The sequence below is a fragment of the Bradyrhizobium sp. USDA 4449 genome (assembly GCF_054056275.1).
In genome coordinates, this window is the sequence record NZ_JBSRYD010000001.1 from 2447155 (window position 1) to 2668747 (window position 221593).

213 protein-coding genes, 3 tRNA genes, 1 other RNA gene and 10 pseudogenes (1 of these 227 cut by a window edge) are annotated in these 221593 nt (G+C 63.2%); 111 read left to right on the top strand and 116 right to left on the bottom strand.

The features are described 5' to 3' along the window. Positions 1-41: 41 nt before the first annotated feature. Positions 42-755, bottom strand: coding sequence for a RadC family protein (gene radC, locus ACVIIW_RS11595; protein WP_456700865.1), 714 nt, complete (start codon positions 753-755; stop codon positions 42-44). A gap of 297 nt (positions 756-1052) precedes the next feature. On the opposite strand from radC, the gene ACVIIW_RS11600 reads away from it, so the two are divergent. Both ACVIIW_RS11600 and ACVIIW_RS11605 read left to right on the top strand, forming a co-directional pair. After that, the gene (locus tag ACVIIW_RS11600) at positions 1053-1493 is read left to right on the top strand and encodes an antibiotic biosynthesis monooxygenase family protein (protein WP_456700866.1); all 441 of its coding nucleotides are present in this window, start codon (positions 1053-1055) and stop codon (positions 1491-1493) included. A 64-nt stretch (positions 1494-1557) separates the two neighbouring features. Beyond that, complete coding sequence (locus ACVIIW_RS11605; RefSeq protein ID WP_456700867.1) at positions 1558-2475, top strand: sigma-70 family RNA polymerase sigma factor; 918 nt, start codon at positions 1558-1560, stop codon at positions 2473-2475. 18 nt (positions 2476-2493) lie between these two features. Here ACVIIW_RS11605 and map read toward each other — a convergent pair whose 3' ends face one another. Beyond that, positions 2494-3312 carry a type I methionyl aminopeptidase gene (gene map / locus ACVIIW_RS11610; RefSeq protein ID WP_456700868.1) on the bottom strand — a complete coding sequence of 273 codons (819 nt, stop codon included), beginning with the start codon at positions 3310-3312 and terminating at the stop codon, positions 2494-2496. A 171-nt stretch (positions 3313-3483) separates the two neighbouring features. Next, positions 3484-4800, bottom strand: coding sequence for a mechanosensitive ion channel family protein (locus ACVIIW_RS11615; protein WP_456700869.1), 1317 nt, complete (start codon positions 4798-4800; stop codon positions 3484-3486). Between the two features lie 212 nt (positions 4801-5012). On the opposite strand from ACVIIW_RS11615, the gene ACVIIW_RS11620 reads away from it, so the two are divergent. Beyond that, positions 5013-6806 (top strand): potassium/proton antiporter, encoded by a 1794-nt coding sequence (locus ACVIIW_RS11620; RefSeq protein ID WP_456700870.1) that lies wholly within the window; start codon positions 5013-5015, stop codon positions 6804-6806. Positions 6807-7187: 381 nt separating this feature from the next. Then, positions 7188-7449 (top strand): annotated as a pseudogene (locus ACVIIW_RS11625) (PepSY domain-containing protein). Between the two features lie 110 nt (positions 7450-7559). Here ACVIIW_RS11625 and modC read toward each other — a convergent pair. The 7 genes and pseudogenes from modC to ACVIIW_RS11660 all read right to left on the bottom strand — a co-directional run. Beyond that, a complete protein-coding gene (modC, locus tag ACVIIW_RS11630) occupies positions 7560-8222 on the bottom strand; it encodes a molybdenum ABC transporter ATP-binding protein (protein ID WP_456700871.1) in 663 nt (220 codons plus the stop codon). A gap of 2 nt (positions 8223-8224) precedes the next feature. Continuing rightward, positions 8225-8920 (bottom strand): molybdate ABC transporter permease subunit, encoded by a 696-nt coding sequence (modB, locus tag ACVIIW_RS11635; protein ID WP_456700872.1) that lies wholly within the window; start codon positions 8918-8920, stop codon positions 8225-8227. A gap of 5 nt (positions 8921-8925) precedes the next feature. Continuing rightward, on the bottom strand, positions 8926-9711 hold the full coding sequence (modA, locus tag ACVIIW_RS11640; protein ID WP_456700873.1) for a molybdate ABC transporter substrate-binding protein: 786 nt from the start codon (positions 9709-9711) through the stop codon (positions 8926-8928). Positions 9712-9897: 186 nt separating this feature from the next. Further along, positions 9898-10227 (bottom strand): hypothetical protein, encoded by a 330-nt coding sequence (locus ACVIIW_RS11645; protein WP_456700874.1) that lies wholly within the window; start codon positions 10225-10227, stop codon positions 9898-9900. 225 nt (positions 10228-10452) lie between these two features. Further along, the gene (mepA, locus tag ACVIIW_RS11650) at positions 10453-11397 is read right to left on the bottom strand and encodes a penicillin-insensitive murein endopeptidase (protein ID WP_456700875.1); all 945 of its coding nucleotides are present in this window, start codon (positions 11395-11397) and stop codon (positions 10453-10455) included. A 165-nt stretch (positions 11398-11562) separates the two neighbouring features. Beyond that, positions 11563-12717, bottom strand: a complete 1155-nt coding sequence (locus ACVIIW_RS11655; protein WP_456700876.1) for an acyl-CoA dehydrogenase family protein — start codon at positions 12715-12717, stop codon at positions 11563-11565. 112 nt (positions 12718-12829) lie between these two features. Then, positions 12830-12967: pseudogene (locus tag ACVIIW_RS11660) on the bottom strand (glycerol-3-phosphate acyltransferase); the annotation flags it as partial. Positions 12968-13106: 139 nt separating this feature from the next. On the opposite strand from ACVIIW_RS11660, the gene ACVIIW_RS11665 reads away from it, so the two are divergent. After that, positions 13107-13523: an SRPBCC family protein gene (locus ACVIIW_RS11665; protein ID WP_456700877.1), complete on the top strand. Its 417-nt coding sequence runs from the start codon at positions 13107-13109 to the stop codon at positions 13521-13523. Between the two features lie 270 nt (positions 13524-13793). Here the strand turns inward: ACVIIW_RS11665 and ACVIIW_RS11670 are convergent, their stop codons facing one another. The 3 genes from ACVIIW_RS11670 to ACVIIW_RS11680 all read right to left on the bottom strand — a co-directional run bounded on the left by ACVIIW_RS11670 (position 13794) and on the right by ACVIIW_RS11680 (position 15548). Beyond that, complete coding sequence (locus tag ACVIIW_RS11670; protein ID WP_456700878.1) at positions 13794-14183, bottom strand: carboxymuconolactone decarboxylase family protein; 390 nt, start codon at positions 14181-14183, stop codon at positions 13794-13796. Between the two features lie 190 nt (positions 14184-14373). After that, a complete protein-coding gene (locus tag ACVIIW_RS11675) occupies positions 14374-15231 on the bottom strand; it encodes a L,D-transpeptidase (protein ID WP_456700879.1) in 858 nt (285 codons plus the stop codon). A 107-nt stretch (positions 15232-15338) separates the two neighbouring features. Beyond that, positions 15339-15548: a hypothetical protein gene (locus tag ACVIIW_RS11680; protein WP_456700880.1), complete on the bottom strand. Its 210-nt coding sequence runs from the start codon at positions 15546-15548 to the stop codon at positions 15339-15341. A gap of 181 nt (positions 15549-15729) precedes the next feature. Between ACVIIW_RS11680 and ACVIIW_RS11685 the strand changes: the two genes are divergently transcribed. Next, the gene (locus ACVIIW_RS11685) at positions 15730-16419 is read left to right on the top strand and encodes an aspartate/glutamate racemase family protein (protein ID WP_456700881.1); all 690 of its coding nucleotides are present in this window, start codon (positions 15730-15732) and stop codon (positions 16417-16419) included. A 161-nt stretch (positions 16420-16580) separates the two neighbouring features. Here ACVIIW_RS11685 and ACVIIW_RS11690 read toward each other — a convergent pair whose 3' ends face one another. Beyond that, entirely contained in the window at positions 16581-16814 is a 234-nt protein-coding gene (locus tag ACVIIW_RS11690) for a hypothetical protein (RefSeq protein WP_456700882.1), read from the bottom strand. A 428-nt stretch (positions 16815-17242) separates the two neighbouring features. On the opposite strand from ACVIIW_RS11690, the gene ACVIIW_RS11695 reads away from it, so the two are divergent. From ACVIIW_RS11695 to ACVIIW_RS11705, 3 genes are read left to right on the top strand one after another with little or no spacing between them, the layout of a single operon-like run. Further along, complete coding sequence (locus tag ACVIIW_RS11695) at positions 17243-18328, top strand: cytochrome-c peroxidase (RefSeq protein ID WP_456700883.1); 1086 nt, start codon at positions 17243-17245, stop codon at positions 18326-18328. 24 nt (positions 18329-18352) lie between these two features. Next, positions 18353-18673 carry a plastocyanin/azurin family copper-binding protein gene (locus tag ACVIIW_RS11700; RefSeq protein ID WP_456700884.1) on the top strand — a complete coding sequence of 107 codons (321 nt, stop codon included), beginning with the start codon at positions 18353-18355 and terminating at the stop codon, positions 18671-18673. Between the two features lie 27 nt (positions 18674-18700). Then, the gene (locus ACVIIW_RS11705; protein WP_456700885.1) at positions 18701-20359 is read left to right on the top strand and encodes a methyl-accepting chemotaxis protein; all 1659 of its coding nucleotides are present in this window, start codon (positions 18701-18703) and stop codon (positions 20357-20359) included. Between the two features lie 351 nt (positions 20360-20710). On the opposite strand, the gene ACVIIW_RS11710 is transcribed toward ACVIIW_RS11705, so the two are convergent. Next, on the bottom strand, positions 20711-21001 hold the full coding sequence (locus tag ACVIIW_RS11710; RefSeq protein ID WP_456700886.1) for a hypothetical protein: 291 nt from the start codon (positions 20999-21001) through the stop codon (positions 20711-20713). Between the two features lie 72 nt (positions 21002-21073). Continuing rightward, entirely contained in the window at positions 21074-21682 is a 609-nt protein-coding gene (locus ACVIIW_RS11715) for a DinB family protein (RefSeq protein WP_456700887.1), read from the bottom strand. A 48-nt stretch (positions 21683-21730) separates the two neighbouring features. On the opposite strand from ACVIIW_RS11715, the gene ACVIIW_RS11720 reads away from it, so the two are divergent. Beyond that, positions 21731-22669 (top strand): LysR substrate-binding domain-containing protein, encoded by a 939-nt coding sequence (locus ACVIIW_RS11720; protein ID WP_456700888.1) that lies wholly within the window; start codon positions 21731-21733, stop codon positions 22667-22669. Here the strand turns inward: ACVIIW_RS11720 and ACVIIW_RS11725 are convergent. Next, a complete protein-coding gene (locus tag ACVIIW_RS11725) occupies positions 22643-22873 on the bottom strand; it encodes a hypothetical protein (RefSeq protein ID WP_456700889.1) in 231 nt (76 codons plus the stop codon). The genes ACVIIW_RS11720 and ACVIIW_RS11725 overlap by 27 nt on opposite strands. A gap of 217 nt (positions 22874-23090) precedes the next feature. Between ACVIIW_RS11725 and ACVIIW_RS11730 the strand changes: the two genes are divergently transcribed. Beyond that, complete coding sequence (locus ACVIIW_RS11730) at positions 23091-23366, top strand: hypothetical protein (RefSeq protein WP_456700890.1); 276 nt, start codon at positions 23091-23093, stop codon at positions 23364-23366. A 1291-nt stretch (positions 23367-24657) separates the two neighbouring features. On the opposite strand, the gene ACVIIW_RS11735 is transcribed toward ACVIIW_RS11730, so the two are convergent. Further along, positions 24658-24861, bottom strand: a complete 204-nt coding sequence (locus tag ACVIIW_RS11735) for a hypothetical protein (protein WP_456700891.1) — start codon at positions 24859-24861, stop codon at positions 24658-24660. A gap of 388 nt (positions 24862-25249) precedes the next feature. Further along, entirely contained in the window at positions 25250-27061 is a 1812-nt protein-coding gene (gene lepA, locus ACVIIW_RS11740; RefSeq protein ID WP_092233146.1) for a translation elongation factor 4, read from the bottom strand. A 126-nt stretch (positions 27062-27187) separates the two neighbouring features. Here lepA and ACVIIW_RS11745 point away from each other — a divergent pair, with 126 nt between their 5' ends. After that, positions 27188-28813 (top strand): glycosyltransferase family 39 protein, encoded by a 1626-nt coding sequence (locus ACVIIW_RS11745; RefSeq protein ID WP_456705136.1) that lies wholly within the window; start codon positions 27188-27190, stop codon positions 28811-28813. A gap of 9 nt (positions 28814-28822) precedes the next feature. On the opposite strand, the gene ACVIIW_RS11750 is transcribed toward ACVIIW_RS11745, so the two are convergent. The 5 genes from ACVIIW_RS11750 to ACVIIW_RS11770 form a co-directional block, all read right to left on the bottom strand. Beyond that, on the bottom strand, positions 28823-29140 hold the full coding sequence (locus ACVIIW_RS11750; RefSeq protein ID WP_456700892.1) for an HPr family phosphocarrier protein: 318 nt from the start codon (positions 29138-29140) through the stop codon (positions 28823-28825). Then, positions 29137-29538 carry a PTS sugar transporter subunit IIA gene (locus ACVIIW_RS11755; RefSeq protein ID WP_007597752.1) on the bottom strand — a complete coding sequence of 134 codons (402 nt, stop codon included), beginning with the start codon at positions 29536-29538 and terminating at the stop codon, positions 29137-29139. Before ACVIIW_RS11755 ends, ACVIIW_RS11750 begins: the two co-directional genes overlap by 4 nt. A 207-nt stretch (positions 29539-29745) precedes the next feature. Then, entirely contained in the window at positions 29746-30210 is a 465-nt protein-coding gene (locus ACVIIW_RS11760) for an HPr kinase/phosphorylase (RefSeq protein WP_456700893.1), read from the bottom strand. Beyond that, a complete protein-coding gene (locus tag ACVIIW_RS11765; protein WP_456700894.1) occupies positions 30207-31997 on the bottom strand; it encodes a stimulus-sensing domain-containing protein in 1791 nt (596 codons plus the stop codon). Before ACVIIW_RS11765 ends, ACVIIW_RS11760 begins: the two co-directional genes overlap by 4 nt. A gap of 195 nt (positions 31998-32192) precedes the next feature. Next, entirely contained in the window at positions 32193-32894 is a 702-nt protein-coding gene (locus tag ACVIIW_RS11770) for a response regulator transcription factor (protein WP_027535781.1), read from the bottom strand. Between the two features lie 240 nt (positions 32895-33134). Here ACVIIW_RS11770 and ACVIIW_RS11775 point away from each other — a divergent pair, with 240 nt between their 5' ends. From ACVIIW_RS11775 to ACVIIW_RS11790, 4 genes and pseudogenes are all read left to right on the top strand, one after another. Then, the gene (locus tag ACVIIW_RS11775; protein ID WP_456700895.1) at positions 33135-33881 is read left to right on the top strand and encodes a HugZ family pyridoxamine 5'-phosphate oxidase; all 747 of its coding nucleotides are present in this window, start codon (positions 33135-33137) and stop codon (positions 33879-33881) included. 59 nt (positions 33882-33940) lie between these two features. Next, a complete protein-coding gene (locus tag ACVIIW_RS11780) occupies positions 33941-34213 on the top strand; it encodes a tetratricopeptide repeat protein (protein ID WP_456700896.1) in 273 nt (90 codons plus the stop codon). Between the two features lie 154 nt (positions 34214-34367). Then, positions 34368-35084: pseudogene (locus tag ACVIIW_RS11785) on the top strand (CHAT domain-containing protein); the annotation flags it as partial. Between the two features lie 281 nt (positions 35085-35365). Beyond that, on the top strand, positions 35366-36982 hold the full coding sequence (locus tag ACVIIW_RS11790; RefSeq protein ID WP_456700897.1) for a phosphoenolpyruvate carboxykinase: 1617 nt from the start codon (positions 35366-35368) through the stop codon (positions 36980-36982). A 94-nt stretch (positions 36983-37076) separates the two neighbouring features. Here the strand turns inward: ACVIIW_RS11790 and ACVIIW_RS11795 are convergent, their stop codons facing one another. Together ACVIIW_RS11795 and ACVIIW_RS11800 are read right to left on the bottom strand one after the other, a co-directional pair. Beyond that, positions 37077-37892 (bottom strand): acyl-CoA thioesterase, encoded by an 816-nt coding sequence (locus ACVIIW_RS11795; RefSeq protein ID WP_456700898.1) that lies wholly within the window; start codon positions 37890-37892, stop codon positions 37077-37079. A 95-nt stretch (positions 37893-37987) separates the two neighbouring features. After that, positions 37988-40513, bottom strand: coding sequence for a glycogen/starch/alpha-glucan phosphorylase (locus tag ACVIIW_RS11800; protein WP_456700899.1), 2526 nt, complete (start codon positions 40511-40513; stop codon positions 37988-37990). 337 nt (positions 40514-40850) lie between these two features. Between ACVIIW_RS11800 and ACVIIW_RS11805 the strand changes: the two genes are divergently transcribed. Then, the gene (locus ACVIIW_RS11805; protein WP_456700900.1) at positions 40851-41282 is read left to right on the top strand and encodes a hypothetical protein; all 432 of its coding nucleotides are present in this window, start codon (positions 40851-40853) and stop codon (positions 41280-41282) included. A gap of 98 nt (positions 41283-41380) precedes the next feature. On the opposite strand, the gene ACVIIW_RS11810 is transcribed toward ACVIIW_RS11805, so the two are convergent. Together ACVIIW_RS11810 and pyrE are read right to left on the bottom strand one after the other, a co-directional pair. Next, positions 41381-42148, bottom strand: coding sequence for a DUF2865 domain-containing protein (locus ACVIIW_RS11810; RefSeq protein ID WP_456705137.1), 768 nt, complete (start codon positions 42146-42148; stop codon positions 41381-41383). 168 nt (positions 42149-42316) lie between these two features. After that, entirely contained in the window at positions 42317-42880 is a 564-nt protein-coding gene (pyrE, locus tag ACVIIW_RS11815; RefSeq protein ID WP_456700901.1) for an orotate phosphoribosyltransferase, read from the bottom strand. 174 nt (positions 42881-43054) lie between these two features. On the opposite strand from pyrE, the gene ACVIIW_RS11820 reads away from it, so the two are divergent. Then, positions 43055-43681, top strand: coding sequence for a glutathione S-transferase family protein (locus ACVIIW_RS11820; RefSeq protein ID WP_456700902.1), 627 nt, complete (start codon positions 43055-43057; stop codon positions 43679-43681). Positions 43682-43720: 39 nt separating this feature from the next. Here ACVIIW_RS11820 and ACVIIW_RS11825 read toward each other — a convergent pair whose 3' ends face one another. The 4 genes from ACVIIW_RS11825 to ACVIIW_RS11840 all read right to left on the bottom strand — a co-directional run bounded on the left by ACVIIW_RS11825 (position 43721) and on the right by ACVIIW_RS11840 (position 48876). Beyond that, positions 43721-44356 carry a LysE family translocator gene (locus ACVIIW_RS11825; protein WP_456700903.1) on the bottom strand — a complete coding sequence of 212 codons (636 nt, stop codon included), beginning with the start codon at positions 44354-44356 and terminating at the stop codon, positions 43721-43723. Positions 44357-44452: 96 nt separating this feature from the next. After that, positions 44453-44872 carry an NADPH-dependent FMN reductase gene (locus tag ACVIIW_RS11830; RefSeq protein WP_456700904.1) on the bottom strand — a complete coding sequence of 140 codons (420 nt, stop codon included), beginning with the start codon at positions 44870-44872 and terminating at the stop codon, positions 44453-44455. A gap of 10 nt (positions 44873-44882) precedes the next feature. After that, entirely contained in the window at positions 44883-47933 is a 3051-nt protein-coding gene (polA, locus tag ACVIIW_RS11835; protein ID WP_456700905.1) for a DNA polymerase I, read from the bottom strand. Between the two features lie 100 nt (positions 47934-48033). After that, positions 48034-48876, bottom strand: a complete 843-nt coding sequence (locus ACVIIW_RS11840) for a LysR family transcriptional regulator (protein ID WP_456700906.1) — start codon at positions 48874-48876, stop codon at positions 48034-48036. 97 nt (positions 48877-48973) lie between these two features. On the opposite strand from ACVIIW_RS11840, the gene ACVIIW_RS11845 reads away from it, so the two are divergent. Then, the gene (locus ACVIIW_RS11845) at positions 48974-49945 is read left to right on the top strand and encodes a quinone oxidoreductase family protein (protein WP_456700907.1); all 972 of its coding nucleotides are present in this window, start codon (positions 48974-48976) and stop codon (positions 49943-49945) included. A 5-nt stretch (positions 49946-49950) separates the two neighbouring features. On the opposite strand, the pseudogene ACVIIW_RS11850 reads toward ACVIIW_RS11845, so the two are convergent. Continuing rightward, a pseudogene (locus tag ACVIIW_RS11850) lies at positions 49951-51022 on the bottom strand (acyltransferase family protein). A 191-nt stretch (positions 51023-51213) separates the two neighbouring features. Here ACVIIW_RS11850 and ACVIIW_RS11855 point away from each other — a divergent pair. From ACVIIW_RS11855 to ACVIIW_RS11865, 3 genes are all read left to right on the top strand, one after another. Beyond that, positions 51214-52530 carry a UDP-glucose dehydrogenase family protein gene (locus ACVIIW_RS11855; RefSeq protein ID WP_456700908.1) on the top strand — a complete coding sequence of 439 codons (1317 nt, stop codon included), beginning with the start codon at positions 51214-51216 and terminating at the stop codon, positions 52528-52530. A 149-nt stretch (positions 52531-52679) separates the two neighbouring features. Further along, positions 52680-55157 (top strand): ATP-dependent helicase HrpB, encoded by a 2478-nt coding sequence (hrpB, locus tag ACVIIW_RS11860; RefSeq protein WP_456700909.1) that lies wholly within the window; start codon positions 52680-52682, stop codon positions 55155-55157. Between the two features lie 129 nt (positions 55158-55286). Then, positions 55287-55799 (top strand): TIGR02281 family clan AA aspartic protease, encoded by a 513-nt coding sequence (locus ACVIIW_RS11865; RefSeq protein WP_456700910.1) that lies wholly within the window; start codon positions 55287-55289, stop codon positions 55797-55799. A gap of 32 nt (positions 55800-55831) precedes the next feature. Here ACVIIW_RS11865 and ACVIIW_RS11870 read toward each other — a convergent pair whose 3' ends face one another. Next, complete coding sequence (locus tag ACVIIW_RS11870) at positions 55832-56458, bottom strand: transglutaminase-like cysteine peptidase (RefSeq protein ID WP_456700911.1); 627 nt, start codon at positions 56456-56458, stop codon at positions 55832-55834. Positions 56459-56858: 400 nt separating this feature from the next. Between ACVIIW_RS11870 and ACVIIW_RS11875 the strand changes: the two genes are divergently transcribed. Next, positions 56859-58358, top strand: coding sequence for a phosphomannomutase/phosphoglucomutase (locus ACVIIW_RS11875; RefSeq protein WP_456700912.1), 1500 nt, complete (start codon positions 56859-56861; stop codon positions 58356-58358). A 165-nt stretch (positions 58359-58523) separates the two neighbouring features. On the opposite strand, the gene ACVIIW_RS11880 is transcribed toward ACVIIW_RS11875, so the two are convergent. From ACVIIW_RS11880 to ACVIIW_RS11920, 9 genes are all read right to left on the bottom strand, one after another. Beyond that, the gene (locus tag ACVIIW_RS11880; protein ID WP_092226838.1) at positions 58524-59033 is read right to left on the bottom strand and encodes an Lrp/AsnC family transcriptional regulator; all 510 of its coding nucleotides are present in this window, start codon (positions 59031-59033) and stop codon (positions 58524-58526) included. A 67-nt stretch (positions 59034-59100) separates the two neighbouring features. Beyond that, positions 59101-60054, bottom strand: coding sequence for a sugar kinase (locus ACVIIW_RS11885; RefSeq protein ID WP_456700913.1), 954 nt, complete (start codon positions 60052-60054; stop codon positions 59101-59103). A gap of 8 nt (positions 60055-60062) precedes the next feature. Further along, positions 60063-61001, bottom strand: a complete 939-nt coding sequence (nudC, locus tag ACVIIW_RS11890; RefSeq protein ID WP_456700914.1) for an NAD(+) diphosphatase — start codon at positions 60999-61001, stop codon at positions 60063-60065. A 10-nt stretch (positions 61002-61011) separates the two neighbouring features. Then, positions 61012-61431 carry an HIT domain-containing protein gene (locus ACVIIW_RS11895; protein WP_456700915.1) on the bottom strand — a complete coding sequence of 140 codons (420 nt, stop codon included), beginning with the start codon at positions 61429-61431 and terminating at the stop codon, positions 61012-61014. 123 nt (positions 61432-61554) lie between these two features. Then, positions 61555-62682, bottom strand: coding sequence for a muconate cycloisomerase family protein (locus ACVIIW_RS11900; protein WP_456700916.1), 1128 nt, complete (start codon positions 62680-62682; stop codon positions 61555-61557). Continuing rightward, entirely contained in the window at positions 62679-63434 is a 756-nt protein-coding gene (locus ACVIIW_RS11905) for an SDR family NAD(P)-dependent oxidoreductase (protein WP_456700917.1), read from the bottom strand. Before ACVIIW_RS11905 ends, ACVIIW_RS11900 begins: the two co-directional genes overlap by 4 nt. Next, entirely contained in the window at positions 63434-64228 is a 795-nt protein-coding gene (locus ACVIIW_RS11910) for an amino acid ABC transporter ATP-binding protein (RefSeq protein ID WP_456700918.1), read from the bottom strand. Before ACVIIW_RS11910 ends, ACVIIW_RS11905 begins: the two co-directional genes overlap by 1 nt. Further along, complete coding sequence (locus ACVIIW_RS11915; RefSeq protein ID WP_456700919.1) at positions 64225-64887, bottom strand: amino acid ABC transporter permease; 663 nt, start codon at positions 64885-64887, stop codon at positions 64225-64227. The genes ACVIIW_RS11910 and ACVIIW_RS11915 overlap by 4 nt, the downstream gene beginning before the upstream one ends. Positions 64888-65071: 184 nt before the next feature. Then, on the bottom strand, positions 65072-65926 hold the full coding sequence (locus tag ACVIIW_RS11920; protein ID WP_456700920.1) for a transporter substrate-binding domain-containing protein: 855 nt from the start codon (positions 65924-65926) through the stop codon (positions 65072-65074). 183 nt (positions 65927-66109) lie between these two features. Here ACVIIW_RS11920 and ffs point away from each other — a divergent pair. The 5 genes from ffs to ACVIIW_RS11945 all read left to right on the top strand — a co-directional run bounded on the left by ffs (position 66110) and on the right by ACVIIW_RS11945 (position 69638). After that, an RNA gene (gene ffs / locus ACVIIW_RS11925) (signal recognition particle sRNA small type) lies at positions 66110-66206 on the top strand. A gap of 94 nt (positions 66207-66300) precedes the next feature. Further along, positions 66301-68142, top strand: a complete 1842-nt coding sequence (locus tag ACVIIW_RS11930; RefSeq protein ID WP_456700921.1) for a DNA polymerase III subunit gamma/tau — start codon at positions 66301-66303, stop codon at positions 68140-68142. A gap of 110 nt (positions 68143-68252) precedes the next feature. Next, positions 68253-68573 carry a YbaB/EbfC family nucleoid-associated protein gene (locus ACVIIW_RS11935; RefSeq protein WP_456700922.1) on the top strand — a complete coding sequence of 107 codons (321 nt, stop codon included), beginning with the start codon at positions 68253-68255 and terminating at the stop codon, positions 68571-68573. A 1-nt stretch (position 68574) separates the two neighbouring features. Beyond that, positions 68575-69177: a recombination mediator RecR gene (gene recR, locus ACVIIW_RS11940; RefSeq protein ID WP_456700923.1), complete on the top strand. Its 603-nt coding sequence runs from the start codon at positions 68575-68577 to the stop codon at positions 69175-69177. 26 nt (positions 69178-69203) lie between these two features. After that, complete coding sequence (locus tag ACVIIW_RS11945; RefSeq protein ID WP_456700924.1) at positions 69204-69638, top strand: hypothetical protein; 435 nt, start codon at positions 69204-69206, stop codon at positions 69636-69638. Positions 69639-69764: 126 nt separating this feature from the next. Here the strand turns inward: ACVIIW_RS11945 and ACVIIW_RS11950 are convergent, their stop codons facing one another. Next, complete coding sequence (locus tag ACVIIW_RS11950; RefSeq protein WP_456700925.1) at positions 69765-71129, bottom strand: AmpG family muropeptide MFS transporter; 1365 nt, start codon at positions 71127-71129, stop codon at positions 69765-69767. Positions 71130-71324: 195 nt separating this feature from the next. Further along, entirely contained in the window at positions 71325-72527 is a 1203-nt protein-coding gene (locus ACVIIW_RS11955) for a DNA recombination protein RmuC (protein ID WP_456700926.1), read from the bottom strand. A 170-nt stretch (positions 72528-72697) separates the two neighbouring features. Between ACVIIW_RS11955 and def the strand changes: the two genes are divergently transcribed. From def to truA, 3 genes are all read left to right on the top strand, one after another. Continuing rightward, positions 72698-73222 carry a peptide deformylase gene (def, locus tag ACVIIW_RS11960; RefSeq protein WP_456700927.1) on the top strand — a complete coding sequence of 175 codons (525 nt, stop codon included), beginning with the start codon at positions 72698-72700 and terminating at the stop codon, positions 73220-73222. 193 nt (positions 73223-73415) lie between these two features. Continuing rightward, the gene (gene fmt, locus ACVIIW_RS11965) at positions 73416-74351 is read left to right on the top strand and encodes a methionyl-tRNA formyltransferase (RefSeq protein ID WP_456700928.1); all 936 of its coding nucleotides are present in this window, start codon (positions 73416-73418) and stop codon (positions 74349-74351) included. Further along, complete coding sequence (gene truA, locus ACVIIW_RS11970) at positions 74351-75088, top strand: tRNA pseudouridine(38-40) synthase TruA (RefSeq protein ID WP_456700929.1); 738 nt, start codon at positions 74351-74353, stop codon at positions 75086-75088. Before fmt ends, truA begins: the two co-directional genes overlap by 1 nt. 86 nt (positions 75089-75174) lie before the next feature. Here the strand turns inward: truA and dapE are convergent, their stop codons facing one another. From dapE to rpmH, 10 genes are all read right to left on the bottom strand, one after another. Further along, positions 75175-76341 (bottom strand): succinyl-diaminopimelate desuccinylase, encoded by a 1167-nt coding sequence (gene dapE, locus ACVIIW_RS11975; RefSeq protein ID WP_456700930.1) that lies wholly within the window; start codon positions 76339-76341, stop codon positions 75175-75177. Between the two features lie 8 nt (positions 76342-76349). Then, a complete protein-coding gene (gene dapD, locus ACVIIW_RS11980; protein WP_092226857.1) occupies positions 76350-77195 on the bottom strand; it encodes a 2,3,4,5-tetrahydropyridine-2,6-dicarboxylate N-succinyltransferase in 846 nt (281 codons plus the stop codon). A 104-nt stretch (positions 77196-77299) separates the two neighbouring features. Next, complete coding sequence (locus ACVIIW_RS11985) at positions 77300-77989, bottom strand: pyrimidine 5'-nucleotidase (RefSeq protein WP_456700931.1); 690 nt, start codon at positions 77987-77989, stop codon at positions 77300-77302. Between the two features lie 14 nt (positions 77990-78003). Further along, entirely contained in the window at positions 78004-78990 is a 987-nt protein-coding gene (locus ACVIIW_RS11990; RefSeq protein ID WP_456700932.1) for a DUF1036 domain-containing protein, read from the bottom strand. Positions 78991-79058: 68 nt separating this feature from the next. Further along, positions 79059-79946 carry an acetylglutamate kinase gene (gene argB, locus ACVIIW_RS11995; protein WP_456700933.1) on the bottom strand — a complete coding sequence of 296 codons (888 nt, stop codon included), beginning with the start codon at positions 79944-79946 and terminating at the stop codon, positions 79059-79061. A 94-nt stretch (positions 79947-80040) separates the two neighbouring features. Next, positions 80041-80400, bottom strand: a complete 360-nt coding sequence (locus ACVIIW_RS12000; RefSeq protein ID WP_456700934.1) for a DUF423 domain-containing protein — start codon at positions 80398-80400, stop codon at positions 80041-80043. Next, positions 80400-81053: a ribosome biogenesis GTP-binding protein YihA/YsxC gene (yihA, locus tag ACVIIW_RS12005; protein WP_456700935.1), complete on the bottom strand. Its 654-nt coding sequence runs from the start codon at positions 81051-81053 to the stop codon at positions 80400-80402. Before yihA ends, ACVIIW_RS12000 begins: the two co-directional genes overlap by 1 nt. A gap of 92 nt (positions 81054-81145) precedes the next feature. After that, positions 81146-82993, bottom strand: a complete 1848-nt coding sequence (gene yidC, locus ACVIIW_RS12010) for a membrane protein insertase YidC (RefSeq protein ID WP_456700936.1) — start codon at positions 82991-82993, stop codon at positions 81146-81148. A 16-nt stretch (positions 82994-83009) separates the two neighbouring features. Beyond that, entirely contained in the window at positions 83010-83414 is a 405-nt protein-coding gene (gene rnpA / locus ACVIIW_RS12015) for a ribonuclease P protein component (protein WP_456700937.1), read from the bottom strand. Positions 83415-83442: 28 nt separating this feature from the next. Then, complete coding sequence (gene rpmH, locus ACVIIW_RS12020; protein WP_008542748.1) at positions 83443-83577, bottom strand: 50S ribosomal protein L34; 135 nt, start codon at positions 83575-83577, stop codon at positions 83443-83445. 442 nt (positions 83578-84019) lie between these two features. Here rpmH and ACVIIW_RS12025 point away from each other — a divergent pair, with 442 nt between their 5' ends. From ACVIIW_RS12025 to ACVIIW_RS12040, 4 genes are all read left to right on the top strand, one after another. Then, on the top strand, positions 84020-85462 hold the full coding sequence (locus ACVIIW_RS12025; RefSeq protein ID WP_456700938.1) for a sensor histidine kinase: 1443 nt from the start codon (positions 84020-84022) through the stop codon (positions 85460-85462). A gap of 162 nt (positions 85463-85624) precedes the next feature. Beyond that, positions 85625-85701 (top strand) — tRNA-Arg (locus ACVIIW_RS12030). 287 nt (positions 85702-85988) lie between these two features. Then, a complete protein-coding gene (locus ACVIIW_RS12035) occupies positions 85989-87671 on the top strand; it encodes a tannase/feruloyl esterase family alpha/beta hydrolase (RefSeq protein WP_456700939.1) in 1683 nt (560 codons plus the stop codon). 263 nt (positions 87672-87934) lie between these two features. Beyond that, entirely contained in the window at positions 87935-88852 is a 918-nt protein-coding gene (locus ACVIIW_RS12040; RefSeq protein WP_456700940.1) for a carotenoid biosynthesis protein, read from the top strand. On the opposite strand, the gene ACVIIW_RS12045 is transcribed toward ACVIIW_RS12040, so the two are convergent. Together ACVIIW_RS12045 and ACVIIW_RS12050 are read right to left on the bottom strand one after the other, a co-directional pair. Next, positions 88781-89878: a glycoside hydrolase family 3 N-terminal domain-containing protein gene (locus ACVIIW_RS12045; protein WP_456700941.1), complete on the bottom strand. Its 1098-nt coding sequence runs from the start codon at positions 89876-89878 to the stop codon at positions 88781-88783. The genes ACVIIW_RS12040 and ACVIIW_RS12045 overlap by 72 nt on opposite strands. A gap of 203 nt (positions 89879-90081) precedes the next feature. Next, positions 90082-91392, bottom strand: a complete 1311-nt coding sequence (locus ACVIIW_RS12050) for an MFS transporter (protein WP_456700942.1) — start codon at positions 91390-91392, stop codon at positions 90082-90084. Positions 91393-91502: 110 nt separating this feature from the next. On the opposite strand from ACVIIW_RS12050, the gene ACVIIW_RS12055 reads away from it, so the two are divergent. The 3 genes from ACVIIW_RS12055 (at position 91503) to ACVIIW_RS12065 (ending at position 92891) form a co-directional block, all read left to right on the top strand. After that, positions 91503-92099: a TetR/AcrR family transcriptional regulator gene (locus ACVIIW_RS12055; RefSeq protein ID WP_456700943.1), complete on the top strand. Its 597-nt coding sequence runs from the start codon at positions 91503-91505 to the stop codon at positions 92097-92099. A gap of 101 nt (positions 92100-92200) precedes the next feature. Then, positions 92201-92422 (top strand): hypothetical protein, encoded by a 222-nt coding sequence (locus ACVIIW_RS12060; protein ID WP_456700944.1) that lies wholly within the window; start codon positions 92201-92203, stop codon positions 92420-92422. Positions 92423-92429: 7 nt separating this feature from the next. Then, on the top strand, positions 92430-92891 hold the full coding sequence (locus ACVIIW_RS12065; protein WP_456700945.1) for a hypothetical protein: 462 nt from the start codon (positions 92430-92432) through the stop codon (positions 92889-92891). 116 nt (positions 92892-93007) lie between these two features. Here ACVIIW_RS12065 and ACVIIW_RS12070 read toward each other — a convergent pair whose 3' ends face one another. From ACVIIW_RS12070 to ACVIIW_RS12095, 6 genes and pseudogenes are all read right to left on the bottom strand, one after another. Next, positions 93008-93397 carry a response regulator gene (locus ACVIIW_RS12070; protein WP_456700946.1) on the bottom strand — a complete coding sequence of 130 codons (390 nt, stop codon included), beginning with the start codon at positions 93395-93397 and terminating at the stop codon, positions 93008-93010. Next, positions 93394-94602 (bottom strand): sensor histidine kinase, encoded by a 1209-nt coding sequence (locus ACVIIW_RS12075; protein ID WP_456705138.1) that lies wholly within the window; start codon positions 94600-94602, stop codon positions 93394-93396. The genes ACVIIW_RS12070 and ACVIIW_RS12075 overlap by 4 nt, the downstream gene beginning before the upstream one ends. Before the next feature lie 583 nt (positions 94603-95185). Further along, positions 95186-96460 (bottom strand): annotated as a pseudogene (locus ACVIIW_RS12080) (GAF domain-containing protein); the annotation flags it as partial. Positions 96461-98027: 1567 nt separating this feature from the next. Next, entirely contained in the window at positions 98028-98549 is a 522-nt protein-coding gene (locus ACVIIW_RS12085; protein WP_456700947.1) for a c-type cytochrome, read from the bottom strand. Positions 98550-98852: 303 nt separating this feature from the next. Then, positions 98853-99875: an LLM class flavin-dependent oxidoreductase gene (locus ACVIIW_RS12090; protein ID WP_456700948.1), complete on the bottom strand. Its 1023-nt coding sequence runs from the start codon at positions 99873-99875 to the stop codon at positions 98853-98855. A 293-nt stretch (positions 99876-100168) separates the two neighbouring features. Then, positions 100169-102190 carry a YgiQ family radical SAM protein gene (locus ACVIIW_RS12095; RefSeq protein WP_456700949.1) on the bottom strand — a complete coding sequence of 674 codons (2022 nt, stop codon included), beginning with the start codon at positions 102188-102190 and terminating at the stop codon, positions 100169-100171. A gap of 181 nt (positions 102191-102371) precedes the next feature. On the opposite strand from ACVIIW_RS12095, the gene ACVIIW_RS12100 reads away from it, so the two are divergent. Further along, positions 102372-102599 carry a hypothetical protein gene (locus ACVIIW_RS12100; protein ID WP_456700950.1) on the top strand — a complete coding sequence of 76 codons (228 nt, stop codon included), beginning with the start codon at positions 102372-102374 and terminating at the stop codon, positions 102597-102599. 4 nt (positions 102600-102603) lie between these two features. Here ACVIIW_RS12100 and ACVIIW_RS12105 read toward each other — a convergent pair whose 3' ends face one another. Further along, positions 102604-103269 (bottom strand): GntR family transcriptional regulator, encoded by a 666-nt coding sequence (locus tag ACVIIW_RS12105; protein WP_456700951.1) that lies wholly within the window; start codon positions 103267-103269, stop codon positions 102604-102606. A gap of 8 nt (positions 103270-103277) precedes the next feature. Next, positions 103278-104690, bottom strand: coding sequence for an FAD-binding oxidoreductase (locus ACVIIW_RS12110; RefSeq protein ID WP_456700952.1), 1413 nt, complete (start codon positions 104688-104690; stop codon positions 103278-103280). A 163-nt stretch (positions 104691-104853) separates the two neighbouring features. Between ACVIIW_RS12110 and ACVIIW_RS12115 the strand changes: the two genes are divergently transcribed. Next, a complete protein-coding gene (locus tag ACVIIW_RS12115; RefSeq protein WP_456700953.1) occupies positions 104854-105738 on the top strand; it encodes a dihydrodipicolinate synthase family protein in 885 nt (294 codons plus the stop codon). Positions 105739-105747: 9 nt separating this feature from the next. Here ACVIIW_RS12115 and ACVIIW_RS12120 read toward each other — a convergent pair whose 3' ends face one another. Continuing rightward, a complete protein-coding gene (locus ACVIIW_RS12120) occupies positions 105748-106977 on the bottom strand; it encodes an MFS transporter (protein WP_456700954.1) in 1230 nt (409 codons plus the stop codon). Positions 106978-107490: 513 nt separating this feature from the next. On the opposite strand from ACVIIW_RS12120, the gene ACVIIW_RS12125 reads away from it, so the two are divergent. Both ACVIIW_RS12125 and ACVIIW_RS12130 read left to right on the top strand, forming a co-directional pair. After that, on the top strand, positions 107491-109809 hold the full coding sequence (locus ACVIIW_RS12125; RefSeq protein WP_456700955.1) for a TonB-dependent siderophore receptor: 2319 nt from the start codon (positions 107491-107493) through the stop codon (positions 109807-109809). Between the two features lie 37 nt (positions 109810-109846). Further along, positions 109847-110995 (top strand): annotated as a pseudogene (locus tag ACVIIW_RS12130) (PepSY-associated TM helix domain-containing protein); the annotation flags it as partial. Here ACVIIW_RS12130 and ACVIIW_RS12135 read toward each other — a convergent pair. After that, positions 110987-111850: a LysR family transcriptional regulator gene (locus tag ACVIIW_RS12135; protein ID WP_456700956.1), complete on the bottom strand. Its 864-nt coding sequence runs from the start codon at positions 111848-111850 to the stop codon at positions 110987-110989. The pseudogene ACVIIW_RS12130 and the gene ACVIIW_RS12135 sit on opposite strands and share 9 nt — an antisense overlap. A 158-nt stretch (positions 111851-112008) precedes the next feature. Here ACVIIW_RS12135 and ACVIIW_RS12140 point away from each other — a divergent pair, with 158 nt between their 5' ends. The 5 genes from ACVIIW_RS12140 to ACVIIW_RS12160 all read left to right on the top strand — a co-directional run bounded on the left by ACVIIW_RS12140 (position 112009) and on the right by ACVIIW_RS12160 (position 118255). Beyond that, positions 112009-112908: an alpha/beta fold hydrolase gene (locus tag ACVIIW_RS12140; RefSeq protein ID WP_456700957.1), complete on the top strand. Its 900-nt coding sequence runs from the start codon at positions 112009-112011 to the stop codon at positions 112906-112908. A gap of 83 nt (positions 112909-112991) precedes the next feature. Continuing rightward, a complete protein-coding gene (locus ACVIIW_RS12145; protein ID WP_456700958.1) occupies positions 112992-114224 on the top strand; it encodes a rhodanese-like domain-containing protein in 1233 nt (410 codons plus the stop codon). Between the two features lie 199 nt (positions 114225-114423). Beyond that, positions 114424-115668 carry a phosphoglycerate dehydrogenase gene (gene serA / locus ACVIIW_RS12150; RefSeq protein ID WP_456700959.1) on the top strand — a complete coding sequence of 415 codons (1245 nt, stop codon included), beginning with the start codon at positions 114424-114426 and terminating at the stop codon, positions 115666-115668. A gap of 109 nt (positions 115669-115777) precedes the next feature. Then, complete coding sequence (locus ACVIIW_RS12155) at positions 115778-116797, top strand: patatin-like phospholipase family protein (protein ID WP_456700960.1); 1020 nt, start codon at positions 115778-115780, stop codon at positions 116795-116797. A gap of 3 nt (positions 116798-116800) precedes the next feature. Next, complete coding sequence (locus tag ACVIIW_RS12160; protein WP_456700961.1) at positions 116801-118255, top strand: GntP family permease; 1455 nt, start codon at positions 116801-116803, stop codon at positions 118253-118255. 114 nt (positions 118256-118369) lie between these two features. On the opposite strand, the gene ACVIIW_RS12165 is transcribed toward ACVIIW_RS12160, so the two are convergent. Then, entirely contained in the window at positions 118370-119986 is a 1617-nt protein-coding gene (locus ACVIIW_RS12165) for an MDR family MFS transporter (RefSeq protein WP_456700962.1), read from the bottom strand. After that, on the bottom strand, positions 119934-121181 hold the full coding sequence (locus tag ACVIIW_RS12170) for an HlyD family secretion protein (protein ID WP_456700963.1): 1248 nt from the start codon (positions 121179-121181) through the stop codon (positions 119934-119936). The genes ACVIIW_RS12165 and ACVIIW_RS12170 overlap by 53 nt, the downstream gene beginning before the upstream one ends. A gap of 142 nt (positions 121182-121323) precedes the next feature. Here ACVIIW_RS12170 and ACVIIW_RS12175 point away from each other — a divergent pair, with 142 nt between their 5' ends. The 5 genes from ACVIIW_RS12175 to ACVIIW_RS12195 all read left to right on the top strand — a co-directional run bounded on the left by ACVIIW_RS12175 (position 121324) and on the right by ACVIIW_RS12195 (position 126488). Then, entirely contained in the window at positions 121324-121932 is a 609-nt protein-coding gene (locus ACVIIW_RS12175) for a TetR/AcrR family transcriptional regulator (protein WP_456700964.1), read from the top strand. Between the two features lie 45 nt (positions 121933-121977). Further along, entirely contained in the window at positions 121978-122451 is a 474-nt protein-coding gene (locus ACVIIW_RS12180; RefSeq protein ID WP_456700965.1) for a MarR family winged helix-turn-helix transcriptional regulator, read from the top strand. Positions 122452-122463: 12 nt separating this feature from the next. Then, positions 122464-123234 (top strand): enoyl-CoA hydratase, encoded by a 771-nt coding sequence (locus ACVIIW_RS12185; protein WP_456700966.1) that lies wholly within the window; start codon positions 122464-122466, stop codon positions 123232-123234. Positions 123235-123354: 120 nt separating this feature from the next. Continuing rightward, positions 123355-125436, top strand: coding sequence for a methyl-accepting chemotaxis protein (locus ACVIIW_RS12190; protein ID WP_456700967.1), 2082 nt, complete (start codon positions 123355-123357; stop codon positions 125434-125436). 113 nt (positions 125437-125549) lie between these two features. Then, positions 125550-126488: a dihydrodipicolinate synthase family protein gene (locus ACVIIW_RS12195; RefSeq protein ID WP_456700968.1), complete on the top strand. Its 939-nt coding sequence runs from the start codon at positions 125550-125552 to the stop codon at positions 126486-126488. A 65-nt stretch (positions 126489-126553) separates the two neighbouring features. On the opposite strand, the gene ACVIIW_RS12200 is transcribed toward ACVIIW_RS12195, so the two are convergent. The 3 genes from ACVIIW_RS12200 to ACVIIW_RS12210 are packed head-to-tail and all read right to left on the bottom strand — an operon-like array spanning position 126554 to position 129117. Further along, entirely contained in the window at positions 126554-127252 is a 699-nt protein-coding gene (locus ACVIIW_RS12200) for a DUF1045 domain-containing protein (RefSeq protein WP_456700969.1), read from the bottom strand. An 18-nt stretch (positions 127253-127270) separates the two neighbouring features. Continuing rightward, positions 127271-128464 carry an alpha-D-ribose 1-methylphosphonate 5-triphosphate diphosphatase gene (locus ACVIIW_RS12205; RefSeq protein ID WP_456700970.1) on the bottom strand — a complete coding sequence of 398 codons (1194 nt, stop codon included), beginning with the start codon at positions 128462-128464 and terminating at the stop codon, positions 127271-127273. Beyond that, a complete protein-coding gene (locus ACVIIW_RS12210; protein WP_456700971.1) occupies positions 128461-129117 on the bottom strand; it encodes a transferase hexapeptide repeat family protein in 657 nt (218 codons plus the stop codon). Before ACVIIW_RS12210 ends, ACVIIW_RS12205 begins: the two co-directional genes overlap by 4 nt. Positions 129118-129291: 174 nt before the next feature. Between ACVIIW_RS12210 and phnC the strand changes: the two genes are divergently transcribed. The 4 genes from phnC (at position 129292) to phnE (ACVIIW_RS12230) (ending at position 132906) form a co-directional block, all read left to right on the top strand. After that, complete coding sequence (gene phnC, locus ACVIIW_RS12215; RefSeq protein ID WP_456700972.1) at positions 129292-130101, top strand: phosphonate ABC transporter ATP-binding protein; 810 nt, start codon at positions 129292-129294, stop codon at positions 130099-130101. 63 nt (positions 130102-130164) lie between these two features. After that, complete coding sequence (phnD, locus tag ACVIIW_RS12220; RefSeq protein WP_456700973.1) at positions 130165-131094, top strand: phosphonate ABC transporter substrate-binding protein; 930 nt, start codon at positions 130165-130167, stop codon at positions 131092-131094. Positions 131095-131179: 85 nt separating this feature from the next. After that, on the top strand, positions 131180-132064 hold the full coding sequence (gene phnE, locus ACVIIW_RS12225) for a phosphonate ABC transporter, permease protein PhnE (RefSeq protein WP_456700974.1): 885 nt from the start codon (positions 131180-131182) through the stop codon (positions 132062-132064). Next, positions 132061-132906, top strand: coding sequence for a phosphonate ABC transporter, permease protein PhnE (gene phnE / locus ACVIIW_RS12230; RefSeq protein WP_456700975.1), 846 nt, complete (start codon positions 132061-132063; stop codon positions 132904-132906). Before phnE (ACVIIW_RS12225) ends, phnE (ACVIIW_RS12230) begins: the two co-directional genes overlap by 4 nt. A gap of 7 nt (positions 132907-132913) precedes the next feature. Here the strand turns inward: phnE (ACVIIW_RS12230) and phnF are convergent, their stop codons facing one another. Further along, positions 132914-133642 carry a phosphonate metabolism transcriptional regulator PhnF gene (gene phnF / locus ACVIIW_RS12235; protein ID WP_456700976.1) on the bottom strand — a complete coding sequence of 243 codons (729 nt, stop codon included), beginning with the start codon at positions 133640-133642 and terminating at the stop codon, positions 132914-132916. A gap of 108 nt (positions 133643-133750) precedes the next feature. Between phnF and phnG the strand changes: the two genes are divergently transcribed. From phnG to ACVIIW_RS12290, 11 genes are all read left to right on the top strand, one after another. Continuing rightward, complete coding sequence (gene phnG / locus ACVIIW_RS12240) at positions 133751-134215, top strand: phosphonate C-P lyase system protein PhnG (RefSeq protein WP_456700977.1); 465 nt, start codon at positions 133751-133753, stop codon at positions 134213-134215. Between the two features lie 4 nt (positions 134216-134219). Next, positions 134220-134828 carry a phosphonate C-P lyase system protein PhnH gene (gene phnH / locus ACVIIW_RS12245; RefSeq protein WP_456700978.1) on the top strand — a complete coding sequence of 203 codons (609 nt, stop codon included), beginning with the start codon at positions 134220-134222 and terminating at the stop codon, positions 134826-134828. 4 nt (positions 134829-134832) lie between these two features. Next, on the top strand, positions 134833-135948 hold the full coding sequence (locus tag ACVIIW_RS12250; protein ID WP_456700979.1) for a carbon-phosphorus lyase complex subunit PhnI: 1116 nt from the start codon (positions 134833-134835) through the stop codon (positions 135946-135948). Then, entirely contained in the window at positions 135945-136853 is a 909-nt protein-coding gene (locus ACVIIW_RS12255) for an alpha-D-ribose 1-methylphosphonate 5-phosphate C-P-lyase PhnJ (RefSeq protein WP_456700980.1), read from the top strand. Before ACVIIW_RS12250 ends, ACVIIW_RS12255 begins: the two co-directional genes overlap by 4 nt. Then, positions 136846-137643, top strand: coding sequence for a phosphonate C-P lyase system protein PhnK (gene phnK / locus ACVIIW_RS12260; protein ID WP_456700981.1), 798 nt, complete (start codon positions 136846-136848; stop codon positions 137641-137643). The genes ACVIIW_RS12255 and phnK overlap by 8 nt, the downstream gene beginning before the upstream one ends. A gap of 22 nt (positions 137644-137665) precedes the next feature. Next, positions 137666-138364, top strand: a complete 699-nt coding sequence (gene phnL / locus ACVIIW_RS12265) for a phosphonate C-P lyase system protein PhnL (protein ID WP_456700982.1) — start codon at positions 137666-137668, stop codon at positions 138362-138364. Between the two features lie 5 nt (positions 138365-138369). Continuing rightward, the gene (locus ACVIIW_RS12270) at positions 138370-139527 is read left to right on the top strand and encodes an alpha-D-ribose 1-methylphosphonate 5-triphosphate diphosphatase (RefSeq protein WP_456700983.1); all 1158 of its coding nucleotides are present in this window, start codon (positions 138370-138372) and stop codon (positions 139525-139527) included. Continuing rightward, positions 139524-140120, top strand: a complete 597-nt coding sequence (phnN, locus tag ACVIIW_RS12275; RefSeq protein ID WP_456700984.1) for a phosphonate metabolism protein/1,5-bisphosphokinase (PRPP-forming) PhnN — start codon at positions 139524-139526, stop codon at positions 140118-140120. Before ACVIIW_RS12270 ends, phnN begins: the two co-directional genes overlap by 4 nt. 26 nt (positions 140121-140146) lie before the next feature. Further along, the gene (locus ACVIIW_RS12280) at positions 140147-140758 is read left to right on the top strand and encodes a pyridoxamine 5'-phosphate oxidase family protein (RefSeq protein ID WP_456700985.1); all 612 of its coding nucleotides are present in this window, start codon (positions 140147-140149) and stop codon (positions 140756-140758) included. A gap of 372 nt (positions 140759-141130) precedes the next feature. Then, a complete protein-coding gene (locus ACVIIW_RS12285; RefSeq protein WP_456700986.1) occupies positions 141131-141364 on the top strand; it encodes a hypothetical protein in 234 nt (77 codons plus the stop codon). A 12-nt stretch (positions 141365-141376) separates the two neighbouring features. Next, the gene (locus ACVIIW_RS12290) at positions 141377-142330 is read left to right on the top strand and encodes an aliphatic sulfonate ABC transporter substrate-binding protein (protein ID WP_456700987.1); all 954 of its coding nucleotides are present in this window, start codon (positions 141377-141379) and stop codon (positions 142328-142330) included. An 8-nt stretch (positions 142331-142338) separates the two neighbouring features. Here ACVIIW_RS12290 and ACVIIW_RS12295 read toward each other — a convergent pair whose 3' ends face one another. After that, positions 142339-143121, bottom strand: coding sequence for an alpha/beta fold hydrolase (locus ACVIIW_RS12295; protein ID WP_456700988.1), 783 nt, complete (start codon positions 143119-143121; stop codon positions 142339-142341). A 4-nt stretch (positions 143122-143125) separates the two neighbouring features. Next, entirely contained in the window at positions 143126-144421 is a 1296-nt protein-coding gene (locus ACVIIW_RS12300) for an O-acetylhomoserine aminocarboxypropyltransferase (RefSeq protein ID WP_456700989.1), read from the bottom strand. A 146-nt stretch (positions 144422-144567) separates the two neighbouring features. Here ACVIIW_RS12300 and ACVIIW_RS12305 point away from each other — a divergent pair. Then, positions 144568-144663 (top strand): annotated as a pseudogene (locus ACVIIW_RS12305) (amidohydrolase family protein); the annotation flags it as partial. 174 nt (positions 144664-144837) lie between these two features. Here ACVIIW_RS12305 and ACVIIW_RS12310 read toward each other — a convergent pair. After that, a complete protein-coding gene (locus ACVIIW_RS12310) occupies positions 144838-145845 on the bottom strand; it encodes an LLM class flavin-dependent oxidoreductase (protein ID WP_456700990.1) in 1008 nt (335 codons plus the stop codon). Positions 145846-145956: 111 nt separating this feature from the next. Here ACVIIW_RS12310 and ACVIIW_RS12315 point away from each other — a divergent pair. Beyond that, positions 145957-146258 (top strand): annotated as a pseudogene (locus ACVIIW_RS12315) (cyclic nucleotide-binding domain-containing protein); the annotation flags it as partial. Positions 146259-146336: 78 nt separating this feature from the next. Here ACVIIW_RS12315 and ACVIIW_RS12320 read toward each other — a convergent pair. Beyond that, positions 146337-146669, bottom strand: coding sequence for a hypothetical protein (locus ACVIIW_RS12320; RefSeq protein WP_456705361.1), 333 nt, complete (start codon positions 146667-146669; stop codon positions 146337-146339). A 222-nt stretch (positions 146670-146891) separates the two neighbouring features. Between ACVIIW_RS12320 and ACVIIW_RS12325 the strand changes: the two genes are divergently transcribed. Next, positions 146892-147128, top strand: coding sequence for a DUF3551 domain-containing protein (locus tag ACVIIW_RS12325; RefSeq protein ID WP_456700991.1), 237 nt, complete (start codon positions 146892-146894; stop codon positions 147126-147128). Between the two features lie 1031 nt (positions 147129-148159). On the opposite strand, the gene ACVIIW_RS12330 is transcribed toward ACVIIW_RS12325, so the two are convergent. Beyond that, positions 148160-148234: transfer RNA gene (locus ACVIIW_RS12330), tRNA-Thr, on the bottom strand. 318 nt (positions 148235-148552) lie between these two features. Here ACVIIW_RS12330 and ACVIIW_RS12335 point away from each other — a divergent pair. From ACVIIW_RS12335 to ACVIIW_RS12390, 12 genes are all read left to right on the top strand, one after another. Next, a complete protein-coding gene (locus tag ACVIIW_RS12335; protein WP_456700992.1) occupies positions 148553-148741 on the top strand; it encodes a hypothetical protein in 189 nt (62 codons plus the stop codon). 26 nt (positions 148742-148767) lie between these two features. After that, positions 148768-150474 (top strand): FAD-dependent oxidoreductase, encoded by a 1707-nt coding sequence (locus ACVIIW_RS12340; protein ID WP_456705139.1) that lies wholly within the window; start codon positions 148768-148770, stop codon positions 150472-150474. Positions 150475-150592: 118 nt separating this feature from the next. Next, positions 150593-150901 carry an EthD family reductase gene (locus ACVIIW_RS12345; protein ID WP_456700993.1) on the top strand — a complete coding sequence of 103 codons (309 nt, stop codon included), beginning with the start codon at positions 150593-150595 and terminating at the stop codon, positions 150899-150901. Between the two features lie 189 nt (positions 150902-151090). Continuing rightward, positions 151091-151600: a hypothetical protein gene (locus ACVIIW_RS12350; RefSeq protein ID WP_456700994.1), complete on the top strand. Its 510-nt coding sequence runs from the start codon at positions 151091-151093 to the stop codon at positions 151598-151600. Positions 151601-151626: 26 nt separating this feature from the next. After that, on the top strand, positions 151627-152451 hold the full coding sequence (locus tag ACVIIW_RS12355) for an alpha/beta fold hydrolase (RefSeq protein WP_456700995.1): 825 nt from the start codon (positions 151627-151629) through the stop codon (positions 152449-152451). A 292-nt stretch (positions 152452-152743) separates the two neighbouring features. Beyond that, on the top strand, positions 152744-153193 hold the full coding sequence (locus ACVIIW_RS12360) for a DUF2948 family protein (protein WP_456700996.1): 450 nt from the start codon (positions 152744-152746) through the stop codon (positions 153191-153193). 144 nt (positions 153194-153337) lie between these two features. Next, complete coding sequence (hisD, locus tag ACVIIW_RS12365) at positions 153338-154633, top strand: histidinol dehydrogenase (protein WP_456700997.1); 1296 nt, start codon at positions 153338-153340, stop codon at positions 154631-154633. Continuing rightward, on the top strand, positions 154630-155127 hold the full coding sequence (locus ACVIIW_RS12370; protein WP_456700998.1) for a UPF0262 family protein: 498 nt from the start codon (positions 154630-154632) through the stop codon (positions 155125-155127). The genes hisD and ACVIIW_RS12370 overlap by 4 nt, the downstream gene beginning before the upstream one ends. A 6-nt stretch (positions 155128-155133) precedes the next feature. Beyond that, positions 155134-155601, top strand: a complete 468-nt coding sequence (locus tag ACVIIW_RS12375) for an arsenate-mycothiol transferase ArsC (RefSeq protein WP_456700999.1) — start codon at positions 155134-155136, stop codon at positions 155599-155601. 156 nt (positions 155602-155757) lie between these two features. Beyond that, the gene (locus ACVIIW_RS12380) at positions 155758-156387 is read left to right on the top strand and encodes a Maf-like protein (protein WP_028151428.1); all 630 of its coding nucleotides are present in this window, start codon (positions 155758-155760) and stop codon (positions 156385-156387) included. Between the two features lie 116 nt (positions 156388-156503). Continuing rightward, complete coding sequence (gene yacG, locus ACVIIW_RS12385) at positions 156504-156686, top strand: DNA gyrase inhibitor YacG (protein ID WP_456701000.1); 183 nt, start codon at positions 156504-156506, stop codon at positions 156684-156686. A 163-nt stretch (positions 156687-156849) separates the two neighbouring features. Continuing rightward, positions 156850-156925: transfer RNA gene (locus ACVIIW_RS12390), tRNA-Phe, on the top strand. A 528-nt stretch (positions 156926-157453) separates the two neighbouring features. Here ACVIIW_RS12390 and ACVIIW_RS12395 read toward each other — a convergent pair. The 9 genes from ACVIIW_RS12395 to ACVIIW_RS12435 all read right to left on the bottom strand — a co-directional run bounded on the left by ACVIIW_RS12395 (position 157454) and on the right by ACVIIW_RS12435 (position 166035). Then, positions 157454-158314: a fumarylacetoacetate hydrolase family protein gene (locus tag ACVIIW_RS12395; RefSeq protein ID WP_456701001.1), complete on the bottom strand. Its 861-nt coding sequence runs from the start codon at positions 158312-158314 to the stop codon at positions 157454-157456. Positions 158315-158429: 115 nt separating this feature from the next. Further along, positions 158430-159416, bottom strand: coding sequence for a VOC family protein (locus ACVIIW_RS12400; protein WP_456701002.1), 987 nt, complete (start codon positions 159414-159416; stop codon positions 158430-158432). A gap of 65 nt (positions 159417-159481) precedes the next feature. Beyond that, on the bottom strand, positions 159482-160093 hold the full coding sequence (locus ACVIIW_RS12405; protein ID WP_456701003.1) for a glutathione S-transferase family protein: 612 nt from the start codon (positions 160091-160093) through the stop codon (positions 159482-159484). Positions 160094-160104: 11 nt separating this feature from the next. Beyond that, positions 160105-160917, bottom strand: coding sequence for an ABC transporter permease (locus tag ACVIIW_RS12410; protein WP_456701004.1), 813 nt, complete (start codon positions 160915-160917; stop codon positions 160105-160107). Further along, positions 160917-161714 (bottom strand): ABC transporter ATP-binding protein, encoded by a 798-nt coding sequence (locus ACVIIW_RS12415; protein ID WP_456701005.1) that lies wholly within the window; start codon positions 161712-161714, stop codon positions 160917-160919. Before ACVIIW_RS12415 ends, ACVIIW_RS12410 begins: the two co-directional genes overlap by 1 nt. After that, entirely contained in the window at positions 161711-162487 is a 777-nt protein-coding gene (locus ACVIIW_RS12420; protein WP_456701006.1) for an ABC transporter permease, read from the bottom strand. Before ACVIIW_RS12420 ends, ACVIIW_RS12415 begins: the two co-directional genes overlap by 4 nt. A 20-nt stretch (positions 162488-162507) precedes the next feature. After that, entirely contained in the window at positions 162508-163530 is a 1023-nt protein-coding gene (locus ACVIIW_RS12425) for an ABC transporter substrate-binding protein (protein WP_456701007.1), read from the bottom strand. Positions 163531-163578: 48 nt separating this feature from the next. Further along, on the bottom strand, positions 163579-165297 hold the full coding sequence (locus tag ACVIIW_RS12430; RefSeq protein WP_456701008.1) for an FAD-dependent monooxygenase: 1719 nt from the start codon (positions 165295-165297) through the stop codon (positions 163579-163581). 129 nt (positions 165298-165426) lie between these two features. Further along, positions 165427-166035 carry a TetR/AcrR family transcriptional regulator gene (locus tag ACVIIW_RS12435; RefSeq protein ID WP_456701009.1) on the bottom strand — a complete coding sequence of 203 codons (609 nt, stop codon included), beginning with the start codon at positions 166033-166035 and terminating at the stop codon, positions 165427-165429. Between the two features lie 493 nt (positions 166036-166528). Here ACVIIW_RS12435 and ACVIIW_RS12440 point away from each other — a divergent pair, with 493 nt between their 5' ends. After that, a complete protein-coding gene (locus tag ACVIIW_RS12440; RefSeq protein WP_456701010.1) occupies positions 166529-166774 on the top strand; it encodes an Arm DNA-binding domain-containing protein in 246 nt (81 codons plus the stop codon). A 40-nt stretch (positions 166775-166814) separates the two neighbouring features. On the opposite strand, the gene ACVIIW_RS12445 is transcribed toward ACVIIW_RS12440, so the two are convergent. Next, on the bottom strand, positions 166815-167282 hold the full coding sequence (locus ACVIIW_RS12445) for a hypothetical protein (protein WP_456701011.1): 468 nt from the start codon (positions 167280-167282) through the stop codon (positions 166815-166817). A 611-nt stretch (positions 167283-167893) separates the two neighbouring features. Beyond that, entirely contained in the window at positions 167894-169444 is a 1551-nt protein-coding gene (locus ACVIIW_RS12450) for a winged helix-turn-helix domain-containing protein (RefSeq protein ID WP_456701012.1), read from the bottom strand. A gap of 160 nt (positions 169445-169604) precedes the next feature. Here ACVIIW_RS12450 and ACVIIW_RS12455 point away from each other — a divergent pair, with 160 nt between their 5' ends. After that, entirely contained in the window at positions 169605-169901 is a 297-nt protein-coding gene (locus ACVIIW_RS12455; RefSeq protein WP_456701013.1) for a DUF1127 domain-containing protein, read from the top strand. Positions 169902-170029: 128 nt separating this feature from the next. Here ACVIIW_RS12455 and ACVIIW_RS12460 read toward each other — a convergent pair whose 3' ends face one another. Continuing rightward, positions 170030-171016 (bottom strand): ABC transporter substrate-binding protein, encoded by a 987-nt coding sequence (locus ACVIIW_RS12460; protein ID WP_456701014.1) that lies wholly within the window; start codon positions 171014-171016, stop codon positions 170030-170032. A 224-nt stretch (positions 171017-171240) separates the two neighbouring features. Between ACVIIW_RS12460 and ACVIIW_RS12465 the strand changes: the two genes are divergently transcribed. From ACVIIW_RS12465 to ACVIIW_RS12480, 4 genes are all read left to right on the top strand, one after another. Beyond that, a complete protein-coding gene (locus ACVIIW_RS12465; protein WP_456701015.1) occupies positions 171241-171996 on the top strand; it encodes a carbonic anhydrase in 756 nt (251 codons plus the stop codon). Positions 171997-172060: 64 nt separating this feature from the next. Next, positions 172061-172324: a GlsB/YeaQ/YmgE family stress response membrane protein gene (locus ACVIIW_RS12470; protein WP_456701016.1), complete on the top strand. Its 264-nt coding sequence runs from the start codon at positions 172061-172063 to the stop codon at positions 172322-172324. Between the two features lie 134 nt (positions 172325-172458). Beyond that, positions 172459-172815, top strand: a complete 357-nt coding sequence (locus tag ACVIIW_RS12475; protein ID WP_456701017.1) for an acyl dehydratase — start codon at positions 172459-172461, stop codon at positions 172813-172815. 302 nt (positions 172816-173117) lie between these two features. Next, positions 173118-173579: a MaoC/PaaZ C-terminal domain-containing protein gene (locus tag ACVIIW_RS12480; protein WP_456701018.1), complete on the top strand. Its 462-nt coding sequence runs from the start codon at positions 173118-173120 to the stop codon at positions 173577-173579. A gap of 249 nt (positions 173580-173828) precedes the next feature. On the opposite strand, the gene ACVIIW_RS12485 is transcribed toward ACVIIW_RS12480, so the two are convergent. From ACVIIW_RS12485 to ACVIIW_RS12500, 4 genes are all read right to left on the bottom strand, one after another. Further along, entirely contained in the window at positions 173829-174182 is a 354-nt protein-coding gene (locus tag ACVIIW_RS12485; protein WP_074120546.1) for a DsrE family protein, read from the bottom strand. A gap of 499 nt (positions 174183-174681) precedes the next feature. Further along, on the bottom strand, positions 174682-175353 hold the full coding sequence (locus ACVIIW_RS12490) for a hypothetical protein (RefSeq protein WP_456701019.1): 672 nt from the start codon (positions 175351-175353) through the stop codon (positions 174682-174684). Positions 175354-175428: 75 nt separating this feature from the next. Further along, on the bottom strand, positions 175429-176040 hold the full coding sequence (locus ACVIIW_RS12495; protein WP_456701020.1) for a Crp/Fnr family transcriptional regulator: 612 nt from the start codon (positions 176038-176040) through the stop codon (positions 175429-175431). Positions 176041-176249: 209 nt separating this feature from the next. Then, on the bottom strand, positions 176250-177002 hold the full coding sequence (locus ACVIIW_RS12500) for a molybdate ABC transporter substrate-binding protein (RefSeq protein WP_456701021.1): 753 nt from the start codon (positions 177000-177002) through the stop codon (positions 176250-176252). A 562-nt stretch (positions 177003-177564) separates the two neighbouring features. Between ACVIIW_RS12500 and ACVIIW_RS12505 the strand changes: the two genes are divergently transcribed. Together ACVIIW_RS12505 and ACVIIW_RS12510 are read left to right on the top strand one after the other, a co-directional pair. Beyond that, positions 177565-178947, top strand: a complete 1383-nt coding sequence (locus ACVIIW_RS12505) for an FAD-dependent oxidoreductase (protein WP_456701022.1) — start codon at positions 177565-177567, stop codon at positions 178945-178947. A 153-nt stretch (positions 178948-179100) separates the two neighbouring features. After that, positions 179101-179877 (top strand): alpha/beta fold hydrolase, encoded by a 777-nt coding sequence (locus ACVIIW_RS12510; RefSeq protein ID WP_456701023.1) that lies wholly within the window; start codon positions 179101-179103, stop codon positions 179875-179877. A 214-nt stretch (positions 179878-180091) separates the two neighbouring features. Here ACVIIW_RS12510 and ACVIIW_RS12515 read toward each other — a convergent pair whose 3' ends face one another. Next, entirely contained in the window at positions 180092-180277 is a 186-nt protein-coding gene (locus tag ACVIIW_RS12515; protein ID WP_456701024.1) for a hypothetical protein, read from the bottom strand. Positions 180278-180498: 221 nt separating this feature from the next. On the opposite strand from ACVIIW_RS12515, the gene ACVIIW_RS12520 reads away from it, so the two are divergent. Further along, positions 180499-181308 (top strand): helix-turn-helix domain-containing protein, encoded by an 810-nt coding sequence (locus ACVIIW_RS12520; RefSeq protein WP_456701025.1) that lies wholly within the window; start codon positions 180499-180501, stop codon positions 181306-181308. 59 nt (positions 181309-181367) lie between these two features. Beyond that, positions 181368-181859 carry an ester cyclase gene (locus ACVIIW_RS12525; protein WP_456701026.1) on the top strand — a complete coding sequence of 164 codons (492 nt, stop codon included), beginning with the start codon at positions 181368-181370 and terminating at the stop codon, positions 181857-181859. Positions 181860-182230: 371 nt separating this feature from the next. Here ACVIIW_RS12525 and ACVIIW_RS12530 read toward each other — a convergent pair whose 3' ends face one another. After that, on the bottom strand, positions 182231-183406 hold the full coding sequence (locus tag ACVIIW_RS12530) for an acyltransferase family protein (RefSeq protein ID WP_456701027.1): 1176 nt from the start codon (positions 183404-183406) through the stop codon (positions 182231-182233). Between the two features lie 311 nt (positions 183407-183717). On the opposite strand from ACVIIW_RS12530, the pseudogene ACVIIW_RS12535 reads away from it, so the two are divergent. Next, a pseudogene (locus tag ACVIIW_RS12535) lies at positions 183718-184288 on the top strand (tyrosine-type recombinase/integrase). Between the two features lie 221 nt (positions 184289-184509). Next, the gene (locus tag ACVIIW_RS12540; RefSeq protein ID WP_456701028.1) at positions 184510-185268 is read left to right on the top strand and encodes a bestrophin-like domain; all 759 of its coding nucleotides are present in this window, start codon (positions 184510-184512) and stop codon (positions 185266-185268) included. 171 nt (positions 185269-185439) lie between these two features. On the opposite strand, the gene ACVIIW_RS12545 is transcribed toward ACVIIW_RS12540, so the two are convergent. From ACVIIW_RS12545 to ACVIIW_RS12555, 3 genes are all read right to left on the bottom strand, one after another. Continuing rightward, positions 185440-185727 carry a hypothetical protein gene (locus tag ACVIIW_RS12545; protein WP_456701029.1) on the bottom strand — a complete coding sequence of 96 codons (288 nt, stop codon included), beginning with the start codon at positions 185725-185727 and terminating at the stop codon, positions 185440-185442. 86 nt (positions 185728-185813) lie between these two features. Continuing rightward, complete coding sequence (locus ACVIIW_RS12550) at positions 185814-186080, bottom strand: GlsB/YeaQ/YmgE family stress response membrane protein (protein ID WP_456705140.1); 267 nt, start codon at positions 186078-186080, stop codon at positions 185814-185816. Between the two features lie 351 nt (positions 186081-186431). Further along, positions 186432-186821, bottom strand: a complete 390-nt coding sequence (locus ACVIIW_RS12555; protein ID WP_456701030.1) for a hypothetical protein — start codon at positions 186819-186821, stop codon at positions 186432-186434. A gap of 1066 nt (positions 186822-187887) precedes the next feature. Here ACVIIW_RS12555 and ACVIIW_RS12560 point away from each other — a divergent pair. From ACVIIW_RS12560 to ACVIIW_RS12585, 6 genes are all read left to right on the top strand, one after another. Continuing rightward, on the top strand, positions 187888-188061 hold the full coding sequence (locus ACVIIW_RS12560; RefSeq protein WP_456701031.1) for a hypothetical protein: 174 nt from the start codon (positions 187888-187890) through the stop codon (positions 188059-188061). A 183-nt stretch (positions 188062-188244) separates the two neighbouring features. Beyond that, a complete protein-coding gene (locus ACVIIW_RS12565) occupies positions 188245-189969 on the top strand; it encodes a SulP family inorganic anion transporter (protein ID WP_456701032.1) in 1725 nt (574 codons plus the stop codon). Next, positions 189966-191354 (top strand): DUF2252 domain-containing protein, encoded by a 1389-nt coding sequence (locus ACVIIW_RS12570; protein WP_456701033.1) that lies wholly within the window; start codon positions 189966-189968, stop codon positions 191352-191354. The genes ACVIIW_RS12565 and ACVIIW_RS12570 overlap by 4 nt, the downstream gene beginning before the upstream one ends. A 77-nt stretch (positions 191355-191431) precedes the next feature. Next, entirely contained in the window at positions 191432-192097 is a 666-nt protein-coding gene (locus tag ACVIIW_RS12575) for a hypothetical protein (RefSeq protein WP_456701034.1), read from the top strand. A gap of 423 nt (positions 192098-192520) precedes the next feature. Then, complete coding sequence (gene glsA, locus ACVIIW_RS12580) at positions 192521-193456, top strand: glutaminase A (RefSeq protein ID WP_456701035.1); 936 nt, start codon at positions 192521-192523, stop codon at positions 193454-193456. 80 nt (positions 193457-193536) lie between these two features. After that, positions 193537-194448, top strand: coding sequence for a transglutaminase family protein (locus ACVIIW_RS12585; RefSeq protein WP_456701036.1), 912 nt, complete (start codon positions 193537-193539; stop codon positions 194446-194448). 118 nt (positions 194449-194566) lie between these two features. Here ACVIIW_RS12585 and ACVIIW_RS12590 read toward each other — a convergent pair whose 3' ends face one another. Together ACVIIW_RS12590 and ACVIIW_RS12595 are read right to left on the bottom strand one after the other, a co-directional pair. Continuing rightward, positions 194567-194734 (bottom strand): hypothetical protein, encoded by a 168-nt coding sequence (locus tag ACVIIW_RS12590; protein ID WP_456701037.1) that lies wholly within the window; start codon positions 194732-194734, stop codon positions 194567-194569. A gap of 394 nt (positions 194735-195128) precedes the next feature. Beyond that, positions 195129-196679, bottom strand: a complete 1551-nt coding sequence (locus tag ACVIIW_RS12595; RefSeq protein WP_456701038.1) for a winged helix-turn-helix domain-containing tetratricopeptide repeat protein — start codon at positions 196677-196679, stop codon at positions 195129-195131. Positions 196680-196849: 170 nt separating this feature from the next. Here ACVIIW_RS12595 and ACVIIW_RS12600 point away from each other — a divergent pair, with 170 nt between their 5' ends. After that, positions 196850-197146 (top strand): DUF1127 domain-containing protein, encoded by a 297-nt coding sequence (locus ACVIIW_RS12600; protein ID WP_456701039.1) that lies wholly within the window; start codon positions 196850-196852, stop codon positions 197144-197146. Between the two features lie 130 nt (positions 197147-197276). Here the strand turns inward: ACVIIW_RS12600 and ACVIIW_RS12605 are convergent, their stop codons facing one another. Continuing rightward, positions 197277-197663 carry an ABC transporter substrate binding protein gene (locus tag ACVIIW_RS12605; RefSeq protein WP_456701040.1) on the bottom strand — a complete coding sequence of 129 codons (387 nt, stop codon included), beginning with the start codon at positions 197661-197663 and terminating at the stop codon, positions 197277-197279. 209 nt (positions 197664-197872) lie between these two features. Continuing rightward, the gene (locus ACVIIW_RS12610; protein ID WP_456705141.1) at positions 197873-198676 is read right to left on the bottom strand and encodes a COG4705 family protein; all 804 of its coding nucleotides are present in this window, start codon (positions 198674-198676) and stop codon (positions 197873-197875) included. Between the two features lie 1333 nt (positions 198677-200009). Between ACVIIW_RS12610 and ACVIIW_RS12615 the strand changes: the two genes are divergently transcribed. Together ACVIIW_RS12615 and ACVIIW_RS12620 are read left to right on the top strand one after the other, a co-directional pair. Then, a complete protein-coding gene (locus ACVIIW_RS12615; protein ID WP_456701041.1) occupies positions 200010-200225 on the top strand; it encodes a PRC-barrel domain containing protein in 216 nt (71 codons plus the stop codon). A gap of 275 nt (positions 200226-200500) precedes the next feature. Further along, positions 200501-202165: a methyl-accepting chemotaxis protein gene (locus tag ACVIIW_RS12620; RefSeq protein ID WP_456701042.1), complete on the top strand. Its 1665-nt coding sequence runs from the start codon at positions 200501-200503 to the stop codon at positions 202163-202165. A 34-nt stretch (positions 202166-202199) separates the two neighbouring features. Here ACVIIW_RS12620 and ACVIIW_RS12625 read toward each other — a convergent pair. Further along, positions 202200-202391: pseudogene (locus tag ACVIIW_RS12625) on the bottom strand (hypothetical protein); the annotation flags it as partial. Positions 202392-202574: 183 nt separating this feature from the next. On the opposite strand from ACVIIW_RS12625, the gene ACVIIW_RS12630 reads away from it, so the two are divergent. The 3 genes from ACVIIW_RS12630 to ACVIIW_RS12640 all read left to right on the top strand — a co-directional run bounded on the left by ACVIIW_RS12630 (position 202575) and on the right by ACVIIW_RS12640 (position 203782). After that, positions 202575-202796, top strand: coding sequence for a hypothetical protein (locus ACVIIW_RS12630; RefSeq protein ID WP_456701043.1), 222 nt, complete (start codon positions 202575-202577; stop codon positions 202794-202796). After that, a complete protein-coding gene (locus ACVIIW_RS12635; RefSeq protein ID WP_456701044.1) occupies positions 202793-203050 on the top strand; it encodes a PilZ domain-containing protein in 258 nt (85 codons plus the stop codon). The genes ACVIIW_RS12630 and ACVIIW_RS12635 overlap by 4 nt, the downstream gene beginning before the upstream one ends. A 531-nt stretch (positions 203051-203581) precedes the next feature. Further along, the gene (locus ACVIIW_RS12640) at positions 203582-203782 is read left to right on the top strand and encodes a BLUF domain-containing protein (RefSeq protein WP_456701045.1); all 201 of its coding nucleotides are present in this window, start codon (positions 203582-203584) and stop codon (positions 203780-203782) included. A 161-nt stretch (positions 203783-203943) separates the two neighbouring features. On the opposite strand, the gene ACVIIW_RS12645 is transcribed toward ACVIIW_RS12640, so the two are convergent. Further along, positions 203944-205020 carry a YihY/virulence factor BrkB family protein gene (locus ACVIIW_RS12645; RefSeq protein WP_456701046.1) on the bottom strand — a complete coding sequence of 359 codons (1077 nt, stop codon included), beginning with the start codon at positions 205018-205020 and terminating at the stop codon, positions 203944-203946. A 220-nt stretch (positions 205021-205240) separates the two neighbouring features. Beyond that, positions 205241-205507 carry a hypothetical protein gene (locus tag ACVIIW_RS12650; RefSeq protein WP_456701047.1) on the bottom strand — a complete coding sequence of 89 codons (267 nt, stop codon included), beginning with the start codon at positions 205505-205507 and terminating at the stop codon, positions 205241-205243. Between ACVIIW_RS12650 and ACVIIW_RS12655 the strand changes: the two genes are divergently transcribed. Then, positions 205494-205796 carry a hypothetical protein gene (locus ACVIIW_RS12655; protein ID WP_456701048.1) on the top strand — a complete coding sequence of 101 codons (303 nt, stop codon included), beginning with the start codon at positions 205494-205496 and terminating at the stop codon, positions 205794-205796. The genes ACVIIW_RS12650 and ACVIIW_RS12655 overlap by 14 nt on opposite strands. Positions 205797-205867: 71 nt before the next feature. Here ACVIIW_RS12655 and ACVIIW_RS12660 read toward each other — a convergent pair whose 3' ends face one another. Beyond that, entirely contained in the window at positions 205868-208573 is a 2706-nt protein-coding gene (locus ACVIIW_RS12660) for a bifunctional diguanylate cyclase/phosphodiesterase (RefSeq protein WP_456701049.1), read from the bottom strand. Positions 208574-208874: 301 nt separating this feature from the next. Here ACVIIW_RS12660 and ACVIIW_RS12665 point away from each other — a divergent pair, with 301 nt between their 5' ends. The 3 genes from ACVIIW_RS12665 to ACVIIW_RS12675 all read left to right on the top strand — a co-directional run bounded on the left by ACVIIW_RS12665 (position 208875) and on the right by ACVIIW_RS12675 (position 210304). Next, the gene (locus ACVIIW_RS12665; protein ID WP_456701050.1) at positions 208875-209222 is read left to right on the top strand and encodes a DUF3088 domain-containing protein; all 348 of its coding nucleotides are present in this window, start codon (positions 208875-208877) and stop codon (positions 209220-209222) included. Positions 209223-209309: 87 nt separating this feature from the next. Further along, complete coding sequence (locus ACVIIW_RS12670) at positions 209310-209885, top strand: cysteine hydrolase family protein (RefSeq protein WP_456701051.1); 576 nt, start codon at positions 209310-209312, stop codon at positions 209883-209885. A gap of 107 nt (positions 209886-209992) precedes the next feature. Beyond that, positions 209993-210304 (top strand): hypothetical protein, encoded by a 312-nt coding sequence (locus ACVIIW_RS12675; RefSeq protein ID WP_456701052.1) that lies wholly within the window; start codon positions 209993-209995, stop codon positions 210302-210304. 34 nt (positions 210305-210338) lie between these two features. Here the strand turns inward: ACVIIW_RS12675 and ACVIIW_RS12680 are convergent, their stop codons facing one another. The 8 genes from ACVIIW_RS12680 to ACVIIW_RS12715 form a co-directional block, all read right to left on the bottom strand. Beyond that, positions 210339-211607: a flavin monoamine oxidase family protein gene (locus ACVIIW_RS12680; RefSeq protein ID WP_456701053.1), complete on the bottom strand. Its 1269-nt coding sequence runs from the start codon at positions 211605-211607 to the stop codon at positions 210339-210341. 4 nt (positions 211608-211611) lie between these two features. Then, positions 211612-212313 (bottom strand): RibD family protein, encoded by a 702-nt coding sequence (locus ACVIIW_RS12685; protein ID WP_456701054.1) that lies wholly within the window; start codon positions 212311-212313, stop codon positions 211612-211614. 254 nt (positions 212314-212567) lie between these two features. Next, a complete protein-coding gene (locus ACVIIW_RS12690; protein WP_456701055.1) occupies positions 212568-213755 on the bottom strand; it encodes an ABC transporter permease in 1188 nt (395 codons plus the stop codon). Positions 213756-213759: 4 nt separating this feature from the next. Beyond that, on the bottom strand, positions 213760-214920 hold the full coding sequence (locus tag ACVIIW_RS12695; RefSeq protein ID WP_456701056.1) for an ABC transporter permease: 1161 nt from the start codon (positions 214918-214920) through the stop codon (positions 213760-213762). Then, on the bottom strand, positions 214917-215618 hold the full coding sequence (locus ACVIIW_RS12700) for an ABC transporter ATP-binding protein (protein ID WP_456701057.1): 702 nt from the start codon (positions 215616-215618) through the stop codon (positions 214917-214919). Before ACVIIW_RS12700 ends, ACVIIW_RS12695 begins: the two co-directional genes overlap by 4 nt. Positions 215619-215637: 19 nt before the next feature. After that, positions 215638-216588, bottom strand: coding sequence for an efflux RND transporter periplasmic adaptor subunit (locus ACVIIW_RS12705; protein ID WP_456701058.1), 951 nt, complete (start codon positions 216586-216588; stop codon positions 215638-215640). A 158-nt stretch (positions 216589-216746) separates the two neighbouring features. Then, positions 216747-217916: a helix-turn-helix domain-containing protein gene (locus ACVIIW_RS12710; protein ID WP_456701059.1), complete on the bottom strand. Its 1170-nt coding sequence runs from the start codon at positions 217914-217916 to the stop codon at positions 216747-216749. A 312-nt stretch (positions 217917-218228) separates the two neighbouring features. Beyond that, positions 218229-218921 carry a phosphatase PAP2 family protein gene (locus ACVIIW_RS12715; protein WP_456701060.1) on the bottom strand — a complete coding sequence of 231 codons (693 nt, stop codon included), beginning with the start codon at positions 218919-218921 and terminating at the stop codon, positions 218229-218231. 689 nt (positions 218922-219610) lie between these two features. Between ACVIIW_RS12715 and ACVIIW_RS12720 the strand changes: the two genes are divergently transcribed. Then, positions 219611-219862: a histidine kinase gene (locus ACVIIW_RS12720; RefSeq protein WP_456701061.1), complete on the top strand. Its 252-nt coding sequence runs from the start codon at positions 219611-219613 to the stop codon at positions 219860-219862. Positions 219863-220091: 229 nt separating this feature from the next. On the opposite strand, the gene ACVIIW_RS12725 is transcribed toward ACVIIW_RS12720, so the two are convergent. After that, positions 220092-221593, bottom strand: the 3' portion of a protein-coding gene (locus ACVIIW_RS12725; RefSeq protein WP_456701062.1) for a spermidine synthase. Its footprint extends 760 nt past the window's final position; 1502 of the gene's 2262 nt are visible here — the last part of the coding sequence; the start codon falls outside the window, past its right edge; the stop codon is at positions 220092-220094.

A 221593-nucleotide genomic window follows, 5' to 3' on the forward strand; every position in this document is an offset into this window, starting at 1 on the left:
CCATGACGCGCCATCTGGGTCGCGCCATCTGATTTGAGGTTTCAGATCAGCCGCATCCCCTTCAAACTCGCATGCCCGCTCCTGCCCACGATGATGTGGTCGTGCACGGCAATCCCCAGCGGCCTGGCGATGTCGATGATCGCCTTGGTCATCTGGATGTCGGCTTGCGAGGGCGAGGGATCGCCGCTGGGATGGTTGTGCACCAGGATCAGTGCGGTCGCCGAGAGCTCCAGCGCGCGCTTGATCACCTCGCGCGGATAGACCGGGGTGTGGTCGACGGTGCCGGTCTGCTGCACCTCATCGGCGATCAGCTGGTTGCGCTTGTCGAGGAAGAGCAGGCGAAACTGCTCCTTGTCGGCGAAGGCCATGCTGCTGCGGCAATAGGCGATCACCTCGTTCCAGGACGACAGCGCGTTGCGGCCGTTGACCTCGCCCTTGGCGACGCGGTGCGCGGCGGCAGCGATCAGCTTGAGCTGGTTGATCGCGGCTTCGCCGACGCCATCGACCTCGCGCAAGCGAGCCACCGGCGCATGCACGACCTCGGCGAACGAGCCGAACACCTTGATCAGCAGCTTCGCCAACGGCTTGGTGTCGCGCCGCGGCAGCGCCGGAAACAGTGCCATCTCCAGCAGCTCGTAGTCGCTGAGCGCATCCGCGCCCGCGCTGTAGAAGCGCTCGCGCAGCCGTTCGCGATGGCCGAGATAATGCGGCGTATTTTCGGGCGTGCTGTCGTCGGCGTCGGGCTTGGCAGGCATCGTCCGCCAGCATCGCTGTGGATTCCGGCTTTTGCAACCGCCAATTGCGACGGGGCCGGCAACCCCGTTTTACCCCGGAACCGGCGAGGCCAGCGAAGCTCACCGTCGTCGCCTTCACCCATACCGGGCTGGAGGGCGGTTTCGACACCATCCCGAACGAAATTCGCGGTGCGTCCATGGGCAAAGCGGCCGAACGAAAAAAATCCGCGCCGACCGTTTCCTTTTCACCGCCTCGTTCGTCTCTGCGCTGTGGGCCTCGACGAGCGGCCGGCAGGGTTTTCGCAAAGGAGAATATTGATGTCAGAGATCAAAGCCACGCCATCGCGTCGTGCGGTCGTTGCCACCGGGCTCGGTGCCGGCGCACTGTTCGCCGCTCAAATCGACCCGTCCTTTGGCCACAACAGGAGTTCGAACATGGAAGCCACCATTCGCACCGGAAGCGACGTCACGACCCTCGTCAACGTCTTCACGGTCGAGCCCGATAACCAGCAGAAGCTGGTCCTGCTCCTGAAGGAGGGCACCGAGGCCTTCTTCAGCAGGCAGCCCGGCTTCATCTCGTCCAGCGTCCACGCCGGCAAGGAGGGTGGCCGCGCCATCAACTACTCGCAATGGCGCAGCGCTGCGGATATCGAGAATTTCCGCAAGGATCCGAAATTCGCGCCCTACGTCCAACGTCTTGCCGCGATCGCCAAAGCCGAGACGATCCTGTGCGAGGTCGTCGAGGTCAATCATGCCTGACCTTCGGCGTGTGGCACCCCGATCCGGATTGACGTATCACGCTGACAGATGACGGGGGATTTGCTTGGCAGACGATGCGACGAGCAATGGAATGGGGGCGGTCCGCCAGACCGCCCAGCAGGCTCTCGAGCGTCTTGCGGTGGAGATGCGGCCGCAACTGCATCGCTATTGCGCGCGCATGACGGGCTCGGTCATCGACGGCGAGGATGTGCTCCAGGAGGCGCTGCTCAAAGCCTTCGAGGCGGCGCCGCGAATCGGAACGGTCGATAATCCGGAAGGCTGGCTTTTTCGCATCGCCCACAACGCGGCGCTGGATTTCCTGCGCCGGCGCGCCCGCTACAACGCGGTCCACACCGATGAAGATCTGGACATGATCCCCGCTCCGACCAGCGTCGTGACCGAACGTGAGATCGTGGCCGCAAGCCTCGGGACGTTCATGCGCCTGCCCGTGGCGCAGCGGGGCGCCGTGATCCTGCGCGACGTGCTGGGCTATTCCGTCGACGAGGTCTGCGCCATCATGGGCAGCAGCGTCCCGGCCACCAAGGGCGCGCTGCAACGCGGCCGTACCCGGCTTCGCGAACTCGCGGCTGAAACCGACGACATCAGGCCTCCCGAGCTGGAAGCCGCTGAACGCGTCCGCCTGATGCATTATGTCGAGCGCTTCAACGCGCGCGATTTCGATGCCTTGCGCGACATGCTGGCCGACGACGTATGCCTGGAGATGGTCAACCGGACCCGTCGAACCGGCCGCCGCGACGTCAGCGAATATTTCCATCGCTATGAGCAGACCAGCCCCTGGCGCTTCGTGCCCGGCTTTGTCGACCGCCGCCCCGCCATCATCGCGTTCGACCCGCAGGATCCGTCAGGTCCGCCGCGCTACTTCGTCCTGCTCGACTGGGACAACGGCAGCATCGTCAACATCAGGGATTTTCTGTTCGCGCATTACGCGATCGAAGGCGCGGAGCTGTTCACGCTGGAATGACGCCGGGGCGGCGGGCCATCACCCGATCTGCCTCTCGCCGTGCCGCTCCGACAGCGTGAAGATCTCGACGCCCGTCGAGGTCACGCCGACGGAGTGCTCGAACTGCGCCGACAGGGAGCGGTCGCGGGTCACCGCGGTCCAGCCGTCGGACAGGATCTTCACATGCGGCTTGCCGAGGTTGATCATCGGCTCGATGGTGAAGAACATGCCGGGCTTGAGCTGCACGCCTTCGCCGGGCCGGCCGATATGGATGATGTTGGGCTCGTCGTGGAACATGCGCCCCAGGCCATGGCCGCAGAAATCGCGCACCACGCTCATGCCCTGCGGCTCGACGAAGCTCTGGATGGCGTGGCCGATGTCGCCGGTGGTGGCGCCGGGCTTCACCGCGGCGATGCCGCGCATCATCGCCTCATAGGTCACCTCGATCAGCCGCTCGGCCTTGCGCGCGATCGGGCCGACCGCATACATCCGGCTGGAATCGCCGTACCAGCCATCGACGATGAAGGTGACGTCGATGTTGACGATATCGCCCTCCTTCAACGGACGGTCGCCGGGCATGCCGTGGCAGACCACGTGATTGAGCGACGTGCAGGTCGAGTAGCGGTAGCCGCGATACATCAGCGTCGCCGGATAGGCGCCATGGCTGAAGGCGAACTCGCGGACGAACTGGTCGATGCGATCGGTCGGCACGCCCGGGCCGACGATGTCAGTGAGCTCGTCGAGACACTTTGCCACCAAAGCACCCGCCTTGCGCATGCCGGCAAAGGCGTTCGGCCCATGCAGCTTGATCTGTCCGGTCTTGCGCAGGGAGGTATCGGTGGCTTCGACGTAGCTCATGCGTGTCTTGTCTTCTGGGGGCGGCGGAAGGGCTTGAATTCAGGCCCCAATTTAATGATTGCGGGCTCTCGTGCAAGCAGCCATGGCGTTTTCGAGCGAAGTGGCTGCCGGTTCGCGTGAAGAAAACGCGTCAAAACAAGAATCCTGCCCGTCATGCGTCCGAAAGCGGTCTCAATTCGGGACTTCTACGGTGGTTTCGACCGGCAGCGCGCCGCCGCGGACCCGGATTTCGCGGACAGGATAGGGAACCCGGATGCCCTCACGCTTGAAGGCGTCCCACAGCGCCAGCATCACGTCGCTCTTGACGTTGTCCATGCCGTCGGGGTCTGCGAGCCAGAGCGTCAGCGAGAACTTCATGCCGGCTTCGGCGAACTCGGTCAGGATGCAGTTCGGCGGCTTGGCCTTCTGCGCACGTGGATGGGCCGCCGCAGTATCGATGGCTAGCCTGCAGACCAGCCGGGGATCGGCGTCATAGTTGGTGCCGAAGGTGATCTTCACCAGCGTGTTCTTGTCGGTATAGGTCCAGTTGACGACCTTCTGCGTCACCAGGTCCTCGTTCGGGATCAGGAATTCGCGGCCGTCGCCGGCGGCGACGGAAATGTAGCGCGTCTTCATCGCGCTGATGCGGCCGGTGTTGTCGCCGATGGTGACGAGATCGCCCGGCTTCACCGATTTGTCGGCGAGCAGGATGATGCCGGAGATGAAGTTGGCGACGATCTTCTGCAGGCCGATACCGATACCGACGCCGACTGCACCGGAGAATACCGCAAGCGCCGAGAGGTCGATTCCGACCGCGCCGAGCGCGATCACGATCGCGACGGCAAGAAGCCCGATGCGGATGATCTTGATCAGCAGCACCTGCACCGACGGCGTCAGATCGGCCGCCGAGTTGATCTTGCTCTCGGCGAAATTGCTGGCGATGTTGGTGAGCCAGAGCGCGATGATCAGCAGCGCGCCGGCCTTGATCACCAGCAGCGGCGTCAGCCGCAGACCGCCGAGCACGATGGCATAGGAGTCGAGCAGCTCGACCGTGGCGTCGAGCTGGCCGAGGATGGACAGCGCGGCGAAGAACCAAGCGGCAACCGACACCAGCTTGACGATGAAGGCATTGCGCAGCACCGAGGTCACGAGCCGGATCGCGAGCCATGCCAGACCCAGCTTGGCGGCGACCATCAGGAGATAGCTACGGCTCGGCCAGGTCGCGTGATACATCACGATGCGGGAGACGATCACGAGCAGGGTGAACACGGCTGTCGAGGCGCTGGCGGCCATCACGTGGACGAAGCGGCGAAGCGGCAGCGGCCAGCGCATGGCGAGCGAGGTCAGGTCGACGCGGCTGTGCGCCGTGGCTTCCGCCGCATAGGCGATCCCCGCCGCCGCCAGAATGAGCCCGAACTGCAGGTAGAACCAGGGCGAGGAGATTTCCGCCCCGACGCTGCGCGCCGTCGTCTGCACGAACTCCATGAGGTCTTTGAGGTCCATGTCCATCTGATGGTCTCTGGGAAGCGGTCGGGCGGGTTTGATTCGGAAGTGCCGCAGAATCCCACAAAGGCCGCGACCGGGCCACCGATACACCGTGAAGTGAAGCGCGTTAAGGCCGTAAAATACGGGCAGATTGCCGCGCGCCGGAGAAAATGGGTTGGCGCGCCCGTGTGGCGACGATAAGGATGCAAGTCCAGCGATTTGTACCCGGAAGGTGGATGGCCTCCCTCGACTCCTTCAGCATCGCCATTTTGCTCGGCGCCGTCCTCGTCATGGCCGGTATCCTGTCGAGCCTGCTCGCGCTGCGCTTCGGTGCGCCGTTGCTGCTCGTCTTCCTTGCCATCGGCATGCTCGCCGGCGATGCCGGCCCCGGCCGGCTCCAGTTCAACGATGTCGGCACCACCTATCTGGTCGGCTCGGTGGCGCTGGCCCTGATCCTGTTCGACGGCGGGCTGAAGACGCGCTTTGCCAGCATTCGCACCGTACTCGCGCCTTCGATGGTGCTCGCGACCGTCGGCGTGTTGCTGACCGCGTTGATCACGGCACCGTTCGCGAAATTCGCGCTCGATCTCAACTGGGCGGAGTCGCTGCTGGTCGGCGCTGTCGTCGCCTCGACCGACGCGGCCGCGGTGTTCCTGCTGGTGCACACCCAGGGCCTGCGCCTGCGCCCGCGCGTCGGCGCGACCCTGGAAGCGGAATCCGGCACCAACGATCCGTTCGCGATCTTCCTCACGCTCATGCTGGTCGAGTACATCTCGCTGGGCTCGAGCACACCAGGCCATGTGGTGATGGAGTTCCTCCAGGAAGCGGTGCTCGGCGCCGTCGTCGGCGTGATCGGTGGACGTCTCGTCGTCATCGGCCTCAACAAGGTCGCGCTGCCACAGGGCCTGCACGCGCCTTTCGTCACCACGGCTGCGCTCGTGATCTTCGGCGGCTCGCAGATCATGCATGCCTCCGGATTTCTTGCGGTGTATCTCGCCGGCATCATCATCGGCAACCGGCCGACGCGCGCGCATAATTCGGTGGTGGCGTTTCTCGACGCCGCGACCTGGCTTGCGCAGATCGTGATGTTCGTGCTGCTGGGCCTGCTGGTGTCACCGAGCCGGCTCGGCTCCAGCGTGCTGCCGGCGGTTGCCGTCTCGCTGGTGCTGATGCTGGTGGCGCGGCCGATCGCGGTGTTCGTCTGTCTGGCGCCGTTCCGCTTCAACTGGCGCGAAAAGATCTTCATCGCCTGGACCGGCCTGCGCGGCGCGGTCGCGATCTTCCTGGCGTCGATCCCGATGCTGGTCGGCCTGTCGAAAGCCTATCTCTATTTCGACGTCGCCTTCGTCGTCGTGATCATCTCGCTGCTGCTGCAAGGCTGGACCTTGGCACCGGCCGCGCGAAAACTGCACGTGGCGCTGCCGCGCGCCGAGCGTGGGCCGCGTCGCGTCGAACTGGATCTGCCCGGGCAGCTCGAGCAGCAGCTGGTCGGCTATCCGGTGCGGCCGAAGAGCCTCTATTTCCGCCGCGGGCTGATCCCGTCCTGGTCCAAGCCGACGCTGGTGATCCGCAAGGAAAGCATCTTGACGCCTGTCGAAGCCGAGCCGATCGCGCCCGGCGACTACATCTATTTGCTGGCGCCGCCGGAAAAGGCCGAGGCGCTCGATCGTTTCTTCGTCGACATGCAGCCGAGCACCGCGCCCGATCCGCACCTGCTCGGCGACTTCATGGTATCGGGCGAGCACACGCTCGCCGAGCTCGCCGGGATCTACGGCGTGAAGGTCAGCGACGATGAAGGCACGCTCACGCTGGCCGATTATTTCGACGTCCATCTCGACCGCGCGCCGAAGGAAGGCGCCGAGCTTGCGCTGGATGAGATCGTGCTGGTCGCGCGCAGCATCTCCGGCGGCCGCGTCAACGTCGTCGGCCTGCGTCTGCCGGAAGAGGACGAAACGCCCGCGCCGCTGACCCGCAGCAAGGCGCTGCGACGCAAGCTCGCGGAGCTGTGGACCTCGGTGGCGGGGGTCTGACGGTGCCGTTGTCCTGACCAAATCCAGGACCACCGTCCGCAGTTTGGCAGGCGCAGCTAGCCCAGAACTGGTCATTGCGGGGAGCCCAGCGACAAAATTGCGTAGCAATTTTGCGCGGATGCGACGAAGCAATCCAGAATGTTTCCGGGAAGGGACTCTGGATTGCTCCGCCGCGCTCGCAATGACGCTGTTTGCTGACGCGCCATGTCCCAACAACGGCGTCGTGACTCGCGGGAACGGTATGTCGCCCGCCAGACAACCGCCACCAAATCGCCGCATCAGCCGAAGATTTGCGCGGCTTCGTGATCCCGGTTCCGGAACGCTCCGCGGCGTTGTCAGTTCTTAGCCGCGTAACGGTCAACGCATCTACAGGAGCAACCCATGCGTAAATTCATCTTGCCCGCCATCGTGGCAATCGGCTTGGGAGCGGCCGCACCGGCGATGGCCTATGACACGGGCGATCAGATCTCGATGCAGGCCGCGCTCGATGTCGCAACCGATATCGGCGTGATGACCATTTCGCACACCCGAGTTCGCGGGCGATGAATGGCAGATCGAGGGCCGCGACCGCACCGGCCGCTGGATGGAGGTCGATGTCGATGCTCGAACCGGCGACGTGCGCAACGTCGATCGCGGCTGGTAGCCATAGCTCGTCATTGCGAGGATGCTCGCACAAAATTGCGCAGCAATTTTGCGCTGATGCAAGAAATCCGGAATCTTTGCGCCGGACCCCTCGCAATGACGGGAAAGGCCTCACGTCAGCACCTTCACCCCGCCGAACGATGTCACGCGTCCCTGCCTCAGCATCACGATCTGCGTCGCGAGCTGGCGCAGTTCGGCGACATCGTGGCTGACATAGACCATGGGGACATTGGCCTCGTCGCGCAAGCGAACCAGGTATGGCAATATCTCGAGCTTGCGGGCTTCATCGAGCGCGCCGAGCGGCTCGTCGAGCAGCAGCAAGCGCGGCTTCGACAACAGCGCGCGGCCGAGCGCGACGCGCTGGCGTTCGCCCCCCGACAGCTTTCCGGGGCGACGGTCGAGCAGCGTGCCGATATCGAGCAGCTCGATCACGCGCGCGTGCTGCGCCCGATCGGGCGCGAGCCGGTTCATCCGCCGGCCGTAATCGAGATTCTGCGCGACGTCGAGATGCGGAAACAGCCGCGCATCCTGGAACACGTAACCGATGCGGCGGCGCCAGGTCGGCACATGAATGCCCGACATGGAGTCGTCGAGCGTCTCGCCGTCGATGACGATGGTGCCGCGGTCGGGCCGCAGCAGCCCTGCGATCATGTTGATCAGCGAGCTCTTGCCGGCGCCGGAGGCACCGAACAGGCCGGTGACGCGGCCTTCGCTCGAGAAAGACGCCGAGAGCGAAAACTCGCCAAGCTGTTTTTCGACATCGACGCGCAGCATGGTCAATTTCCGTGCAGGCGCGCCGTGGCGCGGCGAGCGAACCATTCGGCGGCGATGAGCGCACCGAGTGCGAGCACAACGGAGACGATCACGAGCCGCCCCGCGGCGGCGTCGCCATCAGGTGTCTGGATCAACGAATAGATCGCGGACGAGATCGTCTGGGTCTCGCCGGGGATGTTGGAGACGAAGGTGATGGTGGCGCCGAACTCGCCGATCGCCTTGGCAAAGCCCAGCACCATGCCGGCGAGCACGCCCGGCAGCGCCAGCGGCAACGTCACCGTGAAGAACACCTTGGAAGGCGCGGCGCCAAGCGTCTCGGCGGCCTGCTCCAGCCTGCGGTCGATCGCCTCGATCGACAGCCGCATCGGCCGCACCAGCAGCGGAAACGACATCACGCCGCAGGCGAGCGCCGCGCCGGTCCAGCGGAAGGCGAAGACGATGCCGAGATGATCGGCGAGAAAGCCACCGACGAGGCCGCGGCGGCCGAAGGTGAGAAGCAGCAGATAGCCCGTGACGACGGGCGGCAGCACCAGAGGCAGATGCACGACGGCATCCAACACCGACTTGCCCCAAAAATCCCTTCGGGCAAGCAGCCACGCCAGCGCAATGCCGAACGGCGTTGCCACCAGCGTCGCGATGATTGCGACCCTGAGCGAGAGCAGGATCGCCGTCCATTCGGCGGGAGAGATGTCGAGCACGAAAATCAGGTGGTCGGGCTGATCAAAAATTTGAAGCCGTACTTTTCCAGAATGGCCTTCGCTGTCGAGGTGCGCAGGAAGGCGAGATAATCGCTGGTCTCGCGCTTCGCCGTCGTGGTCGCCGCGACGGGATAGATGATCGCGGGATGCGAATCCGCCGGGAAGGTGCCGACGATCTTCACGCCGGGCTCGACCTTGGCATCGGTGGAATAGACGATGCCGAGATTGGCTTCGCCGCGCGCGACCAGGGTCAGAGCGGCACGCACGCTCTCGGCCATGGCGAATTTCGGCTCGGCGGCCTGCCAGGCGCCGAGCTTGTCGAGTGCCGCCTTGGCATATTTCCCAACCGGGACCGACTTCACGTCGCCGGTGGCGATCTTGCCGTCGCCGGCAAGCTTGGCGAGGTCGAAGCCTTGCGCGATCGTGACGTTGTCGATCCCGGAATCCTTCGGCGCGATCAGCACGATGCTGTTGCCGAGCAGGTTGACTCTGGAAGGTGCGTCGATGGTCTTCCTGGAAACCGCGTAGTCCATCCAGTCGGTGTCGGCGGAGACGAACACGTCGGCCGGTGCGCCCTGCTCTATCTGTTTTGCCAGAACCGAGCTCGCGGCATAGCTCGCCGTGATCTTGACGCCTGTTTTGGCGGTGTAGGCGGCATCGACCTCGTCGAGTGCGTTCTTCATGGACGCCGCGGCGAAAACCGTGATGGTCCTGTCCTCGGCGCCGGCCGGCGAGAGGGTCGTGCCTGCGAGCATCACGAAGGCAGTGAACAGTCCGGCGAGTCGATACATGGATGGCGCTCCGTGCGAGGGCCGCGCGCGCAAATGTACGCGCAAATCTGGCGTTGGGTGAGTTCAGGTCGCGATGACGGAAGCGCCGTTCCGGGTCTCCCCGCAACGGCTTACGGCCGGCGGAGATATCGCAGCTGCGAAGATAGCAGGCTGAGCCCTCGGGTCAAAGGCGACCGTTTGTCTAATTTATTGCGCGGGCACGATCGAAATCGACATCGAACTGTCCTTGGCGCCGCTGACCTGAAGCACGAACGGCTTGTCCGAGAGCTGGTATTTCATGGTCTTGCGGATGCCGTCACAGTCGGTGGCGCCGCTGACCAGGTCCAGCGTGATGGCCGATGACGGCAGCGCGGCCTGCTCGGCCCCCGAGGCCAGCTTGGCACGGTCAGGCGCGGTCAGTGCGGCCCGGTCGCGCTCGATCGGCCATTTGAACTTGTCGCAGCCGCTGGGCTCTTCCGCGGCGAAGGCGGAGGTCGCGCTGATCGAGAGCCCGGCAAGGAGGGCAAGGACGCGCATGTCAAGTCTCATCGTTGGCCGCGCATGGGCGCGGTCCTGTAGCAATCAGGTTTCGTTGGCGAACGGGATGCGCATCCCGGAATGAGGCGGGCTTACGGCCACGCGACGGGGTGATCCTAGCGCAGTCGAGGCAACGGACCAACTCTCCAGTTCGTCATCCCGGATCTGCGCTTACGCTTGTCCGGGACGACGGCTGCGTGGCGACAGCCCACCCATCCACGTGCGTTAAGGCTTCGCATCGGGCGCGTGCAGCACGGCTTTGCAGGCCGCCGGCATCTGAGCCAGCGTCATCGGCGGCTTCGGTTTGGGCGGCTCCGGCGGCGGCTTCGGGTGCAGCACGCCCTCGCTGAACCAGTAGGCGAAATCAGAGGGCTTGCAGCCTTCGTCCTCGGATTGCGACGGCTGGCCCTGGCAATCGCTGGCGCCTGCCGGGCAGCGCATGCGGATGTGGAAATGATAGTCATGGCCCCACCAGGGCCGGATCTTCGATAGCCAGGAGCGGTCGCCCTTGGCCTCGCGGCACAGCGCCTTCTTGATCGCGGGATTGACGAAGATGCGCTGCACCGCCGGCTCCTGCGCGGCGTCGCGCAGCACCAGCACGTGGGCAGGCGTGAAGACCCGGGGATCGACGTCGAGCCGGTCTTCGCGCACCATCATCACCGCCGACATCTCCTCGCGCTCCTCGCGCGAGAGGCGATGGTCCGGCATCGGCGTCAGCCAGATATCGGCATCCAGCCCGATCTGGTGGCTGGCGTGGCCTGACAGCGCAGGGCCGCCGCGCGGCTGGCCGATATCGCCGACCAGGATGCCCGGCCAACCCGCGTCCTTGTGCGCCTTGGCGGCCAGGCGCTTGATCAGCGCGATCATGTCAGGGTGGCCCCAATTGCGGTTGCGCGACAGCCGCATCACCTGCCAGTTCTCGCCATTGAGCGGCATCTGCTGGGCGCCGCCGATGCAGCCCTTCACATAGGAGCCGATGACATGGGCCGGCCCCTTCGACGGCAGCAGTTTTCGTGCGAACAGCTCCTTGGCGCCGATCCTGGGATCATTGGGGTTGGCCAGCGGCGGCAACGGCTTTGGGTTCACGCTGCCCTTGTCCTGGGCCAGCGCGCCGCTGGCGGTCAGGAGGGTCATGACAAACAGGAGAGGGGCGATGCGGCGGGGACTCATGCGAACGCGATCATACCCCAATGCCATCTCAGGGTCACTGAACGATGCGGCGTTTCACCCGGCCGCGTTCCCGACCGGAGATCCTGACCTGATCGACCCGAAACCGTCGCGACATAATCCGTCGCCAGAACAGGTTGCGATCCCGACCGTTCGTGAACTCCGACATCATCGGCTTTCCGCCAAAATCATCTTCCCGACATCCTCAAAATGGGTGTCGCGCGCCTGGATCTGCTGGGTGATGGCGTGCATGTCGCGAAACCGTCGCTCGAACGGATTGCTGCGGAAGACGGCGGTGGCTCCGGCCATGCGATAGGCGGTGTCGACCACGTCAGCCGATCGCTGGATGGTCCAGGTCGCGGCGAGCCTGATGGCGCTGCGATGGGCGGTGCCGAACGTGCCCGTTATTGAGAGGTCGCTCCACATCGCGTTCGCCGTCGCATAGAGATAGGCGCGGGCGGCGCGCAAATCGCCTTCGGTGCGGCCGATCAGGCCCTGGACCGCCCCGTTGTCGCGCATCGCGCTGGTCGCCAGCGACTGATGCTTGGCGCGCGCCAATGCGATCGCCGCATCCAGCGTCGCGCGCGCGACGCCGAGCGAGACCGCGGCAAAGCCGAGGCTGAAAGCCGAGCCGGTGGGAAGCCGGTAGAGCGGGCCCGGCTCGCGCAAGGCGCTCGGCACGTCGCGGAACACGGCGAAGCGATCGGGGATGAAGAGGTCTTTCACCTCGTAGGAATCGGTGCCGGTGCCGGCCAGCCCGATCGCCTGCCAGACGTCGTGCAGCACCGCACGCGCAAGCGGGAACAGGATGGTGCGCAGCTCCGGCGAACCATCGGCCGCCTTGCGCGCCGTGCCGTCGGCATTGACGATGCGGACATGCGCCCCGAGCCAGCTCGCCTGCCGCGAGCCCGAGGCAAAATCCCATCGCCCGGTGACGCGGTAGCCGCCCTCGACCGCGCGCGCCTCATGCGCCACCGCGCCCCAGGCGAGGATGCCGGGCGCGGTGTTGAAGATCTCGCGCGCGGTGTCGTGGTCGAGCGCGGCCGCGATCATCGCGCAGACGCTGCATTGGCCGAGACACCAGGCCGTGGACGCATCGGCCTTCGCGATCTGCTCCAGAATCTGCATGAAAATCTCCGGCGGCGCCTCTGATCCGCCCAGGCTCCGCGGCAGCAGCGCGCGATAGAGCCCGTTCCCGATCAGCGCGGCCACGACACCGGGCGTCAGCCGTCGCGTCCGCTCGATCTCGTCGGCCTCATCGGCAATCAGTGGCGCAATCGCCCGCGCACGTTCGACCAGGCCAAACCCCGGAGTTGCGTCCATGTCAGCCTTTCCTCGCCCATTCTGCCGTGAGCGGTAAGCGCGGTGATGGTGGGCCATTTCGCGGAAGCGATCAAGCGCGGCCAGGAGGCGACGAGGCAGGCTCCGCTGCGTGCACATTGGTGGCGCCGGTGGATCTGGAGCCGTGCTCACGGATGTGGATGCCTTCGAGCAGTTTGCCTGCGAGATAGCCCGTGGGGATCGAACCGAGCAGATAGGCGATGATCAATCCAGCTGCGCCTGCGATCCACATTGACGGCGCGTCCTCATGTCGGCATGGACTGGTCTCGATCGTCCTTGGGTGGACATCTCCTCTGATGTGCGGTGGATGGTCCCCGCAGAGGTGAAGTGATGTCATCTCGATCCGTCGAAATCGAACTGGAGCAATACCCATGAGGATCACCGTCGAAACCAGCGTCGCCGCTCCCATCGATCAAGTCTGGCGAGCCTATACGACGCCCGCCGACATCGTGAAGTGGAACGCCGCGTCGGACGACTGGCACACGACCAAGGCAGCGGTCGATCTGCGCGAAGGCGGCGCCTTCTCGTCGCGCATGGAGGCCAAGGACGGCAGCATGGGCTTTGATTTCGCCGGCACCTACACGAAGATCATCGAGCACAAGCGGATCGAATATGCCTTCGGCGATCGCAAGGCCGAAGTCGAGTTCGTCCCGGGCGCGAGCGGCGTCGTGGTCCGCGTCGTGTTCGATGGCGAGCAGACGTACTCGGTCGAGCAGCAGCAAGGCGGCTGGCAGGCGATCCTCGACAGTTTTGCGCGCTACGTGGAAGCGAAGCAGAAGAAGGCGTAAGGGCGCAGGGGAGGGGATGGGGCAAGAGCCGGCGGACTCACGACAGGCCGGGCACATGCCCGGTCTTTCGTAGTCGCGAGCCAATGAGCGGCCGTCTTGCTCCATCGCGGTCTACACTGCCGAATGTCGCCTAAACTTGCGATCCGAGGCCATTCACAGCGGCGATCATGGCAACGCCGATCCCGGCGGCGAAGAGGCTGTCTTCAATGCGACACGGGAAGCTTTTGGACGAACGTGACAAGGAGGCCGCCTTCACCTCGGCGGCCTCACTCATTTCAAAGTGAAGACCGAGTCGGCATCGCGGCCGCCGTCCGAGCCCTGCAGCATAGTGCTGTTGAAACGGACGAGCGCGGCGGTTGCAATGGCCTCCTTTATCTGAGCATCGGTCGCACCAGCGGCTTTTGCCAATTTGGTGTGACCGTAAACGCAATATGCACAAGGAATCTGTGCTGCCACGGCGAGGCCAATGAGGTGCTTCGTTTTTCCGTCCAAAGCTCCGTTGGGATTCATCACGGCCAGCTGTTCGTCCCAATGCGGCTTCAGTGCCTGCTCAGGAAGTGTCTGTTTCATCCATTCAGGGGTCTCCTGCGCGCTGACGCTTGGTTCCGTTGCCAAGGCCAACAACAGCGCAAGACCGGCACTCGCGAGTAGAGTTCTCATGACGGATCTCCCACTTGGTGGCACGGGCCCGGCAGTGCGTGACACCGCCCGAGCAAGAGAGTTCCTTATTACTAGCATTTGCCCGAAACTCACGCTGCACCGCGGGATTTTGGAGCGGTCGACGTCGGCTGTGGGTCTTCTGCGTCGGTCGGGCCAAGGGGCGGTCGGCTTCCGGGGGCAGAGGACCGGGCTACTGGACCTCGGCGATCCTCGGTCCGGATGACAGTATCTGCGCGTTGGTTGCCGCGGGACGGCTCGAGGGCGCGGCGGGGTCCGGCGATCGGGAGGCGGCGTCGGGCGCTCCCTGGGATGGGCGATGGGCCGCATTTGCCGGAAGCACGATCACTTTGGCCCCGACCTTCACCCGCTCATAGAGATCCGCGACGTCGTCGTTGGTCAGGCGGATGCAGCCCGACGAAACCCGCTTCCCGATCGTATCGGGCTTGTTGGTGCCGTGAATTCTATATTCGGTGTCGCCGAGATACATCGCCCGGGCGCCGAGCGGGTTGGTGGGACCGCCTGCCATGAAGCGCGGCAGATAAGGCTGACGCACGAGCATCTCTGCAGGCGGCCGCCAATCCGGCCATTCCGTTTTACGGGCCACCGTCTGTTCGCCGGACCATGCGAAGCCTTCGCGGCCGACGCCGATGCCGTAGCGCATCGCTTGGGTGTCGTTCAGAACGAAATAAAGGAATGTGTTCTTGGTGTCGATGATCACGGTGCCCGGCGTCTGGTGACTGGCGTAGTCAACCACCTGCCGAACGAATGCGCCGGGACCGTCAGCGGCTTTGGGTGGTTCGACCAGCGGTGCCGGGGTCTGAACCGGAGCCGGAGCCGGAGCCGATGCGTGAACCGGAGTTGCCACGTAAACCGGAGATGATGATGCCTGGGCCTCGTGCACGGACGGCTTCCGGACCGGCTGAACGGTCGCCGGGCGAGACCACAAGCCATACCCCAAGGCGGCGACGGCCACGGCGCCAATCGCAACTCTCCCGGCCATCGGCAATGCGAGTGTCTCCGCCTTTCCACGTTTGGCCCGCTTGCCCATATCTTTCTCCGGATCACGATGACCGGAAGAGGTAGCCAGCAAATTTTAAGAAACCTCGAAGCGATCTCCGTTGAGGCCGGAACCGTTAAACATCGTTAACGCTGAACTCAGACCGATGCCTTGCGACCGATCAGGCCTAACACGATCATGACGAGACTGATGCCGCCGACGGCGCCCGAGACCTCTCCGACCGTGCGCATCAGTGCGACCGGATCATTGGACCACAGCGTCATGTCACGCATCGACAGGAAGAACAGCAGGGCCAGCACCAGCATCACCGTGCCCACCGCAATCAATCGCCAGTTTCGTCGTCGCATGCGAGATGCTCCCCCGTAATCGCCCATGGAGGGCGAGACCGTCCACTCTGCAGGAGATAGTGTCGCCCGGACCGGAACGGGTTCAACCCAGCAGATCGCAATCGAGGTGCCCTGTCGCGATGGCGGGCGACGGCGTCTTCGTCTACGATCCGGACAAATCCTGATTTCGAAAGGCGCGGCGATGCGTACCATCGGGCTGATCGGCGGCATGAGCTGGGAGAGCACTGCGCTCTACTACAAGCTCATCAACGAACGCGTCCGCAACCGCATGGGCAAGCTGCATTCGGCGCCGGTGCTGATGTATTCCTACGACTTTCAGGAGATCAAGGAGATGCAATATGCCGGCCGCTGGGCGGAGGCGGCGGCTGATCTGGCGAAGGTTGCGCAGCGCCTCGAAAACGCAGGCGCGCGCGCGATCGTGCTGTGCACGAACACGATGCACAAGCTGGCGCCCGAGATCATCTCCAAGCTGACGATCCCGTTCATCCACATCGGCGATGCGACCGCGCAGCGCATACGGGCGAAGGGATACCGGCGGGTCGGGCTGCTCGGTACCATCTTCACGATGGAGGAAGAGTTCTACATCGACCGGTTGCGCGCGCATGATCTCGACGTCCTGACTCCCGACGCGGACGCGCGGGCCGACGTGAACCGGATCATCTACGACGAGCTGTGCCTTGGCGTCGTGGCCGAGGCTTCGCGCCGCCGCTATCAGGATGTGATGGCCGCCCTGGTCGGGCGTGGCGCGGATTGCATCATCCTCGGCTGCACCGAGATCACGATGCTGGTCGGCGCTGCCGATACGTCGGTCGAGACATTCGATACCACGGCGATTCATGCGGAGACCGCGGCGGACTTTGCGATCGGGTGAGGATGACGCATCGGAGCGGCGCGCGATGGCTCAACCGCGCTGCTTGCGTCCGGACTCCGCAACGGCGCGAACAACCAACCTAATGCGCTGTTCGCGCGCCGCGGGCATCTCTCTGAAGCCCTCGATCGCAACGGGGCGGCGGACCGTCACCGCGTAGCGTGCTAACCCGGGGGCTTGCCGCGCTTCTTCGTGGTGATACGCAGCGCGATGCCGTGCTGCCAGGCCCGTATTCGGACGGCGGCCTCGGTACGCTTCAACAGCTTCGCGATCTCACCTGGTCGGATGCCGGCGGCGGCCAGCTGCTTCAGCCTTTCGTGCTCCTCCGCCGTCCATTTCTTCAACAATGGGTAGCTGCTCTGCGAGGAGCCGTCGCGTGGACCGGACATCTCGCTCATCTAGACCGCAGGGAGACGGACGCTGTGCGTGGCCGCCACCGTGATCAGGCGGTGGCCGGTGCTGCCAGGAGTTCCCCAGCCGAATCGCTGCATGTTCTTCATCACGACAGCCTAGGGCGGCACCCTGTCGCGCGTAGCTAACCTTTGTTAGGTGCTTCGGCTCGAACCGGAAGAAAATCGGAGCTGCAGATGACGTTCGGCCGGCATGCGTCGTCGCGTTTGTTCCCGAATTCGAACTTGCGCGCAACCCTCCGCTGCTGCCTGTTTTTCCCGCATCCCATGATTGCCGAATTACCGAAATCCGCGGGCGCATCGCGCCATCGGGAAAACATAACTTAACGGTTTGCCTCCAAATTAATCACGCGTTCCATTGTTTGATCGTCTCGAACTTTTGCCGGTGTCGCAAATGACATCGCTTTGGATGTTTCATGTCGATATCAGGCTCCTGTCGTTCGGCCGTCCTCGTTTGCGCGATCGCGGCGGCTGGACTTGGCGTTTTCAGTCTCGGCACAACGGGCCATGCCGCCGCCGTCGTCGGCGAGAGCCGCAAGGTCGAGGTCACCCAGAAGGCCCCGAGCAGTGTCGACGCGTTGAAGGCGCAATATCGTCGGCCGGCAACGATCCCGTTCCCCAAGGACAATCCCTACACGCCTGAGAAGGCGGCGCTGGGCAAGAAGCTCTATTTCGATACCCGCCTGTCGGTGACCTCGGCGCAGTCTTGCGCCAGTTGCCATAGCCCGGGCTTCGGCTGGGGAGACGGGCTCGCGGTCGGCGTCGGCCACGGCATGGCGAAGCTCGGCCGTCACTCGCCGACGATCGTCAACGCCGCATGGAGCGACATCTTCATGTGGGACGGACGCTTGCCGACGCTCGAAGATCAGGCGCTCGGCCCGATTCAGTCGTCCGGCGAGATGAACATGAAGCTCGACCAGTTGATGGAGCGCCTCGCAGCCATACGAGAGTACAAGCCGATGTTCGACGCGGCATTCCCCGGCGAAGCCATGACGAGCAGGACGCTCGCCCGGGCGATCGCCACCTATGAACGCACGGTCGTTTCCGAGCACGCGCCGTTCGATGCCTGGATCGAGGGCGACGAGAAGGCGATCTCCGCCGAGGCCAAGCGCGGCTTCGAGCTGTTCAACGGCAAGGCGCAATGCGCCGCCTGCCACGAAGGGTGGAACTTCACCAACGAGGGCTTTCAGGACATCGGCCTGCCCAGCAAGGACGTCGGCCGCGGCGAATATCTGCCGGCCGTCATCAAGATGCAGCACGCCTTCAAGACGCCAGGCCTGCGCGAGATCAGCCGCCGCAGCCCCTATATGCATGACGGCTCGCTCGCCACACTCGAGCAGGTGATCGATCACTACGATCATGGCGGCGTCGATCGCCCGAGCCGTTCGGATCTGATGCGGCCGCTCGAGCTGACCGCCCAGGATAAGACCGATCTCGTCGCGTTTCTAAAAACGCTCTCCAGCGATCTCAGCCCGACCGCGGTGCCGGTCCTTCCCCGCTAGCCAGCGACATCAAAGGATAATCCCATGCGCACACTCGCTACGCTCACGGCCGTCATCATCTGCGGGTTTTCGGTCGGCGCTTACGCCGCCACCGAAGTGATTCGCCAGCAAGGCCGCGCCTTCTCGTCCGAGAGCATCTCGGTCAGGAAAGGCGATGCGGTCACCTTCCTCAACGACGACACCGTGCCGCACAACATCATGTCGGCCAGCAAGGGCAACGAATTCAACCTGGGTTCGCAGGCGCCCGGCACCTCGACCGACGTCACCTTCAAGGAAGCCGGCGACGTGCAGGTGATCTGCGCCATTCATCCTCGCATGAAGATGATGGTCAAGGTGACGGACTAACAGGCCGCCAGGCACCGGAGTTTGATGATGTCGATACGTTACAAGATCTTCGGTGCCTTCAGCGTCGTCGTCCTGCTCGCCTGCGCGATTGCATTCTACGGCATTCGCACCATCGGCAATTCCGGCGACGCGGTGGTCAAAATGTACGACGGGCCGCTGATGGGCATCAACCATGCGCGTTCGGCGCACGCTGCGCTGCACGAGGCGCGGCTGGTGCTGCAGCGCAGCCTCGTCGCGGGCGCTTCGAGTGACATGGTCGGAAAATTCGAGAGCCTGGTCCACGGCAGCTTCGAGGATCTCGACGTGGTACGCGAGCGGGTGCCTTCGCCCGCCGTTGCAGCCGCACGCGAGAAGGTGGAGAGCGAGCTCAAGGCGTGGTCGACGGCCGCGCTGAAGCTGCTCAAGCCGTCGCCCGGCGGCGTGACCGAAATTCCGACGAGCTTCACGCTGGCCCAGCAGGAGAACAAGCTGATCGCGTCGATCGACGATCTCGTCGAACTGGTCGCCGCCTACGGCTACGAGTACCGCATTTCGGCGGAAGCAGCCGTGCAGCAGGCCCGCACCACCATGCTTTTCGTTGCACTGGCGACGGTCGCGATCGGATTGGCCATCGCGCTGGCGTTCTCCTATTCCATGAGCCGGCCGATCTCGGCGGCGGTGCGCGTCGCCGAACGCGTTGCCGCCGGTAATTTCGGCGACGACATCTCGGTGCGCCGCCGCGACGAGCTCGGGCGGCTGCTGAAATCGCTTGCCGTCATGCAGGCCAGCCTCAAGGCCCGCGCCGAGGAGGATCTCGCGTTGATCGCAGCCAAGGACGAGAGCGGTGCGGCGCAGGCCAGCCGCCGCCAGCGCCTGGAATCCGAAATCGATGCGTTCCGCTCCGCCTTCAGCGCGGTGCTGAGCAATACCGACCGCATGACCGGCGAGCTCACGGACACCGCGCAGAACCTCGCTTCCACCGCGCGCACGGCCGGAACGCAATCGACCGAGGCTGCGTCGACGGCGCAGGAGACCTCGGCCAACGTGCAGACGGTCGCCAGTGCCGCGAGCCAGCTCGGCGAGTCCGTGCAGGCGATCACCTCGCAACTTGCCGAAGCCACCACCATCGTGAACCGTGCCTCCGAAATGGCGGAGGCCGCCAGTCAGACCATTGGCAGGCTCGCGGCCTCGGCGCAGCAGATCGACGAGGTGGTCGGATTTATCAGGACCATCGCGGGACAGACCAATCTCCTCGCTCTCAACGCCACGATCGAAGCGGCGCGGGCCGGAGAAGCGGGTCGCGGCTTTGCCGTCGTCGCCTCGGAGGTGAAGGCTCTCGCGACCCAGACCGCGAAAGCGACCGAGGAGATTTCCTCGCAGATCGCCGAGGTACAATCAGCGACGCGCCAGGCCGTCGACAATGTCGGTGCGATTGCCCTGGTCATCGGCGACATCGACAGCTTCACGGGCCGAATCGCCGCCGCGGTCGGCCAACAGAACGCCGCGACGGGCGAGATTTCCCGCAGCATCGGCCAGGCTGCTGACGGCACCGCGTTGGTTGCGCGCAGCATCGCGGGCACGGCTGAGGCAACCGATAATGCCAGCCGCTCGGCCGGGATGGTGCTCGCGACCGCGCACGACCTCTCCAGTCAGGCAACGCAGCTCCGCGCGTCCGTGGACCGCTTCCTCGCGAACGTGGCGGCCTGAGGCAGGCTCGTATTCGAGCGTGGGCTCATCCTTCGAGCCGCCCGCTCGCGATGGCGCTGCATTTTCGGCCAGACGTGAGGGTTTCCGCGCCGATACTAACCCACGACATAGGCTTTCAGCCGAAGCACCTGCATGCTCCGGTGCATGCTGATGTCGATCGGCCGACCGTAACGGTCAGACCGCACCCCTCCTGCGACGATTGCAGGATGCCCGCGATATTCAGGACCGAGATTGCTCAGCCGCAGTTCAGCGCGCGAGCGGTGCGCCTCTACCGGTGCGGCAATTGCGCAAAGGTCATTGGGATGAGTGAGCCAAGGGACTTGCTCGTCCATTGAGCTCAGCACGCAGACGTCACAGCCAGTTGTCTTCGACAAAGCACCAGATCAATCCGCAGGTGAGCGCCAGTCCCGCCAGAAGCTTATGCGGGCTGACGATCAGGATGCCGGGGATCGGCACCGCCCCATGGGACAGAAGCAGCCAGATCGCGATGCTCGCCAGCGGCACCACCACGAGCCCTTCGACTCGCCTGAATCCAAGCAGGCGATCGGGCAGCCAGAACACGGCGACGACCGCGAGTCCGATCGCTCCGATCAGGATGACGAGATAGAGGCCGTATGCAACGGCCATGGCGAGCGTGTGCATCGGTCGGATCCGGTGAAGATCGCGGATATCGTGGTGGCGCACCGGTTAACGACGCGTTCATGCTCGCCCATGTCAGGGGCGTGCCGCCGCGGACCCGCCCAGCTGTTCGGCCAGATTGGGAGGTGGCAGTCCTCGCTGGAACAGCAACAGATCGAGCGGTGGCGGCTCCTGCTTGGTCACGATTGACAGGCATGCGTGCGCCTGACCGCGATGATGCGTCTGATGATTGAAAAGATGCATCAAGATATCCGAGAGCGGTTGCTCTTGTGGCTTTCCGGAGGTCGTCTGGTAGGCGTGCGGGCGCGCAAGCGTCGCTTCGTCGTAGCCGCTGACCACGGCGACGAGACGCGAGTCTTCCGCGAGCCGGGCGCGCGCGAGCTCCAATCGGTCGTCATAAAGAATTCCGTCGAGACGCTTCGGCTGTTCGCCGACGCCTGTCAGTCGGGTCAGCCAAAGCCTGTCCGTGAGAAGGATGTGATTGAGCGTCCCGTGAAGGCTCTGGAAGAACACGCCGACATTGGCTCGATAGAGCTCGTCCGGCAGCGCCAGTGCTTCTTCGTAAAGGCGGGCATTGGCCCAGGCGTTATAAGCGGCAAGTTGCCGAAACATATTTCTCATCGGAGATAGCTCCACATCGTCGACGGTTCCCCGGCCCTTCGATAGCAGTTTGCGAGGCAGCAAAAGGGTGAGATAATCTCACGCAATCTCACGGCTTGGGATGATGCAGGCATGCTCCCATCGCTCAAAGGCCTGCAGGCGCTTTCTCTGCTTTCCCAGACCGGCAGTCTCACGGCAGCGGCAGAATCTCTTGGGGTCAGCCGTTCGGCGCTGTCACATCGCATCGCAGATCTCGAGCACCAGCTGGGCATTTCCCTCGTCCAGAAGCAGGGGCGTCTTGTCGGTCCGACCGATGATGCCGAGGCCCTCCTTTTGGTGATGGGCGATGCACTCGAGCGCATCGAGGCCGCCATCGAACCGATCCGCCGACGACGCAGCCAGTTGCGCATCAGCACGGTCGCGACGTTGGCGTCACATTGGCTTCTGCCGCGGCTTCCGGAGTTCCGCAACTTGCATCCCGATATCGAGCTCGCACTGACGACGACGCGAAGGGTCGTTGATCTGCAGGCCGAGGATTTCGATTGCGCAATCCGTTATGGGTTGGGACATTGGCCCGGGTTGACCGCGACCCTGCTGTTTCACGAGACCTTGGCTCCGGTCGCAGCGCCCGGCGTCGACCACACTCTTGAAGGCTCTTCCATCATCCGCGCCCGCTCTCGCTTCCGCGACTGGTCCCTTTGGTGGACGGCATGCCGGCGAGCGGGGAAGCCGAGCGAAGGCGGCATCATCGTCGAGTCTCGTGCGCAAGCCCTTGAGATGGCGCTTGCTGGCGGCGGTGCCGCGATGATCGACATGGCCTATGTCGGCGCGCACCTTTCGAGCGGAAGGCTACGGCTGCTCGGGCCGCCGATCACGCTTGGCGAGGGGATTTACCTCGTCCGCCGCCCCGTGCGGCGCAATGATCGGTTCTTCAACGCTTTCAAGCAGTGGATCATCGCCGTTTCGCTACCGCAAAGGTCCGAGGCGTTGCAGCTCGCCCGGCTTTCCCCTCCTGAACGATCACATAGCAACTCGCAGGGTGAATCATATCCGGGCCTTGGCGACGTATGACCCCGCCACGCACTTGTAGCGATCGATGTGCCAGTCGTCGGACCCGTAGATGGGGTGAGCGGTCTTCCATTGCGCCAGGCTCGCTTGGCCGAGCATGCAGCCCTGCAAGGTGACGCTCTGGTCCAACGCGGAATTCGTGACGACCACCTCAGTACAGTCTTGCGCGGAGAGGTGACACAGCACGGCAACGACGGTGACGAACATGATCGGAATCCAAAATTCGAAACGGCCGGAAAATGAACTGAATATGTGCCGAATTTAACAGATGCGCGGCCCGCCCGACAAGGCGCCATGAAGCGCCCCTAAGAGCTGACATACCAGCGGAAACCGACGTATGGGCGCAAGAAGCCGCGATGTCTTTGGAACGCCGTATCATGGCAATAATTGAGCAGGCGGGGCGAAGCCTTGGAGGAGTAAGCGGATGCGTTCGATTCTGGCCTTGAGCGTTTTGATCAGCCTGTGCGGTGTCGCGAACGCGGCAGCCATGCATGATGGGCACCGCCGGCACGCGGGGGTTCGTCCCCATCATCACATGTACCCATCAGGTCCGGGCGCGGGTTTTGCCTACGCGCCGCGCCCGTACTATCGGTCCGCACCATATGGCCGAAGCTACAGCGAACCATATTATGGCGCTTCGCAGGGCTACGCGCCGGGCGAAAAGGAGCGATTTCTCGAAAGTGTGCTCAGCCCCTATTGAGAGCGCGTAGCGCCTGGAATGGGCAGAGCGAAAGCGAAACCCACCAGACTTCCGTCTCGGAGCGAGCTGGACACTGCGCTCGTCCGCAAAGGGATCCTTTGCGTCGACCGGCGAAACAATCAGCGCTCCGGTGAGGAGTGCCGGAATCAGCAGTCTTTGCAGATCTTACCGACCGTTCGGTCGGCCTTGTTGTTCTCCTGATCTATCTTCGCGTCGCTGTCCTGCTCGTTTGTGGTTGCGGGCCGGCCAATGCCGCCGGCAGGCGCAGTACCTCGAGCGCTGACGCCAGGAGACCCCGCGGATGCCGCAGTACCCGCCGCGTTGGTACCGGGCGCCTGTCCACGCGTGGTTGAACCACTGCTTTCGACCGTTCCCTGGGTCCCGCCGGATTGGCGGGGGGCGGAAGTATTCAGGTTGCCCGAACTGCCGTTCGCGGCGCTGGGCGAGTTGGCGGTAGGACTAGAACTTACACCGGGACCGGTGGCCGCGCCGACGGCGCCTGCAGGAGCCGACGCCGCTGGGGTGCCAGCGGCACCAGATGGCGCACTGCCGCCGGTTGATGTGGCGCCTCCAGCTGCGCCACCGCCTCCCGATCCGCCGCTACCGCCCCCGCTGCCGCCACCACCTCCACCACTTTGGGCGAAGGCCGCACAGGGCAGGCAAACGGCAATGACAAGGGCAAAGCGGGAGGCTCTCATGTCGCAATTCCTTTTGCGACCAAGAGGCGCGCCCTGGTTTGGTTCCTATCGCGTCGTCTGATCTTGGACTACGAGTTTGCCGCCCGGCCGGAAAGCCGACGTCCGAGCGCTTTCTAGACGAAGGACAGCGAAGGGCCGCAACCGGACATCGCTCCTTCGGAGCGTCGCGAACCGCCGAGGCCGCCCTTGCCCTGGTCGGTTACTTGATTATCTGCGGCTTTCGTTATGCAAACGTCGCGCTGTCCAGGAAGTTCTCGCGCTGGGCCTTGGCGAGGCGTGCGGACGGTGTCCTACAGCCCGAAGCCTCGGCCGATGTCCCGCATGAGCCGGAGCGCGGCTTCGGTATTGCGGCCATAGAAGAGCGCTCGATCAAGCTGCGAGAAGATGCCCATTCCGAACAGCGCTATGGCGATGCCTCTAAGCATGGTCGTGGACCGGGTTTGAACGATGCTGTGAGAGTTCAAAACGGCCCCAGCCGCAGGATGGGGTAAACAGCCGGGGCCGGCATTCCCATTCCAATGTGCCGCAATCGGCGGTGAACGGCACTCATCAAGTTAGCCACACAGAAGCTAACAAACTGTTTTGTTTCGCAGTCACTCCGCGGGTTGGGTGATACTGTGCTCTCCAGGAAGCGGTGAGCAAACCGAGCATTGGTCAAAATGATCGAGCGCCGCATCATTGGCCAAATGGTCCCAATACTCCGCTTCGGCCAGCAGTTTCCAACTGCGATCAGGATGGCGCGCGGCTGTCTGACGGCACAACACTGCCATCGCGCGCAGGCGACCCGCAGTATCCATGTACTCCTCCCACCATTTATTCTTGTTGATGAGAGCCTATTTTCTTTTTTTGCGTCGGAGTCATCACGGTTATGATCCTGAACTAATTTTCAGCCTCGAAGCGCGCCTCGGCTTCGTTACACCTTCAAATCGCGTTCCGCGCACAACTGCTGCGATTGCAAAGGCAGCACCGACACGCCTGCCGTAGATCTACGGGTGATCAGACATCGTCGCCTGGAGGTTGCAGCGCTGGCATGATGCCATCATGCGCCTGTTTTGCCCGACGAGTCAAACGACATTCGCAAAATACGAAAACCCGATGCTGCCAGCAAAGGGCGGCTACGGTGCATGGGGTTGTTTTCGAGATTTGCGTTATCCGGCCTGACGCCCCGGGCCGCACCTGATCACCTCAGCTATCGACCTTCAGCGCGGCAATGAAGGCTTCCTGCGGGATGTCGACCTTGCCGAACTGCCGCATCTTCTTCTTGCCTTCCTTCTGCTTTTCCAGAAGTTTCCGTTTACGCGTGATGTCGCCGCCGTAGCACTTCGCGGTCACGTCCTTGCGCAGCGCGCGGACCGTCTCGCGCGCGATCACCTTGCCGCCGATCGCCGCCTGAATGGGGATCTGGAACATGTGCGGCGGGATCAGCTCCTTCATCTTCTCGACCATGGCGCGGCCGCGCCCCTCGGCGCGGGTGCGATGCACCAGCATCGAGAGCGCATCGACCGGCTCGGCGTTGACCAGGATCTGCATCTTGACGAGATCGGCCGGCTTGTAGTCGGTGAGATGATAGTCGAACGAGGCGTAGCCCTTCGATACCGACTTCAGGCGATCGTAGAAATCGAACACCACCTCGTTGAGCGGCAGATCGTATTTCACCATGGCGCGGGCGCCGACGTAAGTGAGCTCCTTCTGCGCGCCGCGGCGGTCCTGGCACAGCTTCAGCACGCTGCCGAGATATTCGTCGGGGGTGAGGATCGTGGCTTCGATCCAGGGTTCCTGGATCTCCTCGATCTTGACGACGTCGGGCATGTCGACGGGATTGTGGATCTCGAGCTCGCTGCCGTCGGTCAGCTTCATCTTGTAGATGACGCTCGGGGCGGTCGCGATCAGATTGAGATCGAATTCGCGCGACAGCCGCTCCTGGATGATCTCGAGGTGGAGCAACCCGAGGAAGCCGCAGCGGAAGCCGAAGCCGAGCGCGGCCGACGTCTCCATCTCGAAGGAGAAGCTGGCGTCGTTGAGGCGCAGCTTGCCCATCGCGGCGCGCAGCGTCTCGAAGTCGTCCGCATCGACCGGGAACAGGCCGCAGAACACCACGGGGATCGCCGGCTTGAAGCCCGGCAGCATCTCGCTGACCGGCTTCCTGTCATCGGTAATGGTGTCACCGACCCGGGTGTCGGCGACTTCCTTGATCGCCGCGGTGATGAAGCCGATCTCGCCGGGGCCGAGCTCGTCGACCTGCTGCATCTTCGGCGTGAAGAAGCCGACGCGCTCGATGTCATAGGCCGCCCCTGTGCCCATCATGCGGACGCGGCTGCCCTTCTTCATGACGCCGTCGACGACGCGGATCAGCACGACGACGCCGAGATAGACGTCATACCAGCTGTCGACCAGCAGCGCCTTCAAGGTCGCATCGCGATCGCCCTTCGGCGGCGGCAGGCGGGTGACGATGGCTTCCAGCACATCGGGAATGCCGAGGCCGGTCTTGGCCGAGATCATCACCGCGTCGGAGGCGTCGATGCCGATGACGTCCTCGATCTGCTGCTTGACCTTCTCCGGCTCTGCGGCGGGAAGATCGACCTTGTTCAGGACCGGCACGATCTCGTGATTGTTGTCGAGCGCTTGGTAGACATTGGCGAGCGTCTGCGCCTCGACGCCCTGACTGGCGTCGACCACCAGCAGGGAACCTTCGCACGCTGCCAGCGACCGCGAGACCTCGTAAGCGAAGTCGACATGGCCGGGCGTGTCCATCAAGTTGAACACGTAATCCTTGCCGTCCTTGGCGCGGTAGGCGAGGCGCACGGTCTGCGCCTTGATGGTGATGCCGCGCTCGCGCTCGATGTCCATGGAATCGAGCACCTGCTCCTTGCCCGCCATTTCGCGGTCGGAGAGGCCGCCGGTCATCTGGATCAGACGGTCGGCCAGCGTCGATTTGCCATGGTCGATATGGGCGACGATGGAGAAATTGCGGATGTTGGAAATGGGGACGGTCGTCATGGGCGCGGGATACCACTCACATCCCCGTGCGGCAACCATATTGCTGTATTTTCAGGGTCTTTCTTCACGCCAAGCTGATTCCAAGCGAGGCCAAAACGCGCTACGCAAGCGCCCATGTCCAGGCTCATGTCAACGACCTCGATCCCCTCCGCCCGGGCGCGCGCGAAGACCCGCTTCAGGTTTGACCGTTTCCCGGCCTGGCTGGTTGCCTCCGCGACCCACCCCTCGGTCCGGCTCTGGCTGGTGATCGAATTCGCGATCCTGCATGCGGTGATCTGGACCTTCATCCTGATCAATCTCAAGACCGCGCAGGACGTTCACATGGACGTCGCAGAAGCCTGGGGCTGGGGCCAGAAATTCCTGTGGGGCTACGGCAAGCATCCGCCGCTGTCCGGCTGGATCGCCGGGCTCTGGTTCATGGTCTTCCCCGCCACCGACTGGGCGACCTATGCGCTCGCGATGGCGACGGCCAGTGTCGGCATGGTGATCTGCTGGCTGATCGCGCTGCGCGTGGTGGATCCGCGCCGCGCGTTCCTGGTCGTGGTGATGGTCGCGCTCTACCCGATCTTCAATTTCAAGGGGTTCAAGTACAATCCCGATCTGCTGCAGCTCGTCACCCTGCCGCTGGTCGTGCTCGCTTATCTGAATGCTTTCGAGAAGCGGAGCTGGCAGTCCGGAATCTGGCTCGGCCTCGCCGGCGCGCTGGCGCTGATGACCAAATATTGGGTGCTGACGATGATCGGCGCCATCGGCCTTGCCGCGCTGATCCATCCGCAACGGATGCGTTTCCTGCTGTCGCCGGCGCCCTGGGTCGCGATCGCGACGATGCTGGCGGCGATGATCCCGCACATCGTCTGGCTTGCGGATGCGCATTTCGTGCCGCTGACCTATGCCGGCGACACCTACAGCATCGAGGATGTCGGCCTCGTGCATCAGCTCGTGTTCGGCTATGTCCTGCACAACGCCGCGCTGCTGGCGTTGCCGGTGGCGCTTGCCGCGCTCGCAATGGCGCTGGTGCGGCCGTGGCCGACGCTGCTTGTGCGCGCACCGCTGCGTATCGTCACGCGGGCTTGGGCACGGGGGGGCAATGCGGGCGTCAATGTCTCCCAGGCGCTGAACGTCTGGCTCATCCAGGTCATCGTCGCGGCCGGGCCGCCGCTCGGCGCACTGGCCTTCGGCATCTACATCAAGACCGATTGGGGCATCTCGCTGTTCTTCCTGGTGCCGCTCGCGCTGGTCGCGATACCGGCATTGCGGGTGCAGAGGGCCGTGCTGTTCAACATCGTAGCGATCTGGCTCGTGCTCAGCGTCGCGACGCTTTTCGCTTCGCCGTGGATCGCGGCGCGCGAGATGGCGCTGAATGCGGACAACACGGCGACCTATGGCGCGCGCTCCGAGCTCGCGCGCGAGCTGACGCAAGCCTGGCATTCGCGCTTCGCCTCGCGCTGGGCGATCGTCGCCGGCACCATGGAATCAATCCAGCCGATGGTGTTCTACAGCCCCGACCATCCGGTCGCGTTCATCCCGAACGAGGCCTGGTCCTCCGGGCTGACGTCGCTTGATGAAGTCAAGAAATATGGCTTCATTGGCGTGTTCGATCCGACCGACGGTCGTCTGCCTGCATTCGAAAAATGGGTGTCGGAGATTGCGCCGAAGGCCGAGCGCATGGTGATGACGACGCGCCGCTTCACCCATGGCAAGGCCGGTCCGTCGATGACGTGGAACATCTACATCGCGCCACCGGCGAAGTGATCGAGCGGCCTAAACGCCTTCCTCGTTGAACTTGCTTTCAACGAGCTCGGTGATCGCCGCAAGCGCGGCCTCGGCGTCAGCGCCCGCAGCGGCGACCGTGATGGTCGTGCCCGGTCCCGCAGCTAACATCATCAGGCCCATGATCGAGGTGCCTCCGACGGTTTCACCGCCGCGCGTCACCCACACCTGCGCGCTGAAGCGCTCCACCGCCTGGACGAACTTCGCGGAGGCGCGGGCGTGCAGGCCTCGTTTGTTGATGATCAGGAGCTCTTTGGAAATCGCGCCCGCGGGCACGCCCGTCCCCGCTTGTGGCACGTCGTCACTCATTTGCCGGCGAGCACCCGGCTGGCGATGGTGACGTATTTGCGGCCGGCTTCCTGGGCCATCGCGATCGCGTCCGGCAGCGGACGCTCCTCGCGGACCTTGGCGAGCTTCACCAGCATGGGCAGGTTGATGCCCGCGAGCACTTCGACCTTGGGCCGGCTCATGCAGGAAATTGCGAGGTTCGATGGCGTGCCGCCGAACATGTCGGTGAGGATCGCAACGCCGTCGCCGGAATCGACGCGGTTAACCGCTTCGATAATGTCGCTTCGGCAGAGATCGGAATCATCTTCGGCGCCGATCGTAATCGCTTCGATTTGCTTTTGTGGGCCCATGACGTGTTCAAGCGCTGCCTTGAATTCGTCGGCAAGGCGCCCGTGGGTCACAAGTACTAGACCAATCATCGGAAAACTCCCGCGGGCGCTTTTGGTGCGCCGCACGAACGCGCCACTTTGACCATCCAGAGCCCTCGCGCAAGAGGGGATGTTGCGTATCTCCCTGAATCTAGACGGATCGATGAGGGGAGGTGCGCCGGTCTACTCGGTCGCGAGTGTGGGGTTCATATGGTTACCATTTCCCTTCAAACAATCGGCTGGGGGCTTAGCAGAAGGTTAACTCTTGGTAGTGGTTAAGGCCGCGACAACCAGCGGCACGGGCGAATAGCCGCGGCCAACAGGGATTCGCGGTATTTCGACACCGAAAATGGTGGTTTTCAGCGCTTCGGCCGCAGGCAGGCGCTCGACGTCGGATGCGTCGAGATCGACCACGAGGCCGACCGTCGCATGCTCCGCAAAGTCGCAGCGGCGGATTCCCAGTCCCCGGATTTCGATCAAGCCGGCCAGCGCGGGGGCGGGACGGACCTCAATTTCCTTGCCGACTGTCGCCAGATGGACACGGTCGTCGCCGACCAAAACGGCGCTTTCGACCACGCCCGCGCGCCCCGCGATGATCAAATCGAAGGCAAGGCGCGACTTACCTGCGCCCGAGGGCCCGCGGATCAGCACCGCCATGGGCCCGACCTTGACCGCGGAGGCGTGCACGCTCGGGCCGACTTCGTTCAAGGTGCCTTGGCTCATAGCGCCGGCAGCCTCACCACGAAGCGCGCGCCGGCAACGGTCGGCGCCCCGTCTTCGTCGGTGGGACCGGCGCGATTCTCGGCCCAGATGCGGCCGCCGTGGGCGTCCACGATCTGTTTGGAAATCGATAGTCCGAGGCCGGAGTTCTGGCCGAAGCCCTGGTGCGGCCGGTCGGTGTAGAAGCGCTCGAAGATGCGTTCCAGCGCATCGTCGCGGATGCCGGGGCCGTCGTCGTCGACCACGATCTCGATCTCGCCTCGCACACGGCGGCAGGTCAGGCGCACCTTGCTGCCGGCTTCCGAGAACGATTGCGCATTGGAGAGCAGGTTGGAAACCACCTGCCCGAGTCGCGAATCATGGCCCGTGACCGCGAACGTATCGGTCGGGCTGCGGCCTTCGAAGCGGGCCTCGACCGCGACGTCGTGGCCGAGCTTCGTTTCATTGGCAACCGCGACCAGCGTGCCGAGCAGCCGCCTGAGATCGACCGGGATCGCGTCCTGCCGTTGCAGCTCGGCATCGAGCCGGCTCGCGTCGGAGATATCGGAGATCAGGCGATCGAGCCGCTTGACGTCGTGCTCGATCACCTCGAGCAGTCGAGCGCGACTGCTCTCGTTGCGCGCCAGCGGCATCGTTTCGACCGCGGAGCGCAGCGAGGTCAGCGGATTCTTCAGTTCATGAGCGACGTCGGCCGCGAACATCTCGATCGCCTCGATCCGCTTGTAGAGCGCATTGGTCATGTCGCGCAGCGCGCCGGAGAGGTGGCCGATCTCGTCGCGGCGGCGGGTGAAGTCAGGTATCTCGACGCGGGACTTGATGCGGCGGCGGACGCGCTCGGCGCTGTCGGCGAGCCGGCGCACCGGACCGGCGATCGTGCTGGCGAGCAGCAGCGACAGCATGATCATGACGGCGGCCGCGACGCCGCCCACTTTAAGGATCGCCAGGCGCTCGGCTGTGACCATCTGATCGATTTCGTCACCCTGCGTCGACAGCATCAGCGCGCCATGGATGGCGCGTGAGCGCTGCACGGGGACGGCGACCGAGACGATCACCTCACCGCGCGAATTGACCCGCACCATCGAGCGTTTCTGGCCCTGGAGCGCATCGGCTACTTCCACATAGCCATTGCCGTTTTCGCGGCCGAGCTCGCGATAGAGCGGCAGGTCGCCGCGATTGAGCCAGGTGCGCACTGCGACCATCGCGCGTTCGAGCAGCCCCGGCTTGTCCGACAGCGGCGGCAGTGGAATGCCCCGCACAGTGTCGAGATCGCGGCTGTCGAGCAGCACAGTGCCGTTGGGATCGAAAATCCGCGCGCGGGTCTTTGTCGGCGAGATCAGCGTGCTCAAGACCGGCGCCACGCGCTCGGGATTGATCGGAAAATCCAGCGAATCATCCATTCCGCCGTAGCTTTCGCCCAATTTCAGGTCGAGCAGCCGCTCAGGGTCGACGGTGATTGCGTTTGTCTGCACCGTTGCCGACGCGCCGATGGCGCCGGCGATGATCTCGGCCTGCACCAGCAGGCTCTGTGCGCGCGCATCGATCAGGCCGGCGCGGAACTGCGACAGGTAAAGGATGCTCGCCACCAGCGCCACGAGGCCGGCGAGGTTGAGAGAGACGATGCGGCGGGTCAGGCTCGAGAAGGACAGCGCGAAGAAGAACTGCCCGGCGCGCTTGAGCCAATTCAACGGCCCCCAGCCGTTCACAACGGGCTTGTCGTCATGATCCGGGGCGCCGTGGGATGCGATGTCCTCGGCGTTCGAACTCTGGTCAGGCTGCGTTCGGTCCAGCAATGCTTACGCCCGCGTTAGGACAGTTCGTGCGACGGTCCTTGCATCCTAGAGCATGATCCGGAAAACTGTGCAGCGGTTTTCCGAAAGATCATGCTCAAACAATAGCCTGAAGCGCGATTGCGCTTCAGGGCATGCCCGGTTCTGATGAAATCAGAACCGGCGCAGCCCTCATCTGCTGGGAAGGCGGCAGCCGCCTCAGGCTTCCTTGAAGCGGTAGCCGACGCCGTAGAGCGTCTCGATCATCTCGAAATCGTTGTCGACCACCTTGAACTTCTTGCGCAGCCGCTTGATGTGGCTGTCGATGGTGCGGTCGTCGACATAGACCTGGTCGTCATAGGCGGCGTCCATCAGTGCGTTGCGGCTCTTGACCACGCCGGGCCGGGTCGCCAGTGCCTGCAGGATCAGAAATTCGGTGACCGTCAGCGTCACCGGCTCGTTCTTCCAGGTGCAGGTGTGCCGTTCCGGATCCATGCGCAGCAGGCCGCGATCGAGCGCCTTGGCATCGTTCTCCTTCGGTGCGACGGTCGGATCCTTCGGCGCCGAGCGGCGCAACACCGCCTTGACGCGTTCGACCAACAGGCGCTGCGAGAACGGTTTGCGGATGAAATCGTCAGCGCCCATCTTGAGGCCGAACAGCTCGTCGATCTCTTCGTCCTTGGAGGTGAGGAAGATCACCGGCAGATCGGACTTCTGCCTGAGGCGGCGAAGCGTCTCCATGCCGTCCATGCGCGGCATCTTGATGTCCAGGATGGCGAGATCGGGCTGGGTGGTGCGGAAACCGTCGAGCGCAGAGGCGCCGTCGGTGTAAGTCATGATGCGGTAGCCTTCGGCTTCCAGCGCGATCGAGACGGAGGTGAGAATGTTGCGGTCGTCGTCGACCAAAGCGATTGTGGGCATGAGCCTCTGCTTTCTGCTTTCCGTTTGGGTCGTGGCTTAAAACGGCGAGCAATCCAGTGATGCGCCGCATACATGGGTGCCGAACTGGCGTTCGAACCGGGTCACCGAGCAATGCAAGCTGGGCTGAAGTGTGACCAAGTTCCACGACACGCGGCAGATTCGCCGCATGTCGACCCATAACCGGGCTCGGGTTTACCCGAAAAAAGGCCCGCCTTGCAACCACCTGAGCTGAGAAAGCCAATGCAACCGACCCCCGATTTCGCTCCTCAAAAGCTCGCCAAATCGCTGCTGCGGCGGTCGCGGCAGGGGGCGCTCGCGACGCTGATGCCCGGCAGCGGCGACCCCTATTGTTCCCTGGTCAATCTAGCGAGCCATCCCGACGGCTCGCCGATCCTGCTGATCTCTCGGCTGGCCGTTCATACCAAAAACATTCTCGCAGATAACAGGGTTTCCCTGATGCTTGATGAGCGCGCCACCGGCGATCCACTGCAAGGCGCCCGGATCATGCTGTCCGGCCGGGCCGAGCAGGCCGAGACTGAGAAAGATCTGCTCCAGCGGCGGTATCTGAATGCCCATCCGTCGGCGGAAGCCTTTGTCTCGTTTGAGGATTTCTCGTTCTTTCGGATTCGCCTAACGGGAACCCATCTGGTCGCAGGCTTTGGCCGGATCGTCGATCTGAGGCCGGAACAATTCCTCGTCGACCTCACCGGTGCCGAGGACCTGCTGGTCGCGGAGGAAGGGGCGGTCGCGCACATGAATGCCGACCACCGTGACGCCCTGAGCCTTTACGCAACGAAGCTTCTTGGCGCGGCTGAAGGTGACTGGCGCTGCACCGGCTGCGACCCCGAAGGTCTCGACATGCAGGACGGTCAGACCGCGCTGCGGCTGGATTTTCCGGAGCGGGTCACCACCGGCACCGCGCTGCGCAAGATGCTTGTCCGGCTGGCCGGCGAAGCGCGCACCAAGATCGACCAGAAGCCCGACTAGCTCCGTCACATTGAACGCCGCCCCCGATCGCAGCGACCCAAGATCGAGAACGTCTGAGGTTGGCAGCGAGAGGGGCCGCGCTTGATCAGCGGCAGGGCCGCTTTGCGGATGCCGAACCGCTGTTCAAGCGCGCGCTGGCGATCGGCGAGAAGGTGTTGTCGCGTGAGCATCCCGATGTCGGCCAGTCGCTGAATAATCTCGCCACGCTCTATGTGAAGCAGGAGCGGTTCGCGGAGGCCGAGCCGCTGTTTCAGCGCGCGATCGCGATATTTCAGCAGGTCGGCGGTCCCGAGCATCCTGCGGTCGCGACGCTCCTGAACAATCTCGGCTAGCTTGATCGTGACTTCGGTCGCGACGCGGGGGCCGCTTGCGAGTGGTCGCGCCCGGCTGTGCGTCGTGCTGCCGATCCTGTTTGCGGCGGGTCAGCAATCGCTGCTGACACAAGACACGGCGCTGGACGGGGCGCTCGCGGCGGTCGCCAACGAGCCTGCTGATCCTCGCGCACCACGGGGCAAGATTGCCGCGCGAAGCGTCGCGACGTCAGCCTGTACCGAGTTTTGGCGCGGCGCGGGCGTAGATCGCGCGCGGCTGGCGCAGGCGCTGCCGCAACTGCCCGACACCGCGGACGAGCTGAACGCCGTGGCGAAAGACGTCGGCGCGCCCACCGCCGACATTCATCTCGGTCGTGACGCCAGCGAAACGACGCTCAAGCGCGCACCGCTTGCTCAATACAGCATCATCTACTTTGCAACCCACGGACTCGTTGCCGGTGATGTCAAGGGTGTGGGCGAACCGTCACGCGCGCTTTCGATTCCAGATCAACCGTCCGAGCTCGACGACGGTCTGCTCACGGCGAGCGAGGTCGCGCAGCTCAAGCTCAATGCAGATTGGGTGGTGCTGTCGGCCTGCAACACGATCACCGGCGACAAGCCGGGCGCCGAGGCGTTGTCGGGATTGGCGCGTGGCTTCTTCTACGCCGGCGCACGTGCGCTGCTGGTTTCGCATTGGGCAGTGGATTCGGAAGCTGCCACCCACTTGACCACCTCGACTTTCGATTTGCTCGAAAACGAACCAGAAATCGGGAGAGCCGAAGCTCTTCGGCGCGCGATGCTGGCGTATGTTGATGACACCTCCTCGCCGCGCCATGCGTATCCTGCGATATGGGGGCCATTCGCACTCATCGGCGAAGGTGCGGTCCGATAGCGCTGAGCTGCGATTGTGCGTCGCAAACATCGAGCAACACCGAAAAAGCCATTTGGTTGCGCGATCATCGATGATTTTAGCGTGACCTGCTCGGTGCGGACATGCGCGACGTTTGGCGCCCTCGTTGAATAAACCAAATCCTGCTGGATCAGCTTGGCAACGCCAGCGTTCATCAGTATTAGGTCGTCCAGCCGAGGCCGGCCGGCCTGTAATTCACGGTTGACTGCGAGGCGCTGGTGCTTGGTGGCGCCATGTGTCGCGGGTTTCTAGGAGGATTTTTCGTGCAAGAGACGGGCGTGCGCAACGGTGCCTTCGGCGCCGACAAATTCGGCTTAAAGAATCTCAAGCAAGTTCACTGGAACCTCGGCGCGCCGCAACTGTATCAGTATTCGCTCTCTGCAGGCGAGGCGGTACTCTCTGCAGATGGTTCGCTCTGCGCCGACACCGGTGAATTCACCGGCCGCAGCCCGAAGGACAAGTTCACGGTGCGTGACGCCACCACCGACAAGAAGATGTGGTGGGCCGGCAATCAGTCGATCACTGCAGAGCAGTTCGAAACGCTCTATCAGGACTTCCTCAAGCATGCCGAAGGCAAGCGCCTGTTCGCGCAGGATCTCTATGGTGGCGCCGATCCGTCCTATCGCATCAAGACGCGCGTCTTCACCGAGCTCGCCTGGCACTCGCTGTTCATCCGCACGCTGCTGATCCGCCCGGAGGCGATCGAGCTCTCGACCTTCGTGCCGGAGCTTACCATCGTCGACATGCCGAGCTTCCGAGCCGATCCCAAGCGTCACGGCTGCCGCTCGGAGAACGTCGTCGCCATCGATTTCGCCCGCAAGATCGTGCTGATCGGCGGTTCTTATTATGCCGGCGAGATGAAGAAGTCGGTCTTTACCACGCTGAACTATTACCTTCCCGAGCGCGGCGTGATGCCGATGCACTGCTCGGCGAACGTCGGCGCCAATGGCGACACCGCGATCTTCTTCGGACTGTCAGGCACGGGCAAGACCACGCTCTCGGCCGATCCGAACCGCACGCTGATCGGTGACGACGAGCACGGCTGGGGTCCGAATGGCGTGTTCAACTTCGAAGGCGGCTGCTACGCCAAGTGCATCAAGCTCTCGCGGGAAGCCGAGCCCGAGATTTACGCCGCGTCGACGCGATTCGGTGCGGTGCTCGAGAACTGCGTGCTCGACGAAGACACCCGTGTGGTCGACTTCGACAACGGCTCCAAGACCGAGAACACGCGCTCGGCCTATCCACTCGAGTTCATCCCGAACGCTTCGCGCACTGGCCGCGCGCCGCAGCCCAGGAACGTGGTGATGCTTGCCGCCGACGCCTTCGGCGTGCTGCCGCCGATCGCCAAGCTCTCACCGGCGCAGGCGATGTATCACTTCCTGTCCGGCTACACCGCGAAGGTCGCCGGCACCGAGCGCGGTCTCGGCAATGAGCCGCAACCGGAATTCTCGACCTGCTTCGGCTCGCCCTTCCTGCCGCTCGATCCATCCGTCTACGGCAACATGCTGCGCGACCTGATCGCCCAGCACAATGTCGACTGCTGGCTGGTCAACACCGGCTGGACCGGCGGCAAGTACGGCACGGGTTCGCGCATGCCGATCAAGGTGACGCGCGCGCTGCTGACCGCCGCGCTCGACGGCTCGCTGCGCAACGTCGAATTCCGCACCGACAAATATTTCGGCTTCGCAGTCCCGAACGCGCTGCCGGGCGTGCCGAGCGAGATCCTCAACCCGGTCAACACCTGGAAGGACAAGGACGAGTTCGACAAGACCGCGCGTCGCCTGGTCGGCATGTTCCAGAAGAACTTTGCCAAGTTCGAAGCCCAGGTCGACGCCGAGGTGCGTGCGGCGGCGCCGGACGTGAAGCTCGCGGCGGAGTGATTGCCCTGTCTTCAATGCAAAAGGGGCGGCCGAGAGGCCGCTCTTTTTGTTTTGTGCGCTCTTCCTTCCCCCCTTGTGGGAGAGGGTAAGACAGTCAGGCCTTGAAATACGCCATCTGCGTGCTCGTCGCGAGCAGCCGTCCGTCCGGCGACCACAGCTCGGCGTTCTGGTCGGCGTAGCTCTTGTGCATGATCTTCGAATCAGCCGTCGCGAGCACGCGCGTGATGTCCTCGGCCGCGAGCTCTTCGGCATCGGTGTGGAAATAGGTCGTCAGCGACACTGTGCCGAACGGCACCAGTTCGCGTCGTGCGTGGAAGATGCGGCCGAAGAAGGCGTCCGACATCGACATCAGCGAGAGCATGTCGAGCTTGCGCGGCTCGCGATCCGCAATCCAGATTTTCGAATAGGTGCTGGCGAGCTCGGCCTGCGGCGGCCCGAGGCGCATCTCGCCCTCGACGAAGCGGAATTCATACTGGTTGGCCCAGGACGCCTGGATGTTCGGGAACGGCAGCGTCTGCTCGAACGGCTTTGCATCCGGGGCCTTTGCCACCCTGTGCTCCCACGAGGGGCGGCGCTCGGCGAACACGGCGGTGGCGAGTGTCGCGACCTCGCCGCCGTCCTGCGACAGTTCGACGCTCCAGTGCTGGCTGGAGCGGTTGCCCTTCACCAGTCGCAGGTCGAGATCGAACGGACCCCTGGCGATCGGCGCGCAATAATTGACCGTCAGCGCCAGCGGATCGCCGGCGCGTTGCGGGTGTTCGATCAGCGCGCGCAGGATGGTCGCGGCCGTGACACCACCGAACGGGCCGACAAAGGCCCAGTAGTCGTCGCTCGTTTGCCCTTGCCAACGTGAGTCACCGGCGGTGATGCGCGTGGCGTCGTCGAAGGGGTGCGGGAGCTTGGCGTGCATGATCATGTCCGGCGTTCGATGACGGACGTCATATCACGTCCGCCGCCGGTCCGTGCAATTACCTGCGGGGTGACCGATTTCACGCTGCGGAAAAATCAGCTCGCCGCGTCCCGCATGGTCTCTGCCATCTGAAACGGTGGCGCCGCCGGATTGACCGGCACGTTCCAGATCTCCTCGGCATATTCGCGGATGGTGCGGTCGGACGAGAACCACGCCATGCGGGCGACGTTGAGGATCGAGGCGCGGGTCCAGGCCGGTGAGACCAGCCAGCGCGCATCGACCGCGCGCTGCGCCTCGTAATAGGAATCGAAATCGGCGCTGACCATGTAGTGGTCGAGATAGCGCAGCGCGTGCGCGATCGATTCGAAGCGGCCCGGATCGCCGGGCGAGAACTCGCCGGTTCCGATCGCATTGATGGCGCGCTGCAGCTTCGGCGAATTGCGGATCACGTCGGAGGCGTCCAGCCCCTGCTTGCGCCGGATCATCACGTCGCCGGCTTCCATGCCGAAGATCGCGATGTTCTCCACGCCGACCTGGTCGCGGATCTCGATGTTGGCGCCATCGAGCGTGCCGATGGTGATGGCGCCGTTGAGCGCCAGCTTCATGTTGCCGGTGCCGGATGCTTCCATGCCGGCCGTCGAGATCTGCTCCGACACGTCGGCTGCGGGGATGATCACTTCGGCAAGGCTGACATTGTAGTCGGGCAGGAAGACGACCTTGAGCTTGCCGCCGATCGCGGGATCGTTGTTGACGATTTCGGCGACGTCGTTGATCAGCTTGATGATGAGCTTGGCGTAGCGATAGCTCGCAGCCGCCTTGCCGGCAAAAATCTTCACCCGCGGCACCCAATTGCCATTCGGGTCATCCTTGATCGACTGGTACAGCGCGACGGTCTCGATGATGTTGAGCAACTGGCGCTTGTATTCGTGGATGCGCTTGATCTGCACGTCGAACAGCGCGGTCGGGTCGACCTTGATGCCGAGCCGCTCGCCGATCAGGCGCGCCAGCGCCGTCTTGTTGTGCAGCTTGACGCTCCGGAACTTTTTCTGGAATTCGACGTCGCTGGCCCGCGCCTCGATCAGCGAGAGCCGGGTCGGATCGTCGAGCACGGCTTCCCCGCAAGTCTCACGCAGCAGATCGGTGAGCTTCGGATTCGCCAGCATCAGCCAGCGGCGGAAGGTAATGCCGTTGGTCTTGTTGGTGATGCGGCCGGGATAGAGATGGTTGAGATCGTGGAACACGGTCTCGCGCATCAAATCCGAATGCATCGCCGAGACGCCGTTGATGCGGTGCGAGCCGACGAAGGCGAGCTGGCCCATGCGGACGCGACGCCCGCTCTTTTCGTCGATCAGCGAGACAGAGGCCCGGAAGTCGATGTCGCCGGGAGCGCGCGCTTCGGCCAGCGCCAGATGCTGGACGTTGATGCGATAGATGATCTCGAGATGGCGCGGCAACAGCCGCTCGAACAGCTCGACCGGCCAGGTCTCGAGTGCTTCCGGCAGCAGCGTGTGGTTGGTGTAGGAGAGCGTGGCGACGGTGATCTTCCAGGCCTCGTCCCAGCGGAAATTGTGGAGATCGACGAGGATGCGCATCAGCTCGGTGACGGCGAGGCTCGGGTGTGTGTCGTTGAGCTGCACCGCGACCTTGGACGACAGGCTGCGCAGCTGGCCGTCGGAGGCGAGATGCCGCTTGATCAGATCCTGCAGCGAGGCGGAGACGAAGAAGTATTCCTGGCGCAGCCGCAGCTCGCGACCCGCCGGGCTCTCGTCGTTCGGATAGAGGAATTTGCAGATCGCTTCCGCGCGCGACTGCTCCGCGCTGGCGCTGACATAATCGCCCGAGTTGAAGGCATCGAGCTTCAACGGATCGGGCGAGCGCGCCGACCACAGCCGCAACGCGTTGACGTGCTGGCCGCGCCAGCCGACGATCGGCGTATCATAGGCGATCGCCTGCACCGTCTCGCTCGCGTGCCAGATCGCGCGGTCGCGACCCCTGTCGTCGACATGCTCGACGCTGCCGCCGAAATTGACGTCGTAGATCACCTCGGGGCGCTGCAGTTCCCAGGGGTTGCCGAAGCCGAGCCATTCGTCCGGATATTCCTGCTGCCAGCCCTGATTGATGATCTGTCGGAACAGGCCGTAATCGTAACGGATGCCGTAGCCGATCGCGGGGATCTGCAGCGTGGCCATGCTTTCCATGAAACAGGCGGCGAGCCGCCCGAGGCCGCCATTGCCGAGCGCCGCATCGGGTTCGCATTTGCGCAACTCAGGCAGCGACACGCCGAGATCGCCGAGCGCCACATCGAAGATCTTGAGAAGGCCCATATTGTTGAGCGCATCGGTGAAGAGGCGGCCGATCAGGAATTCGAGCGAGAGATAATAGACGCGCTTGCGGCCGGCGTCGTAGCTGCGCTTTTCGGCCGAGAGCCAGCGATGCACGATGCGATCGCGCAGCGCCAGCGCTGCGGCCTGGTACCAGTCGTGCTTGGTCGCCATGCCCGCATCCTTGCCGATGGCAAGGCGCAGCTTCGCCAGGATCGCGCCCTTGATCTCCGACAGCGCGAGTTCGTCGATAGGCTGACCGGGGGCGGGGACGTTGGGTTGGAACGATTGATCTTGCAAAGCCGTCACTTCCTGGTCGACAGAAACACCATTAACACCTACGCGTATTTCTCCCGAACCGGAACCATCGCTGGTCCGGCAAGGGCACTGCGCTGCCGTAAAATTATGCAAAGAACGGGCCGCTTTGGGAACCCGGGCCAGCACGGAGGAACGCTGATTCGGTGCCGGATCGGGTACCGATTCAGCTACCGCCGGGGAAAGCCGGGACGACGAGCCCAATCGTCAGCGGCGCATCCGGAACAAATTAAGAACAATTTAGCAAGTCTTTGATATATCATTGTGATTCGGCGCCTTGCCGACACAACATCTAGGGTCTGACGTCAGTCGCGAGGACTACATGTCCACCATTGCCTTCGATCAATTTGCCCTCACCCGGATCGCCGATTTCGCGCGGTCGCTGTCACGGCTGCATCAGGCGGCGCGGCGCTATGCCGTCGATGACGACCAGTTCGACCGCGAGTTCAACGCGGTGTGCCAGTCGATCTGGGGCTACACCATCGACGACATCAGCGACGATCTGTTCGCGGCCGAGGATCACCACTTCCTCGACACGCTTGACGAAGCGCATGCGCGCATCTTCGCGGCCGAGCAGGGCTATGACCTCGTCGGCGAGACCGGCCTGCTGACCGATTGGTGGGGTTTCTGCTGGATGATCCTGGCCGAGAAGCGCGGCCTGCTGACGCCTGACAACCGTGCCGCCGCGCGTGCGGCGATCGAGGAGAAGTATCTGGCGGCGCCGAACGTGATCGGAGTGATTATCGGAAGATAGGGCCGCATCCACTGTCATTGCGAGGAGCTCGCGACAAAAATGCGAAGCAATTTTGCGCCCAAGCGCGAAGCAATGACGACTTGGATACGGTCCGGACCCTAGTCCAATCCTGCCCGCTTCGCCGACTTCGCCGTCGTCTTCGGCACATCAGTCACATCAGGCAATGCCTCGCGCACGATCTCGGCCGCCGGGGCATCGGCGGCCACTGTCTCCGCGCGCACCGGCGCCACCTTCATTTCCCCGAGTCGGGCGCGGACCTGCGCGGTGAGGCCGGGATAGGAGGCCACCGGGGTGAACTCGGCGGTCTGGTCATTGCCGAGACGAACGCCCGTATAGGCGACGAGGCCATCGCTGGTGGCGATGACGTCGCCGGCCTTCAGCGAGCCATCAAGCGTCAGATCGACCGGAGCGAGGCCTGCCGGCTCGCGGCCGTTGCAGGTGCAGTCCGCGCGCAGCGCCTTGCGATAGGCGAAGGCGTTTTCGCTGTCGGCGTAGCGCTCGCCGGTCTGGCTGTAAGCGTAATCGATCGAGGAGCCGAAAAACACTTTCGTGGTGCTGGCGGGACAGAAGGCCTGACACATCTGCGCCGGCGAGGCGAGGCCGCGCATCAGCGGAAAATATTTGCCGTCGCAGCTGCGCACGCAGAAGGCCGGGCCCGAACCGCCAGCCGACGCCGAGCGTGTCGTCGGCTGAGTGGCGGGATTCTGCTGATTGCCGAACGGATCGACGAAGGAGCTCGACGGTTGCGGAATATCCCGTTGCGGCCGCTGTTGGGCGCCGCCGAAGAAGAAGTCGAACAGGCCTTCGGCCGCAACCGGGGCCGGGCTCGCAAGCAGCGGTGCTGCAAGGGTGGCGGCCATCAGCATCGCGCAACGCCGCCGGCGCGCATGGGACACATTCGTACGCAACGCTTACTCCACCCGACGCTACTGACCTGGCCGGAACCTCTGGGGTTTCGGCACATGATTTACCATAAAGCGGGATGGTAAACGAGGAGTTGCTCCAGCTCGCTCCGCTTGCGGGGAGAGGGTAGATCACGCCTTCAGGAATTCCGAGGCCTTGTACAGCGAGCGGAACGGCAGGCCGGCCGCGCCAAATGTGTCGGTAGCACCTTCCTCGCGGTCGACCATCGTCAGCACCAGCACGACTTCCGCGCCGGTCTCGCGCACGGATTCCACGGCCTTCATCGCCGAGCCGCCTGTCGTGGTGACATCCTCGACGATCACGACGCGCTTGCCATCGAGCGTCTCGCCTTTCGGCAGACCTTCGATCGCGAGCCTGGCACCGTGCTCCTTCGGCTTCTTGCGCACGAAGAAGGCCGCGATCGGATGGCCCTTGATCCAGGAGATCTGCGCCAGCGCGCCGGCGAGCGGCACTGCGCCCATCTCGAGCCCGCCAATGAAATCGAGATTGTCGTCCTTCAGCGTCTCATAGGTCAGCTCGGCGAGCAGCGTTGCGCCCTCGGGGTCGAGCATGGTCGGCTTGAGGTTGAAGTAGAAATCGCTCTTGCGGCCCGATGCGAGCGTCACCTCGCCCCGGCCGAAGGAACGGCGGCGGATGATTTCGAACAGGCGGGCGCGGGAGGCAGATTTCGACACGGGGGTCCCTCGAACGGGGTTTTCAGAAGTGGCGGAATTTATCCGCGACGGCCGTGACATTCCAGAGGGGGGCGCCCCCGTCAACAGGGATCGGCCATCCCGGTCCGCCGGTTGTGGCTGTGCAACTATCTGGGGTAGGTGGATGCCTGGTATCCCGGGAAGGAAAACAGGCCAATGACCATCGAGCTGCACACCTGGAACACGCCGAACGGCCGCAAAATTTCGGTCGCGCTGGAGGAAATGGGACTGCCCTACAAGGTGGTCCCGGTGAACATCACCAAGGGCGAGCAGATGGCCCCGGGGTTCCTCAAGCTCTCCCCCAACAACAAGATCCCTGCGATCGTCGACCCCGAGGGCCCGGACGGCAAGCCGGTCAGCATCTTTGAATCAGGCGCGATCCTGCTCTATCTCGGCGAAAAGACCGGCAAATTCCTGCCCAAATCGCTCGGTGCGCGCATCCCCGTCTATGAATGGCTGATGTGGCAGATGGGCGGCTTCGGCCCGATCCCGGGCCAGGTGCATCATTTCATCGCGCTGGAGAACGAGCAGGACCGCGCCTACGGCTTGAAGCGCTACATGGCCGAGACGCGCCGGCTCTACGGCGTTCTGGACCGTCGCCTGGACGGGCGCGATTTCGTCGCCGGCGATCTCTCGGTCGCCGATTTCGCCATTCTGGGCTGGGCTTGGCGGCATCCCCGCCACAAGGTCGAGCTCGCCGACTTCCCCAACGTCAGGCGCTGGTACGACGCCCTGATGGCGCGCCCGGCCGTGAAGCGGGGCATGGACGCGAAGCTGGATTGATCTTCTCTTACCCTCCCCTCAAGGGGAGGGTGAGAAAGCTCACGCCTTCCGCGCTTCGACCGCCATCCGCACCGCAAGCCCGGCCAGCACTGTGCCCATCAGCCAGCGCTGCACCAGCATCCAGCTTGGCCGGCTGGCCAGGAACAGCGCGATCGATCCGGCCGCCAGCGCGATGATCGCATTGACGCTGACGCTGATCGCGATCTGGATCGCGCCCAGCACCACCGACTGCGCCAGCACGCTGCCGGCGGCGGGATCGATGAACTGTGGCAACAGCGCCAGATACAGCATCGCGATCTTCGGGTTGAGCAGATTGGTGACGAGCCCCATCGCGAACAATTTGGGCGGGCTGTCGATCGCGAGCTGCTTTACCTGGAACGGCGAGCGACCGCCCGGCTTCACCGCCTGCCAGGCGAGCCAGAGCATGTAGCCGGCGCCGGCAAAGCGCAGCGCGTCATAGGCGAAGGGAATCGCAAGCAGCAGCGCCGTGATGCCGAACGCCGCGCACAGCATGTAGAACACGAAGCCCAACGCGACGCCACCGAGCGAAACGATCCCGGCCGCCGGCCCCTGCGTGATCGAGCGCGAGATCAGATAGATCATGTTCGGTCCCGGCGTGAGCACGAGACCGAGGCAGACGAAGGCGAAGCCGAGCAAGGCTGAGGTGTGGGGCATGATCCAACCGGTGCGGGAGCGGCGCTGGTTTTAATATGCACGGCGATGCGAGGCCATCGCGCAATTGCACGGAGGACAATTCGTTTGGTCCGACGCCTAGGCCCGCGCGGTGTTGATGAAGGCCGCAAAACGCTCCATCGCCACGCGCAACGGTTCTGCGAGGGCGGGATCAGCGGCGATGCTGTGCTCGTCCCAGGCTCCGCCGAGCAGCGGCAACGTCAGGCAGGCGTCCGTGGCGAGCCGGGCCGACATCGTCTCGAGCGTCAGCGTCAGGGCGGCCAGCGCGTGTGTCGCACGCGGCGACGTGTTGATCAGCGCGACGGGCTTATCAGGAAATTGGTGGCTGCCGACAAGCCAATCGAGCGCATTCTTCAACACGCCAGAGAAAGGCAGGCCTGCAATCCCTTCGAACTGGATCACCTCGACACCATCCGGCGCGAGCCGGGCCGCTGCGCGCAACACGGCTGTGTTGCTCGAACCCGCGCGCAGGCTGCCGGACATGGCGGCGATTTTCATCGGGACGGCCCTAATGCGCCTCGTCCCAATTGTTCGCCGCGCGCGCATCGACATGCAACGGCACCGACAGCAGCACGGCCGGGAACGGTGCGTCCTGCATCACGTGTTGCACGACGGGCAACGTCGCCTCGACCTCGGCGTCGGGCACCTCGAAGATCAATTCGTCATGCACCTGCAGGAGCATCCGCGCCGAGAGCTTCTTCTGCGCCAACGCATCCTCCACCCGCGTCATCGCGCGCCGGATGATGTCGGCGGCGGTGCCTTGCAGCCGCGCGTTGATCGCGGCGCGCTCGTTGAAGGCGCGCACCGAGGCGTTGGAGGCCTTGATGTCGGGGTAGTGGCACTTGCGGCCGAACAGCGTGGTGACATAGCCGTGGTTCCGGCAGAAATCTCGCGTCTCGTCCATATAGGCGCGAATCCCGGGGAAGCGCTCGAAGTATTTCTTGATGTAGGCCGACGCCTCTTCGCGCGCGATGCCGAGCTGGTTGGCGAGGCCGAACGCCGAGATGCCGTAGATGATGCCGAAATTGATCGCCTTGGCGCGGCGGCGGATTTCGCTCGGCATGCCCTTGATCGGAACGCCGAACATTTCCGACGCGGTCATCGCGTGAATGTCGAGGCCGTCCTTGAACGCTTGTTTCAGCACGGGGATGTCGGCGATTTCGGCCAGCAGCCGCAGCTCGATCTGCGAATAGTCGGCCGAGACGAGCTTGTGGCCCGGCGTCGCGATGAAGGCGCGCCGGATCTTTCGGCCGTCCTCGGTGCGCACCGGAATGTTCTGCAAGTTCGGCTCGTTCGAGGACAGCCGGCCCGTCGTGGTCGCGGCCAGTGCGTAGGTCGTGTGCACGCGATGGGTCTGTGGGTTGACATAGGTCGGCAGTGCGTCGGTGTAGGTCGATTTCAGCTTGGAGACCTGGCGCCACTCCAGAATCTTGCGCGGAAAATCATGGCCCTGCTCGGCCAGCTCGTCGAGCACCTGCGCGGTGGTCGACCACGCGCCGGTCTTGGTCCTGGTGCCGCCTGGCAGGCCCATCTTGCCGAACAGGATGTCGCCGATCTGCTTGGGGCTGCCGACATTGACCGGCTCGCCCGCGATCTGCTGGATTTCGGCTTCGACGCGCGCCGCGGTCTGGGCGAAGTCGCCGGATAGCCGCGACAACACCTGCCGGTCGATCGAGATGCCGCGCCGTTCCATGCGCGCGAGCACCGACACCAGCGGACGCTCGAGTGTCTCGTAGACGGTGGTCATGTGCTCGGCGACGAGTCGCGGCTTCAGCACGCGCCAGACCCGCAAGGCCATGTCGGCGCCCTCGGCGGACAGCGGCGCTGCCTTGTCGATCGGCACCTGGTCGAAGGTGATCTTGCCCTTGCCGCTGCCGAGCAACTCGCTCTCCTTCAGCATGGCGTGGCCGAACCAGCGCTCCGAGAGCGATTCGATCGCATGCGAGCCGCGGCCGGCGTCGAGCACGTAGGAGATCAGCTGTGCATCGTCGGTGTTGCGCAAGGTGATGCCGTGCTGCGCCAGCATCACGGCAGTGAACTTGACGTCGAAACCGATCTTGAGAATGCCCGCCGATTCCAGCACTGGCCTCAGCGCTTCGATGGCGTCGGAATGCTTGACCTGGTCCGGCGCAAGGCCGGCGTCGAACAGGCCGGCGCCGCCGCCGGACTGCTTGTGCGCGAGCGGTACGTAGCAGGCCTCGTTCGGCGCCAGGGCCAGCGCGATGCCGCAGAGATCAGCCTGCATCGGATCGATCGAGTTTCCTCTCGTCTCGATTGCGACATGGCCGGCGTCGTGAATGCGGCTGATGAAGGCGTTGAGCTCTGTGACCGATTTGATCGCCTGGTACTTGCTGCGGTCGACCGGCAGCTTGCGCAGCGCCTCCTCGCGCGCAACCGCGAGCGAAATCGGCGCGCCCTTCGGACTCGCCGCCTTGTCCTCCTTGCCCGCCGACGTGTTGCGCTCGCTCGGCCGGGCCTGCGCCGGAGTGCCGGCCCCCGGGGCGGGCACGACGTCCGAGGGCGGCAGCGGCGAGAACACGCTGGCACCGCTCGCATAGCCGGGATCGGCATCGACGCTGGCGAGGTCGATCTGCGAATAGTCGGCGACCCGGCGCGTCAGCGTGGTGAATTCCATCGCCTTCAGGAAGGCGACCAGCTTGCGCGCGTCGGGCTCGTGAACGGCGAGATCGTCCAGCGGCACCTCCAGATCGACCTTGTCGTCGAGCAGCACGAGCTGGCGTGAGATCCGCGCCTTCTCGGCATTCTCGATCAGCGCCTCGCGCCGTTTCGGCTGCTTGATCTCGGAGGCACGGAACAGGAGCTGTTCAAGATCGCCATATTCGACGATCAGCTGCGCGGCGGTCTTTATGCCGATGCCGGGAACGCCGGGCACGTTGTCGGTGGAATCGCCGGCCAGCGCCTGCACCTCGACGACCTTCTCCGGCGGCACGCCGAACTTCTCGATCACCTCGGGAATGCCGATGCGGCGATCCTTCATGGTGTCGTACATGGTGACGCAATCGGTCACGAGCTGCATCAGGTCCTTGTCGGAGGACACGATGGTTGCGCTCGCGCCGCGCTCGCAGGCCTGGCGCACATAGGTTGCGATCAGATCGTCGGCTTCGTAGCCGACCTGTTCCAGGCAGGGCAGGTCGAAGGCGCGGACGGCTTCGCGGATCAACGAAAATTGCGGGATCAGGTCATCGGGCGCCGGCGGCCGGTGCGCCTTGTAGTCGGGATAGATCTTGTTGCGGAAGGTGACCTCCGACTTGTCGAAGACGATCGCCAGATGCGTCGGACGGTTGTCCTCGGGCATGTCGCGGAGCAGCTTCCACAGCATGTTGCAGAAACCGAGCACGGCATTGACCTGCAACCCGTCCGACTTGCGGTTCAGCGGCGGCAGCGCGTGATAGGCGCGGAAAATGTAGGAGGAACCGTCGACCAGGAAGACGTGGTCGCCTTTTCCAGCCGCCTTGGCTGCGACCGGTTTGGCAGCAGCTGTCGCGGCAGCGGGCTTGGTGTCGGCTTTGGCTGATATCTTCGAAGAGGTTTTTGGCATGGCCGCAATGTATGAATTTTTGCGGCAAAAGACAGCCTCGGCATCTAGCAATTTTGCCGACTCGCACAGACAAATCATGCGGCCGGCAAAGGCTGTGAGATCAGGCCAGGCAGCTTTCGATGAAACTTGCGACCGCGCGTATCGCGGGCGTACGGCGCAGGTCGCGATGCAGGACCAGCCAGATCTCGCGCCCGACGGGGCGCCCAGCGACGTCATGACGTTCCAGCCGTGGGTCGGGCTCGCCAAGGAATTTTGGCAACGCCGCGAGCCCAATTCCGGTCCTGGCGGCAGCGGCCTGGTTCTCCAGATCGTTGGTGCGAAGCACGATCTCGCGCGTGCCGGCGAAGCGCATCAGCCATCGCTGTTGCGGAACCTCGTCCATGCTGGAATCGTAGGCGACGAAAGCGAAAGCATGCGCGGGCGTGGCCTTCAGATAGTCGGGCGAGCCGTAGAGGGCGAACTCGAAATAGCCGACCTTGCGGGCAACCAATCCCGGCTCCGTCGGCCGCGACAGCCGAAGCGCCAGATCAGCCTCGCGGCGATTGAGTGAGGCCGTGCGCTTCTCGCCGATCAGCTTGATCCTGATGCCCGGATGCTGCTGTCGCAGCCGCACCAGCCGCGGCGCGATCAGGAGGTTGGCGAGCGACGGCGGCGCGCTGATCGTGATCTCGCCGCCGATCTCGGATTTCGAGGCCAATGCGGCGCGCTCCACCGCAAACGCCGTCTCGGCCATCGGTGCGCCGATCTCGGCAAGCCGCTTGCCGTCTTCGGTGAGCTCGTAGCTGCGCGGCCTGCGGTCCACGAGCTTGAGCGACGTGGAGGCTTCCAGGGCAGCGACGCGGCGCGCCACGGTCACATGGTCGACGTTGAGGCTCCTCGCCGCGGCAGACAAGGTGCCCTCGCGTGCGAGCGCCAGGAAGTGCTGCAGGTCGCTCCAGTCCATCTGTGCAAATTCTCACAACGTGATCTCAGTATTGAGCAGTTTCGCAGATTCGCGCGGGGTCCCATAGTCCTTCCGTCATCGACAGGAGGACTCGGACATGGCCGTGATCGTGAGATTGAAGGCACCCGGCGGCGTCGAGCAGCTCGAACTGGCGAGCGCCGATCTGCCGCCGCCGGGGTGCGGCGAAATCCGGCTGCGGCAGACCGCGATCGGCGTCAATTCCATCGACATCTATCAGCGCATCGGTCTCTATGCGCTCCCGCCCGAGCGGATTCCCGGCGTCGAGGCGGTCGGCGTCGTTGCGGCTGTTGGTACCGAGGTGACCGGCTTCGAGCCCGGGGACCGCGTCGCCTACGCGGGCGCACCGGTTGGCGCCTATGCCTCCGAGCGCAACCTGCCGGCCTGGCGCTGCGTGAAGCTTCCGGCGAGCTTGCCGGATGAGGCGGTTGCCGCAGCGTTCGTCAAGGGCATTACAGCCGACATGTTGCTCACACGCATTTTCCCCGTCGGCCGGGCTACGACGATCCTCGTGCATAGCGCAGCCGGCGGGCTCGGTCAGGTGCTGACGCGCTGGGCCAGTGCGCTCGGGGCGGTCGTGATCGGAACGGTCGGCTCGCCGGCGAAGGTCGAAATTGCCCGCGCTGCCGGGGCCTCTCACCTGATCGTCGGGCGCGACGCCGATTTCGCCGCAGCCGTCGCCGATCTCACGGCCGGACGTGGCGTCGATGTCGCCTATGACGGGGTCGGCGGGACGACGTTGCAGAAGACGCTTGGCTGCGTGCGGCCATTCGGCGTCGTTGCGAGCATCGGTCAGTCCGCCGGGCCGATCCCATCACTCAATGTCCATGATCTCGGGCCGCGGCGCAGTCTGATGCTGGCGCGGCCGAGCGTCATGGCCCACATGAACGATGCCGAGGCATACGGCCGTTCCGCCGGGCGTGTGCTGGCCGCGATGACCGACGGTGTGCTGCAGGTGAGCGGGACGGCCTACAGCCTGCGGGACGCCGCGCTGGCGCAGGCCGACCTGGAAGCCGGCCGGACGACCGGAGCCCTGTATCTCCGACCGTGAGCGGTCTATTCGGCGGCCTGCAACACCGCGCCGGCTTTGCGCGGGGCGATCCGGAATGCATCCGGGCGCTCGAACAGGAAGTCCGCGTGCAGCCGCAGCGCGGCCCGCCAGATCGCGAGCGATCCCAGCACGCCGAGAACCGTGACGATCAGCGACACCGTGCCGATGTCGGCGATGATGCCGCTGTGCAGCAGCAGCGTCCGCGTCGCCGCCATCGGCAGGAAGAAGGCGAGATAGATCACGATCGAATGCTCGCCGAAAAAGCGCAGGAAATTGCACCAATGCGCGCGTGCCAGCAGCGTGCCGATCGCGATGATTGCGCACGCACCGGCAAAGCCGAGCATGAGCGAGACGATCTTCCATTCGCTGGCGCCTGATAGGACGAGGCGCGGCATCGACCAGCGCCCACGCCGCGAGTGATGCAAGCGCAAGCGCGGGATGCTTCCTGGCGCGATCCGACAGTGCAAACACGTAAGGCGCGAACAGATAACCGGAATAGAAATAGACGAAGCGCGCGCAGAATTCGTCGATCGCGGTCCAGCCGGTCGTGACGCGGGCCGTCTCCAGCGCGGCAGCGGCCAGCCAGATCGCGAGCGGCGGGAATTGGCGTGTCACTTTCGTGACGATGAAGAAGACCGGCAACAGGTAGATGAACCAGAGCGTGCCGAACGGCTCGATGAAGGATTCGAGATACAAGAGGCCGACCTCGCGCCAGCCGGTTTCAGCGGCGAAGGCGGGCGCCTTGAAGCCGAACTGGATTGTCACCCAGACGACATAAAAATAAGCGAAATGCACCACCTTGCGGTCGAGATAGGTTCGCCAGTCCCGATCGATCACCAGCGGCAGGAACAGGCCGGAAATCAGGAAGAAGTCCGGCATCCGGAACGGCTTTGCGAAGGCCACCAGAACATGCATGAAACCGGTCTTGCCGGCGGCAAGCTCGACCCCCAGCACCGAATGCATCGTCACCACCATGACGATGCAGATGCCCTTGGCATAGTCGACCCAATCGACACGCGCGGCAGCGGAGGCTTTGAAAAGCCCCCCGCTGGCAGCTGACGTGTCCGATGCTGTCATATGTCTCTTTTCGAGGCGTGTTCCGCCCGGTATGTACGGTTGTGGGGCAGTGTGGGCCCCAGTGGTTTCCGACTTCTTTACCGATACAAATCCCGTGCCGGTTTCTGAGCGCGGGCTCTTCCTTCCCGACGGGAAAATGCTAAACCGCTCCTGGATTGGGTTTCGTTAACCAAGCTAGAACAGGGATTTTCATGCGCATCGCGATGATCGGCACGGGCTATGTCGGACTGGTGTCCGGCGCCTGCTTTGCGGATTTCGGTCACGACGTCACCTGCGTCGACAAGGACGAGAAGAAGATCGCGGCGCTCCATCGCGGCGAGATACCGATCTACGAGCCTGGCCTTGACGAATTGGTCGCCACGAATGTGAAGGCCAAGCGCCTCGACTTCACGACGGATTTGTCGAAGCCGGTGGCTGATGCCGATGCCGTGTTCATCGCGGTCGGCACGCCCTCGCGCCGCGGGGACGGTCACGCCGATCTCTCCTATGTCTACGCCGCCGCGAAGGAGATCGCGCAGTCGCTGTCCGGCTTCACCGTCGTGGTGACGAAGTCGACCGTGCCTGTCGGGACCGGCGACGAGGTTGAGCGCATTATCCGCGAAGCCAATCCCGGGGCCGATGTGGTCGTTGCCTCGAACCCGGAATTTCTGCGCGAGGGCGCGGCGATCCGTGATTTCAAATTCCCTGACCGCGTCGTCGTCGGCACCTCCGACGAGCGCGGCCGCAAGGTGATGGGCGACATCTACCGCCCGCTGTCGCTGAACCAGGCGCCGCTGATGTTCACCGCGCGCCGCACCGCCGAGATGATCAAATACGCCGCCAACGCGTTCCTCGCGACCAAGATCACCTTCATCAACGAGATCGCCGATCTCTCCGAAAGAGTCGGCGCCAACGTGCAGGAGGTCGCCCGCGGCATTGGGCTGGACAACCGGATCGGCACCAAGTTCCTGCACGCCGGTCCCGGCTTCGGCGGCTCCTGTTTCCCCAAGGACACCAAGGCGCTGATCAAGATCGCGCAGGACTACGACGTGTCCTTGCGCATCGTCGAATCCGTACTGGCCGTGAACGAGAACCGCAAGCGCGCGATGGCGCGAAAAGTGAGCCAGGCGCTCGGCGGCTCCTTGCGCGGAAAGACCATCGCGGTGCTCGGCCTCACCTTCAAGCCCGACACCGACGACATGCGCGATGCGCCGTCGATCCCGCTGGTCACCGGCCTGCTCGACATGGGCGCGAAGGTGAAGGCGTTCGATCCCGTCGGCATGGAGCAGGCCAAAAGCGAGCTGCCCAGCATCACCTATTGCGAGGATGCCTATTCTTGCGCCGAGGGCGCCGACGCGCTGGTCGTGGTTACCGAGTGGACCCAGTTCCGCGCGCTCGATCTGGACCGGCTGAAGGCAACCATGGTGCAGCCCGTCATTGTCGATCTGCGCAACATCTACCGTCCCGAGGAAATGGCTGCGGCCGGCTTCGTCTATGAGAGCGTGGGGCGCCCGCCGGCACACGGCTGACGTTCCACCATCGTGCACAATTCCGTCGTGGCCGGGCTTGTCCCGGCCATCCACGTCTGTTTTCTAGGCGGGTCAGACGACGTGGATGCTCGACATTGTGCGAAGACGCGCTTCGCGCCTTTGGCCGGGCATGACGAACGGATAGAATCTTGCCCCGCAATTTCGACACGCCGCTCCCGATCGATGCCGTGCTCGGCGACCTCGCGCGCGCGCTGGAGGCGCACAACGCGGCGGTGTTGGTGGCTCCCCCCGGCGCGGGCAAGACCACGCGGGTGCCGTTGGCACTGCTCGATGCGCCCTGGGCGATCGGCAAGAAGATCATCGTGCTGGAGCCGCGGCGCATCGCCGCGCGCGCCAGCGCGGACCGGATGGCCAAGTCGCTGGGCGAGCGCGCCGGCGAAACCGTGGGCTACCGCGTCCGCTTCGGCTCGAAGATCTCACGCGCCACGCGCATCGAGGTCGTGACCGAAGGCATTTTCACCCGCCAGATTCTCGACGATCCCGAGCTCTCAGGCGTCGCCGCCATCCTGTTCGACGAATTCCACGAGCGTTCACTCGACGCCGACATGGGCCTGGCGCTGGCGCGCGATGCGCAACTCGGCTTGCGCGAAGATCTCCGCATCCTCGTGATGTCGGCAACACTGGACGGCGCGCGCGTCGCAAAGCTGCTTGGCGGGGCGTCGATCGTCGAGAGTGAGGGGCGCGCCTTTCCAGTCGAGACCCGCTATCTCGGCCGTAAGGCTGATGTGCCGATCGAGCGGCAGATGGCCGATGCGATTGCCTCGGCGCTGCGTGCCGACAGCGGCTCGGTGCTGGCCTTCCTGCCGGGCGCCGCCGAGATCCGCCGGACCCAGAATTTGCTCGGCGAGCGCGTGCAGGATGCCTCCATCGAGATCGTGCCGCTGTTCGGTGCGCTCGATGCCGCCGTGCAGGATCGCGCCATCTCGCCCGCACCGAAAGGCATGCGCAAGGTCGTGCTGGCGACCTCGATTGCAGAGACCTCGCTCACAATTGAGGGCGTCCGCATCGTGGTCGATTCCGGGCTCGCCCGCGTGCCGCGCTACGAGCCCGACATCGGCCTGACCCGGCTCGAGACCGTGCGCGCTTCGCGTGCCGCGGTGGATCAGCGCCGCGGCCGCGCCGGCCGCACCGAGCCCGGCGTGTGCTACCGACTCTGGGACGAGCCGCAGACCGCCTCACTAGCGCCCTACACCCAGCCTGAAATTCTCAGCGCTGACCTGTCATCGCTCGTGCTCGATCTCGCGCAATGGGGCGTGAGCGATCCGGCCGCCTTGTCATTTCTCGATCCGCCGCCTCAGCCCGCGCTGAAAGAGGCAAAGAGCCTGCTTGCCGAGCTCAACGCGCTCGATGCCGATGGCCGTATCACGGCGGAAGGCAAGAGCCTGCGCGCGCTGGCGCTGCCGCCGCGGCTCGCGCGCATGATCGTGGATTCGCATCGCGCCGGTGGCGGGGAGGCTGCGGCCGAAATCGCCGCCATCCTCACCGAGCGCGGGCTCGGCGGCGACAGCGTCGATCTCGATCACCGTCTCGATCAATTCCGCCGCGACCGCTCACCCCGTGCCAGCAGCGCCCGCGACCTCGCACGGCGCTGGGCCTCGCAAGTCGCGTCATTCGAGAAAGTGATGCCGGGGCAGGGCGACTTGCGAACGGGCATCATGCTCGCCTACGCCTTCCCCGACCGTGTTGCCCGCAATCGCGGCAACGGCAGCTTCGTGCTGGCCAACGGCCGCGGCGCGGTCGTCGAGCAGACGTCTTCGCTGGCGCGTGCGCCTTATGTTGCGGTGGCCGAGATGACGGGCGCGGCGGCGAGCGGGCGCATTCTCCTTGCCGCGCCGATCAGCGAGGGCGACATCGAAGGTCATTTCGCCGAGCACATCGAAACCTCGGACGAGGTTTCCTTTGATCGCGGCGCGATGGCGCTGCGCGCGCGCCGCAAACGCGCGCTGCATGCCATCACGTTGTCTGAGGCGCCCCTCATGCTCACGCCGTCCGAGACGACGGCCCGCATCCTCGCCGACGGCCTGATCGCCGCCGGCCTCGACCGGTTGCCCTGGTCGAAAGCCGCCCTCCAATGGCGCGACCGCGTGATGTTCCTGCGCAAGGCCGAAGGCGGGAGCTGGCCAGATCTGTCCGACGACGCCCTGATTGCGAGGCGCGACGACTGGCTGGTCCCTGCGCTTCATGACAAGACGGCGCTCAAGGACATCTCCGCCGGCGACCTTTCGGAGGCAGTGATGGCGCTGTTGCCCTGGGAGCTGCGCGCGCGGCTCGAACGCGAGGCGCCTACCCATTTCGAGGCACCGACCGGGACGATGCTCGCGATCGACTATGAGGCCGAGCAGGGGCCGACCATCGCGGTGCGGCTCCAGGAACTGTTCGGCCTCGGCACCCATCCATCGATCGCGGGCGGCAAGGTGCCGCTCGTTCTGGAGCTGCTGTCGCCGGCACAGCGTCCTGTACAGGTGACACGCGATCTGCCCGGCTTCTGGCGCGGCAGCTACGCCGCCGTGCGCTCCGACCTGCGCGGGCGCTATCCGCGCCACCCCTGGCCGGACGATCCCGCGAACGCGCTGCCCACCCGGCGGGCGAAGCCGCGCGGCACCTGAGACAGCACCGCCGCGCATTAACCGTACGCTCATCCTTTTCGTCAAAATAGCACCGGCCCTGCCGCGGCTTCGCTCGCCGACGAGCCTGCCGCGTGGTGAAATCGGGCTTTCCGGCTCGGAAGTGGTGTGATGCGTAACGTAGTGATCTTCGCGGTCGTGATGATCGGCCTCGGTACATTCATGGCGCAGATGGCGGACAAGATGAGCTCCGCGTCCGCCACCTCGGTGCCGCGCACCACAGTCGCGCTCGCGACGGCTGCGCCGGCCGGCGGCCGCAGCGTCAACATCCCCCGTGACGGCCGCGGTCATTTCCAGACCGAAGGCCGCATCGACGGTCAGCGCATCGGCTTCATGATCGACACCGGCGCTTCCGTGGTGGCGCTGAACGAGACCTCGGCTGCTCGCTTCGGCCTGCGGCCGTCGCGCGGCGATTACAACGCGAACGTCACCACCGCCAACGGCACCATCAAGGCCGCGCGCACCCGCATCGCCATGCTCGACGTCGGCGGCCTCATCGTTCGCGACGTCGATGCCATGGTGCTGCCGGACGAGGCGCTGTCGGAGAATTTGCTCGGGCTCTCCTTCCTGTCCAAGCTGAGGCGCTTCGAATACGCCAACGGCCAGATGGTGCTGGAACAGTAGGCGAGCGCCTCGGTCGAGCCGGACGCGGAGCCCTACACGGTGCGCGGAGCGACGATGTTCCAATATCGCGGGTTGCTCGGCGATTGAATTCGAAACCACCGGTAGGGTGTACGCGTCCAGGATACGATCTGCGGACTCAAACTATCCAGCACCAGGTCTCCGCGTTCCGTGCGAACGACCAGAACCAAGTGATGCTTGTCTCGGAAGGTCACGACCTCGGCGAGCAGAAGCGCCTGCTGGGGCCAGCCTCGGCTCGAAAGCCTGTGGCGCTTGCTGACGGCGTAGTCGTTGCAGTCGCCGCGCTTGGGATCGATGAGCCAGACTTCCGCTGCCAGACCCAGCTCGTTCGATTCCGGGATGATGGCATTGTTCACGGTCTCGTTGACCTCATTCAATTCTTTCCATCGTGCCTCGGTCAAGTGAACCGGGCCGCTACGAAACAGCTGGCGGGGGTGGCATTCGTCCGGGTACTGCAGACAGAACATCGTATGCGTCATCGGCGGAAGCGTCGGATCGCCAAACCTGAGGTGCAGAGTCGTCGGCGCAGGACTGATCGGCAGGTCCGACAACCTCTCGTTTGCCGGTTGAGCGTCCGTCATTTGGCAGATCGACGCGATCATGCCGGCCGCAATCGCAGCCAGGATCGAGGCCGTGCGCATGCTTTGTCACCTACGCGTCATGTCGTGGAGAGAGCGCGAGACAGGATTGAATCAACGCTCGGATTTGATCAGGCAGGCCGCATCTTGCGCCATGGCGATTGTGGAATGTTCACCGGGCGAGACGGAGTAATCCGGAGTGGATAAGCGCGTTGCGGCCGGTTGATGTCAAAACCAGACCGCGAGTTGCGGGCATGAACTGCGCATCCGCGATGGGGCGGGTCGATCGTGGCCGAGAACTTTGCCGAACCTTTTGCGCGCTCCGAGCCGCGGCGCGGAAGGTTTCTCCGTTACCAAACCGCCGCAATTGCCAGCCATAAGCCGCCACTCCCGCCTTCCGCTCGGCCTGCGCATTCGCTGGCCCTGCGGTATATTCCTTCCGCCAGTGAACGAGACCGTCTCAATGTTTCCCAAGCCGAAATCCGTGTTGATGCCCAACACCTACGCCTTCGAATCCGAGCCGATGGTGAAGCCCACCGGCTTTCGCGAATACGACGCGCGCTGGCTGTTCCAGAAGGAAATCAACCTGATGGGGGTCCAGGCGCTCGGCATGGGGCTGGGCGCGCTGATCGCCGAACTCGGTGTCCCCAGGGAGATCGTCACCGGCCACGATTTCCGCGGCTATTCTGCCTCGATCAAATATGCGCTGATTTCGGGCCTGATGGCTGCGGGGTGCAAGGTCCATGACATCGGGCTCGCGGTGACGCCGATGGCCTATTTCGCGCAATTCGATCTCGACGTGCCTGCTGTCGCGATGGTGACCGCCTCGCACAATGACAACGGCTGGACCGGCGTGAAGATGGGCGCCAATCGCCCGCTGACCTTCGGTCCCGACGAGATGACGCGGCTCAAGGAGATCGTGCTGAACGCCGAATTCAAGAACCGGGACGGTGGCTCCTACCAGTTCCACGAGAATTATCCGGCGCGCTACATCGCCGACCTTACCCATCGTCCGAAGCTCAAGCGCAAGCTGAAGGTCGTCGCGGCCTGCGGCAACGGCACGGCGGGCGCGTTTGCGCCGCAGGTGCTGGAGGCGATCGGCTGCGAGGTGATCCCGCTCGACACCGAGCTCGACCACACCTTCCCGAAATACAATCCCAATCCCGAGGACATGGAGATGCTGCACGCGATCCGCGACGCCGTGCTGCATCACAAGGCCGATGTCGGGCTCGGCTTCGACGGTGACGGCGATCGCTGCGGCGTGGTCGACAACACCGGCGAGGAGATCTTTGCCGACAAGGTCGGCGTGATGCTGGCGCGCGACATGTCGGCGATTCACAAGGACGCGCAGTTCATCGTCGACGTCAAGTCGACCGGACTGTTCGTCACCGATCCAGTGCTGCAGAAGCAAGGCGCAAAGACCGCCTATTGGAAGACCGGCCATTCCTACATGAAGCGCCGCACCAACGAGACCGGCGCGCTCGCAGGCTTCGAGAAATCAGGCCATTTCTTCTTCAACAAGCCCTATGGCCGCGGCTATGACGACGGTCTCGTTTCGGCAATCGCGGTCTGCGACATGCTCGATCGCGCGCCCGGCAAGTCGATGGCCGACCTCAAGAACGCACTGCCAAAAACCTGGTCGTCCCCGACCATGTCGCCGCATTGCGCCGACGAGGTGAAATACGGCGTCATCGACAAGGTGGTGAAGCACTTCGAGGACTTGCAGGCGAAGGGGGCCAAGATCGGCGATCAGGCGATCCGCGATCTCGTCACGGTCAACGGCGTGCGGGTCACCGTCGAGGACGGCAGCTGGGGCCTGGTGCGCGCGTCCTCGAACAAGCCCGAGCTCGTGGTCGTGGTCGAGAGCCCGGTCTCCGAGCAGCGCATGCACGACATGTTCGAGATGGTGAACAGCGTGCTGCGCACCCATCCGGAAGTTGGCGAGTACAATCAGAAGATTTGAGGTTTGGCCGCGGCGCTCGCGCCTGCCGCATTCGCTGCTGTCATCACCCGCGAAAGCGGTTGATCCAGTATTCCAGAGGCGCTCGTTGGATACGGAGAGTCACGGCGGACTGGATCGCCCGGTCAGGCCGGGCGATGACAGTTTTCGTGTGGTGAGCTCTGAAAGCTACGCCGCCACCACGGCCGGGATCGGCAACGCCGTGACCGACTTGATCTTCTCCATCGCGAAGCGCGAGGTGACGTTCTTCAGCGGCACGGCGGCGATCAGCTTCTTGTAGAACACGTCATAGGCCTGCATGTCGGCGACCACGACGCGCAGCATGTAGTCGACATCGCCCGCCATGCGGTAGAATTCCATCACTTCGGGCATGGCGCTGACCGCTTCGGCGAACTTCTTCAGCCAGGCGTCGGAATGATCGGAGCTCTCCACCGAGACGAACACGGAGATGCCGAGCCCGATCTTGTTCTGATCGACCAGCGCCACCCGCTTCAGGATCACGCCATCAGCCTCCAGGCGCTGGATGCGCTTCCAGCAGGGGGTCGAGGACAGGCCGACGCGGTCGCCGATCTCGGCGACGGACAGGGAGGCATCCTCCTGGAGCACCATCAGGATCTTGCGGTCGATGGCGTCGAGGCGGCGGCTGGTCTCGGGGATCTGGACAGCGAGGTCAGTCATTTGAAGAACTTTGTTCCATTTCAGGGGTCAATTTCCCTGATATAGAGAAAATCCTTCTATTGCAAGTCTATAATCGTGTCGGCCGGCCATGCGTGCGCTCTCGGTGGTCGCGCAAAAGCTCTTCAACTTCAACGCGTTGCGGAGCGGCCAGACCGCCGCCATGGCGGGTGCATTTCAGAGCTGCGGCAGCCGCGGCGAATCGCAGCGCGTCCCTGAGGGCCCCGCCCTCGGCGAGCCGGAGCGTGAAGGCGCCATGGAAGACGTCGCCTGCGCCAAGGGTATCCACGGCCGCGATCGGAAACGCAGGCGTTTCCTCCAGCGTATCGGCCTCGCTCAGCCAGATCGTGCCGCGCGGGCCGCGGGTTGCGGCGAGGAAGGCGGGCGTCAGCTTGGCCAGGCGCTTCAACGCCTCGCCGTCGTCGGCGATTCCTGCGGTCTCCTGCACCTGCTCGCTGGCAAACAGCAGATGCGAAGCAGCCGTGAGCAGGCCGTCGGTGAGCGCCATCGCGCGATCGACGCCGACGATGACGGGAATGCCGCGCCGGCGCGCCTCGGTGCAGACATCGATGCAGAAGGTGCCGCAGCGGCTCTCGACCAGGACAGCCCCACAATCGGCGAGGAGTTCGTCCGCCTCAGGCAGCTTCACACTCCACAGCGCGGGATCGCGATAGATCGTCAGCGTCCGTTCGCCTGATGCGTCGATGATGATCGCGGAGACGGGTGTGGCCGTATCGGATATGCGCACGATGTGCGCGGTCTCGATGCCCTCGCTGGTCATTCGCTCGAGAATGAAGCTGCTCGATGTCTCCCGCGCATCGCCCATCGGCCCTGCAAACGCGACGCGGCCGCCGAGCCGCGCCATCGCGATCGCGGCATTGAGCGCGTTGCCGCCGCAGATCTCGGCGAGGTGCGTCGCGTTGGCCTTGCTTCCGCGGTCCGGCACGGCCTCGACCCGAAAGCTGAGGTCGCGCACGGGAATGCCGATGCAGAGGATGCGGGGCGCGATCCCTGATGCAGCCATCGGCGCTCCTAGCTCTTGTCGTGCACCCAGCGGCCGAGCAGATGATGCGCGATTGCAAACGGGTGAGGTCCGGCGAGGCCGTCGGGATGGGTTCGCGTCAGCATCAGCGCCGCTTCCTCGCGCGTGAACCAGCGGGCGTCCTCGAGCTCGGAATGGTCGACGACGATGTCTTCGTTCAGCGCCCGCGCGCTGCAGCCGATCATCAGCGACGACGGATAAGGCCAAGGCTGCGTCATGTAATACTGCACGTCGCTGCAGCGAATGCCTGACTCTTCCAGGATCTCGCGGCGGACCGCGTCCTCGATGGTCTCGGCGGCTTCGACGAAGCCCGCGAGGCAGGAATACATGCCCGGCGGAAACTGCTTCTGGCGGCCGAGCAGGCATTTGTCACCGGAGGAGACGTGCATGATCACGACCGGGTCGGTGCGCGGAAAATGCTCGGCCTTGCACGCCGGGCACTCGCGCTTCCAGCCGCCTTCCTTCATCGCGCTGCGCGTGCCGCAATTGGCGCAATAGCCGTGGCGCTGGTGCCAGCCGACCATCGACTTCGCCATCGCGATCGCCGACAGTTCCTCGGGCGGGATCGCGCCCTGCATCGCCATGCCGCGCAGCTCGGTGACGGTGTAATCCTCGCGTCCGACAAGCTTTTCGGCCGCAGCCTGCGCGAGGCCCATGCCGAAGATCGCGGCGCCGTCGCGCAAGCCCAGAAAGATCGTGCCGGGATTGGCGCCGCACTTCAGCGCCTCGTCGATCGAGAGCAGTGCGCGGGCCTTGTCGCCGTCGCGCTTCACCAGCAGCGAGTCGCGATAGACGACATAGGCGCGCGACGACGGCTTCTGCTCCATCGCGAACAGTTTTTCGTCGTCGCGGCGCAGATGCGCGGCGCGATCCAGGATGTTGCTGACGAAGGCCGGTTGTCCAAGCGGGAAGGAGTCGAATGCTGACATTATTGTTCTTTCAACCCAACCAGATTTTTCGGCGAAGCGCGCTGATGAAATTCTGCACCTCGGTGGCGTCATGCGCCAAGGGGGGCATCACGCCCCACACCGGCCGCGGCCAGGCGGCGTCGCCGGTGCGGCGTGCGATGATGTGGACGTGAAGCTGCGGCACCAGGTTGCCGAGCGCTGCGACATTGAGCTTGTCGCATTTGGTGATCTCTTTCAGCGCGCGCGAGACGCGGGAGATTTCCGTCATCAATTGCGCCTGTTGTACCTCGTCGAGGTCGATGATCTCGATCGCATCTGCGCGCCGCGGCACCAGCAGCAGCCAGGGATAATGCGCGTCCTTGATGACAAGCACTTTCGACAGCGGCAAATCGCCGATGTCGATGGTGTCCTCTTTCAGGCGGGAGTGCAGCGACCAGGCGGGATCGGACATGGAGGTTTCCGGATGGCCCGGCGGGAGGCGGGCGTGTTGGGTCCAACCATACGATACCGATTCCGGTAGGGGAAGGATCGGGCTGCGCAGGGGCCTTATGCTCAAGTTGTCGTTCCGGCGAACCTAGGCCTCCCCCAACACCCGCGCATTGGCGCGAATGGAGGCTTCGCTCACGCGAATCCCGAGTCCGGGTCCATCCGGCACGACGACGTGACCCGCGCGGTTGGCGACGCGTTCCTCGAGCACGTCCTCGGTCAGCACGTGATGCGGCATATAGAACTCGCAGCCGAGCGAGATGCCCGGCGTCGCTGCGATCAGCTGCGTACCGGCGGCAAGGCCGATGCCGCCCTCCCACAGCGTGCCGCCGTAGCCGGGCAGGCCGGCGATGTCGGCGACCGCCATGATCGCCTGCGCCTCGAACAGGCTGCCAGCCTTCATCAGCTTGATCGAGACGGCATCGGCCGCCTCGCGGCGCACCACCTCCATCATGTCGCGGCGATCGAAGCAGCTTTCGTCGGCAAGCACGGGCGTTTCCAACGCCGCGGTGAGCTGCGCCATCACATCGAGAAATTTGCGCGGGACCGGCTGCTCGATGAAGGTCGGCGCGAACTCCTCGACGTCGCGCAGGATCTTGATCGCGCCGAACGGCGCCAGGGCCTGGTTGTAGTCGACGCGCAGATCGACCTTGTCGCCGAATTCTTTCCGGATCGCTTCGAGATGATCGAGATCCTCGCGATGCGGCTTCACGCCGGTCTTGACTTTGTAGATGACGTTGCCGTCCGGAACCATTTTCCGCATGCGTTCGAGGTCGGCAGCGAAATCGGGGTCGGCGATCGAGAACGACAGCGGTATCGTGTCGCGCACGCGGCCGCCGAGGAGATCGGCAACCGACAGCCCCGACGCCTTGCCGACGATGTCGAGCATTGCCATCTCGATTGCGACCTTGGCCTCCGCATGGCCGACCAATGCGCGGTCGAGCTCCGCCATCAGCGCGCGGATACGACGCACGGATTTTCCGCGCAGGATGGGCCTCAAGTAGATGTCGAGGGCGGAGAACGCCGCTTCAGCAGTTCCCGTGAACACCTCCCAAGGTGCCGCCTCGCCCCAGCCGGTCACGCCGTCGCTCGAGGTCAGTTCGATCAGCACGCGCTTCACGGTGCCCTTGACGTTGCCGACACCTTGCAGGCGCGCCATCCTGATCGGGCTCTCGATCAGGAACAGCCTGATGCGTTCGATGGTCGCTTCGGTCATGTCAGGCCTCCATCGACGTGCCAGACCTGGCCGGTGACGTAGGATGCTTTCGGGGACGCCAGGAAGGCGATGATCTCGGCGACTTCCTGCGGTCGTCCGCGGCGGCGCATCGGGATCAGCGCCTCGGTCGCCGCGATCTGCTCGGGCGACAGCCGGCTCTCGCTCGGCTTGTCCTTGACGATCAGGCCCGGTGCAACCGCGTTGACGGTGATCGCGTCTTTCGCGAGCTCGACGGCGGTGAGCCGCACCAGCGCTTCCAGCGCGGAGCGGCTCGCGGCGGTCGCTGCGAACGGCGCAAATTCGGGCCGGATCGCATGCGCGACGAAGGATGACACCGCGACGATGCGCGCGTCTTGCCCCGCACGCAGCAGCGGAAGCGCGGCCTCGACCATTCGCGTGAACGCCAGCGCCGATTCATCCATCGCCTGACGAAACTGATCCGCCGGCGTCCCGACGGCGCTGCCACGGCGGGCGTGGCCGCCGACAAGGATCAATCCGTCCAGTCGGCCGAAGAGGCGTTGGGTGGCGGCGATGGCGTCGGTGACGGCTGCTTGCTCAGCGAGATCGCCGAGGCACTGTTCGACGACAGCGCCCGTCGCTTCGGCTTCCGCTGCGGTGGCACCGAGGCCTTCTGCATTCGAGCGCGTGTGGAGCAGCAGAGCCGTGCCCGGTGCCGCCAGCAGCTTTGCGGTGGCGCGACCAATGCCGCTGGCGGCACCGGTGACGAGATAGGCGCGTTCGATATCTGGCATCACGGTGTCGCGTTGGCCGGCGGCAGCGCGCCGGTGCGGTGGAAATGACTGAGGAAGGCGCGCGTCGCGGCCTGCTGCGGATTGTCGATCACTTGCCGCGCCGGCCCTTCCTCGACGACCACACCGTCGCGCATGAAGATCAGGCGGTCGGCGACCTCGCGGGCAAAGGCGATCTCGTGAGTGACGATCACCATGGTCATGCCTTCGGAGGCCAGCTGCTGGATCACGTTCAGCACCTCGCCGACGAGCTCGGGATCGAGCGCGGAGGTCGCCTCGTCGAACAGCATCACGTCGGGCTCCATCGCCAGCGCGCGCGCAATCGCGACGCGCTGTTTCTGGCCACCGGAGAGCGTCGCCGGATACTGGTCCGCCTTCTCGGCAAGGCCGACCTTGGCGAGTTGCGCGCGCGCAAGCTTCTCGGCGGCCGCCTTGGCCATGCGCCGCACCGTGACGGGGCCCTCCATCACGTTCTCGAGCGTCGTCATGTGCGGGAACAGGTTGAAGTGCTGGAACACCATGCCGGTGGTGGCGCGGAATTTTGCGAGTGTCTTCACATCGGGCAGCTTTGTGCCTGCGCCGAATGAAAAACTGGTATCGCCGACCCGGACGCTGCCGCCGTCGGGCACCACCAGAAGATTGATGCAGCGGAGAAGCGTCGACTTGCCCGAGCCCGAGGGCCCGATCAGCGCGACCACGCCGCCCTTGGCAACGTCGAGGTTGATGTTCTTCAGGACCTCGTTGCTGCCGAAGCTCTTGCGCAGGCCACGGATCTCGATGTTTTGCGTCTCGCTCATTCGCTGACCGCCAGTCGCTTCTCGCCGCGGCGGACGATGATGGTGAGCGGAATCAGGATCGCAGCGTAGGCGACCGCGACCGCGGTGTAGGTCTCCAGCGGCCGGTAGCTGTCATGGGCTGCGACCTGGCTCTGGTAGACGAGGTCAGGCACCGCGAGCACCGAGACCAGCGAGGTGTTCTTGAATTGGATGATCGACTGGTTCATCAGCGCGGGAATCATGCGCTTGATCGCCTGCGGCAGCACGATGCGGCGCATGCTCTGGCCCGGCGTCATGCCCAGCGCGGCGCCGGCTTCCGATTGGCCCTTGTCGATCGAGATGATGCCGCCGCGGATGATCTCCGAATAGAACGAGCCGCCATAGAGCGAGAGCGCCAGCGCGGAGGCCGTGATCGGCGTCATCTCGACGCCGGCGAGGATCGGCAGCGCGTAATAGAACCAGATCAGCTGCACCAGGATCGGCGTGCAGCGGAACGCTTCGATGAAGCTGAGGGCGACGAGACGCAGCGGCTTGAAGCGCGACAGGGCGCCGAACGCGCCGAGCAGGCCGAAGACGAGCCCGAGCAGCACGATCACCACGGTGAAGCCGACGGTGACGCCGAGGCCGTCGAGAAAGAGCCAGCGATAGCTCCAGAGGATGCCGAAGTCCCACTGATACATGCGTGTTCTCTTGCTTCACCTCTCCCGCTTGCGGGAGAGGTCGCATCGCATCGAAGATGCGATGCGGGTGAGGGCTCTTTCCTCCGGGGGAGTCTTGCCAGCGGAGACACCTTCACCCCCACCCTCTCCCGCAAGCGGGAGAGGGAGCGCAGCGAGGATGCCGATGCCGCGACGCTCAATCACCTTACAACGAAACGCCCGGCGGAATGTCCGCTTCGGTCACGCCCACCAGCTCCATGTTGGTGATGATGGCGTTGCGGATGAAGCCGAGGCCCTTGTTGAAGTCGATCCAGGTGTTGACGTAGTCGCGGAAGGTCTTGTCGTTCTCGCGGCGGAAGCCGGCATTCGAGGTCGTCGCGAAGATCGGCGTCGGCAGCACGAACTGGCCGAGCGACGGGTTCTTCTTCAGGACCGTCAGCGACAGCATGGTGATCAGGCACTGCGCGTCGACGCGGCCGGTCTGCAGCGCGGCGGTGGCATCGTCGGCGGTCTTGAGGCGTGAGATCTGCGCCTTCGGCGTCAGGCGGCTGACGACCTGGTCGTGCGACGAGCCCTGGTCGACCGCGATCTTGACGTCGGGCGAGTTCAACTCGGCCCAGGTCTTGGGCTTGAAGTCCTTCTTGCAGAGGATGCCGAAGGCGTTGTTGAACACAGGCACCGAGAAGTCGACCACCAGCGCGCGCTTCGGGGTCGGATTCAGGCCGAAGAAGATGTCGATCTTGTTGGACTGCAGATCGAGCACCGAATTGCCCCAGGTTGTTTCGGTGATTTCGAGCTCGGCCTCCATGTCGTCGGCGAGCGCCTTGGCGATGTCGACGTAAAAACCCTTCCACTGGCCGCTGGAAAGATCCTTCATGTAATAGGGCGCGCCGCCGCCGACCGCGCCGATCCGCATCTTCTTGGTGCGGCGGATGCGGGCAAAGGTCGATTCGTTGGGATCGGCCGCCTGGGCCACGGCCTTCGAGGCCAGCGCGCCGGCGGTTGCCGCGCCGATGGCGCCGAGTCCGACAATCGATGCAACATCACGACGTGTAACCATTGGGGTCAATCGCTTTTCTGGTTGGGTGGAGTTCCGGCAGGGTTCTTAGCAAGGCGGCGGAGCCCGCGAAAGCACAGCCTATCGGCTGGGCAGACCCGGAATTGCCCGGATGCTGGGCAAGATCAAGCTGGACAATGTGATACCCGCTTGCGTTCCGGTCCTTTTGGCTCCAAATAGGGACCGGGAGATTGGCGGTGGACGAGCCACTCGCCAACCGGGTCAGGTCCGGAAGGAAGCAGCCCTAACGAGGTCCGGATCGGGTCGCTCGTCAGTCTCCTACCTGTTTTTTCGAGCAATTGCGCCGGCGGGGGTGCCCCGCCTGCGCGCTCCTTTCCGCAAAAGCCGGTGAGAGACATTTCATTGCGGATCGACCGATGACCGACGCTGGCGCCCCTCCGAACCCTGACAGCGCCGGCCAGGCCGCCAACGCGCCTTACCGGGTCTTGGCACGCAAATACCGCCCTTCAAGCTTCGACGATCTGATCGGCCAGGAAGCCGTGGTCCGCACCGTCTCCAATGCGTTCGAGACCGGGCGGATTCCGCAGGCCTGGATCCTCACCGGCGTCCGCGGCGTCGGCAAGACCACCACCGCGCGTATTCTTGCCCGTGCGCTCAACTACGAGATGCCGGACGGTTCGGTAAAGGGGCCGACCATCCACATGCCGACGCTTGGCGTGCATTGCCAGGCGATCATGGAAAGCCGGCACATGGATGTGCTGGAGATGGACGCGGCATCGCACACCGGCGTCGACGACGTCCGTCAGATCAATGACAGCGTGCGCTACGCGCCGGCCAGCGCCCGCTACAAGGTCTACATCATCGACGAAGTCCACATGCTGTCGACGGCGGCGTTCAACGCGTTCCTGAAGACGCTGGAGGAACCGCCGGAGCACGCCAAGTTCGTGTTCGCCACGACCGAGATCCGGAAGGTTCCGGTCACCGTGCTGTCGCGCTGCCAGCGCTTCGACCTGCGTCGTGTCGAGGCCGACGTGCTGATGAAGCACCTCGCCAACATCGCCGCAAAGGAAAACGTCGAGATCGAGCCGGAAGCGCTCGGCATCATCGCGCGCGCCGCCGAAGGCTCGGTGCGCGATTCGCTGTCGCTGCTCGACCAGGCCATTGCGCATGCGGCCGGCGCCGTGAAAGCCGATGCGGTCAGGCAGATGCTGGGGCTTGCCGACCGCACCCGCGTCATCGATCTCTTCGATTCGCTGGCGCGCGGCGACATCGCAGCCGCCTTCAGGGAATTCCGCGACCAGTATGATGTCGGCGCCGATCCGATCGTGGTGCTGTCGGACCTCGCCGAATTCGTCAATTTCGTCACCCGCGTGAAGATCGTGCCGGCGACCGCGGACAATGTCGCCTATGGCGAGACCGAGCGGGTGCGCGCGAAGGATTTCGCCTCGAAGATCTCGATGCGCGTGCTGTCGCGGATGTGGCAGATGCTGCTCAAGGGCATCACCGAGGTGCAGGCCGCCACGCGGCCTGCGGCGGCCGCCGAGATGGTGCTGGTGCGCATCGCCTATGTCGCTGATCTTCCGACGCCTGATGAAGCGATCCGGATGCTGGAGCAGAACGGTGGCAGCTCGCCGGTGGTGAACGCCGGGGGTGCCGCGGGTAGCGGTGCGCCGGCGGCTCCGATGGCCTCCGCGGCGCCGGTTGTCTCAGCCCCGCCGGTTCGCATGCCGACATCGTCGCCCTCCGCATTCGGCGGTGCGGCGCGGCCACAGATGGCGGCGCCTGCGCCGGATCCGCAAGCGGCTGCGCCTCAATTGCGCATCACGAGCTTCACCCAGCTCGTCGCGCTCGCCAGCCAGAAGCGCGACGTCATGACCAAGGCCGCGCTCGAAGGCGACATGCGCCTCGTTCGTTTTGAGGAGGGCCGGCTGGAAATCGCGCTCGAGCCGAACGCCTCAAAGACCATGATCACCGAATTGGCGCGAAAATTCGAAATGTGGACCGGCCGACGCTGGACCATCATCGTGTCCAACGAGCAGGGTCAGCCGACGCTGCGCTCGATGAATCAGGCGGCCAAGCAGGAGCATGCGCGCACCGCCGAGGCCGATCCGCGCGTGCAGGAGGTGCTATCGCGCTTCCCCGGTGCAAAGGTCGTCGAGGTCCGCAGGCTTGCCCCCGAGGCGCCGGACTCCAATATTAATGCCGACTACGGCTCTGACGATCCGCTCGACGGTTCCGACGCCGACGACGATCTCTAGAGCCATGATCCGGAAAACTGTGCAGCGGTTTTCCGATAGGATCATGCTCGAACAAAATGCTAAAGCGCGTTTAATCGCGCTTTAGCCACTCTTTCCAAGGACGGACACCCATGGCTGACTTTCTCGGCATGATGAAGCAGGCGGCGCAGCTGCAATCCAAGATGCAGGAGATGCAGGAATCTCTCGTTAACGTAGAGGTCGAAGGCATCTCCGGCGGCGGCCTCGTCGCCGTGCGCATGACTGCGAAGATGGACGTCAAGGGCATCAAGATCGATCCTTCGCTGATGAAGCCCGAGGAGCGCGAGGTGCTGGAGGACCTGCTCGTCACCGCGCTCGGTGATGCCCGCCGCAAGGCGGAGACCGCGATGCAGGAGAAGATGCAGTCGCTCACCGGCGGGCTCGGCCTGCCGCCGGGGCTGTTCGGCCAGTAAGATGGGCGCGGTTGCCGGTCCTGAAATCGAGCGGCTGGTCCAGCTTCTCGCACGGCTGCCGGGTTTGGGCCCGCGCTCCGCGCGGCGCGCGGCGCTGCATCTGATCAAGAAGCGCGAAGCGCTGATGATGCCGCTGTCGTCAGCCTTGCAGGTCGCGCGCGACAAGGTCCAGGTCTGCAAGACCTGCGGCAACATCGACACGCAGAATCCCTGTACCGTCTGCACTGACCCCAAGCGTGATCCGGCGATCATCGTCGTGGTTGCCGACGTCGCCGATCTCTGGGCGCTGGAGCGGGCCAATGCGACCCAAGGACGCTACCACGTGCTGGGCGCGACGCTGTCGCCGCTCGACGGCGTCGGTCCGCAGGACCTCACCATCGATGCGCTGGTCGCGCGTGCCCATGCCGCCGAGGTTCACGAGGTCATTCTGGCGCTGAATGCCACAGTCGACGGCCAGACCACGGCGCACTACATCACCGACCTGCTTCAGGACGCCAACGTCAAAGTGACCCGGCTCGCCCATGGTGTGCCCGTCGGGGGCGAGCTTGATTATCTCGATGAGGGTACGCTATCGGCCGCCATGCGGCAGCGGACCCTGTTCTAGCCATCCAGACTTACGGAACGGACGACATGACGAAACTTTTCGCCACACGCCTGGCTTTGCTCGCGACGATGCTGCTGGTCGTCACACCGGCCGTCTCTGCGCAGCAGGACGATGAGGCGACGCCGGCTTCAAAGCCCGGCAGGCCGATCAGCACCGGCGAGGTGCTCTCGGGCGAGCTGAACGCCATGAAGATTCGCGACGTCAAGAACGTCGGCAAGCGGGTTGCGATGTACCAGATCACCTCCGAGCCGCGCCGCCTGCCGGCGCCGAGCGGGCTGTGCGATCTCGAGACGGGGCCGGAGACGTTCCAGCTCGTCACCTCCAGCGACGCGCAGGCCTCGCAGCTGAAATCGTTCGTCGGCAAGGAGATCTCGGTCAAGGTCGATGAAATCGCCTGCGCCAGCGATCCCGGCCAGATGAGCGAGGCCGTCGTGACGAAGTGGAGCCTGGTGAAGAAGTAGGGAGCGCGACAGCTCTCGCCGTCGTCATGGCGAGGAGCTCTTGCGACGAAGCAATCCAGAGTGTTTCCGCGGAAAGTTTCTGGATTGCTTCGCTGCGCGCGCAATGACGACGGCGAGAAGGCGGGCCTACACCCTTACCGGCCCCAGCGTCTCGAAATGCCCGCGCTTCTGCAAGTACGTCAGCAGCACCAGGCTCGGGATCGCCACCAGCACGCAGATCAGGAAGAACAGCGGCCAGCCGGTGGTGTCAGCCACGAAGCCGGCGCCTGACGACAGATAGGTCCGCCCCACCGCCGCGAGCGCGGTGAGCAGCGCATATTGCGTCGCCGTGTGCAGCGGGTTCTGGCACAGCGCCGAAAGATAGGCGACGAAGATCACCGTGCCGATGGCGCTGGTGAAATTCTCCGCGCAGATCGCGAGCGCCAGCGCCCATTGATTGGTGCCGACCACGGCAAGCCAGGAGAAGGTCAGGTTGGCCAGCGCCTGCACCACACCGCCGATCCAGAGCGAGGTCGCCAGCGAGTAACGCCGCGCGACAAAGCCGCCGGCAAAGCCGCCGATCAGGGTTGCAGCGAGGCCGACGCCTTTCACGATTGCCGCATAGTCATTGCGGGTGAAGCCGAGGTCGATCACGAACGGCGCGGTCATGGTGCCGGAGAACGCGTCGGTGAACTTGAACAGCACGACGAAGGCAAGCGCGGCGAGCGCGTCCTTGCGCGACAGGAATTCGGAGAAGGCACCGATCGCCGCGTGCAGCACGCGCGTGAACGCGGTCTCTTCGTGCGTTGCGGCTTCCGCCTGCACTGATTTTTCGGGCTCGGTCGCGGCGAGAGCCGTGATGGTCCCGATCAGCACCATCGCCGCCATCACCACATAGCCCCACATCCACGCCGATGCGCGGGGAATGCCGGTCCCTTCGAAGCCGGACACGATGAACAGCGCGCCGGCGGTCGAGACCAGCATGCCGATGCGATAGGCGGCGACATAGGCCGCCATGCCGGCCGCCTGTTCGCTTTCAGGCAGGCTCTCGACGCGGAAGGCGTCGACCACGATGTCCTGCGTCGACGACGTCGTCGCCACCAGCAGCGCGCCAAGCGCGACGAAGAATGGCGAGCTTGCAGGATCGGTCATTGCCAGCAGCAGAATCGCCACGATCAACAATATCTGCGAGAACAGCAACCAACCGCGCCGCCGCCCGAAGGCTTGCGTGAACAGCGGCACATGCAGCGCATCCACCAGCGGCGCCCACAGGAACTTCAGCGTGTAGGGCGTGCCGACCAGCGCAAACAGCCCGATGGTCTTGAGATCGACGCCAGCCTCGCGCATCCACACCAGCAGCGTCGAGCCCGACAGCGCCAGCGGCAGCCCCGACGAAAAGCCGAGGAACAGCACGATCAGCACCCGCGGTTGCAGGTACACGGCGAGGCTGTCGCGCCATGAAGTCGCAGGGGCATCGGTGCCGGCGGGGGACGTCGCGTCGGGTGCGGTCATGGGGAGGTGTTAGCAGATTCTGGGGGCGCGAGGGACTGTCGTTGCCACGGCCACAAACGAGGTGTCGTCGCCTTCTCCGCTGTCATCTTCCGCGAAGGCGGACGATCCAGTAATCACCAGCGTTTCGGTTCAATCACGGCTGCCGCAGCGTACTGGATACCCCGCCTTGGCGGGGCATGACAGTGTGCCCTGAGGTCACTCCCCCGCCTGGAGCTTCCGCGGAAACAGCTCGCCAGCGCCCGTCGCCAACAGCCGCGGGCCCTCCGCCGGCGCATCGCTCTTGCTGAAATCGAGTTCCTCGATCCGTCCCGCCCGCTTTTCGATCTTGTCGGCGGAGATCAGGATCTGGCGGACGTCCTCGTTGGCGTCGGCAAAATGCTTCTGCAGCTTCAGCACGCGGTCGCGCAGGCGACCGAGATCGTCGCCGAGCTTGATCACCTCGGTCTGGATCTGGTCGGCGGCATCGCGCATCCGCGCGTCCTTCATGATCTGCTGCATCACCTGGATCGCGAGCATCAGCAGCGAGGGCGAGACCAGCACGACCTTGGCGCGATAGGCCTTCTGGATCACGTCGTCGAAGCCGTCATGGATCTCGGCGTAGACCGATTCCGACGGCACGAACATCAGCGCCATCTCCTGGGTCTCGCCGGGGACGAGGTATTTTTCGGCGATGTCGCTGACATGTTTCATCACGTCGCCGCGCAGCCGCTGCGTGGCAGTGCGTCGCTCCTCGTCGGTGCGGGCGTCGTGCAGCGCGGTCATCGCTTCCAGCGGGAATTTCGCGTCGATGCAGAGCGGGCGCTGGTCGGGCAGGAAGACGACGCAGTCGGGCCGTTTTCCCGTCGAGAGCGTGAACTGGAACTCGTAAGCGCCCTTCGGCAGGCCGTCCTGGACGATCGCCTCCATCCGCGCCTGGCCGAAGGCGCCGCGCGACTGCTTGTTGGCGAGCACGTCGCGCAAGGTCGTCACCTGCGTGGTCAGGTCGGTGAGGTTCTTGTGCGCGCTGTCGATGATGCCGAGCCGCTCGTGCAGCGCGCGCAGGCTCTCCATGGTGTTGCGGGTCGAGTGTTCCATCGACTGGCCGACGCGATGGGTCACCGAATCCAGCCGCTCGTTGACGGCCCGCGCCATCTCGGCCTGGCGTCCAGCCAGCGCCTCCGTCATGGCGTCGACCCGGCCGGAGGCCTCAGCTTGGGCGTGCAGCACCTGGGCGAGCCGCTCCTCGAGCTCGTCGGCCCGGATCGCCCCCGCCATCGCCAGTTCCGCGCCGCGACGCCCGGATCTGGCGACCACGACGGCAATCACCACCAGCAGGATGAGGACGAGGGTGCCGAAGCCGATCAGCGCATCGAACCCGCGCACCGGCCAGTCGCCCAGCATGAAAATGATCTCGTTCATGCCTGTCCTTCTAGCCGATTCGCGACGGGCCACGAACGAATAGCGAACATTTACGTTGATCGATCCCTCATTTTTTATGGTTAACCAAAGGTGAAGTTTATGGTTAGCGGAGGGTTAACGCGTTCCCGGCCGCATTGACCCGATGTCGCGCGCGGCTTAAATCGCCCGGCATGGCCCTCAGAGAAATCATCATCCTGCCCGACAAGCAGCTGCGTCTGGTCTCCAAGCCGATCGAGAAGGTCACGGCGGAGATCCGCAAGCTTGCCGACGACATGTTCGAGACGATGTATGACGCGCCCGGCATTGGCTTGGCGGCGATCCAGATCGCGCAACCGCTGCGGCTGATCACGATGGATCTCGCCAAGCCCAACCAGGACGGGGAGACCAAGCCGGAGCCGCGCGTCTTCATCAATCCGGAGATCATCGCCTCGTCTGAAGACCTGTCGGTCTACGAGGAAGGTTGCCTGTCGATTCCCGAATATTACGAGGAGGTCGAACGTCCCGCGAAAGTGCGTGTGCGCTTCACGGACCTCGACGGCAAGCTGCACGAGGAGGACGCCGAAGGCCTCTACGCCACCTGCATCCAGCACGAAATCGACCATCTCAATGGCGTGTTGTTCGTCGACTATCTCTCGAAGCTCAAGCGCGACCGCGTGATGAAGAAGTTCGAGAAAGCCGCCAAGCGCGCGGAGTAGAGTTTTTGGTGCTGCGCCACACTCCCCTGGGCTCCCTCCCCCCTTGTGGGGGAGGGCGGGGGAGAGGGGTAGCCGAGGAAATGGTCTAACGGGGAAGAAGAACCAGTCCGCACTCTCGTCGTGAGAGCGCGTCGTGTGGCACCCCCCTCCCTAGCCTTCCCCCACTGGGGAGGGAACGTACAGAGTCCCTGTCATGCCCCTTCGCCTGATTTTCATGGGCACGCCCGATTTCTCCGTGCCGACGCTGCTCGAACTGGTCGCGCATGGCCACGAGATCGTGGCCGTCTATACGCGCGCGCCGAAGCCGGGCGGCCGGCGCGGGCTGCAATTGCAGCCGACGCCCGTTGAAGAGGCCGCGCGAAAACTCGGTGTGCCGGTGCTGACACCGAGGACGTTGAAGACCCAGGAAGCGCTGGACGAATTCAGCGCCTTTGACGCCGACGCCGCCGTCGTCGTCGCCTATGGCATGATCCTGCCGCAGGCGATCCTCGATGCGCCGAAGCTCGGCTGTTACAACCTTCACGCCTCGCTGCTGCCGCGCTGGCGCGGCGCCGCGCCGATCAACCGCGCGATCATGGCCGGCGATGCCGAGAGCGGCGTGATGGTGATGAAGATGGATGTCGGCCTCGATACCGGCGATGTCGCCATGGCCGAGCGTCTCGCGATTTCAGACAACATGACTGCGCTGGATCTGCATGATCGCCTTTCCCGGCTGGGCGCCGATCTGATGGTGCGCGCCATGGCCGCCCTTGACCGCGGCGGCCTCCAGCTGAAAAAGCAGAGCGAAGAGGGCGTCACTTACGCCGCCAAGATCGACAAGGCCGAGGCCCGGATCGACTGGACAAAGCCTGCGCACGCCGTGCTGCGCCACATCCACGGTCTGTCGCCGTTTCCCGGTGCCTGGGCGGAGCTTGCCGGCGTCAGCGAGAATGCGCGAATCAAAATCCTGCGTTGTGAGCTTGCCAAGGGCTCCGGCGCGCCGGGCGAGGTGCTCGACGCCAAACTCACGATCGCCTGCGGCGAGGGCGCGATCCGCATCCTCGAGCTGCAGCGCGAGGGCAAAGGCCGGATGCAAGCGGCGGACTTTTTACGCGGCGTGAAGGTCGAGCCGCCGATGCGGCTCTGCTGATGCCCCGCTACAAGCTCACCCTCGAATATGACGGCGCGCCGTTCTTCGGCTGGCAGGTGCAGGACACGCTGCCGTCGGTGCAGGGCGCGCTGGAAGCCGCGGTGAAGGCGATGACCGGCGCGGATGTGCGGGTGCATGGCGCCGGCCGCACCGATGCGGGCGTGCACGCGCGTGGCCAGGTTGCGCATGTCGATATCGACAAGCAGTTTCCGCAGGGCCGTTTTCGCGATGGCCTCAATGCGCATCTGCGCCCGCATCCGGTGGCGGTGCTCGAAGCCGAGATCGTCCCTGACACGTTCGAGGCGCGCTTCTCGGCCGTGAAGCGTCACTATCGCTATCGCATCATCAACACCCGCGCCAATCTCGCGCTCGATGCCGGCCATGCCTGGCGCGTGCCGCGCCGGCTCGACTCTGAAGCGATGCATGCGGCCGCCCAACGCCTGCTCGGCAAGCACGATTTCACGACGTTTCGCGACACCGAGTGCCAGGCCAAATCGCCGGAGAAGACGCTCGACCAGCTCGACGTGCTGCGCGACGACCGCGAGATCATCATCGTCACCTCGGCGCGCTCGTTCCTGCACAGCCAGGTGCGCTCGATGGTGGGATCGCTGGTCTGGGTCGGCGAGGGCCGCTGGAGCGCCGACGATCTCTCCGCAGCGCTCGCGGCGCGCAACCGCTCTGCCTGCGGCATCGTCGCTCCGCCCGAGGGGCTGTATCTGATGAAGGTGGATTATTAGAGCGTGATGACGCCCCGGCGTCATGGCGGCCGGGCAGGCGGGACAAGCCCGGACATGACGGCGGAGGGTTTGGCGATAGTGGTCTCTTACCCAAAATACCGCGTCAAAATCCCGCGATAGACCTTGGTCAGGTTCTCCAGGTCCGTCACCGGCACGCGCTCGTTGACCTGGTGCATGGTCTGGCCGACCAGGCCGAACTCGATCACCGGGCAATAGCTCGAGATGAAGCGCGCATCGGAGGTGCCGCCTGATGTCGACAGCTCCGGTTTGCGGCCCGTCACCTCTTCGATCGCGGACACGGCGAGATCGGTGAACGGCCCCGGCTTGGTCACGAACACGTTGGAGTTCGATGGCTCCCAGACGATGCGAGCCTTGATGCGGTTGCCGCAGGCTTTGGCGAGACGCGACTCGACCAGCTCGCGCAAGGATGCCTGCGTATGGTTGTCGTTGTAACGGATGTTGAATCTGGCGCGGGCCTCGCCGGGGATGACGTTGAAGGCCTTGTTGCCGACGTCGACCGAGACGAATTCGAGATTGGAGGCCTGGAATTGCGCGCTGCCATTGTCGAGCGGCTCGTCGCTGATTGCCACGATCAGGCGCGAGATGTCCGGGACCGGATTGGCCGCGCGGTGCGGATAGGCGACGTGGCCCTGCACGCCGTCGACATAAAGCGTGCCGGATTGCGAACCGCGGCGGCCGACCTTGATGGTATCACCCAGCGTCTCGACATTGGAGGGCTCGCCGAGCACGCAATGGTCGAACGTCTCGCCGCGCTCGGCAGCCCATTTCAGCAGCTTGATCGTGCCGTTGATGGAAACGTCTTCCTCGTCGCCGGTGATCAGGAACGAGATCGAACCCTTGCCGTCCGGGCGTGGCTTGCCGCCGTTCGCGGCGAGATGCTCCAGTACGGCGGCGACCGAGCAGGCGATGCCGCCCTTCATGTCGACCGCGCCGCGGCCGTGCAGAAAACCGTCCTTGACCTCGCCGGAGAATGCGCCGACGCTCCAGGCGCTCTCGTCGCCGGGCGGCACCACGTCGGTATGGCCCGCAAAGGTGATGTGCGGCCCTTCAGCACCGATCCGCGCATAGAGATTGTCGATATCGGCGGTCCCGTCCTCGCTGAAGGTCACGCGGTGACAGGTGAAGCCTGCAGCGTTCAGCACCCTTTCAAGCACGCCGAGTGCGCCGGCGTCTTGAGGGGTTACCGAGGGGCAGCGGATGAGGTCGCGGGCAATGGAGAGGGCATCGGTCATGTGCCGCCTTAATCCCGCAGCAGCTCGTTGATGCTGGTCTTCGACCGCGTGCGCTCGTCGACGCGCTTGACGATCACGGCGCAGGCGGTGCTCGGGCCGATCTGGCCGTTCTTCATGGGCTTGCCGGGCAGCGCGCCGGGGACCACCACTGAATACTCGGGCACCTCCCCCATGAAGACCTCGCCGGTCTCGCGATCGACGATCTTGGTCGAGGCGCCGAGGAACACGCCCATCGACAGCACGGCGCCCTTGCGCACGATGACGCCCTCGGCGACCTCGCTGCGCGCGCCGATGAAGCAATCGTCCTCGATGATCACGGGCTCGGCCTGGAGCGGCTCGAGCACGCCGCCGATGCCGGCGCCGCCGGAGATATGCACCCGCTTGCCGATCTGCGCGCAGGAGCCGACGGTGGCCCAGGTGTCGACCATGGTGCTCTCATCGACGTAGGCGCCGAGATTGACGAAGGACGGCATCAGCACGACGTTCTTGGCGATGAAGGCGGAGCGGCGCACCACCGCGCCCGGCACCGCGCGAAAACCGGCGTCGCGAAAACGGTTCGGGCCCCAGCCTTCGAACTTCGAGGGCACCTTGTCCCACCAGTTGGCCTGGCCCGGGCCGCCGGGAATGACGTCCATGTCGTTGAGACGGAAGGACAGCAGCACGGCCTTCTTCAGCCACTGGTTGACCTTCCACTTGCCGTCGGCGCCGCGCTCGGCAACGCGGGCCTCGCCCTTGTCCAGTGTCTCCAGCGCCTGGGTCACGGCCTCGCGGACTTCGCCCTTGGTCGAGGTCGAGATGGTCTCACGCGCGTCGAAGGCGCTGTTGATCGTGGACTCCAGGGCGGACAAGGACATCGGGATTTCCTCTAGGTATCGGGAATTTTGATGGATTGGGGGCTTTTTCGGGATTTGGAGGGGCGAAGTCAAGGCATACTCCACCACCGTCCCGGGCTACGACTCTACCGAGACAGCCCGGCCAAAAACCCCGCCAGATCATCCGTGACATAGTCCACATGGGCGGCATCGCGGCCTTCCAGCTCCCAGTCCTCGCGTACCACTTCCTTGGTGCCGTCAGGCACCACCAGCACCGTGGTCATGCCGAGGTCATGCGGGACGGTGAGGTTGCGGGCGAGATCTTCGAACATGGCTGATCTGGTCGGGTCGACCGCATGGTGGCTGAGGAATTTCTGATAGGTCTGCGCCGCCGGCTTGGGCTCGAATTCGGCGGCGATGATGTCGAACACGCCGTCGAAATGCGAACCGAGGCCGAGCCGCGCCAGCACCGCATCAACATGGTCGACCGAGCCGTTGGTCAGGATCAGCTTGCGGCCCGGCAGCTTTGCGATGGACGCCCCGAGCGCCGGGTTCGGCTCCAGCGGCGAATGATCGATCTTGTGGACGTAAGCCAGATAGTCGTCGGCGCGCACGCCATGCAGGGTCATCATGCCGCGCATGGTGGTGCCGAAGCGGCGGTAATAATCCTTCTGGATCTTGCGCGCTTGTTCCGGCGTGACGTTCAGCCAGTTGCAGACGAACTCGCCGATTCTGGCATCGACCTGCTGCCACAGGTTGACGTGATGCGGGTAGAGCGTGTTGTCGAGGTCGAACACCCAGGTGTCGACATGGGCAAAGGCGCGGGGCGATTTCATCAAAATTCTCTCGATCACGGCAACGCAAAGCGCAACGTCTTGCCGCCGCTCGACATGTCCACGGCGCCGAATCCGGTCGCTGCAAATCCGCGCGCGCCGCAATCGGTCTGCTCGACGGTCTCGAACTTGGTCTCGCGGGTGCAGAGCTGCTTGTCGCCGCCCCAGTCCAGCGGCCTGTCCTTCAGCTTGATGACGCGGTTGTCGCCGTCGACGGCTTCCGCGAAGCTGAAGATCTGCTTCGGCTGCCCGGTCACGTCGGGATGCAGGCACGTTTTGGGGTCGATGCGATACCAGCCGCGGCTCGTCACCGCCTTGCCGTCGTCGGTGGCGACCGCTGCCATCACCTTGTGCGGCGTGTCGTTGCACCAGGTGAGACCACTCGGGGACGGCGTCTGCGCGGCTTCGACCATGGTCTTGAAGAGATTCGGCGAGGAGACCACGTCCGGGGACAATCCGCGGCTCTTCAGGAAGGCTGCGAGGGCGGCCTGCGTCTTCGGTCCATCGACGCCGTCGATCGCGCCGATATCGTAGCCCGCGATCACCAGCAGCCGCTGGATGCCGGCAAGCCGCGCCTGTTCGTCGTCATATTCGGAATCCTCGGCGAGATAGGCGACGAGATTGCCGTCGTCGCCTGTCGTCGGGGTGATCTGGGTAAAGGGTGCTTGCGTCTGGCCGCTGCGGCACTGGCGCGCCGCGGCGATGACGAAATTGTCCGGCGCCACGCACAGCATGTCGCTGCCGTTCTGCGGGATGGGAGACGCGCCATAGATGCCGAGCGCGCGGGCATTGAGGAGGATGCGGTCGGCGGTGAGGGTTCCCTGCACCACCACGCGGCAGGTCGCGGGATCGATCCTGAACCAGCCCCGCGTCGCGGTGGCCGCCCTGTCGTCGATGCCGATCGCGGCCTCGACCACATAGGACATGCGGTTGCAGATCTTGAGATCGGCGACGGCCGGTGCGGAGGAGAAGACGAACGACACCGCCGCGGCCGGCAACGTCATGAGGAAGCGCGCGAGGGCAGAGCGGCGCGCGCGCCGCTCTCCCAGCTCCGTTCCTGTCCGCTCCCGCTTCACTTGTGGATCAGCGTTCCCGTGCCCGTGTTGGTGAAGAGCTCGAGCAGCACGGCGTGCTGCATCTTGCCGTCGATGATGACGACGCCCTCGACGCCCTGCTCGAGCGCGTAGATGCAGGTCTCGACCTTCGGGATCATGCCGCCGGAAATGGTGCCGTCGGCAATCAGCTTGCGCGCGTCCTTCACCGAGAGCTGCGGGATCAGCTTCTTCGACTTGTCGAGCACGCCGGGCACGTCGGTGAGCAGCAACAGGCGTTTCGCCTTGAGCGCGCCGGCGACAGCGCCGGCAAACGTGTCGGCGTTGATGTTCAGCGTCTGGCCCTCTTTCGAGGTCGCGAGCGGCGCCAGCACCGGGATCAGCTCGTAGCCGATCAGCTGGTTGAGCAGCGTCAGATCGACCTTCTCGGGGTCGCCGACGAAGCCGAGATCGACGGCCTTCTCGATATGCGAGTCCGGGTCGATGATGGTGCGCGTCGTCTTCGTCGCCTTCACCATGTTGCCGTCCTTGCCGGAGAGACCCACGGCCTTGCCGCCGGCTTCGTTGATGTAGCCGACGATCTGCTTGTTGACGGAGCCTGCCAGCACCATCTCGACGATCTCGATGGTCGCGGCGTCGGTGATGCGCAGGCCGGCTGCGAATTCCGAGACGATGCCGAGGCGCTTGAGCATGGTCGCGATCTGCGGCCCGCCGCCGTGCACGACCACCGGATTGATCGCAGTCTGCTCCAGCAGCACGATGTCGCGCGCAAAGTTCTTCGCGGTCTCCTCGTCGCCCATGGCATGGCCGCCATATTTGATGACGATGGTTTCTTCGTCGTACTGCTGCATGTGCGGCAGCGCTTCGGACAGGATGCGGGCCTGGTCGAGCGGGGAGATTTCGGTCATGAGGCGGATCTCGCTGGCGGGACAAACGCGGGTTCGCGTTCTATCTGATTGGCGGGCGAGGCGCAAAGTGGGGTTGGCATGCCGCCGTTACGGATCAGCGCGCAGGCACCACCGCCGCCAGCGTCACCGCCAGCCAGCTCAAGATCATCAGCGTTCCCCCTGACGGTGCAGCCATCGGAAACAGCTGATGGCCGGCATATTGCCGCAAGGTGAGGTCGCCCGCGAACAACGCCGCGCCGATGACGAAGCCGAATGCGGCGATCAGGCCAATTCCGCCGTGCAGAAGGCCGCGCGCGAGCAAGGCTGTCACCGCCGATATGGCAGTTGCATGAAACAGCAGCATGGCGCTGGCCGAGGCAAGCCGGCCGGCGTCCGCGCCGTGGGCGGCGGCGGCGGCCAGCGCGACGCCGGCGGCGCCCATCAAGCCGGCGAGCGCGATCAGCAGGCGCGCCATCACTTGGTCCGCTCTTCCAGCAGCTTCGCCATCGCGGCGCGCAGCTCCGCCATGCCGGTCGATGAGCGCGACGACGTCGCGATCACGTTCGGGAACGCAGCCGGATGTTTCGCAAGCGCGGCTTCCGTCTCCGTGATGCAGGACTGGAGTTCGGAGGCCTTCACCTGGTCGGCCTTGGTCAGCACGACCTGGTAGCTGACGGCGGAGCGGTCGAGCGTCTTGAGGACTTCGAGATCGACGTCCTTCAGTCCATGCCGCGCATCGATCAGCACATAGACGCGCGCGAGCGAGGCGCGGCCGAGCAGGAACGTGTGGATCAGCTCGGTCCAGGACGCGACCTGGCTCTTCGGTGCCTTGGCATAGCCATAGCCGGGCATGTCGACGAGCCGCAGGTCGGTCTTCCCTGGAACCTCGAAGAAGATCAGCTCCTGCGTGCGCCCGGGCGTATGCGAGGTGCGCGCCAGCGCGTTACGCCCCGTCAGCGCGTTGATCAGGCTCGATTTGCCGACATTGGAGCGTCCGGCGAAGGCGATCTCCAGCCCTGCCATCGGCGGCAGCGTCTGGATCGAGGGCGAAGCCCAGATGAACTGCCAGTCGCGCGCGAACAGCTTGCGCCCGGTTTCGATCAGCTTCGCATCTTTGTCGTCGGTCATGCGAAGGCTCGCTGTTTCCCCGCGTCATTGCGAGCGACTTGTCCGCCGTAGCTCGAACAGCCAAGGCGGAAGCGAGGCGCGCGCAATGACGGCTACGTCGCCTTCCTCGCGAACGTCGCCTTCAGATTGTCGAACAACTCCACCTTCACCCCATTGCGGCGCATGATGAAGCTCTGCTGGAGCACGGAGAGCGTGTTGTTCCAGGCCCAGTAGATCACCAGCCCAGCGGGGAAGCCCGCCAGCATGAAGGTGAAGATCACCGGCATCCAGTTGAAGATGACCTGCTGCGTCGGATCCGGCGGCGTCGGGTTCAGCTTCATCTGGAACCACATCGTGACGCCCATGATGAGGGGCCAGATGCCGAGATGCAGATAGTGCCCGAACAGCGGCAGCGCGGTCGGATCGTAGTGCAGCAGGCCGAACAGCGTGAACAGATTGGTCGGATCGGGTGAGGAGAGGTCCTTGATCCAGCCGAAGAACGGCGCGTGCCGCATTTCGATGGTGACGAACAGCACCTTGTAGAGCGAGAAGAACACCGGGATCTGGATCACCACGGGAAGACAGCCGGCGACCGGATTGATCTTCTCCTTCTTGTAGATCTCCATCATCTCCTGCTGCTGCTTCACCTTGTCGTCGGGGTAGCGCTCTTTCAGCGCCTGAAGCTGCGGCTGGACCGACTTCATCTTCGCCATCGAGGCGTAGGACTTGTTTGCCAGCGGGAAGAACAGCAGCTTCACGATGACAGTCACGAGCAGGATCGAGATGCCGAAATTGCCGAAGAAGCGGTAGAAGAAGTCGAGGCCGAGGAACATCGGCTTGGTGATGAAGTAGAACCAGCCCCAGTCGATCAGAAGATCGAAATGATTGAGGCCGAGCGCCTTGTTGTAGCCGCCGAGCCCCGCGAACGGGAACACGCCGACGACGCCGGCTTCCTTGGCACCGGCGAACAGCCGCGCATTTGCGGTCGCGGTGCCGCCGATCGCGACCGTGACGGGGTCGAGCAGATAGTCGGTCTGGTAGGTGTGGACGTTGCCGGTGAGGTTCGAGGAGAACTTCGCCTGGAGCTGCGCACTGGTGTCGGGCAGCAGCGCCGAGGCCCAGTACTTGTCGGTCATGCCGAGCCAGCCATTGGTCGCCTTGAAGCTGACCGACTTGGCCTCGTCGATCTTCTTGTAGGCGTATTCCTGCAAGCCATCGAGATAGCCGATCAGGCCTTCATGCAGGATGTAGTAGCCGGAGACCTGCGGCGTGCCGTGACGGGAGATCAGGGCGAACGGATAGAGCGTCACCGGCGCGTTGCCGACATTGCTCACGTCGTCCTTGATGCTGAAGAGATAATGGTCGTCAACCGAGATGGTGCGGCGGAAGCTGAGACCTTCGCCATTGTCCCACTTCAGCACGACAGGCGTCGTCGGCGTCAGGCTGCCGCTGCCGTCCTGCTGCCAGACGGTCTGGGCATCGGGCATCTTCGACGTCACGCCCGTCGCGGCCACCCAGCCGAACTCGGCGTAATAGGGCTCTGCCGTGCCGGAGGGCGAATAGAGAATGATCGGCGGCGACTGCGGATCGACGGTCTCGCGGAATTGCAGCAGCGCGAGGTCGTCGATGCGGCCGCCCTTCAGCGAAATGCTGCCGGCGAGACGCGGCGTATCGATCTTGACGCGGGGGCTGGCGGCGATTGCGGCCTCGCGGGCCACGACCGGCTGGGCCGGCTGGTTTGCGCCCGGCGCGGTGGTCGGCGTCGTCGTGCTGCCGGCCTGCGGCGTGGCGCCCGGCGTCGCGGAGGCCGTCGGTTGCGGATTGGCCTTCTGCAGCTCGGCCTGCGCCTGTTGCTGGGCGCGCTGCTTCTCCATCGCCGGCACGTTGTAGAAGTACTGCCAGGCGATCAGCACCAGGCCGGACAGAATGACGGCGAGGATGGTATTGCGATTGTCGGTCATCACTATGGTCTCGTCATCAATCCGGTTTGCGGCTGGTCGCGGGAGCTGGACCGTCGGTTCTTGGGCCGCGTCGTTTTTGCGTATGCCGCGCGGGTTTCGCGAACGCCATGCGCAGATCGTCGAGCATGGTCGTGAAGTCGCGCGAAAGCGCGTCCCTGCGGCCGACTAGCACGTAATCATGATGGGGATGCATCGATACCGGATCGAGCCGCTTCACCAATTCGCGAAGCCGGCGCCGGATGCGATTGCGCTCGGGGGCGTTGCCGTTCTTTTTGGTAACGGTGAAGCCGATCCTGACGGGGCCAAGATCGTCGCGGTCAAGGCTTTGTCGGTCAAGGCTTTGCAGGACGAACGCGGGACTATTCACCCGCGCGCCATTGGCAACGGCGAGGAAATCCGCTCGCTGCCTCAGCCGATCCATGATGAAATCCCGGGAAAGGGGGTCCGGCTCAGGCGCTCAGACGCTTGCGGCCGCGGGCGCGGCGGGCGGCGAGAACCTTGCGGCCGCCGGCAGTCGCGAGACGAGCACGGAAGCCGTGACGGCGCTTGCGCACCAGTTTGCTGGGTTGATAAGTCCGCTTCACGGGTTTTTCTCCGCTGACCGGGCAATGTGCCTGTAGAATTGATGATAAAGTCCGGAAGATGCGGCCCCAAACGAGCCATTTCCGGCCCCAGAAGAGCCGCTCCCGGTGTCGCACCGGGTCATCGCGGACAATTTGCGCGGCTTATAAGCGAGCGTCTTGTTTTCGTCAACGCCGCAAGATCGCCCGGTTCCGGTGAATATCACTGTTTCGTTGGGGTTTTTAACTCTTGAGGTGGCGGATAGCCGGATCAGCGCCTACATCCCACCTCGGCAGATTAGCGATCCGTAATTTGACCGGCCCCCGGGCGGGTCGCATCCTCCACCAGCCAATGCCAGCAGGGGCGAATTCCGTGGCAGCGACGGACCTTCAGCAGCGGACCCAGGATCTGGAGCAAGCTCTGGACCAAGATCTGGATCGGCCAGCGGACCAGCCGGATTCGGCGATGCGGTCCAGTGGCCCGGGCGGGCTTGGGCTGTCAGGCAAGCTGTTGCTGCTGACCGTCCCCCTGGTGATGATCGCGGCCGTCCTGCTCTACGTGCCTGCGATCGCGAACTTCTGGGTCAACCGGCTCAACGACCGCGTCGCCGCGGCCAACACGGCGGCGCTGGTGCTCGATGCGGCGCCGCTCGGCATGGTGCCGGATTCGCTGTCGCGGCAGATCCTGAAGAGCATCAATGCGCGCGCGGTCGCAATCAAGATGGGCCAGCAGCGCCGCCTGCTCGCCAGCGACAATCTGCCGGCGACGATCGAGCACGACGTCGATTTGCGTGACCTGACGGTGTGGCAGGCCATCACCGGCTCGTTCCAGATGATGCTGGAGACCGGCAACCAGCCGATCCGCATCGTCGGCCCCGGCGTCGGCGACGCCCAGTTCATCGAGATCGTCACCGACGAGCAGCCTTTGCGGCAGTCGATGTACCGCTTTTCCCGCAACGTCGTGGTGGTCGCGCTGATCATCGGCGTCCTGACCGCCGGCCTCGTCTATCTCGCACTTCATTATCTCTTCGTGCGGCCGATGCGGCGGCTGACTGCGAGCCTGGTGGGCTTCCACGAAAACCCCGAAAGCTCGGCGCGGATCATCGTGCCGAGCCAGCGCAGCGACGAGATCGGCGTCGCCGAGCGCGAACTGTCGGACATGCAGCGCGACCTGATGTCGATGCTGCATCAGAAGAGCCGGCTCGCCGCGCTCGGCCTCGCCGTCTCCAAGATCAATCACGATCTGCGCAATCTGCTGGCCTCGGCGCAGCTGCTGTCGGACCAGCTCGCCAGCGTGCCTGATCCCAGGGTGCAGCGTTTTGCGCCGAAGCTGGTGCGTTCGCTCGAGCGGGCCATTGCCTTCTGCCAGTCGACGCTGTCCTACGGCCGCGCCCAGGAGGCCGCGCCCGATCGCCGCATGATGCTGGTCGAGCCTGTCGTGCTCGAGGTGCGCGAGACCGCGGGTCTTGCCAATGACGCAACGATCGCCTGGGTCGCCGCGATCGAGCGCGGCCTCGCGGTCGACGCCGATCCCGACCAGCTGTTTCGCGTGCTGCTCAACCTCGTGCGCAATGCCGCCCAGGCGCTGGAGAGCCATGCCTCCGGCGACGGTGGTCCGCAGCAGATCCGGATCACCGGAAAGCGCGAAGGCGCGGTTGCCATCCTGGAAGTCTCCGATACCGGCCCGGGCGTGCCCCAGAAGACCCGCGAGCACCTGTTCGAGGCGTTCCAGACCTCTGGCCGTCCCGGCGGCAGCGGGCTCGGCCTCGCCATCGCCGCCGAGCTGGTGCGCGCCCATGGTGGCGACATCCACCTGGTCGAAGGCACCATCGGCGCCACCTTCCGGATCGTCATCCCCGACCGCCCCGTGGAACTCCTCTCCATCCGCAACGAGCGGGCGCGGGCGTAGTCGGCCAGAGGCCGATCCAAAAACCGTCATCTCTCTGCAAAATCTCCCCCTCCCGGACCTTGCCAACGCCGGCAAGAGCGGTTAGTCAGAGCGCTCTTTCGCACCCCTCCGGCGCTGTCCGGAGGCTGCCTGCGGGCCCAGCCCGCACTGTCAGCGAAAAACGCGCCCGTAGCTCAGCTGGATAGAGCATCAGACTACGAATCTGAGGGTCGGACGTTCGAATCGTTCCGGGCGCGCCATTTGGCAATTGCCGATTTTCCAAGCAGCAAGCGGGGTGGGGCTGTCACCGCAGGCCGCAGGCGGTGAATAAAGCCGCGTCTCGACCGCGCCATACGGCCGCTGCGCGGGCGCTCGCCAGGCGGGGCACGCGTAGAGCGCACTATTCCCGTCATTCACCTCATCCGGCGCATCGCGCCCCCCACCTCCATAAGCGGAATCATGTCGGGCCTTCAGATTCTGGACGCTTGTCAAAATAGCGGAGTGAAGTAATAATTATAGAAGATAATTAATATGGGGAGGGACCGCCGTGAAGACTGGCTTGATATCGACCGCCGCGCTGGTTGCGCTGTTGGGATCTACGACTCTGGCCCGCGCTGATGGAGAGGCCTGCTCAAAGGTCACCACCGCGTCGCTGGCCATGGCCGGCGTCGAGATCACGGGATCGAAGATGCAGGAGGCCGCGAATGGGCTGGCCCGGCATTGCATCGTGACGGGGCTCGCCAACAGGCGCACCGGCGCCGATGGGAAATCCTATGCCATCCAGTTCGAGCTTCGCCTGCCGGCCGAATGGAACGGCCGCTTCCTGCACCAGGTGAACGGCGGCAATGACGGCATCGTCGTGCCGGCGCTCGGCGACAAGCCTGATGGTTTTGCCTCGGGCGGCATGGTGCCGCTGGCGCGCGGCTTTGCGGTGCTGTCCTCCGACAGCGGACATTCCGGCGCGGACCCCGCGAACCAATCGTTGGGCCTCGCCGCGGGCGCGGCCTTCGGCCTCGATCCACAGGCGCGACGCGACTATGGCTATGCCGCCGACATGACGCTCGCGCCGGTGGCGAAGCAGATCATCGCGCTGCATTACGGCCGCAAGCCTGATCGCTCCTACATGGCCGGTTGCTCCAATGGTGGGCGCCACGCCATGGTCGCGGCCTCGCGCATGCCGGAGAACTACGATGGCTTTCTTGTCGGCAATCCCGGCTTCGATCTGCCGCGGGCTGCGATCCAGCACGCCTGGGACGTGCAGGCCTTCCTGAAGGCCGATACGGATCTGCGCAAATCGATTACGAAGGAGGACGCGCAGCTCATCGCGTCCCGCATCACGGAAGCCTGCGACGCGCTCGACGGCGTCAAGGATGGTCTGACGGCCAATCTCGCCGCGTGCCAGAAGGCCTTCGATCTCAAGAGCCTGACTTGCACGCCGGGCCAGACCAATGCGTGCCTGCCCGAGGCCAAGGTCGATGCGCTCAAGATGAGCCTCGCCGGGCCGAAGAACTCCAAAGGCGAGGCGCTCTATTCCGACTGGCCTCTCGATGGCGGCATCGGCACCGGAAACTGGCGAGCCTGGAAGATCGAGAGCCCGGTCGCGCCCTGGAACAATTATCCGATCATCGCCACCATGGGCGCCGCATCCTTGAACTACATCTTCTCCACGCCGCCGGTGGCGGTCGAAGGCAGCAACGACAAGCTGATCGATGCGCTCAAGGCCTATGATTTCGACAAGGACGCGCCAAAGATCTTCGCCAGGAACGATACGTTCACGGAATCGGCCATGGACTTCATGACGCCGCCCGACATCGACGATCCCAAGCTCGCGGCCCTGCAAAAGGCCGGCGGCAAGATGTTGATCTATCACGGCCAGGCCGATCCGGTGTTCTCGGTGAACGACACCATCCGCTGGTACGACCGTCTCGACAAAAACCTGCAAGGTCATGCCGACGGCATCGCGCGCCTGTTCACCATCCCCGGTGAAACCCATTGCGGCGGCGGCGTCGCGCTCGACAAGTTCGATGCGCTCACCGCGCTGACCGATTGGGTGGAAAAGGGCAAGGCACCCGACCGCATCATCGCCTCCGCCAATCCCGCGAACAAGGAAGTGCCGGCTTCCTGGAGCCCGACCCGCACGCGTCCGCTGTGCCCGTATCCGAGCTATGCCGCCTATTCGGGGCAGGGCGATAGCGAGGACGCCGCGAACTTCGTCTGCAAGACGCCGTAGCGTAGCCATCCTCGCCTCTCCGCTTGCGCGGAGAGGCGAGGATTGCATCGAGGTGCGATCCGCGTGAGGGAAGCTTTCGTCAGTCGCGCGCCCTCTGTAGTCGCTCCGCTCGCAATGACGGGAAGGCGCGACACCGGCCCTCTTATCCAGCCGTCCAATCGGGCAGCAACTCCGCCGCGTCGGTCCCTTTCTTGCGCTGCTTACCCGGCGCTACCCATGCTATGCACCGTTCTCTGCCATCGATAACTGACGGATCGCACGCAATGACACCACACAATGTCGGCCGCAGCCGGGAGGACATCGCGCTTTGGCTGGCGATCGGCGGCATTCTTGCAACCGCTATCGGGTTTTCCTGGAATCCAACCCCGGTTGCGCAGGCGCTCGCGGCTGTTTTCATTGCCTGCGCACTGGTCCACGCCGCCTTTGCCTATGGCGCGCGGCGCGCCTTGATCCTGTTCGTTGCTTGCAATGCAATTGCCTTTGCGATGGAAAACCTCGGTGCCGCCACGGGCTTTCCATTCGGCGTCTATCATTTCGAGGTCGGCGCGGACTTGCCGCATGTCGGACTCATTCCGATCATCGTCGGTCCGCTATGGTTCGGGGCGGGCTATTTTTCGTGGGTGGTCGCGTCAGTTCTGCTTGATGGCGCCGACCGTCAGCTCGATCGCCCTTTCAACCTGATCGCGCTGCCCCTCGTCGCCGCGTTCGTGATGACCCAATGGGATCTCGTGATGGATGCCCCCAACGCGACGATCGCCAGGGTCTGGATATGGCACGACGGCGGCGGAGTATTCGGTGTTCCTCTCTCCAACTTTGTTGGCTGGCTTTTCACGTCATGGCTGATCTTCCTGGCCTTCGCACTCTACCTGCGCACCGGACTCCGGCCGGATGCAAGCATTGGCCACAGGTTGCCAGCGACCGGCATCCTTTTCTATGTCGGCGCCGGCCTCACGCACCTCGTGCCCTGGATCATGGGACAGACCGGCGAAGCCGTCGATGCCAGGGGGTATGGCTGGCAGGTTCACGACATCCGCGAAGCCACTGTCGCGATCCTGCTTCTGACGATGGTCTTCACCGCGTTGCTGGCGACGCTACGAGCCGGGCTATCCCTAGACGACCTCGACGGTTGCCGCCTCGAACTGGGTGCCGGCCGTACGATGGCGGGCGAGAACCTCGCCTGACAGCTCCGTGACCTCGTTCTGCGCGGTGCCGTCGAGCATGGTGCGGACGCGCCGGCTTGACGCCTCCAGCACATCAGGATCGAGCTTGCCGGAATCGACGCCGTTGATGATCGATTGCGCGAGGAAGCGGGCGCGTTCGGTGTCGGTCAGATGCGAGCAGATCATCAGCATGTCGTTGCCGGCAGCCATGAAGCGCGCGCCGGCATCAGGCGCATCTAACCGGCCCGCCATCGCGCGCATGCCGACGTCGTCGGACACGATCACGCCGCGGAAATTCATCGCCTCCCGCAGCAGCCCCCGCGTGATCGCGCGCGACAGCGTGACGGGATCGTTGGGGTCGAGCTTCCGGTAGAGGATGTGCGACGTCATCATCATCTCGATGCCGCCCTCGATCGCCGCGGCGAAGGGCTTCAGCTCGCGCGCCTTGATCTGATCGAGGTCGAGGTCGAGCACCGGCAATTCGTGATGCGAATCCACCTGGGTGTCGCCATGTCCCGGGAAATGCTTGCCGCAGGCCCGGACGCCGCGGCGTTCCATGGCCCTGGTGAACGGCAGCATCGATTTGATGACTTCGTCGGCGGTGCGGCCGAAGGCGCGCTCGCCGATCACAGGGTTGGCGGGATTGGAATGAATGTCCAGCACCGGCGCGAAGTTCAGGTTGCAGCCGAGCGAGGCAAGCTCGGCGCCCATGGCGTCGCCGACCTGCTCAGCGGTGCCGGCCCAGCGGGCCGCATAGGAAAAGCGCGTGATTGGCGCTGGCGTGCGGCACACGCGCCCGCCCTCGTGATCGATCGCGATGAACTGCTTGTCGCGCTGCGAGGCGTCGCGAATGGCGGCGATCAGGTCGCGGTGAACAGACAGCCAGTCCCGATAGGACAGATCGTGACGGAAATTGCTCTTGTAGAGGATGACGCCCGCGGGCCTGAGATCTCTCAACAGCGCGCGATCGCGGTCATCGAGGACGCTCGCCGGCTTCAGGCCGATGAAGAAATGGTCACCGACCGTTGCAAGAAGGGAATCGCTCATCCGCCGGGCCGCCACAGATTGCTGGGGTTGATTGAGATGGAGCTGGACGCGACGCGAACAATCAGCTCCCGCACGAGCCGTCGAACCGCCCGCGTCGCCAGTATATTATTTCAAATTCCTTAACGGAATCAATCTTCAAATCAAAGGCGGGGACAGCTTCGCCGGCAGGGTCAGTGTTGAGTGGCCTGCCGGCGCAGCATTTTTCACGCAGCAGCGAGCGCCGGCTGCACCGGCTTGCGGCCGATCATCAACGACAGCACGGCCGCGACGATGCCGGTTGCGCCGGCGATCATGAAGGCCTGCAGATAATCGCCCTGCGACGAGCGCATGAAGCCGGCGAAGAACGCGGCGCAGGCCGCGCCCAGCTGATGCCCGGCGACGACCCAGCCGAAGATCAGCGGCGCATTCTTGTCGCCGAACGCCTCGTTGGCGATGCGCACGGTCGGGGGCACGGTCGCGATCCAGTCGAGGCCGTAGAACACCGCGAACACCGACAGGCTGACGAAGGAGAAATCCGAGTAGGGCAGGTAGATCAGCGAGAGCCCGCGCAGGCCGTAATAGAAGAACAAGAGCTTGCGCGGATCGAAGCGGTCGGTGAGCCAGCCCGACAGCGTGGTGCCGAACAGGTCGAAGAACCCCATCAGCGCCAGCAGGCTCGCGGCCTGCACCTCGAAGATACCGTGGTCGCCGCAGAACGCGATCAGATGGGTGCCGACGAGGCCGTTGGTGGTGAAGCCGCAGATGAAGAAGGTCGCGAACAGGAACCAGAAGGTCGGCGTCTTCGCGGCGCGCAACAAGTTGCTGATCGCTGCGACGAACGGATTGCCCTGCGCCGGCGCCGCGGGCTGGTCCTCGTGCGGGCTGCCGTAGGAGCGCAGGCCGATCGCGGCGGGGCGCTCCGGCACCAGAAAATAGACCAGCGGGATCAGCGCCGCGCAGCATGCCGCCACCGTCAGCACCACAGGCCTCCAGCCGCCCCATTCGACCAGGCTCGCAAGCCCCGGCATGAAGATCAGCGTGCCGGTCGCGGTGCTCGCCGTCAGCAATCCCATGACGAGGCCGCGATTGGTGGTGAACCAGCGATTGACGATGGTGGCGCCGAGCACGTTGGCGACCGCGCCCGAGCCGATGCCGGACAGCAGTCCCCAGGTCAGGAACAACTGCCAAGGCGCGGTCATGAAATAGCTCGCGGCCGTCGCGGCCGACATCAGCGCGAGCGCCCCGAGCACGGTGCGGCGGATGCCGAAGCGCTGCATCACGGCCGCGGCAAAGGGACCGGCAAGGCCATAGAGGAAGATGCCGATGGCGGCCGACGACGAGATCACGCTGACGTCCCAGCCGAAGGCTTTCTGCAGCGGCAGCATCAGCACGCCCGGCGTCGCGCGCAGGCCGGCGGAGGCGAGCAGCGCCAGGAAGATCACGGCAACGACGACGAAGGCGTATTTTGCGCCGAACGGCCGCCGCGAGACCGGGGAGGATTGAACCGGGGCTCGTTGAAAAGCAGGATTGGGCATGTTACTTACCGGTACGTATTGGGGTGCCGTAGTAATACGTACCGGTCAGTAACATTGTCAAGCCCAAGATCGAGCCAAATCAAGCCATGCCGAAGCACGAACAAAGCCAGATGCCGAAAAACGCCGAAAAGCCCGCACGCACGCCGCTCCGGGCCGCCGACCGGATCAGGGCCTCCGCCAGCGAATTGTTCTATCGCGAGGGCATTCGCGCCGTCGGCGTCGACGAGGTGGTGGACCGCGCCGGCGTGACCAAGCCCAGCCTCTATCGCAGCTTCGCCTCCAAGGACGATCTCGCCGCCGCCTATTTGCGCGATTACGATCTGAGCTTCTGGGAGAACTTCGAACGCCCCGGGGGCAAGACCTATAGCAATGCGCGCGACCACGTGCTCGCCTATATCGGCCAGCTTGCGCCGCGCGCCGTCGCCAAGGGCTATCGCGGCTGCGGCCTCAGCAACGCCGCGGTGGAATATCCCTCGCGCGACAATCCCGCGCGCCAGGTCGCCGAAGCCCACAAGAAGGTCTTCCGCAGGCGCCTGCGCGAGCTCGCGGCGCAGATGGGCGCGCGCCAGCCGAACGTGCTCGGCGATGCGCTGCTGCTCCTGATCGAAGGCATCTACGTCACCGGTCAGCAATCCGAAGACGGCCCGGCGCAGTCGGCGCTTGCGGCGGCGAAGCTGTTGATCGATGCGAGCGTGAAGGCGGGATGACATATCCCGTGAACACCGCGTTAGGCAGCCGATAACCGCGGGAACTTCCACTTTTTCCCGACGTTAGGCTGGCGGCACGTACGAGCGGCCGGCTTCGCGACATGAAGAACTTTGCCAACGCAGAATTTTCCCCGGAGGTGATCGAGCTCATGACAATCGCCCTGGAAGCCGCGGTCGCGACCCTGCCGGAACCCGTGCATTCCTCGCATGTCACCGCGCTCGCCGAATCCATCCTGCGCACAGCAGGCGCGGGAGAGCGTGATGTGGCGAACTTGCAAAGGGTCGCCTTGCTGGAGCTGCAACTGGCGCCGCGGAACGGATGAGACCGACATGAGGACGCTGGCCGCCGCTGTCATTGCACTCTCTGTCGGGTCGGCGGTGCCTGCCCAGGCGGACACCTGGACGACCTATCGCATTCCCGAATCCGGAACCTCGGTCGACATCCCCGTCTCGATCTTCACTGAACCGGCCGGGAAGCCCGACGGATATGGTCAGAAATTTCGTACGCCGGATGGCAGCGCCGATCTCACCATACAAGCCGTTCGCCGAGACCGCGGCATGTCGCCCGCCACGTTCCTCGCTGCGAAGGACCCGCCGTCGGCGATCGTCTACAAGCGGGTCGCACCGGACTTCTTCGTGGTCTCCAGCATCAAGCGCGACAAGATCTGGTACGACCGCTGCAACTTCTCGCGCCGCTATGTGCATTGCGTGCTGATCAACTATCCAGCGGCCGAGAAGCGGCAATGGGACGAGGCCGTCACGCGCATCAGCCACAGTTTGAGCGGGGGCTGACCGTCACCGGCAAAAGGACTGCCGGCCCGGACCGCCGCGCTCGCGGATTACGGGCAAGCCGTCGGCCCGCATCAACCGGAACGCAACATCGTCATCGACCGCAGGGATGGTGTCGGTCATGCGGCCTGCTCGAGCCTTGCGTCAATCTCCTGGCGGAGCGCCGCGAAATCGATCGGTTTGGTCAATAGGCCGGTCGCGCCTTTCTCCAGCGCCTTGCGTTTGGTTTCGGCATCGCCATAGGCCGTGATCATGATGACGGGGACATCGGGTCGGGCCGAGCGCACGATCGGCAGCATCTCCAGCCCGCTCATCCCGGGCATGTTGATATCGGACAGGATCAGGATGAGGGTGGCATCGCGAATCTCGAGCGCGCGTTGCAGCGCGACCGAGGCCGAAGGCGCAAACTCCATGAGAAAACGGCCGCGCCGCAGATCGCCCCGGAAGTGCTGGCGGAACAGCATTTCCACGTCGGGCTCGTCATCCACGACCAGGATATAAACGCTCAACTCTTGCCTCCGGTCTGCAGCGGTGCGGTCGCGGTGCGCGGCAGCGTGATGATGAATTCGGTAAAGGCGCCAGGCTCGGTATCGACGTCGATCCGTCCGCCATGCTGCTTTACGATGATGTCATGGCAGATCGAAAGGCCGAGCCCCGTTCCTTCGCCGGCCGGCTTGGTGGTGAAGAATGGGTTGAATATGTTTTCCTTGACCTCGGCGGGAATGCCGGTGCCGTTGTCGCGAAACCGGATTTCAACGGCGCTGCCGAGATTTCTCGTTGTCGCGCTGAGCCTTGGCTCGAAACCGTCGCCTGCGCCTTCCTTGCGCTTGGTGGCTGCGTAGAAGCCGTTTGCAATCAGGTTGAGGAACACGCGCGTGACGTCCTGCGGGTAGAGATCGATCCTCTCCGTGCTGGGGTCGAAGTATCGCTCGAGCGTGATGTTGAAGCCCGGTTTCTCCGCACGCGCACCGTGATAGGCGAGGTTGAGACTTTCCTCGACGATCGCGTTGATGTCGGCGGGACGACGCTCGCCAGAACCTTGGCGCGAATGCTGCAGCATGTTCTTGACGATGGAATCGGCACGCTTGCCGTGCTGGACGATCTTGCCCAGATTGGTGCGCAGGGTGTCGGCCAGTTCCGTAATCTCGGAGCGCGCATTGTCGTCGAGCGTCACTCGGCCGAGCGCCTCATGCAGTTCGTCGATCAATTCCATCGATACGCTCGAGAAGTTGTTGACGAAATTGAGCGGGTTCTTGATCTCGTGCGCGATGCCCGCCGTGAGCTGACCAAGTGAGGCGAGCTTTTCGGTTTGGACCAGGCGATCCTGAGCCGCCTGCAAGTCACGCAATGCAGCCTCGGCGGCATCGCGTGCCGCGCGAATAGCTTCCTCTGCCCGCTTTCGCTCCGTGATGTCGGCATAGATCATCACGAAGCCGCCGTCCGGCACCGGATTGCGGCGCACCTCGACGACGCGACCGTCCGGACGTGTCCGCTCGTAACGCATTTCGTGCCTCGTATCTTCGAGGTAGCGGCTCAGTTGCGTTTCGAGTTCGGCCGAGCCGAACTCCCCGCGTGCAGCGAGATAGTGGAAAAATTCGGCCAAGCGCGGCCGTGCGGCAAGCAGCGATTCCGGCAGGTCGAGCATCTCCTGCAAATTGTAGTTCCATGCCGCCAGGCGACCGGTGGCGTCGAACATTGCGACGGCGTCACCCATGTTGTCGAAGGTGGTGCGCAGTTCGGCCTGGCGCTCGCGCAACTCGCCCAACAGCCGCGCATTCTCGATCGCGATCGCGGCTTGTGCGGCAAATCCCTCCAAGATGGCGATCGCGTCGTCGGTGAAGGGCCTGACTTCGCGTCGGCCGCACACGATCATTCCCAGAAGCGTCTCGTGGCGGCGCAGCGGCACGAACAGCGCGGTGCGAATCCCGGCAAATTCGACTGCGCCTTTGCATCACCGGATGGTCGATTTGCGCGCAGTCGGTCAGGTGCACCAGGCGCTCGCCGGCGAGCAGGCGCCGGCCTACGGGATGATCCGATGCTTGAAAGCCCCGCCGCAGGATGTCGGCGAATTGTTCCGGCAGATCATGCACCGCGACGGCCCGGAACCGATCGCCGTCGAAGACCTGCAGGCTTCCATAAGCGACCTCGCAGAGGCGATGTGCCTTCAGCAGGATGGTATTGAACACCGGCGCGAGATTGCCCGGCGATGAATTGATGACCTGCAGCACTTCGGCGGTCGCGGTCTGTCGCTCGAGCGCTTCGCGCTGCTCGGTCAGGAGCCGCACATTTTCGATCGCGATCACCGCCTGGTCGGCAAAGGTTCGCACCAACTCGACGTGCCGCTCGGAAAACCGTTCGGGGCGCTGGCGTGCCAGCATGATGAGGCCGATCGGCTCGCCGTCACGCAGCAGCGGAACGCCGAGGACCGCGCGGACCTTCGCGAGCCTGAAGGTTTCGGGGAATCGGTATTCCGGATCGGTGGTGATGTCGGCGATTTGCACGGCGCCGCGTTCCGCCATCACCCGGCCGGTCATCGTGCGCCGGTCCGGAGCTGCGGAAACCGGATGACCAGCGAGGTACTGCTGGAATCTGATGGCATCAGCCGCCGCTTCTGACGTCGAGCCGACTGCCGTGACGTAGCGGAAGACGTCGCCGTCGCGCTGCGCGAGGAACGCCATCTCGGCCTCGCACAACTGCGCCGCGGTCCGGGCCACCGTTGCCAGCACGGGCTTGAGGTCGAAGGTCGAGCGGCTGATGATCTTCAGCACATCGGCGGTCGCGGTCTGGTGCTGCAAGGATTCAGTCAAGTCGGCCGTACGCTCGCGCAGCTCGCCCAACAGCCGCGCATTCTCAATGGCGATGGCGGCTTGAGCAGCAAAATTCCGCACCAGCGCGATCTGCTTGTCGTCGAACGGGCGTACTTCCTGCCGGAAAAAGACCAGCCCACCGATGATGTTGCTCTCCTTGAGCATCGGCACGGCCAGGACGGTGCGATAGCCGCCGAGCTCGGCGGCTGCCACCGCCAGAGGGTCGCCTTGAAGGTAAGGCTGCTCGATGGTGATGTCTGTCGTTTGCGCAACCTGCTTGGTTGATATCGCGCGGCCGAAAGTTATGTGCGGACTGGGCCGCACCGGCGCCCGCAGCATGAAATCGGCGAATGCTTGCGGCGCGTTGTGGGCCGCGCCCAGTCGAAAAGCATCGCCTTCCGCCAGCATCAGGATGCCGAACTTGGCCTCGCAAATGCGTGAGGCGTTTTCCAGGATCGCAGCAAACACGGGCTGAAGATCGCCCGGGGAACGACTGATGATCTGGAGCACTTCGGAGGTTGCCGTGCGCTGCTCCAATGCTTCTGCAAGTTCATCGGTGCGCTGGCGCAGTTCGCCCAGGAGACGCGCGCTTTCGATGGCAATCAGGGCCTCCCGCTCATGTGCTTCTTTCAGCTCGCGGGTGCGCGCGGCTAGTTGCTGTTGCAGGTCGGCAATGGATGGGGCTGCGCTCGACGGGTTGGGCACTTTGCGCCCGCTCGCGCGCCGCTCCTTGATCGGATGTTCACTTCCGCTGCGTCGCCGCATTCGCTCCCCCGGGTGGGTCAGAACGATGCTTGAGCTTACACAAATCCGGAGTTTCGCGCCATGGCCGGAAGCCGCTATGGGTCAAAAGGGTGGACGTGGGCCCTGCCGTTTGTAATTGGCCTTACGCCAAGACCACACGCGACGACAATCCGGCTCAGGGGCCGCAATGAGCCCGCTGCGGAGTCCGCATCGGTCTGAAATGAAAGAGGCTTGTTGACTGGGGCGGCCTTACTCCTTGGGCTTCGCTGTCGGGGACCCTGTCCGCTCCATATTGTCGGCCATCTTCCGGTACTCCTCCGCCATCTCGCGGAGAGTTTTCTTGGTCTGGGCGGAGGAACTGAGTGCGGCCTGCCGCTCGCAGTCACGTTGAAGTTGCCGGTAATTGTCCATCAGCGCCAATCCACAACCGGAAGCGACCGTTCCAAACTTAGCAGATTGGGACGTTGACTCATTTAACTTACGATATCGCGGATAGCCAATCTAACCTACGACGCTGGGGATAGAGGCGGACCGGCACGTCCCCACCTGCTCTTCGATTCAGGACGGGCGCACCCACGAATTGGCAGGGCCGCCTTCCCACGCCGCCAGTGGCCCTGCGACACGTCCCTCATTGAGACGGCGCCGTCCTCCAGTTGTGCAAAGCTGCTGGACTTCCGCTGAGGAGCCGATAGGTCGGCCCGACCGCAGCGGACGCTGGAAGCCTGCCAGGTCTAAGGCTCAGGTGCGTTCTGCTTTTCACGATGTTGGCGTTCGCCGCCGTCTCGTGGCCGCTCATCTATTTCTTCCCGGCTCCCCCCTCGATTGTCACGATCGCCACCGCCTTCAAGGGCGCCAGCTTCGATTAGCCGCAACATCGAGGCTCGGCGATGCTTCGCGTTGAATTGTCGCCCTCACCGTCGATAATAACGGTAGGGCGGTTCGAATACGAAAGTCGAGCCATAGCGATACGGCAGGGGATCATAGCCAATCAAATATGCTGCTCTTATCCGCTGGTAGTGTCTGATCCGGAGCGTTCGGACCGCCCCAAATGATGTGCTGCATACGCACCGCTGCCGGGAGCTGAAGTCTGACAACCGACCGTGCTGCGTGCTCGTCTGAACTGCGGAAGCTGCATTTGGAACAATGCAAAAAGCGCAAAGTGCGGAAAGCACAAGCATCCGAATCATATCGCTCATCCCGATCACAACGGGGCACGCCGCGACAACTGCCCGGAAATACGTAAGTTCCACGCCGTCAATGCTGAGACGCCGGCGGGCCGGGGTTGCCGGCGGCGCATTCGGCGGGTGAACGAGAGCGGCTCCGGCTGCCTGGGGCCTGCAGGGAGTTTGCAAAGGGCCGGAGCCGCTTTCCGCCTCAGCGCGGACAGCTACCCTGCGCGCTTCCGGCTGAGCCGGCATTAAAGCAGGTGAAGCGATTCACAATTGCGCTGTCCGAGCTCGGTCCCCCAGCCGGACAGCGGCCATTCTGATGCCAAAGAGCTAAGCGCCTCACGAGCGGAACGCAGGGTGGGCACGCAGCAGGCAAGTGACGGCTAGCGTTGCGCAGCGGCGCAATACCCGTGCGTAGTTCATTTGACCGCTGGCGGCTTCGGCATGGAAGCAAAGACTTCCCCAGGGACGAGAACGAACGTCAATACGCTCGGTGCTTCATTTGGACTAAAGGGACCTGGCACCGCACGCCTCACCGCCGGAATGCTCTGGAGATAGGAGGCGATGGCATCCTTGTCTGCATCCGTCAGACGCGAGAAAGCCTCCCAGGGCATGATCGGTGCCAGCTCTCGGCCATCTGGACGCTTCCCGGTTGAGAAAGCGGCGATGATCTGCTCTTTGGTCCAATTTCCCAGACCGGTTTCCTTGTCCGGGGTAAGATTTCGACCAACGTAAACCCCAGTCGGAAGAGACAGGCCGACATCCGACCCACCGAGGTATTGCGACATGTCCGGCTTTCCAAGGAAATATCCCGGAGTATGGCAATCGTGACATCCGCCAAGATTGACCAGATATTTTCCTCGTTCGATTTGCGTTTCGTCGGCGATCGCTGGAGATGCCAAAGCAGTCGATGCAACTAACACGGCAAGCGCGGTCTTCATGGCTGTCCTCCTCTGGAAGCGTCGGCCGCCAACCTATGCGAACGGTTAATACCAGCGCACTCCGCTCCGGAGCGATAAAGAGGGTTACCCCGACCGCTCACTTGAAAGGTCTGGGGGTCAAGGCCGCCGTCGGTCGCCCCCTTTAAGCAAGATCGGTTCATCTCCCGGAAGCGGACATGCGTGCTCGGGACCGGCCATGGGCCAGAAGGGCATTGCGCGTACGAGCCAACGCCCCGGGCGCCTCAGCTCCCCTTGATCGATTGAGCGCAACGCCAAAGAGCTTTGCGCGGAGCCGCTGGCAAGTCAGCGCCACCCCAGGGCCGGCGCGACGTGCTTCAAAATCGCATCGAGCGCATGTGCGCAGTAATCAACGCCAAGCTGGTTGGGGATCGTCAGCAGCAGCGTGTCGGCTTCGGTGATCGCCTCGTCCTGCTTGAGCTGATCGATCAGCACATCCGGCTCCGCCGCATAGGAGCGGCCGAAGATCGCGCGGGTCTGCGGGTCGATGAAGCCGATCTGGTCTTGCCCGCCGCGCTCGCCGCCGAAATAGGCGCGGTCGCGATCGTTCATCAGCGCGAAGATGCTGCGGCTGACCGAGACGCGCGGCTCTCTGGCGTGGCCTGCCTCCTTCCACGCGGCGCGATAGGCGCGGATCTGCGCCGCCTGTTGCACGTGAAAAGCTTCGCCGGTCTCGTCGTTCTTCAGCGTCGAGCTTTGCAAATTCATGCCGAGCTTGGCTGCCCACACCGCGGTCGCGTTCGAGCCCGCGCCCCACCAGATGCGCTCACGCAAGCCCTGCGCATGCGGCTCCAGGCGCAGCCGCCCGGGCGGATTCGGAAACATCGGCTGAGGATTGGGCTCGGCAAAACCTTCGCCCCGCAACAGGTCGAGAAAGACTTCGGCATGACGCCGGCCCATGTCGGCATCGCTCTGGCCTTCGGCCGGGCGATAACCGAAATAGCGCCAGCCGTCGATCACCTGCTCGGGCGAGCCGCGGCTGATGCCGAGCTGCAGTCGCCCGCCGGCGATGAGATCGGCGGAGCCCGCGTCCTCGATCATGTAGAGCGGGTTCTCGTAACGCATGTCGATCACGGCCGTGCCGATCTCGATCGTGCTGGTCCTGGCGCCGACGGCCGCAAGCAGCGGGAAGGGCGACGCCAGCTGCCGCGCGAAATGATGCACGCGGAAATAAGCGCCGTCCGCCCCTAACTGCTCGGCCGCCACCGCAAGCTCGATCGATTGCAGCAGCGTATCTGCCGCCGAACGCGTCTGCGATTGCGGCGAGGGTGTCCAATGTCCGAAGGACAGAAATCCGATTTTCTTCATGGGGACATTCTATGGAGGGTGGGGAGGGGTTCGTCTTCTGACATTCAGGTGAGGCGGACGATGCGCGACGGGGAAAGCCTGCGTCCCCGATGATGTCACCATGCGCCTGTTTTGCCCGACGGGTCAAGAGCTCTTGCGGATTTTCGGAAGTGGGGGCGCCGGGGCAAGGCGCCTTGGGCGCGACGACGGGCCGCATCGTGCCTTGAGCCCTTGGTTTGGCCGCCCCGGCTACTGTGCATGGGGTTGTTTTCGAATTCCTGGCGGCGCGCCAGCCAATCGATCGCTCTCGCCCGCTACTTCATCAACCTGATGCCCTTGGTCGTGAACTTCTGCATCTTGCCGCCTGATCGAAGCGGACGCTTGGTGCCGGCGGCCTTGCCGGTGCCGGGCGGCTGGTGCGCTGGGACCAACTGGTGGGGCTGCGAGCCGATCAGGTCGCGGCGGCCCATCTCGATCAGGGCCTCGCGGAGAACGGGCCAATTGTCGGGGTCGTGGTAGCGCAGGAAGGCCTTGTGCAGGCGGCGCTGGCGCAAGCCCTTGATCGCCTCGACCTTGTCGCTGCCGCCGCGGCGCACCCCGCGCAACGGATTGACGCCGGTGTGGTACATCGCGGTCGCGGTCGCCATCGGCGAGGGCAGGAAGGTCTGCACCTGATCGGCGCGATAGCGGTTCTTCTTCAGCCACAGCGCGAGGTTCATCATGTCCTCGTCGGTCGTGCCCGGATGCGCCGCGATGAAATAGGGGATCAGGTAATATTTCTTGCCGGCCCGTTCCGCGGCCTCGTCGAACATCCGCTTGAATTTGTCGTAGGCGCCGATGCCCGGCTTCATCATCTTGTCGAGCGGGCCGCGCTCGGTATGCTCTGGGGCGATCTTCAGGTAGCCGCCGACGTGATGGGTGACGAGCTCCTTGATGTATTCGGGGCTCTCGACCGCAAGGTCGTAGCGCACGCCCGAGGCCACCATCACCTTCTTGATGCCCTTGGTCTCGCGCACCTTGCGATAGAGCCTGATGAGATCGTCATGCGAGGTGTTGAGGTTCGGGCAGATCTCGGGGAAGACGCAGGACGGCCGGCGGCACGCGGCCTCGACCTTCGGGTCCTTGCACGCCATCCGGTACATGTTGGCGGTGGGGCCGCCGATGTCGGAGATCACGCCGGTGAAGCCCGGCGTCTTGTCGCGGATCTTCTCGATCTCGCGCAGGATCGAGCCTTCCGAGCGGTTCTGGATGATGCGGCCTTCGTGCTCGGTGATCGAGCAGAAGGTGCAGCCGCCGAAACAGCCGCGCATGATCGTGACCGAGAATTTGATCATGTCCCAGGCGGGAATTTTTGCCTCGCCATAGGAGGGATGCGGCGCGCGCGCGTAGGGCAGATCGTAGACCGCGTCCATCTCCTCTGACGTGAGCGGGATCGGCGGCGGGTTGAGCCAGAGGTCGCGGTCGCCGTGGCGCTGCACCAGCGGCCGCGCATTGCCGGGATTGCTTTCACGGTGCAGCACGCGCGAGGCGCGCGCATAGGCGTCCTTGTCCTGCTCGACCTGCTCCAGCGCCGGCAGCCGGATCACGGTCAAGCCCTTCTGGCGCGTCGCGCCTTCATCGGCGGAATCGAGATCGTCGGCGTGCAGCTCGGCGTAGCCTTCGGGCACGCGGCGGAACAGCGCGACGCCCCTGATGTCGTCGAGCTCGCGCGGCGCTTCGCCGGCGGCGAGACGGTGCGCGACTTCGACGACGGCGCGTTCGGCATTGCCGTAAAGCAAGAGGTCCGCCTTGGCGTCGGCCAGCACCGAGCGGCGCACCTTGTCGGACCAGTAGTCGTAATGCGCGATCCGGCGCAGCGAGGCCTCGATGCCGCCGAGCACGATCGGCACGTCCCTGAAGGCCTCGCGGCAGCGCTGGGCATAGACGATGGTGCAGCGATCCGGCCGCTTGCCGCCTTCGCCCCCGGCGGTATAGGCGTCGTCATGGCGGAGGCGGCGATCGGCAGTGTAGCGGTTCACCATGGAATCCATGTTGCCGCCGGTGACGCCGAAGAACACTCTTGGCCTGCCTAGAGCCTTGAACGGCTCGGCCGACTGCCAGTCCGGCTGGGAGATGATGCCGACGCGGAAACCTTGGGCCTCGAGCAGCCGGCCGATGATCGCCATGCCGAAACTCGGATGGTCGACATAGGCATCCCCCGTTACCAGCACGATGTCGCATTCATCCCAGCCGAGCGCATCCATTTCGGTACGGCTCATGGGCAGGAACGGCGCGGGCTTGCGCGGGCGCGCCTGCGCCATCAGGGGCTTTTCGGCGGTGATGATCTGGGTGTCCATGGCGCCTACGCATAGGGCTCCGGGGGCGCGAATACAACCGACGGACGCGTGAAAGATTAACGTTCCGCGACGGTGCCGGACCTAGCCTGCGCAACAGTTCCCTCGCGACGTGCCGCGGTTCATCCCTAGGAACCATCCGCCCTCGTGAACATTTGCCCCAAGGGATCGCACCGAGCCCGGCTTGCGCGCGCCCGCGTCCAGCATCTGGATGACCTCGATGTTCGCCTCGGGCGATGGGGGAGCTGTGAGTACAGTCATAGAGAACTTGCTGTTGCGAAAGCAGAAGCTCGTGGAACAGCTCGAGAAAGCGCAGGCGGTCGAGGACCGCGACAAGATTGAGCACCAGCTCGAACAGATCAACACGGCGCTGGATTTTCTGGACAGGCCGGGATCGAGAGACGCGCGTTAGCCGCTCAGTCCACTTTCAGCGCTTTGGCGTAGACCACGCCCGATCTGGTGATGTGCGTCGTCATCAGCGATTCGAACGCGTCGAACTCGCCGCGCGTGAACAGATCGAGCAGCTTGCGGTGTTCGTCGAATGACGATCGGGTGCGCACGTCGATCGGCGAGGTCAGATTGGTGCGCAGCGCGGCGACGCGGCCCGCAACGAGCTGATAGGATTCGGCGAGGTAGCGATTGCCGCAATGAGCGAACAGGCCTTCGTGAAAGCCGGCGTCAGCGCGGCCATAGGCGATGTTGTCGCGCGTCTCGAGCGCCGGCTCCATCGCTGCGATCGCCTCGCTCATCGTCGTGATCGCGGCGTCGCGGTCGTGGCGAAAGGCGAGCTCGGCCGCCTTGGGTTCGAGTGCAATACGGAAGGTGCACAGCGCGGTAATGTCCTCGGCGCTCGGCGTGAATACGAAGCTGCCGACCTGCGGCCGGATCACCACCAGGCCCTGCGCCTGCAGTTGGCCCATGGCCTCGCGCACCGGCGTGCGGCTGACGCCGAAGGAATTCGCCACCATCTCCTCTGAGATCGCGGCACCAAGCGCGAACTCGCCCTCGATGATAGCCTGCCGCAGCCGCAGCATCACCCGCTGCGACAGCGATTTCGGCGCATCGAGCTTCAGCGAGCGCATGGATGCTCTCAGATCACCTTGCCGGGGTTGAGCAGATGATCGGGATCGAGCGCGGTCTTCAGCGTCCGCATCAGCGCGATCTCGCCCTCGCTGCGGGCGTGTCCGAGCCATTTCTTTTTCAGCGTGCCGATGCCGTGCTCGGCGGAGACGCTGCCGCCCATATCGCGCACGAGTCCGTAGATGATCGCGTCCATCTCCTCCTTGGGCTGCTGCTCGACCGGAAGACCTGTGACCCAGGAGACGAGGTGCAGATTGCCGTCACCGATATGGCCGTAATAGACGCTCTCGCAGCCCTTGATGCCGGCAGCCAACGCCGCCTTGCAGCGCGTCGCGAACTCGTCCATCCGCGCCACCGCGAGGCCGATATCGTAGGAAATGTGCGGACCCAGCACCTGGCCGAATTCGGCGCAGATGTCGCGCACGCGCCAGAACGCCTGCGTCTGCGCCAGCGATTGCGCCACCGCTGCGTCCGCCAGCAGTCCGCGCTCCATCAGTTCTTCGAGCCAGGCCTGGAAGCGCGGCGCATCGACGCTCTCGTCGGTGCCCTGCGCTTCGACCAGCACGTAGAGAGCCTTCCCGGCGGCGACCGGCGGCTTGACGCCCGCGCGCGTGGTGATCACGTCCCAATAGTCCGGCCACATCACCTCGAAGGCCGACAGCAGCGGACCGAGCCCGCCGCGCGCAGCGCCGAGCAAGTCGATCACCGCGGCGTAGTCTTTCAGCGCACAGAGTGCAGCCATGGTCGAGCGCGGCTTCGGGAACAATTTCAGCACCACCCGGGTGATGATGCCGAGCGTGCCTTCCGAGCCGATGAAGAGATGCTTCAGATCGTAGCCGGCATTGTTCTTCATCAGCTTGTTGAGGCTGGTGATGATGGTGCCGTCGGGCAGCACCACCTCCAGCCCGAGCACCAGTTCGCGCGTCATGCCGTAGCGGATGACGCGATTGCCGCCGGCATTGGTGGAGAGATTGCCGCCGATGGCGCAGGAGCCGCGCGAGCCGAGATCGAGCGGAAAGAAGAACCCGGCTTCGTCCGCGGCCTTCTGGATCGTCTCCAGCGGCGTGCCCGATTTCACCGTCATCGTCATGGAGGCGCGATCGATCTCCTCGATGCCGGTCATGCGTTCGAGCGAGATTGCGACCCAGCCCGTTTCGGGCGAAGCGCCGCGGCAGAGCCCGGTCAATCCGCCTTGCGGCACAAAGGGCAGGCGTGCCTGCCGACAGGTCGCAATGGCATCAGCAACGCCCTGCGCATCGAGCGGGCGGATCACCGCGAGTGGGGTTTGCGGCAGGCTCGCGCTCCAGTCGTTACAATTGCGCGCGGGCACGTCGCTGCCGGTGAGCACGGCGGCCGCGCCGAGCTTGTCGCGCAAGGCCGCGAGCAGCGGCCCGGGATGTCCGATCGGGGTCACCATGTTCATGCGAGACCTCCTCTGGATTTGCGCCGTAACGACGGAAAGGATTTGCGTCGTTCTTGTATGTAAGGTACAACATGGAAAGTAAAGTAAAAACAAGGCCGGGCAAGTTCTCTGGGATTATTGGAGAACAGAGGCTCATTCGGGAGCCGCAGCGATGGATGGTGCTATGACCGAGGCAATTCGCGGGTTCTGGGTAGCGTCGGCGACGCCGCTGGCGTCGGACGGCAGCGTGGATTCCGCCAAGCTCGCCGGCCATGCCAAGCAACTCTTCAGCAAGGGCGTCGACGGCGTCGTTCTGTTCGGCACCACGGGCGAGGGCACCTCGTTCAATGTCACCGAACGGGTCGCGACCATCGAAGCCGTGCTCAAGGCCGGCGTGCCGGCGGAGCGGATCGGCGTTGGCGGCGGCTTCCCCGCCATCAGTGACAGCATCGCACTGACGCGCGCCGCGCTCGGCCTTGGCTTGCGCCACGTGCTGATCCTGCCGCCATATTTCGATCGCAGCGTCACGGCCGAGGGCATCGAGGATGCATTTGCTGCGATCATCGACGGTGCAACCGACGACCGCCTGCGCGCCTATCTCTATCATATCCCGCAGATCTTGGGCGTCGCGATCCCCACCACCGTCGCCGCGAACCTGCGCAAGCGTTACGGCAAGGTGCTTGCGGGTCTGAAGGACTCCAGCGGCGACTTCAAGCAGTTTCAAGCGTTCCGCGCGGCCGCGCCCGAGCTCGCCATCACGGTCGGCAATGAAACCGACATCGCCCGCGCGATCGCCGGCGGAGGTGCCGGCACCATCTGCGGCATGGCCAACATCACGCCGGAGCTGGTCAAGGCGATGATCGACGGCAAGGACGTCGAGGCGCGCATGCAGGCCGCCGTCGATATCGTGGTGAAGTCGGCATCCTTCCTGACGACGCTGAAGGCCATTCTCGCCGCGCAGACCGGTGATGCGGGCTGGTTGCGGGTACGCCCGCCGCTGCGTGCGCTGTCGGACGGCGCTGCGCTCAAGGCGAAGCTGGACGAACTGACCAGCCCGGCGATAGCGTAAGAACGCGTTTCATCTGCCTTGATCGTCGGCAGCGCGCGCTGACATGGTCCGAGCCGCGACGAGCGCGGCCGCAAACCCGGCCGCAGCACCGACGCCGAGCGCCCAGCGCGGACCGAGATTGTCTGCCACCCATCCGACAATGGGCGCGCCGATCGGTGTGCCGCCAAGGGCGACGCCGAGTCGCAACGCCATGACGCGTCCCCTCATCCGCGGCTCGGTGGAGAGTTGCATCATGGCATTCGAGGTGTTGGTCACCGTGAGCGCCGCCACGCCGATCAGGACGAGAGTGCCTGCGAACAGCCAATAGCTGGGCGCGAGCGCGGCCAACGTGCACCCAGCCCCAAACGTTGCGGCTCCAGACAGCAGCGAGACGAATTTCGGCTGCGCACGGCCGGCAGCCAGGAGTGCGCCCGAGATCGTGCCGACCGCCATCGTCGACGACAACAGGCCGAATCCGCGCGCATCCGTGTGGAAGACGCTGACTGCCATGGTCGAGATGAAGATCGGGAAGTTCAGCCCGAACGTGCCGATCAGGAACAGCATGATCATGATCGCGCGGAGATCGTTGCGCGACCACACGTAGCGAAAACCCTCCGTCATTCCGCCCGGAGCGCGGTGCGCCCGCGCATTCGGGCGCAACTCCGCGGTGCGCAGCAAGGCAAGCGAGCAGAGCACCGCCATGAAGGATGCAGCGTTGAGCAGGAAAGCCCAGCCGGTGCCGATCGAAGCGATGACCATCCCTGCGACCGCGGGCCCGACCATCCGCGCGGCGTTAAAGGACGTCGAGTTCAGGGCGATCGCATTGGAGAGCTCGCCGTCGCCGACGAGCTCGGCCACGAATGTCTGACGCACCGGGGCGTCGAAGGCCGCAGTGCAGCCAAACAGGAAGGCGAACACATAGACGTGCCAGAGCTTCACCAGGCCGGAGACCGTGAGAAGGCCGAGGACGAACGCCAGTGCGCCCATCGTTGCCTGGGTGGCGACCAGCAACCTTCGCTGGTTGAAATGATCAGCGGCAAAACCCGTCCATGGCATCAGCAGCAGTTGCGGTCCGAACTGCAGCGCCATCACCACGCCGACGGCCGACGCATTGTGCCGCGTCAGCTCGGTGAGAACGAGCCAGTCCTGCGCCGCGCGCTGCATCCACGTTCCCGTGTTGGACACCAGCGCGCCTGCAGCCCAGACGCGGTAATTATAGTTTCGCAGTGAGCGAAAGGTGCCCGCGACCGGCACGCTCACCAATCCCTTGCGAACGTGGTCCGGATTGGCTCCCCGCGCAGGCCACACACGCGCTTCAGCTTGCCCATCGGCGAATGGAGGTCTTCTGCGAGCGCGCCGGCGCGCGGGCGAGACGGGCGTTGGTCGGACGAACTGGTCATGGTGGAGTGAATGACATCCATGAAGCTGATCTGTAAAGAAGAACTGTGCAGTTGACCTGAACAAAGACGTGAGCGGATCCGCCGGTGTGGGCGTCGTGAAGCTCACGCACCGCGCGGTCCTCGTGCGACATGGCGTCGCGCCGATGGCGCACGATGAGCGTCCGATCTATCCGGCAATCGTGCTCATCTCGACTGCATTCAATTGCAATGCTTGGTTCCCGCTCAGGGCGCCCCATAGTTCGGGTCGCAGCGATCGAGCGATCAAGGTTCTTAGAACGATTCGACACTAGAGCGATTCAAGTCGCCGCCATGTTCTCTTCATTCGCAGCGGCTGGTAGATGCGCCGGCTTCAACGCTGTGATCTGGAAGTGAATTGAAAGTGCATGCCTCTGCGGATGACCATCAGGTCGGTGCTCGTCGAAATCGCGCCGGCAAGGGCCGCGCTGGCCTTCTCGTCCTGCTGCTCGCCGAATGTCCCTTCAACACCGGCATCGCACAGGCGCAAACGGCCCTGCCGCCGGTGACTGTGGATGCGCCGGCGCAGCGGCCGAAGCCGGCGCGCGCTTCAGGGCAATCTCAACGCCGCACCCAGGCTGTACGCCGGAGCTCAGTTGCCATGCTGCCCGCAGCCGCAATCCCATCCGAGCGGGCGGCGGCTGAGGCCGCCGCGCAACAAGCCGCAAGGCTCGGCTATCGCGCGCTGCCGAGCGCGTCCACGTTGCGCTCGGGCGCATCGCCGCTCGACACCTCGCAATCCGTCAACGTCGTGCCCGCACAGGTGCTGAAGGACCAACTGCCGCGCAATATCGACGATGCGCTGGTCAACATCAGCGGCATCACCCAGACCAATACACTCGCAGGCACCCAGGATGCGGTGATCCGTCGCGGCTTCGGTGACAATAGGGATGGCTCGATCATGCGCAACGGCATGCCGCTGGTGCAGGGTCGGAGCCTGAACGCGGCTGTCGACAGCGTCGAGGTGCTGAAGGGGCCGGCATCGCTGCTCTATGGCATCATGGATCCCGGTGGCGTCGTCAACACCATCAGCAAGCGTCCGGAGCTCTACCAGCACGGCTCGGTCACGCTGCTTGGCTCGACCTACGCCAACAACCGCAACGGTGCCGACGGTACTGTTGATGTCACCGGTCCGATCGGCGACGGCGGGCTTGCCTATCGCTTCATCGGCTACGGCGTCAGCGAGGATTATTGGCGCAATGTCGGCCGCGATCGGGAAATGCTGGTGAACCCGTCGGTCGCCTGGTACGGCGAGACCACAACGGTCCAGCTCACCTATGAGCATCGCGAGTTCATCTATCCCTTCGACCGCGGCACCGCCTTCGTCAACGGCGCGCCATTGGCAATCCCGAAGACACGGCGGCTCGACGAGCCCTTCAACAACATGTGGGGCACGTCGGACCTCGTGCAGGGCTCGATCGAGCAGAAGCTCGACGATAGCTGGAAGGTCTCGGCGGCCTACAGCTACAACACCGAGACCTACAGCGCGAACCAGCTCCGCATCACCGGCGTTAATACTGCCAGCGGCGTCGAGACCCGCAGCAATGACGGTACCCGGAACTCGCTGAGCAACGCCAGCTACGGCACCTCCTACATGCAGGGCGACGTGTGGGTCGGTGGCTTCCGCAACGAGGTCCTGTTCGGCGGCGAGGCGATGTATCGCACCATCGATCGCCGCGACCTGATTCGCCAGGCGACGGCGAGCTTCAATGTCTACAATCCGGTTTATGGGTTGGTCACACCGGGCAGCACTATTTCGCCTGTTGACAGCGAACAGACCGACAAGCTCGGCAGCCGCGGCTTCTTCGCCCAGGACACGTTCCATCTGACCAACTGGCTGTCCGCAGTCGGTGGCGTGCGCTGGATGCAATATGAGCAGCTCGCCGGAAAAGGCCGGCCTCTGTTCGTCACCAACACCAACCTCTCGGGCGACAAGGTGCTGCCGCTCGGCGGCGTGATCGTCAAGCTGAGCGAGGAGCTTTCTTATTATGTGAGCTATACGCAGTCGCTGAAGCCAACGTCGACGATCGCGGCGTTCACCAACGGCTTCGTCGTCGATTCAACCATCGCGCCCGAAGAGGCAACGCAATGGGAGACCGGACTGAAGTTCGACGTCAATAAACGGCTCTCGGGCAGCTTTGCGGTCTACGATATCCAGAAAAAGAACGTGTTGGTGCTGAACGACATCGGCGGCGGCAAGTCGGCGGCGCGCGCCTCCGGCGCTGCGCAATCGCGCGGTGTCGAACTGGACGTCAGCGGCCGGCTGACCGAGGAATGGAGCATGATCGGTAGCTACGGCTATACCGACGCGCGCCTGATCAACGATCCTCTCGTTGGTAACGCAAAGCTGCTGAACGCGGCGATGAATACGGCGTCGCTGTATCTCGTCTACGATTTCGGCGACCGGTTGCCTGGTCGCCTGCGGCTCGGCGGCGGCGCGCACTATGTCAGCGACCGGCCCGGCGACACGGCCAACACGTTCTTCCTGCCGGCCTACACCGTCGCGGACATCTTCGCGACCTACGACACCAAGGTCGACAAACTGCCAGTGGCCTATCAGTTCAACGTCAAGAACCTGTTCGACAAGGTCTACTACACCTCCACCACCGCCAGCGCATTGAATGTCGCGATGGGTGAAGGGCGGCGTATCTCGCTCTCGGCAACGGTGAAGTTCTAGACAGTCATGCGACACCACCACGCGAGGGCCTGCGCCGATGCATAAGGTCTGGCCCGCAATCAAGGCCGCGCTGCTCCAGCTTCATTCCATAGCCGGTCTCCTGCTCGCCCTGTTGCTCTCCCTGATCGCGCTGACCGGCGCGATCATGAGCTTTGAGGACGAGATCGTCGAGCATCTGAACGCCGACATCATGCAGGTCGCGACACGGAGGACGCCGGCGCTGACGCCGGACGAGCTGGTGGCGCGCCTCAAGGCAGTGCCGGATGCCGGCAAGGTCGCCGCCATCACGTTGTCGAGCGATCCGTCGACCGCTGTGCACATCCGCTTCGTCCGCGACGAGCAGGGTTCGCGGCCATCCTCGTTCTATGTCGACTCCTATGACGGACACGTGCTTGGCGTGCCGCGTGGCGAGGATTTCTTTGCGACGGTGCGCCGGCTGCATCGCTGGCTGCTGATACCGGGCGATGCCAAGGGCTGGGGCCGCCGGATCACTGGCGTGGCCGCGCTGGGCCTGATCGTGATGCTGATCTCGGGTTTTGTGCTGCGCTGGCCGCGTCGGGCCAGCAGCCTGAAGATGTGGCTGAAGCCGGATCTTGGGCTCAGAGGCCGGGGGCTGCATCGCTCGCTGCACGCCGTCATCGGCACCTGGGTCCTGCCCATCTATCTGGCGATGACCCTGACCGGGCTTTGGTACTCGTTCGACTCGTACAAGGACGGCGTCCTCTGGCTGCTGTCGCGCCCACATGTGGCCGCGGCAAAGACGCAGCCGAAGCAGCCACGTCCGCCCGGCCGCGCCGAGCCGGCGCAGCCGATCGGCTTCGACCGCGCGTGGTCGGCCCTTCGGCGCGAGGAGGCCAACGGCTTCGCCAAAGCGCAGCTGGCCCTTCCTGCCGGGCCGGGCACAGTGATCCGGATCCGGGCGTGGGGAAAGGACTCCACACTCGAGTCCATGCGCGATGAGTTTCGCATCGATGCTGTGAGCGGCGAGGTCATCTCCGCGGAGCGCTATGCCGACAAAACGCTGGGTGAGAGGGCCATTGCTGGTGTCCTCGATATCCACCGCGGCGCTGTTCTGGGCTGGCCCGGCAGGCTCATCTTCATGATCGCAGCCGCGCTGATGCCGCTGTTCGCGATCACGGGCGTATTGTTGTACCTGTCGCGCCGCAAGCTGCGACCGTCACGCCAGCGCGCAACGCTCGGCGATAATGCCGCCGATCGCACGGGCGAACGGCAGGTTGCAGCTTTGAGCGACACCAAGGGCAAGCTCGACCGCGTTGAGCTGCGGCAGGTCCGCCAGATCGCTAGCGTGCCGCAGCGACTTGCGCTCGCCGAGCCTGACGGGCAGGGCGGCAAAGCCGAGGCCGGCCTTGACGGCGCCGACCAGCGCAGAGAGGCTGCGCGCCTCACAGGCGATGGTCCATTCGCGCCCGACCAGGTGCAGGCTGCGCAAGGCTTCGCCGCGATAGGCGCAACCGTCCGCGAAGGAGACCAACGGAACAGCATCGCGGGACCGGTCTGACCGTGCGGCCGTGCCGAACCAGGCCATCGGTTCGAACGCGATCGCGGCGTCGGCGGCGTTCGAGGGCAGACGCTTGTAGAGGGCGAGATCGAGGCAATCGCGCCCGACGTCCTCGGCGAGCCGGGCCGACAGGTCGGTGCGCACTGATAGCCTCGCCTTGGGGAAGCGTGAGCGGATTTCGTCGACAGCCGACGTGAAGTCGCGCTCGAGAAAATCTGCGGGCATGCCGAGCCTGATCCGCTCACCCGATGCCGGCCGGCGCATCGCCGCGACCGCGCGCTCGTTGAGCGAGATGATCTCTCGCGCATGCGCGATCAGCTCCGTGCCTTTCACCGTCGGCCCGAGTACCCGGCCACGGGCCCGTTGCAACAGGGGATGGCCGACCAGGGCTTCGAGCCGGGCGATCTGGAGGCTGATCGCGGATTGCGATCGTCCCAGTTGATCCGCCGCACGCGAGAAGCTCTTCAGCTCGACGATGGCAAGCAGCGCCCGCAGCGTGTCGATATCGAGGGTCGTCGGCATGGAGGACTCCGGACGATGCGCCGGACAGGCTCCAGCGAGGGGGGCAGTCAGAATGAGATTTATCAATCAACCCATCGCAGAAATCAATTTCTCGCGCGGGGGCCTGCGCGCTATCAGTCAGGCAGCGCCGGCCGCAATCGAAGGCGCGGAGGAAACACATGCAACGTCGCGACGTTCTGAGAAGCCTGGGCCTGACGGCCGCTGCCGCCATGGCCACCACGCCGGCCTTGGCGCAAGGCTCGGGCAGTGCCGCGCGTGCATCGCCATCGGTCTGGCCGGCTCCGCAACTGGCGACTGCCAGCCGGCTCGGCCATTGCCGCTTCGGCAACGGCCCCGCGGTGTGTGTGGTGCTGCACGAATGGCTCGGCGATCACATCAACTGGGAGCCGGTGCTGCCCTATCTCGACCCCGCACGATTCACCCTCGTGTTCATGGATCTCAGAGGTTACGGCTGGTCCCGCGGCATCAGTGGCGGCTACACGCTGGATGAGGCCGTCGCTGACGTGCTGCGTACCGCTGACGAGCTTGCGATCACCCGCTTTCATCTCGTCGGACATTCGATGTCCGGCTTGGTCGCGCAGAAGGTCGCGCTTCAGGCCGGAAGCCGGCTTCAAAGCGTGACATTGTTCTCGCCGGTGCCGCCCACCGGCTTTCGCGCCGACGAGGCCGCGATGAAGGCGCTCAACGCCGTCATCGACGAGGACGAGGCGGCCGGGTGTGCCATCACGGCCCGCACGTCCAGCCGCTACGGCGCCGGCTGGTTGCGCCGCAAGCTTACCATCGCGCGCGAGGCCTCGACCGTCGAGGCCAAGCGCGGCTATCTGACGATGTTCACGTCATCGGCCATCACCGGCGATACGCATGGGCTGGCGGCGCCCCTGCATGTCGTGACCGGCGCGCTGGACATCCCGTTCTATCGCGGCGAGCCGCTGCGGAATGCCTTTGCGCTCGCCTATCCCCGCGTGACGTTCGAGGTCATCGACGACGCCGGCCATTATTCAATGCTGGAAACCCCGGTGCGGGTCGCCGGCATCATCGAGAAGCGGCTGGCAGGCTAACGGCCTCCATGCGACGGAGTGGCTAGCCAAGCCTCTCGCAATCGTTCAAAAGCCCATGGCCTGTCCTCGTCAGGGTTCACGCCATGAAGCTTTCGACCGTCACTCCCGCCGATATCCGCCGCGCGCTGCTGCTCCGCGAGGAGATCGCGCTGCTCGATCTCAGGCACGAGGCGGCCTTCGCAACCGGGCATCCGCTGTTCGCGGCCAACATGGCCGTGGACCGGATCCCGGTCGAGGCGGCGGTGCGGCTGCCGCGCAAGGATGTGCCGGTCGTGCTCTTTGATGACGGCGAGGGACTGGGTGCAGAGGGCGCCGAACGCCTTGCGGCGCTCGGCTACAGCAATGTCTGTGCGCTCGATGGCGGGCTGAAAGCCTGGCGCGCGGCGGGCTATGAGGTGTTCGAGGACGTCAATTCCTACTCCAAAGCCTTTGGCGAACTGGTGGAGGCGCGTCGCCACACGCCGTCGTTCAGCGCCGACGAAGTGGCAAAGCTGATCGCCGACAAGGCCAACATAGCCATCCTCGACGTCCGCCGCTTCGACGAATACGCCACCATGAACATTCCCGGCTCGGTCAGCGTGCCGGGCGCGGAACTGGTGCTGCGTGCCGGCCAGGCCGCGCCCGACCCCGACACCACCATCATCGTCAATTGCGCCGGCCGTACCCGGTCGATCATCGGCGCCCAGTCGCTGATCAATGCCGGCGTGCCCAACAAGGTGCGGGCGCTGCGCAACGGCACGATCGGCTGGACGCTGGCGCGGCATCCGCTCGCCCATGGTGCCACCAGGCGCGGTGCCATCGGCTCGTTCGAGGGTGGTCCCGCCAACGCCCGCGACGTCGCCTATCGCGCCGGAGTCCGTCATATCGGCGCCAGCGAGATGTCGGCGCTGCTGGTGGATACCGATCGCACTCTCTATCGTTTCGACGTGCGCGATGCGGAGGAATATGCCGCCGGTCATCTGCCGGGCTTCCGCCACTATCCCGGCGGCCAGCTTGTCCAGGAGACCGACATGGCCGCGCCGGTGCGCGGCGCGCGCATTATCCTGACCGACGACAAGGCCGTGCGCGCCGACATGACCGCATCCTGGCTCGCGCAGATGGGCTGGGAGGTCTACGTGCTCGAAGGCGGCTATGGCGGCACGCTCGAGGTCGGCCCGCCGCTGATCCTGCCGAAGCCCGATCCGGCACATCGCTACCGTCGTCCCTATGAGGGAACCGATATCGCCGAGCGCGCCATGCAGGCCTACCTCGAGTGGGAATATGGCCTGGTCGACCAGCTCCGCCGCGACGGCACGCACGGGTTCTATGTGATCTGAATCTGAATTCCGTCACCCCCGCGCAACGGCGAAGCCGTTGTCGCTGGGAGGTGGCCGCTTTTTCAGCGGCCCTCGAACGATGACGGAGCCAGTGGGATACCAAGCGGGGCCGCCATCTTCTCCCCGTATCCGAACCCTATTGTGCTGTACGGCGTCGGCGGTCTATGAGCTGCGGCAAAGCCGCCATTCAGGAGATTCCATGCCAGCCCCAGGCCAAAGCCCTGAGCGGAGCGCGAAGGCGCTGCTGCTTGAAGGTGTCAACGACAGCGCCGTGGACCTGTTCAAGAGCGCGGGTTTCACCAATGTCGAGCGCCTGACCAAGGCGCTGGATGGCGAGGCGCTGCGCCACGCGCTCAAGGGCGTCTCGCTGCTCGGCATCCGCTCGCGCACCCAGATCACCGACGATGTGCTGGCGGGCGCTGACGGGCTGCTCGCGGTCGGCTGCTTCAGCGTCGGTACCAACCAGGTCGATCTGCTGGCCGCGCGAAAGCGCGGCATTCCCGTGTTCAACGCGCCGTTCTCCAACACGCGCAGCGTCGCAGAGCTCGTCATTGGTGAGATCGTGATGCTCCTGCGGCAGATCTTTCCGCGCTCGGTGTCGGCCCACGAGGGCGGCTGGGACAAGTCCGCCGCAGGCAGCCGCGAGGTGCGCGGCCGTACGCTCGGCATCATCGGCTACGGCAATATCGGCTCGCAGCTCTCGACGCTGGCCGAAGCCATGGGCATGCGGGTGATCTATTATGATCGCACCGACAAGCTCCGCCACGGCAATACCGAGCCCGTCGAGAAGCTGGAAGAGCTGCTGGCGCAGAGCGACGTGGTCAGCCTGCACGTGCCGGAGACGCCGGAGACCGCGGGTATGATCGGCGAGAAGGAGCTGCGGGCGATGAAATCAGGGTCGTTCCTGATCAACAACAGCCGCGGCACGGTCGTGGATCTCGATGCGCTTGCCGGCGCGTTGCGTGATGGTCATATCGCCGGTGCCGCCATCGACGTGTTTCCGGTCGAGCCGTCGTCCAACTCGGAGCGCTTCAAGAGCCCGATGCAGGGCATCAACAACGTCATCCTCACGCCCCATGTCGGTGGTTCCACCGAAGAGGCGCAGGAGCGCATCGGCGGCGAGGTGGCGCGCAAGCTGGTCGATTATTTCATCACGGGATCGACCATGGGCGCCGTGAACTTCCCTGAGGTGCAGCTGCATCTGCGCCCCTCCGGCGTCCGCTTCAGCCACGTCCATCGCAACGTGCCGGGGATGCTGCGCCGGTTGAACGAGGTCTTCCTCCAGCGCGACATCAATATCGCCGCGCAATATCTGGAGACGGCCGGGGATCTCGGTTACGTTGTGCTCGACGCCGATCTCGGCGGCCAGGACTCGGGCGCGCTGCTGGCGCAGATCCGCAGCCTCGAAGGCACGATCGGCGCACGCCTGGTATTCGAGCACTAGAGGCGTCACGTTCCGGTTGCGTCTCCCGGCCGGTGCTCGCTACACTGCTGTCGTTCTCGCGTGTTAGAAATCGCGCGGAATTTGAGCTTCAGTTGCGTGAGGGCCCGCCATGGAACGGGATTCCGTACTGATCGATCTTGCGCTTCAGGGCGGTGGCTCGCACGGCGCCTTCTCCTGGGGCGTGCTTGATCGTCTTCTCGAAGAGAAGTGGCTTACGATAGCAGCGATCTCCGGAACCTCTGCCGGGGCGATGAATGCTGCGGTGCTGGCGGATGGGTGGACGGCGGGCGGTGCCGAAGGCGCGCGTGACGCGCTTGCGCAATATTGGCGCCGCGTCTCGAGGGCTGCGGCCTTCAGTCCGCTGCAGCGCTCGCCACTCGACCGGTTGATGGGACGCTGGACACTCGATACGTCGCCGTTCTACGTCCTCACCGACCTGATGTCGCGGGTGCTGTCGCCCTACGATCTCAACCCGATGGGCTACAACCCGCTGCGCGCCGTGTTGGCCGAGAGCATCGATTTCGGGCGGCTTGCGCACTCGCCGATTCTGCTCTTCATCACCGCGACGCGGGTGCGCACTGGCCGCGGCCGCGTCTTCCGCAACGCCGAGATCACCGCCGATGTGCTGCTGGCATCGGCCTGCCTGCCGACCATGTTCCGCGCCATCGAGATCGACGGTGAACCGTATTGGGATGGCGGCTTTGCCGGCAACCCGACCATCACACCGCTGGTCCGCGAAAGCGACGCCCACGACACGATCCTCGTTCAGATCAATCCGACCGAGCGGCTGGAGCCGCCGCGGACGGCCGCGGAGATCCTCAACCGTCTCAACGAGATTTCCTTCAATTCACCGCTGATGAAGGAGCTGCGCATGATCGCGCTGTTGCGGCAGGCCGCCGATCCCGGTAGCGGCGAGGGCGCGCGGTGGGCCAAGATGCGGACACACCGGATCAAGAGCGACATGCTTGCGAAATTCGGCGCATCGTCGAAGCTCAACGCGGAATGGGAGTTCGTCTCGATGCTCCGCGCGGAGGGGCGCATGGCCGCGGAGGCCTTTCTCGCCGAGCATGGCGCCGACATCGGCCGGCGTTCGACGGCCGATCTCGATGTCCTCCTGGCGGAGTGCTGAGGCATGGGGCTTCTCGGCCTTCTCGTCGGACTCGGTCTGCTCGTGCTGTTTGCGTTTCGCGGCTGGAGCGTTCTCCTGCTCGCGCCCTTCGCGGCGCTGGTTGCGGCATTGTTCGGTGGTGAGCCGCTGCTGGCGAACCTGACGCAGGTTTTCATGGTGAATGCGGCGGGGTTTTTGGCACAGTTCTTTCCGATCTTTCTGCTCGGCGCCGTTTTCGGCAAGCTGATGGATGACAGCGGCGCGGTCAGGTCGATCGCCGCCTTCATGGCGAAAAATCTCGGCGAGCGGCGCGTGATCCTGGCCGTGGTGCTGGCGGGCGCGCTGGTCACCTACGGCGGCGTCAGCCTGTTCGTCGCGTTCTTCGTCATCGTGCCGATGGCACGTTCGCTGTTTCGTGCTGCCGGCATTCCGCGCCGGCTGATTCCGGCCACGATCGTTCTGGGCACCTCGACCTTCACCATGTCGGCCCTTCCGGGCACACCCTCGATCCAGAATGCGATCCCGATGCCGTTCTTCGGCACGACACCGTTTGCCGCGCCGGGCCTCGGCATCATCGCCTCTCTCATCATGCTCGGAACGGGATTGTGGTGGCTGCATCGCGCGGAAGCCAAGGCGCGGCGCGCCGGCGAGGGTTATGGCGACGAAGGCGAGGATCTGACCGAGCGCGCCGCATCCGACGAGTTCGTCCGCGAGCGCGCCACCGCGGCACGCGAGTTCGATCCGGCGGAGCTCAAGCACGGCCGCCGCAGCAGCGAGCCTGCGCCCGTCGTGAGCGCCATCCTGCCACTGATCGTCGTCGTCGCCGTCAATCTGGCGATGTCGCTCGGCGTGCTGCCGAGCCTCGATGTCTCCTATCTCGCCGAGCAACGCTTTGGCGGGACCTCGCTTGCCGCGGTCGCAGGCGTGTGGTCGGTCGTGGTCGCCCTGACCGCCGCCATCGTCGCGACGATCGCGCTGAACCGGGCGCGCCTGCCGGCGTTGCGGCAGACCATGGATGCCGGGGCCAATGCATCGGTGCTGCCTGCGTTCAGTGTGGCGAGCCTGGTCGGATTTGGTGCGGTCGTGGCCGCGCTGCCGGCCTTCACAACCGTGCGTGACTGGGTGCTCGCGATCGAAGGCGGGCCGCTGGTGTCGCTCGCGGTCGCAACCAACATCCTGGCGGCGCTGACCGGCTCGGCATCGGGCGGCCTGACCATTGCGCTTGATGCACTCGGAGAGACCTATCTGGATCTCGCCGCACGCACCGGCATCGATCTTGCTCTGATGCATCGCGTCGCGGTGATCGGCTCGGGAACGCTGGATATTCTGCCGCATAACGGTGCGGTGGTCAGCCTGCTCGCGATCTGCGGCCTGACGCATCGCGACAGCTATGTTGACATCGTCATGGTGGGCATCGTGACGTCGCTCGTGGCGCTGGTGACTGTCATCGCGCTGGGCAGCGCGCTTGGATCGTTCTGAAGCGATTGACGGGGCAGGGTGGTTTACCCCGCCGCCGTCGCTTGTCCGCCACCGGACGAGGAAGCGGCCCTCGATCGCGACGGCCGCCTCAAGCCGCGATCCATCCGCGAGGTCCTAGTGCGCGCCGCCCGCGCCCGCCGCCTTCACCCGCCGCGTCAGCAGCACCGCGATCGCGGCGAGCACCAGCACTGTGCCGATCACGGCGAACGCGTCGGAATAGCCCATCACCAGCGCCTGGCGCTTCACCGTCTTGCCGAGCGCGATGATCGCCTGCTCGCGCGCGGCGTTGGGGTCGGGCACGCCATGGGCCAGGAAATAGTCCGTCATCTGCGCGACGCGGCCGCGGACTTCCTCGCGGCCGAGCGTGACGGACTGGCCGATGATGTTGGAGTGAAACTGCTCGCGCTTGGTGATGATGGTGGCAAGTGTCGCCGTGCCGATGGCGCCGCCGAGATTGCGGAACATGTTGCTGATGCCCGAGGCCGCGGCCGCGTCCTGCGGTGCGATTCCGCCCGTCAGCACCGAGGTCAGCGGCGTCAGCACCATGGCCTGGCCCACGGCGCGCACGATGTTGGGGATCCAGAGCTGATCGCCGGCATAGTCGGCCGACATGCCCGTGTTCATGAAGCAGCTATAGGCGAAGATGAGCAGCCCGGTGATTGCGATGAGGCGTGTGTCGAAACGCTGCATCAGTTTCGGGATCAGCGGGATCAGCACCAGCTGCGGCAGGCCGGTCCAGGCCAGCACGTTCCCGATCTGCTCCGCATTGTAGCCCTGCGCCTGGCCGAGATAGGCCGGCAGGATGTAGACGGAGCCGAACAGCGCGAAACCGACCATCGTCATCGCGATCGTCCCGAAGCCGAAATTGCGTTGCGTCAGCAGGCGTAGCCGGATCAGCGGCTTTTCGATGGTGAGCTCGATGGTGACGAACAGCGTCAGGCTGATGGCCGCGATCACCGCGAGCTTGACGATGAAGGGCGAGGAGAACCAGTCGTCCTTGTTGCCTTCCTCGAGCACGGCCTGCAGCGCTGACAGCCCGATCGCCATGGTGACGATGCCGGCCCAGTCGCCTTCTTTCAAAAGTCCGAGCTGCATCTTCTGCCGCTCGAGCGTCAGATAGAGCGCGGTCACCATCACCGCGGTCGGGATCACGTTGACGAAAAAGATCGTGCGCCAGCCGTAGGTCTCCGTGAGATAGCCGCCGATCGTCGGGCCGATCGCGGGGGCAAAAGTGACAGATAGCGCGAAGATCGCGAGCCCAACCGGCTGCTGCGGTTTCGGCAGCCTGGTCAACACCAGCGTGAACGCCATGGGGATCAGCACGCCGCCGGCAAAGCCTTGCAGGCCGCGCATCGCGATCATCGACGGCAGGTCGTGGGTGAAGGCACAGGCGACCGAGAAGGCCGCGAACAGGCTCGCGCTCGCCAGCATGTAGCGGCGGAACGTGAGCACGCGGCTGAGATAGTCGGTCAGCGGGATCACGATGATCTCGCCGATCAGGTACGACGTGGAGATCCAGGAGCCGTTGTCGGCGCCGGTGCCGATGCCGCCCTCGATGTTGGCCAGCGAGGCGTTGGTGATCTGGATGTTCAGGATCGCCATGAACGATCCGATCATGGCGGCAAGCACGGCGACCCAGACCGCGACGCTCGCGCGGTTGGAAGCGACGGCGACGTGATTAGGCGTCGCGACCGGGGTTGCTTGCGTCGAAAGTGAGAGGCTGTCTGACATGGCACGACCCTCCGGAAACGAGTGTTGCCTTTGACGCATCGGCCGCCTTCGCAGCCTGCGTATTCGAACGAGTTGCAATGGTCGGGATGACGGACATGCCGGGACGGAGCGCGATGGCGCGCCCGTGCTCATCATCGAGCGCGATCTTGACCGGGATGCGTTGCACCACCTTGGTGAAATTGCCGGTCGCGTTGTCGGGCGGCAGCAGCGCGAATTCCTGGCCGCTGGCGGGCGCGATGGAGTCGACATGGCCGTGCACGATCTGGCCCGGAAACATGTCGACCTCGATAGCGACGGCCTGGCCCGATTTCACGTGGGTGAGCTGAGTTTCCTTGAAATTGGCGACGACGTAGGCACCCTCGGCCGGCACGATCGACATCAGTTGCGTGCCTGCCTGTACGAACTGGCCGACGCGCAACGAACGGTTTCCGACCACGCCGTCGATCGGGGAGACGACGCTGGTGTAGCCGAGGTTCAGCTCGGCCTGGTGCTGCACCGCTTCCGCACGCGCCGCCGCCGCCTTGGCCTGGACGATCTCGGCCTTGAGCAGGTCGACCTGCTTGAGGGCCGAAGCGAGATTGGCGGTGTCGCGTTCGAGCGTCGCCTGCGCGGAGGCAATGCGTGATTGCGCCTGCTGCGCGTTCTGCACGCTGCCGGAGCCGGTCGCGGCGAGATCGGTGTAGCGCTTGTTGTCCTGCGCGGCGAAGGTGAGGTTGGCCTGATCGACGTCGAGCGTGGCTCGCGCGGCCTTGATCACCGCCTGCTGAACCTCGATCTGCGCTTCCTTGCTCGATATGGTGGCATTCGCCGCCAGCACATCGGCCTTGGCCTGGTCGAGCGCGACCCTGAAGTCGCGGTCGTCGATCCGGGCCAGCACCTGACCGGCCTTCACTTGCTCGTTATCGGCGACCAGAACGCGATCGAGATAGCCGCCGACCTTCGGAGCGACGGTGGTGTTGTCAGCCTTCACATAGGCGTCATCGGTCGAGACGAGGTACTGGCCGACAGTCCAGTAATCATAGCCGTACCAGCTCGCACCGGCGACTGCGATGACCGCGGCTCCCATCAGCAATAGCTTGCGAAGACTGAGTTTTTTCCTGGTGGCGACGGCTGGTGTGCCGGGCAGGACACCCTCCAGCGCGGAAGCGGGCAGGGCGGTCTGGACGGCGGCAGATGGGGTGGTGTGGACGGTCATGGCCGGCTCCCCTGATTTAGGAAACTTGACGATTTCCAAAATGAGGCTAGCTTTGGAATTGTCAATGGAATGACAGGCATCATGTAAAGACATGGCTGAGGCAAGACAGGACAACGCATGCCGCCCGCGCGGGCGGCCCCCGGTGCGCAGCGACGACGAGACGACGCGAATCGTCCTCGAAGTGGCGCGGCATACCTTCGCGGTCGAAGGCTACGCCGCGACCAGCACCGAAGAGCTCGCCCGCCGCGCCGGCATCTCGACCAAGACGCTCTATCGCCTTTTTCCAGGCAAGGCCGCGCTGTTCGAGGCCATGTGCGCAGACAGGCTCGAGCGCCTGCTCTCTGCCGTCGATCTCCAGGCCGGCGATGACGTCGATGTCGAAACGGGCTTGCGCGCCGCTCTGATGGCCTGCGCCGATCTCGCGCTCGACCCCGAGGTCGTGGCGTTGCAGCGCATGGTGCTGCAGCAATCCGCTACATTTCCGGAGCTCGCCGCGAATTTCTACACCAACGGCATCGCCCGCACCGTCAGGACACTCGCCGGTTGGCTGCGCCTCCAGGTCAAGCGCAAGCGCATCGCCATCGGAGACGCCGAAGAAGCGGCCGGCATGCTGATCGGCATGGTCGCGTCGGCGCCGCAGCGTGCCGCGATCTATGGCGGTGCAGCTTTGCCGTCACGCAAGCAGATCGAACGACGCGTGGAGACCTGCGCGGCGCTTTTCCTGGACGGCTGCCGCGCCAAACCGGCCTAGCGGCTCCGTTTTGACAATCCCATTCGCTCCGGCTATGTATTTCGCATGCGAAATAAACCAACCGCAGCGAGACATCATCGGCTGATCTATCTGCTGAACGTCGCGCAACGGCGCCTGCAGCGTTGGATGGCGGCACAGCCCTCGAGCGAAGTGACGCCGGCACAGGCCGGGCTGCTGTTCATCCTCGGCAAGCAGGATGGCGTCCTCATGGGCGAAGCCGGGGCGGCACTGGATATGGGCCCGGCCGGCATCTCCGGCCTGGTGGATCGCAGTGCTGCGGCAAAACTGGTCGAGCGGAGGGCCGATCGCGAGGACGGCCGTGCCTGGCGGGTGTGGTTGACGCCAAGGGGCCGCGATGTGCTGGCGCAGGCAAAGACCGACACGGCTGCAATCAACGCCGCGCTGACGGAGGGATTTACCGGTGCGGAGATCGAAATTGTCGCGCGCTGGCTGAGGAGCATTCAAGACAAGTTTCCAAGAGAGATTTCAACAGACACCACAAGGGATCCAGAGGACTAAGAGGAGAAACCGATGACCGAGCATGTGCGCGTCGAAAACAACGGCGGAGTTCTCACGATCACGCTGGCGCGCCCCGACAAGAAGAACGCGCTGACGGATGCGATGTACGGCAAGCTTGCCGACACCGTCGAATCCGCCGAGTCCGATCCGTCCGCGCGCGTGCTGCTGATCCGCGGCGAGGGTGACATGTTCACTGCCGGCAACGACGTCGGCGAGTTTGCAGCCGTCGCCACCGGCAAGTCCGAAGGCAGCCGCAACGTCGGCCGCTTCATCCAGTCGCTGGCGCGTTGCACCCGTCCGCTGGTCGCGGCCGTGCAGGGCCGCGCCGTCGGCATCGGCACCACGATGCTCTTGCATTGTGATCTCGTCGTGCTCGCCGACAACACACTGTTGTCGACGCCTTTCGTCAGTCTCGCGCTGGTTCCAGAGGCCGCATCGAGCCTGCTGATGCCGGCGCGCATAGGCTATTCCCGCGCCTACGAGATGTTCGCGCTCGGCGAGACCGTGCCGGCCAAGGCGGCGCTGGAATGGGGCCTGGCCAGCCGCGTGGTGCCGCTGGACAAGCTCGACGCCGAGGCGCTTGCGTTGGCCCAGCGTCTCGCCCGCCAGCCGGCCGGTGCGCTCACTGCGACCAAGAAACTCATGCGAAACGGCGAGGCCCTGGTCGCTCAGATGCTGGCGGAGGGCGAGCAGTTCGCACGGCGCCTGCGCACCGCCGAGGCACGCGAGGCGTTCACGGCCTTTGCCGAGCGTCGGCCGCCTGACTTCACCAAGGTTTCGTGACGTCGAGGCGGTGTTAGGGTCTGGCAAACCGGGAATTCCCCGCGTTTGATTCAGCCTTAACGGAACGTTCGCATGTCGCGGTGCAAGGTGGCTTCTCGTGAAGTAGGCCCCTTGCGACCCATGTCCATGTTTAAGAAATCGGTAAGCTCGCTCCTCCTGGTGTTGATGGCTCTGCTGGCGGCCGGCGCGCTCGCCTCTACGGCGACCCAGATGGTCGGGGCCTTCGGCCGCTACAGCGACAGCCTCGAGACCGCGAGGCTGGCCGCCGCGGACAAGGCGATCTTTCATGGCGTGCTGGCGCTGCGCAGCAATCGCGGCGACGCCCAGAGCGCGCTGCTCGGCGAAGACGACGCGCGTCCCAAGCTTGCCGAGGCCGAGAAGGCGGAGCAGGGTGGCTATGATGGCGTCAGCGCCGCGATGGCCAGTGTCAACTTCGTCCGGCGCGACGAGCTTGCGAGCACGCTGAAGCAGCGCTGGGGCGAGGCCGCGCCGCAATTCCAGCTGTTCTACGACGAAGCCAGGCGTCCCCGTGCCGAACGCAAGATCGAGCGCACCAACTCCTGGTACGACGCCGTCTCCAAGGTCATCGACACCGCGAATCTCGCCTCCACCGCGGTGTCGAACCGCGCCTGGATGGACGATCCCTTCATTGCCCGCATGATCCAGGTCCGACGTCTCGCCTGGCAGGTGCGCGACCGCTATGGAATCCATTGTTCGGCATTGCGCTCGAACGTCAACAGCAGCAAGCCGCTCGACGACGCCCAGAAGCGCGCGCTGGCGCAATGGGACGGCACCATCGCTTCCGCCTGGTCCGGCATGGACGAGCTGCTGGCCTCGCCCGACGTGGCCGCGGAGTTGATCAGCGCCGCCACGGAGGCGCGTGGCAAGACGGACGGCGTGCTCAGGCAGATCGGCGATCTCACCAAGAATTTCGACGGCAGCGGCAAGCCGGCGATGGCGGCGGCGGACTGGAATGTGCTGTGCCAGTCGCCGTTCCCGCTCATTGTCGGGATCGCGACCAAGGCGCTCGACCAGTCGATCGCGCGCGCCGAGACCGTCCAGGCCAAGGCGCTGACCAATCTGATCGTGCAGTCGCTCGCGTTCCTGCTGGCGCTCGCCGTGACGCTCGCCGGTGTCTATGTCGTGCGAAATCGCCTGATGCGTCCGGTGCGCGCCATTCTCGACGCGATCGCCCGGATCAGCGCGCGCGACTACGCAACGTCGGTTCCGCAACCCCGCTATCCCGACGAGTTCGGCACCATGGCCGCCGCGCTGGAAAGCCTGCGCGAAAGCGCGGCCACCGCGGAACGTCTTGGCCGGGAACGCGAATCGCAGCAGGCGATGCAGCTCGCCCGCTCGGGCACCGTCGACGAGGCGTGCCGTAGCTTTGACGAAACCGTGCAGGCGGTGATTCAAAGCGTCGCGACATCGGCCAAGGAGCTCGATGCGACCGCGACCGACGTGCGCACGTTGGTGTCGGAATCGAGCAGCCAGACTTCCGCGGTCTCGTCCGCCGCCGAGCAGGCCACCAACAATCTCGAAAGCATCGCGGCCGCGACCGAGGAGCTCTCGGCCTCTGTCGGCGAGATCTCCGCGCAAGTGCAGTCCAGCGCACGTGATGCGCGCGAAGCGGTATTCCAGGTCGAGCAGACCAACGCCACCGTCGAAATCCTCGACCAGACCGCAGGCCGCATCAGCGAAGTCGTGAAGATGATCCACGCCATCGCCGGCCAGACCAATCTGCTCGCCTTGAACGCCACGATCGAGGCGGCCCGTGCCGGCGAGGCCGGCCGCGGCTTTGCGGTGGTTGCCGGCGAGGTCAAGAGCCTCGCCTCGCAGACCGCGACCGCGACGGAAGAGATCTCGCGCCAGGTGGAGGAGATCCAGGGCGCGACTGGTCAGGCGGTCGCCGCCATCCGTTCGATCGGGGGCGCCATCAGCGGCATCGACGAAAAGATGACCGCCATTGCCGCCGCCGTCGAACAGCAGCGCGCGGCCACCACCGAGATCTCGCGCAACTTCCAGCATGCCGCCCAGGGCACCCGCGAGGTCACCGATACCATCGGCAGCGTGGCCCAGCTCAACCAGGAGACCGGCAATGCCGGCACGGTGCTGTTCCAATCCGTGACCAAGATGTCGGCCGACGCCGACCGCCTCCGTGTCGCGGTCGAGGGCTTCCTCGGCGCCGTAAAGTCCGCTTAAGACTTCCATTCCCGGCTCGACGGAACGCGGATCGGCATTGCCGCGCCTGCCTGCGACCTGTAAATGGTAGCGGTACCAAGCTCTAACGACGGGACTACAGGGAGATAATTTCGATGCCGGTCACCCCTCACAAGGCCCAGCGCCCCTATCGCGGCGTGTTTCCGGTCGCCCCCACCATCTTCGACGAGCGCGGCGAGCTCGATCTCGAGGGCCAGCGTCGCTGCATCGATTTCATGATCGATGCCGGTTCGAACGGCATCTGCATCCTCGCCAATTTCTCCGAGCAATTCGTGCTGACCGATGCCGAACGCGAGAGCGTGATGCATGCGGTGCTGGAGCAGGTCGCCGGCCGCGTGCCGGTGATCGTCACCACCACCCATTTCAGCTCGGCCGTGTGCGCGGCGCGGAGCCGGCAGGCCGAGGCCGCCGGTGCGGCCATGGTCATGGTCATGCCGCCCTATCACGGCGCCACGTTCCGGGTGCCTGAAAAGGGCATCGTCGAATTCTTCAAGGTGCTCTCGGGCGCGATCAACATCCCGATCATGATCCAGGACGCGCCGGTCGCGGGCACGCCGCTGTCGGTCGAGCTGCTGGCACGGTTGGCGCACGAATTCTCCAATATCCGCTATTTCAAGATCGAGGTGCCGGGCGCGGCGTCAAAGCTCCGCAGCCTGATCGAGGCCGGCGGCAAGGATATAGAGGGTCCTTGGGACGGCGAGGAGGCGATCACGCTGATGGCCGATCTCGATGCCGGCGCGACCGGCGCGATGACCGGCGGCGGCTATCCCGACGGTATCCGCCAGATCATCGATCCCTATTTCGCGGGCGATCGGGAGAAGGCCAAGACCGCCTATGAACGCTGGCTGCCGCTGATCAATTACGAGAACCGTCAATGCGGTCTGATCGCCTGCAAGGCGATGATGCAGGCCGGAGGCGTGATCAAGTCCGACGCGGTCCGCCACCCGCTGCAGCCGCTGCATCCCGCGACGCGGGCAGGACTGCTCGAACTCGCCAAGGAGCGCGACGCGTTGGCGCTGCGCTGGGGAAAGTAATCCAAAGTCTCCGCCGTCGTCCCGGCCTTTGCCGGGACGACATTGAGAATGCCGCGCAAGCCGCGCTAACTCGCCAGCGTCCACTCGCCAATGACGCGAAACCTCGTCTTCGCGTCATCCTGCTTGAACAGCGTGATGCGATCGATCTCGAGCGTGTCGAGACCGAGCCCCGCAAACCGCGCCCGCAACATCTCCAGGATCGGCCCGCGCCGATCCGCATCCAGCCGCCCCGTCACGGTCATGTGGAAGCGGAACTCCTCCATCACGTAGGGATAGCCCCAGCGATCGAGATAGTCGCGCTGCCGCTCGCTGAGCCTGTCGGGCCTGCGCCGCGCGCGGTCTTCCGCCGTCAGTGGTGGACGGAAGCAATCGAAATCGCGGGCGCAATCGGCGGCAAGCTTTTGAAGCGCATCGACCGGCTCAGCCGGGATCACAGCAATGAAGCCACTGATGGCACCGACCACAGGACGGATCACCGGAATCGGCCGGGCCTTGCCGGCAAATGCGGCACACGCCGCCGAGAGCTCCGCTTCGGTCCTGCCCGCCGCCAGCGCCATCGGCGCCTTGAGCGTGCCGTGAAAGCCGTATCTGCGGGGATCGGCGGTGATGTCGCGCCAGTCAGGCGCAACGCGTAACGCGTCGCCGGCAAAGGGTGGCTCCTCGCCCGTATAGGCATCATAGCCGAGCAGCTCGGCGCCAAAGCGCGAGAGCGCGCTGTCTGCGCCGGCGGCAAAATAGATCGCATAGCGGGGGAAACCTGTCATTTCAGGAGCATAGCCAATTTAGGCCGCAACGACAGTCTCGCGCGGCGCCGCTGATGTGCCGATCAGCCGGGTCGCATCGGCGAGATGCACGAGCTTGCCGGCTGAGATCACCGCGACCAGCCGCGGCCGCAACGGCGCACTGTCGTCGACGAGCAGGATGTCGGCACGAAGGCCTGTCGCGAGCGTGCCGCGATCGGTCAGCCCGGTGGCTTCTGCCGGTGCCGACGAGATCAGCTTCCAGGCTTCGGTCAGCGGCCGCACGCCCTCGGCGGCCAGGCGGAAGGCCGCGAGCAGCGGCGCCGGATAGTAATAGTCGGAGGCCAGCACCGAGCAGAGGCCCTTCGCGATCATGTCGGACGCCTTGGTCCAGCCGGTGTGGCTGCCGCCGCGCACGACATTCGGCGCGCCGTAGACGATGGCGTCGCCGGCAGCCGCGGCCTCGCGCGCCGTCTCCTCATTGATCGGAAACTCGGCGAGCTTCACGCCCATGTCGCGAAATGACTTGCGCATCGCCGGCGTCGCATCGTCGTGCGAGAGCATCCGCACGTCGGCCGCGCGGGCCACTGCTGCGAGCCGGTTGATCGACGCCGGAACATCGGCGGCGCGCGAGACGATATGCGTGACGAGCTTGTCGAAGTCTTCGCTCGACAGCCCGGTGCGTTCCACCATGCGGTTGCGCTTGCGTGGATTGGAGATGTCGGCAACGACCCCGTCCATGTGGTCGTTGAAGGCGAACAGGTCGACGCGGCCCTCTCCTAGCCACTGGCTGATCTCATCTTCGGCATCGAGATTGTAGGTCTCGTGGCGCAGATGGAAACGGGTATCGGCGGCGAAGCGCGGACGCTGCCGCTCGATCGCCTCGAGCAGGCGCCTTGCATTGTCGCCGCTGCGCAGGCCCGGCTCCCACGACCAAGTGGTGGCGTGGAATACCGTTGTGATGCCGTTACCGATGACCTGGCGGTCGGTGTCGTCAAGCGCGACGTCGATCGGGAAGTCGACGCCGGCGCGCGGCATCATCTGCCGCTCGAAGGCGTCGCCGTGCAGATCGACGATTCCAGGCAGCACCAGAAGATTGCGCGCATCGATCGCCAGCCGTGCCCGGCCGCGGGATGCATCGATCTGCGCGATGTCGGTTCCTGAAACTGCGAGGGAAGTTTCGGCGAGCTCGGAGCCGATCAGCGTCCGGCCACCCTCGATGAAAATGTCTGTCACGCGACCGCGCTTCGTTTGCTGGAAGGGAAACTTGCCCCTGCTTCGTATGCTCCGAGGAAATCTTCAATCGCGAGCTTGCGGAAATCGGGCAGCGCTTCACGCAATTTGTCGTGATCCCAGTCCCACCATGCCAGCTTGGCAAGCCGCCCGGCAATCTCTTCCGAGAACCGGCGGCGGACGATGCGCGCGGGATTGCCGGCGACGATGGCATAGGCCGGCACGTCCTTGGTGACGATGGCGCCGGCTGCGATGACCGCGCCGGTGCCGATGTTGCGGCCCGGCAGCACGATCGCGCCATGGCCGATCCAGACGTCGTGGCCGATATGGACATGATGCTGGCGTCGCCACTCGAAAAACCCGCTGTCGTCGCTCTCGCCGGGAAAGTAGGCGCTGGAGCGGTAGGTGAAATGCGCCTGCGTGGCGCGGTGCATCGGATGATTGCCGGGATTGATCCGCGTCATCGCCGCGATCGAGCAGAACTTTCCGATCGTGGTGTAGGTGATCTGCGCGTCGTTGACGACGTAGGAGTAATCGCCCATCGCCACCTCGTGCAGGATCGTTCGCGCGCCGACCTCGGTGTAGGCGCCGAGCCTGACCTCGTGCAGTTTCGCCGAAGGATCGATGGTCGGCTCGACCGAAAGCACCTTGGTCATGTTGTATCCGAAATTTCGAGGGCGGGCGCTCGTCTTCGAGCGGCCCGATGACATCATCATGACGATACAATGACAGGGGATGAGCTGTGTTGGATCGCCGCACCGTCGTGCTCATGTCACACGAGTGTCAACCGCCGGCGCTAGCGGTGGGCTCCAGCTACTCTGGAGCGCTGCATGCTGGTGGTTGAGGGTCTGACGTGCCGCTTCGGCGCAAAAGCCGCGGTGGACGACGCTTCGTTTCAAATCTCGCCCGGCGGCTTCGTCGGTGTGATCGGGCGCTCCGGCGCCGGCAAGTCCACCTTGCTGCGGACCATCAACCGTCTGGTGACGCCGACGCAGGGCCGCATCCTGTTCGACGGCCTCGACGTCACCGCGCTGCGTGGCAAGGAGCTGCGACAGTGGCGGGCGCGCTCGGCCATGATCTTCCAGCAGTTCAACCTGGTCGGCCGGCTCGACGTGCTGACCAATGTGCTGATGGGTCGTTTGGCAACCATGCCGGCCTGGCGCTCGCTATCGCAGGTCTGGCCCGAGCAAGACAAGGCGCTGGCGATGTCGGCGCTCGAACAGTTCGACATCGCCGCGCTCGCCGCCCAGCGCGCCGACCAGCTCTCCGGCGGCCAGCAGCAGCGCGTCGCCATCGCGCGGGCGCTGGTGCAGCAGCCGGACATCATCCTCGCCGACGAGCCGATCGCCTCGCTCGATCCGCGCAACACCAAGATCGTCATGGACGCGCTGCTGCGCATCAACAAGCACTTCGGCATCACCGTGATCTGCAATTTGCATTCGCTCGATCTGGCGCGCAGCTATTGCGACCGTCTGATCGGTATGGCGCAGGGGCGGGTGGTGTTCGATGGCGCCCCGTCCGCACTGACCGACCTCGTCGCGCGTGAGCTCTATGATCTCGAAGCCGCCGAAATCATGGGCGGCGCGCCTGCGCCGGCGCCCGAGGGCGTCCCGGCGCTCGGAAGGGCCGCGGCTGCCTGAGCCGCGCCGCATCCATTATTGCCAGTCTTGCGTCAACCGATCCTATCACATGAAGAGGACATCATGATCACTCGCAGACTCATTCTCGCCGGCGCAGCCGCGTTGACCTTTGCCGGATCCGCCTCCGCCGAAGACTGGAGGACGAAATATCCGGAGATCACCTTCGCCGCGATTCCGGCCGAGAACGGCTCGGGCGTGACCGAGCGCTATGCCCCCTTCATCAGCTATCTGTCCAAGGAGCTTGGCATCAAGGTCACACTGCGTGTCGCCAACGACTACGCGGCTCTGATCGAGGGCCAGCGCGCCGGCAACATCCAGATCGGCTATTACGGTCCGGCTTCCTTTGCGCGTGCCCGCCTCACCGGCGTGAAGACCGACGCCTTCGTCATCGACGTCAATTCCGACGGCTCGAAGGGCTACTACTCGGTGTTCTACGTGTTGGCGAAATCGCCGTACCGGAAGATCGAGGATCTCAAGGGCAAGAACCTCGGGCTGGTCGATCCGAACTCCACGTCCGGCAACAACATGCCCCGCTTCAAGCTGAACGCGATGGGGATCGATCCCGATGCCTATTTCTCCAAGGTCGTCTTCACCGGCAGCCACGAGAACGCCGTTCTCGCGCTCGCGCAAGGAACCGTCGATGTCGCCGCCAACTGGTGGAACGCCGACGACGATTCCAACCTGACCCGCATGCTCAACAAGGGCATGGTGAAGTCGGCCGACGGCACGCCGATGAAGAAGGAGGATTTCCGCATCATCGTGAAGTCCGACCTCATCATCAACTCGCCCTATGCCTATCTCAGCGATCTGCCTGACGACATGAAGGCCGCGATCAAGAAGGCCTTCCTGGATGCGGCGACGAAGGACCCCGAGGCGTTCAAGAAGCTCTCCGACGGCAAGAACAAGCCCTGGGAGCCGGTCGCCACCGACGATTACAACAAGACCATCGAGCTGATCAAGTTCGTCGACAATCTGCGCAAGAAGGCGTCCTGACCTCGTCGGGACGATGTACTGGAGCCGGGTCGAGGGACCCGGCTCTTTTCTTGATGGATCTGTCTGTCCTGGATCTGTGCCTTCGATGACGATTGCGGTTTCGATCCTTCCCGAGCAGCAGCTCGCCGCCCTCAACGCCGCCTATCGCAAGGCGGTCGCACGCAAGCGCTTGCGGCTGCTGGCGGGCCTCGCCGTCTTCGTCGTCGCGCTGATTGTGGCCTCGATCGGCGCCGAGGTGAATTTGCGGACGTTCTTCAGCTATTTCGGCAACTTCGTCAGCTATTTCGACCGCATCCTGACCCTCGATAGCGGCCAGCGGGTCTGGACCAATCCTGGCGAGTGGTTCTGGGGCCGGCACAAATGGCTGAGACTGCTCGGCGAGACGCTGCTGATCAGCTATGTCGGCACGCTGATCGGCAGCGTTTTCGCCTTCGCGCTGAATTTCTTGTCCGCTGAGAACACCTCGCCCGCGGCCTGGCTGCGCTTCACGGTGCGGCGCTTGCTTGAATTCGCGCGCACGGTGCCCGGCATCGTGTTTGCGTTGATCTTCGTCATGGCCTTCGGCCTCGGTCCGGTCGCGGGTGTGCTGGCGATCGCGATCCACTCGACCGGCGCGCTCGGAAAACTGTTCTCGGAGATCGTCGAGAATGCGGACATGAAGCCTGTCGAAGGTATCCGCTCCACCGGCGCGAGCTGGATCTCCTGCATGCGATTTGCGATCCTGCCGCAGGTCTCGGCGGGCTATGCCAGCTACGCGCTGCTGCGCTTCGAGATCAACGTCCGCGAAGCTTCCGTCATGGGCTTTGTTGGCGCCGGCGGCATCGGGCAGGAGCTGATCGTCGCGATCCGTAAGTTCTACTACTCCGATGTCAGCGCCATCCTCGTCACCATCATCGTCACGGTCTTCCTGATCGACATCACCACCGGCTGGGTGCGCGGCCGCCTGTTTGGCAGGGAGGCGCGAAATTGAGCAAGCCGCCTGAAGTGAACACTGCGGAGTTCCGCGCGCGCTATCCCGACGTCTTCGACCGCCCGGCGTCGTCGCGCCTGGCGACGCCGATGATGCTGCTCGCTGCGCTAGCGATCTTCGTGTTCGGCCTGGTCGATCTCGATTTCTCGCCCTCGCGTTTCATCTCGGGGCTGAGCCAGCTCGGCTGGATCGGCATGATGATGATGCCGCCCGATCCCGGCTCGTCGCTGCCGCTTTATCTGAAAGCGCTGGGCGAGACGCTGTCGATCGCGCTGCTCGGCACCACGCTGGCCGCACTGATGGCGCTGCCGGTCAGCCTGATTGCGGCGCGTAATATCGTGCCTGAAATCGTCCGCTTCCCGGTGCGGCGGTTCCTCGATTCGATCCGCGGCGTCGACACCCTGATCTGGGCGCTGGTCTGGATCAACGTCGTCGGGCTCGGCCCGTTCGCCGGCGTGCTCGCGATCGCGGTGTCGGATTTCGGCGCCTTCGGCAAGCTGTTCTCGGAGGCGATCGAAGGCGCCGACCAGAAGCAGGTCGAGGGCATCCGTGCCTCCGGCGGCGGCGTGCTGCACGAGATCCGCTTCGGTTTGATGCCGCAGGTGCTGCCTGTCATCGCCGGCCAGGTGCTCTACTTCACCGAGTCCAACACGCGCTCGGCAACCATCATCGGCATCGTCGGCGCCGGCGGCATCGGCCTCCAGCTCGCCGAGCAGATCCGCGTGCTGGAATGGCAGAAGGTATCCTTCCTGATCCTGATGATCCTGGTCGCAGTCGCCGCGATCGATTTCATCTCGGGCAAGCTGCGCTTTGCGATCATTGGGCGGCGGGCCGTAGCCTGAGCCTTCCCTACGGCTCCACCAGAAACTCCACCCGCTCGGCTGCAAACCGCGAGTGCTTGGTCAGCAGCGGCTTGCCGCCGAGATCGAGATCCGTCGCATCGACCACCAGGATCGGCCGCCCCAACGGCAGATCGAGCCGCGCGGCGTCGGTCGCGTCCACGATGCCGGCCGTGATCCTCGTGGCGCCGCGGCGGTAGTCGCTGATACCGTAATGCTCGAGCATCTTCGTCATCGAGCGCGTGGCGGCAAACACCGTGCCGGCGTCGGGAAACCACTCTGCCGACAGCCAGGTGGTGGAGACGCAGATCGGCCTGCGATCGGCGAGGCGGATGGCTTCGATCCTGACCAGCGGCGCGCCTGTCTTCAATCCGAGCTCCCGCGCGAGCTCCCGCGTTGCGACGTCCTCCGACGCCTCGATCATCCTTCCATGCGGCTCGCGGCCGTCGGCGCCGACGATCTCCGAGAAGCGCGTGCGCGAGCGCAGGGGATAAGCGAGCTTCTGCGCCTCGACATAGGTTCCGCTGCCGCGCTCGGCGCGCACGATGCCGCGGTCGGCGAGCGCCGCCAGCGCGCGCCGCACGGTGTGGCGGTTGACGCGATAGGTTTCGGCGATCTCCATCTCGCCCGGCAGCTTGTCGCCTGTGGCAAAACGGCCGTCGGCGATGCCGCGCTCGATGCCGTCGGCAACGAGGCGCCACAGCGCGACGCCTGAAGAGGCGGTGTCCTGCATGCTCATGTCGGCGATCAGCCTAGCCCGAAAATCACACGTTTGTCACGAAACGGTCATGGCGTTTCCGTATCAAGTTGTCTAGTATCATAGACAACTTGAGTTCGACAAGAGTCGGTGGATTCGGTGACCCAGCACAACACCCAGCAAGCCCAGCGCCAGGCCGCCATGGCTGTGCTGGCGCATGCGGAGGCGGGCGAGATCGCCGCCCGCCTGCGCATGATCTCCTTGCCCGGCCATCAGGAGTTACGCGCGCCGGAGAACGGCCTGGTGATGTTGCGCGGCCGGATCGGTGGCGATGGCGCGCCGTTCAATCTCGGCGAGGCGACGGTGTCGCGCGCCGCCGTGCGGCTTGCGAGCGGCGAGGTCGGCTTCGGCTACACGCTCGGGCGCGATGGCGAGAAGGCGCGGCTGATCGCGCTGTGCGACGCGCTGGTGCAGTCGCGCGATTTTGGCGCGGCTGTCGAGCGCGACGTTATCGCGCCGCTGCGCGAGCAGCTTGTGACGAGACGCAGGCGCGCGGCGGAAGAGACCGCTGCGACGAAGGTTGATTTCTACACCATGGTGCGCGGTGAAGGGTGAGGCCATGACCACGATTGCGGAACTGCCGCCGGGGTTCGCCGACAAGGTTTTGTCGGCGCAATCGACCTTTCGCTCGGTCATGGATGCGATGGCGCGGCCGGGCTCGGTCCAGCGCATCCTGCCGATGGCCGGAACACCTGAGACGATGATGCGTGGCACCGCCGCGATCGCGCTGACGCTGTTCGATCATGACACGCCGCTCTGGCTCGATGCTCGGATGGCGGAAAGCCCCGACGTCCTGAAATGGCTCAAGTTCCACAGCGGTGCGCCGGTGGTGCAGGATGCCTCGATCGCGGCGTTCGCTCTGATCAGTGACGGCGGTGCGTTGCCCCCGTTCGAGCGCTTCGCGCTCGGCACCAACGAATATCCTGACCGTTCGACCACGGTGATCATCCAGGTCGAAAGCCTGGACCGAGGACCGGGCTTCGAGCTGCGTGGCCCCGGCATTGACGGTGCCGCGACGCTTCAGGCCACGATCAAGCCCCCCGACCTGTTCGAACGTCTTCGTTGCAACGAAACCCTGTTTCCGCGTGGCATCGACGTGCTTCTGGTCGCCGATGATGCCGTGGCTGCGATCCCGCGCACCACGCGAGTCCTGGGCAAGGGAGGCTAGAGGCATGTATGTCGCAGTCAAGGGTGGCGAACGCGCCATCGAGAACGCTCATCGCCTGCTCGCCAATGCCAGGCGCGGCGACCAAAGCGTTGCGGAAGTCACGCTCGACCAGATCTCTGAGCAGCTTGGGCTCGCCGTCGATCGCGTCATGAGCGAAGGTTCGCTCTATGACCGCGAGCTCGCAGCGCTCGCGATCAAGCAGGCCCGTGGCGACCTGATCGAGGCGATCTTCCTGGTTCGCGCCTTCCGCGCCACCTTGCCGCGCTTCGGCGCCAGCGAACCGGTCGACACCGGCGCGATGAGGGTGCAGCGGCGGGTGTCGTCGACCTTCAAGGACATTCCCGGCGGTCAGATCCTCGGCCCCACCTTCGACTATACGCATCGCCTGCTCGATCCCTCGCTCGCCGGCGGCTTCGTGCCGGAAGCGCCGGCCCTGGCCGAGGCCTCGACGGCGCCGACGCCGCGCGTGACCGACATTCTCGGTCGTGACGGGCTGATCGAGACTTCGCCGCAGGCCGAAGACGGCGCCAGCGTCGGTGATCTCACCCGCGAGCCGCTGAACTTTCCGGCGGACCGCGATCTGCGCCTGCAAAATCTCGCGCGTGGGGACGAAGGCTTTCTGCTGGCGATGGGCTACTCCACCCAGCGTGGCTATGGCCGCAACCATCCCTTTGCCGGTGAGATCCGCTTCGGCGAGGTCGAGGTCGAATTCGCAGCAGAGGACGTCGGCTTCGCCGTGCCGCTCGGTTCGATCGAGCTGACCGAGTGCCAGATGGTCAACCAGTTCAAGGGCTCGGCGAGCGAAGCGCCGTGCTTCACCCGCGGCTATGGCCTGGCCTTCGGCCAGAGCGAGCGCAAGACCATGTCGATGGCACTGGTCGACCGCGCGCTGCGTGCCCGCGAGCTCGGCGAAGAGGTCGGAGCTCCGGCGCAAGATGAAGAATTCATCATGTCGCATTCGGACAACGTCCAGGCGACCGGTTTCGTCGAGCATCTGAAGCTGCCGCATTATGTCGACTTCCAATCCGAGCTCGGCCTGTTGCGCAAGCTGCGCAAGGAATTCGCCGAAGCTTCTGCCGAAGCCAATGCGGCCGATGCCATGAAGGAGGCCGCGGAATGAACGCGCCCGCCTACAATTTCGCCTATCTCGACGAGCAGACCAAGCGGATGATCCGCCGTGCGATCCTCAAGGCGATCGCGATTCCCGGCTATCAGGTGCCGTTCGCCAGCCGCGAAATGCCGATGCCCTATGGCTGGGGCACCGGCGGCGTGCAGGTGACGGCCGCGATCCTGGGACCGCAGGACGTGCTGAAGGTGATCGACCAGGGCTCGGACGACACCACCAATGCGATCTCGATCCGAAAATTCTTCGCCAAGACCGCCGGCGTCGCGACGACGACTTCGACCGAAGAGGCGACGGTGATCCAGACGCGCCATCGCATCCCCGAGGCGTCGCTGCTTGCGAACCAGGTTCTGGTCTACCAGGTGCCCATCCCGGAGCCCTTACGCTTCCTCGAGCCGCGCGAGACCGAGACACGGCGCATGCATGCGCTCGCCGAATACGGGTTGATGCATGTGAAGCTCTACGAGGACATCGCCCGCTTCGGTCACATCGCGACCGCCTACGCCTATCCCGTGAAGGTGAATGCGCGCTACGTGATGGACCCGTCGCCGACGCCGAAGTTCGACAATCCCAAGATGGACAATTGCCCGGCGCTGCAATTGTTCGGCGCCGGCCGCGAGAAGCGCATCTACGCGATCCCGCCCTATACGAAGGTGGTGTCGCTCGATTTCGAGGACCACCCGTTCGAGCCCTATCGCTTCAACGCGCCCTGTGCGCTATGTGGCGCGGAAAATTCCTATCTCGACGAGATCGTCACCGACGACAAGGGCAGCCGCATGTTCGTCTGCTCGGACACCGACTATTGCGAGGGCCGGCAGGCCGCCGGCCATCACGGTGCCCTGAGTGCTGCACCCTACAAGGACAAGGCGCAGGGGAAAGCACAAGGGAAAGCAAATGGCTGATTTCGGTACGCTCGAAGCTGATCAGCCGCTGCTGATCGCCGATAGCCTCAGCAAATCCTACGGCCGCATCGCCGCGTGCCGCGACGTGTCGTTCTCGCTCTATCCCGGGGAGGTGCTGGCGATCGTCGGCGAATCCGGTTCGGGGAAGTCGACACTGCTGCAGCTGCTGTCAGGTCAACTCGCCGCCGGCGGCGGACAGGTGTCCTATCGCATGCGCGATGGCGTCACGCGCGATCTCGCCGCGCTTGGCGAGGCCGAGCGGCGTCTGCTGTTCCGTACCGATTGGGGTTTTGTGCACCAGGATCCGGCGCAGGGCCTGCGCATGGCAGTCTCGGCCGGCGCCAATGTCGGCGAGCGGCTGATGGCCGTGGGCTGGAACCATTACGGCCGCATCCGCCAATCCGCCTCCGACTGGCTGACCCGTGTCGAGATCGACGTCGCGCGCATCGACGATGCGCCGCGCACCTATTCCGGCGGCATGCGCCAGCGTCTCCAGATCGCGCGCAACCTCGTCACCGGGCCGCGGCTGGTGTTCATGGACGAGCCGACCGGCGGACTTGATGTGTCGGTCCAGGCCCGCCTGCTCGATCTCTTGCGCAATCTCGTCGCCGAACTGCATCTCGCCGTCGTCATTGTCACCCACGATCTCGCGGTTGCGCGGCTGTTGTCGCATCGCGTGATGGTGATGAAGGGCGGCCGCGTCATCGAAACAGGTCTGACCGACCAGGTGCTGGACGATCCGCGCGAGCCCTACACCCAGCTCCTCGTCTCCTCGATTTTGCCGCCATGAGCCTTCGAACAAGAGCCTGCCTATGACCGTCATGATCGATATCGCCGACGCCAGAAAGACCTTTACGATGCACCTGCAAGGCGGCATCGAACTGCCTGTCGTGCGCGGCGTGACCTTCCAGGTCCAACGGGGTGAATGCGTGGTGCTCTCAGGTCCATCGGGCGCCGGCAAATCCTCGATCCTGAAGATGATCTTCGGCAATTACCGCTGTGATTCCGGCCATGTCGGCATCCGGCATCGCGGCTCGCTCATCGATCTCGCCACCGCCGAGCCGCGGCGGGTCCTCAACGTTCGTCGGACCACCATCGGCTATGTCAGCCAGTTCCTGCGCGCGGTGCCGCGCGTTGCGACCATCGACGTCGTCGCCGAGCCGCTGATCGTCAACGGCCGCAGCCGGGCTGATGCACAAGCGCGCGCCGGTGAGCTGTTGCATCGCCTCAACATTCCCGAGAGGCTTTGGCAGCTGCCGCCCGCGACGTTCTCCGGCGGCGAGCAGCAGCGCGTCAACATCGCGCGCGGCTTCATCCCGGACCTGCCGATCCTGCTGCTGGACGAGCCGACCGCATCGCTGGATGCCGCCAACCGCGCCGTCGTGGTCGAGCTGGTCGCCGAGAAGAAACGCCAGGGCGTCGCCATGGTCGCCATTGTCCATGACGACGAAATCCGCCATTTGATCGCCGACCGCATCGTCGACGTCACCAGCTTTGCCGCCGCGGCCTGAAGGACATGGATATGAAGCCGAAGGACATTGTGATCGCCAACGCCAGGATCGTGCTGGCTGACCGGGTGATCGAGCAGGGCTGGCTTGCTCTCGCGGACGGACGCATCGCCGAAATCGGCGAGGGCAGGGCGCCCGCAGGAGCCGAGGATGCCGGCGGCGACCTGATCATGCCGGGTCTGATCGAACTCCACACCGATCATCTGGAGGCGCATTACGTGCCGCGTCCAAAGGTGTTCTGGAATCCGGTCGCCGCTGTCGTCTCCTATGACGGCCAGCTCGCGACCTCGGGCATCACCACTGTGTTCGATTCGCTCCGGGTCTGGCGCGAGGATGGCGCCGAGGAGGTCGATGGCCGCGCCGGCGTGCTCGCCGCCGCGATCACGGCTGCGCGGGATGGCAATCTGCTGCGCGCCGACCACTTCCTGCATTTGCGCTGCGAAATCCCGATGCCGAGCGTGGTGGAAGAGGCCAGGGAGCTGATCGACCGGCCTGACGTCAAGCTGATATCGCTGATGGATCACACGCCCGGCCAGCGCCAGTTTCGCGACGAAGGCAAGCTCCGCGACTATTACCGTGGCAAGAACGGCGGAAAGACCGACGCCGAGCTCGACGAGCTCTTTGCCAGGCGCTTCGAGTACCAGAAGCAATATGCCGCGACCAATATGCGCGAGATCGTGGCGCTGGCGCACCAGTACAGGATTCCGCTGGCGAGCCATGACGACACCACGGAGGAGAACGTTGAGGATGCCGTGCGTGACGGTGTCGCGGTGGCGGAGTTCCCCACCACGATCGAGGCCGCGCGCGGCCTGCACCATGCCGGCATCGACATCCTGATGGGCGCGCCCAATGTCGTGCGCGGCGGTTCGCATTCCGGCAACATCGCCGCGGTCGATCTCGCCCGCGAGGGCCTGCTCGACATCCTGTCGTCGGACTACATCCCGTCCAGTCTGCTGCTGGGCGCGCTGCAATTGCCCGAGCATGCGCCGTCGATCAGCCTGCCGACCGCCGTTCGAACCGTGACGAAGGCACCCGCCGATGCGGTTGGCCTCACCGATCGGGGCGAGATCGCGATCGGCAAGCGTGCGGACCTGATCCGCGTGCATGTCGCCGGTAGCGTTCCCGTGGTACGCAGCGTCTGGCGTGAAGGGGGCCGCGTCGCATGAGCGAGACCGTCGCGACGGCGCAGGGCGCGGCGGACGCGATCGGTCCCGGCCGGCTCGTGCTCGTCGTCGGCCCGAGCGGCGCCGGCAAGGACACGTTGCTGCGGCTCGCGCAGGCGGCCTGTGTCGACGATCCCGACGTCGTCTTCCCGCGCCGCGTCGTGACGCGCGCATCCTCCGCCGACGAGGACAACATCGCCGTGAGCCCCGACGACTTCGCCCGTGCGCGCGATCACGGCGTTTTCGCCGTGCATTGGGACGCACACGGGCATTCCTATGCGCTGCCGCGGGAGATCAATGACGACATCCGCGCGGGCCGCACCGTGGTGGTCAACGTCTCGCGCACGGTGATCCGCGCGCTGCGCCGGACCTATGCCAACGTTGCCGTGGTCGCGATCACGGCGCCGCCCGACGTGCTGGCGCAGCGTCTTGCCGCGCGCGCGCGTCACAGCGACGGCAACATCGCCGATCGGCTCACACGCAGCGTCGACGATGCCTCGGCCAATGCCGATCTGACCATCCTCAACGCGGGCAGCGCGGACTATCACAGTCGTCAGCTTGTGCGCGTGATCAGGAATGAGTGCTGGCACGATTAATCGCCGGCAGAACAGGAGAGAGCGGAATGACGGTGATCAAGACGGTCGAGGAACTCGAAGCCATCTACGGCGCCACCAATGACGCCTCGACCGTCAAGGTCGCCGACCACGTCACCCCACTCTACCGCATCTTCATCGAGAAGGCGCCTTTCGCGGCGCTGGCAACGATCGGACCCGAGGGCATCGACTGCTCGCCGCGCGGCGATCTCCCCGGCTTTGTCCGCATTCACGATCCCAAGACATTGATGCTGCCGGATCGGCGCGGCAACAACCGGGTCGATTCGCTGCGCAACATCGTGCGCGACCCCCGCGTGTCGTTGATGTTCCTGATCCCCGGCTCCGGCAACGCGGTCCGTGCCAACGGCCGCGCGCATCTCTCGGTCGATCCGAATCTGCTCGCTTCGTTCAGGGTCGAGGGCAAGGCGCCGCGCAGCGTCATGGTGATGAGCGTGGACGAGATCTACTTCCAGTGTGCCCGCGCCATCGTCCGCTCCGAGCTCTGGAATCCCGACAAGCGCATCGATCCGAAGACGCTGCCGACGCCGGGCCAAATCCTCGCCGAGATGAGCCAGAACAAAGTCGGCGGCGCGGAGTATGACCGCATCTGGCCGGAACGCGCTGCCGCGACGATGTGGTGAGCGCTGCTCTCTCGTCTACCTCGCCCGCTGGCGGGGCGAGGTGAAGAGGCAGCCCGCGTGAGATGAATCCGCCTGTCAGTGCGTGCAGTGAGAGAAGCGCCTCAGCGCGCCCGCCGCAAAATTTGGATAGCCATTTCATTGACCAAAGGCGCTGATCGCTCGATATTCGGAGCGTCGAAACTGCTCCTCGAGCCGAAGCCGCCACATGAGCACCGATCAGCAGCGCAATCAGAACGACACGCATGAATGCGTGACGCGGCGCTGTTTCTCGGCGGCATCAGGCGCCTGTTGTTGTTGCTGACGGTCTTCTAGCAACCTTCCATATCGCTATGTCCACGACAGGAACGCCGAGACTTCGGCGAATGAGCAGTCATGTCCCAAGCCCAACAGCAAGCCAAGTCCAACGCCTACATCATCGAAATCCACGATCGCGCCGCCGGCGTCGTCACTCGCACTGAGCGCGGCTTCCGCTTCTTTTCCTCCGAGCGTCTGTTCGACAGTCTCGAGGGCCGTCAATTCCGCTCTGCACGCGAGGCCGAGCGCGCTGCACGTGCCGTGTTCTCCGAGCGGAACCGGCGCGTGAAGTCTTCACCCCTCACTAACTGAAAGGACCGCAACATGATCGCACGACGACAACTCCTGGCCGCAGCGCTGCTGCTCACCACCGCTATCACTGTGCCCGTGCGGGCGGAGGACAAGCCGGCGGAGATCCGCATCGGCACTCAGAAGGGTGGCTTCTTCCCGGCTGTGCGCCAACGGCAGACGCTCGAAACCGCATTCAAGCCGCTCGGCATCGAGGTCAAGTGGATCGACTTCCAGTTCGGTCCGCCCCTGCTGGAAGCGATCAATGTCGGCAGCGTCGATTTCGGCTTTGTCGGCGACACCCCGCCGATCTTCGCGCAGGCCGGCGGCGCCAGGATCCGTTATGTCGCGGCCGTGAAGTCCGAAGGCGACAATCAGGCCATCGTCGTGCCGAAGGACTCGCCGATCAAGACGATTGCCGATCTCAAAGGCAAGCGCGTCGCCTTCGGCAAGGGATCGAGCGCGCATAATCTCCTGGTCGCATCGCTCGAGAAGGCCGGCCTGTGCTGGTCCGACATCACTCCGGCGCCGCTCGCGCCGGCGGACGCGACAGCAGCCTTCGTCAAGGGCTCGGTCGACGCCTGGTCGATCTGGGACCCGTATCTCGCGCTCGCCGAATTGAAGGAGAATGCGCGCGTTCTGGTCTTCGACAAGGACGTTCACAAGCCGAACGCCTTCTACATCGCCAACACCGATTTCGTCGAACGATATCCCTCGCTGGTCGCGAAGCTCAACACGGCCTTCGCGGCTGAAGGCGGCTGGGCGAATTCCCATCATGAGGAGGTGGCGAAGGCGCAGGCGGAGGCAACGGGTGTGGAGATCGAGGCCATCAGGCGCTTCGTGAATCGATCCACCTACAACGTGGTGCCGCTCGATGCCGAGGTGATCAAGACGCAGCAGGCCATCGCCGACCGGTTTGCCAAGCTCGGCCTGATTCCGAAGCCGGTCAACGTCTCCGACATCGCCTGGAAGTGGACGCCGGGCTCCTGAGTCGGGAGCTAGCCCCTGAGCGCCGCCAGTAGTTCATCCGGGCGCTCGGCCATAATCATATGGCCGGCGCCCGGCACCACGACGGTCTTGGCGTGCGGGATCGCCGCCGCGAGAGCCTTGCCGGCCTTCACGGGTGTCATCATGTCTCGCTCGCCGAGGATCACAGTTGTCGGCACCTTGACGCTTGCGGCCGCGGTCAGTGCATTCGCGTAGGCATTGCAGGCCGACAAATCCCTGAACAGCACGCCCGGTTCGCAAGCCTGAAGCACCGCCTGTGCGCCGCCATGCATCCACAGGCCGGGCGCGAGGCTGCCGCCGAGCTCGGCGCTAAAGCCGAGGCCCCAGATCGAGACCATGTCGTTGGCGTCCTGCGAGTTGGCTTCGGCAGCCTTCAACAGATCCGCGCCGACAGTCATGGTTGCAGCCGTGCCGATCAGGCTCAGCGCGGAGACTTTGTCGGGGTGACGCGCGGCGGTCTCGAGCGAGATCAGCGATCCCATGGAATGGCCGATCAAATGCGCTTTCGTAGCTCCGGCCGCATCGAGCAGCGCCGCGGTCCAGTCGGCCATCTCGGCGATGCTTGTGAGCGATGGTCCGGCGGAGCGGCCGTGACCCGGCAGATCAGGTGCGAGCACGCCAAAGCCGTGATGGGCGAACCAGCGCGTATGCAGGGCCCAGGTCGCATGATCGAAGCCGGCACCATGGATGAAGACGACCGTAGTCAACGATTTGTCGAACTCGCGGCCGCCGGTTGCGACAAATATCTCGGTGCCGTTGACGGAGAGCTTCATCGTGTCAAACCTTCTGCGAGATGCGCAGCGCCTGCGCGAGATCGTCGATGATGTCGCTGGCCGTCTCGATGCCGACCGATAGCCGCACCAGCTCTTCGCCGATGCCGGCGGCCTTGAGCTGCTCGGCGTCCATCTGCTGATGCGTGGTGGAAGCCGGGTGGATCACCAGCGTCTTGGCATCGCCGACATTGGCGAGATGGCTGATCATGCGCAGGGACTCGATGAACTTGCGGCCTGCAGGCCGGCCGCCCTTGATACCGAAGGAGACGATCGAGCCCGCGCCGCGCGGCAGCAACGTTTTTGCGAGCTGATGGTCGGGATGGTTCTCCAGCGACGGATGCAGCACCCAGTCGACGGCCTTGTTCGACTTCAGCGCGTCCAGCACTAGATGTGTGTTCTGCATGTGGCGATCCATGCGCACGCCGAGCGTCTCCACGCCCTGCAAGAGCTGGAACGCGTTGGTCGGCGACAGGCAGGCGCCGAAATCGCGCAAGCCTTCGGTGCGTGCGCGCATGATGAAGGCCGCGGTGCCGAACTGCTCGTCGAAGACGATGCCGTGATAGCCGCCATAGGGCTCGGTGAGCACGCCGAACTTGCCCGACATGCGCCAGTCGAACCGGCCGCCATCGACGATGGCGCCGCCGATCGCGATGCCGTGGCCGCCGATCCATTTGGTCGCCGAATGCATGACGATGTCGGCGCCAAGCTCGATCGGCCGGCTCAGATAGGGCGTGGCAAAGGTGTTGTCGATCAAGAGCGGAATTTTCGCCTCATGCGCGATCGCGGCGACCTCAGGGATGTCGAGCACTTCGAGCCCGGGATTGCCGATGGTCTCGCCGATCACCAGCTTCGTGGTCGGCTTGATCGCGTTCCGGAACGCGTCATGATCGCGCGGCTTCACGAAGCTCGTGGTGATGCCGAAGCGCGGGAGTGTGTGCGCCAGCAGGTTGATGGTGCCGCCATAGAGCGAACTCGACGCCACGATGTGGTCGCCGGCGTTGAGCAGTGTCGCGATGGCCAGATGCAGCGCGGCCATGCCGCTCGCGGTGCAGATTGCGCCGACGCCGCCCTCGAGCGCCGCGAGCCGCTCCTCCAGCACACCGGTGGTCGGATTGGAGATGCGCGTGTAGATGTGGCCGGCGCGCTCCAGGTTGAACAGCGCCGCGGCGTGATCGGAATCCTGGAACACGTAGGACGTGGTCTGGTAGATCGGCACCGCGCGGGCGCCGGTCGCGGGATCCGGATGCTGGCCCGCATGCAGGCTCAGGGTCTCGAAGGCGGGCGGTTTTGGCGCGGGCATGCGTGGCCTCGTTGGTCGGTCGGCGGAGGTCGCCCTTGTGCCACAGAATGGCGCTGGAAGTCAGCCCATTGACAGGGTCGCCTAATCGCGAATGGCCTGCTCGATGATACGCGGCTCCCCCACCAGAATCTCCGCGACCTCCTGCTCGCGGCCTGCTCGAATTAATGTACCGCTACGCGCCTGATCAGGCGGAGCTCGAGAAGATCCTCGTGCACAATCCGGCGAAGCTGTTCGGGTTTCCGGCTTGGAGGCTTGATGCCTGCCACGAAAACGGTGCGCTCCCTCTCCCGCTTGCGGGAGAGGGTCGGGGTGAGGGCTCTCTCCCTCAGGGATTGTCCCATTGCGGACACACCCTCTCCCCAGCCCTCCCCCGCAAGCGAGGGAGGGAGCCCACTTTCGTCGAGGCGCGATCGCGCTCACACCACGGGCACCGCCAGCCGATCCCGCACCTCGGCTGCGATCTCGAACGATCGCAGACGCGCGGCGTGATCGTAGATCTGGCCCGTGGTCATCAGCTCGTCCGCCGCAGTGTCGGCGATCAGCGCCTTCAGCTTCTCTTCGACAACAGCAGGCGAGCCGACGGCGGTGCAGGCCAGCGACTGCGCGACGCCGGCCTTCTCCGCCGGCGACCACAGCGCGTCCATGTCGTCGACCGGCGGCGGCAGCTGGCCGGGCGTGCCGCGGCGCAGATTGATGAACTGCTGCTGCAGCGAGGTGAATAAGCGCTGCGCCTCGGCATCGCTGTCGGCGGCGAACACGTTGACGCCGACCATCGCATACGGCTTGTCGAGCTGCGCCGAGGGCTCGAACCGCGCACGATATTCGCGCAGCGCCGGCATCATCATCTGCGGCGCGAAGTGGGAAGCAAAGGCAAAGGGCAGCCCGAGCATGGCCGCTAGCTGGGCGCCGAACATGCTGGAGCCCAGGATCCAGAGCGGCACCTTCGTTCCCATGCCGGGCACGGCGCGGATGGTCTGGTTCGGCTTGACGTCGCCGAGCAGGGCCTGCAACTCCAGCACGTCATGGGGAAAGTTCTCGGCGGCCGTCGCGAGGTCGCGCCGCATCGCCCGCGCAGTGAGCTGGTCGGTGCCCGGCGCACGTCCGAGGCCAAGGTCGATCCGGCCGGGATAGAGCGATTCCAGCGTGCCGAACTGCTCGGCGATCACGAGCGGCGAATGGTTCGGCAGCATCACGCCGCCGGAGCCGACCCGGATCGTCTTGGTGCCTCCCGCGACATGCCCGATCACCACCGAGGTCGCGGCGCTCGCAATGCCGGTCATGTTGTGATGCTCGGCCAGCCAGAACCGTTTGAAGCCCCAACGTTCGGCATGCTGCGCGAGATCGAGCGAATTGCGGAAGGCCTGCGCGGCGTCGGAGCCCTGCCTGATCGGCGCGAGGTCGAGCACGGAAAAGGGTTGAATCATGAAGGAGCCACCGGATGAAGGCGCGGGAGGCGCGCCGGGGCCTCACATATAGGAACCGGGTCAGGAAATGTTAGCGCAGAGAAACGCTTCGATGTTCATCGTCAAGTCGGGGTCAAGTCGGCTCGGCTGGCGGCGAGCAAGCGGTCGAATGCGGGGAGCGCAATCCCGATTTCCGTTCTGAAGCCTGGCGGTTTCTTCGGCGAGATGACGCTGATCGAAATGCAGAATCGCTCCGCCACGATCGTCGCGGACTCCCGACCCTGCTGAACGAACTGACGGCCCAGAAGCTCTGCGGCTGCGACAAGGCCGTCATCCACACCTATGTGATCGTCCTGCAAAACATCAATCGCGAGCCATGCCGGCGGCTTCGCCGCGCCGAGGCCCGCTTCATGGGCCACCAGCTAGGGGACGACGATCGATCGCCCGCGCGGAAACGCCGAAGAGACTGCCGGGCAGAACTCGGCAGCCTCTTTCTTCACGTGGCGGGAATGTCAGCGTCGACGACGGGTGGGATCATTGCTCCCGCCGGGACGAATAGTCTGGGGGCCGCCTAGGCCGCTGCTGCTTGCGCCCTGGCCGGCTGCGCCGGTGCCGGATGCCGCATTGCTGCCGCCAGCCCCCATGCCGGTCGTGCCGCCCGTTCCGTTGCTGCCTGCAGAGCCGGCTGCGCCAGCTCCCACGCCGGCACCGCCTGTTCCAGCGCCGGCGCCCGCACTGCCCGCACCGCCGGCGCCGCCTGCGCCGCCCGACTGCGCGTGGGCGAAACCGATCGACGCACCGGCAAGCAACGCGCACATGGCCATCGAAAAAATTGTCTTCCGCATTTTTTAGCTCCATTGAGGTTGTGGCCGTCAACCGAAGCTGCCTGCTGACGTTCCTAAAGAACTGCTGAGAGGAGCTTTCGCAAGCCGTTAGGAACGATCTCGCGTCACGACGGATTGGTGCTTGCCGTCGGGTGCGACAATTCGTAAGTCATGTCAGGCGACCGGCGACCCTTCAGGCTCCAGCTTTCCGGCGCCGCTCGGCTGACATCATGGAGGATCGCAATGCGAGTTGCCCTGTTGGTTGTTGTCATGATGGCCGGGCTGGCTCCCGCAGCACACGCCGAGCGTGACTATCCCTGGTGCGTCTTTGGCGGTGAGCTCGGCGCTTCCGGCGATTGCATGTATGAGACCCGGGAACAGTGCCTGGCCTCGGCATACGGGCGATGGAATCTCTATTGCGACATCAACCCGCGTGTGAGGTTCAGGCAGCCGCCTCCGCCCCCGCGCCGGACGCGCTGATCGCAGCGCGCAGGCACACGCAGGGCGCACCGGCCGGCCAAGGTTCGCGATGGGGCGTTTGGCTGACCTTGGCGCACCTCCGCACAAGGTCTGCGCGTTCGATGAAGCGGGCGCCATCTCTCGTAAGGCAGTGAGGTGTGCCCTGGTCTTGGCCGGAGAGACCCGGACGGCGAGAGAAGCCTGATCCGGCTACAGCAGCGCCAGCGAGTGCAGCGAATTTCTGTGAAAGCCGAAGGCGACCAGGCCGGACAGAAGCAGCGCAATCCCAGTCACGATCAAGCAAAACGCAATCACTATCGGAGCCTCTGGTTCGTCAATGCACGACCGGCACGATAATGGATAAAATTTTACCGACAATCGAAAGGAAGAATTAACCTTACCTGCGCCGCGCCAATGCCGACCCGTCGGGCAAAACACCCAGCTCCCGCCAAAACCCGTCAACCCTCTCTCACAAAAATATTCCACTTTACCGAAATTCGGAATTGCGACATTCTTCCTGCATCCCGGCCCGATGGAGAGGGGCGATCGTACGTCGTCACGATTGTGGGTTGGGGAAGCGGTGGACGCGGCAGCGCCGGCGCGGATGTGAGGGCAGGGCGGGCAGAGGATTGAGCCGAAGCCCGTGAGCCCAGCGCAAGCCGTGTCGTACGAACGGCGCTGATGCGTACGGTAAAACCGTGTGGTCCTGGCCGTCGTCGCTACGGTCAAGCACTTGCGGAGGCGGCACTGGCGTCAACCGGCGCGGTGCCGGTGAATTCCGTGAGGCGACGGTGACAACAAGAATTCGTCGCCGGGGAGAGCACGGCATAAGCCGTCCGACCATCGCGCAGGGAAGGCCGAGTGTTCGGCGTCACCTGTATGCTGCTGTGCGGTTTCCTTGCGCTACATTGTCGCGCAGCGGACCGCGGGTGCCCGTCGGCACCTGGTCTTCCCTGCGCCCTTGTGTCCGCAGGAGGGCAATTGAGACGTGCAAAACTCGGGCGTTCGGTGCCGCGAGAATGCCGATCCGTGCGTATTTCCAGAAGATGAAATGGTGCTGCCAGACAGGATTGAACTGTCGACCTCTCCATTACCAATGGAGTGCTCTACCACTGAGCTACGGCAGCAATGCTGGGATAAGAATCGGCCCGCCACGGGGGCCTTCCAAGCGGGCCGATATCTGCCACAGGCCTCCCCGCTGTGCAAGCTTGCAAGGACGGTCAAAACGAGAAATCGGGGCAATATCGGGGATTATACGGCCGTTTGGGGCTCGAAACGCCCGACTTTCCGGCGATTTTTGTTCCGCTTCCCCCGACCAACTGGCCAGTTGGCCGCCGCGCCGGATTCGCGCCATTTTGGGTTTCGCAACCACCCCGGACCGCGCCGGCCTCTTGAGCTGCCGCAATCCCTGGGCAAGGTATCGCGGACCGTTGTAGGAATCCGTGATGGCTGACCAGACCGACAAGAGCGCAAGACAGGCGAGGGGGGCGCGGGACGACCGCCTGAAATCGGCGTTGCGGGAAAATTTGAAGCGACGCAAGGCCCAGGCGCGCGAACGCGCCGCGACCGCCGACCCCTCGCAGGACGACGATGGCTCCTCGACTGAGGGGACCGTCGGCAAGGCCGGGACATAGAATTTCTTGGAATGGATGGACAGGCCATGGGGCAGAACGAGCAGGATCAAACCGACAGAAGCGCGATGATGTCGCGTTTCACCCGCCCCGAGCAGACCTTCCCGGCGCTGACGCCGGCCGAGATCGAGCGCATCAGGAATTTCGGCGAGCTCCGCACTTATGAAGACGGTGAGCTGTTGTTCGAGACCGGCAAGCCGGGGCCGGGCATGTTCGTCGTGCTCAGGGGTCACGTCGCCATCACCCAGCGCGACGGGCTCGGACATGTCACGCCCTTGATCGACCAGGGGCCGGGGCAATTCCTGGCCGAGCTCGGCCAACTCTCGGGTCGTCCGGCGCTGGTCGACGGCCGCGCCGAAGGCGATGTCGAGACGTTGCTATTGCCGCCGGAGCGCCTGCGCGCGCTGCTGGTTGCCGAGGCCGAACTCGGCGAGCGCATCATGCGCGCCCTGATCCTTCGCCGGGTCAATCTGCTTCAGGCCGGCGTCGGCGGAGTCGTGTTGATCGGCCCGTCGCATTCGGCCGGCGTGGTGCGCTTGCAGGGTTTCCTCACCCGCAACGGCCAGCCGCATCATCTGCTCGATCCCGAGCGCGACCGCGATGCCGCCGAGATGATCGCGCGCTATTCGCCCAAGTCCGAAGATTGGCCGCTGGTCGTCACGCCCGACGGCGCGGTGCTGCGCAATCCTGGGGAGACCGAGCTTGCGCGCGCGATCGGCATGATCGGCGGCCCGCGCAATGATCGCATCTATGACGTCGCGATCGTCGGCTGCGGACCGGCCGGGCTTGCGACCGCCGTGTATGCTGCCTCCGAGGGGCTCTCGGTCGCCGTGCTCGATATCAGAGCGTTCGGCGGCCAGGCCGGCGCCAGCGCGCGCATCGAAAATTATCTGGGCTTTCCGACCGGCATTTCCGGCCTGGCCCTCACGGCGCGCGCGTTCAACCAGGCGCAAAAGTTCGGCGCCGACATCATGATTCCCGTCACGGTGAAGTCGCTCGACTGCTCGCGCAAGGACGGCGCGTTTGCCGTTGCGCTCGACGGCAGCGAACCCTTGCGGTCGCGCGCGGTGGTGGTCGCAAGCGGCGCCCGCTATCGGCGGCCCGACATCGAGAACCTCGACAAGTTCGAGGGGCGCGGTGTGTGGTATTGGGCTTCCCCGGTCGAAGCCAAACTGTGCGCCGGCGAGGAGGTGGCGCTGGTCGGCGCCGGCAATTCGGCCGGGCAGGCGGCGGTGTTCCTCTCGGGTCACGCCAAACGCGTCCTGATGATCGTCCGCGGCGGCGGCCTCGGGGCCAGCATGTCGCGCTATCTCATCGAGCGCATCGAAGCGACGCCGAACATCGAGCTGCTGTTCAACACCGAGATCTCGGCGCTCGAAGGCGACGAGGCTTCGCTGCTGCGGCGCATCCGCTTGAAGAGCCGCTTGTCTGACGACGAAGAAACCGTCGACGTCAAGAATCTCTTCCTGTTCGTCGGCGCCGAGCCCGCCACCGGCTGGCTCGATGGCTGCGGGGTCGCGCTCGATCGCGGCGGGTTTGTCGTGACAGGCGCGCAGTCCGATCTGAATCAGGGCCGGCTGGTGGCGCCGCTCGAGACGTCAGTCCCCGGCGTCTACGCCGTCGGCGATGTCCGCTCCGGCTCGGTCAAGCGCGTCGGCGGCGCCATTGGCGAGGGCGCGCAGGTGGTGGCCTCCCTGCACGGCTATCTCGGGGACGCCGCAAAACCGGCGCTTTAGCCACGAATGATACGAGCGCACGGCAACTTGAATGCGACTTGCCATCTTGCCGTGTCGCACGGACTATGGACGCGCCGTGACCAATCGCGCGAATACAAAGATTGATATGGGAGGACAAATGGCTGAAATCGTCGTGCTCTACAAAACGCCCAAGGATGTCGACGCCTTCGACAAGTACTATGCCGAGACGCACATTCCGCTCGCAAAGAAACTTCCGGGCCTGAGGAAATACGCCGTCAGCAAGGGACCCGTCAGCTCCCCCGCCGGCCCTTCCGGGATCCACCTCGTGGCCATCCTCACCTTCGATAGCGTGGCTGACATCCAGGCCGCATTCGGCAGCCCGGAAGGCAAGGCCACCGGCGCCGACGTGCCGAAATTCGCCAGCGGCGGTGCCGACCTCTTGATCTTCGACACCAAGGAAGTGTGAAGCCGAGATCAGCTTTCGCCAAAAGCTGCCGTCGTTTGTGACAGCGGTGCAAAAAATTCAGCCATGCGTTTTCAACTCGCACGAACACGCATGGCTGCACGCGCTTGTGTGATGCTATTGCAGATGGTAATCCTATGAGGGGCGTAATATCAATCTCCAGATCTCGATGCAGAGAGTAGGAGAGACGCCATGGTCCTCGGGCTGAGCCTTCCCGCCTTCACACTGGTCCACGTCATCATCAGCCTGATCGGTATCGCCGCCGGCCTCGTCGTGATGTTCGGCCTGCTCGGCTCGAAGCCGATGCCGGGCCTCACCGCGATCTTCCTGCTCTTCACCATCCTGACCAATGCGACCGGTTTCCTGTTTCCGTTCAAGGAACTGCTGCCCTCCTACATCATCGCCGGCATCTCCCTGGTGCTGCTCGCGATCGCGTGCATCGCGCTGTACGGCATGAAGCTCAGGGGCGTCTGGCGGCCGGTCTACATCGTGACTGCGATGATCTCGCTCTACTTCAACGTCTTCGTCCTGGTCATCCAGTCGTTCCTGAAGATACCGGCGCTGGCCGCGCTCGCGCCGGCTGTGCCACCGGCGCCGCCGTCAGGCCCGGTCTTCGCCGTGGTGCAGGGTCTCGTGCTGATGTTCTTCGTGCTGGTGACCATCGGCGCCTGGCGCCGCTACAGGCCGATGGCGTTCGCCTGATCGCATCTCGCTGAAGGAGTCCTTGAATGCCCACCATCACAACCAAAGACGGCGTCGAGATTTTCTACAAGGATTGGGGCTCGGGCCAGCCGATCGTGTTCAGCCATGGCTGGCCGCTGTCGTCGGACGATTGGGACGCGCAGATGATGTTCTTCGTCACCCGCGGCTATCGTGTCATCGCCCATGACCGGCGTGGCCATGGCCGCTCGGCGCAGGTGGGCGACGGGCACGACATGGATCATTACGCCGACGATCTCGCCGCGCTGACCGCGCATCTCGACCTCAAGGAAGCGCTCCATGTCGGCCATTCCACCGGCGGCGGCGAGGTCGTGCACTACATCGCGCGCCACGGCGAGTCGCGCATAGCGAAAGCGGCGATCATCTCCGCGGTGCCGCCGCTGATGGTGCAGACCGAAGCCAATCCCGGCGGTCTGCCGAAGAGCGTGTTCGACGGCTTTCAGGCTGCGCTCGCCGCAGGCCGCTCGGCCTTCTACCGCGATATCGCCGCCGGCCCGTTCTACGGCTACAACCGTCCCGGTGCAAAACCGTCGGAAGCGGTGATCCAGAACTGGTGGCGCCAGGGCATGATGGGCGGCGCGAAGGCGCATTACGACGGCATCGTGGCGTTCTCGCAGACGGATTTCACCGAGGATCTGAAGAAGATCAACGTGCCGGTGCTGGTGATGCATGGTGACGACGATCAGGTCGTGCCCTACGCCGATTCCGCGCCGCTGTCGGCCAAGCTGCTCAAGAACGGCACGCTGAAAACCTACAAGGGCTTTCCACACGGCATGCCGACCACGGAAGCCGAAACCATCAACGCGGATCTGCTCGCGTTCTTCAAGGCGTGAGGCGCGCTGCCGCATGGCATCCGCTCAAAGAGGACCGGGGCGCGGGCGCTCGATGTCGTGACCTCGCCGCTGGTCGGTTCTGCGCCGGGTCTCGCCGGGGCTCCTAAGCTCGACGGTGCAGATGGGGTTCGCCACGATCCATGTCGCCGGGGTCGGCTATCCCGGGAAGGTGTTGCAGATGAGGGATACCAATAGGCTCTAGTTCGTGGTCCGCGGGGCCGCCAGTTTGCGAGGAAATTTCGGCAGTCCCGCGCGTTGTGTCCGGTCCGCCTCCGCAGGAGAAGTGTCGGTGATGTCTCCCCAGCTCAAATTGATCGCGCTCGATGCCGACGATCTCGCCGTGATCTCCACCCATGTGCAGGACGCCCGCATCCAGCCGTCGGATATCATCTGGCGGCAGGGTGAGAAGCGCCTCGTGGTCGGCATGAGCCGGCTGGACTGGGAGCAGACGCTGGATGGCGAGGCCGAGCCGCGCCGGCTGGTTTCGGCGCTTCGCTTCGACCGCGTGCTCGCCTGCAAATCGCGCAACATCGATCTCGCCGCGCCCGAGGCGGTCCTCGACCTCGTCGGCATCGAATTTCATCCCCAGGATGGCCGCGACGAGGAGCCCGGCGGCAGCGCGCTCCTGCTATTCGCCCAGGGCGGCGCCATCAGGCTCGACGTCGAGTGCCTGGAATGCGAGCTGACCGACCTCGGGGCGGACGACCTGGGAACGGGGCCGGGGATCGAGCAGGATGGGTGAGCCGGCTGTATACCAGCCGAACCGGCTCGGCCCGTCGTCGGAACGATAGCTGCCAAGGGTTGACGCAGCTGCCCTGCCGCGCCATTGAGCAGGGGGGCCGGTGAGCCAATCCGCCCCAGTGATCAGCCGGAAGCCAACCCAAGAATGCCCGTTCGTCTCGACCGCAGCAGTGCCGATTTTGACCAGCGATTCCAGGCGTTCCTCGCTGCCAAGCGCGAGGTCTCGGCCGATGTCGAGGCCGCCGCGCGCGCGATCGTCGACGACGTCGCCAGGCGGGGCGATGTCGCCCTGCTCGAGGCCACGGAAAAGTTCGACCGGCTGACGCTCGATGCATCCGGTCTTCGCGTCTCGGCCGTCGAGATCGAAGCCGCGACAAAGGCCTGCGATACCGCAACACTGGATGCGCTCGAGCTCGCGCGCGACCGCATCGAGACCTATCATCGTCGACAGCTGCCGAAGGACGAGCGCTTCACTGACCCGCTCGGTGTCGAGCTCGGCTGGCGCTACACCGCAATCGAATCCGCCGGCCTCTACGTGCCCGGCGGCACGGCGGCGTATCCGTCCTCTGTGCTGATGAATGCGGTGCCGGCCAAGGTCGCAGGCGTGTCGCGCCTCGTGATGGTGGTGCCTTCGCCCGACGGCAAGCTCAACCCGCTGGTGCTCGCCGCCGCGCATCTCGGCGGCGTCACCGAGATCTACCGCGTCGGCGGTGCGCAGGCCGTGGCCGCGCTGGCTTACGGCACTGCGACGATCGCGCCGGTCGTCAAGATCGTTGGTCCCGGCAATGCCTATGTCGCCGCCGCCAAGCGGCTGGTGTTCGGTAAGGTCGGCATCGACATGATCGCTGGCCCCTCCGAGGTGCTGGTGATCGCCGACGACACTGGTAACGCCGACTGGATCGCCGCTGATTTGCTGGCGCAGGCCGAGCACGATGCCAGCGCGCAATCGATCCTGATTACCGACTCGGCGCGACTCGCCGCCGATGTCGAGAAGGCGGTCGAAGCGCAGCTGAAGACGCTGCCGCGCGCTGCGATCGCCGGCAAGTCGTGGGCCGAGTTCGGCGCGATCATCATGGTGAAGATCCTGGCCGATGCCGTTCCCTTGGCCGATGCAATCGCCGCCGAACATCTCGAGATCATGACCAGTGATCCCGACGCGCTCGCCGCAAAAATCCGCAACGCCGGCGCTGTCTTCCTCGGGGCGCATACGCCGGAGGCGATCGGCGATTATGTTGGCGGCTCCAACCATGTGCTGCCGACGGCGCGCTCGGCGCGATTTTCCTCAGGCCTGGGGGTCGCCGATTTCATGAAGCGCACGTCGATTCTGAAATGCGGCCCGGACCAGCTGCGTGCGCTGGGACCTGCCGCGATGACGCTCGGACAAGCGGAGGGGCTGGATGCCCATTCGCGCTCGGTTGGATTGCGCCTCAATCTGTCATGACAAAGCCGCCCGAACAGGACGACTCGACCAATCGCATCGTCGCGGTCACCCTCGACGAGGACTCGATCGGCCGTTCGGGGCCCGACATCGAGCATGAGCGCGCGATCGCGATCTACGATCTGATCGAGCAGAATTTCTTTGCGCCCGAAGGCGCCGACGGCAACGGTCCGTTCACGCTGCATATCGGCATCACCGGCAGCCGGCTGATGTTCGACATCCGCCGCGAGGACGGCACGCCCGTTGTCGCGCATCTGCTGTCGCTGACGCCGTTCCGGCGGATCGTGAAGGACTATTTCATGATCTGCGACAGCTATTACCAGGCGATCCGCACGGCGAGCCCTGATAAGATCGAGGCCATCGACATGGGCCGCCGCGGCATCCACGACGAGGGATCGCGCACGCTGCAGGAGCGGCTGAAGGGCAAGGTGCGGGTCGATTTCGAGACCTCGCGCCGGCTATTCACGCTCATCACCGTCCTTCATTGGAAGGGCTAGGCGCGGATGGCTGCGCCCCCACGCGCACGCGATCCACAATCGGTGCTGTTCGCCTGCGCGATGAACAGCGTGCGCTCTCCGATGGCCGCGAGCCTGCTCCAGCACATGTTTCCGCAAGGCCTCTACGTGAAATCGGCCGGTGCGAGAAAAGGCGAGCTCGATCCGTTCGCGATCGCCGTGATGGCCGAGCTCGGCCAAGACATCTCCGGCCACAAGCCGCAGAGCTTCGAGGAACTCGAGGATTGGGAGGGCCTGAACTTCGACCTCATCATCACGCTCTCGCCGGAGGCGCACCACAAGGCGCTGGAGCTGACGCGGACGCTGGCTGCCGATGTCGAATATTGGCCGACGCACGATCCGACCACGATGGAGGGCAGCCGCGACCAGAAGCTCGCCGCCTATCGCGAGGTCTGCGACCAGCTTTTGATGCGCATCCGCCGGCGGTTCGCGAAGGTGGGCGCGGCGAGCGGGTAGTGGGCGGTGCCCGTAACACCCGCGTCACAGATGACGGGCACACGCATGTCGGGCCGCTCGAATCAGCAAAATCCGAGTTCCCGGTTGTGAAATCAGCCCCCTTCCGATAGGTTCCGCGCGCAATTCACCCCCTGCCTCGTCCCCAAAAATCACCTGATGCTAGGCCGCCCCAAATTCGTTCTTGCCTCCGGTTCGCCGCGGCGCCTGTCGCTGCTCAACCAGGCCGGCATCGAGCCCGACGCGCTCCGGCCGGCCGATGTCGACGAGACGCCGAAGCGGGGCGAACTGCCGCGCGCCTGCGCCAACCGCCTGGCGCGGGCCAAGGCCGATGCGGCGCTCAAATCGGTGCAGCTGGACGACGAACTGCGCGGCGCCTTCATTCTCTCGGCCGACACGGTGGTCGCGGTCGGCCGCCGCATCCTGCCCAAGGCCAATCTGGTGGACGAGGCCGCGCAGTGCCTGCGGCTGCTGTCGGGCCGCAACCATCGCGTCTACACCGCGATCTGCCTGGTGACGCCGCGCGAGGCGTTCCGCCAGCGCCTGGTCGAAACCCGCGTCCGCTTCAAGCGCCTCTCGGAGGACGACATCCAGGCCTATATCGGCTCCGGCGAATGGCGCGGCAAAGCCGGCGGCTATGCCGTGCAGGGTATCGCCGGCTCGTTCGTGGTGAAGATGGTGGGGTCCTACAGCAACGTCGTCGGCCTGCCGCTGTACGAGACCACGACGCTGCTCGGCGGCGAAGGCTTTCCGATTCGCTTCGGCTGGCTCAACGCCACCGCGATCTGACGAAAACAACCCCATGCACAGTAGAGCCGGCCGGCGAGGCGCATGCGCCTGTTCCGGAGGAACCCGTTTGCCGAGAGGCGCTTGAGCCTCGTCAGCTCGTGTAGACTGCCGCCATCATGAACGACCAAGCCAAAAAGCCCTCCGGCCCGCTCAAATCCTGCCCGATCTGCGGCAAGCCGCAGGTACAGGCCACCCGTCCGTTCTGCTCGTCGCGCTGCCGCGACGTCGATCTGAATCGCTGGCTGAAAGGCTCCTACGTCATCCCCGGTCGGGACGATGAGGTCGATGACGTCGAATAACAAGTAATATCAACGTCTTGTCCGAATGTCCGGCAGGCCGCCCCAGCTTGTGCACAGCCGGGCCGACTGCTTCGAAGCCGACCGCGCAGCGTGGGTAGACAGGCCGCCGCGAGCCCACTATAAACCGCCCGCTCGATGGGCTTTGGCCCCTCTCGTGGAGCACGCCCAGGTAGCTCAGTTGGTAGAGCATGCGACTGAAAATCGCAGTGTCGGTGGTTCGATTCCGCCCCTGGGCACCAAATCCACGATCTTGTGCGCCAGGCTACGATGTTATGCGATAGCCGCGCGTGGGCGCCTGTAAGACATGCGACATCGTTGTGCTTCACCCCCAAAGTTTCACAATCTCGTACGCCGAGTGCGACACGGCGTGGCCGGCTAACCGACTTTTCCTCGCGCTCTGTTAACGGCAGACCAGCGCCGCTCGATGCGGTTGTGCGGAACGTTCTTGCCGCAGGCGACGATGCGTCCGGATGCCTCCAGACCGGGGACTGGATTTGGTTCGCGCGTCGGGCCGGCGATGGACATCATGCCGATTGATACCGACCGCAACGACCTTGATCAGCACGTGTCGGCGCCAAGCGTCGGAATTGGCCAATCCGGGACCAGATGCAATACGTCCGGCCCGCCGGCGGCTGCAATAACAACCGCTCTTTGATGTCTGGGGATAATGCCTTCTTCAACCATGGATCAAGATTCACGTCAGCCTGGGTCGCAATGAAGTTCTCGCACAGTTGCGATCGAACGAAATGGGCCCCGTCTTCGAGCCTCTACGCTGCTTCAGGGACTACCCCGTTTCTGAGCACGCCGATACCACTGACTTCCACCTCGACGACGTCGCCCGGCTTCATCCACAGCGGGGGTGTCCGCTTGGCTCCGACGCCCCCGGGAGTTCCAGTGACGATGACGTCTCCCGGCACCAGTGGCAAGATCGTCGAAATGTACTCGATCAGGCGTGGTATGCCCGTGATCATCAGATCGGTCGTCGTATGTTGCACCACCTGGCCGTTCAACCTCGTTTCGAGGGTAAGCCGCGAGGGATCGGGAATTTCATCAGTGGTTACCATCCACGGACCAAAGCTGCCGCTTTGGTCGAACGTCTTCCCCGCAAAGAACTGACTCGTGTGGCGTTGCCAGTCGCGGATGCTGCCTTCGTTGTAGCAAGAGTATCCCGCGACATGCTCCAGCGCCCGCTGCGCGGTGATATGGCGTCCGCCCAAACCGATGATCACGGCGAGTTCACCTTCGAAATCGAACGAATTGCTGACCTTGGGTCTGACCAAGGGCTGAAGATGCCCGGTCTGGCTTGCCGGATATCGGACGAACAGCACGGGGAATTCCGTCGCAGTTCGTCCGGTCTCCGCGACGTGATCGTGATAGTTCAACCCGACGCAGATGATCTTTTCCGGATCTGGGATGACCGGAGCGAACACGACGTCTTCGACGTTCAGGTCGCTCCTGGTTTCCCCCGCAATCTTCCGCGCTGTATCGAGCATACCCCTTGCGAGCAGCGCCCGCAGTGTCGGCGCTCCCTGGGCGGCAAGTCGTCCGCCGAGATCCATCACGCCATCATGACGCATCACGCCGTAGCTGGCTCGACCATCAGGAGTCGAGAAGGACATGAGTTTCACGAGAATTCCCCCTATGAGCAGGTTGTTCAAACACGCGCCGGTGCAGCGGCCTTGCTGAGGACCGCCGCGCAATTCGCCGAATATCTCGTCGACGCGATTGCGCCCGCCATCGTAGCTATTCCTGGCTTACCACCGGCTCTTGCGCCACGACCGAGGCGAGCCAGGCGCAGTTCGGATCCGGGACCCTCACGCCGCGGGCTGCAGCATCTAGTCGCATGTTGCGCATGCGAACCCGCTGCTCCTCCGGAAGGTGCAGTCGCTCATGCCCCCATAGACTGGGCCCGTCAAAGGTTTCGAAAGGTTGCCATGTCCCGGGATCGATCACTTGCGCGCCCCAACCGTACTCCACGAAGAAGTCAGACGGCGAGTGAGCATAGAATGATGTCATGTGATCGTTTGTGTGCCGACCGAGCGTATAGGCTATCCGCCCCTCTTCGAGCTGGGCGAGATCATAGCCTTGCCCCACATCATCGAAGCTCTGCATCTCGACCATGAAGTGGTGGAAACTGCGTTTGCCCGAGCCGACCATGGCAAAGCTATGGTGACGGCCGTTGATATGCAGGAAGTAGAGCGGGTAGGGCGACAGACCGTAGTCCGTAATGCGGAAGCCCAATAGATCGCGATAGAACGGCAACAGATCGTCCACCGTGGCGACGTTCATCACGACGTGCCCCATTCCGAGAGGGCCGGTTTTGAAGCCCGAGATGGGCCGGCCTGGCTTGAACGGGTCGGGTGAAATCTCCTGTCCATGAAACACTTCCACCCGGTGCCCGCCCGGATCCCGAAATGCGATGAGGTCCGCGACACGGCGCTCATCCGCAAGCGCACGCGTCCCCTTGGAAACAGCCACGCCGGCGTTATCCAGGCGAGCGGCCAACTCCTCGAGATCCGCTTTGCTTTCGGCCTCCCAACCAAGAAAGCCCAGACCATCATTCTCGGCGCCGGTCACGACGAGCCTTTGCTGTCGATCGTCCATGCGAAACGCCCGAACCTTCGAGGCTGCATCGACCTTCTGCATCCCGAGCAGCCGTGTTGCGAAGCCCTCCCAGTCCTCAAGCTTGGTCGATTCGACGCCAACGTAGCCCAATGATTTGATTGCCATGACCGTTTCCTCCGCCGTTTTCCAGATCGATGCGTCGCCTGCTTGTCCGCGCCAGCGTCGCTCGCCTAAAGGGCTATGCCTTCTGCTGCGAACACACGTTGCGCGGAAGGCCGAGATTTGAATTCGCTCCACCGAGCGGCGCACGCCGGCGGGACGTCGAGCTTGAGACGCTCGCAAGCCCAAAAAAGAATGTAGAAGAGCGCACCATCCGCGAATGTTGGCCCTGTGTTCTGTCGCAGGTGACGATTGACGACGAGAAACCCTTCCTGGATGATCTCCCGGCCACGCGCCCGTGTCGCCTCATGATCCGCTTCAGCCATCGCAAACTTGTCCGGACGAAACGCGCGCGAGAAGCCCTGCATGTGGATGGTCGAAACGATGAACTCGGCCACCTCACTTGCGCTCAGAAGCGTCTCCGGATCAGACGGCATCAGGCCCGCCGAAGGCATCTGTTCTGCAAGATATCTCGCGATCACGGGGAATTCGGTGAGCACCGACCCGTCTGCACGTTCGAGCGCCGGTACCTTGCGCTTCGGATTGACCGCCGTGTACCAGGCCTGAAAATTCTCACCGTTGCGGATATCGACCCTCCGCAGTTCGAAATCGCACCCGATTTCATGCAGCAGATAGTGAATGCCGATCGAGCAGGCGCCGGGCGCAAAGTAGAGCTTCATCATTTGACTCCCGATTAATGTAGAACGACATCCTGGTCGACGGGACGCCAGGCAAGACAGCGCCGCTGCAAAGCCATCAGCACTGCGTCAGACGCGAAGACGATGAGTAGTATCAAGGTTATGCCAGCATAGACGCCCGCAATGTCCGCAGAATTGTAGGATTGCTCGATGTAATGACCAACACCGTTCTCCGCAGCGAGAAACTCGCCGACAAGGGCAGCATTGATCGCCCACGGAAGCGCGGCCCGCAGCGCCGTCCACACGAACGGCTGGACGCTATTCCAGATCACCTCGCGCGCCACTTCGATCTTGCTTGCGCCGAAGATCGATACCGTTTGTACGAGGTTCGAGCCGATGGATCGTATTCCAGCCGCTGTTGCGACAAATACTAGGAAGAAGGTCATCAACGCAACGAGCACGATTTTCGATCCAAGACCAATGCCGAACCACAGGATGAGGATGGGACTCAGCGCCAGCTTAGGAATACCGACAGCGGCTCGGGCGAACGGCTCGACGACCGCCTGAAGCCGCTGGGATAGTTGGACAAGAAAGGGAAGGACAACACCGAGACCCGCTCCCAACGTGAGCCCTATGCCGGCCTCCGCTGCCGTCGTCGCCATCATCGGGAATATTTCGCGATTCGAGATTAGCTCCATGATCCTTTGGAGGGTGGCTTGCGGCGTCGCAACAAGCGTGGGATATGACCGCGCGGCTACAAGCCACATGCCAACCATCACGACGGCGACTGCTGTTCGCGCGATGACCAGCGGCGACGGAACGATCGCCGGTTGTGGCTCTCCTGCCGAGATGATTGACGAATTCGGCATCAAACTTGCGCCCTTATCCGATTAAACAAGCCCGGAAACTGCGGCGCGGTCACGATGCTATCGAGGGCTCGCGGCCGCGGGATGTCGATGACGTGTTCGCCACGGACGCAAGCGGGCGACTTCGTCAGCGTGATGGTCCGGTCTCCAAGGGCGATCGCCTCATTGATGTCGTGGGTGACGAACAGGATGGTCTTCTCTCCTCGTTGCCACAATTTGACGAGATCCGACTGAATATGGAGCCGAGATTCGGCGTCGAGCGCTCCGAATGGCTCGTCCATCAGGATGACCGGCGGATCGTAGGCCAGCGTCCTGATGATGGACGCGCGCTTGCGCATGCCGCCGGAAAGTTGGTGAGGGTAGTAGCCTTCGAAGCCCCCGAGCCCCACCGTCTCGATCAACTCATCGACGCGCGTCCTGGTCTCGCTGTTGAGCCGACCTTGGACGACGAGCGGATACTCGACATTCTCCCGCAGGGTCCGCCAGGGCAAGAGATTATCGTCCTGCATCACGTATCCGATGCGACCGCCGCATCCCGGAGACGGCTTGCTGCGGCTCGAGTCACTGATGACTTCGCCGCGAAACAATATCTCTCCTTTCGAAGGAATATCGATCTGGGCGATCATGTTAAGCAACGTCGATTTGCCGGAGCCTGAGGGTCCGATGAGCGTGACAAACTCACCTTCGTAAAGCGCAAACGACATGCCCTCTACGACCCAGCGAATGCCGTCTTTGCTCTGCCCTTGGAAGCGTTTGCCAAGGTTGCAAACATCCAGGAGCGGCTTGCCGTTCAGTCTCATGAGACCCTTCCCGAAGTGATGCCTTTGGAATGAGAACCCTTCCAAGCCAACAGGCGGTCGTGCAACCGATCGATCCCGACGTTGGTCACGGCTACGACCAGCGCGAGGGCTGTTACCGCGGCGAGTGCGCCTGTTACCTCGAAATTTCCTGCGGAAAATTGCACCAGGTAACCCAAGCCCCGGTTCGAGGAGATCAGTTCGGCAATCGCCGCTCCGCCGATTGAAAGAGGTAACGTCACCTGCACCGCCTGAAAAATAAACGGCAGAGCAGAAGGCCAGACGATGGTGCGCAACAGCTGAGCTTCACTCGCGCCCGCAACCTTCGCCATCCGGAGCAGGCGAGGATCGACTCCCCGAACGCCCTCCATGGTGCTGAAAAACACAAGGAAGAAGCTGACGCTCGCGACGAGGGCAACCTTGCTCCAGATGCCGATTCCAAACCATATGATGAAGAGGGGAATGAATGCGACCTTCGGCAACCCGTATCCGATCAAGATGAAGGGGTCGAGCACCGCCGTCACGAATGGCCGCTTCCGCAGCACGAACGGAAGTGCCAACCCCGGCAATCCGCCGATGACGAATCCGAGGACGGCGGCCAGCAGCGTATAGCCGGCATTCGCACCCAGGACCCCGTTGAGCGACCAGCGATACAGCTGCTGCGAAACGAGAAGCGGCGAGCTGATCGACTCCGCCCCGGTCCAGGCGCTTGCGGCCTGCCAAATAAGCAGCAGCATGGCTCCGAATGCGATTCGATCGAAGGTTGCTCTATTCATGGGTTCGATCCCGCTGCCCTCTACGGGGTGAACGCCGTGAGATAGAGTTCTGCCTCGGGAGGCAGTTTGGCGTCGGCGGGAACGATTCCGCTGATCCGATCGAAGGCGATGACGTTGTCCAGCATGGCGCTCGTCAGCTTCATGTCCGGCTGAGCGAACGGGGCAAACACTTCGTAGGAGGCCTTCAGGATATCCGGCTCCATCTTGTCGAACGATTTGCCGAGCGCCTCCAGACTCGCAGAACGGTCCGATTTCATCAACGCGATTGCATCCTTCAGAGCCGCCACGAAGCCCTGACAGCGCACCGTTTCGGCATCGCAGTAGCCCGGCCGAACCAGAACGACGTTGTAAGGAAAGGGCTTCAACTCGGGGAGCGACACCTCTGGCCCGGACAGCCATCGAATGCCGCCTTCTTTGACGGCCAACAGAGAGAAGGGAGGCGAGAACACCATCGCGTCGATCGTGCCGGCCTTGAGCGCCGCGACCATCGCGGGCGGCTGTAGCGCGGTGATCGTGAAATCAGTTTCCGGGTTCATTCCCGCCTTGATCGCGACGAACCGCAGGAAACTGTGGGGCAGACCATTGATGGCATCGACCCCGATGGTCAGTCCCTTCAAGGCACGGATTTTCACCATTGCGTCGGCGTTGGGCGCCATTTCCAGCTTTTTGGCTATGGCGTCGCGGATCACGATATCCGTCGTGAAGCGATCCTGTGTATTGGCTATCGCGACGAGCTTCTGATTTCGCGCCGCGGCCGCAATCTGGATGCCTCCCGAGATCAACGAGAAGTCCGCGCTCTTGCCGAGCATCGCGTTGATGACGCCGGGACCGGCGACATAGATGACCTTCGGCTCGATCCCATGCTGGCGAAAGAAACCACGCTCCTGTGCGATGTAGAGCGGCGCGAACAGGAGGGACTGAGCCGGCAAGGCAATCGTTGTCGGGACCGGCGATTGTGCGAGCGCCTGCGATCCGTGCAGGGCGCCCAGAGCGAACATCGCAAGACTGAATGCACGTCCTGCGCAACAGATTCCTTTGGTCATGAAGTCTCTCCCTGCTATTTTTGTTTGTTTGATCGGTCTGCATTGTTCTCAAGCGGCGGACGGCTCCTCGGCGCTTCTAGCGTCCGGTCCGGCCAAGGCCGTTCTCAGAGCGCGGTCGATGAATTTCGCTGGATCGGGTACTGCGTGAGAGCTGCGCGCGGCGACATAGCCGTCGGGTCTGATCAGGACCATCCCGCGCGGACCGATGCCGTAGGATTGAACAAAGGAACCGTCTTGAGCGATGTAGTCGCCGTCCGAGCCGATGCTGCAGCAGTGCCCTGGAACACGAAGCTCTGCGGACACCTCGGCAAAGGCGCGTTGCCAATCGTCCCCGTCGGGAGTCGTTAGCATCAGGAAGGACCCGGCACCGGCAAGATCGATGGTCGACAATTTGCCGTTTGGCCCTTGCAGCCAGAGATGGGGTGCGCGGTGCCCCGGACGGGCAACCGGTTCGTAATGCTCGATGCGGAAGGGCGGAGCCGACGTTCCGTCAGGCGATAGCCATCGGGAAGAATAGGCGTGACCGAATGTCTGGCCTATGTAGTCAAAGTGCTCGCGAAGGCTCGGGATCACTTCCCGGATGTGACGCTCCGCTGCCGCCGAATCCGGGCCCTCGAGCATCTTGGCGATCGGGCTGTCGTGCGTTGCCATCCCGGACAGACCACTCTCCGCCATCTTCATTGCGTTGTGAACGCTCTGCTCGATATTGGTCTGGGCTACAGGACGGCGCTCATCGTGGTAGCTTTCGAGAAGCGAGGCCGGAGCGTTGCCGCGCAACACGAAGGCCAGTTTCCAGGCCAGATTGTGCACGTCGCCAATGCCAGTGTTCATTCCTTGGCCGCCTGTCGGCGGCAGCGGATGGGCGGCGTCCCCCGCGATGAACACGCGACCTTGGCTGAACTGGTCCGCAAGGCGAGCCTGCATCCTCCACGGCAGGATGCTATGAATCTTCAGCGGGACGTCGTCCGAGCCTATGGCTGCACGGACGATTGCTTCGCAGCGTTCGGTCGTGAACGCATCGACACTTTCCTGGTCCGGATCGAAGGCGAAATTGTACGTCCAACGTCGCCGGCCATCGAGGGCAATGAGCACGCCGCACGTCGTGGCGTTGTAGATCCACCATAAAAGATAAGGCCGCTGTTCGACAAACTCCCATAGGTCGGCCTCGAAATAGATGCCGATCTGTCGGCCGATTCGGCCTCGTCCCGTCATCCCGATGCCGAGATGCTCCCTCACGAAACTGCGCGCACCGTCCGCCGCTATCACGTAGTGCGCGTCGATCATGAGGTCACTGGTCCCCTGCCGACATTCGAGCCGCACACCATCCGGTCGGGACGCGAGGTCTTTGAGCTCGGTGGAGAACAGCACTTTGACGGGCGCGAAGCTTCGCGCAACATCAGCCAAGATAGGCTCGAGCACGTCCTGCGGGCATGAGGTCTTGCGGCTCGGACTGGCGTCCTGATGGGCCTGGTCGCGGTCGGGGATACCCCGCGTGGCCAATACTGCGATATCCGGCGCTGCCAGCCGGGACAGGAACGAAACTCCCGCGTTGCGCTCTGGAGGCAATCCTGCTTTTGCGACGGGCTCTTCGCAACCAATCGATCGCAATATTTCCATCGTGCGCGCGTTGACCACATGGCCCCGCGGATGAGCCGATGTGGACGCGTTCCGCTCGACGAGGATCGTGTTCACGCCCATCGAACCCAGCAAGGCGGCAGCCGTCAGACCAACCGGTCCGGCACCGACAATTGCCACTTCGGTCTCCATGAGACCTCCTCCCGATCGCCCCTTGAATTATTTTTCGTGACCGAGAACCAACCGCAAGTTTGACTAACAGTCAATAATATTTTGACTGACAGTCAATGACGCGGCGCGGGAAGTGCCCTCAACCCTTTGTCAAACCGATGGAAGATTCTTTTCGCCGAGAAGCTCGGCATTGGCGACCGCAAGCGGGAAAAGCCGAAACGCCATCTCGACGATGGCCGGCTTGTTCTTTATCTGGCCCTGAACCCAGGCCAGAACAAGCTCATCGAAATAGCCAAGCCAGGCGCGCGTCGCGACAGCAAGTTCTAGCGAGGGCGCAGTCACGCCATAGAAGCCGAGAACCAGCCGAATTCCGTGGCTGCGCGAACGTTCCCAAATGTCTTGGATTGCCGCAGTCCCACCGCCGCGCGAATGGAAGACGTAATCGACCCGGCGGCGATAGACCTCCTCCATGTGCGCGACCAGGAAGCTGCGGAGCTTTTCTGGTGCCGACCCCGTGAGTGTCGCCTGCACATGAATCCGATCCAGGCGGTCGGCGGCAGCTTGTGAAATTTCCTCGTAAAGTTTGGCCTTCGAGCCAAAGTAGTGGAACGTGAGTCCATGGGCTACCCCCGCTTCGCGGGCAATATCTTCCGCTGAGATCTCGTCGAACGGGCGTTGGGTAAACAGTCTGGTTGCAACTTCAAGGATTCGATCGCGAGCCGGAATGTCGGCGCGTTTCTTCTTTCGTGCAGTGACCACCGGTTCGACTCAGCTATTGAACTGTGACGGCATGAACTAATCATTCAGATTGACTGGGAGTCAACCGGTCCTCAGCGAGCCACGCCGGCCTCAGCCTCAATGACTTAGAAGATGCTCACTGCGTTCGGGACGCAGGGCATCTCCCAGTCAGATCGCAACTTGGACCGAATGTCAGGATCGGTGATTGCGCCTTGCCGATTGAACCTGCTCGCCGACCATTTTGGCTGCTATGAACAATTTGTGTGAATTCGTTGTAGCCATACTAAGCACAAACAGCGGTTCGTCGTGTCGGTGGTTGCGTATGATCCCCTCCCTGGGCACCATACCGGTGTTCGCACCTGTTCGCTGACGTTCGTCGGCGTCTTTTCTGAAAATTCGCTGGCACCGAGCCCGCTTTTGTTCGGCGCTGCCAGCGAGGATACCATGTTGAACGACACCCGCATTCGCAATGCCAAGACCGCGGAGCGCGACTACAAGCTCACCGACTTCGACTGTGCTGGTCTGCAAGAATGGCAGCCGGCTCTGGCGTTTCGCATACCGCTTTGAGGGCAGGCAGAAGCAGATCGCGCTCGCGGCCTACCCGGCCGTGACGCTGGCCGAGGCGCGCGAGCGGCGCGAGGCCGCCCGCAAACAGCTCGCGGCGGGCCAGGACCCGAGCCTGGCGCGCCGGCTCGAAAAGATCGCGCGCGCGGCGGGCGGCAACAGCTTTCGGGACGTGGCTGCCCACGTTGGGTTCTGAAGCGCAGTCCTGGGCACGGTAAAGCGTGAGCCCGCACCTCTCAGATTTCGCAGCCGGATAAATTCAGCGCCTTGCGCAAGCCGCCAAACGCCGCGAGCCTACAGGACACGGTCTCGCTGGCGAGCTTTGAACGGTCGGCAATGGCAGTTTGCTTGATGACGGTTACTTTCTTTGGTTTGGAACGTGCGGCGCCCGCGGCCGTCTTCGAACTGTGACGTTGGTGGGCGATCGGCCTTGAAGGCTCGGGCGAGGGGATACGGGCATCGTTCGGGGGAGCAATAGGCGCTTCGGCCAAAGCAACCTGGATCGGTGTCACGCTGCTCACCGGGGCGACGTCGAGGCGATCGCCTTTGGCCAGTGTGTCAGGCGAGGCAGATGAGCCAGCCTCTGGTGCGACAGGCGACTGGACGATCGCGACCGTGCCGCGCGGGGGAGCTCGCAGTTCGATGACTGACAGGACGCCTACACCCAATACGATGAGGAGACCCAGGAAGCTCGGTCTCAGCATGATGCGCCTCTAACCAAGGTTAGTGCTGTTGAAAAGTCTCCGCTCCAATGAGGCGATCTGTCGGCAGCGGACGTGCGGCGCGCGGATCATTTGCCGACAGGGTTAACGCCGGCGATGATGCTCCAGCAAATTCTGATAGGCCGCCTCGAGCTGGTTCCTGCGCGCAGACGGGACCTGGTTCAGGACACGGCGAATGGCTTCTTGGCGGGAAGGGGCCAACTTCAGCGTAGCTCGTGCGACACCTGCAAGTGGCCCGTACTGGCTCGGACGGAACGGCAAGATCCCATCCCGACGAGATAGCCGGGGCGCATCGTCGGGATTGCGACGAGCAAGGTACCGGTACCACTTAATTGGCAATATGCCCGCGCTCGTTTGTCGAAGGCAGCAAGCTAGAGCCTTGGCGCAATCACACGGCGGCCTTCTCACCGATACGTCGGCTCCGAGCCAAAAAACACGAAGAACTTGGGTTGTGCAAATCGGGTCCGCTTAGGCACGATGAGCGGACCTGCGTCAGGCGCGGCCCAACTTCGCAGATGGGCCAATTGCGGACTCATGCACCACAGCACAAAGGAACTCTATTTGATCGCCTCGTCGGTGCCAGCGAGCACGGTTCATTCGGGCAGCCCCGCTTTCCGCAGCCCCTCCGCCAACAGCCTCGCATTTGATTGCCTGCCCCGACCGATCCTTGCGGGTATTGTGAAGGCGGGATCGATCTCAAGCAGACGCGCCGTCGCATCATGTACCTCAGCGTGACGCCCGAGATGGGCGCAAGCCGACGCGAGGCACATGTAAGCTGCCGAATAGGAGGAGTTCTGACGTAGGGCCTTCTTCCCCGCGGCGATGGCCTCATCAAAGCGACGAAGCTCAATAAAGGCCACCCCCATCCCGGTAAACAACAGGTGTAGCAGCGGGTCTACCGGGCTTACGCGGATGGCGCGTTCAAAGTTCCGGACCGCCTCCTCTGGCACCCCCGCTATTATGTGGACCCAACCTCTGTTGTGCCATACGTTAAATGAGTTTGGGTTGAGCGCGACCGCCCGGTCTGCCATTTCGACCGCACTTTCACAATCGCCTGTCAAGAACGCAAAGGCTCCGCAAGCGAATGCTAACGTTTCTGGATCGCTATCGTCGAGGCTCAATGCCAAGCGAAGAAGCCGAATTGCTTCCGTGCGCCCTAATCGACGATCGATCGCATAACCTAAAACGACGCTGTTGAAGTGACAGGCACCTGCCAGAGCAGCAACAAGGCCGAACCGAGCGTCTAGCTCCAAAGCGCGATCAGCCAGCCGTATCGCCTCGGCCAACCCTTCGCGGGTCATCAAATAGAACTGCTGTGTGGCTCGGAGATAAAAATCATATGCGGTGAGGTTCTCTGGTCGCCGTCGCGTCGCTATTTCAATTTCTGTTTGAAGCAATTTTGGCTGAATGGCCGAGACGACGGCGACCGTGACTTCGTCCTGGAGCACGAACACGTCTGTTAGGTCACGCTCGAACCTGTCCGCCCAGATGTGAGCGCCCGTCACCGCATTGATCAACTGTCCGCTGATGCGAACTTTCCCCGATGCCTTGCGAACTGAGCCCTCAAGGACATAGCGCACGCCCAGCCTGCGTCCGACCTCCTTGATATCGACGGGTTTGCCTTTGAAGGTGAAGCTCGAATTGCGGGCGATCACGAACAACCACTTGAACCGCGAAAGCGCCGTGGTGATCTCCTCGACCATCCCGTCCGCGAAATACTCCTGCTCGGGGTCGCCGCTCAGGTTCTCGAACGGCAGCACGGCGATGGAGGGCTTGTCAGGAACCGCAAGAACGCTCTCGAACGCATCGCCTGGATTGGGGCCCGCAGCTTCTCGCGCCTCCCGCACCTGTCCGACGAAACGGAATCCCTTGCGCGGTAACGTCTTGATCAGGCGCTGCTCCTCCCCGGAATCGCCGATTGCGCTTCGGGCGACATTCAGCCGGGTCGTCAGTGCTGCATCCGAAACGTTGCGCCCATTCCAGACGGCATTGATGAGCTCGTCCTTAGTGACAACGCGCTCCCTGTTGCGGATCAGGTAGTCAAGCAGATCGAACACCTGTGGTGCGATGGAGACGACGTCCGCCCCGCGTTGCAGCTCGCGCCGGTCAGTGTCGAATGCATACTCCTCGAAGAGATAACGCAAGATGCGAATCCCCTTGGATGAGGGCGCCCAGATAACCGGGCTGGAAATCGCAAGAATAAGCTGCCGGTGAGGAAAATGTAAGTTGCCGGTCAAGCGTGCCCCGCCGATCTCGTGGCACCCTTGGTGTCGGTTGAAAAACACCGTCCCAGGAGACACTGCAATGAGCACGACGCACAGCACACCATGGTTGGAACGGACATCCGTATCGACCCGGCGTCTCTCCAGCTTCATCTGGAAATATTGGGATGCCTTTCAGGAGCGCCGCGAACGCCAAAAATTGCGCGCCATCTTGTCCGACTTAAGTGACACGGAGCTGACGGACATCGGCACCACGCGCGGCGAGATCGACTACGTCGCCTCGCACCGAGGTATCGACCCGCGAGGCATCCGATCCGGCGAATGGCTGCGATACCTGCCAACGGCGGACGGCCAAATTGGGCCCACCGACTTCCGATAAGGGTCAACAGCGCCGTTTCGAACAGCGCCGGAGCGCTTCCGGTTTACCCCCGGCTCCGGACATTTCGTTGAGATGCGCCAACGGAAGCGATGGGCCATGAGGAGACCTGAGCGGGTCAAGCAAATCCCTTATTCGATCACCTCGTCGGCACCGGCAAGCAGCGTGGGCGGAATGGTGAGCCTGAGAGCCCTTGCAGCCTTGAGGTTGATCACCAGATCGAGCTTCGTCAGTTGCTGCACCGGCAGGTCGGCCGGCTTCTCACCCTTGAGGATGCGGCCTGTGTAGCCTCCAGCGATACGATAGGCGTCAGAAGAGTTCGGCCCATAGCTCATGAGACCGCCACCAAGCGCCATTTCTCGGTATTGGTATATGGCGGGCACCGCATGACGGGTCGCAAGTGCAATGATTTGATCGCGTGCAGAGAGAAAAAGCGTGTCCGCACTGACCAAGAGTGCGCCTGCCCGCTCCTCTGCAAGTCTAGCGAATACGGTTTCGAGATCACTGACGCGTGCTGCATTCAATACGAGTAGACGCACACCCAAGATACGTGCCGCATTCGACAGTTCGTTTAATTCGTCGCCGGCGAAAGCGAGGTTGGTTGGATTTATCAGAGCTGCAATCGGATCGGCTGCCGGGACAACTTCATGCAGCACCTGGAGCTTCTTGGCGGCGACCGCGAGTGCAAGGATGGTAGCGCCGGTAAGGTTGCCGCCCGGCTTAGCGAGGCTCGCCACGAGGCCTTTTTCGACCGGATTGGTGCCGACAATAAAAACGACGGGGATTGTCTGCGTTGCGGCCTTGGCGGCGAGTGCGCAAGTTGTACTGAACAACGCGGCAATCACAGCAACCTGTCGATGAACCAAATCGGCGGCCAAGGCGGGCAGCAGATCGTAGCGATCCTCCGCCCAACGGTATTCAATCTTTACATTTCGACCGTCGGCGAAGCCCATTCGTGCGAGGCCGCTGTGAAAAACGGCCATATCCGCGCGCCTTGACTCAGTGTCGGGCGTACTGTGCATAATTCCGATCACCGGCACGGTTGGTTGCGGGCGCGCCGCGAGCGGCCACGCAGTCGCCGCGCTCCCGACCAGCGTCATGAAATGGCGTCGTCTCATGCGCTCCTCCTCCAGGCGAGACCAAACACGCTACCACATCGTTAAATGAGAGCCACATTTTGCATCACAAAAAAAGCTGAGCGGCCGCTGACTGTTCGGGGTCAACTGCGAAGAACTCAAGTTGAGCAATCTGGCCCGCTCTGCCGCGGCCTTTAGCGGACTTGATCTAGATCAACGGAGTCCGCGCACTGTAGCGTAATCAGCCGACATTGCGGGAGCCAGCAATGGATCGTCGGCATATCTTGAAAATGTTGGGTGGCCTGAGCCTCTGTCCGCTCTGCACCCCGGCCGGTTTCGCTGCCGAACAGCATTGGAGTTACGAGGGAGAGGCCGGCCCTGACAAATGGGGCAGCCGCGAGGACGCGGACAAAGCATGCTCGATCGGCAGCCAGCAATCGCCTATCGACATCAGTGACGCAATCACTGCCCGACAGCCGTTGCTCAAGTTGAGCTGGGATAAGCGTCGCGACACCATCGTTAACAACGGCCACACCATCCAGCTCGGATTCCCGGAGGGCGGCACGCTTGCAATGGACCGCCGCAAATACGCGCTGAAGCAATTCCACTTCCATCATCCGAGCGAACACCTTGTCGAAGGCAAGCGCTTCGACATGGAAGCACATTTCGTCCACGCCTTGGATGACCGGCTCGCAGTCGTTGGTGTGCTCCTGGTTCCCGGCAGATCGAACCAAGTATTCAAAAAGATCATCTCGACGATGCCTGCGGAAGAAGGTGCGCCCGTCGCCGCTGACCCGGCCATTGATCCCAATCGTTTGTTACCCGCGCAGCGAACTTATTTCCATTACGAGGGATCGCTCACCACACCGCCATGCAGCGAGACGGTCGACTGGATCGTGCTAAAGCATCCTGTCGAGGTCGATGCGGACGACATCGCGCGCTTCGCCAAGCTCTATCCGATGAATGCGCGGCCCGTGCAAAAACGTGACCGCCGTTTCATTCTGAGTTCAGGCCCGCGGTGAAGATGCCGCTTCGAGCACAGCATCGAGCTGTATCCAAGATCATGTATGAAACGGGAGGCATGAGATGGGTATCCTTTGGACGATTATCATCGGCTTCATCGTTGGGGTGATTGCCAAGTTTATCATGCCCGGCGATAAGACAGAGCCGAAGGGGTTTATTTTGACGGCAATTCTGGGAATCGTGGGCGCATTCGTTGCGACTTTCCTTGGTCAGTCCGTCGGATGGTACGCGCCCGGAGAGTCCGCAGGCATATTGGGCGCCGTGGTGGGAGCTGTCATCGTCCTCTTCATATATGGCCTTGTCGTGGGACGGCAGCGCGCGACGTGATGGCGGCGCAGGGCACGACTGCGTCAGGCGCGGCCCAACTGCGCAGATGGGCCAGACGTCCTGACATCGGGCGGCATTGAGACTAGGGTGCCCCTGACTGCATTCAATTTGGTCAGCCCGTGAAGGATCGACCGATGGCCCGCCGCCTGCATTTTGAAGACGCCGAAGTCGGTTATTCGATTTTGGGAGGGCTAACCGCATCGGTGGCCCACACTTTTGCAATCTATATTTCGCTCACGACGAAGCTCCGACCCCTCCATGGCCTCGCTGGAATGGGATACGATGAGGTACGGCTACCGAATCCTGTGCGCCCCGGCGATGAACTTTATCTCGAAGCGATCATTCTCGAAAAAAGAGTATCGAAGTCGAAACCTGGTTGCGGGATCGTGCGCAACCAAATCCGACTGCGCAATCAAAGAAACGAAATTGTCTTCCAGTGTATGGCCAGTCTTCTCGTTGCTCGACGACCGGATCCGAGAGCATCGACCTAAGCCATGGTCGCTGTGTCGTTTGTCTGCTTCGGGTTAATCGCGACGGTTTTAGCCCGGTCTAGGTCAGGTGCGGTCCTACCCCGGACAGCCGACATGTGCTAGATCGTGGGATGCGGCAGCGATGGACCAACAGGACGAGAGGTGAGGTGCCACCGACGCTGAGTGCATGTTCACGCTCGGATTTCTACATTAAATTCGTGCGACCGCAGCCGCCCCTTGGCATGCGGGGCAGGACCGATCGTCCTGGCCAATTACGGTCCGTTTCGGAGTGATACTCTCGTGTTTTTGCCGGAGGCAATGCAATGACCCACATGTATTTTGAAGACGCTGCAGTCGGTTCTATCAGAAGGTCTGGTCCTTATGTGGTCTCGAAGCACGAGATTATTCAGTTCGCGAAGCAGTATGACCCGCTGCCCCGTCACATCGATGAGGAGGCTGCGTCAGGCTCCATTTTTGGAGGATTAACTGCCTCAGGTGGCCACACCTTTGCGGTCTTTCTCTTGCTTAGGACCAAACTCCAACCTCGGCTCCACGTGCTCGTCGGAATGGGTTGGGATGAGCTGAGGCTGCCGAACGCGGTGCGCCCGGGCGACGAACTCGACCTTGAGGTCACCGTTCTGGACAAGCGCGAGTCGAAGTCAAAACCCGATCGGGGCATCATGCGCGACCAAGCGCGGTTGCGTAATCGCAAAGGCGAAATTGTCTTGCAATGCATCAGCAACATCCTCGTTGCAAAGCGACCTGACGCGAAGGGATCGGCGTAAGCCGTTCAACAAGGTGCTGTCGGTTAGTGTCGCTCCGATGTCTCTTGTGGGTCAAAGGCAGCCTCGGTGGCCAGCACGCCCTTAGTCGGGTCATCTCTCGGAAGCGGACATCGCCGCGCTCCGGCCTGAGGTCAGCCACGGGCCAACAGGTGACATTCGCGAAATGAAGGAGACCGCCAACTCCATCACCCGGTTCATCGCCGAATACTTGCGGTCTTCACCTTGATCCAATGCTCGCAGGGCGATCTTCTAGAAATTGACCACTCGCGAGTCCGGCTGCTTGGCTGCGGCGTGGAACTCGTTCATCCCAGCAAGCTTCACCCGTTTGTCGAGCGCTGATGCCGCTAGACCGCGCGCCTCTACGCAAGGCTTGCACACCATCAACGTCACATTGGGATGCGCTGCGATCTCCTCGTACCGGTTCGGTGGCCCGACCGGGACGAGCTTCGCGCCCACGCCCTCGATTGCTGTGAATACGGCATCGGCGAATAGCATCAGCGTGACGCTGTCGCCGCTCTGCACCGCGGACGTAGCGAAGATAAATGGCAGCATTGCCCGAGTTGGATCAGTCGGACCATATGTGGCGGAGATAGCGAAATGCATCTTTGTCTCCTATCCTAGTTCCCGCGCTCCGGCGGTCTGCACGACTGGAGTTAAGCAATTTGAGGCGGATTGGGCTTGATCAGCGTCAACAGACGTTCTTCGGGATTTCCATCCGAACGACTCCATCACTCTTGTCATCGCCGGATGCTTGCAGTTCTTCACCTGGAGCCAGCGCTTCGACCGGCCAGCGTGATAGGGCTGGTCGCGGCAGCCTCTCGCTGGCGCCTGCCGACAGTTGCACGGGTGAATTTCCCGCCGCCACTTTCGACAGGGTCCATCGGGCTATCAGCCTAGGACATTGTCGAGGGCTGCTAAAACTATTGTCAATTTCTGCTAAGTCGAGATCGGCGGCCCCATTCGGCGGCGACAACCCGGAAAGCGGACATCTTAGCGCCCTCGGCTGTTGGTCAGCTAGGGCCAAGAGCGGTGGAAGTCGTTTCAAAGAAAAGGCCGCCGGTAGGGCGGCCCATTGGAACCATAAGCATTCCGACGCGCGCTCTCAATGAACGAACTGGCCCGCCGCCATCATCAGGTGATGCTGCTGATGGTGACTGCCTTGCACCATAATTCCCATGAACCCGAGCGCCTTGAGCTTGGTCAGCGGCTGTGTTTCGCCCGCCGTCACCGTAAGAGTGATGCCGTTTGGTAAATCGTCGCTCTTTGCATTCCACCCAATCTCGCGCAACTCGCTCACGTGTGCCGGAACCATGCGTTTGATCGCCTCCAGTGTGCGGCCTTCGCCAGTCACTTTGATCTCGATACCGCTGTCCACGTCACGTTGTACAGCCGCAGCATGCAGCGTCACCTCATTCATATCGATGAGGTGCTGCCTTAAGGCCTCAATGCTGACCTTCGACCAATCCGTCTTGGGGTCGGCTTGCAAAATCTGAACGATTTCTTGGATAGCGCCGAAAGCGTCTTGTCCCGGCAAGGTTGGAGTGCCCGTTCCGCCAAATTGTGCCCCATGCATGCCGCTATTGCCGTCCATACCCCCGCGCATGCCACCTTGACCCTGCATCATTTGCTGATGCATTTGGTCCATTGTTCCTCCTTGCCGCATCTGCCCGTGCATACCCATTGGGCCTTCCGGCGACATTTGCGCAAAAGCGTATGCGGTAGCCGCCAGCAGAGCCGAAGTGACGAGGGTTGTTTTCCAAGGAAATTTCGACATAGCGAGCCTCTTTTTTGGCTGTGCACCCCTTATGCCCTGATACCAGCCCGAAGGGGCAGCCGCATATGATCTCAATCATACGCGTTTAGCGAGTGTGATCTTTGATCCTTTACGTTTGATCTCGCCTGAATGTTCGAGTGCCGACAACGTGCGATAGAGGGCCTCGTGCGTTAAGCCAAGTTCAGCGGCAAGGTCCTTCAATGTGCCCCGCAGTTGGATTGTGCGGCCATCAGCATCTGCGTTGAGCGCGAGGAAGTGTCGAACGCGTTCACTTGCCGAGCGGATGTTGCGCTGTTCAATGCGAGTGCGGAGGTTCATAACCTGATGAGCCAGGGTCGCGGAGAACGCCTGAGCAGCTTTCGGGTCTTCCTCAAAGGCGGCCAGCACTTCGCGCTTCGGATATACCCGCACAGTCGCATTTGTGCTTGCGATTGCGTCACAATGATACTGGGCTGAGAACAACGACGCTTCAGCCAAGGTCTCCCCGGGGCCAGCCACGTGCAACACCACTTCGCGGCCGGAGCGATCAACCCGGGTCAGCCGTATCCGTCCCGTTATGACCTTGAGGAGGCCTTCGGTTCTGCCTCCCTGCCGAAACAGGGCCTCACCTGCGGTCAGCGTGCGGTCTATTGCTGCTGCACGCACAGCAGCAGGTAACCAGTTGTCTACTGACGCAGGCGCTGACATTGCGGATACCCACCCGAGCTTGGGTCATCATAACTGCGTCGGCGACATGAACGGAACGCCTGCTATGGGTCAAAGGCTGCCCTCGGCAGGCAGCGTGATCTTAGTCGGGTCATCTCTTGGGAGCGGACATCGCAGCGCCGTGGGCAAAGGTCAGCGACGGGCCAACAGCCGAGATGCGCCAGCGTCAGCGTCTTCACTAGCTGATTGTTTCACCCCGGCGTCATACCTTTGCTCCTGATCACCGATATGGCGTCCGGCGTTTTCAGGTAGTCGACGAGCGCCTTCGCGGCTCCGGCTTCCTTCGTGCCCGCACCGAGGGCAGCCGTGAATACGACATCCTGCTGCAAGTCAGCTGGAAACGGGCCAACAACGTCGAGGGCTGGCATCGTCAAGACGTTCATCAAGAACAGCGCGAGTTCAGCCTCGCCCTTGGCGACCACAGCGACGACCTGTGCCGGCGTCGGCTGCGGTTTCATCTTGGCTTTCATCTGCTCGGTGATGCCGAGGCGATCGAACACCTTCGCGATTGAATAGCCGGTTGCGCTTTCCGGAATCGAGGCGACCGATTCCGCCTTGAGCAGGGCAGCCTTTAGAGCGACGGGCGTGGAGATGTTAGGCCTCGGCGCACCGGCGCGAACCGCGACACCGAGGCCGACACGAGCTATGTCCAGCGTGGGTTCGGCTGCGAAGTGTGATCGCGCCGCGGCGTCCCTCATCACCTCGACCGGCACGATACCGATATCGAACGGCTTGCCAGAGGTCGCTTCCTTGATCAGGTTCGGTGTGGTGCCGAAGAAGATATCAAGCTTGTGACCTGAGGTTTGCTCGAATTTCGGCTTGAGATCCGCCCACACCGCTGTCATGGCGCCACCGGCCAGCACCCTCAACTCTGCTGCAGTCACAGCCGATGACAGCATCATACCGGCCAAGATACTCACTGCTGCGAAAGAAAACGTCCTCATGTGCCCCTCCCGGTTAATATGACCTGAGCTTTCGCAGGTGGACGCTACACTGGTCCAGGTTGAGGGTCTAATGTCTCAGATGGGTCAAAATACGAAGAACTCAGGTTGAGCAAATCTGGTCCGCTCTGCCGCGATGAGCGGACGTCCGTCAAGCGCGGCGTCAAAGCCTGCCTAAATTCCGTCGTGGGTCACAAGCGACTTTGGACGTATGCCGTCCCCCTGTCTGGTCTCCCGCCAAAATGCGAAGAACTCAGGTTGAGCAAATCCGGTCCGCTCCGTCACAATGAGCGGATCTCGGGCAGACGCAGCGCAACTTTGCTGATGGCCAAAAGGCGACATTCCTGTGCTTTGCTGAAAGCGTCCAAAAGACAATCACAAGAAATGTCCGCGCTTACCGCATCGCTTTCGAATCGCTGGGGATAGCGGGCCACACCCCTCCCGCGCGGGGAAGGCACTTCGGCGCCAAGCTGCTTCGGACGATCTACTCCGATTGACAATGATAAGCCAGTGCACCAAGCTCGTGTCATTTGCCGATGCTCGTTTAGCGCCCATTGAGGGCCCGATGAGCGACAGATTTGCTTTTTGTTTTCCGCAGGAGATTTCAATGAGTGGTTTGTTGGGCGCGCACGCTGTTGTCATCGGAGCAGGTATCAGCGGCCTCGCGACAGCGAAAATCCTGTCCTCTTATTTCGACAAAGTCACGGTGCTGGAACGCGATGCGTTTCCGGATCGCGCTGAACCGCGCGTGGGGACACCGCATTGCCGGCAGGCCCATGTTTTGCTCAAGGCGGGGCTCCAGGAATTGCTCAATTTCTATCCCGAACTGGAGCACGAGCTCGAGCTTGCGGGCGCCGCTCGGGCCAGGGTCGCGGTCGACATTCTGATTGAGACGCCGGGGATCGATCCATGGCCGCAGCGGGACTTTGGATTCGATACCTTGTGCATGACGAGACCCCTGCTCGAATTTGCCGTGCGATCCTCGACCAAAAAACAAGCAAACATCAGTTTGCAAGCGCAGTGCCGGGTGACCAAGCTGCAACTTTCCGCCGATCAACGCGTCACCGGACTAATCTATGAGGTGTCAGGCGCCGCCAGAGAGGTTACGGCAGATCTCATTGTCGACGCGTCTTCGCGCGGCAACATGACGATGGAGACGCTCGACGCCTGCGGTATTCCCCGCCCCGAGGAAACGGACATCGGCGTCGACATCGTCTACGGGACGGGTCTATTCCGGCTTTCGCAGACCGCGTCGCGCGCCTGGCGCGGCGTCATTCATCGCCCCACCGTAGCCAGCGGTCGCGGAGGCTTTGTTTTCCCCTGCGAAAACGAGAGCTGGCAAGTCACCTTGAACGGGATGCACGGCGACGGCCCGCCCGATGACCTGCCCGGGTTCATCGCTTTCGCTAAAGCATTCCGCACCTCAACGATCTACGATGCACTCAAAGGCGCAACTCCGCTCGGGTCCATACATCGCTTTGCCTTTCCCAGCAGCCGGCGTCGTCGCTTCGACACAATGAACGCCTTTCCGCATGGCCTTCTCCCGATTGGCGATGTCGTCTGCCGATTCAATCCTGCGTTCGGACAGGGCATGACCGTGGCCGCTCAGGAAGTGGCGGTTCTTGAACGGCTGCTCCGCGAAAGAGTGGGCCAGCCTGCTCCCCTCGACGGCCTGGCAGAGACATTTTTTGCAGCCATCGAGAGTGTTTTGGCCGCACCATGGTCGGTGGCCGAAAGCGACTTCATGTACGAAAAAACTCGCGGCACGCGACCTGCGGACTTCGTGCAACGCATGAAATTCAGTGGCGCACTACAACGCATCGCCACCGAAGACGCCGTCGTGCATCGTTTGTTGACTGAGGTCAATCATCTACTGGCGCCCCCGACCGTACTGCGCGATCCACAGATCGTCAAAAAGGTCAGCGCGCGTATGGGCGCTGCCAGGTGAATGCCAAGCGTCTTGCGCTCTGGCGCAGCCAAAACCGCTCGGAGTACGGGAGAGCGTGCAAGAGCAGTTCTGCCTCTCACGGCCCGGGGCACAATCGTCTGCTTAGCGGCCGTCTGCGAGCTTGTCGCCTTGATGTAAACGACGGTAGTGCTCATGACTGAAATAAACGGGGAGCGAACTGCGATGACCATCGTCCTTGTGCATGGAAATCCTGAGACCGAGGCGATATGGGATGATCTCGTCCCATATCTGCGCACTCAAGATGTCGTCCGTCTGTCTCCACCGGGATTCGGGGCAGCTATACCTTCGGGGTTTGATTGTACCGCCGATGCCTACCGTGATTGGCTCGTTGCCGAGCTCGGCAAGTTGGCGCAACCAATCGATTTAATAGGGCACGACTGGGGTGGCGGCCATGTCATGCGGATCGCAATGGAATATCCCAGCCTGATACGATCGTGGACAGTCGATATTCTAGGGCTGTTCGATCCGGATTACGTCTGGCACGAGATGGCGCAGCTTTGGCAGACGCCCGGGACGGGCGAGCAAGCGATTGCGCAGGGTCGCAACATGCGGGTCGAGGAACGAGCCCAGCGGTACGAGAGCTTAGGCATGAGCGAGGCGATCGCCAGAAAGGTTGCTGCTGGTACGAATCCGGAATTGGGGAGAGCAATCCTGGCGCTATACCGATCGGCGGCCCAGCCGGTGATACGTAATCTCGGAACCGGTTTGCCGCGGGCAGCCGCCAAACCTGGTCTCGCGTTGATTGCGACCGAAGACCATTACTGCGGTGGGGAGAGGCTAGCGCGACGTTCTGCTGAGCGCGCCGGCGCAAAGATCGCCATTCTACAAGGGGCGGGCCATTGGTGGATGTGTCAACAGCCGAAGCAAGGTGCTGACGCCATCAACACGTTTTTGGCAAAGCTGGATTAGGTAGGCAGGTCGAACAGGCGAGCAATCGCCCTATCAAATGACTGCTCTGGGTCAAAACGCGAAGAACTCAAGTTGAGTAAATCTGGTCCGCTCTGACGCGGTGAGCGGACCGCCGTCATGCCCCGCGGAACTTCGCAGATGGGCCATTTCCGGACTCATGCACCGCAGCGAGGGCGGCACGGTGACGCCGAGAACGTCCGCCGCCGAGGCGGCCTTACCGCCGTTCGACAACGACTGTTCCCCTCACGACGAACAGGGTCCGTTTACCTTCACATGCTTCGGTCGCGACATAGGTGTTGCGGGAACGCACCGCAGCTTTCTTCAGGTGGGCAGGCATCTGCTGTGCGGCTCGGTGACACGCTTCGGCATGGGTCGGGTCATTCAAGAACGACACCGACACACCCTTCCTCCTCGGGTCGGCGCTGATCGCCGGAACGACAAGGGTGTGATATCGTTCCTCTCGATAGTGCGAGTGGCGATGATGCACAGCGCAGAACCAGAGCCCTGACTCATCTTGCCGTGCTTCAACAAGAGCGATGGACCATACAAGGCGCTGCTTGCCAATCTCGGCTCTTGCTGCCGGTATCGACGCGCTCTAAGCTGCGTGCGCCAAGGTGCTCGATGGAAATCAAGCGGACATTACCCCGCTCTCAGCTGAGAGGCGTCTTGCGGGCGTTCGAGGAGCGACGGATCGAGCTGGGAAGTTCAGTGTTGGCATGGCCTGTTCCCGCCCGGCCGCACCAGATCCTCAATATCCACCTGGCTGAGCCTTATCGGGTGCGCATCGACGGTGGCAAAGCGAACCCGACGCCGGATATGAGCGTCGTTGGACCGCAAACCTATCGCCGGGCGCACATCTTCTTGTCGGGTACGATCCACGTCTTCAACATTTTGTTTCAACCGGCCGGGCTGAACCGGCTGGTCGGAATCGACATGACATCCTTGGTTAACCAGGACCCCGCGGCCTCCGACGTTCTTGGAAAGTCCGCCATTGAGCTTGGCGACGCCGTGCGTATGGCGCCGGACTTCCCGCACCGCGTCGCTGCGGTCGAACGCTGGGCCGAAAGCATCCTCCAAGAGTGCGGGCCAGACTGCGCAATTGCACTCGCTTCACGTCGCCTGATCGCAACGCGAGGCTGTTTTCGGATCGAGGGTCTTGTCGCCGGGTCTGGTCTTAGCGCCCGGCAGTTCCAGCGGCGTTTTGCGACCCAAACGGGGCTGCCGCCAAAGCTCTTCGCGCGAACCGTTCGCTTCGATCGGGCCTTGGCCGCTCGTCGCAAAGAGCCAACCCGATCCTGGACCGATATAGTTCACGAACTCGGATATTTTGATCAGGCGCATTTCATCCGCGAGTGCCGCTCATTTGCTGGTTTGCCACCCGGCCGCCTCGTCGGCGACTGGAATAATATATTCTTTCCAGCAGATGACTGAATTTTACAAGCGCCTCTTACTCCTGCTCCGCTAGATCGACCAGACCGGGGGTGGCGGCGATGGGACTGACGCGGCGTACGTTCGCCATCATGACAGTGGCCACCATGGCCTCAGCGGTCGACCGAAAAAGCGGAGCGAAGGACATGTCGCCGAATATCGAAAGCTTCAAGGCGATCATCGACCGCGGCTTTTCTCAAGGTGACTTGAGCGTTGCCGATGAGTTCTGCGCAGACCAGATCGTGGAGCATGAATATTTAGCAAAAACAGCCATTCCCGGCCCGCAAATCCTCAAAGCCCAAATCGAAGATGCAAGGCATAGCATTAAGGGTTTGAAGCTTACGATTGAGGCAATCGTGGAGGCCGGCGACACGGTGTGGGCGCGCAGCAGGGCGACAGGTTTCGATCCGCGCTCGGGAAAGCCGGTCGCGATCGACGTCATCGACATCTGCCGCTTCGCAGACGGCAAACTTGTCGAACACTGGGGCGTGCCTGACCGCTTTGCGCTGTTACATCAAATCGGAGCGTTGCCGCCTCTCCCTAACCGAATGTAGGGCAACCATCATGGTGCTTACAGAGCGATGATATCCGACCATCCTTGGGAACAATAATGCCAACGTCGATTTCAGAGCCATCTATTTACGCTCGAAAATTCGCGTCATCGAACAATGACTCCGACCATTTGATTGCCGTCGCCATCTTCTCGGGAATTGGCCTGCTAGTTTCGTTCATTGCCGTGCTCTTTGGCACGCAAGGGATCTGGGCCTAATGCGACGAAAGACCCACAGACCTGAGCCGACGGGTTTCTTTATGCCCATGCGATTCGCGTAAGTTGCACCTGATCAGCGAAGCGTAGTGAGCGCGACATGTCCGCTCAGGGCCACAAGCAGACATCCTCCGTTGCGATCCCAAAAAAGGCGTTAATTCATCGGACTCCGGAGACTGGCGAGGTCTCACGGCCCGAAGTCGCACCTAGTACAGCTCTGATACCGGGCACCTGACGGGCTAGATGCGCAAGGGCAAAGGACGCGGCCGTCCCCAGCAGAGACACGAAGGCAAATTTGGCGAAGGCGCCCGGCGTCACGTCTGCAATTGCGGCTTGTAGCGCGACAACGATCGCAGGGTGCAGGATATACGCGCCGAAGCTCGCCGCAGCCATCAGCTTGAGTAGGCGATTGGGGCGATCAAATAGCTCGCGAAAGACAATGATGAGTCCAGTTGAAAGCCCGACCGCGATTACCGTCTCCCAGCTGCTTCTCATCAATGACTCTAGGCCAAGCCCGCCGGGCGCCATCTTCCACCACCCGAAGCCGAATGCAACGTAAATGCCGCCGGCCGCAATCCCCCCTATGGCGAGCCAGATCAGGCCGTCGGTCGTGGACATTCTGCGGAACCAGTCGCCGTGATACGCGACCGCGCCGACAGCGAAGAACGCAATGTACTGCGGCACATGGGCAAGTTCAGCGGGCATGACCAACAGGAACGGCACCCATTTATCGACCGGATACCAGATCCGGACGACCCATGTGACGAGCGCGAGCGCCGCAATGAACGACGCCATGGCAGCATGTCCGGGCAAAGGCAATTTCAGGACGCGTCCGGGCGATATGGAAATCCGCCGCAAGGCCGCGTAGGCGAAGCAATACAGCAGCAGATGTGCGACAAACCACAAATGCAGATAGATCGGCTGCCAGCCTCGCTCATAAAGACCGGTGAAGAATAGCCCCGGTTGGGGCCCTCCCTCAACTAGATAAACCACCGGCAAATGGACCAGCAGAACGAGGATTGCGAGGGGAATACCGATAGGCCGCCATCGCCCCATGAGAAAAAGGCGCGGGCCTTTCCGATCATAAGACGGCGGCACAAAATATCCGGCGAGCATAAACATCAATCCCATGCCAAATGCGGCGTTGGCTGTATAGAACGGCGTGAACCAATCGCTTTGTGCCCGATCGCGTACGGGCCAAAAACCGCCAGTGGGCCCGTAGGCTTGGCCGGCGTGATGAACAATCACGAAAATAATGGCCGCGACACGCAGTGCGTCGATGAAGACTAACCGCTTCTCCGCATTCCCGTGCATCAAACCGGATTGGGAATCCATGCGCCGAGCCTTTGAACGAAGCGGTTTACACTGCTCGCTCGTCGAGAAGGCGCGTTGATGCACATCAAAACCGGTGAAAACAACACGGTCGATCCACGCGGTCGCGTGTGGAATGTCCGCAGTGTGGTCAGAATCGGTCCTGTCGTCCCTCTAGTCGGTGGCAAGTCTCCAATCGTCTGCAAGCAGACGTGGGATTGGAAGGGCTCCGGGCTGAAAATGACCAGCTTCACTAGCTGAGGAGGTCAACCATCACCCATATCCCAAGGACCATCCCTGCCAACTCAAAACACGTTCCTTGGAACAAGGGGAAGATGGTCGGCGCAAAGCCGCCGCTCCGTCCGAAGCACGTTTGGTCGATCCGCACCAAGCTCCAGGTCGAAGGCCGAATGCGTGCTCTGGCGTTGTTCAACGTCGCCATCGACAGCAAGCTGCGCGGCTGCGATGTAGTCGCATCGAAAGTCGATGACGTTGCCCCAGGCGGGTATACGGCCGATCGCGCGATCGTTCGCCAGAAGAAGACGGGTCGGCCGGTCAAATTTTGAACTAACGGAATCGACCCGACAGGCTATCGATGACTACTTGCGGGTGACCGTCAAGAAATCAGGCGAATACCTGTTCACCGGACGGCGGAGGGGCGGACATATAACGACCCGCCAATATGCACGCCTTCTGTCCCGCTGGATCGCCGATATCGGATTGGACCCGCGTTTGTTCGGGACGCATTCCCTTCGCCGGACCAAGGCGACTTTAATCTATCGCCGAACTGGGAACCTGCGCGCCGTACAGCTCCTTCTGGGGCACACCAAAATCGAGAGTACCGTTCGATATCTCGGCGTCGAGGTCGACGACGCCCTTGCGATAGCAGAACAAGTTGACGTCTGATTTCGGGGGCAGAGCAGACCCGCTCTGCGCTGCCCTCACAGACGGCTCCGGGCCACAACCTGGCTCGCGCACTGCTGCAGGGCGTCGCTACTCGCGGCTGCCGCGCGGTGTTAAGCGGGCGTCGACGCATAGCAGCCGCGGTTTTGTTTGATCTGCGTCAATGGTGACGTGAGGTCAGACGCAAGCATCGGTTCCCGGCTTACATGCTCATCAGTTTCCAAATGACCGCCTCCTTCGATAATCCATTTTCCATTTTCGCGATTTCGCTGGTGGCCCAGATAGTCGGGGCGTTTGCGGGTGACCTGATCCGCAGGCACGCGGCATCCTTCAAACAGGGCGAGCGTCACGATTTCAGTATCGTGCAGGCCGCGACCCTGACCCTGCTCGCGCTGATCATCGGGTTTTCGTTTTCAATGGCGGTTAGCCGCTACGATCAGCGCAAGACGCTTGAGGAAGCGGAAGCCAATGCCATAGGCACGGAATATCTGCGAGTCGATCTGCTGCCGGGTGACGACGCCTCACGCGCGCGAGAATTGCTGAACAAATATCTCGATCTGCGCGTCGCATTCTACGAGGAGAGTGATGCAGTGCGGGTCGCCGAAATCGGGCAGCAAACGGCAAGAGTGCAGAGCGAGCTTTGGTCCGCGGTGCTGCCTGGCGCGGTCAGGCAGCCGTCGCCGGTGATGGCCCTCGTGGTGTCCGGCATGAACGATGTCATCAACTCACAGGGCTACACTCAGGCCGCCTGGTGGAATCGAATTCCCATCGGGGCATGGGCCATGATGGCGCTCATGGCTCTCTCGTGCAACGTGCTGATTGGCTACAGCGAACGCCGCAAAGGGCAAACGTTGCTCTTCATCCTGCCCTTCGTGATTTCTGTGGCGTTCTTTCTGATTGCTGACCTAGACAGCCCACGCGGTGGTGCGATCCGGGTGCACCCGCAGAATCTTCTGGCGGCTGCGCAATCCATGAAGCCCTGATAGGTAGGCCCTGGAAGAAAGAACCCGCGGTTTCCCGATGACCATCAGGGCGTGTTTGAAACGCAATTGCCAGAAAGCGTGCCAGGGTAAGCCGCACGTCTAAGGCCGGCGGAAAACCGGCGACGGACCGCCATCCGGCGAGTGGCATCCCATGCCTCGGCTCACAATTAGTCAGGCCGCGGCTCTGTTCTTGATAGCACCAATGATCGCCGTCAATATTGCGCCGCCCGCGCCTCCAGCGACGACTTGCGAGACAATGCCGCTCACACTGAAATTTCCAGATTGAGCCGCCGCCAGGACCGACGGCAGTAACAGGGTAGCGACTTGCCCAAGCAATCCACCACCCACTAAGCCAGAGATGACGTTTCCTGCCGTCCCAAGATCGAATGTGGGCGATGATTTGCCAGCGCCAACGCCTCCAAGTGCTCCCGCAATGAGGTTAATCAGGATCTGCTCCATGTTGTTCTCCCAATAGCTTGCGCGAGTGATTGATGACCTTCCCCGGTGCTTGCGGACGCCTCTAGGAGCTTCAGAGTCTGAGAGATTCAAGTCAGGCCGCGCGGCGTCCGCGCCACAAGGCCATAGACAAAGAGAAGGATAATCGCGCCGACCACACCGCCGATGAAGCCCGCTGACTCTCCGGGGCGGTACCAGCCAACGGCCTGACCGAGGTAGGTTGCAGCGAAAGCCCCGACAATTCCCAGAATGGTCGTCAGAATGAAGCCCTTTGGTTCGGCCTTGTCGCCAGGCATGATGAATTTAGCGACTACACCAATGACAAACCCGATGATGATCGTCCAAAGAATGTGCATCTTGCTGTTCCCAACCTGATCGAACATTTGGCAAAGGCAGTCTGCGACACCGTCAAGCTGGATACGCTTGATCCAGATCAAAGGTCCCACCCAAGCCAGCTACGGCCAGTTCTTGCATCCTTAGCCATGTCCACTCTGAGCCGGTCTACTTCTGTGAGCCGCGCAGTCAGAAGTAGACATCACGCCCGGCGAGACGTTCGTCGGCTAATGGGATGGACCGGCAGCTTCCCCCGCCGGGATGGTCTTCAAGGACTGCCCCGCAGCATCCGGAGAAGCAGCCAACGACCACAGCTTTGGGCTTCTGGCTGACTGATGTCGCTTATGGGTGGTCATTCGCGACGGACAAGCAGACTAACGGAGTGGCGTGTCAAGGCCGCTCGGCAGCATGACTATGATGACGTTCTGTCCTTCCTCGGGATGGCGCGAGATGTGTCCCTTCCCGTGCGTATCCTCGACAAGAACAGCTTTTCCCGCCGGAAGGCGTCTCACCTCTCCATCGCTCGTTTCAAATTCCACGTGGCCGTCCAGCCATATAGCTAGGAGTCGATCCGGTGGCCGGTGAAAGCCCGCTTCGCGTACCCCGGCGGGGATGTGAGTAAAACGGATGCGTGACGCCGGGTAGAAAGCCGAAATTTCAAACGGCGCTTCGTTGGGAAACGCCGGCTTCATCGTCATCGGGATGTCGGCTTCTCCAAAATGCGACTCCCCATCAGGTGTTGCATATATGCGCAGGCACTTCATCCCCGGCCTCCCATCGCACTCCATCTAACTCAGCGTATGGTGTGGCCTCTGTGCGTGCAATGCACGTCGGCTGGGTCAATCGCGACGGTTTGGGCCGGTTTAAGTTAGGTAAGGGGGAGTGGCTGTATTAGGTGGACGCAATTCACCGTTCATCCACCCCATGACGATTGGCGATCTAAGCGGATCAAACGAGCACTCATGTGACGAAAAAGCGATATCTGCCACCCTGCGGCTAACCGGCGCTTCAACGCGGACGCGCTTACCACGCTCCGGGGGGCGGTTTAGTCGCCGAGGCCATTTCAGGATACGCACAAGTTGCCCCTTGCGCTCTTTTGAGCGTTCCTAATTTCCCCGTTTGCGATGTCAGCGAACTAGCTTCGCGCCGAATGCGCTCACTGCGCTATTGTCCCTAAGGGAAGCCAAAGCACTCCCGAGATTTGCGCCAGATCAATGACAGCGAGCGGCTTTTCGGCAGGCTCGCTGCCTCGCAACAATGGAGGGTTCTCATGAGATCGATAAGGAAATCTGCCATTGCTATCTCTGCATTCGCGTGCGCGACACTTTTCTCGTTTGGCTGGTCTGATCACGACGGCCCCTCGCTATCGGTAGAACGCGCGCAGGCGCGCGTCGGTCGTCCGCTAACACCGGTCAGCGTTGCAGGTGTAGCGCGTCGGCAGGCGCGGCGAGCTACGTACGGGTATGGATACGGTGCTGGCGTTGTGGGCGCAGGCGTTGCAGCAGTAGGGACCGCCGCAGCAATAGCGGCTACGTCGTCATACAGGGGATGGGGAAGTAGCCCCTATTACACCGGCGCATCGTACTACCAGGGTGGCCCTTACGAGGCTTATGGCTATTCAGCGGAAGACTATCGCCGGCGAAACGGAATGGTCTGCGAGCCCGGGACTCTGACAAAGCTCGACGACGGTCGGACGTATCTTTGTCAATAGAGCTTCGATCAGTCTTGAAATTGTCTTCGCAGTAGCGCGTTTACCCAGCTTGCCTAGAGCCCCGGCTAACGCCGGGGCCGAACCGATGGACCGCTTTTGCAGTCTTTTTGGAGGCGATGATGTCTGGCATAAAAAAGCTCTCCGCCGAGAAAGCACTGGAAGAACTCCGGAAGGATGCGCCCAAGTCCAAAGGCGAAAAATGCGACGAGAAAATCGAAGCACTCGATGAAGAGATCAAGCGCATGAGAGCGCAGCGGCTTCGGCTCGAAAGGCACTCAACCAAGCGAGGTTGAGCCTGCACCGTCAACCCACGACCGGGTGCAAAGCCTACGCCGTGCCCAGCTTTAACAACCTGGAGATTGGGCCCGCCAAGGTCGGCTGCCAGCAAGGCCGACAGAACTCGGTATTGATCTTGATCAATGGTTTGCATCGAGAACGAAGTGCAATGACCCGGCTCCTTTGCGGTGTTCTGCGTCATGCCGATTCCAGACCCGATTTCGTTGCCCCAGCGGCTTCTTCCGGTTCTCGCGTGGATTCCTGGCTACCAGCGCGAATGGCTTATGGCCGATGCTCTTGCAGGCGTCGCGCTGTGGGCGGTTATGGTGCCAGAAGCAATGGCTTATGCGGGGATCGTCGGTGTACCGCCAATCATGGGCCTCTACACGATCGTCCCGGCGTTACTCGCTTATGCGCTGTTTGGCACGTCTCGCCAGCTCGTAGTCGGCCCTGACACCGCGACCGGCCTGATCTCCGCCCTGACGGTGGGTGCGGTCGCGTCTCATGGAACAGCGGAGTTTAATTCGCTCACCTCGACGCTGGCGGTGATGATCGGAGTTCTCTTCCTCTTCTTCGGCCTCGCACGCATGGGCTGGGTGGCCAGCTTCGTGCCCACGCCGGTGATGCGCGGCTTTATCGAGGGCCTGGTTTACGTGACCATCATCGGCCAGATCCCTCATCTCCTCGGTATCAGCGCGGGCTCCGGCAACTTCTTCGCGAAGCTCTGGCACGTGTTGCAGCATCTTGCGGATGTATCGCTCGTACCAGCCGTGATCGGGATCGCGTGCTTGGCGGGAATGCTGTTGTTGCGTCAGCTGTCTCCCGGCATACCTGGGGCACTCGTTATCATGGCTGCGGCGACAATTATGGTGGGGCTGCTCGGCGGAGACGCGATTGGCGTGCATGTCGCCGGCCACATCCCGTCCGGATTACCAGCTCTCGTGGCGCCAAGCCTCGACACCACAACGTTGCGAGAACTCGCACCCGGTGCGCTCGCGATCGTCCTGGTCGGCTATGCCGAAGCATTGGGCGCCGCGAAGGCAGCGGCCATGCGGGATGGAAGCGATATCGATCCGAACCAAGAGTTAGTTGCGCATGGCCCGGCGAACATCCTGACCGGACTTTTCGGCGGATTCCTGGTGGTTGGTAGCCTTTCTAAGACCTCGGTGGCCATGGCGGCAGGCGCACATAGCCAGCTCGCCAACCTTGTTGCAGCGGTCCTGTGTTTCCTGACTCTGGTTCTGCTGACGCCACTGTTCCGAAACATGCCGGAGCCGGCCCTCGCCGCGATCGTCATTGCAGCCATGCTGCATCTCACGAACCCCGGCTATTTGCAGAGCGTGCTGGCGCGAAGCCGCTGGTCGTTCTTCATGATCGTGATCGTCATCGCAGGCGAACTGACGCTAGGGGTGCTGCAAGGCATCGGCATTGGTGTCGTGCTGTCAATCGCGAGGTTGATCTATGTTGCGAGTCGTCCCAAGGGAGCGCGTCTAGGGCAGCTTCCCGGTACGGAGGCTTATCGCGACGTCCGGATGCATCCCGAGGCGACCACTTTCCCTGGGCTGCTAATTTGGCGGATTGGAGGTGACGTCTTCTTCGCGAGTGCTGGCAACACGACGATGGCCTTGAGGGCGGCGGTCGCCGCATCGCCGAAGTTGAAGCGGGTGCTTCTGGACTTCGGTTCGGTCGACTTTCTCGACGTCACCGGAGGCGACGAAGTGCTGCGGCTCGTTCGTGAGCTGCGCAAGAAGGGCATCGGGGTTGTCTTTGCGCGCGTACGCGACTCTATCCGGGAGGACCTGCGGCGCGCCGGGATCGAGGCTGAAGTGCCGCCAGGCAATTTCTACGAGCGAATTACCGACGGCGTGCTCGCTTGGCAGCAACAATCTGATCCGACTCCATCGCACGGCGGGACCAAGTCATGAAAGCCCGTAGCCTGCGACCACCCTCGGCGTTTTACCGCATGATCGAGGCGCATGGCGACCGAGCCCTGATCGAAAGCTTCTTGATGAAGCGACCTTCGGTCGACGAGCGTATGGCTGTAGGCAAGGCGCTTCGAAAGCATGTTCCGCGTTCGGCGCAAGCAATCTATGAAACCCGCGCCGACCGACCCGATGCGGTGGACATCCTCGAGCAGCAGGACGCCTCGCGCGTGCAGGAGCTGCTGCCGATCCGATATGACCGCATGCGCGAAAATCCCTTCGCGTTCTTTCGGGGAGCCGCGGCCATCATGGCGAGCGATCTGTCGATCTTGCCCATCTCTGGAACTCCCGTCATGGCGTGCGGCGACGCGCATATCAAGAATTTCGGGGTATATGCTTCGGCCGAGCGCAATCTGATCTTCGCCATCAACGACTATGACGAGGTGTATGTTGGGCCTTGGGAATGGGACCTCAAGCGACTGGCGGCCAGCGCAGCAGTCGCAGCGCGATGCTTGGGCGGTGACAAGGCGATCTGCGAAGAAGCCGCTCGTGAATGCGTGCGCAGTTATCGGGAGCGCATCTATCGCTATGCCCAAATGGGTTATCTTGAAACCTGGTATGATCGCATCGACGAGCGCGCCATCCTCGATGGCCTGGCGCCCAGATCACGTGAGAAGTTGACCGAATTGGTGGATGGGAAACACCGCTTCATCGAGGATATTCCGCTGATCGAGCACGTGGTGCGCAGTGCATCGGGGACGCCGGTGCGCCTGTTTCTGGACCGCCTTCTGCAGGCCTACATCGCTTCGATGACCTATGATCGAAAGCTGCTGTTGTCTCGTTATGAGCTCATCGACTACGCGCACAAGGTCGTCGGAATCGGAAGCGTCGGCACCAGGTGCTGGGTACTCTTGCTGCAGGGAGTCGGTGAAGACGATCCCTTGTTTCTCCAGATCAAGGAAGCTCAGCGATCGGTGCTTGCGCCTTATCTCACCTTCAAGCTCCCGTTCGATCACCAGGGGCGGCGGGTGGTCGTGGGGCAGCGTCTCACACAAGGGTCGCCCGACATCTTCCTCGGATGGGGGCGCGCCGACAAAAGGGATTTTTACGTTCGCCAGCTTTCGGAGTTGAAGGGCAGTGTCGTGCTCGAACACCTTGAGCTCTTGCCGGACTACTGCGCGATGTGTGGGTGGGCGCTGGCGCTAGCGCATGCCAAGTCAGGCGATGCCGCCGTGATCGCTGGCTATTGCGGCAAGAGCGAAGCGCTTGACGAAGCGATCGGCGCGTTCGCCATGCGATATGCCAAACAGACGGAGCAGGACTACGACGGGTTTAACAGCTCCAAACGGATCGGGCGGATCAGAGCGGTTGCCGTAACTTCGCGTTAAGCCTTGCGCAATCACCGGTGGATGGAAGCAAGCGCGATCGCTCTTGCTTACGGAAATAACCAAACGCGGGAGCAATCATGCGCGCTTCTTCTGATGACGGGCCAAGTTTCACGCACGCCCACCTGCGAACGCCGAGGGCAGCTGCCATCGCGGGCGTCGTCTTCTCCGTCCTGCTCTTTGCCGTGTTCCTGCTGATGCGACACTCGGTGCCTCGTGATCCGCTGGAGACGGGGGCGTGGCTACATACCGGAGCGAGCAATGTCGTGATTGCGCTCAATCTTGTGCCCTTCGCAGGAATTGCCTTTCTCTGGTTTGTCGGTGCACTGCGGGACAAGCTTGGACGCCGCGAAGATCAGTTTTTCGCAACCGTATTTCTTGGCAGCGCGTTGTTGCTCCTGGCCATGCTGTTCGCGGCTGCGGCTGTTGTGGGCGCAATAATTCTTGCATTCCACGGAGCCCCGGACGTCCTGGCCAACTCGGCAACGTTCCACTTCGGACGCGGTCTGGCTTATGGCATGATCAACATCTATTTGGTGAAAACGGCATCCGTCTTCATGATCACCACATCGACGATTGGCGTCTATACCGGCTTCACACCGCGCTGGCTGGCCTTCGGGGGGTATGTTGTCGCAGCCGTGCTTCTGATCGGCAGCTACTTCTTCGACTGGAGTTTGCTCGTATTCCCCGTTTGGGTTCTGTTGATCAGCGTCAGCATTCTCGCAGACAGGAAAGCCGCGAGCTGAGAGTGGTGACGATAAGCCGCGCGAAGTGCGTGGTTTGAATCGCTGGTCGCGCTTTTGGACTGGCCGAGCGTTCATCGGATAGCGCCGACCGAACCGGAAGATTTCAGCCTCGTCAGCCTCGAGTGGAGACAAATGGTGTACACAAAGGACAGAGAGCCAGACCAGCGAGAACCTTCGATGCCTGCCGCCGTCGCATGCTTACGTGCGACATGCTTGCAATCGCCTATCAGGGCGATCTGACTATGGATTACTTGATCTAGATCAAAGGTGATCGTTGCTCCGTCTCGAAGTTGATCGGAGTTCTGTGTCGAGACGTGCGCCGGCCTGCGGGAGTCCACTGAGCAGCGGACGAGGACTTGTCGCGTTTGACAATGCTTCTACGCGCTGCCCGGAATTGGTCAGCAATTTTGACAGGAGAGATTGGTGGGCCCTGATCATGCCACGATCGCTGATGCGGTACAGGAAGCCCACGCGGTCGCGTTGCGTGCTTCGGGCGGGGCCGTCGCGGCCTACATCCCATTTCTCGCCAAGGTGCCGGCGCAGCTTTGCGCCGTCGCTGTGGTCACGCGCGAAGGAAGAGTCTTCGAGGCAGGCGACACTGATTTTCAATTTGCTCTCGAATCAATCTCGAAGGTATTTACTCTCGCGTTGGTTATGGAGCAGCGCGGCGCTGAGGTGGTACGCGAGAAGATTGGAGCGCGACCTACTGGCTTGCCATTTAACTCAGTACTGGCACTGGAGCTTCACGGCGCCAAGCCCCTTTCGCCGCTGGTGAACGCAGGGGCCATCGCAACCGTGAGCCTTGTAAAGGCCGCCGGTCGCGAGGACCGTTGGGCACAGATCCTCGACTTTCAACGCCGCTTCGCGGCAACCGACATAGCGTTTTCTGCGGAGATCAACGAATCCGAGCAGGCGAGCAACTTGCACAATCGAGCGATTGCCTGGCTCCTTGCCAGCGGAGGAAATTGTTTTTGCGATCCGCTCGAGGCTCTCGACGTCTACACACGCCAGTGCTCCACGCTCGTGACCTGCTCTACACTCGCGACAATGGCTGCGACGCTTGCGAACCATGGCATCAATCCGCTGACAGGAATTCGGGTTATTCAGCGACAAAATGTGCCGCGAATTCTTGCTGAGATGACCATGGAAGGGCTCTACGATAGCTCCGGCGATTGGGCCTTTGAGGTTGGGCTGCCCGGCAAGAGTGGGGTCGGTGGCGGCATCATGGCCGTCGCTCCTGGTCGGCTCGGCGTCGCTGCGTTCGCTCCGTCGCTCGACGAGTATGGCAACAGCGTGCGGGGGCAGATTGCCGTCGCCAGTGTGGCCAAGCGCCTCAAAATGAATCTGTACGACCAGTAAACAGTGACCACCATGCCACCTGACAGCAGGTCTCAGGAGCAGCAGAGAAACCGGGACTTCGTCACAGTTGGAGCGAGTACATGGCGGTTCTTGGCGAGATAAGGCACACCACCACCTACAAATACGCAAGGCCGGTGACGTTCGGCACTCATCGGGCGATGTTCTTGCCAAGGCGCGGCTCGTCGGCCCGTCTTCTCAATTGGTCCGTGAGAACCAACCCGTCTTCAAAGGTGAAGTGGATCAGCGACCCGCGCTCCAACACCGTGACCGTCATGGACTTCACCGAGTCAGCGAGCGAATTGACCTTCAACTTCAAGGTCCTCGGAATCTATTTCGGCATAAAGGGGATCGAAGCCTTCCCATTGGAAAGTCGTGCGGAGGAAGTTCCCATCCAATACACACCCGACGAGTGGAACGACTTGGCCGGTTATCTGCGTCCTCATGCCGAAGACCCGGACGCGAGCCTCGCTGCATGGACCAAGAGCTTCGTTGCCGGTGACAAGGACCAAACCACCGACGTCCTGAGCCGGATCCTTCACTCGTTTCGGGAGCGTTTCACGTACCGTGCCCGAGAATCGCAGGGCACGCAGTCACCCGGCGAGACGCTGCGTACCAAGTCGGGCACTTGCCGCGATTATGCTTGGCTCATGATCGAGACGTTGCGGCGGCTCGGGTTCGCCTCCCGATTCGTCAGTGGCTATCTGTACGACAGCGCGCTGGATGGCGGTGCAATAGGCATGGCCGGGTCCAGTTCGACCCATGCCTGGCTGCAGGTGTTTCTGCCGGGGGCAGGGTGGATGGATTACGATCCCACCAACCAAATTAATGCCGGATTTGATCTCATTCCGGTCGCCGTCGCCAGGCATCCGGGACAGGCAATTCCACTGGAAGGCTCGTGGTTTGGTGATGGAAAGGACTACCTTGGTATGTCGGTTACCGTTTCAGTCCATAAGGTGGATGATGTCCCCGATCCATTCCAAGGACAGGGTTGAGCGGTGTGGTAGAGAACGGCGCCATGTGATGGACGTCCCTAAGCTCACGGCCCCGATCACCCCATTCGTCTTGAGACCACGCGCATTTGCGAATGAAGGAACGCCAGTGCCAGCGCGTTTATCTATCCTGGGGCAGATCTTCCTCTTGATGGCCGCTTGGCGACTGTACTCGCGCTAACAGCTTTGTGAGCAACCGTCGCTGTTTTTCCGTGATGTCCGGGTCGGCAAGCCGTCTCTTGAAGATGATCAGGTTCTCATAGCGGATGAAGTCTTCCATTGAGGTCATGCGGTCCTCCCCTGTGCCAGCACGGTGCCACATAGAGTACCTGCCTGCAGCAGCGGCGCCGCTGAGGAGGGCATAACGTGTGATACGCATCCTCATTGGAGCAGGACAACGCTTGGGTCTGCAATTGTCCTTTGAGACAAGCACCATGCCCGCTGTCGTTCTCGCCGAGCAACGGGCTCTTGGGTTTTGCGGTCGAGGCATGTGTCCGCAACGGGCTGCTTGACCAGTTGGGCGGCTCGTCGGATGCGCATCGGTTAAGTTACGTCCGGCCTACCTCCGATAGCCGACATATCTGGGGCCGTGGGATGCGGTAGCGATGGGCCGTTTCCGGACTCATGGAGCGCAGCAAATTGCGTCCTGTCCCATCAACTCTGGCCGCGAGCACACGCGGGCCTCATTCGGGCAACCCGGCTTTCCGAATGCCCTCAATTAGCAGCTTTAGGGTTGTTTGCGCACTCCGAGAGAACCGCCCAGATATTGTAAAGGCCGGATCGATCTCAAGCAGACGTGCCGCCGCCTCACGCGCCTCGGCATCCCGTCCAAGATGCGCCAAAGCGGACGCGAAACCACGGAAAGTCATTGGATCGGAGGAGTTCTGACGAAGAGCCTTCCTGGAAACCGCGACTGCCTCGTCGAAGCGGCGAAGTTCGATCAATGCATGACCGATGCCAGCAAGATTAGTGTGAAGAACGGGGTCCAACGGGCTCACGCGAATGCCGCGTTCAAAGCTCAGGATTGCTTCTTCGTAGCGGCCTGCAACTTGGTAGACCCATCCTCTAGCGTTCCACACGCCGGGTTCATTTGGATTGGACGTGACCGCACGTTCAACATAATCAATGGCAGTCTCGTAGTCGTCGACAAGGAAAGCGGTAACCACCCCGGAGAGGGCCAGTACTGGCGCGCGATTCTCGTCGAGGCTCAACGCCAAGCGAGCCAGCCGAATTGCTTCACTGCGGTCGAATTGACTATCGGTAGAAAAGCCTTGAACAAGGTTGTTGAGGTGGCCGTAAGCCGCCAACATGGCGGCAAGACTAAAGCGAGGGTCAAGCTCCAAGGCACGATGCGCCAGTCGTATCGCTTCGGCAAAACCTTCTCGGGTCCTAAGATGAGATTTCTGTATGGCCCTTAGCCACAAATCGTAGGCGGTCGGGTTTTCCGATGGGCGGCGGGTCGCCATCTCAATTTCTGTTTGAAACAGCTTGGGGTGAATGGCCGAGATAACGGCGACCGTTATTTCGTCTTGCAGAGCGAAAACGTCTGTCAGGTCTCGCTCGAACCTGTCTGCCCAGATGTGCGCGCCCGTCACGGCATCAATCAACTGGCCTGCGATGCGCACCTTCCCTGACGCCTTGCGCACAGACCCCTCAAGGACATAGCGCACGCCGAGCCTGCGTCCGACCTCCTTGATATCAACGGCCTTGCCTTTGAACGTAAAGCTCGAATTGCGCGCGATCACGAACAGCAATTTGAAGCGCGATAGAGCAGTGATGATTTCCTCCACCAAGCCGTCAACGAAATACTCCTGCTCCGGATCACCGCTCATGTTCTCGAACGGCAACACGGCGATGGAGGGCTTGTCAGGGAGCGGAGAGGAACTCTCGGGCACGTCGCCGGGATTTGGGCGCGCAGCCTCTCGTGCCTCCCGTACCTGTCCGACGAAACGGAATCCCTTGCGCGGTAACGTCTTGATCAGGCGCTGTTCCTCCCCGGAATCGCCAATCGCGCTGCGGGCGACATTCATCCGGGTCGTCAACGCTGCATCCGAAACGCTGCGCCCATTCCAAATGGCGTTGATGAGGTCGTCTTTGCTGACGACGCGCTCCCTGTTGCGGATCAGGTAGTCGATCAGATCGAACACCTGTGGTGCGATGGAGACGACGTCCGCCCCGCGACGCAGCTCGCGCCGCTCAGTGTCGAATGCGTAGTCCTCGAAGAGATAGCGCAAATGCGATCCCCCTGGGATGAGGCCCCCGTAACCGGGTGGCGCTACGGCCTCGCTGGAAATCGCAAGAATAAGCCGCCGGTGAGGAAAATGTAAGCAGCCGGTCAGGCGTGCCCACCGATCTCGCGGCACCTTCCTGCCGGTGAAAAAACACCGTCCCAGGAGAGACTGCAATGAGCACGACGCAGGGCACAGCATGGCTGGAACGGACGTCCGGATCGACCCGGCATGTCGCTAGCTTCTTCAGGAAATATTGGGATGCCTTTCAGGAGCGCCGCGAACGCCAAAAATTGCGTGCCAGCTTGTCCGCTCTAAGCGACAGGGAGCTGATGGATATCGGCACCACACGCGGCGAGATCGACTACGTCGCCTCGCACCGAGCTATTGACCCGGGAGGCATCCGATCCACCGAATGGCTGCGACAGCTGCCAACGGTTGACGGCCAAATTTTGCCCACCGACTTCCGATAAGGGTCAAAATGAAAAGAACTCAAGTTGAGCAAATCTGGTCCGTTCTTCCGCTATGAGCGGACCCGCCTCAGACGCAGCGCAACTTCGCAGATGGGCCAGCAAGTGATATGAGCTGCGGCAAAGCGCACGGTCATTGAATCACTTCGTCAGCTGGCAAAAGAAACCGGTCGGGTACCGTCAGCCCCAACGTCTTTGCGGCGTTGAGGTTGATCGCTAACGTGAACTTATCGGCTCGTTCGACTGGAAGTTCGCCCGGCTTTGCTCCCCGAAGGATTTTCGCCACCTGTCTGCCGGCGAGTTGAAAGCCATACTCTAGGTTGATCGAGTATGACATCAACGACCCGGCCTGCACGAAATCGCGGTACACACTGCAAATTGGCCTTCCCGGCTTTGCAACTGATGAGACAGTCTGAGGGATGTGGCCAAGGGTGACAAAGGAACCCGAAGATAGACTGCGTCGACGCCATCGCGCGTTCCTGACGCCACGGCATCGTCGAGACCTTCGCGGCCGGGCCATTCAAGGTCATATCTTAGAACCGCAAAACCAAGCTGCGAGGCCGCTTTCTTTAATGCGTTGTGTTCAAGTCTCGTTTGGCTCGTCTTTACGTCGCGTTCGCTAAACGCAATCATTCCGAGCCGGGCCAGGTTTGGTACCAGCTCCTTGAACAAACGACCAAGAAGAATGGGCGACCGCCGACGTTGAACTTCTCGCCAGCATTGTCGACTTCAGGTTGCTTCCGTCAAGACGCGCGAAGATGGATGACGACCGGCTCGCTGGGGCAGGATCAGCACGAGCAAGACGATTGCTACGAGCATGACCGCCGAGGCCAAAGGTCGGCTCAGGGCAAGTCCGCCATGGCTCGTCGGCTTGTCCAGGAAATCTCCAACAGTCGCACCAAGCGGACGCGTCAGGACAAAAGCCGCCCAGAACAGGAAAACCCGCGAAATGTTGGTCCAGAAATACAAAGCTGCCAGGATGAGCAAGCCTGCGCCGAACAAGATCGCCCCGCCATCATATCCCAGTCCGGTGCTGTCGGCGGTCCAATCGCCGAGCGCGGTTCCAAGCGTCTGCGAAAAGGTAATCGTCACCCAGTAGAAAACCTCCGCTTTCGGCGATGCGACCGTTTGAACATCTACCGAACCGAGAGCGAAATACCAGATCGCCAACGAGGCCAACACGCAGGCCAGGAGCACCGACGAGCCTCCCGCATAACCGATGCCCAGTGAGCGGTCGAAGAAGTCGGCCATGGCGGTTCCAACGGTGGTCGAGGCCACGATTGCCAGCCAATAGACCCATTTGTTGAACCGTCTCGTCGATATCTGGGCGACCACCGCCCCGACAAACACCGCAAGGAACAAGGCGGTCCCAATCAAGTAACCACCGTTGTTGGCATTTTCATCAGCGTGCAGCCAGCTCATCGTCACCGTGTCTCCACCGGTCTCACCAAGCGTTGTCGCCAAGATTTTAATGATCCAGAATCCCAGCGTCACTTCGGGAACTTTGCTCAGGACATCAGTTCGTTCTTGCATGGTCATCTCGTCTGAAACTGCGGCCCAGTCGAACAACAGACGAAGCCCCGAACGGGGCGCTTCCAGCGCGATGAAATCTTCGCAATGTTCAGTGACCAGCCTTAGGCGCGACAAATCGATCATGCGGGCGCGCGTCAGTAGCTGCTCATTCGAGTAAGAAGCCGCTAACCGTGCGCATTGCCGACCATTGAAAGTAGGACTGCATACGGTTTCTCCTTACCACTTAGCGCTCTAGTAACACCGGGGCCGCGACACTTACGCTTTTCACGGAGAGGCTGAGGTCATGAACGCGAAGGTGAAGATCAGGTGCCCGGCCTGCACACGTATGTTTCAAGAGAAAGCCAATCGAGTTCGTGATGGACTGCAGGTCAACTGCCACAATTGCAACAGGCTGATAACGCTGTCCAAAGAGACAGAAGATCCTTTTATTCGGCGAGCATTGAAGACTGCTCGGGAAATGCGAGCGGCAGAGGAGGACCGGATAGTCAGTCGGGTTTACAAAGGCGCTGCCGCCGCACCGCCACGCGATGCGCCTTAACAGGGGCGTGCTGCTTTAAAAACAGAGGTGTCGCGGCTTGTCTCTTCGGCGGCACGCGCGCCGCTTGGGAGGGGATGGCCGGTTGCGTCTGGCCTCCCGAAGCTGACCTGAGTTCAAGCTGACTTAAGTCGTACGTCAGCATCGCCATGCCGGACGGCTGGTCCCTAGTCCATTCCTTACATTCGGGGCTTCTGATAGGTCTCACTGTGCTGGTTTTGAGGCAACTCGGCCACGCGTGTCCCACCAACCTGGCCGCCGACAATCGCTGCGAGGAAGATGCCGCCAGCCACTGCCCACAAATCCGTAAAAGCGCCAGTCCCGATAACTCATGATTTGCTCCTGACGACTGACGCGACGACAGGAGAAATGTTCTTGAGCGCGGACTCGCAGCTTCGGCCTTCTTACCGACTCGCCGCCACTGGAACTCATTTGTGCACCTGAGAGTTCTACGCTTGGTGTAAGGAGGCCGAGACCAGTAACTAGCTTGCGGCAAGCCATCGGCAAACTCGGTCCGTACCAATCGCTCACGCTGTTAGCCGTGCCGCTCTGTCTGGTTGAGCCTTTGAAGCTCATCGCTGTGGCGGTGGCGGGCGAGGGCCACTGGCTCACCGGCACACGCAGCGTACGCCGCCAGCCTACTCGTTGTGGAACGACTGTTCGCTGTGGTGAAGCCAAAACTGCTGCGGCTTCACTGGTTCGCGAAGCTGTGGGCTTGGCTCATCGTCATACGATACAAGCTCCCACGTCCATTTCAGAGCACATAAGCCTCGTGATGTTTATGTCCTTGTTACGCGCATGACCACGTCGAGCGCTGGTGAGGAGAGAGCCGTTAGCACCCTCCGGGAATTGCACGCTGCCGAGGACGAGTTGATCGGCAAGACTGTCGTCATGACCGACGGCAAAGGACGATTGATCATATCTATCTCGACGAAGTGCACGGACTTCGCATTTCAATCGCTGGGGCATGATGGTGAATGGCCGATTTCAACCGTCAAGCCCATCCAAAACTGATGGCAGGGGCACCAATTTCACCGACAAGGTCCGCCGGTTGTTCGCCTGGGCTAAGGTTCCACCCAGGGATCGGTTGGGCCGTATGGCCCTCAATAGCCTCTAAGCGGAGTGGAAGGTGCAGGTCAATCAGTGGGTTCCGATTTGCGGAACCAGCAGCGATTACTTTTCGGGTAAAAACGCCAGCGTATAAATACGGGGGCGTTCGGATAGTTAGCGATCCGTTTACGCTGATTGCCCATCCTTTAGGCATTGCTCAGCCGTGCCGGGGATGGACCATGTTTCGCCGCATCAACAAAGCCGTTCAAGACGCCATCGCTACGGCGCAGGCGATCGATCGCTCGCAAGCTGTAATCGAATTCGAGCCGAATGGGAGGATTGTCACCGCCAACGCCAACTTCCTCGCGGCCGTGGGGTACTCGTTACCTGAGATACAGGGCAAGCACCACAGCATCTTCGTCCCTCCGGCCGAGCGCGAGAAGCCCGGTTATGCCGAGTTCTGGAAGACGTTAGCTCGCGGCGAATTCCAAGCCGCGCAGTACCAGAGGATCAGAAAAGACGGCTCCCCGCTGTGGATACAAGCGACTTACAACCCCATCCTCGGAAAAGACGGGAAACCTTACAAGGTCGTAAAGCTCGCTAGAGACATCACTGCGGAGCACGTAAAGAACCTTGAGCAGAATGGGAAGATTGCCGCTCTGGATCGTGCGCAGGCCGTCATCGAATTCGACTTGAATGGCGTCATCATCACCGCAAACGAAAATTTCCTGGGAGTGATGGGCTATGGACTGGCTGAAATAGTCGGGAAGCACCATTCCATCTTCGTTGATCCAAACTTCGCGGCAAGCGCCGCCTACAAAGAGGGCTGGGCTAAACTAAACCGGGGCGAGCTTGTCAGCGGCGAATTCAAGCGCCTGGCCAAGGGAAACCGCGAGGTTTGGATATTGGCGTCGTACAATCCTATCCTCGATGAGCTCGGAAAGCCCATCAAAATCGTCAAATTTGCGACTGATGTGACGAGAGCACGCTTGGAATCGGCCGACACGAAGGGGCAGATCGAGGCCATTCGAAAATCGCAGGCGGTTATTGAATTCGCGATGGATGGCACCATCCAATGGGCGAACGTAAATTTTCTTGGCGCGATGGGCTATGCCTTGGGTGAGGTGAAAGGCAAACATCACAGCATGTTTGTCGATCCTGCCGAGCGCGGCTCTTTCTCTTACAAGGAGTTTTGGGATCGCCTTAGAGCCGGTGAATATCAGGCCGGTGAATTCAAGCGGCTTGCGAAGGGCGGCCGCGAGATATGGATTGAAGCATCGTACAATCCAATTATCGATCCCAACGGAAAACCTTTTAAGGTGGTGAAATACGCGACTGACGTGACCGAGAAAGCTGTTGCACGAATGAAGGCTGAAGAGGCTAAGGGGCTCATCCATTCCGTCGCAGCCGGAAGCGAAGAAATGTCAGCTTCGATCCGGGAGATTTCCGAAACAATGGTCAAGGCGCGCAGTGTAGTAGACACGGCAGTGAGCCGAGTTGAAGGCGCAGATGGCCAAGCGCAGCGTCTGACGACGGCAACCGATGCGATGGGTGGGATTGTCGAGTTGATCGCGAACATCACTGGGCAGATCAATCTTCTGGCTCTCAATGCAACCATCGAATCTGCTCGCGCCGGCGAAGCGGGCCGCGGCTTTGCGGTTGTCGCATCGGAAGTCAAAAGCTTGGCAAGTCAAGCTAAGCAGGCCACTGACAAGATCAATGCTGAGATTGGCGCGCTAACCGGCGCGTCTGGCGATGTGCTCGGTGCGCTAAATGCGATTAAATCGGCTATCGTGAACGTTGACGAGTATGTCACCAGCACCGCTGCGGCGGTCGATGAACAAAGCGCGGTGACTGCCGACATGGCCTCGAATATGCAACGAGCGGCACTGGCTTTGGCCTAATAAGCTGCACGGCCGTGAGGCTTGAGCTGCCGTCTCAGGCGGCCGCAACCGAGTTGAGCTGCTCGCGCGCATCGGCCTCTTGCGGACGCGATGCTTTCTCCTCCTCGATCATCCGGGTCACGACGCCGACTGGCATCGGCCGACCGAACAGATAGCCCTGCACACTGTCGCAGCCCTCCCCGCGGAGAAAGTCGAGACGGCGCGTCGTCTCGACGCCCTCGGCCAGCGCGCCCCAATCGGACCCGACGCTATCAAGTCCCAAGCGACTCATTCTCAATCAGCGCATTGTGCAGGAATACTCCCTCAGTAGCACGAGGCCATTTTTGCAACCGCCCGCCCGACATTATTACGAGTATTTTAATTCTTATCCGTGATTGTAGGGAGCAATCTTTAATTGCGATATTATTTCATGCAGCTCATAGCCGAGCGAAACTATTCGTTTATCGCGTTCGAGTCGCTCGCGGAACGACAGGCGTGCGACAGCCTATTCCGGGTAGCCGAAAACGAGTTCGTTTTACACATGCATTCCGACCAGGCCGCCGACGAAGAGCGGTTGATCTGGTTGGATAGCAGAGCAGCGCTGCTTTGGATCAACCAAACGCCCGATGAGTATGGAATGAACTGGGGGTGAAGCTCGTGGTGGAAACCAGAAGAGCGCCCCGCTATCGCGTTTCGAAGCCGGCGCAAATTCATTATGGGGCAAACAAGATTACCTGCGTTGTTCGCGATCTTTCCCTCACTGGCGCCGCTCTACAGCTTTCCGATGGAAGCGCAATAGTCCCGTCGGCGTTCACGCTGATCGTTCCTGAAGACAATCTGACGCTGCCGTGCCGAGTAGTTTGGCGTGGTCCCTTCAAGATCGGCGTCACGTTCGAATTGCCCTAGAGCGCCTCCGCCGGGAGTATTCCTGTCTTCCCTCCCTGAGGCCGGGCTTCACGAAGAAGGAGCATTATCTCGCTTCTGGTGATTGCGCGGGCCGGGGCGATCGTCCCATGTCACATACCCGCACAATCGGCACCGATACATCGTAACAGTCCCGTCGATGCGAGCGTTGAATAGTTCGCTTACGGTCACGTCGCTGCTGCCCCGGCACCGCCCGCAGTTCGGCAAGGATGCAGGTGTCTTGTTGAAGTCCGTCTCCCTTGCCACGCTGATAGCTCCAGAGGATGCCTCACCGCACGCTTCGCAGTGAACGGTCTAGTGGTATCGAAGTTCATCATTGCGTGCTTTGCTGCCGAAGCCACACCGTCCCTAGCGTCTCAAGCGACCTATGAACGAAGCCGCAGGTAATATGTTAGGAGGGAAGCCTGTCGCCTCAGCAGCAATCAGACACGATCCTTGATTCGAACCGGCAATTCGCGAATGCGCTTGATGGCGTCGTAGACGGCGTTGGCGATCGCGGCGTGGACGCACGAGGTGGATGTACCCGACGACATGCCTTCCAGTGCGGGGCCTGTCCCAGCGTTGGCCAAATTTGTGCTGCAGGCTGCTGCCGACGATCGCGCCAATCCCGAACTTGGGCTAACCGGTGTTTTGTTATTTTCTGGTCGCCACTTTGCTCAATTTCTTGAAGGCGCAGAGGCTGACCTTAATATCATGAAGGCGTCGAATTTGTAGCGATGACAGGCATACGGGCATTGTAACGTTGCAGACACGGATCTCGAAGTCACCGCGACGCCTCGCTGCTCGTCCTCGCGGACGAGGTCGAAAAGGTCCGCCCCTTGCTGGGTGCATGAGTCCAAAGGTGGCCCATGCGCTCATCGAGATCGCGAGCCGATTCAAGATTTCGGCTTCCCGACTGTGTCGGCCATCCTGGCGCCTCTGACGCCGAGCGGCTCGGGTCTGCCGGTAGTGGTGTCGCGGGCGATCTGATGCTCCATCTCAGCGTTGAGTTCGGCTCCCAGCAGGACCACGATCGCCGAAATCCAGAGCCAAGTCATGAAGCCGATGACGGCGCCCAAGGACCCGTAGGTTTGGTCGAAGGTGCCGAAGTTGGCGGCGTAGAACGAGAACAGCCCGGATGCCGCAAGCCAGAGCAGGCTCGCGGCTGCGCTGCCCCAGGTGATCCATGACCAACGGGGCGCTTCGCGACTGGGCCCGAATCGGTAAATGCACGAGAGCGCGAGCGCAAGCGCGACGAAGAGTGCAGGCCAGCGCCCGATCCGGATCAGCAAGTCGGCGGATTTCGAGAGGCCTACGTATTGCAGCACTACGGGAATGACGACGACCCCGCCGAGCGCCGCGAGAACGAAGACGATGCCGCCAATGGTGAATCCTAGCGAGATCGCGTTCAGCTTGAAGAAGCCTCGCTTCTCCTCTTCGCCGTAGACGATGTTCAACGTGTCGAACAGCGACTTCATCGCGGCGTTCGCGCTCCACAGCGAGATCAAAAGACCGGTCGCGAACGCGAACCCGAGGGTCCGATCGTCCTTCGTCGCGACGCGCGTGAGTTGTTCGCGCGCAACGTCGACTGCGCCACCCGGGATGAAGCCGGCGACATCGTCGAGGTGCTTTGCGATCGTGTTGGGATCCGCGAAGAGCCCGTAGATTGCGACGAGCGCTGCGATCGCGGGAAAGATCGCAAGCAGGCTGTAGTAGGTCATGCCGGCGGCCAACGCGAGGATTCGATGCTCGCCGATGTTGCCGTATACCCGCCAGAGGATGTCCTTCCATCCGCGCGCCGGGATCTCCGCGGGCGAGGTCGCCTGGCGTCCGCGATCACCGCCTTCGATCGCCATTTTCGCAAGCGTGGCGTCCCGGTCGGCTTCTCTGTGCTCCGGGAACTTGCCGCCCTCTGCAGGACGGGCGACATGCTCGGGCGGAACGAGGCGGCCCCACACCAGCGCGACCGCCATCAGCCCCAGCGCCGCTGGCCATGCTCCATTTGCCTTCCGATGTTTCTGTTCGAGCCATTGAATTCCTCCGCGCAACTCAATTGCTCGTCGGAGATTGCGTTCCTGCATCGCAAGGCGGCGGGCGGCGCGTTCCCCCTCCTGGGTGAATCACCGCGTAGGGCGTCACGCGGCCTGTAGCGAGTTCGGCCGGAAAGCGCCCTTGAGGCGAAACTATTCGGCCCTACCGAAGTAGGCGCGGCCACCGCGCGAGCTTGCTTGCGGCGATGACGGCTGCTGCGGCGCGGCGACGGACGGCAATTCGCCTCCCTGCGGAACGCAGGAACCGACGGTCTGAGCAGCCTTTCGCCTTGCAAGTCGCGCGCCCGTGGTATTCGCGTCGCCGGTCGATGTTGGTGGCCGCCTTCAGGAACTCCACTTCTCCGCCGGCGATTTTTCCGTCGGCGATTTTACGTTCATGAACAGGCGATATCCGCTTGTCCTGGAGCATCGCCCTTCCGATCCTCGTCCGGTACGGTATCTCGGCTTGCATCATGTTCGTTTGCGCCGTCCTCCAGATGGAGCTTCAAATGCAGACGGGCGCGCCGGGGTACTTCCTGCTGCTCCCGGGGGTGTTTCTGTCCGGGCTAATCTTCGATCGAGGCTCGGGAATCCTAGCGGCCGTGATTGCCGTGGGGGTCGGAGCCTGCGTCAGCTTCGCGGGCGGCATCGGCCTCGATTTCCTGGTCACGAATTCGCTCTTCGCCATCACCGCGGCCGGTACAGCCACCATCGCCTAATTCCAGCGGGCCGAGCTCAGTCGGGTGAAGCTGGCCGACAAGACCAAGGCCGTGCTGCTGCAGGAGATGGCTTAGGCGACGGCCTGATCGGCCCCGATGCGAGACGTCCAGGTGATGTCGGCCAACGGCGCCGGTCTGCGAAAGAAGTAGCCTTGGCCCAGGACGATGCCGAGCGATCGTACCTCTTCGACCTGCCGCTGCGTCTCAATGCCTTCGGCAATGATCGACAGGTTGAGTGTCTTCGCTAGCTGGACGATCGACCCCAGCACGGCGAGAGTCCCGGGGCGATCGATCCTGTCAATGAAGGCCTTGTCGATCTTGACCTTATCGAACGGAAACGCGGTCAGATACGACAATGACGAATAGCCGACGCCGAAGTCATCGAGTGCGATGGAGATACCGAGCTCCTTCAGTCGCTCCAGCGTCTTCAGGTTCTCCTCGCTATCGGCGAGAAACACGCTTTCGGTGATTTCGAGCTCGAGCCGGTGCCGCGGAAGCCCGCTTTCGGCAAGCGCGAACGTCACGACATCAACCAGGTTGCTCTTGCTAAACTGCTCTGCCGACAGGTTGACCGCAATCCTGATGTCATCCGGCATCTTCATGGCGTCGCGGCAGGCCTTGGCGAGGACGAAGTTGCCGAGCTCGACGATCAGCCCGCCTTCCTCCGCAACCGGGATGAACTCGGCGGGCGCGATGAAGCCTCTGGTCCTGTGGTGCCAGCGCGCGAGCGCTTCGACCGCGACGGTCCGGCCCGCGCCGATCTCGACCACCGGCTGATAGAAGACCTCGATCTCCTCGCGCCAGATCGCCTCGCGCAGCTCGATTTCCAGAAGACTGCGCTGATCGGCCTCGGCCTTCAGATCCGGCGAATAGAGGTTGAAACAATTGCGCCCGAGATTCTTCGACTTGTAGAGCGCAAGATCGGCGTTGCGCAGGATTTCGTCGATGCGCGTACCGTGCTCCGGTACCACGGCGATGCCAATGCTGCACCCGATCGCGACAGGATGGCCATCGATGTCATAGGGCGCTGCGATCGCCGCGACCAATCGGCCGGCCAAAATTCCCGCACCGTCGGAAAGCGGCCCTTGCCCCGGGGCCACAATCAGCGCGAATTCATCCCCGCCCATCCGGGCCGCCGTATCGACCTCGCGGCTCTCGGCCTTGATCCGGGCCGCGACCCGGCTGAGAAGCGCGTCGCCTGCTTGATGGCCAAGAACGTCGTTGACGGACTTGAACTTGTCGAGGTCCAGCAGGAGGACGGCGAACGGCGTATTCATGCGCCGATACCTCGCCAGCGCCTCCTCGAGGCGCTCCTTGAACAGGTTGCGGTTCGCCAGACCGGTCAGGCTGTCGTAATGAGCAAGCCTCTCGATCCTATCCGCGGACGTCTTGCGTTCCGTGATGTCCTGATGCGTCGCGACCCAGCCGCCGTCCTGGCGCCGGCCGTAGGAAATGTAGATGATCCGGCCCATGGGAAACGTCACGGTATTCGACGTCCGTTCCGACAAGACGAGCCTGTCCTTCAGATCGCGCAGGTATGCGTCGAGATCGGAGACAGCATTCTGGCCGGCGAAGACCTCATGGAACGTCATGCCGATGCGGACCTGCTCCGGAGCAAGGCCGTACGCGTCCAGCCACTGACGATTGAATGCGATCAGGCGGTCCCTGCCGTCGAACATGCTCAATCCCTGCGGCAGATTGCGCAACGCGTCCTCGAACTTGCCGAGCGAGTCGCGCAACTCGAATTCCGCCCGATCGAGGGCCCGTTGTCGTCGCCAATGCAGTGTCGTGGCGATGGCGATCACCAGGGTGAGAAGAAGCGCGCAACCGAGATAGATCCACTTTCTTGATTGATAGCGCGCGTAGATTTCCTGTTCGGCAATGCCGACCGTGAAAATAAGCGGGAAGAGTGCCGAACTGCGCACGGTGATCAGTCTGTCGGTGCGGTCCGTGCGGCCTTCGCTCCAATATTGGCTATTGGTCTGCTGTAGCCGGCTCCGGATGTGTTCGGCGGACACCTGTCCGAGAAAATTGCCAAGGTCGATTCCACGCGCCGCCAGCGCGACATAATTCGCATTGCGTAGAACGAGAGTACCGCCGGCACCGAGCCTCGCCGTCTCGTAGAAATTCCCGAGCATGTCGACGCTGATCGAACCCACGACGACGCCCACGGGGACCCGGCTGAGGTCGAAGATCTTCCTCGCGATCTGGATCGTCCACTTGCCGGACACCCGGCCGAATACCGGCTTCGCCACATAGAGGGCGTCGTCGGTCTGCCGGAGCGTGTTGAGGAAGTGCTCCCGGTCGCCGAGATAAAGCAACGGACCGGAATAGCCCGTCGTGGTCGCGAACATATAGCCGTCCAACCCGATCATGGAAAACTGGACCACGTCGCCGCTCGCAAGACGCGCCTTCTCGGCCCACGACTTCAGATCGAACCCGGACGGATCTTCCGCGTAGAGGGCCCGAACGATCAGCAACGACTGATCGACCCGCTCGAAGATCCGTTCGGTGTTTTCCTGGAAGAGCTTCGCGACGCTGTCTCCGTGCGACTTGGCCTGCTGGAGCGCCTCGATCCGCTCCGAGGACAAGATCGTGAAACAGCTGATCCACACGAGCGGCAGAAAGATCAGTGCGAATTGCAGCGGCACGCTCCGCCGGACTTCCGTCGCGATCCTGCGAATGACATGCCGCACCTGCGTCACAGCCTGCCGGCCGCGCGCGTGCTGATCAGGCGCGCCACCTTCCGCCGACAGCTGCGGCAAGAAACGCGGCATCAACTCTTCCTCCCGGCGCACCGGGTGACCCTCTCGCCACGACGACATGCGTGAGCGCATTCAAGCTTGACCGCAATCTAGGCTCGTGGCCTTAAACATTGGTTCCGCGGACAAAGCGGAATTGCACGTGAACGCCGGTAAGGTCTCGGTAACCGGCCGTATTCGCGGCATATCACCTCGGAGAGAGGTAAAATAAAACCTCTGCCATGATCGCGTTCGGCATACAAGGAGCAGGCACGTGACGACAGTTCAGACAGATCGAGACTGGACACGCGGGACAGGCCTCTCTTCGGAGCAACCCATGACGCGCGATCGCCTGTTTCTGCTGCGCCAAGGTTTCGAAGACCCTGCGCTTCCCGGCCGCCGCTTCTTCTGCTGGCACTGCGCACTGATCGAGGGCCTGCTCGCCTCATTTCCAGCGCTGACCGAAAAACTCGACGTCGAGCGCATCGCCTGGCCGAAGCCGCGGCGCGAGGTGATCGCACTGGTCGGCGAGGAGAACCAGTGGCTGCCGCTGCTCGTGCTCGCGGATGGAGCGACATCGCCGCATCAGACCGGCAGCCATCGGGGGCACGCGTTCATCAACGACAAGGACGCCATCCTTGCCGCGCTGTCCGAGCGCCACGGCTTCCCCGAGCCGCATCCGTAGAACTCGTCCCGAAACGAGGGATAATCGGCATTGCCTGCGCCAGCGAGCGCCTCGCATACTCGGCAGGCAAGCCCGGAATCCCTCGCCATGCGCAATCTCCTTCCCGCTCTCATCGTCGTGGACGTGCAGCGCGCATTTGACGAATGGGAGGCGGCGGGCAAGCGGCGCAACAATCCGGATGCGGTGGCGCGCATCGCCGATCTGCTCGCGGCATTCAGGACGAGCGGCGCGCCGATCTTCCACATCCGACACGAAGGCAGCAAACCGAACTCGGCGTTTTTGCCGTCGCGCACCGGATACGCCGTCAAGGACGAGGCGCGCGAGCAGGCGGGCGAGCCCGTGATCGTCAAGCGCGTCAACAGCGCGTTCATCGGCACCGACCTCGAGACGCGCCTGCGCGCAAGCAACATCGCCACGCTCGTGATCTGCGGCGCCACCACCAATCATTGCGTGGAGACGACGACGCGGATGGCCGGCAATCTCGGCTTCGAAACGGCCCTCGTGCGCGACGCCACCTGGACATTCGACCGCATCGGGCCCGATGGCGAGGCGCATTCGGCCGAATCCATTCACGCGATGACGCTGTCGAATCTCAACGGTGAATTCGCCCGCATCGTGACCACGAACGAAATCGTCGCCTCGCTCGCAGCGGTGCGACAATAAATCCCGCGATTGATCATCGCTCGTCTGCGTCGTTTCGACGCCCGCTCTCGCCGGAACGCCAGCAACACCCACCTGTTGTCACTCGACATCTCAACTGGAGTGATGACATGAAGTATCTCTTTGTCGCTATGGCCATCGGCGCTGCTGCGCTCAGCGCGTCCGCAGCCCAGGCCGGCGGCGAAAAGGCCAAGCCGAACGCGCGAGTGAGCCAATCGACCGATATCAGCGCGCAGCACAGGCATGGCCATCACGGTCATCGCCAACACCATTGGCGCCCGCATCACCACGGCTATTATCGTCCGCACTATGGCCATGGCTATTATCCGCGGCATCACGGCTATTACGGTGGCGGCCCCTACGGTTATTACGGCGGCGGCGGCCCCGGCGTGACATTCAGCTTCGGCGGAAGCCGCTGGTGAGACAAAAGGCCCGCAGAGATGCGGGCTTTCTTTCTCATTCCCGCAAGATCATTCCGGCCGTCTCCATCCCGCTCGCGAGCGCAGCCTCCACCGTTCCCATGTCGCGACCGCGATAGAGCGCCTCGCCGGAAAACAGCACAGGGCCATCCGCCTGCGCGAGACGCTCTTGCGCTGCGCGGCTCCGGGGCGTCGCCCAGGAATAGGCGCCGCCGGCAAAGGGATCGTGCGCCCAATTGGCAGCCGCGGCCGCAACGACGTCCCGCGCGATGGCCTCGCGCGACAGGCCGAAGATGGCTGAGAGGGAGTCGATCCCGGCATCGATCAGACCTTGCGGATCGAGGTGCGCCAGCTCCGCCGTTCGCGGACCGCCGAACCATCCCGTGAGCACGGGATGCGGATCAGGCTGCCGTGTCCACCACACCGGAATCGCCGCGTCGGACAGCAGGAAGAGCATGTCGGATAACTCCCGCCTCTGCTCGCGCCACCATGGCCGCGTGAACCGCAGCAGGATCTTGATGACACTTCCGAAGCCGATCTCGTCCGAGGCGGAAGCCTTTGCACGCGCGGCTGGTGGCAGCGCGATCTCGCGCAGCAGCGGCAGCGGCACGGTGAGGATCACGCGATTGCAACCCTGAGTCGCGCCGGCCGCACGGACAATGAGCTTGCCGCCGCTCTGCTCGATCGAGGTGACCGCGGCGCTGAAATGAATTGCAACGCCGGACCTGCGGCACTCCGCCGCTAAAAAGTCGACCAGGCCGCCATAGCCGCCATCGATCCGCGCCTGTGTCGCGTGTCCGTCATTCATCCATTCGTCGCGCAGCGCCAGGGTCGAGGCGCGCTCAGGGTCGGCCGCGTCATAGCCTTCGACCATGCGCTCGACCGCGTGCCGCAAACGCGCATACTCCGGTCCGGCGAAATGCCGGCGCAGGAAATCGGCGACGGTGATATCCTCAGTCAGATCCTTCACCGCGGCGTGAAGTTGTTCGTCATAAGGATCGCGCCGGTTTTCCCGCGAGAATTCCGTGCCGTCAAAGCTCCATTGCGCGCCGCCGATTGTCCGCACCGTCAGTGCGGCCTCGCGCGCGAGCCCGCGCGTGAGCGGCGCCTCGCCATGGACGAATTCGGCACCAAGATCGGCGGGATAGCCGAACTCGGATGCCGGCAGCGGATAAATGCGCCCGCCGCAGCGCTCGCGCGCCTCCAGGATCGTGACCCGTTTGCCGCCGCGGGCGAGCTCGCGCGCCGCCATCAGGCCGGCTGCGCCCGCGCCGACGATGACGATATGCTCTGGCCTATCAGACATGCTGCTATCGGCGCGCCGGTTCGTTCTGGATCAGATAGCGCAGCAGCAACACGCCGCCGCCGAGTTGTCGCGTGCTCTCCAGCGTCAACGCAGTCAGTGGCGCGCGTTTGTCGCTGTCGGCTTCGTTCGAATCGAACACGAAGGGCGCGCCCCTGGCGCCGTCGATCGCGGGACTGAGGATCAGATTGAATTCGTCGATCAGGCCGGCGCGCAGGAACGCGCCATTGGCGACGCCGCCGCCTTCCACCAGCAGACGTTTCACGCCAAGCTCGCGATTGAGGATCTCGGCCGTCAAGGCGAGGTCGATCTCGGATTTTCCGGCAAAAATATACGACACGCCCTCGCCGCGGAGTCCCGCAAGATGCGAATCCGGCACGCTCTCGGTCAGCACCACCACAACGGGATCGCCGCCGATGTCGGAGCGGCCCCAGCCGATCTTGCCGTGCGCGTCGAGCACGACCCCATAACATTTAGCATCGCGCCGCACGAACCAGTTTTCGCGCGGCAGCTTCTCACTCGTGTCAGGATAGGGCTTTCCCCTGGCGAACTCCGAGCCGGTGACGCGGCCGATCACCCAGGCATCGCCACCGAGTTCGTCATGGATCTTCTCGAACCAGTCGGTGCCGGCGCCCTTCGGACGCCAACGGCTGGGATGGGTACGGCCGTCGAGGCTCGCATGCATCAGACAGATGACGTAGGGCTTCATGTGAATTCTCCGTACCCGCATGACGCCGGGTTGCTGCCCTTCTCGTGATCGTTCGGGGGCACGATCTTTTAGGATGGCCGCGTCTCCATGATCGGCCCGGTCGCCGGCGGGGCAGCATTAGCACAAGGGCAGCGCGAAGCCAGCACGGTGGAACCGAAGGGTTGCCCCGCGCGATGTGGCGCCGGAGTACCCCGCTCCGCACCCCGCTCCGAACGATCGCACGTTCCTCGCACGGGGCCCAATCGCAAAATCGATCAGCCGTAGAGCCCGGCGACGATCGGCATGCGGGCGGCGCGGATGGCCGGAAAAACTCCGCCGAGCAGGCCGACCACGAGCGCGAGCAACAGGCCCTGGCCGATCAGACGCGGACTGAGCTGGAAGTTGAACACCACCTGGCTGAAGCTTGCGCCCATGGTCGAGGCGGTGAAGCCGTCAAAGACCAGATAGGTGATTGCCGCCCCGATCACGCCACCGATCACAGCCAGGATCAGCGACTCGACCAGCGTGCCGACGAAAGTCGAAAAGCCGCCGAACCCGATCGCGCGCAAGGTCGCGATCTCCGTCGCGCGCGACGCGACCGAGGAGTACATGGTGTTGAGCGCGCCCGCGAGCGAGCCGAACGCCATCGCGATCGCCAGCGGCCAGCCGAGCTTCTGGATCAGGTCCGACGTATTCGAGGCCTGCTGGGCGAAATAGGCCGCCTCCGACATCACGTCCAGCTTGAGGCGCGGATCGCTGTCGCTGTATGCGCGCAACGCCTCGATCGCCGCCGGGCTGGTCAGACGCGCGCGGACGGTCTGGACGGCGCCGGTGCGCTTGAACAGGCTCTGCAGCACCGGCAGGTCGGCCCAGATCTCCGACTCGAACACGCTGCCGTCTGCGGCGAAGATTCCGACCACCGTCCACCGCGTATTGTTGAAGGTCACCGTCTGGTCGAGTTCGAAGCCCTCGAATTCCTTGCCCAGCGCCCGACCGACGATGATCTCGTTGCTGCCCGGATTGAACATCCGGCCGGCGGTCATGACGATGCCGCGACGCAGCGCCGGCCCGTGCGAGCCGAGACCGCGCAGCGGCAGGCTCGCCTTGGTTCCGGTGCTGCGCTTGATGCCATTGACCGTGAGATAAAGCTCGCCGGAGGTCTGCGGCTTGCCGTCTGCCCCCCTGGCAATGCCGGGACCATCCTCGATCAGCCGGACCTGGTCGCGCAGGACCACGCTGTTGATCTCCGACAGCGACCCGCTGCGCAGCGCGACGGTGATGTCCTCTGCGCCGGAGTCCTCGATCGTGCGCCGGAATCCGTTGGCCATGGCGAGGAACGCGAGCAATACCGTGACGACAAGGCCGACCGCGACGACAGTGGCCAGCGACAGCCAGAGCCGCTGCGGCAGGCTCTTGAGGTTGATGGTGGTGACGGCCAGTATCTGCAGGAAAATCGAGCGCATCGGATCAGCTCCGTCCCAGTGCGGTGACGATGTTGAGGCGCATCGCGTTGAGCGCCGGCACCAGGCCGGTGATGATGCCGAATACGACCATCAGCCCGACCGCCACTGCTGCAATATCGGGATATAGCGACAGCGTCGGGACGAAGCTCATCAGGCTGTCCTTCACTCTCGTGATCAGAAAAAAGGCGAGGCCGAGGCCCGGCAGGCCGCCGAGCAGCGCCAGCAGGATCGACTCGCCGAGCACCATGCGCAGGATGCGGCCACCGGAAAAGCCCAGCGTCTTCAGCACGCCTATCTCGCGTGTGCGCTCACGCACGGTCATCACCATGGTGTTGCCTACGATCATCAGGATCGTCACGAAGGCAGCCCCAACCACGAGCTCGACTATCAAGGCGACATTGCCGAGCTGGGCGGCGAACGCCTTGTTGAAGGCTTTTTCGCTGTCGGTCGTCGTTTCGTAGGGAGAATTGGCAAACATCCCGTCGATCGCGTTGGTCACGCGCTCGTTCGCGGCGACGGAGGTCGTCCGCAACGACATCCAGCTGATCAAATCCTTGCCGAACGAGCGCGTCTCGTTGAAATAGTCATAGCCCATCAGCATGACGTTGGTGTCGGCCTGCGGAATGCGGGCGGTGAAGCTGCCGACGATGATGAAGTCCCAGGCGTGCGAGCCGTTCTTTTGCGACCAGATGTTGCTCGAGATCGGAACATGATCGCCGATCTTCCAGCCCCACTTCTCCATCATGCGCGCCCCGACCAGAACGCCGGTACGCTCGCGGATGAAGGCGGCGCGCGCCTCGGGCGAGAACACGAAGTCGGTGTCGCGAAGCTTCATCCAGTTCTCCGGATCGACCGCAAAGGCGACGAGAAAATTCCTCGGCTCCTGATAATAGCCCCCGAACCAACTGAAGTGGGTGATCTGGGCGACGCCGTCGATGGCGGCGACGCGATTGAAATAGGAAATCGGCAGCGGCTGGGTGAAGTTGATCTTGTTGACGACCACCAGGCGGTCGGGCGTGGCGCGGTCCTGGCCGGCGTTGAAGGCGCGCTCGAAGCTCGCGAGCACGGCGAAGATCGCAAACGCGATCAGGATCGACACCATCATCAGGATCGCCCGCAATTTCCGGCGGAATAGATTCTTGCGGATCAGGATCAGGTCGTTCACGCCGCGAGCTCCTTCTCGATGAAGTGGCCCTTGTCGAGATGCAGCGATCGCCTGGCGTATTGCGCCGCCGCCGGATCGTGAGTCACCATCACAATGGTCTTGCCGAGATCGCGGTTGAGCACTTGCAGGATCGACAGGACCTCGTCGGCGGTGGCGCGATCGAGATCTCCGGTCGGCTCGTCGCACAGCAGCAACGCCGGATCGGAGACGATGGCGCGCGCGATGGCGACGCGCTGCTGCTGTCCGCCCGACATTTCCTTGGGATAGTGCTTGACCCGGTCGGCGAGCCCCACAACGCCGAGCGCGGTCTCGACCCGCTGGCGCCGCTCCCTGCGGCCGAGCCGCGTCAGCAGCAGCGGCAAGTCGACATTCTGCGCCGCGGTCAGCATCGGCATCAGGTTGTAGAACTGGAAGATGAAGCCGATATGGGATGCGCGCCAGCGCGAAAGCTCGCTCTCCGACAGTCGGTCGAGGCGTTGACCTGCGACCTCGATCCGGCCCGTGTCGGACCGATCGATGCCGCCGAGCAGATTGAGCAAAGTGGTCTTGCCGGACCCGGACGGCCCCATCACCGCGACGAAATCCCCGCGTGGTATAGCCAGGTTGAGACCCTCGAAGATGGTGATCGTCTCCTTGCCCTTGGTGAAGCGCTTGCACAGATCGGCGATGTCGATCATCGGGTCGGTCGGCGATGTCATGGGTCTTGCTCCCGCGTGCTTAATGGGAATCGGACCGCGCCGCTGCGGGCGCGCCGTCGTCCAGGAATGTCACCTTGATCGCCATATCAGGCAGAATGCGCGCATCCTTCACGTTCATGCCGACACGGACCTTGACGGTCGCCTTCTCGCGATTGGCTGTTGGCACGATGGCAATGACGGCGCCCGGGATGCGCCAGTCCGGATAGGCATCGAGCACGGCCTCGACGCGGGTGCCGGCATGCAGGCGGCCAATCGAGGCTTCGTTGACGTCGACCTCGATCTCGATCGAGTCCATGTCGACGATGGTGCAGATTCCGGTGCGGGTGAAGCCTCCGCCGGCCGACAGCGGCGAGATCATCTCGCCGGGTTGTGCGCTGCGCTCAACCACGACACCGCCGAACGGCGCGCGAATCCGGTGCTTGCCGAGCACCTCGCCAAAGCGCTGGGCCTCGAGCCTGGCCGCGGCCAACTGGGCCTCGGCCTGGCGGAGTTGGGCCCGCAGCACGCCGGCTCGCGCCTGCGCCTTGGTCAGATCGGCCTCCGTCGCATAATTTTTTCCCGACAACGTCTGGGTTCGATTGAGTATCCGCTCCGCGTCGGCCAGATCGGCGGCGATCGCGGCCATGGCCGCTTCGGAAGCCTCGGCGCGCGCCTGCGCCAACGAATAGTCCTTGTCCGCCAGGACATCGTCGAGCCTGGCGAGAACCTGGCCAGCCTCGACCACCATGCCCTCGTCGACCAGGAGTTCGACGACCTTGCCGGTGACCTCGGCCGCAACAGTGGCCTTGCGGCGCGCCACGACGTAGCCGGACGCGATCAGGCTGCCCGCGCCGGGCGCGGCCGGTTGGGCCGGATGCTCCGGTTGTGCGACCTGGGTGGATGGGGCTTCGGCAGTCGGCACCTGAGCGGACGGCGACGAGCCGCCGAGCCGGAACGCCGCGCCGCTTCCCAGCATGAGCAGGACGATCAATATCCCGATAACCGGAAGCAGCCATCGTCGCGGCCGTGACGAAGGCGCTGCCGGCGGCGACCGTTCGATCATGAGCGAGCGCAGCGATCGCGTCCTGTCATCCATCTCCATAGCTTGCCCGATCCGGCGAGGTCTTTCTCGCCCGATGCAGAATTCGGCTAGCCGATTTTCAATGGGATTGGCCGATTCTGAAGTTTTTCCTCATTTTCCAATGCAATGGCTGCCGAGCGGGCAAGTGCGTCGCGGCGGAATTCGGTCGGCGTCAGGCCGCTTTCGGCCTTGAATGCACGATTGAACGGGCCGATCGACTGGAAACCGGCGTCCATGGCGATGGTCAGCACGGCGACATCCCTTTGGCCCGGATCGGATAACGCCGCCTTGGCGTCCTCGATGCGATAACGATTGAGAAAGGCATTGAAGTTGCGATAGCCGAGGCCTTCGTTGATCGCCTGGCGAAGCCGGTATTCCGGCACGTCGAGCTTGGCTGCGAGCGCGCCGATGGTGAGGCCTTCCTGCCGGTAGATCCGTTCGACCGTCATCAAATTGTCGAGCCGGCGCAACAGCAGCGACGCCACGGCCTCGCGACCGCCCTCGGCTACCTTGGTCGGAGCCGCGCGATCCGCGTTTCCGGACGCAGTTGTCGACGCCATCGCGACCACAGCGGGAGTGGCCGGCGGTGGATAGAACAGGCCCCATCCGGCCAGCACCGCGATAGCCAGCAGAGCGGCGGCGGTGATCAGGCTGCCGGACATCCCGAAACCCTTGGCCGAGATCGACGTCAACTCCGGAACAGACAGCAAGACCACAATGAGCAGCGATAGAATCAGGACCGCGAGCCGCAACCGGCGCCGGCCGGCGACGAGGTCGGCCTTCCACGTCCTGACCGTCTGCACGGCCGCGGAGAGGGCCAGGACAATGGCCAGGCCCGACATCGATCGAACGCCGGCCTTGGCGAACATCGGCCATGTCGTCCACGTGGTGATCACCGAGAACCATACGCCGGCGACCGCGAGCCACAGCACGCCATGCCAGCGCCGAACCACGAAATCGTCGTCGAAACTCGCGCGCGCCCACAACCATACGAGCACCGGATTGGCGCCCAGGATGGGCATGATCCACCAGACCGTTGCCTTCGGCACGAACGGTGCTGTCACGATCGCGTAGAGCGCACCCGAGGCGGCCATGGCGGCGCCGAGCCATTTGATCGTATCCAGCGGGCGGACACGCACCAGGGTCACGGCCGTCATCATCAGGAAAAGGCCCGCAACTGCGCCGCGCAGGCCGAGGTCAAGTGCGATGGTTTGCATGCTGTCCGCGGTTTGAACCATCCCCACCACCGAAAACCAAGACGTTGCACGTGCCGGCGGATCGGCGCTGTCGAAGACCCGTTCGGCAGCCCAAATGCAGATGCCACAACCTGGAGGATAATCGGATACGCGCCTGGTGGCAAACCAAACGGGGGCGGTGCGCGTCATTCAGAACATCGCTGCGAAGCTCATACGTTATTGAAATGACTCACCTTCTGGCCAGTGATCCCGACAAAGGATCCGTCGCGCTCCTCGGGAAAGCGTTGATGGGCACCACGCTTACTTCGCCCATCGGCGTCACGAAACAAGGAGCCCGGCCAAAGCGCGGATTCTTCATATGAACTTTTTGAGGGCGCTTGCGGCGATCCGCAGGTCGTTGAACATCGTCAAAAACTGGAACGAGAGAACAAAAAAGCCCGCATAAAACGGACCTCTACTCCTTTTTTCGGCGGCCCATACGAAGGGTCCGAGCTTGCCGGCAATGATTGGCGCGATGAAGGAGGCGACGACCACGCCGATAACTGCACCACCGATCACGTCGCTCGCATAATGATATCCTGCAAATATGCGTGGCATGCAAATGACGAGGAGTGACCAGGTGTATGCCGCAAGCCCCAGCCGCTTCGAGAGAAGCCACAGCGCAGTCGAGAGGGCGAAATACACGGCCGCATGGTCGCTCGGAAATGAGCTCCAATGCTCCAGGACGGTATCTTCGGGCGTGATCCCCAAGGGCGGTATGAAAGCGGGATCACCGGCGTGGAGCGGACGGACTCTTTCGGGAAGAGCATCCTGAATTGCCCGGGAGAGCGCTCCCGCAATGAACATTGCGACGAAGCCCTCGAGGACCGCGCGGCGGTTTTCAGTCTCGTTGATGCTGAACCACAGGAGCCACAATAGGGCAAAGAGGGGAAGCGTCTTGAAAGTATCGAGCGAGAGAAGCTGGATGATGATTTTGTTGAGCAACACGGATTGCTGTGCCCAATAGGACATCAATCCCAACAGATAGTGATCAAAGCTGTCTATCAATGTGCTGTCCTGAATATCGAAAACACCAAGTCACAATAAAATGGTTTCAACCCGAGTTAGCCCATGATCACGACCACCGCACTAGGACTTAGAACCAATAGCGGACGAAGGCATAGGGGTGTTATTTCAGGACGATTTCGTCGCGCATCAAACCGTTGTTCCGTTCGTGGAACGCCCGGGTGTGTCGGTTTGAGCACGCCGCGGAATACTCTGTGCCAGGTGATTGCCTCCAATTCCAGACTCAGGTTTCTTCACCACGCCGGAATTGCGTCGATGGAGACTAGCGTGCACGGCGAAGCCGGGTGCATCGTTTGCTGCCAAGCCAGAGTGCTGATAGCGCTCTTTCCGGTGGCTGAAGGATGCGAGCTAAAGCTCTATGAATGTGCTGGCTGTAGTAGCAGCATGTGGTTGATCACCAAAGTATCCAGATCCTTCACACCACAGCGCGGAAAAAAAGAAGGGCAGCTCACGACCATCGACGCTGCGCTGAAATCCGCCTTGGGAGTACGCAGATGATCGGGCTAATCTTTCAGACCAGCACAGGGAGGGTGTCGACCCTCCGACACGGCAAGCATCTGTAGGCGTATACGGCGGGGAGGTTTGCAAGGTGTGGCAGCATTGCAAGAAAATCCTGCCGACTTTTTCGAGCCCGGCCGGTCGAACAAGCAAAAGGCAATGGAGGAGAAGACATGCTGCGTTCAGTCCTGGTATTCGCAACGGCAGCCGTGATGATAACGCCGACCGCGGTGCTGGCGGACAACAAATCCGATTGTCAGAAGGGTCTTGAGATGATCAAGGCAGAACTGAAGAAGAAACATCCGGCTCCAGTGATCGCAACCTTGCGCAAGGCGCTTAGCGGTGCCGAGACCGAGGTGACAGAGGAAGACTGGCCCGAATGCATGGACTACATCAAGACCGCGCGTGCCGCGCTGAAACAATGAGCGCTACGATCCACGGCAATGGCGCTGCGGCTGCGCGCATTGCAACCGAGCAAAAAGCCCTCGTCATCGAGAATGATACCGGCGAGCCGCTGTACTCGAAGACAGCAGATTGATTGTACTGGCCCGGCTGGAGTTGCTCGCTGTGCGCCAGGCGGCCCAAACTGTGTCTGGATGCTTCATGGTGCCCCAAGTTGACGATGGGCCCCCGGTCGCTCGGTCATTCGCATCGTCAGAATGAGATCACCCGCCAAATATCGGCGCGCTGATCGGTCCAAAGGTACCGGGCTTCTGCCGCAGGAAGCGCTTTCCAACCATCCTTGTCGGAGAATGGGTCGAGAGTGCTATCCCGTCCGGCGACCACGACCGCTATCGCAGGCGACCGTTGGAGGATCGATGTTCCAGGCGGAGGGATGTCAAAAAGAATGCGCGCCGGGAGGCCGGCATTCGTTGCCAGGGCCCCGACCACCGGAGCCAGAGTTAGTCTCCGACTACTGACGTGGAACAGGATGTGCCCACCTGGGGCTAGTTTTCGCAGGTAAAGCGCTAAAGCCTCGCGTGTTAACAGGTGCATCGGGATGCTGTCTGAACTGAATGCATCGACAACCAGCACGTCATAAGCGCCGTCTGGTGCATTCCCGATGGTCATTCGAGCGTCGCCCAGGACGACACGCGAATGGGGGGCGCAGTCCTCCAGGAAATGGAAGCGATCCCTTGCGAGGTGCTCGACAACGGGATCGATCTCATAAAATGTCCAGTCCTGGCCTTCTTTAGCGTAACAAGCGAGAGAGCCTGCGCCCAGCCCAATAACCGCGACACGGCGCACTTTGCTTTGAGACAATGCATTGAAAAAGCGACCGAACGGACCTTCCCTCGTATAATACGTCATGAACAGAGTAGCCTCATCTGGTCGCAGGCTCTTGGCTCCGTGCAGGGTCGTGCCATTCATGAGTACGAGGGTCGGTGCCTGCGCATCGGAAGCCATCTCGACTCGGTAGACGCCGAAAAAGCTTCGCTCGGCGGCAATCAGCTTCCATGCCGTCTGTGACCTCAAGGGGAAAAGGAATACGAGAGCGACGGCAATAGCGAAGCGCCACCTTCGTTGGGAGAAATTTACCAGCGTCAACGCCAGCACCAGGTAAGGGACGCAGAAGATCGCCATCGTAAACGGCCCATGGTTTGCGGACTCGACGAGGGTGCTTCTGAGTACCAGCAGAACGGCTAAGAGCAGTAACGGCAGAACGATATCCATCAGGGGCTTGCTTTGCCTGTCCGAGGGCATCGGCGGCCTCACCAGACAAGCTGCAATCAATGCTAGTGGATATTCCCATACGCCTTTGAAGATCAGCGGAGCGATCAATGCATTGAAAACGCCGCCCAAAACGCCCCCCAGGGAGAGGAAGAAGTAGAATTCGGTCAGTTGCGCGGAGGATGGCCGTCGCTTCGCCAGTTCGCCATGACAGGTCATGCTGATGACGAAAAAGCAGCTGAGGTGGAAAGCCAGGGCGATTGGCAGAGGAACGAAAACAAAAATGCCGCCAGCGCCCATGGCCACGACCAAAATCAGTGCGACCGGAAACGCGCGCTTCATGATTGGATGAGGCAAAGGTGGCCGCCGCGCAAAGGCAAAAATGAACGTCAGTAGGTACAGCGTGAGCGGGAGCACCCACAGCAACGGCGCGGATACAATGTCCGAGGTGATATGTTGGGTGACTCCAAGCAACAGGGACGAGG

Excerpts from the sequence above, each read along its gene's own strand:
- ACVIIW_RS12605 (WP_456701040.1), bottom strand. The coding sequence starts at position 197,663 with ATGGCCCGGCCGCGAAGGTCTCGACGATGCCGTGGCGTCAGGAACGCG.
- ACVIIW_RS12525 (WP_456701026.1), top strand. The coding sequence starts at position 181,368 with ATGGGACTGACGCGGCGTACGTTCGCCATCATGACAGTGGCCACCATG.
- ACVIIW_RS11920 (WP_456700920.1), bottom strand. The coding sequence starts at position 65,926 with ATGGTTACACGTCGTGATGTTGCATCGATTGTCGGACTCGGCGCCATC.
- argB (WP_456700933.1), bottom strand. The coding sequence starts at position 79,946 with ATGACCGAAATCTCCCCGCTCGACCAGGCCCGCATCCTGTCCGAAGCG.
- mepA (WP_456700875.1), bottom strand. The coding sequence starts at position 11,397 with ATGAGTCCCCGCCGCATCGCCCCTCTCCTGTTTGTCATGACCCTCCTG.
- ACVIIW_RS12065 (WP_456700945.1), top strand. The coding sequence starts at position 92,430 with ATGAGGACGCTGGCCGCCGCTGTCATTGCACTCTCTGTCGGGTCGGCG.
- ACVIIW_RS12455 (WP_456701013.1), top strand. The coding sequence starts at position 169,605 with ATGAGCACGACGCACAGCACACCATGGTTGGAACGGACATCCGTATCG.
- ACVIIW_RS11875 (WP_456700912.1), top strand. The coding sequence starts at position 56,859 with ATGTTTCCCAAGCCGAAATCCGTGTTGATGCCCAACACCTACGCCTTC.
- phnD (WP_456700973.1), top strand. The coding sequence starts at position 130,165 with ATGATCACTCGCAGACTCATTCTCGCCGGCGCAGCCGCGTTGACCTTT.
- yacG (WP_456701000.1), top strand. The coding sequence starts at position 156,504 with ATGAACGACCAAGCCAAAAAGCCCTCCGGCCCGCTCAAATCCTGCCCG.
- ACVIIW_RS12670 (WP_456701051.1), top strand. The coding sequence starts at position 209,310 with ATGCGCAATCTCCTTCCCGCTCTCATCGTCGTGGACGTGCAGCGCGCA.
- ACVIIW_RS12280 (WP_456700985.1), top strand. The coding sequence starts at position 140,147 with ATGACGGTGATCAAGACGGTCGAGGAACTCGAAGCCATCTACGGCGCC.
- ACVIIW_RS11990 (WP_456700932.1), bottom strand. The coding sequence starts at position 78,990 with ATGACGTTGCCGGCCGCGGCGGTGTCGTTCGTCTTCTCCTCCGCACCG.
- ACVIIW_RS12540 (WP_456701028.1), top strand. The coding sequence starts at position 184,510 with ATGACCGCCTCCTTCGATAATCCATTTTCCATTTTCGCGATTTCGCTG.
- ACVIIW_RS12480 (WP_456701018.1), top strand. The coding sequence starts at position 173,118 with ATGACCCACATGTATTTTGAAGACGCTGCAGTCGGTTCTATCAGAAGG.
- ACVIIW_RS11620 (WP_456700870.1), top strand. The coding sequence starts at position 5,013 with ATGGCCTCCCTCGACTCCTTCAGCATCGCCATTTTGCTCGGCGCCGTC.
- ACVIIW_RS12135 (WP_456700956.1), bottom strand. The coding sequence starts at position 111,850 with ATGCCGACGACCCTCGATATCGACACGCTGCGGGCGCTGCTTGCCATC.
- ACVIIW_RS12320 (WP_456705361.1), bottom strand. The coding sequence starts at position 146,669 with ATGCGGAAGACAATTTTTTCGATGGCCATGTGCGCGTTGCTTGCCGGT.
- ACVIIW_RS12200 (WP_456700969.1), bottom strand. The coding sequence starts at position 127,252 with ATGACAGGTTTCCCCCGCTATGCGATCTATTTTGCCGCCGGCGCAGAC.
- ACVIIW_RS12060 (WP_456700944.1), top strand. The coding sequence starts at position 92,201 with ATGAAGAACTTTGCCAACGCAGAATTTTCCCCGGAGGTGATCGAGCTC.
- ACVIIW_RS12700 (WP_456701057.1), bottom strand. The coding sequence starts at position 215,618 with ATGACATCGCCGACCGACCCGATGATCGACATCGCCGATCTGTGCAAG.
- ACVIIW_RS11845 (WP_456700907.1), top strand. The coding sequence starts at position 48,974 with ATGGCCGTGATCGTGAGATTGAAGGCACCCGGCGGCGTCGAGCAGCTC.
- ACVIIW_RS12570 (WP_456701033.1), top strand. The coding sequence starts at position 189,966 with ATGAAAGCCCGTAGCCTGCGACCACCCTCGGCGTTTTACCGCATGATC.
- ACVIIW_RS11935 (WP_456700922.1), top strand. The coding sequence starts at position 68,253 with ATGGCTGACTTTCTCGGCATGATGAAGCAGGCGGCGCAGCTGCAATCC.
- ACVIIW_RS11900 (WP_456700916.1), bottom strand. The coding sequence starts at position 62,682 with ATGACCGAAGCGACCATCGAACGCATCAGGCTGTTCCTGATCGAGAGC.
- ACVIIW_RS12445 (WP_456701011.1), bottom strand. The coding sequence starts at position 167,282 with ATGCTGAGACCGAGCTTCCTGGGTCTCCTCATCGTATTGGGTGTAGGC.
- ACVIIW_RS12400 (WP_456701002.1), bottom strand. The coding sequence starts at position 159,416 with ATGGCAATCAAATCATTGGGCTACGTTGGCGTCGAATCGACCAAGCTT.
- modA (WP_456700873.1), bottom strand. The coding sequence starts at position 9,711 with ATGTATCGACTCGCCGGACTGTTCACTGCCTTCGTGATGCTCGCAGGC.
- ACVIIW_RS12095 (WP_456700949.1), bottom strand. The coding sequence starts at position 102,190 with ATGGACACCCAGATCATCACCGCCGAAAAGCCCCTGATGGCGCAGGCG.
- ACVIIW_RS12300 (WP_456700989.1), bottom strand. The coding sequence starts at position 144,421 with ATGCCCGCGCCAAAACCGCCCGCCTTCGAGACCCTGAGCCTGCATGCG.
- yihA (WP_456700935.1), bottom strand. The coding sequence starts at position 81,053 with ATGACCGACGACAAAGATGCGAAGCTGATCGAAACCGGGCGCAAGCTG.
- ACVIIW_RS12375 (WP_456700999.1), top strand. The coding sequence starts at position 155,134 with ATGGCTGCGCCCCCACGCGCACGCGATCCACAATCGGTGCTGTTCGCC.
- ACVIIW_RS12370 (WP_456700998.1), top strand. The coding sequence starts at position 154,630 with ATGACAAAGCCGCCCGAACAGGACGACTCGACCAATCGCATCGTCGCG.
- ACVIIW_RS11730 (WP_456700890.1), top strand. The coding sequence starts at position 23,091 with ATGCGTTCGATTCTGGCCTTGAGCGTTTTGATCAGCCTGTGCGGTGTC.
- ACVIIW_RS12585 (WP_456701036.1), top strand. The coding sequence starts at position 193,537 with ATGGCGGTTCTTGGCGAGATAAGGCACACCACCACCTACAAATACGCA.
- ACVIIW_RS12325 (WP_456700991.1), top strand. The coding sequence starts at position 146,892 with ATGCGAGTTGCCCTGTTGGTTGTTGTCATGATGGCCGGGCTGGCTCCC.
- phnK (WP_456700981.1), top strand. The coding sequence starts at position 136,846 with ATGGCTGATTTCGGTACGCTCGAAGCTGATCAGCCGCTGCTGATCGCC.
- ACVIIW_RS12210 (WP_456700971.1), bottom strand. The coding sequence starts at position 129,117 with ATGACCAAGGTGCTTTCGGTCGAGCCGACCATCGATCCTTCGGCGAAA.
- ACVIIW_RS11945 (WP_456700924.1), top strand. The coding sequence starts at position 69,204 with ATGACGAAACTTTTCGCCACACGCCTGGCTTTGCTCGCGACGATGCTG.
- ACVIIW_RS12660 (WP_456701049.1), bottom strand. The coding sequence starts at position 208,573 with ATGCCGCGTTTCTTGCCGCAGCTGTCGGCGGAAGGTGGCGCGCCTGAT.
- ACVIIW_RS11655 (WP_456700876.1), bottom strand. The coding sequence starts at position 12,717 with ATGGACGCAACTCCGGGGTTTGGCCTGGTCGAACGTGCGCGGGCGATT.
- radC (WP_456700865.1), bottom strand. The coding sequence starts at position 755 with ATGCCTGCCAAGCCCGACGCCGACGACAGCACGCCCGAAAATACGCCG.
- ACVIIW_RS12250 (WP_456700979.1), top strand. The coding sequence starts at position 134,833 with ATGTATGTCGCAGTCAAGGGTGGCGAACGCGCCATCGAGAACGCTCAT.
- ACVIIW_RS12290 (WP_456700987.1), top strand. The coding sequence starts at position 141,377 with ATGATCGCACGACGACAACTCCTGGCCGCAGCGCTGCTGCTCACCACC.
- ACVIIW_RS12000 (WP_456700934.1), bottom strand. The coding sequence starts at position 80,400 with ATGGCGCGCCTGCTGATCGCGCTCGCCGGCTTGATGGGCGCCGCCGGC.
- ACVIIW_RS12310 (WP_456700990.1), bottom strand. The coding sequence starts at position 145,845 with ATGATTCAACCCTTTTCCGTGCTCGACCTCGCGCCGATCAGGCAGGGC.
- ACVIIW_RS12470 (WP_456701016.1), top strand. The coding sequence starts at position 172,061 with ATGGGTATCCTTTGGACGATTATCATCGGCTTCATCGTTGGGGTGATT.
- ACVIIW_RS12345 (WP_456700993.1), top strand. The coding sequence starts at position 150,593 with ATGGCTGAAATCGTCGTGCTCTACAAAACGCCCAAGGATGTCGACGCC.
- ACVIIW_RS11720 (WP_456700888.1), top strand. The coding sequence starts at position 21,731 with ATGCTCCCATCGCTCAAAGGCCTGCAGGCGCTTTCTCTGCTTTCCCAG.
- ACVIIW_RS11910 (WP_456700918.1), bottom strand. The coding sequence starts at position 64,228 with ATGAGCGAGACGCAAAACATCGAGATCCGTGGCCTGCGCAAGAGCTTC.
- ACVIIW_RS11950 (WP_456700925.1), bottom strand. The coding sequence starts at position 71,129 with ATGACCGCACCCGACGCGACGTCCCCCGCCGGCACCGATGCCCCTGCG.
- ACVIIW_RS12160 (WP_456700961.1), top strand. The coding sequence starts at position 116,801 with ATGGGGCTTCTCGGCCTTCTCGTCGGACTCGGTCTGCTCGTGCTGTTT.
- ACVIIW_RS12045 (WP_456700941.1), bottom strand. The coding sequence starts at position 89,878 with ATGAGCGATTCCCTTCTTGCAACGGTCGGTGACCATTTCTTCATCGGC.
- ACVIIW_RS12690 (WP_456701055.1), bottom strand. The coding sequence starts at position 213,755 with ATGCGCTCGATTTTCCTGCAGATACTGGCCGTCACCACCATCAACCTC.
- ACVIIW_RS12630 (WP_456701043.1), top strand. The coding sequence starts at position 202,575 with ATGCAGCTCATAGCCGAGCGAAACTATTCGTTTATCGCGTTCGAGTCG.
- ACVIIW_RS12550 (WP_456705140.1), bottom strand. The coding sequence starts at position 186,080 with ATGCACATTCTTTGGACGATCATCATCGGGTTTGTCATTGGTGTAGTC.
- ACVIIW_RS12415 (WP_456701005.1), bottom strand. The coding sequence starts at position 161,714 with ATGAGACTGAACGGCAAGCCGCTCCTGGATGTTTGCAACCTTGGCAAA.
- ACVIIW_RS11685 (WP_456700881.1), top strand. The coding sequence starts at position 15,730 with ATGCGTACCATCGGGCTGATCGGCGGCATGAGCTGGGAGAGCACTGCG.
- ACVIIW_RS11600 (WP_456700866.1), top strand. The coding sequence starts at position 1,053 with ATGTCAGAGATCAAAGCCACGCCATCGCGTCGTGCGGTCGTTGCCACC.
- ACVIIW_RS12520 (WP_456701025.1), top strand. The coding sequence starts at position 180,499 with ATGGAAATCAAGCGGACATTACCCCGCTCTCAGCTGAGAGGCGTCTTG.
- ACVIIW_RS11675 (WP_456700879.1), bottom strand. The coding sequence starts at position 15,231 with ATGGGCAAGCGGGCCAAACGTGGAAAGGCGGAGACACTCGCATTGCCG.
- ACVIIW_RS11735 (WP_456700891.1), bottom strand. The coding sequence starts at position 24,861 with ATGGATACTGCGGGTCGCCTGCGCGCGATGGCAGTGTTGTGCCGTCAG.
- ACVIIW_RS11865 (WP_456700910.1), top strand. The coding sequence starts at position 55,287 with ATGCGTAACGTAGTGATCTTCGCGGTCGTGATGATCGGCCTCGGTACA.
- ACVIIW_RS12610 (WP_456705141.1), bottom strand. The coding sequence starts at position 198,676 with ATGCAAGAACGAACTGATGTCCTGAGCAAAGTTCCCGAAGTGACGCTG.
- def (WP_456700927.1), top strand. The coding sequence starts at position 72,698 with ATGGCCCTCAGAGAAATCATCATCCTGCCCGACAAGCAGCTGCGTCTG.
- ACVIIW_RS12465 (WP_456701015.1), top strand. The coding sequence starts at position 171,241 with ATGGATCGTCGGCATATCTTGAAAATGTTGGGTGGCCTGAGCCTCTGT.
- ACVIIW_RS11775 (WP_456700895.1), top strand. The coding sequence starts at position 33,135 with ATGCAACCGACCCCCGATTTCGCTCCTCAAAAGCTCGCCAAATCGCTG.
- modC (WP_456700871.1), bottom strand. The coding sequence starts at position 8,222 with ATGCTGCGCGTCGATGTCGAAAAACAGCTTGGCGAGTTTTCGCTCTCG.
- ACVIIW_RS12650 (WP_456701047.1), bottom strand. The coding sequence starts at position 205,507 with ATGCTCCAGGACAAGCGGATATCGCCTGTTCATGAACGTAAAATCGCC.
- lepA (WP_092233146.1), bottom strand. The coding sequence starts at position 27,061 with ATGACGACCGTCCCCATTTCCAACATCCGCAATTTCTCCATCGTCGCC.
- ACVIIW_RS12355 (WP_456700995.1), top strand. The coding sequence starts at position 151,627 with ATGCCCACCATCACAACCAAAGACGGCGTCGAGATTTTCTACAAGGAT.
- ACVIIW_RS11870 (WP_456700911.1), bottom strand. The coding sequence starts at position 56,458 with ATGCGCACGGCCTCGATCCTGGCTGCGATTGCGGCCGGCATGATCGCG.
- polA (WP_456700905.1), bottom strand. The coding sequence starts at position 47,933 with ATGCCAAAAACCTCTTCGAAGATATCAGCCAAAGCCGACACCAAGCCC.
- fmt (WP_456700928.1), top strand. The coding sequence starts at position 73,416 with ATGCCCCTTCGCCTGATTTTCATGGGCACGCCCGATTTCTCCGTGCCG.
- ACVIIW_RS12615 (WP_456701041.1), top strand. The coding sequence starts at position 200,010 with ATGACCACGTCGAGCGCTGGTGAGGAGAGAGCCGTTAGCACCCTCCGG.
- ACVIIW_RS11885 (WP_456700913.1), bottom strand. The coding sequence starts at position 60,054 with ATGGCTGCATCAGGGATCGCGCCCCGCATCCTCTGCATCGGCATTCCC.
- ACVIIW_RS12560 (WP_456701031.1), top strand. The coding sequence starts at position 187,888 with ATGTCTGGCATAAAAAAGCTCTCCGCCGAGAAAGCACTGGAAGAACTC.
- ACVIIW_RS11745 (WP_456705136.1), top strand. The coding sequence starts at position 27,188 with ATGTCAACGACCTCGATCCCCTCCGCCCGGGCGCGCGCGAAGACCCGC.
- ACVIIW_RS12710 (WP_456701059.1), bottom strand. The coding sequence starts at position 217,916 with ATGGTTCAAACCGCGGACAGCATGCAAACCATCGCACTTGACCTCGGC.
- ACVIIW_RS11760 (WP_456700893.1), bottom strand. The coding sequence starts at position 30,210 with ATGAGCCAAGGCACCTTGAACGAAGTCGGCCCGAGCGTGCACGCCTCC.
- ACVIIW_RS11750 (WP_456700892.1), bottom strand. The coding sequence starts at position 29,140 with ATGAGTGACGACGTGCCACAAGCGGGGACGGGCGTGCCCGCGGGCGCG.
- ACVIIW_RS12195 (WP_456700968.1), top strand. The coding sequence starts at position 125,550 with ATGCCGGTCACCCCTCACAAGGCCCAGCGCCCCTATCGCGGCGTGTTT.
- ACVIIW_RS11645 (WP_456700874.1), bottom strand. The coding sequence starts at position 10,227 with ATGCGCGTCCTTGCCCTCCTTGCCGGGCTCTCGATCAGCGCGACCTCC.
- ACVIIW_RS12600 (WP_456701039.1), top strand. The coding sequence starts at position 196,850 with ATGAGCACGACGCAGGGCACAGCATGGCTGGAACGGACGTCCGGATCG.
- ACVIIW_RS12055 (WP_456700943.1), top strand. The coding sequence starts at position 91,503 with ATGCCGAAAAACGCCGAAAAGCCCGCACGCACGCCGCTCCGGGCCGCC.
- ACVIIW_RS11810 (WP_456705137.1), bottom strand. The coding sequence starts at position 42,148 with ATGCTGATGGCCGCCACCCTTGCAGCACCGCTGCTTGCGAGCCCGGCC.
- ACVIIW_RS12410 (WP_456701004.1), bottom strand. The coding sequence starts at position 160,917 with ATGCCGAATTCGTCAATCATCTCGGCAGGAGAGCCACAACCGGCGATC.
- ACVIIW_RS11770 (WP_027535781.1), bottom strand. The coding sequence starts at position 32,894 with ATGCCCACAATCGCTTTGGTCGACGACGACCGCAACATTCTCACCTCC.
- ACVIIW_RS12285 (WP_456700986.1), top strand. The coding sequence starts at position 141,131 with ATGTCCCAAGCCCAACAGCAAGCCAAGTCCAACGCCTACATCATCGAA.
- ACVIIW_RS12180 (WP_456700965.1), top strand. The coding sequence starts at position 121,978 with ATGCGAAATAAACCAACCGCAGCGAGACATCATCGGCTGATCTATCTG.
- ACVIIW_RS12530 (WP_456701027.1), bottom strand. The coding sequence starts at position 183,406 with ATGGATTCCCAATCCGGTTTGATGCACGGGAATGCGGAGAAGCGGTTA.
- ACVIIW_RS11820 (WP_456700902.1), top strand. The coding sequence starts at position 43,055 with ATGACCATCGAGCTGCACACCTGGAACACGCCGAACGGCCGCAAAATT.
- ACVIIW_RS11825 (WP_456700903.1), bottom strand. The coding sequence starts at position 44,356 with ATGCCCCACACCTCAGCCTTGCTCGGCTTCGCCTTCGTCTGCCTCGGT.
- nudC (WP_456700914.1), bottom strand. The coding sequence starts at position 61,001 with ATGTCAGCATTCGACTCCTTCCCGCTTGGACAACCGGCCTTCGTCAGC.
- ACVIIW_RS12620 (WP_456701042.1), top strand. The coding sequence starts at position 200,501 with ATGTTTCGCCGCATCAACAAAGCCGTTCAAGACGCCATCGCTACGGCG.
- ACVIIW_RS12165 (WP_456700962.1), bottom strand. The coding sequence starts at position 119,986 with ATGTCAGACAGCCTCTCACTTTCGACGCAAGCAACCCCGGTCGCGACG.
- rnpA (WP_456700937.1), bottom strand. The coding sequence starts at position 83,414 with ATGGATCGGCTGAGGCAGCGAGCGGATTTCCTCGCCGTTGCCAATGGC.
- ACVIIW_RS11905 (WP_456700917.1), bottom strand. The coding sequence starts at position 63,434 with ATGCCAGATATCGAACGCGCCTATCTCGTCACCGGTGCCGCCAGCGGC.
- ACVIIW_RS11915 (WP_456700919.1), bottom strand. The coding sequence starts at position 64,887 with ATGTATCAGTGGGACTTCGGCATCCTCTGGAGCTATCGCTGGCTCTTT.
- phnL (WP_456700982.1), top strand. The coding sequence starts at position 137,666 with ATGACCGTCATGATCGATATCGCCGACGCCAGAAAGACCTTTACGATG.
- ACVIIW_RS12505 (WP_456701022.1), top strand. The coding sequence starts at position 177,565 with ATGAGCGACAGATTTGCTTTTTGTTTTCCGCAGGAGATTTCAATGAGT.
- ACVIIW_RS11840 (WP_456700906.1), bottom strand. The coding sequence starts at position 48,876 with ATGGACTGGAGCGACCTGCAGCACTTCCTGGCGCTCGCACGCGAGGGC.
- ACVIIW_RS12025 (WP_456700938.1), top strand. The coding sequence starts at position 84,020 with ATGCGGTCCAGTGGCCCGGGCGGGCTTGGGCTGTCAGGCAAGCTGTTG.
- ACVIIW_RS11695 (WP_456700883.1), top strand. The coding sequence starts at position 17,243 with ATGTCGATATCAGGCTCCTGTCGTTCGGCCGTCCTCGTTTGCGCGATC.
- phnH (WP_456700978.1), top strand. The coding sequence starts at position 134,220 with ATGACCACGATTGCGGAACTGCCGCCGGGGTTCGCCGACAAGGTTTTG.
- ACVIIW_RS12050 (WP_456700942.1), bottom strand. The coding sequence starts at position 91,392 with ATGCCCAATCCTGCTTTTCAACGAGCCCCGGTTCAATCCTCCCCGGTC.
- ACVIIW_RS12405 (WP_456701003.1), bottom strand. The coding sequence starts at position 160,093 with ATGATGAAGCTCTACTTTGCGCCCGGCGCCTGCTCGATCGGCATTCAC.
- ACVIIW_RS11930 (WP_456700921.1), top strand. The coding sequence starts at position 66,301 with ATGACCGACGCTGGCGCCCCTCCGAACCCTGACAGCGCCGGCCAGGCC.
- phnE (WP_456700974.1), top strand. The coding sequence starts at position 131,180 with ATGACGATTGCGGTTTCGATCCTTCCCGAGCAGCAGCTCGCCGCCCTC.
- map (WP_456700868.1), bottom strand. The coding sequence starts at position 3,312 with ATGAGCTACGTCGAAGCCACCGATACCTCCCTGCGCAAGACCGGACAG.
- truA (WP_456700929.1), top strand. The coding sequence starts at position 74,351 with ATGCCCCGCTACAAGCTCACCCTCGAATATGACGGCGCGCCGTTCTTC.
- ACVIIW_RS12475 (WP_456701017.1), top strand. The coding sequence starts at position 172,459 with ATGGCCCGCCGCCTGCATTTTGAAGACGCCGAAGTCGGTTATTCGATT.
- ACVIIW_RS11830 (WP_456700904.1), bottom strand. The coding sequence starts at position 44,872 with ATGAAAATCGCCGCCATGTCCGGCAGCCTGCGCGCGGGTTCGAGCAAC.
- ACVIIW_RS11795 (WP_456700898.1), bottom strand. The coding sequence starts at position 37,892 with ATGCACGCCAAGCTCCCGCACCCCTTCGACGACGCCACGCGCATCACC.
- dapE (WP_456700930.1), bottom strand. The coding sequence starts at position 76,341 with ATGACCGATGCCCTCTCCATTGCCCGCGACCTCATCCGCTGCCCCTCG.
- ACVIIW_RS11700 (WP_456700884.1), top strand. The coding sequence starts at position 18,353 with ATGCGCACACTCGCTACGCTCACGGCCGTCATCATCTGCGGGTTTTCG.
- hisD (WP_456700997.1), top strand. The coding sequence starts at position 153,338 with ATGCCCGTTCGTCTCGACCGCAGCAGTGCCGATTTTGACCAGCGATTC.
- ACVIIW_RS12510 (WP_456701023.1), top strand. The coding sequence starts at position 179,101 with ATGACTGAAATAAACGGGGAGCGAACTGCGATGACCATCGTCCTTGTG.
- ACVIIW_RS12490 (WP_456701019.1), bottom strand. The coding sequence starts at position 175,353 with ATGTCGAAATTTCCTTGGAAAACAACCCTCGTCACTTCGGCTCTGCTG.
- ACVIIW_RS12720 (WP_456701061.1), top strand. The coding sequence starts at position 219,611 with ATGCTGCGTTCAGTCCTGGTATTCGCAACGGCAGCCGTGATGATAACG.
- ACVIIW_RS11880 (WP_092226838.1), bottom strand. The coding sequence starts at position 59,033 with ATGACTGACCTCGCTGTCCAGATCCCCGAGACCAGCCGCCGCCTCGAC.
- ACVIIW_RS11955 (WP_456700926.1), bottom strand. The coding sequence starts at position 72,527 with ATGAACGAGATCATTTTCATGCTGGGCGACTGGCCGGTGCGCGGGTTC.
- ACVIIW_RS12115 (WP_456700953.1), top strand. The coding sequence starts at position 104,854 with ATGACCGAGGCAATTCGCGGGTTCTGGGTAGCGTCGGCGACGCCGCTG.
- ACVIIW_RS12555 (WP_456701030.1), bottom strand. The coding sequence starts at position 186,821 with ATGAAGTGCCTGCGCATATATGCAACACCTGATGGGGAGTCGCATTTT.
- ACVIIW_RS12155 (WP_456700960.1), top strand. The coding sequence starts at position 115,778 with ATGGAACGGGATTCCGTACTGATCGATCTTGCGCTTCAGGGCGGTGGC.
- ACVIIW_RS12685 (WP_456701054.1), bottom strand. The coding sequence starts at position 212,313 with ATGAAGCCCTACGTCATCTGTCTGATGCATGCGAGCCTCGACGGCCGT.
- ACVIIW_RS12425 (WP_456701007.1), bottom strand. The coding sequence starts at position 163,530 with ATGACCAAAGGAATCTGTTGCGCAGGACGTGCATTCAGTCTTGCGATG.
- ACVIIW_RS12430 (WP_456701008.1), bottom strand. The coding sequence starts at position 165,297 with ATGGAGACCGAAGTGGCAATTGTCGGTGCCGGACCGGTTGGTCTGACG.
- ACVIIW_RS12485 (WP_074120546.1), bottom strand. The coding sequence starts at position 174,182 with ATGCATTTCGCTATCTCCGCCACATATGGTCCGACTGATCCAACTCGG.
- ACVIIW_RS12680 (WP_456701053.1), bottom strand. The coding sequence starts at position 211,607 with ATGTCTGATAGGCCAGAGCATATCGTCATCGTCGGCGCGGGCGCAGCC.
- ACVIIW_RS12140 (WP_456700957.1), top strand. The coding sequence starts at position 112,009 with ATGCAACGTCGCGACGTTCTGAGAAGCCTGGGCCTGACGGCCGCTGCC.
- ACVIIW_RS11710 (WP_456700886.1), bottom strand. The coding sequence starts at position 21,001 with ATGCACACGCTCGCCATGGCCGTTGCATACGGCCTCTATCTCGTCATC.
- serA (WP_456700959.1), top strand. The coding sequence starts at position 114,424 with ATGCCAGCCCCAGGCCAAAGCCCTGAGCGGAGCGCGAAGGCGCTGCTG.
- ACVIIW_RS12105 (WP_456700951.1), bottom strand. The coding sequence starts at position 103,269 with ATGCGCTCGCTGAAGCTCGATGCGCCGAAATCGCTGTCGCAGCGGGTG.
- ACVIIW_RS12335 (WP_456700992.1), top strand. The coding sequence starts at position 148,553 with ATGGCTGACCAGACCGACAAGAGCGCAAGACAGGCGAGGGGGGCGCGG.
- ACVIIW_RS12340 (WP_456705139.1), top strand. The coding sequence starts at position 148,768 with ATGGGGCAGAACGAGCAGGATCAAACCGACAGAAGCGCGATGATGTCG.
- ACVIIW_RS11665 (WP_456700877.1), top strand. The coding sequence starts at position 13,107 with ATGAGGATCACCGTCGAAACCAGCGTCGCCGCTCCCATCGATCAAGTC.
- ACVIIW_RS12360 (WP_456700996.1), top strand. The coding sequence starts at position 152,744 with ATGTCTCCCCAGCTCAAATTGATCGCGCTCGATGCCGACGATCTCGCC.
- ACVIIW_RS12040 (WP_456700940.1), top strand. The coding sequence starts at position 87,935 with ATGACACCACACAATGTCGGCCGCAGCCGGGAGGACATCGCGCTTTGG.
- ACVIIW_RS12350 (WP_456700994.1), top strand. The coding sequence starts at position 151,091 with ATGGTCCTCGGGCTGAGCCTTCCCGCCTTCACACTGGTCCACGTCATC.
- ACVIIW_RS11680 (WP_456700880.1), bottom strand. The coding sequence starts at position 15,548 with ATGCGACGACGAAACTGGCGATTGATTGCGGTGGGCACGGTGATGCTG.
- ACVIIW_RS12145 (WP_456700958.1), top strand. The coding sequence starts at position 112,992 with ATGAAGCTTTCGACCGTCACTCCCGCCGATATCCGCCGCGCGCTGCTG.
- ACVIIW_RS11985 (WP_456700931.1), bottom strand. The coding sequence starts at position 77,989 with ATGAAATCGCCCCGCGCCTTTGCCCATGTCGACACCTGGGTGTTCGAC.
- ACVIIW_RS12085 (WP_456700947.1), bottom strand. The coding sequence starts at position 98,549 with ATGAAGACCGCGCTTGCCGTGTTAGTTGCATCGACTGCTTTGGCATCT.
- ACVIIW_RS12270 (WP_456700983.1), top strand. The coding sequence starts at position 138,370 with ATGGATATGAAGCCGAAGGACATTGTGATCGCCAACGCCAGGATCGTG.
- ACVIIW_RS11895 (WP_456700915.1), bottom strand. The coding sequence starts at position 61,431 with ATGTCCGATCCCGCCTGGTCGCTGCACTCCCGCCTGAAAGAGGACACC.
- ACVIIW_RS11805 (WP_456700900.1), top strand. The coding sequence starts at position 40,851 with ATGTCCACCATTGCCTTCGATCAATTTGCCCTCACCCGGATCGCCGAT.
- ACVIIW_RS12575 (WP_456701034.1), top strand. The coding sequence starts at position 191,432 with ATGCGCGCTTCTTCTGATGACGGGCCAAGTTTCACGCACGCCCACCTG.
- yidC (WP_456700936.1), bottom strand. The coding sequence starts at position 82,993 with ATGACCGACAATCGCAATACCATCCTCGCCGTCATTCTGTCCGGCCTG.
- ACVIIW_RS11670 (WP_456700878.1), bottom strand. The coding sequence starts at position 14,183 with ATGAGAACTCTACTCGCGAGTGCCGGTCTTGCGCTGTTGTTGGCCTTG.
- ACVIIW_RS12665 (WP_456701050.1), top strand. The coding sequence starts at position 208,875 with ATGACGCGCGATCGCCTGTTTCTGCTGCGCCAAGGTTTCGAAGACCCT.
- ACVIIW_RS12565 (WP_456701032.1), top strand. The coding sequence starts at position 188,245 with ATGCCGATTCCAGACCCGATTTCGTTGCCCCAGCGGCTTCTTCCGGTT.
- ACVIIW_RS12545 (WP_456701029.1), bottom strand. The coding sequence starts at position 185,727 with ATGGAGCAGATCCTGATTAACCTCATTGCGGGAGCACTTGGAGGCGTT.
- ACVIIW_RS12495 (WP_456701020.1), bottom strand. The coding sequence starts at position 176,040 with ATGTCAGCGCCTGCGTCAGTAGACAACTGGTTACCTGCTGCTGTGCGT.
- dapD (WP_092226857.1), bottom strand. The coding sequence starts at position 77,195 with ATGTCCTTGTCCGCCCTGGAGTCCACGATCAACAGCGCCTTCGACGCG.
- ACVIIW_RS11705 (WP_456700885.1), top strand. The coding sequence starts at position 18,701 with ATGTCGATACGTTACAAGATCTTCGGTGCCTTCAGCGTCGTCGTCCTG.
- ACVIIW_RS11690 (WP_456700882.1), bottom strand. The coding sequence starts at position 16,814 with ATGAGCGAGATGTCCGGTCCACGCGACGGCTCCTCGCAGAGCAGCTAC.
- ACVIIW_RS12500 (WP_456701021.1), bottom strand. The coding sequence starts at position 177,002 with ATGAGGACGTTTTCTTTCGCAGCAGTGAGTATCTTGGCCGGTATGATG.
- ACVIIW_RS12420 (WP_456701006.1), bottom strand. The coding sequence starts at position 162,487 with ATGAATAGAGCAACCTTCGATCGAATCGCATTCGGAGCCATGCTGCTG.
- ACVIIW_RS12170 (WP_456700963.1), bottom strand. The coding sequence starts at position 121,181 with ATGACCGTCCACACCACCCCATCTGCCGCCGTCCAGACCGCCCTGCCC.
- ACVIIW_RS12090 (WP_456700948.1), bottom strand. The coding sequence starts at position 99,875 with ATGAAGAAAATCGGATTTCTGTCCTTCGGACATTGGACACCCTCGCCG.
- ACVIIW_RS11725 (WP_456700889.1), bottom strand. The coding sequence starts at position 22,873 with ATGTTCGTCACCGTCGTTGCCGTGCTGTGTCACCTCTCCGCGCAAGAC.
- phnN (WP_456700984.1), top strand. The coding sequence starts at position 139,524 with ATGAGCGAGACCGTCGCGACGGCGCAGGGCGCGGCGGACGCGATCGGT.
- ACVIIW_RS12380 (WP_028151428.1), top strand. The coding sequence starts at position 155,758 with ATGCTAGGCCGCCCCAAATTCGTTCTTGCCTCCGGTTCGCCGCGGCGC.
- ACVIIW_RS11615 (WP_456700869.1), bottom strand. The coding sequence starts at position 4,800 with ATGGACATGGACCTCAAAGACCTCATGGAGTTCGTGCAGACGACGGCG.
- ACVIIW_RS11755 (WP_007597752.1), bottom strand. The coding sequence starts at position 29,538 with ATGATTGGTCTAGTACTTGTGACCCACGGGCGCCTTGCCGACGAATTC.
- ACVIIW_RS12110 (WP_456700952.1), bottom strand. The coding sequence starts at position 104,690 with ATGAACATGGTGACCCCGATCGGACATCCCGGGCCGCTGCTCGCGGCC.
- ACVIIW_RS12185 (WP_456700966.1), top strand. The coding sequence starts at position 122,464 with ATGACCGAGCATGTGCGCGTCGAAAACAACGGCGGAGTTCTCACGATC.
- phnF (WP_456700976.1), bottom strand. The coding sequence starts at position 133,642 with ATGAGCATGCAGGACACCGCCTCTTCAGGCGTCGCGCTGTGGCGCCTC.
- ACVIIW_RS12590 (WP_456701037.1), bottom strand. The coding sequence starts at position 194,734 with ATGACCTCAATGGAAGACTTCATCCGCTATGAGAACCTGATCATCTTC.
- ACVIIW_RS12295 (WP_456700988.1), bottom strand. The coding sequence starts at position 143,121 with ATGAAGCTCTCCGTCAACGGCACCGAGATATTTGTCGCAACCGGCGGC.
- recR (WP_456700923.1), top strand. The coding sequence starts at position 68,575 with ATGGGCGCGGTTGCCGGTCCTGAAATCGAGCGGCTGGTCCAGCTTCTC.
- ACVIIW_RS12675 (WP_456701052.1), top strand. The coding sequence starts at position 209,993 with ATGAAGTATCTCTTTGTCGCTATGGCCATCGGCGCTGCTGCGCTCAGC.
- phnC (WP_456700972.1), top strand. The coding sequence starts at position 129,292 with ATGCTGGTGGTTGAGGGTCTGACGTGCCGCTTCGGCGCAAAAGCCGCG.
- ACVIIW_RS12075 (WP_456705138.1), bottom strand. The coding sequence starts at position 94,602 with ATGGGTGACGCCGTCGCAATGTTCGACGCCACCGGTCGCCTGGCGGCA.
- ACVIIW_RS12460 (WP_456701014.1), bottom strand. The coding sequence starts at position 171,016 with ATGAGACGACGCCATTTCATGACGCTGGTCGGGAGCGCGGCGACTGCG.
- ACVIIW_RS12255 (WP_456700980.1), top strand. The coding sequence starts at position 135,945 with ATGAACGCGCCCGCCTACAATTTCGCCTATCTCGACGAGCAGACCAAG.
- ACVIIW_RS11855 (WP_456700908.1), top strand. The coding sequence starts at position 51,214 with ATGCGCATCGCGATGATCGGCACGGGCTATGTCGGACTGGTGTCCGGC.
- ACVIIW_RS12645 (WP_456701046.1), bottom strand. The coding sequence starts at position 205,020 with ATGGCGGTCGCGCTGGTGTGGGGCCGCCTCGTTCCGCCCGAGCATGTC.
- ACVIIW_RS12190 (WP_456700967.1), top strand. The coding sequence starts at position 123,355 with ATGTCCATGTTTAAGAAATCGGTAAGCTCGCTCCTCCTGGTGTTGATG.